At 72.2% G+C, this 230,686-nt stretch carries 176 protein-coding genes, 4 tRNA genes and 2 pseudogenes; 95 read left to right on the forward strand and 87 right to left on the reverse strand.

Annotation, left to right across the window (positions count from 1 at the left end; translation table 11 throughout):
• Nucleotides 1-73: 73 nt before the first annotated feature.
• The 4 genes from ACH4E8_RS09670 to ACH4E8_RS09685 form a co-directional block, all read right to left on the reverse strand.
• Nucleotides 74-146: transfer RNA gene (locus tag ACH4E8_RS09670), tRNA-His, on the reverse strand.
• A gap of 120 nt (nucleotides 147-266) precedes the next feature.
• Nucleotides 267-875: an oligoribonuclease gene (gene orn, locus ACH4E8_RS09675; RefSeq protein WP_398446136.1), complete on the reverse strand. Its 609-nt coding sequence runs from the start codon at nucleotides 873-875 to the stop codon at nucleotides 267-269.
• Nucleotides 876-884: 9 nt separating this feature from the next.
• Nucleotides 885-2,069 (reverse strand): helix-turn-helix domain-containing protein, encoded by a 1,185-nt coding sequence (locus tag ACH4E8_RS09680; RefSeq protein WP_398446138.1) that lies wholly within the window; start codon nucleotides 2,067-2,069, stop codon nucleotides 885-887.
• 397 nt (nucleotides 2,070-2,466) lie between these two features.
• Complete coding sequence (locus ACH4E8_RS09685) at nucleotides 2,467-2,940, reverse strand: hypothetical protein (RefSeq protein ID WP_398446140.1); 474 nt, start codon at nucleotides 2,938-2,940, stop codon at nucleotides 2,467-2,469.
• Between the two features lie 423 nt (nucleotides 2,941-3,363).
• On the opposite strand from ACH4E8_RS09685, the gene ACH4E8_RS09690 reads away from it, so the two are divergent.
• Entirely contained in the window at nucleotides 3,364-3,885 is a 522-nt protein-coding gene (locus ACH4E8_RS09690) for a universal stress protein (protein ID WP_398447252.1), read from the forward strand.
• A 354-nt stretch (nucleotides 3,886-4,239) separates the two neighbouring features.
• Here ACH4E8_RS09690 and glmS read toward each other — a convergent pair whose 3' ends face one another.
• From glmS to ACH4E8_RS09705, 3 genes are all read right to left on the reverse strand, one after another.
• Nucleotides 4,240-6,057: a glutamine--fructose-6-phosphate transaminase (isomerizing) gene (gene glmS, locus ACH4E8_RS09695; RefSeq protein ID WP_398446142.1), complete on the reverse strand. Its 1,818-nt coding sequence runs from the start codon at nucleotides 6,055-6,057 to the stop codon at nucleotides 4,240-4,242.
• Nucleotides 6,058-6,142: 85 nt separating this feature from the next.
• Nucleotides 6,143-6,415, reverse strand: coding sequence for a hypothetical protein (locus tag ACH4E8_RS09700; protein WP_398447254.1), 273 nt, complete (start codon nucleotides 6,413-6,415; stop codon nucleotides 6,143-6,145).
• 196 nt (nucleotides 6,416-6,611) lie between these two features.
• A complete protein-coding gene (locus ACH4E8_RS09705; RefSeq protein WP_398447256.1) occupies nucleotides 6,612-7,526 on the reverse strand; it encodes a DUF4429 domain-containing protein in 915 nt (304 codons plus the stop codon).
• 112 nt (nucleotides 7,527-7,638) lie between these two features.
• On the opposite strand from ACH4E8_RS09705, the gene ACH4E8_RS09710 reads away from it, so the two are divergent.
• Nucleotides 7,639-9,222 carry a beta-N-acetylhexosaminidase gene (locus ACH4E8_RS09710; protein ID WP_398446144.1) on the forward strand — a complete coding sequence of 528 codons (1,584 nt, stop codon included), beginning with the start codon at nucleotides 7,639-7,641 and terminating at the stop codon, nucleotides 9,220-9,222.
• 67 nt (nucleotides 9,223-9,289) lie between these two features.
• On the opposite strand, the gene ACH4E8_RS09715 is transcribed toward ACH4E8_RS09710, so the two are convergent.
• The 9 genes from ACH4E8_RS09715 to ACH4E8_RS09755 all read right to left on the reverse strand — a co-directional run bounded on the left by ACH4E8_RS09715 (nucleotide 9,290) and on the right by ACH4E8_RS09755 (nucleotide 21,992).
• The gene (locus ACH4E8_RS09715; RefSeq protein ID WP_398446146.1) at nucleotides 9,290-11,095 is read right to left on the reverse strand and encodes an IucA/IucC family protein; all 1,806 of its coding nucleotides are present in this window, start codon (nucleotides 11,093-11,095) and stop codon (nucleotides 9,290-9,292) included.
• A complete protein-coding gene (locus ACH4E8_RS09720; protein ID WP_398446148.1) occupies nucleotides 11,092-11,661 on the reverse strand; it encodes a GNAT family N-acetyltransferase in 570 nt (189 codons plus the stop codon). The genes ACH4E8_RS09715 and ACH4E8_RS09720 overlap by 4 nt, the downstream gene beginning before the upstream one ends.
• Entirely contained in the window at nucleotides 11,658-12,953 is a 1,296-nt protein-coding gene (locus tag ACH4E8_RS09725; RefSeq protein WP_398446150.1) for a lysine N(6)-hydroxylase/L-ornithine N(5)-oxygenase family protein, read from the reverse strand. Before ACH4E8_RS09725 ends, ACH4E8_RS09720 begins: the two co-directional genes overlap by 4 nt.
• Nucleotides 12,937-14,379, reverse strand: a complete 1,443-nt coding sequence (locus ACH4E8_RS09730) for a pyridoxal phosphate-dependent decarboxylase family protein (protein WP_398446152.1) — start codon at nucleotides 14,377-14,379, stop codon at nucleotides 12,937-12,939. Before ACH4E8_RS09730 ends, ACH4E8_RS09725 begins: the two co-directional genes overlap by 17 nt.
• A 430-nt stretch (nucleotides 14,380-14,809) precedes the next feature.
• A complete protein-coding gene (locus ACH4E8_RS09735; protein ID WP_398446154.1) occupies nucleotides 14,810-15,688 on the reverse strand; it encodes a siderophore-interacting protein in 879 nt (292 codons plus the stop codon).
• A 533-nt stretch (nucleotides 15,689-16,221) separates the two neighbouring features.
• On the reverse strand, nucleotides 16,222-17,388 hold the full coding sequence (locus ACH4E8_RS09740) for an acyl-CoA dehydrogenase family protein (protein WP_398446156.1): 1,167 nt from the start codon (nucleotides 17,386-17,388) through the stop codon (nucleotides 16,222-16,224).
• 2 nt (nucleotides 17,389-17,390) lie between these two features.
• Nucleotides 17,391-18,332, reverse strand: coding sequence for a hydroxymethylglutaryl-CoA lyase (locus ACH4E8_RS09745; RefSeq protein WP_398446158.1), 942 nt, complete (start codon nucleotides 18,330-18,332; stop codon nucleotides 17,391-17,393).
• The gene (locus ACH4E8_RS09750) at nucleotides 18,322-20,307 is read right to left on the reverse strand and encodes a biotin carboxylase N-terminal domain-containing protein (RefSeq protein WP_398446160.1); all 1,986 of its coding nucleotides are present in this window, start codon (nucleotides 20,305-20,307) and stop codon (nucleotides 18,322-18,324) included. Before ACH4E8_RS09750 ends, ACH4E8_RS09745 begins: the two co-directional genes overlap by 11 nt.
• Before the next feature lie 59 nt (nucleotides 20,308-20,366).
• On the reverse strand, nucleotides 20,367-21,992 hold the full coding sequence (locus tag ACH4E8_RS09755; protein WP_398447258.1) for a carboxyl transferase domain-containing protein: 1,626 nt from the start codon (nucleotides 21,990-21,992) through the stop codon (nucleotides 20,367-20,369).
• A gap of 162 nt (nucleotides 21,993-22,154) precedes the next feature.
• On the opposite strand from ACH4E8_RS09755, the gene ACH4E8_RS09760 reads away from it, so the two are divergent.
• Together ACH4E8_RS09760 and ACH4E8_RS09765 are read left to right on the forward strand one after the other, a co-directional pair.
• Nucleotides 22,155-22,748 carry a TetR/AcrR family transcriptional regulator gene (locus tag ACH4E8_RS09760; protein ID WP_398446162.1) on the forward strand — a complete coding sequence of 198 codons (594 nt, stop codon included), beginning with the start codon at nucleotides 22,155-22,157 and terminating at the stop codon, nucleotides 22,746-22,748.
• A 136-nt stretch (nucleotides 22,749-22,884) separates the two neighbouring features.
• Nucleotides 22,885-23,667, forward strand: coding sequence for a phosphatase (locus ACH4E8_RS09765; RefSeq protein WP_398446164.1), 783 nt, complete (start codon nucleotides 22,885-22,887; stop codon nucleotides 23,665-23,667).
• Between the two features lie 84 nt (nucleotides 23,668-23,751).
• Here ACH4E8_RS09765 and ACH4E8_RS09770 read toward each other — a convergent pair whose 3' ends face one another.
• Together ACH4E8_RS09770 and ACH4E8_RS09775 are read right to left on the reverse strand one after the other, a co-directional pair.
• Nucleotides 23,752-24,909 (reverse strand): acyl-CoA dehydrogenase family protein, encoded by a 1,158-nt coding sequence (locus tag ACH4E8_RS09770; protein WP_398446166.1) that lies wholly within the window; start codon nucleotides 24,907-24,909, stop codon nucleotides 23,752-23,754.
• A 504-nt stretch (nucleotides 24,910-25,413) separates the two neighbouring features.
• A complete protein-coding gene (locus ACH4E8_RS09775) occupies nucleotides 25,414-26,967 on the reverse strand; it encodes a PucR family transcriptional regulator (RefSeq protein WP_398446167.1) in 1,554 nt (517 codons plus the stop codon).
• 149 nt (nucleotides 26,968-27,116) lie between these two features.
• Between ACH4E8_RS09775 and ACH4E8_RS09780 the strand changes: the two genes are divergently transcribed.
• From ACH4E8_RS09780 to ACH4E8_RS09820, 9 genes are all read left to right on the forward strand, one after another.
• On the forward strand, nucleotides 27,117-28,619 hold the full coding sequence (locus ACH4E8_RS09780) for a sodium:solute symporter (protein ID WP_398446169.1): 1,503 nt from the start codon (nucleotides 27,117-27,119) through the stop codon (nucleotides 28,617-28,619).
• Between the two features lie 99 nt (nucleotides 28,620-28,718).
• Nucleotides 28,719-29,711 (forward strand): agmatinase, encoded by a 993-nt coding sequence (speB, locus tag ACH4E8_RS09785; protein ID WP_398446171.1) that lies wholly within the window; start codon nucleotides 28,719-28,721, stop codon nucleotides 29,709-29,711.
• Nucleotides 29,708-31,390 carry a thiamine pyrophosphate-binding protein gene (locus tag ACH4E8_RS09790; protein WP_398446173.1) on the forward strand — a complete coding sequence of 561 codons (1,683 nt, stop codon included), beginning with the start codon at nucleotides 29,708-29,710 and terminating at the stop codon, nucleotides 31,388-31,390. The genes speB and ACH4E8_RS09790 overlap by 4 nt, the downstream gene beginning before the upstream one ends.
• Before the next feature lie 173 nt (nucleotides 31,391-31,563).
• Nucleotides 31,564-32,607 (forward strand): hypothetical protein, encoded by a 1,044-nt coding sequence (locus tag ACH4E8_RS09795; protein WP_398446175.1) that lies wholly within the window; start codon nucleotides 31,564-31,566, stop codon nucleotides 32,605-32,607.
• A gap of 339 nt (nucleotides 32,608-32,946) precedes the next feature.
• Nucleotides 32,947-35,805: an FG-GAP-like repeat-containing protein gene (locus ACH4E8_RS09800; RefSeq protein ID WP_398446177.1), complete on the forward strand. Its 2,859-nt coding sequence runs from the start codon at nucleotides 32,947-32,949 to the stop codon at nucleotides 35,803-35,805.
• A gap of 350 nt (nucleotides 35,806-36,155) precedes the next feature.
• Entirely contained in the window at nucleotides 36,156-37,154 is a 999-nt protein-coding gene (locus tag ACH4E8_RS09805) for a serine hydrolase (RefSeq protein WP_398446179.1), read from the forward strand.
• A gap of 325 nt (nucleotides 37,155-37,479) precedes the next feature.
• Complete coding sequence (locus ACH4E8_RS09810; protein WP_398447260.1) at nucleotides 37,480-41,268, forward strand: ABC transporter ATP-binding protein; 3,789 nt, start codon at nucleotides 37,480-37,482, stop codon at nucleotides 41,266-41,268.
• Nucleotides 41,269-41,583: 315 nt separating this feature from the next.
• On the forward strand, nucleotides 41,584-42,084 hold the full coding sequence (locus ACH4E8_RS09815) for a hypothetical protein (RefSeq protein ID WP_398446181.1): 501 nt from the start codon (nucleotides 41,584-41,586) through the stop codon (nucleotides 42,082-42,084).
• A gap of 156 nt (nucleotides 42,085-42,240) precedes the next feature.
• The gene (locus ACH4E8_RS09820; RefSeq protein WP_398446183.1) at nucleotides 42,241-43,695 is read left to right on the forward strand and encodes a S28 family serine protease; all 1,455 of its coding nucleotides are present in this window, start codon (nucleotides 42,241-42,243) and stop codon (nucleotides 43,693-43,695) included.
• Nucleotides 43,696-43,777: 82 nt separating this feature from the next.
• Here ACH4E8_RS09820 and ACH4E8_RS09825 read toward each other — a convergent pair whose 3' ends face one another.
• Together ACH4E8_RS09825 and ACH4E8_RS09830 are read right to left on the reverse strand one after the other, a co-directional pair.
• Nucleotides 43,778-45,631, reverse strand: coding sequence for a glycoside hydrolase family 3 protein (locus tag ACH4E8_RS09825; protein ID WP_398446185.1), 1,854 nt, complete (start codon nucleotides 45,629-45,631; stop codon nucleotides 43,778-43,780).
• Nucleotides 45,632-46,046: 415 nt separating this feature from the next.
• Nucleotides 46,047-46,973: a LysR family transcriptional regulator gene (locus ACH4E8_RS09830; RefSeq protein WP_398446187.1), complete on the reverse strand. Its 927-nt coding sequence runs from the start codon at nucleotides 46,971-46,973 to the stop codon at nucleotides 46,047-46,049.
• Nucleotides 46,974-47,128: 155 nt separating this feature from the next.
• Between ACH4E8_RS09830 and ACH4E8_RS09835 the strand changes: the two genes are divergently transcribed.
• Nucleotides 47,129-48,085, forward strand: a complete 957-nt coding sequence (locus ACH4E8_RS09835; RefSeq protein ID WP_398446189.1) for an EamA family transporter — start codon at nucleotides 47,129-47,131, stop codon at nucleotides 48,083-48,085.
• On the opposite strand, the pseudogene ACH4E8_RS09840 reads toward ACH4E8_RS09835, so the two are convergent.
• Nucleotides 47,967-48,914 (reverse strand): annotated as a pseudogene (locus tag ACH4E8_RS09840) (sugar phosphate isomerase/epimerase family protein); the annotation flags it as partial. The gene ACH4E8_RS09835 and the pseudogene ACH4E8_RS09840 sit on opposite strands and share 119 nt — an antisense overlap.
• Entirely contained in the window at nucleotides 48,911-49,942 is a 1,032-nt protein-coding gene (locus ACH4E8_RS09845) for a GNAT family N-acetyltransferase (RefSeq protein WP_398447262.1), read from the reverse strand. The gene ACH4E8_RS09845 and the pseudogene ACH4E8_RS09840, both read right to left, overlap by 4 nt.
• Before the next feature lie 163 nt (nucleotides 49,943-50,105).
• On the opposite strand from ACH4E8_RS09845, the gene ACH4E8_RS09850 reads away from it, so the two are divergent.
• Complete coding sequence (locus ACH4E8_RS09850; RefSeq protein WP_398446191.1) at nucleotides 50,106-50,963, forward strand: maleylpyruvate isomerase family mycothiol-dependent enzyme; 858 nt, start codon at nucleotides 50,106-50,108, stop codon at nucleotides 50,961-50,963.
• Between the two features lie 259 nt (nucleotides 50,964-51,222).
• On the opposite strand, the gene ACH4E8_RS09855 is transcribed toward ACH4E8_RS09850, so the two are convergent.
• On the reverse strand, nucleotides 51,223-52,386 hold the full coding sequence (locus ACH4E8_RS09855; protein WP_398446193.1) for a LacI family DNA-binding transcriptional regulator: 1,164 nt from the start codon (nucleotides 52,384-52,386) through the stop codon (nucleotides 51,223-51,225).
• A 132-nt stretch (nucleotides 52,387-52,518) separates the two neighbouring features.
• Here ACH4E8_RS09855 and ACH4E8_RS09860 point away from each other — a divergent pair, with 132 nt between their 5' ends.
• The 5 genes from ACH4E8_RS09860 to ACH4E8_RS09880 all read left to right on the forward strand — a co-directional run bounded on the left by ACH4E8_RS09860 (nucleotide 52,519) and on the right by ACH4E8_RS09880 (nucleotide 59,665).
• Nucleotides 52,519-53,670: a Gfo/Idh/MocA family protein gene (locus ACH4E8_RS09860; protein WP_398446195.1), complete on the forward strand. Its 1,152-nt coding sequence runs from the start codon at nucleotides 52,519-52,521 to the stop codon at nucleotides 53,668-53,670.
• Nucleotides 53,667-54,884, forward strand: a complete 1,218-nt coding sequence (locus tag ACH4E8_RS09865; protein WP_398446196.1) for a dihydrodipicolinate synthase family protein — start codon at nucleotides 53,667-53,669, stop codon at nucleotides 54,882-54,884. The genes ACH4E8_RS09860 and ACH4E8_RS09865 overlap by 4 nt, the downstream gene beginning before the upstream one ends.
• Before the next feature lie 3 nt (nucleotides 54,885-54,887).
• A complete protein-coding gene (locus ACH4E8_RS09870; RefSeq protein ID WP_398446198.1) occupies nucleotides 54,888-55,754 on the forward strand; it encodes a sugar phosphate isomerase/epimerase family protein in 867 nt (288 codons plus the stop codon).
• A gap of 183 nt (nucleotides 55,755-55,937) precedes the next feature.
• Nucleotides 55,938-58,145 (forward strand): ATP-dependent RecD-like DNA helicase, encoded by a 2,208-nt coding sequence (locus tag ACH4E8_RS09875; protein ID WP_398446200.1) that lies wholly within the window; start codon nucleotides 55,938-55,940, stop codon nucleotides 58,143-58,145.
• Nucleotides 58,146-58,375: 230 nt separating this feature from the next.
• Complete coding sequence (locus tag ACH4E8_RS09880) at nucleotides 58,376-59,665, forward strand: citrate synthase (RefSeq protein WP_361534553.1); 1,290 nt, start codon at nucleotides 58,376-58,378, stop codon at nucleotides 59,663-59,665.
• Between the two features lie 721 nt (nucleotides 59,666-60,386).
• Here the strand turns inward: ACH4E8_RS09880 and ACH4E8_RS09885 are convergent.
• Both ACH4E8_RS09885 and ACH4E8_RS09890 read right to left on the reverse strand, forming a co-directional pair.
• Nucleotides 60,387-60,701 (reverse strand): heavy-metal-associated domain-containing protein, encoded by a 315-nt coding sequence (locus ACH4E8_RS09885; RefSeq protein ID WP_398446202.1) that lies wholly within the window; start codon nucleotides 60,699-60,701, stop codon nucleotides 60,387-60,389.
• Nucleotides 60,702-60,799: 98 nt separating this feature from the next.
• Entirely contained in the window at nucleotides 60,800-61,543 is a 744-nt protein-coding gene (locus ACH4E8_RS09890) for a TetR/AcrR family transcriptional regulator (protein WP_398446204.1), read from the reverse strand.
• Nucleotides 61,544-61,708: 165 nt separating this feature from the next.
• On the opposite strand from ACH4E8_RS09890, the gene ACH4E8_RS09895 reads away from it, so the two are divergent.
• Nucleotides 61,709-64,066, forward strand: coding sequence for an MMPL family transporter (locus tag ACH4E8_RS09895; RefSeq protein ID WP_398446207.1), 2,358 nt, complete (start codon nucleotides 61,709-61,711; stop codon nucleotides 64,064-64,066).
• Between the two features lie 121 nt (nucleotides 64,067-64,187).
• Here the strand turns inward: ACH4E8_RS09895 and ACH4E8_RS09900 are convergent, their stop codons facing one another.
• The 3 genes from ACH4E8_RS09900 to ACH4E8_RS09910 all read right to left on the reverse strand — a co-directional run bounded on the left by ACH4E8_RS09900 (nucleotide 64,188) and on the right by ACH4E8_RS09910 (nucleotide 66,250).
• A complete protein-coding gene (locus ACH4E8_RS09900; protein ID WP_398446209.1) occupies nucleotides 64,188-64,760 on the reverse strand; it encodes a GNAT family N-acetyltransferase in 573 nt (190 codons plus the stop codon).
• Nucleotides 64,761-64,918: 158 nt separating this feature from the next.
• Complete coding sequence (locus ACH4E8_RS09905) at nucleotides 64,919-65,113, reverse strand: helix-turn-helix transcriptional regulator (RefSeq protein ID WP_398446212.1); 195 nt, start codon at nucleotides 65,111-65,113, stop codon at nucleotides 64,919-64,921.
• 213 nt (nucleotides 65,114-65,326) lie between these two features.
• Nucleotides 65,327-66,250 (reverse strand): sugar phosphate isomerase/epimerase family protein, encoded by a 924-nt coding sequence (locus tag ACH4E8_RS09910; RefSeq protein WP_398446214.1) that lies wholly within the window; start codon nucleotides 66,248-66,250, stop codon nucleotides 65,327-65,329.
• Nucleotides 66,251-66,387: 137 nt separating this feature from the next.
• Here ACH4E8_RS09910 and iolC point away from each other — a divergent pair, with 137 nt between their 5' ends.
• The 7 genes from iolC (at nucleotide 66,388) to ACH4E8_RS09945 (ending at nucleotide 76,776) form a co-directional block, all read left to right on the forward strand.
• Nucleotides 66,388-67,452 carry a 5-dehydro-2-deoxygluconokinase gene (gene iolC / locus ACH4E8_RS09915; protein WP_398446216.1) on the forward strand — a complete coding sequence of 355 codons (1,065 nt, stop codon included), beginning with the start codon at nucleotides 66,388-66,390 and terminating at the stop codon, nucleotides 67,450-67,452.
• Nucleotides 67,449-68,333, forward strand: coding sequence for a deoxyribose-phosphate aldolase (locus tag ACH4E8_RS09920; protein WP_398446217.1), 885 nt, complete (start codon nucleotides 67,449-67,451; stop codon nucleotides 68,331-68,333). The genes iolC and ACH4E8_RS09920 overlap by 4 nt, the downstream gene beginning before the upstream one ends.
• A 117-nt stretch (nucleotides 68,334-68,450) precedes the next feature.
• The gene (gene iolB, locus ACH4E8_RS09925; protein ID WP_398446219.1) at nucleotides 68,451-69,398 is read left to right on the forward strand and encodes a 5-deoxy-glucuronate isomerase; all 948 of its coding nucleotides are present in this window, start codon (nucleotides 68,451-68,453) and stop codon (nucleotides 69,396-69,398) included.
• Nucleotides 69,395-71,302, forward strand: coding sequence for a 3D-(3,5/4)-trihydroxycyclohexane-1,2-dione acylhydrolase (decyclizing) (gene iolD / locus ACH4E8_RS09930; RefSeq protein WP_398446221.1), 1,908 nt, complete (start codon nucleotides 69,395-69,397; stop codon nucleotides 71,300-71,302). Before iolB ends, iolD begins: the two co-directional genes overlap by 4 nt.
• 120 nt (nucleotides 71,303-71,422) lie before the next feature.
• Complete coding sequence (mmsA, locus tag ACH4E8_RS09935; protein WP_398446223.1) at nucleotides 71,423-72,925, forward strand: CoA-acylating methylmalonate-semialdehyde dehydrogenase; 1,503 nt, start codon at nucleotides 71,423-71,425, stop codon at nucleotides 72,923-72,925.
• Nucleotides 72,926-73,099: 174 nt separating this feature from the next.
• A complete protein-coding gene (locus ACH4E8_RS09940) occupies nucleotides 73,100-75,916 on the forward strand; it encodes an alpha/beta fold hydrolase (protein ID WP_398446225.1) in 2,817 nt (938 codons plus the stop codon).
• Complete coding sequence (locus tag ACH4E8_RS09945) at nucleotides 75,913-76,776, forward strand: ABC transporter permease (protein WP_398446227.1); 864 nt, start codon at nucleotides 75,913-75,915, stop codon at nucleotides 76,774-76,776. The genes ACH4E8_RS09940 and ACH4E8_RS09945 overlap by 4 nt, the downstream gene beginning before the upstream one ends.
• Before the next feature lie 76 nt (nucleotides 76,777-76,852).
• On the opposite strand, the gene ACH4E8_RS09950 is transcribed toward ACH4E8_RS09945, so the two are convergent.
• Nucleotides 76,853-77,518 (reverse strand): DNA-binding response regulator, encoded by a 666-nt coding sequence (locus ACH4E8_RS09950; RefSeq protein ID WP_398446229.1) that lies wholly within the window; start codon nucleotides 77,516-77,518, stop codon nucleotides 76,853-76,855.
• A 302-nt stretch (nucleotides 77,519-77,820) separates the two neighbouring features.
• On the opposite strand from ACH4E8_RS09950, the gene ACH4E8_RS09955 reads away from it, so the two are divergent.
• Nucleotides 77,821-78,144, forward strand: coding sequence for a hypothetical protein (locus ACH4E8_RS09955; protein ID WP_398446231.1), 324 nt, complete (start codon nucleotides 77,821-77,823; stop codon nucleotides 78,142-78,144).
• A gap of 1 nt (nucleotide 78,145) precedes the next feature.
• Here ACH4E8_RS09955 and ACH4E8_RS09960 read toward each other — a convergent pair whose 3' ends face one another.
• Nucleotides 78,146-78,946 carry a class I SAM-dependent methyltransferase family protein gene (locus tag ACH4E8_RS09960; protein WP_398446233.1) on the reverse strand — a complete coding sequence of 267 codons (801 nt, stop codon included), beginning with the start codon at nucleotides 78,944-78,946 and terminating at the stop codon, nucleotides 78,146-78,148.
• A gap of 227 nt (nucleotides 78,947-79,173) precedes the next feature.
• On the opposite strand from ACH4E8_RS09960, the gene ACH4E8_RS09965 reads away from it, so the two are divergent.
• Nucleotides 79,174-80,208, forward strand: a complete 1,035-nt coding sequence (locus tag ACH4E8_RS09965; RefSeq protein ID WP_398446235.1) for a YbhN family protein — start codon at nucleotides 79,174-79,176, stop codon at nucleotides 80,206-80,208.
• Nucleotides 80,209-80,355: 147 nt separating this feature from the next.
• Here the strand turns inward: ACH4E8_RS09965 and ACH4E8_RS09970 are convergent, their stop codons facing one another.
• Nucleotides 80,356-81,234 carry an LLM class flavin-dependent oxidoreductase gene (locus ACH4E8_RS09970; protein WP_398446237.1) on the reverse strand — a complete coding sequence of 293 codons (879 nt, stop codon included), beginning with the start codon at nucleotides 81,232-81,234 and terminating at the stop codon, nucleotides 80,356-80,358.
• Nucleotides 81,235-81,821: 587 nt separating this feature from the next.
• Here ACH4E8_RS09970 and ACH4E8_RS09975 point away from each other — a divergent pair.
• From ACH4E8_RS09975 to ACH4E8_RS10000, 6 genes are all read left to right on the forward strand, one after another.
• Complete coding sequence (locus ACH4E8_RS09975) at nucleotides 81,822-82,316, forward strand: hypothetical protein (protein ID WP_398446239.1); 495 nt, start codon at nucleotides 81,822-81,824, stop codon at nucleotides 82,314-82,316.
• A gap of 47 nt (nucleotides 82,317-82,363) precedes the next feature.
• Nucleotides 82,364-83,860: a sensor histidine kinase gene (locus tag ACH4E8_RS09980; protein ID WP_398447264.1), complete on the forward strand. Its 1,497-nt coding sequence runs from the start codon at nucleotides 82,364-82,366 to the stop codon at nucleotides 83,858-83,860.
• Nucleotides 83,763-84,422: a response regulator transcription factor gene (locus ACH4E8_RS09985; protein WP_361534497.1), complete on the forward strand. Its 660-nt coding sequence runs from the start codon at nucleotides 83,763-83,765 to the stop codon at nucleotides 84,420-84,422. The genes ACH4E8_RS09980 and ACH4E8_RS09985 overlap by 98 nt, the downstream gene beginning before the upstream one ends.
• A 714-nt stretch (nucleotides 84,423-85,136) precedes the next feature.
• Nucleotides 85,137-85,739, forward strand: a complete 603-nt coding sequence (locus ACH4E8_RS09990; protein WP_398446241.1) for a carbonic anhydrase — start codon at nucleotides 85,137-85,139, stop codon at nucleotides 85,737-85,739.
• Nucleotides 85,740-85,930: 191 nt separating this feature from the next.
• Nucleotides 85,931-87,994 (forward strand): SulP family inorganic anion transporter, encoded by a 2,064-nt coding sequence (locus ACH4E8_RS09995; protein WP_398446243.1) that lies wholly within the window; start codon nucleotides 85,931-85,933, stop codon nucleotides 87,992-87,994.
• Nucleotides 87,991-88,356 carry a hypothetical protein gene (locus ACH4E8_RS10000; protein ID WP_398446245.1) on the forward strand — a complete coding sequence of 122 codons (366 nt, stop codon included), beginning with the start codon at nucleotides 87,991-87,993 and terminating at the stop codon, nucleotides 88,354-88,356. Before ACH4E8_RS09995 ends, ACH4E8_RS10000 begins: the two co-directional genes overlap by 4 nt.
• A gap of 260 nt (nucleotides 88,357-88,616) precedes the next feature.
• Here the strand turns inward: ACH4E8_RS10000 and ACH4E8_RS10005 are convergent, their stop codons facing one another.
• A complete protein-coding gene (locus ACH4E8_RS10005) occupies nucleotides 88,617-88,781 on the reverse strand; it encodes a hypothetical protein (protein ID WP_398446247.1) in 165 nt (54 codons plus the stop codon).
• Nucleotides 88,782-89,005: 224 nt separating this feature from the next.
• Between ACH4E8_RS10005 and ACH4E8_RS10010 the strand changes: the two genes are divergently transcribed.
• A complete protein-coding gene (locus tag ACH4E8_RS10010) occupies nucleotides 89,006-90,202 on the forward strand; it encodes a sensor histidine kinase (protein ID WP_398446249.1) in 1,197 nt (398 codons plus the stop codon).
• Nucleotides 90,190-90,849, forward strand: a complete 660-nt coding sequence (locus ACH4E8_RS10015; protein ID WP_398446251.1) for a LuxR C-terminal-related transcriptional regulator — start codon at nucleotides 90,190-90,192, stop codon at nucleotides 90,847-90,849. Before ACH4E8_RS10010 ends, ACH4E8_RS10015 begins: the two co-directional genes overlap by 13 nt.
• A gap of 71 nt (nucleotides 90,850-90,920) precedes the next feature.
• Here ACH4E8_RS10015 and ACH4E8_RS10020 read toward each other — a convergent pair whose 3' ends face one another.
• From ACH4E8_RS10020 to ACH4E8_RS10030, 3 genes are all read right to left on the reverse strand, one after another.
• Nucleotides 90,921-93,449 (reverse strand): ABC transporter permease, encoded by a 2,529-nt coding sequence (locus ACH4E8_RS10020; RefSeq protein ID WP_398446253.1) that lies wholly within the window; start codon nucleotides 93,447-93,449, stop codon nucleotides 90,921-90,923.
• Nucleotides 93,450-93,457: 8 nt separating this feature from the next.
• Nucleotides 93,458-94,231, reverse strand: coding sequence for an ABC transporter ATP-binding protein (locus tag ACH4E8_RS10025; RefSeq protein WP_398446255.1), 774 nt, complete (start codon nucleotides 94,229-94,231; stop codon nucleotides 93,458-93,460).
• 709 nt (nucleotides 94,232-94,940) lie between these two features.
• Complete coding sequence (locus ACH4E8_RS10030) at nucleotides 94,941-96,032, reverse strand: hypothetical protein (RefSeq protein WP_398446257.1); 1,092 nt, start codon at nucleotides 96,030-96,032, stop codon at nucleotides 94,941-94,943.
• 211 nt (nucleotides 96,033-96,243) lie between these two features.
• On the opposite strand from ACH4E8_RS10030, the gene ACH4E8_RS10035 reads away from it, so the two are divergent.
• Nucleotides 96,244-97,149, forward strand: a complete 906-nt coding sequence (locus ACH4E8_RS10035) for an NADP-dependent oxidoreductase (protein WP_398446259.1) — start codon at nucleotides 96,244-96,246, stop codon at nucleotides 97,147-97,149.
• Nucleotides 97,150-97,175: 26 nt separating this feature from the next.
• Here the strand turns inward: ACH4E8_RS10035 and ACH4E8_RS10040 are convergent, their stop codons facing one another.
• From ACH4E8_RS10040 to ACH4E8_RS10070, 7 genes are all read right to left on the reverse strand, one after another.
• A complete protein-coding gene (locus tag ACH4E8_RS10040; RefSeq protein WP_398446261.1) occupies nucleotides 97,176-98,471 on the reverse strand; it encodes an oxygenase MpaB family protein in 1,296 nt (431 codons plus the stop codon).
• Nucleotides 98,472-98,548: 77 nt separating this feature from the next.
• Complete coding sequence (locus tag ACH4E8_RS10045; RefSeq protein ID WP_398446263.1) at nucleotides 98,549-99,685, reverse strand: polyprenyl synthetase family protein; 1,137 nt, start codon at nucleotides 99,683-99,685, stop codon at nucleotides 98,549-98,551.
• Entirely contained in the window at nucleotides 99,685-100,068 is a 384-nt protein-coding gene (locus tag ACH4E8_RS10050) for a hypothetical protein (RefSeq protein WP_398446265.1), read from the reverse strand. Before ACH4E8_RS10050 ends, ACH4E8_RS10045 begins: the two co-directional genes overlap by 1 nt.
• 211 nt (nucleotides 100,069-100,279) lie before the next feature.
• Complete coding sequence (locus tag ACH4E8_RS10055; RefSeq protein ID WP_398446267.1) at nucleotides 100,280-101,167, reverse strand: acyl-CoA thioesterase; 888 nt, start codon at nucleotides 101,165-101,167, stop codon at nucleotides 100,280-100,282.
• 324 nt (nucleotides 101,168-101,491) lie between these two features.
• A complete protein-coding gene (locus ACH4E8_RS10060; protein WP_398446269.1) occupies nucleotides 101,492-103,150 on the reverse strand; it encodes an ABC-F family ATP-binding cassette domain-containing protein in 1,659 nt (552 codons plus the stop codon).
• Nucleotides 103,151-103,233: 83 nt separating this feature from the next.
• Nucleotides 103,234-104,892 (reverse strand): ABC-F family ATP-binding cassette domain-containing protein, encoded by a 1,659-nt coding sequence (locus ACH4E8_RS10065; protein WP_398446271.1) that lies wholly within the window; start codon nucleotides 104,890-104,892, stop codon nucleotides 103,234-103,236.
• Between the two features lie 228 nt (nucleotides 104,893-105,120).
• Nucleotides 105,121-105,882, reverse strand: coding sequence for an adenosylcobinamide amidohydrolase (locus tag ACH4E8_RS10070; protein ID WP_398446273.1), 762 nt, complete (start codon nucleotides 105,880-105,882; stop codon nucleotides 105,121-105,123).
• 170 nt (nucleotides 105,883-106,052) lie between these two features.
• On the opposite strand from ACH4E8_RS10070, the gene ACH4E8_RS10075 reads away from it, so the two are divergent.
• The gene (locus ACH4E8_RS10075; protein WP_398446275.1) at nucleotides 106,053-106,766 is read left to right on the forward strand and encodes a DinB family protein; all 714 of its coding nucleotides are present in this window, start codon (nucleotides 106,053-106,055) and stop codon (nucleotides 106,764-106,766) included.
• Between the two features lie 23 nt (nucleotides 106,767-106,789).
• On the opposite strand, the gene ACH4E8_RS10080 is transcribed toward ACH4E8_RS10075, so the two are convergent.
• The 5 genes from ACH4E8_RS10080 to rpmG form a co-directional block, all read right to left on the reverse strand.
• Nucleotides 106,790-107,980, reverse strand: coding sequence for an SUKH-4 family immunity protein (locus ACH4E8_RS10080; RefSeq protein ID WP_398446277.1), 1,191 nt, complete (start codon nucleotides 107,978-107,980; stop codon nucleotides 106,790-106,792).
• 164 nt (nucleotides 107,981-108,144) lie between these two features.
• Nucleotides 108,145-108,378, reverse strand: coding sequence for a 30S ribosomal protein S18 (gene rpsR, locus ACH4E8_RS10085; protein ID WP_398446279.1), 234 nt, complete (start codon nucleotides 108,376-108,378; stop codon nucleotides 108,145-108,147).
• 80 nt (nucleotides 108,379-108,458) lie between these two features.
• Nucleotides 108,459-109,610 (reverse strand): CobW family GTP-binding protein, encoded by a 1,152-nt coding sequence (locus ACH4E8_RS10090; protein WP_398446281.1) that lies wholly within the window; start codon nucleotides 109,608-109,610, stop codon nucleotides 108,459-108,461.
• A complete protein-coding gene (locus tag ACH4E8_RS10095) occupies nucleotides 109,610-109,855 on the reverse strand; it encodes a type B 50S ribosomal protein L31 (protein WP_398446283.1) in 246 nt (81 codons plus the stop codon). The genes ACH4E8_RS10090 and ACH4E8_RS10095 overlap by 1 nt, the downstream gene beginning before the upstream one ends.
• 45 nt (nucleotides 109,856-109,900) lie before the next feature.
• Nucleotides 109,901-110,065, reverse strand: a complete 165-nt coding sequence (rpmG, locus tag ACH4E8_RS10100) for a 50S ribosomal protein L33 (RefSeq protein ID WP_398446286.1) — start codon at nucleotides 110,063-110,065, stop codon at nucleotides 109,901-109,903.
• Nucleotides 110,066-110,133: 68 nt separating this feature from the next.
• On the opposite strand from rpmG, the gene rpmB reads away from it, so the two are divergent.
• Genes rpmB through rpmF form a run of 3 tightly spaced genes read left to right on the forward strand, consistent with a single transcriptional unit; the run spans nucleotide 110,134 to nucleotide 110,887 of the window.
• The gene (rpmB, locus tag ACH4E8_RS10105) at nucleotides 110,134-110,370 is read left to right on the forward strand and encodes a 50S ribosomal protein L28 (RefSeq protein WP_398446288.1); all 237 of its coding nucleotides are present in this window, start codon (nucleotides 110,134-110,136) and stop codon (nucleotides 110,368-110,370) included.
• Nucleotides 110,370-110,675: a 30S ribosomal protein S14 gene (gene rpsN, locus ACH4E8_RS10110; protein ID WP_398446290.1), complete on the forward strand. Its 306-nt coding sequence runs from the start codon at nucleotides 110,370-110,372 to the stop codon at nucleotides 110,673-110,675. The genes rpmB and rpsN overlap by 1 nt, the downstream gene beginning before the upstream one ends.
• Before the next feature lie 41 nt (nucleotides 110,676-110,716).
• A complete protein-coding gene (rpmF, locus tag ACH4E8_RS10115; RefSeq protein ID WP_398446292.1) occupies nucleotides 110,717-110,887 on the forward strand; it encodes a 50S ribosomal protein L32 in 171 nt (56 codons plus the stop codon).
• A 271-nt stretch (nucleotides 110,888-111,158) separates the two neighbouring features.
• On the opposite strand, the gene ACH4E8_RS10120 is transcribed toward rpmF, so the two are convergent.
• Nucleotides 111,159-111,234, reverse strand: a tRNA-Arg gene (locus tag ACH4E8_RS10120).
• A 310-nt stretch (nucleotides 111,235-111,544) separates the two neighbouring features.
• Between ACH4E8_RS10120 and ACH4E8_RS10125 the strand changes: the two genes are divergently transcribed.
• The 8 genes from ACH4E8_RS10125 (at nucleotide 111,545) to ACH4E8_RS10160 (ending at nucleotide 121,688) form a co-directional block, all read left to right on the forward strand.
• Complete coding sequence (locus ACH4E8_RS10125) at nucleotides 111,545-113,137, forward strand: dynamin family protein (RefSeq protein WP_398446294.1); 1,593 nt, start codon at nucleotides 111,545-111,547, stop codon at nucleotides 113,135-113,137.
• 17 nt (nucleotides 113,138-113,154) lie between these two features.
• Complete coding sequence (locus tag ACH4E8_RS10130; protein WP_398447265.1) at nucleotides 113,155-115,053, forward strand: GTP-binding protein; 1,899 nt, start codon at nucleotides 113,155-113,157, stop codon at nucleotides 115,051-115,053.
• 160 nt (nucleotides 115,054-115,213) lie between these two features.
• Nucleotides 115,214-115,669 (forward strand): single-stranded DNA-binding protein, encoded by a 456-nt coding sequence (locus ACH4E8_RS10135; RefSeq protein ID WP_398447267.1) that lies wholly within the window; start codon nucleotides 115,214-115,216, stop codon nucleotides 115,667-115,669.
• A 335-nt stretch (nucleotides 115,670-116,004) separates the two neighbouring features.
• Nucleotides 116,005-117,489 (forward strand): Cys-Gln thioester bond-forming surface protein, encoded by a 1,485-nt coding sequence (locus tag ACH4E8_RS10140; protein WP_398446296.1) that lies wholly within the window; start codon nucleotides 116,005-116,007, stop codon nucleotides 117,487-117,489.
• A gap of 324 nt (nucleotides 117,490-117,813) precedes the next feature.
• Nucleotides 117,814-119,478, forward strand: a complete 1,665-nt coding sequence (gene ettA, locus ACH4E8_RS10145; RefSeq protein WP_398446298.1) for an energy-dependent translational throttle protein EttA — start codon at nucleotides 117,814-117,816, stop codon at nucleotides 119,476-119,478.
• Nucleotides 119,479-119,537: 59 nt separating this feature from the next.
• Nucleotides 119,538-119,984, forward strand: a complete 447-nt coding sequence (locus tag ACH4E8_RS10150) for an acyl-CoA thioesterase (RefSeq protein WP_398446300.1) — start codon at nucleotides 119,538-119,540, stop codon at nucleotides 119,982-119,984.
• Complete coding sequence (locus ACH4E8_RS10155; RefSeq protein ID WP_398446302.1) at nucleotides 119,981-120,733, forward strand: hypothetical protein; 753 nt, start codon at nucleotides 119,981-119,983, stop codon at nucleotides 120,731-120,733. The genes ACH4E8_RS10150 and ACH4E8_RS10155 overlap by 4 nt, the downstream gene beginning before the upstream one ends.
• A 175-nt stretch (nucleotides 120,734-120,908) precedes the next feature.
• The gene (locus tag ACH4E8_RS10160; protein WP_398446304.1) at nucleotides 120,909-121,688 is read left to right on the forward strand and encodes an IclR family transcriptional regulator; all 780 of its coding nucleotides are present in this window, start codon (nucleotides 120,909-120,911) and stop codon (nucleotides 121,686-121,688) included.
• 124 nt (nucleotides 121,689-121,812) lie between these two features.
• Here the strand turns inward: ACH4E8_RS10160 and ACH4E8_RS10165 are convergent, their stop codons facing one another.
• Entirely contained in the window at nucleotides 121,813-122,217 is a 405-nt protein-coding gene (locus ACH4E8_RS10165) for a globin (protein ID WP_398446306.1), read from the reverse strand.
• Nucleotides 122,218-122,360: 143 nt separating this feature from the next.
• Between ACH4E8_RS10165 and ACH4E8_RS10170 the strand changes: the two genes are divergently transcribed.
• The gene (locus ACH4E8_RS10170) at nucleotides 122,361-123,347 is read left to right on the forward strand and encodes a methyltransferase domain-containing protein (RefSeq protein ID WP_398446308.1); all 987 of its coding nucleotides are present in this window, start codon (nucleotides 122,361-122,363) and stop codon (nucleotides 123,345-123,347) included.
• 249 nt (nucleotides 123,348-123,596) lie between these two features.
• Here the strand turns inward: ACH4E8_RS10170 and ACH4E8_RS10175 are convergent, their stop codons facing one another.
• From ACH4E8_RS10175 to ACH4E8_RS10240, 14 genes are all read right to left on the reverse strand, one after another.
• Nucleotides 123,597-124,958: an FHA domain-containing protein gene (locus tag ACH4E8_RS10175; protein WP_398446310.1), complete on the reverse strand. Its 1,362-nt coding sequence runs from the start codon at nucleotides 124,956-124,958 to the stop codon at nucleotides 123,597-123,599.
• Nucleotides 124,959-125,031: 73 nt separating this feature from the next.
• Nucleotides 125,032-126,399, reverse strand: a complete 1,368-nt coding sequence (locus ACH4E8_RS10180; RefSeq protein ID WP_398446313.1) for a VWA domain-containing protein — start codon at nucleotides 126,397-126,399, stop codon at nucleotides 125,032-125,034.
• 124 nt (nucleotides 126,400-126,523) lie between these two features.
• Complete coding sequence (locus tag ACH4E8_RS10185; RefSeq protein WP_398446315.1) at nucleotides 126,524-128,275, reverse strand: protein phosphatase 2C domain-containing protein; 1,752 nt, start codon at nucleotides 128,273-128,275, stop codon at nucleotides 126,524-126,526.
• Between the two features lie 3 nt (nucleotides 128,276-128,278).
• Complete coding sequence (locus ACH4E8_RS10190) at nucleotides 128,279-130,933, reverse strand: tetratricopeptide repeat protein (RefSeq protein WP_398446317.1); 2,655 nt, start codon at nucleotides 130,931-130,933, stop codon at nucleotides 128,279-128,281.
• Entirely contained in the window at nucleotides 130,930-132,267 is a 1,338-nt protein-coding gene (locus ACH4E8_RS10195; protein WP_398446319.1) for a hypothetical protein, read from the reverse strand. Before ACH4E8_RS10195 ends, ACH4E8_RS10190 begins: the two co-directional genes overlap by 4 nt.
• 19 nt (nucleotides 132,268-132,286) lie before the next feature.
• Complete coding sequence (locus tag ACH4E8_RS10200) at nucleotides 132,287-133,318, reverse strand: glutamate ABC transporter substrate-binding protein (RefSeq protein ID WP_398446321.1); 1,032 nt, start codon at nucleotides 133,316-133,318, stop codon at nucleotides 132,287-132,289.
• Nucleotides 133,319-133,350: 32 nt separating this feature from the next.
• A complete protein-coding gene (locus ACH4E8_RS10205) occupies nucleotides 133,351-134,814 on the reverse strand; it encodes a hypothetical protein (RefSeq protein WP_398446324.1) in 1,464 nt (487 codons plus the stop codon).
• A gap of 947 nt (nucleotides 134,815-135,761) precedes the next feature.
• Complete coding sequence (locus ACH4E8_RS10210) at nucleotides 135,762-136,751, reverse strand: N-acetylglucosamine kinase (protein ID WP_398446326.1); 990 nt, start codon at nucleotides 136,749-136,751, stop codon at nucleotides 135,762-135,764.
• Nucleotides 136,742-138,007 carry a 6-phospho-beta-glucosidase gene (locus ACH4E8_RS10215; protein WP_398446328.1) on the reverse strand — a complete coding sequence of 422 codons (1,266 nt, stop codon included), beginning with the start codon at nucleotides 138,005-138,007 and terminating at the stop codon, nucleotides 136,742-136,744. Before ACH4E8_RS10215 ends, ACH4E8_RS10210 begins: the two co-directional genes overlap by 10 nt.
• Before the next feature lie 7 nt (nucleotides 138,008-138,014).
• Entirely contained in the window at nucleotides 138,015-138,917 is a 903-nt protein-coding gene (locus ACH4E8_RS10220; protein ID WP_398446330.1) for a carbohydrate ABC transporter permease, read from the reverse strand.
• Nucleotide 138,918: 1 nt separating this feature from the next.
• Nucleotides 138,919-139,860: a sugar ABC transporter permease gene (locus tag ACH4E8_RS10225; protein WP_361532489.1), complete on the reverse strand. Its 942-nt coding sequence runs from the start codon at nucleotides 139,858-139,860 to the stop codon at nucleotides 138,919-138,921.
• A gap of 16 nt (nucleotides 139,861-139,876) precedes the next feature.
• On the reverse strand, nucleotides 139,877-141,214 hold the full coding sequence (locus tag ACH4E8_RS10230; RefSeq protein ID WP_398446332.1) for an ABC transporter substrate-binding protein: 1,338 nt from the start codon (nucleotides 141,212-141,214) through the stop codon (nucleotides 139,877-139,879).
• Between the two features lie 92 nt (nucleotides 141,215-141,306).
• Nucleotides 141,307-142,497 (reverse strand): ROK family protein, encoded by a 1,191-nt coding sequence (locus ACH4E8_RS10235; RefSeq protein ID WP_398447269.1) that lies wholly within the window; start codon nucleotides 142,495-142,497, stop codon nucleotides 141,307-141,309.
• A gap of 330 nt (nucleotides 142,498-142,827) precedes the next feature.
• A complete protein-coding gene (locus ACH4E8_RS10240; protein ID WP_398446334.1) occupies nucleotides 142,828-143,931 on the reverse strand; it encodes a mechanosensitive ion channel family protein in 1,104 nt (367 codons plus the stop codon).
• Nucleotides 143,932-144,298: 367 nt separating this feature from the next.
• On the opposite strand from ACH4E8_RS10240, the gene ACH4E8_RS10245 reads away from it, so the two are divergent.
• On the forward strand, nucleotides 144,299-144,865 hold the full coding sequence (locus ACH4E8_RS10245; RefSeq protein ID WP_398446336.1) for an HNH endonuclease: 567 nt from the start codon (nucleotides 144,299-144,301) through the stop codon (nucleotides 144,863-144,865).
• Between the two features lie 30 nt (nucleotides 144,866-144,895).
• Here the strand turns inward: ACH4E8_RS10245 and ACH4E8_RS10250 are convergent, their stop codons facing one another.
• Nucleotides 144,896-145,480 carry a helix-turn-helix domain-containing protein gene (locus ACH4E8_RS10250; protein WP_398446338.1) on the reverse strand — a complete coding sequence of 195 codons (585 nt, stop codon included), beginning with the start codon at nucleotides 145,478-145,480 and terminating at the stop codon, nucleotides 144,896-144,898.
• A gap of 91 nt (nucleotides 145,481-145,571) precedes the next feature.
• Between ACH4E8_RS10250 and ACH4E8_RS10255 the strand changes: the two genes are divergently transcribed.
• Nucleotides 145,572-146,555 carry an NAD(P)/FAD-dependent oxidoreductase gene (locus tag ACH4E8_RS10255; RefSeq protein ID WP_398446340.1) on the forward strand — a complete coding sequence of 328 codons (984 nt, stop codon included), beginning with the start codon at nucleotides 145,572-145,574 and terminating at the stop codon, nucleotides 146,553-146,555.
• Nucleotides 146,556-146,732: 177 nt separating this feature from the next.
• Entirely contained in the window at nucleotides 146,733-147,662 is a 930-nt protein-coding gene (locus ACH4E8_RS10260; protein ID WP_398446343.1) for a class I SAM-dependent methyltransferase, read from the forward strand.
• Nucleotides 147,663-147,687: 25 nt separating this feature from the next.
• Here the strand turns inward: ACH4E8_RS10260 and ACH4E8_RS10265 are convergent, their stop codons facing one another.
• The gene (locus ACH4E8_RS10265) at nucleotides 147,688-150,633 is read right to left on the reverse strand and encodes a beta-N-acetylglucosaminidase domain-containing protein (RefSeq protein WP_398446345.1); all 2,946 of its coding nucleotides are present in this window, start codon (nucleotides 150,631-150,633) and stop codon (nucleotides 147,688-147,690) included.
• Between the two features lie 186 nt (nucleotides 150,634-150,819).
• Here ACH4E8_RS10265 and ACH4E8_RS10270 point away from each other — a divergent pair, with 186 nt between their 5' ends.
• Both ACH4E8_RS10270 and ACH4E8_RS10275 read left to right on the forward strand, forming a co-directional pair.
• Nucleotides 150,820-151,059, forward strand: coding sequence for a hypothetical protein (locus tag ACH4E8_RS10270; protein ID WP_398446347.1), 240 nt, complete (start codon nucleotides 150,820-150,822; stop codon nucleotides 151,057-151,059).
• 80 nt (nucleotides 151,060-151,139) lie between these two features.
• Nucleotides 151,140-151,373: a hypothetical protein gene (locus ACH4E8_RS10275; protein WP_361532462.1), complete on the forward strand. Its 234-nt coding sequence runs from the start codon at nucleotides 151,140-151,142 to the stop codon at nucleotides 151,371-151,373.
• 447 nt (nucleotides 151,374-151,820) lie between these two features.
• Here ACH4E8_RS10275 and pepN (ACH4E8_RS10280) read toward each other — a convergent pair whose 3' ends face one another.
• A complete protein-coding gene (pepN, locus tag ACH4E8_RS10280) occupies nucleotides 151,821-154,403 on the reverse strand; it encodes an aminopeptidase N (RefSeq protein WP_398446349.1) in 2,583 nt (860 codons plus the stop codon).
• Between the two features lie 152 nt (nucleotides 154,404-154,555).
• Here pepN (ACH4E8_RS10280) and ACH4E8_RS10285 point away from each other — a divergent pair, with 152 nt between their 5' ends.
• On the forward strand, nucleotides 154,556-155,083 hold the full coding sequence (locus ACH4E8_RS10285) for a DUF1203 domain-containing protein (protein ID WP_398446351.1): 528 nt from the start codon (nucleotides 154,556-154,558) through the stop codon (nucleotides 155,081-155,083).
• Between the two features lie 560 nt (nucleotides 155,084-155,643).
• Here the strand turns inward: ACH4E8_RS10285 and ACH4E8_RS10290 are convergent.
• On the reverse strand, nucleotides 155,644-156,540 hold the full coding sequence (locus ACH4E8_RS10290) for a LysR family transcriptional regulator (RefSeq protein ID WP_398446352.1): 897 nt from the start codon (nucleotides 156,538-156,540) through the stop codon (nucleotides 155,644-155,646).
• A gap of 115 nt (nucleotides 156,541-156,655) precedes the next feature.
• Nucleotides 156,656-157,120 carry an SRPBCC family protein gene (locus ACH4E8_RS10295; RefSeq protein ID WP_398446354.1) on the reverse strand — a complete coding sequence of 155 codons (465 nt, stop codon included), beginning with the start codon at nucleotides 157,118-157,120 and terminating at the stop codon, nucleotides 156,656-156,658.
• A gap of 223 nt (nucleotides 157,121-157,343) precedes the next feature.
• On the opposite strand from ACH4E8_RS10295, the gene ACH4E8_RS10300 reads away from it, so the two are divergent.
• Together ACH4E8_RS10300 and ACH4E8_RS10305 are read left to right on the forward strand one after the other, a co-directional pair.
• Nucleotides 157,344-157,997 carry a HEAT repeat domain-containing protein gene (locus ACH4E8_RS10300; protein ID WP_398446356.1) on the forward strand — a complete coding sequence of 218 codons (654 nt, stop codon included), beginning with the start codon at nucleotides 157,344-157,346 and terminating at the stop codon, nucleotides 157,995-157,997.
• A 6-nt stretch (nucleotides 157,998-158,003) separates the two neighbouring features.
• The gene (locus tag ACH4E8_RS10305) at nucleotides 158,004-159,008 is read left to right on the forward strand and encodes a MerR family transcriptional regulator (RefSeq protein ID WP_398446358.1); all 1,005 of its coding nucleotides are present in this window, start codon (nucleotides 158,004-158,006) and stop codon (nucleotides 159,006-159,008) included.
• 84 nt (nucleotides 159,009-159,092) lie between these two features.
• Here the strand turns inward: ACH4E8_RS10305 and ACH4E8_RS10310 are convergent, their stop codons facing one another.
• From ACH4E8_RS10310 to pepN (ACH4E8_RS10325), 4 genes are all read right to left on the reverse strand, one after another.
• A complete protein-coding gene (locus ACH4E8_RS10310) occupies nucleotides 159,093-160,127 on the reverse strand; it encodes an aspartate-semialdehyde dehydrogenase (protein ID WP_398446360.1) in 1,035 nt (344 codons plus the stop codon).
• Nucleotides 160,128-160,385: 258 nt separating this feature from the next.
• Nucleotides 160,386-163,712, reverse strand: a complete 3,327-nt coding sequence (locus ACH4E8_RS10315; protein WP_398446362.1) for a S8 family serine peptidase — start codon at nucleotides 163,710-163,712, stop codon at nucleotides 160,386-160,388.
• Between the two features lie 191 nt (nucleotides 163,713-163,903).
• Nucleotides 163,904-164,848 carry a hypothetical protein gene (locus tag ACH4E8_RS10320; RefSeq protein WP_398446365.1) on the reverse strand — a complete coding sequence of 315 codons (945 nt, stop codon included), beginning with the start codon at nucleotides 164,846-164,848 and terminating at the stop codon, nucleotides 163,904-163,906.
• Nucleotides 164,849-165,455: 607 nt separating this feature from the next.
• A complete protein-coding gene (gene pepN / locus ACH4E8_RS10325; protein WP_398446367.1) occupies nucleotides 165,456-168,053 on the reverse strand; it encodes an aminopeptidase N in 2,598 nt (865 codons plus the stop codon).
• 394 nt (nucleotides 168,054-168,447) lie between these two features.
• Here pepN (ACH4E8_RS10325) and ACH4E8_RS10330 point away from each other — a divergent pair, with 394 nt between their 5' ends.
• Nucleotides 168,448-169,089, forward strand: coding sequence for a DsbA family protein (locus ACH4E8_RS10330; protein ID WP_398446369.1), 642 nt, complete (start codon nucleotides 168,448-168,450; stop codon nucleotides 169,087-169,089).
• A 158-nt stretch (nucleotides 169,090-169,247) separates the two neighbouring features.
• Here the strand turns inward: ACH4E8_RS10330 and ACH4E8_RS10335 are convergent, their stop codons facing one another.
• The 4 genes from ACH4E8_RS10335 to ACH4E8_RS10350 all read right to left on the reverse strand — a co-directional run bounded on the left by ACH4E8_RS10335 (nucleotide 169,248) and on the right by ACH4E8_RS10350 (nucleotide 173,809).
• Complete coding sequence (locus ACH4E8_RS10335; RefSeq protein WP_398446371.1) at nucleotides 169,248-169,883, reverse strand: superoxide dismutase; 636 nt, start codon at nucleotides 169,881-169,883, stop codon at nucleotides 169,248-169,250.
• A 138-nt stretch (nucleotides 169,884-170,021) separates the two neighbouring features.
• Nucleotides 170,022-171,128, reverse strand: coding sequence for a glycerophosphodiester phosphodiesterase family protein (locus tag ACH4E8_RS10340; protein WP_398446373.1), 1,107 nt, complete (start codon nucleotides 171,126-171,128; stop codon nucleotides 170,022-170,024).
• A gap of 121 nt (nucleotides 171,129-171,249) precedes the next feature.
• Entirely contained in the window at nucleotides 171,250-172,263 is a 1,014-nt protein-coding gene (locus ACH4E8_RS10345; protein WP_398446375.1) for a 2-hydroxyacid dehydrogenase, read from the reverse strand.
• 109 nt (nucleotides 172,264-172,372) lie between these two features.
• Nucleotides 172,373-173,809 carry an amino acid permease gene (locus ACH4E8_RS10350; RefSeq protein ID WP_398446377.1) on the reverse strand — a complete coding sequence of 479 codons (1,437 nt, stop codon included), beginning with the start codon at nucleotides 173,807-173,809 and terminating at the stop codon, nucleotides 172,373-172,375.
• Nucleotides 173,810-174,225: 416 nt separating this feature from the next.
• Here ACH4E8_RS10350 and ACH4E8_RS10355 point away from each other — a divergent pair, with 416 nt between their 5' ends.
• On the forward strand, nucleotides 174,226-174,807 hold the full coding sequence (locus tag ACH4E8_RS10355; RefSeq protein WP_398446379.1) for a biotin transporter BioY: 582 nt from the start codon (nucleotides 174,226-174,228) through the stop codon (nucleotides 174,805-174,807).
• A gap of 522 nt (nucleotides 174,808-175,329) precedes the next feature.
• On the opposite strand, the gene ACH4E8_RS10360 is transcribed toward ACH4E8_RS10355, so the two are convergent.
• Entirely contained in the window at nucleotides 175,330-176,676 is a 1,347-nt protein-coding gene (locus tag ACH4E8_RS10360; RefSeq protein WP_398446381.1) for an FAD-binding oxidoreductase, read from the reverse strand.
• A gap of 108 nt (nucleotides 176,677-176,784) precedes the next feature.
• Between ACH4E8_RS10360 and ACH4E8_RS10365 the strand changes: the two genes are divergently transcribed.
• The 3 genes from ACH4E8_RS10365 (at nucleotide 176,785) to ACH4E8_RS10375 (ending at nucleotide 179,617) form a co-directional block, all read left to right on the forward strand.
• Nucleotides 176,785-177,270, forward strand: coding sequence for a ribose-5-phosphate isomerase (locus ACH4E8_RS10365; RefSeq protein ID WP_361970299.1), 486 nt, complete (start codon nucleotides 176,785-176,787; stop codon nucleotides 177,268-177,270).
• A gap of 110 nt (nucleotides 177,271-177,380) precedes the next feature.
• Nucleotides 177,381-178,205 carry an Fpg/Nei family DNA glycosylase gene (locus ACH4E8_RS10370; protein ID WP_398446383.1) on the forward strand — a complete coding sequence of 275 codons (825 nt, stop codon included), beginning with the start codon at nucleotides 177,381-177,383 and terminating at the stop codon, nucleotides 178,203-178,205.
• Between the two features lie 266 nt (nucleotides 178,206-178,471).
• The gene (locus tag ACH4E8_RS10375; protein ID WP_398446385.1) at nucleotides 178,472-179,617 is read left to right on the forward strand and encodes a PP2C family protein-serine/threonine phosphatase; all 1,146 of its coding nucleotides are present in this window, start codon (nucleotides 178,472-178,474) and stop codon (nucleotides 179,615-179,617) included.
• A 15-nt stretch (nucleotides 179,618-179,632) separates the two neighbouring features.
• Here the strand turns inward: ACH4E8_RS10375 and ACH4E8_RS10380 are convergent, their stop codons facing one another.
• Nucleotides 179,633-180,310, reverse strand: a complete 678-nt coding sequence (locus ACH4E8_RS10380; protein ID WP_398446387.1) for a DUF998 domain-containing protein — start codon at nucleotides 180,308-180,310, stop codon at nucleotides 179,633-179,635.
• Nucleotides 180,311-180,384: 74 nt separating this feature from the next.
• Between ACH4E8_RS10380 and ACH4E8_RS10385 the strand changes: the two genes are divergently transcribed.
• Both ACH4E8_RS10385 and ACH4E8_RS10390 read left to right on the forward strand, forming a co-directional pair.
• Nucleotides 180,385-180,807: a YciI family protein gene (locus ACH4E8_RS10385; protein ID WP_398446388.1), complete on the forward strand. Its 423-nt coding sequence runs from the start codon at nucleotides 180,385-180,387 to the stop codon at nucleotides 180,805-180,807.
• A 502-nt stretch (nucleotides 180,808-181,309) separates the two neighbouring features.
• Nucleotides 181,310-183,415 carry a sigma-70 family RNA polymerase sigma factor gene (locus tag ACH4E8_RS10390; RefSeq protein WP_398446390.1) on the forward strand — a complete coding sequence of 702 codons (2,106 nt, stop codon included), beginning with the start codon at nucleotides 181,310-181,312 and terminating at the stop codon, nucleotides 183,413-183,415.
• 4 nt (nucleotides 183,416-183,419) lie between these two features.
• On the opposite strand, the gene ACH4E8_RS10395 is transcribed toward ACH4E8_RS10390, so the two are convergent.
• The 3 genes from ACH4E8_RS10395 to ACH4E8_RS10405 form a co-directional block, all read right to left on the reverse strand.
• A complete protein-coding gene (locus ACH4E8_RS10395) occupies nucleotides 183,420-183,914 on the reverse strand; it encodes a GNAT family N-acetyltransferase (protein WP_398446392.1) in 495 nt (164 codons plus the stop codon).
• A 100-nt stretch (nucleotides 183,915-184,014) separates the two neighbouring features.
• Nucleotides 184,015-184,413, reverse strand: a complete 399-nt coding sequence (locus ACH4E8_RS10400) for a peptidase inhibitor family I36 protein (protein ID WP_398446394.1) — start codon at nucleotides 184,411-184,413, stop codon at nucleotides 184,015-184,017.
• Between the two features lie 205 nt (nucleotides 184,414-184,618).
• A complete protein-coding gene (locus ACH4E8_RS10405) occupies nucleotides 184,619-185,776 on the reverse strand; it encodes a cation:proton antiporter (RefSeq protein WP_398446395.1) in 1,158 nt (385 codons plus the stop codon).
• 314 nt (nucleotides 185,777-186,090) lie between these two features.
• Between ACH4E8_RS10405 and ACH4E8_RS10410 the strand changes: the two genes are divergently transcribed.
• Both ACH4E8_RS10410 and ACH4E8_RS10415 read left to right on the forward strand, forming a co-directional pair.
• Nucleotides 186,091-186,864, forward strand: a complete 774-nt coding sequence (locus ACH4E8_RS10410; protein WP_398446397.1) for an ABC transporter ATP-binding protein — start codon at nucleotides 186,091-186,093, stop codon at nucleotides 186,862-186,864.
• Nucleotides 186,864-189,413: an FtsX-like permease family protein gene (locus ACH4E8_RS10415; protein ID WP_398446399.1), complete on the forward strand. Its 2,550-nt coding sequence runs from the start codon at nucleotides 186,864-186,866 to the stop codon at nucleotides 189,411-189,413. Before ACH4E8_RS10410 ends, ACH4E8_RS10415 begins: the two co-directional genes overlap by 1 nt.
• Here ACH4E8_RS10415 and ACH4E8_RS10420 read toward each other — a convergent pair.
• Complete coding sequence (locus ACH4E8_RS10420; RefSeq protein ID WP_398446401.1) at nucleotides 189,349-189,798, reverse strand: nuclear transport factor 2 family protein; 450 nt, start codon at nucleotides 189,796-189,798, stop codon at nucleotides 189,349-189,351. The genes ACH4E8_RS10415 and ACH4E8_RS10420 overlap by 65 nt on opposite strands.
• A 90-nt stretch (nucleotides 189,799-189,888) precedes the next feature.
• Here ACH4E8_RS10420 and ACH4E8_RS10425 point away from each other — a divergent pair, with 90 nt between their 5' ends.
• A complete protein-coding gene (locus ACH4E8_RS10425) occupies nucleotides 189,889-190,596 on the forward strand; it encodes a TetR/AcrR family transcriptional regulator (protein WP_398446403.1) in 708 nt (235 codons plus the stop codon).
• Between the two features lie 150 nt (nucleotides 190,597-190,746).
• Nucleotides 190,747-190,941, forward strand: a complete 195-nt coding sequence (locus tag ACH4E8_RS10430) for a hypothetical protein (RefSeq protein ID WP_398446405.1) — start codon at nucleotides 190,747-190,749, stop codon at nucleotides 190,939-190,941.
• A 77-nt stretch (nucleotides 190,942-191,018) separates the two neighbouring features.
• On the opposite strand, the gene ACH4E8_RS10435 is transcribed toward ACH4E8_RS10430, so the two are convergent.
• Nucleotides 191,019-191,092: transfer RNA gene (locus ACH4E8_RS10435), tRNA-Gly, on the reverse strand.
• A 170-nt stretch (nucleotides 191,093-191,262) separates the two neighbouring features.
• Here ACH4E8_RS10435 and ACH4E8_RS10440 point away from each other — a divergent pair.
• From ACH4E8_RS10440 to clpX, 5 genes are all read left to right on the forward strand, one after another.
• Nucleotides 191,263-191,339 (forward strand) — tRNA-Pro (locus ACH4E8_RS10440).
• 210 nt (nucleotides 191,340-191,549) lie between these two features.
• Nucleotides 191,550-192,962, forward strand: coding sequence for a trigger factor (gene tig, locus ACH4E8_RS10445; RefSeq protein ID WP_398446407.1), 1,413 nt, complete (start codon nucleotides 191,550-191,552; stop codon nucleotides 192,960-192,962).
• A gap of 248 nt (nucleotides 192,963-193,210) precedes the next feature.
• Nucleotides 193,211-193,825, forward strand: a complete 615-nt coding sequence (locus ACH4E8_RS10450; RefSeq protein WP_398446409.1) for an ATP-dependent Clp protease proteolytic subunit — start codon at nucleotides 193,211-193,213, stop codon at nucleotides 193,823-193,825.
• 80 nt (nucleotides 193,826-193,905) lie between these two features.
• Nucleotides 193,906-194,580, forward strand: coding sequence for an ATP-dependent Clp protease proteolytic subunit (locus ACH4E8_RS10455; protein WP_398446411.1), 675 nt, complete (start codon nucleotides 193,906-193,908; stop codon nucleotides 194,578-194,580).
• Nucleotides 194,581-194,727: 147 nt separating this feature from the next.
• Nucleotides 194,728-196,011: an ATP-dependent Clp protease ATP-binding subunit ClpX gene (gene clpX, locus ACH4E8_RS10460; protein WP_361970332.1), complete on the forward strand. Its 1,284-nt coding sequence runs from the start codon at nucleotides 194,728-194,730 to the stop codon at nucleotides 196,009-196,011.
• An 87-nt stretch (nucleotides 196,012-196,098) separates the two neighbouring features.
• Here clpX and ACH4E8_RS10465 read toward each other — a convergent pair whose 3' ends face one another.
• Nucleotides 196,099-196,803, reverse strand: a complete 705-nt coding sequence (locus ACH4E8_RS10465; protein ID WP_398446413.1) for a hypothetical protein — start codon at nucleotides 196,801-196,803, stop codon at nucleotides 196,099-196,101.
• Nucleotides 196,804-196,812: 9 nt separating this feature from the next.
• Between ACH4E8_RS10465 and ACH4E8_RS10470 the strand changes: the two genes are divergently transcribed.
• From ACH4E8_RS10470 to ACH4E8_RS10560, 19 genes and pseudogenes are all read left to right on the forward strand, one after another.
• Nucleotides 196,813-197,190: a hypothetical protein gene (locus tag ACH4E8_RS10470; RefSeq protein ID WP_398446415.1), complete on the forward strand. Its 378-nt coding sequence runs from the start codon at nucleotides 196,813-196,815 to the stop codon at nucleotides 197,188-197,190.
• A 120-nt stretch (nucleotides 197,191-197,310) separates the two neighbouring features.
• Entirely contained in the window at nucleotides 197,311-199,932 is a 2,622-nt protein-coding gene (locus ACH4E8_RS10475) for a valine--tRNA ligase (protein ID WP_398446417.1), read from the forward strand.
• A gap of 455 nt (nucleotides 199,933-200,387) precedes the next feature.
• The gene (locus ACH4E8_RS10480) at nucleotides 200,388-201,554 is read left to right on the forward strand and encodes a sensor histidine kinase (RefSeq protein ID WP_398446419.1); all 1,167 of its coding nucleotides are present in this window, start codon (nucleotides 200,388-200,390) and stop codon (nucleotides 201,552-201,554) included.
• 42 nt (nucleotides 201,555-201,596) lie between these two features.
• Nucleotides 201,597-203,135: a bifunctional folylpolyglutamate synthase/dihydrofolate synthase gene (locus tag ACH4E8_RS10485; protein WP_398446421.1), complete on the forward strand. Its 1,539-nt coding sequence runs from the start codon at nucleotides 201,597-201,599 to the stop codon at nucleotides 203,133-203,135.
• A 6-nt stretch (nucleotides 203,136-203,141) separates the two neighbouring features.
• Complete coding sequence (locus tag ACH4E8_RS10490) at nucleotides 203,142-203,489, forward strand: DUF4233 domain-containing protein (protein WP_398446423.1); 348 nt, start codon at nucleotides 203,142-203,144, stop codon at nucleotides 203,487-203,489.
• A gap of 106 nt (nucleotides 203,490-203,595) precedes the next feature.
• Nucleotides 203,596-204,009: a nucleoside-diphosphate kinase gene (ndk, locus tag ACH4E8_RS10495; protein WP_361970345.1), complete on the forward strand. Its 414-nt coding sequence runs from the start codon at nucleotides 203,596-203,598 to the stop codon at nucleotides 204,007-204,009.
• A gap of 266 nt (nucleotides 204,010-204,275) precedes the next feature.
• Nucleotides 204,276-205,295 (forward strand): rod shape-determining protein, encoded by a 1,020-nt coding sequence (locus ACH4E8_RS10500; protein ID WP_361532234.1) that lies wholly within the window; start codon nucleotides 204,276-204,278, stop codon nucleotides 205,293-205,295.
• A 152-nt stretch (nucleotides 205,296-205,447) separates the two neighbouring features.
• The gene (gene mreC, locus ACH4E8_RS10505) at nucleotides 205,448-206,530 is read left to right on the forward strand and encodes a rod shape-determining protein MreC (protein WP_398446426.1); all 1,083 of its coding nucleotides are present in this window, start codon (nucleotides 205,448-205,450) and stop codon (nucleotides 206,528-206,530) included.
• A gap of 14 nt (nucleotides 206,531-206,544) precedes the next feature.
• On the forward strand, nucleotides 206,545-207,207 hold the full coding sequence (gene mreD / locus ACH4E8_RS10510) for a rod shape-determining protein MreD (protein ID WP_398446428.1): 663 nt from the start codon (nucleotides 206,545-206,547) through the stop codon (nucleotides 207,205-207,207).
• 22 nt (nucleotides 207,208-207,229) lie between these two features.
• Entirely contained in the window at nucleotides 207,230-209,491 is a 2,262-nt protein-coding gene (gene mrdA / locus ACH4E8_RS10515) for a penicillin-binding protein 2 (RefSeq protein ID WP_398446430.1), read from the forward strand.
• 5 nt (nucleotides 209,492-209,496) lie between these two features.
• A complete protein-coding gene (rodA, locus tag ACH4E8_RS10520; RefSeq protein WP_398446432.1) occupies nucleotides 209,497-210,699 on the forward strand; it encodes a rod shape-determining protein RodA in 1,203 nt (400 codons plus the stop codon).
• Between the two features lie 96 nt (nucleotides 210,700-210,795).
• Nucleotides 210,796-212,330, forward strand: a pseudogene (locus ACH4E8_RS10525) (CHAD domain-containing protein).
• 118 nt (nucleotides 212,331-212,448) lie between these two features.
• Entirely contained in the window at nucleotides 212,449-214,377 is a 1,929-nt protein-coding gene (locus ACH4E8_RS10530) for a TIGR03960 family B12-binding radical SAM protein (protein ID WP_398446434.1), read from the forward strand.
• Nucleotides 214,378-214,684: 307 nt separating this feature from the next.
• A complete protein-coding gene (locus tag ACH4E8_RS10535; protein WP_398447271.1) occupies nucleotides 214,685-215,452 on the forward strand; it encodes a TIGR03936 family radical SAM-associated protein in 768 nt (255 codons plus the stop codon).
• Between the two features lie 307 nt (nucleotides 215,453-215,759).
• Nucleotides 215,760-219,812, forward strand: a complete 4,053-nt coding sequence (locus tag ACH4E8_RS10540; RefSeq protein WP_398446436.1) for a ribonuclease E/G — start codon at nucleotides 215,760-215,762, stop codon at nucleotides 219,810-219,812.
• Nucleotides 219,813-220,175: 363 nt separating this feature from the next.
• Complete coding sequence (locus ACH4E8_RS10545) at nucleotides 220,176-221,306, forward strand: DegT/DnrJ/EryC1/StrS family aminotransferase (RefSeq protein WP_398446438.1); 1,131 nt, start codon at nucleotides 220,176-220,178, stop codon at nucleotides 221,304-221,306.
• Nucleotides 221,303-222,322 carry a Gfo/Idh/MocA family protein gene (locus ACH4E8_RS10550; RefSeq protein ID WP_398446440.1) on the forward strand — a complete coding sequence of 340 codons (1,020 nt, stop codon included), beginning with the start codon at nucleotides 221,303-221,305 and terminating at the stop codon, nucleotides 222,320-222,322. Before ACH4E8_RS10545 ends, ACH4E8_RS10550 begins: the two co-directional genes overlap by 4 nt.
• Nucleotides 222,323-222,384: 62 nt before the next feature.
• On the forward strand, nucleotides 222,385-224,034 hold the full coding sequence (locus ACH4E8_RS10555) for a glycosyltransferase family 2 protein (RefSeq protein ID WP_398446442.1): 1,650 nt from the start codon (nucleotides 222,385-222,387) through the stop codon (nucleotides 224,032-224,034).
• Nucleotides 224,031-225,314, forward strand: coding sequence for a nucleotide sugar dehydrogenase (locus ACH4E8_RS10560; protein ID WP_361532201.1), 1,284 nt, complete (start codon nucleotides 224,031-224,033; stop codon nucleotides 225,312-225,314). Before ACH4E8_RS10555 ends, ACH4E8_RS10560 begins: the two co-directional genes overlap by 4 nt.
• Before the next feature lie 243 nt (nucleotides 225,315-225,557).
• Here ACH4E8_RS10560 and ACH4E8_RS10565 read toward each other — a convergent pair whose 3' ends face one another.
• From ACH4E8_RS10565 to ACH4E8_RS10575, 3 genes are all read right to left on the reverse strand, one after another.
• Entirely contained in the window at nucleotides 225,558-227,843 is a 2,286-nt protein-coding gene (locus tag ACH4E8_RS10565; RefSeq protein WP_398446444.1) for a glycosyltransferase, read from the reverse strand.
• The gene (locus ACH4E8_RS10570) at nucleotides 227,840-229,174 is read right to left on the reverse strand and encodes a glycosyltransferase (RefSeq protein ID WP_398446446.1); all 1,335 of its coding nucleotides are present in this window, start codon (nucleotides 229,172-229,174) and stop codon (nucleotides 227,840-227,842) included. The genes ACH4E8_RS10565 and ACH4E8_RS10570 overlap by 4 nt, the downstream gene beginning before the upstream one ends.
• A gap of 630 nt (nucleotides 229,175-229,804) precedes the next feature.
• Nucleotides 229,805-230,407 (reverse strand): acyltransferase, encoded by a 603-nt coding sequence (locus ACH4E8_RS10575; protein ID WP_398446448.1) that lies wholly within the window; start codon nucleotides 230,405-230,407, stop codon nucleotides 229,805-229,807.
• Between the last annotated feature and the right edge of the window lie 279 nt (nucleotides 230,408-230,686).

Raw genomic sequence — 230,686 nt, forward strand, 5'->3', positions numbered from 1 at the left:
CCATGATGTTCCCAAGAGTTTGGGCATGAAGAAGGGCTGACCCGTTTTCACAGGTCAGCCCTTGATCAATCAGGGTGAGTGACGGGACTCGAACCCGCGGCATCCTGGACCACAACCAGGTGCTCTACCAGCTGAGCTACACCCACCATGACCGGTCGTTTTCCTGACCGGCCGAGAAAAAGTGTACAGGCTTCCGGAGGGTGCTCGCGCCACGGTTTCCGGGAAGCCGGCGTCGGGGCCCCGCGGGGCCCCGACGGCGACGGGAACTAGTGCCCGTCCGCGCGCACCACGTGCTTCGCCGCGATCGCCTTCGCCGTCTCCGAGTCCGGGCCGGGCTGCGGCACGAAGACCGCCTCGCGGTAGTACCGCAGCTCCGCGATGGACTCGCGGATGTCCGCCAGCGCCCGGTGGTTCCCGTTCTTCTCCGGGCTGTTGAAGTACGCCCTCGGGTACCAGCGCCGCGCCAGCTCCTTCACGGAGGAGACGTCGACGATCCGGTAGTGGAGGTACTGCTCCAGCGCCGCCATGTCCCGGGCCAGGAAGCCGCGGTCGGTGCCGACCGAGTTTCCGCAGAGCGGTGCCTTGCGGGGCTCCTTGACGTGCTCCCGCACGTACGCCAGGACCTGCGCCTCGGCGTCGGCGAGCGTGGTGCCGCCCGCCAGCTCGTCGAGGAGGCCCGAGGCGGTGTGCATCTGCCGCACCACCTCGGGCATCGACTCCAGCGCCGCGTCCGGCGGGCGGACGACGATGTCCACCCCTTCGCCGAGCACGTTCAGTTCCGAGTCGGTGACCAGCGCGGCCACCTCAATGAGTGCGTCGTCCGCCAGCGAGAGCCCGGTCATCTCGCAGTCGATCCACACCATGCGGTCGTTCATGCGTCCACTTTATGGCGCGCTCCGCTGACCGGGCAGACTGGGACGTCCCGGGCCTGCCGCGTACGCCCCCGACGGGGGTTTCCCCAGCTCGGGCGGGGGTCCGCCCGGACCGCCCGGGCCCGAAGCGCGCCGGGCCTGGATCGGCACCACCGATTCGACCGCCGGCGGCGCGGAGTCGCCCTGGGGGCGCCGCACCCGGTACGCGGCCCGGTAGGCCGCCGGGGACGAGCCCAGCTGGCGCCGGAAGTGGCCGCGCAGCGCGACGGGGGAGCGGAAGCCGCAGCGGCCCGCCACCTCGTCGACCGAGTAGTCCGAGGTCTCCAGCAGCCGCTGGGCCTGGAGCACCCGCTGGGTGATCAACCACTGGAGCGGCGCACTGCCGGTCAGTGAACGGAATCGCCGGTCGAAGGTGCGCCGACTCATGTACGCCCGGGCCGCCAGGGTCTCCACGTCGAACTGTTCGTGAAGGTGTTCCAGCGCCCACGAGACGACCTCGGCCAGCGGGTCCGACCCGATTTCCTCTGGTAAAGACCTGTCCAGATAGCGCTCCTGCCCACCGCTGCGCCGGGGCGGTACGACCAGCCTGCGCGCGAGCGCTCCGGCGGCCTCCGTGCCGTGATCCGTACGCACGATGTGCAAACAGAGATCGATTCCGGCCGCCGTTCCGGCGGAGGTGAGCACATCGCCGTCGTCGACGAACAACTCGCGCGGATCGACGTGCACGGACGGATATCGCTTCGCCAGCGTCGGCGCGTACATCCAGTGCGTCGTCGCCGGGCGGCCGTCGAGCAGACCGGCCGCGGCGAGCACGAACGCTCCCGTGCACAGTCCGACTATGCGGGCGCCCTCCTCGTGTGCGCGGCGCAGCGCTTCCAGCGCCTCGGGCGGCGGCGGCGAGGTGATCGACCGCCAGGCCGGCACCACGACGGTGCCTGCGCGACCGATCGCTTCGAGACCGTACGGTGCGGTCAGCTCAAGGCCGCCCGTGGTCCGCAGCGGACCCTCCTCGCCTGCGCAGACGAGCAGTCGATAGCGAGGTACTCCGGCGTCCTGGCGGTCAATCCCGAACACCGAAAGCGGTATGGAACTCTCAAAGATGGGGCCGCCGCTGAACAGCAGTACGGCGACGACTTCCCGGCGCCGACGCCCGGAGAGCTTCCGTGCTACCTCCGGTGCGGCGGAGTCCTGACTCATGACGCTAAGCCCCCCTCGGTGTTCGCGTCTCCCCGTTCTTTCCGGGCCGTTCGCTCCTGCACTTTTCCCCTCGGTTTTGCACGAGTACCCGGGCCTTCGATACTCATGATCGAATCTACTGCGTCCCGTGGCACCGACGAGACAAGTTCGGCATGCCCCGCTATGTCTGCCTGGGAACTTGGCGCGAAGCATTCGATCACGAAGCGTTCCATCTGCAAGCCCCGCAGGGAAGTGCGCCTCACGTGCATGGCCCGTCCACGTAGGGTGCGCAGGCCACCGGAGACGCTTCCCTGCCTGGTGACAAGGGGGTTCTCGGGCCATTTGCCCAAGGGGTCGGGGGTGGCGTGAAGTTGGCTGAAACTATATAGGTGTGGCTGTGCGACGACGACGGCTGAACTCAGCCGCGGGGGGTGCGTTCCGCGCCGCCGCACGCCGGCGCGCCCGACTCCTCGGACCGGCGTCGGTGGCGCGACGCCGACGGCCCGTCCGCCCGCGCTCCCTCCCGTACCCGCGCCGCGTTGCGCTCCGAGTGCCGCAACAGCATCCGACAGGCCGCGGTCACCGCGGCGAGCCCCAGCGCGACGGCGGCAGCCCCGCCGACGGACGCCCCGTACACCACGAGCACGACCGGCACGAGCAGACAGCTGAAGGCCGCCCAGCGGACCACTTCGCCCGCCGGGTCCCAGGGCGAGCCGGGGGAGGGGCAGGTGCACGGCGGCGCGGCGTCCCGCCGGGGCGCGTCGGCGTCCACGGCGCCGGCCCCGGACCCCGAACCGCACGCCGCGCCGGCCCCGGACCCCGCGCCGGGGGCGGGCCGGGCAGCGCTGCGATCGGCGGTGCGGGGCGCGGCGGCGGACGAGTGCGCGGGCACGGAAGCTCCCTCTGGGCTGCGGGGTGACCGAGGTGCCAACGACGACCGCCGCCTTCCGGTCACTGCGGCGCGGAATGCCTCGACCGCATGGACGACGCCCGAACGGTCACCCACCGCGTCCGTCGGGCTCCCCCGGGTGACCAGGAGGGACGCGGATGCGCCAGGTCGAAGGGGGCGGGCCGGGCGGCTCGGCCGCCGCCAGGTGTCTAGACCGCTGTAGACGCCACATGGCATTGCCAACCCGCAGGCCCTGAGGCATGCTCCCTGGAACTGCCCGATTGGGGCGGTCACCTCTGGGCATGAGAGGAGTGTCGCCGTACCCTTACGGGTATGGGCCAGGGAAGATGATTCCCGGACACAGCACCGTTAACGTCTGTCCACTTGTTCTCCCCTCCCACTGAGGACTCCTTCGCCGAGACACCGATGGCCGGTCACGAGATCCCTGAACCCGCGGACCGCAAGCAGGTCGCCGACCCCGTGTCGGATCTGCAAGCGGCCGAAGAAGCACGCCATTCCTGCGATCCGGCCTTTCGGCACGGAGTCGTCGTCGGCTTCGACGGATCGACCTCCAGCGAGCGGGCGCTCGCGTACGCGATCGGCATGGCGCGCCGCTCCGGCTCCGGCCTGATCATCGTCCACGTGGCGAACCGACTGCCCACGACGGTCTGGGCGGGCTGCGAGCCCCCGGTCTTCGTGGACGTCCCCGACCACCGCACCGAGGTGTTGGGCCTGGAGTTGGCCTGCGCCGACTACCTCACCGAGGTGCCGTGGATCCTGGTGGAGCGCGGCGGCGACATCTGCCACGAGTTGGAGGAGGTCGGCCGGGAGTACTCCGCCGACGCCATCGTGGTGGGCTCGACGCACGGCATCGTCGGCCGCATCTTCGGCTCGGTGGCCGGCCGGCTCGCCCGACGGGCACAGCGCCCCGTCGTCGTCATCCCTTGAGGATCCCTTGAAGCGCCCTTCGTGACGCGGAGTCAACTGCCTTCGTACGAGGCGTAGTCCAGCGAAAGTCCGCGGAACCCTACTGGTGCGTAGAGGTGCGTCGTGCGCTGGTGGGGGGTACATAGCGGTCGCCGGGCCGTCGTCGCCCGCGACAACTCCACAGGACGGAACGGGAGCCCGCCGCGGACGGTTGCGGAAGACGGGCGTCTTTCCCTCCGCACGCGCCGCCGGTCGGGGAGTGACGGCCACCGGCCGAGCGGGCGCAGGCCGGTGCCGATCGGTCGAACGCACCGGCTGCTGACGTTCCCCCGCGCGACAGGTGGCGACGCGCGGGGGAACGGCTGTGCCCGGACGTCACTCCACGGTGACGGACTTCGCCAGGTTGCGCGGCTTGTCGATGTCCCGGCCCATCGCCAGCGCGGTGTGGTACGCGAAGAGCTGGAGCGGGATGCCCATCAGGATCGGGTCCAACTCGGGCTCGTTCTTCGGCACGACGACGGTGTGGTCCGCCTTCTCCTGCTCGCGGTGGGCCACGGCGAGGATGCGACCGCTGCGGGCCTTGATCTCCTCCAGCGCGGCCCGGTTCTTCTCCAGCAGGTCGTCGTCGGGGACGATCGCCACGGTCGGCAGCGCGGGCTCGATCAGCGCGAGCGGCCCGTGCTTCAACTCGGACGCGGGGTACGCCTCGGCGTGGATGTAGGAGATCTCCTTGAGCTTCAAGGACGCCTCCAGGGCCACCGGATAGCCGCGGACCCGTCCGATGAACATCATCGACTGCGCCCCGGCGTACTCCTCGGCGAGCTTCTTGACGTCGTCCTCGGCCTGCAGGATCTCGGCGATCTGCGCCGGCAGCCGGCGCAGGCCCTCGATGATCCGCTTGCCCTCGGAGACCGACAGGTCGCGGATGCGGCCGAGGTGGAGCGCGAGGAGCGCGAAGGCGACGACGGTGTTGGTGAAGCACTTCGTCGACACCACGCAGACCTCGGGCCCGGCGTGCACGTACACGCCGCCGTCGGCCTCGCGGGCGATGGCCGAACCGACCACGTTCACCACGCCCAGCACCCGCGCGCCCTTGCGCTTGAGCTCCTGGACGGCGGCGAGCACGTCGTACGTCTCGCCGGACTGGGAGACCGCGACGTAGAGGGTGTCGGGGTCGACGACCGGGTTGCGGTAGCGGAACTCGGAGGCGGGCTCGGCGTCCGCGGGGATCCGGGCCAGCGACTCGATCAGCCCGGCGCCGATCATGCCCGCGTGGTACGAGGTGCCGCAGCCGAGGATCTTGACGCGGCGGATGGAGCGGGCCTCGCGGGCGTCCAGGTTGAGCCCGCCGAGGTGCACGGTGGAGAAGCGGTCGTCGATCCGGCCGCGCAGCACGCGGTCCACCGCGTCCGCCTGCTCGCAGATCTCCTTGTGCATGTACGTGTCGTGGCCGCCCATGTCGTACGACTCGGCCTCCCACTCCACCGTGGTGGGCGTGGCCGTGGTGGTCGAGCCCTCGGTGGTGTAGGTGCGGAAGTCGTCGGCCTTGAGGGTGGCCATCTCGCCGTCGTCGAGGGTGACGACCTGGCGGGTGTGGGCGACCAGGGCGGCGACGTCGGAGGCGACGAACATCTCCTTCTCGCCGATGCCGAGGACGACCGGGGAGCCGTTGCGGGCGACCACGATGCGGTCGGTGAAGTCGGCGTGCATCACGGCGATGCCGTAGGTGCCCTCGACGACCTTGAGGGCGTGGCGGACCTTCTCCTCCAGCGTCTCGGCCGCGGAGCGCGCGATCAGGTGGGTGAGCACCTCGGTGTCGGTCTCGGAGGCGAAGACGACGCCCTCGGCCTCCAGCCGGGCGCGCAGTTCGGCGGCGTTGTCGATGATGCCGTTGTGGACGACGGCGACCTGCTCGTCGGCGGAGAGGTGCGGGTGGGCGTTCTCGTCGCTGGGGGCGCCGTGGGTGGCCCAGCGGGTGTGCGCGATGCCGGTGGTGCCGGTGAACCGCTTGGGCACCCGGGCCTCCAGGTCGCGGACCCGGCCCTTGGCCTTGACCATCTTCAGGCCGGCGGCCTTGGGGCTGGTGATCACCAGGCCCGCCGAGTCGTACCCCCGGTACTCCAGCCGCTGGAGGCCCTCCAGCAGCAGCGGTGCCACATCACGCTTGCCGATGTATCCGACAATTCCGCACATAAAGGTCTTGCCCCTCCATAGGTGGGAGATCCCTGGGTCACCGGTCGGTCGTTGGTCGTCGACCGGTGGGTGGCGGGCCGCGCCGTCAGCCGTAGACCATGCGGCGCAACTGGCGGAGCGAGAGCTCCGGCGGTGCGACCGCGCGGTGCGGCAGTTCGGCGGCGATCCGCTCGAAGATCTCCGCGTTCGCCAGGCCCGCCGACTGCAGTTCGCGGTGGCGGCGGCGGACGTAGGTCTCGGTCTTCTCGTCGAAGTACGCCAGCACGTCGAGCACCACCCGCACCGCCTCACCGCGCTGGAGCGCGGTGCTGCGGACGAGGTGGTCTATCAGGTCGTCGTGCGCGTGCGCGGGCTGCACGGCCCGCGGCGCGGAGGATGACGGACGACCCGGCTGGCGGTGTTCGAGCACCCGTAGATACTGGTGGGTCGATACGTTCGAATGCAAGAATCCTGCCCGATTCCGGGCAAGGTTCTTGGAAATCGACGACGAATGGGCGTATCGGGCGTCGTCGGGCGGGCGCCGCGGGCGCTGCGGGCGGATGCCGTGGGGTGGATCACAGCCGCTTCAGCAGGGCCTGCTTCGCGGTGCTGAACTCGTCGTCCGTGAGTATGCCGGCGCGGTGCAGTTCGCCCAGCTCGCGCAGCCGGCGCAGCAGCGCGTCCGTCTCGTCGCCGCCGCCACCGACCGCGGGCACCGGTGCCGCCTCCGGGGCGGCCGGCTTCGTCAGTGCGTTCGTCGACGAGGATGCGGCGGCGGGCCCGGCGGGCGCGTACGGATGCGGCAGCCGGGCCACCACCGCCGCACCCACCAGCGCCATCAGCGGGTCCTTGCGGAAGCCCCACAGGTCGACGGCGTACGGGTCGTACTTGGGCGGGGTGGCCGAGCGGTCCTTGGCGACGCCGAACCGCAGGAAGCCGTTCTCCAGGCCGCCCGACGGCTGCCACTCCACGGAGTGCACGTCGACGAGGTCGACGGTGCGGGGCCCGCCGGACGCCTTGGAGTCCTCCGTCTTCCAGTTCCAGGTGAGCCTGATCTGCTCGCCGTCGAAGTCGACCGTGCCGTCCCCGGCGGTCGCACCGATCGGCAGCGGGGGCCCCGGCAGCAGATAGCGCCCGGTCGGGGCGGTCTCGATCTGCTCGATGAGCAGCGCGTTGCGCACCTCGTCCACGAAGTACTCGGCGACCCCGCTGCGGTCGTTGTCGACGGAGAGCGCGTACGGATCGGCGCCGTCCCGCAGTCGGCCCCCGGTGAGCTGGAGGAGCGGATCGGCGCCGCTGCGCAGGCGCAGCCGCAGTCGCCCGGACTTCCGGCCCGGCTCGTACGACGCCCCGGCGACGGCTTCCAGCGGCACCGCGAGCTCGCCGAGCGTCCGGCGCAGCAGACCGACGCCCTTGTCGGAGCCCGGGACGATGCGGACGGTGTCCCCGTCGAAGCTCCAGGTGCCGTCCTTCTGGATGATTTCCGCCATGACCATGAAGGAGATTGTTCCACCCGCGCGAGGCCCGGACCGCGGGGTCGACGGCGCCGCGGGTCACGGGCGGCGAGACTTGGTCTAGACCTAGGTGCCCGCGTCGGGGACGATGGCGCGAGGCTCGACGTCTGTTGAAGGGAACCAGCCCGTGAGTGTGTCCCGGACGAACCTCCGGTCGCCCGACTCCGATCCCGCCCCCGTGTCCGCCCTCGGGAACGTCGTTCCCGCGCCGTCCTCCGTACGGCCGGGCGGCACGCCGTACACGATCACCTCCGCCACCGCGATCCGGGTCGACGACGCGCCCGGGGTGCGCGCCGTGGGCGACCACCTCGCCGCGTACCTGCGGCCGTCCACCGGGTACCCGCTGCCGGTGACCCCGGGCTCCGGCGCCGACGGCGTGCAACTGCGCCTGGACCCCGCCGCGGGCGAACTGGGCGACGAGGGCTACCGACTGGAGTCCACCGGGGACGGGGTCCTGCTCACGGCCCGCGAGCCGGCCGGGCTCTTCCACGGCGTGCAGACCCTGCGCCAACTGCTGCCGCACGCCGTGGAGGCGGACTCCGAGCAGCCCGGGCCGTGGACCGTGCCCGGGGGCACCATCACCGACGTGCCCCGCTATCCGTACCGCGGCGCCATGCTCGACGTGTCCCGGCACTTCTTCACCGTCGAGCAGGTCAAGCGCTACGTCGACCAACTCGCCCTCTACAAGATCAACACGCTCCATCTGCACCTCACGGACGACCAGGGCTGGCGGATCGCCGTCGACTCCTGGCCGCAGCTCACCGCCGTCGGCGGCTCGACCTCGGTGGGCGGCACGGGCGGCTTCTACACCAAGGACCAGTTCCGTGAGCTGGTCGAGTACGCCGCCGAACGCCACCTGGAGGTCATCCCGGAGATCGACCTGCCGGGCCACACCAACGCGGCGCTCGCCTCGTACGCCGAGCTGAACCCCGACGGGCAGGCCCCTGAGCTGTACACCGGCACCGAGGTCGGCTTCAGCTCGCTGTGCGCGGACAAGCCCGTGACGTACGAGTTCATGGACGACGTGATCCGGGAGATCGCCGCCATCACCCCCGGCGACCGCCTCCACATCGGCGGCGACGAGGCCGACAACACCAGCGCCGAGGACTACGCCGCGATCATGGCGAAGGCGCAGGAGTCGGTGGCGCGGCACGGCAAGGAGGTCGTCGCCTGGCACCAGGTCACGGGCACCGCCGTCGCCGACGGCGGCTGGGTGCAGTACTGGGGCACGGACGAGACCAAGAAGGAGGAGCGCGAGCAGGTCGCGGCCGCGGTGCGCGCCGGCGCCCGGCTGATCCTGTCCCCGGCGGACCGCGCCTACCTCGACATGAAGTACGACGGCGAGTTCGCGCTGGGGCTGAGCTGGGCCGGCCTGGTGGAGGTCGACCGCTCCTACGACTGGGACCCGGCGACGTACTTCGCCGAGGAGGGCGTGCCGGCGGAGGCGGTGCTCGGGGTCGAGGCGCCGCTGTGGACCGAGACGCTCAGCACCAACGCCGAGCTGGAGCTGATGGCCTTCCCGCGGCTGCTGAGCGCGGCGGAGAAGGGCTGGTCGCGCGGTGACCTGCCCTGGGAGGGTTTCCACGAGCGACTGGTGGACCAGGGCAGGCGACTGACCGCGCTGGGCATCGCGTACCACCCGTCCCCGAAGGTCGAGTGGGCCGCCGAGTAGCGCGGAGATCGAGCGGGAAGAGGACGGGCGCCCCCGAGGGACCGTGTTCGGGGGCGCCCGCCCGGCTCTACGCGGCCGATCCGGCCAAGGGGTTGCGGAGCGTGCCGACGAGTTGGAGCGCGCCGGAGGGGTCCGCGAGGTCGAGCATCTGCCGGTTGTCGCGCAACTGGAGCCGGTTGAGGCAGGAGAGCGCGAACTCGGGCGCGAACAGGTCGTACTCGGCGAACTTGTCCGCCAGGTGCGGCACCGACTCCTGGTAGCCGCGGACGCACTCCGCGACGGTCCGCCAGAAGGCGTCCTCGGTCATCCGGCCCTCGGCCACCAGCGTCGCCGCCAGGAAGCGGAAGAAGCAGTCGAAGACGTCCGTGAAGACCGACAGCAGCTTCATCCCGTCCGGGACGTCGGCGCGGATGCGCTCCACCGCCGGCGGCAGCACCGCGTCCGGGTCCAGGACCGCGATCTCCTCCGCGATGTCCTTGAAGACCGTGCGCACCACCGCCCCGTCCGGTCCGAGGACCAGGATCACGTTCTCCCCGTGCGGCATGTACACCAGGTCGTACGCGTAGAAGCTGTGCAGCACGGGCGTGAGGTAAGCGTCCAGGTAGCCGCGCAGCCACGCGGTGGGCGCGAGCCCCGACGCGTCGATCAGCGCGCCGACGAACGACGCCCCGGCACGGTCCGTGTGCAGCAGCGACGCCATGGTGGCGAGGCGTTCGCCGGGGGCCAGCGCGGGCACCGGACTCTCCCGCCACAGCGCCGCCAGCATCTTGCGGTACGCGGAGTGCCGGTCGGTCGCCGCCTCGTACTGCCGGTGGTGGTAGCCGACGGCCGCGTGCTCGCGGATGATCGAGAACCGGCCGGCCCGCAGCACCTCGTCCCGGTCGATCAACGCCGCCAGCCAGTCGTTGATCGCCGGGGTGGCCTTCATGTACGCCGCCGACAGGCCGCGCATGAAGCCCATGTTGAGCACCGACAGCGAGGTCTTGACGTAGTGCTTGTGCGGCGCGCTGGCGTTGAAGAAGGTCCGGATGGACTGCTGCGCCAGGTACTCGTCGTCCCCGGGGCCGAGGAAGACCAGGTGCTGCTGTGCGACTTCGCCGGCGAAGGTGACGGAGAGCTTGTTCCACCACTGCCAGGGGTGCACGGGCAACAGGTAGTACTCGGCGAGGTCGAGCCCCAGCTCCTTCATCCGCGCGCCGAACCGGGCGAGCGTCGCCGCGCCCAGCTCGTCCTGGACCAGGGCGTCGTAGTCGAGGTCGGCGCCGCAGGTGAAGACGGCGCGGTCGCGGCGGGCCGCGAGCCAGATCAGCCGGATCTCGCTGGCCGCCTCCGGGGCGTACGACAGGTACTCGTGGACGCCGAAGCCGAGACGGCCGTTGTTGGCGACGAAGCAGGGGTGGCCCTCGGTCATCCCGGTCTCGATCGCCTGGAAGTCGGCCGCGGCCAGCTCCGCAGCGCTCACCGCGGGCTTGGCGAGCTTGTACGCCGTACCGGCCAGCGTGGAGGAGATCTCCTCCAGGTAGACCGGCAGGACCTCGTCGCGCAGGCCGAGCGCCCCGCGCAGTTCGGTGCAGAAGTCCAGCGCGTCCAGCGGCAGGGCGGCGCCGTCGCGGTGGCGGGTGACGGAGTCCGCGTCGACGTGCCAGTGGTCGAGGGCGAAGCGGCGGGCGGTGAAGCGGTACTCGGTGCCCGCGTCGTCGCTCAACACCCGGTAGGCACCGGCGTCCCCGGGCGCACCGGGGGCCTCGCCGACCGGCTCGGGCGCGAGCAGCCGCTCGTGGGCGAACTCGGCGAGCGCCTTGCGCACCAGCAGCCGGTTGGCGCGCTCCCACAGCTCGGGCGTCAGGTGGGCCACGGCGTCGGCGGCGGTCATCGGGTCACCGCCCGTCCGCTCGCCACCGCGACGCTGTTCTCGAAGGACCTGCGGGTGCAGACGCTCAGGTAGGCGTCCTTCTCCGGCTTGCTGATCCGCCGGACGACCTCGAAGCCGACGTACGCGTTGAGCGAGTGCACCGCAGCATTGCCCACGTCGGGCTCGACGACCACGCGCTCCGTCGCCGGATCGGCGAACAGGGTCTGCATGACGGCGGTGATCACGGCCCGGGTGAAGCCGTGCACCGGGGTGTCGGTCGGCGCGACGAGGAAGTGCATGCCGACGTCGCCGGGCCGGTGGTCGTACAGACCCACCAGCTCGACGTGCGCCGGGTCGTACCGCTCCATCAGGAAGACCGGCGCGCCGTCCGCGCCGTGCCCGATGAAGGCGTGGTGGTGCTCGCTCGCCGTGATCGCCGTGTACTCCCGCTCGACGTCCTGGAGCTCGAAGTCGGACATCAGCCAGAACCCGGCTTTGGGGTGGGTGACCCAGCCGTGCACCAACTCGGCGTCGGTGCGTGGGTCGAGCGGTCGTACGGTGAATCCCAGCGGGCGGGGGGTGGTCATACCGAGAACTCCTGGAACGCGATCGTCTTCTCCACGGCGTAGTACTCGGAGCCGAGCATCTCGCCGATGATGTAGGCATTGCGGTACGCACCCATGCCCAGGTCGGGTGAGGTGATCGAGTGCGTGTGCACGCCCGCGTTCTGGAGGAAGATCTCGCGCCCGGAGGTGTCGACGGAGTAGTTCCGGGCGACGTCGAAACGGCCCTTCCCGTCCCAGCGGATGCGGTCGTGCAGTGGTGCGAGGAAGGCCGGCGGCTCGTACTTGTAGCCGGTGGCCAGGATCAGGCCCTCGGTGCGCAGCTCGTAGTCCTTGCCCTGCTCCTCCTGGCGCAGTTCGAGGAGGTACGTGCCGGACTCCGCGTCGTAGCTGGCGCCGTTGAGGGCGGAGTTGGTGAGCAGCCGGGTGGGCACCGGGCCCTTGAGGTTCTTCTGGTAGAGCAGGTCGAAGATGGCGTCGATGAGGTCGCCGTCGATGCCCTTGAACAGGCCCTTCTGCTGGGTCTCCAGCCGGTAGCGGGTCTCCTCCGGCAGCCCGTGGTAGTAGTCGATGTACTCCGGGGAGGTCATCTCCAGCGTCAGCTTGGTGTATTCGAGCGGGAAGAAGCGCGGGGAGCGGGTGACCCAGTTCAGCCGGTAGCCGTGGACGTCTATCTCGGAGAGCAGGTCGTAGTAGATCTCCGCGGCGCTCTGGCCGCTGCCGACGAGCGTGATCGACTCCTTGGCCTGGAGCGCCGCCTTGTGGTGCACGTACTGGGAGTTGTGCAGGTAGTCGCCGCCGAGGTCGCGGCAGGTCTCCGGGACGTACGGCGGGGTGCCGGTGCCCAGCACGATGCGGCGGGCGGACAGCACGGAGCCGTCGGCGGTGTGCACGCGGTAGCGGCCGTCGGCGTGCTCGATGCGGGTGACGGTGGTGTTGAAGCGCACGCAGCCGAGTTGGGCGGCGGCCCAGCGGCAGTAGTCGTTGTACTCGGTCCGCAGCGGGTAGAAGTTCTCCCGGATGTAGAAGGAGTACAGCCGGCCGGACTGCTTCAGGTAGTTGAGGAAGGAGTACGGGGACGTCGGGTCGGCCAGGGTGACCAGGTCCGACATGAACGGCGTCTGGAGGTGGGCGCCTTCGAGGAACATGCCCGAGTGCCAGTCGAAGTCGGGCTTGGACTCCAGGAAGAGGCCGTTCAGCTCCTCGATCGGTTCGGTGAGGCAGGCCAGCCCCAGGTTGAAGGGGCCGAGGCCGACGCCGATGAAGTCGTACGGCTCGGCGTCCGGTTCGAGGGGCGGCTCAAGAGGCGTGGACAAGGTTCTCTCCCAGGTACTGCTCGGCGTGGCCGGCGATCAGGTCGAGCACGGCGGCGATGTCGTCGACCGTCGTCTCGGGGTTGAGCAGGGTGAACTTCAGGTACTGGCGGCCGTCGACCTTGGTGCCGGCGACCACGGCCGCTCCGGAGGCGAACAGCGCCTTGCGGGCGTAGAGGTTGGCCCGGTCGATCAGGGCGGGGCCGGTGACGGCCTCGGGGACGTAGCGGAAGACGAGGGTGGAGAGCTGCGGGCGGACGACCACGTCGTAGCGGGGGTCGCCGGCGAGCGCCTGCCAGCCGGCCTCGGCCAGCTCGCAGACCTCGTCGAAGAGGCCGCCGACGCCGTCCGCGCCCATCACCCGCAGGGTCATCCACAGTTTGAGGGCGTCGAAGCGGCGGGTGGTCTGGAGCGACTTGTCGACCTGGTTGGGGATCCTCTCCTCCGCCATCCGCCGGGGGTTGAGGTAGTCCGCGTGGTACGTGGCGTGGCGCAGCGTCGCCGCGTCGCGGACCAGCACCGCGGAGGAACTCACGGGCTGGAAGAAGGACTTGTGGTAGTCGACCGTGACGGAGTCGGCGTGCTCGATGCCGTCGAGGAGGTGGCGGCGGGTGGGGGAGGCGAGCAGTCCGCAGCCGTACGCCGCGTCCACGTGCATCCAGGCGCCGTACCGCTCGGCCAGTTCGGCGATCTCCGGCAGCGGGTCGATGGACCCGAAGTCGGTGGTGCCGGCGGTCGCCACGATCGCCATCGGTATCGCGCCCTCGCGCTGGCAGCGCTCCAACTCGGCGGCGAGCGCCAGGGTCTGCATCCGGCGGTCGCGGTCGGTGGGCAGGGAGACGACCGCGTCCCGGCCGAGGCCCAGCAGTTTCGCGGACTTCTGGACGCTGAAGTGGCTGGACTCGGAGGTGAAGATGCGCAGCCGGTGCGGCTCGTCGGTCTTGGCCTCCTCGCGGGCCAGCAGCAGCGCCTGGAGGTTGGACTGGGTGCCGCCGCTGGTGAACACCCCGTCGGCGGCGTCGCCGAGGCCGATGCGGCCGGCGGTCCAGTCGATCAGCCGGCGCTCGATGAGGGTGCCGCCGACGCTCTGGTCCCAGGTGTCGAGGGAGGAGTTCACGGCGGAGAGCACGGCCTCGCCGAGGACGGCGGGGATGACGACCGGGCAGTTCAGGTGGCCCAGGTAGCGCGGGTGGTGGAAGTAGACGGCGTCCCGGAGGTACACCCGGTCCAACTCGTCCAGGGCGGCGGAGGCGTCGCCCAGGGGCTGGTCGAGGTCGATCGCGGAGATCGTCGGCGCGAGTTCGTCGACGGTGACTCCGGTGAACGGCTGCCGGGTTGTGGCGAGTCGGTTCGCCACCCGCTCGACTCCTTCGGTCACGGAGCGCCGGTAGCTCTCCGCCGTTACGTCATTGAGCAGGTGCGAGCGCATGCAATGTCCTCCCGGATGCGGGGACTTGGGTCGCCTCAGGACAGGAGTGGGGACGAGGGCGACGCAGGGAAGGTTAGCCTAACCTAACCATTCCGGGAAATTGTGCTCCGGACCCGATCTGCCGTGCTGGTTATGGCGTTGTTCACATGCCGTTTGGCCGGATGTCGCGTCTGACGTGCGGCCGGATCGGGTGGGGTGGTGCGGAGGTGCGGGGCGGGTCCCGCCCGGGCGCACCGAAGTGCGCCGGGACGCGCCGTTTGTCGCGGGCCGGCGGGACATGCATGCCCTTGGGGGCTGTGCAAGACGGCCCTGGCCGGGATGGGCCACTTTTTGGCTGAAAACCCGACGGTGATGTGGGGGTGTGAGGGAGGGCGGGTTTGAAAGGTGGAGGTGGTGCGGGTGGGGCGTGCCCGATGTTCGGGGCGGGGCGTCAGGCTTCTTCCGCGCCGGCCGGCTCTTCGCGCAGGCCGTCCTCGCTGATGCCGCGCCGCCAGTACCCGACGAAGGTCACCTTGCGCCGGTCGACGCCCCGCTCGCCCACCAGGTGGCGGCGGAGCGCCTTGACGCTGCCGGACTCGCCGGCGATCCAGGCGTACGGGGTGCCGCTCGGGAACTCGGCGGCGGCGACGGCCTCGGCGGCGGAGGGTGCGCCCTCGTCCCGCACCAGCCAGACGACCTCCGCCTGCGCGTCCGTCGTCAACTCGATCCGGTCCCCGGCGTGCGGCACCTCCAGCCACACCTTGGCGCGCGTGCCGGGCGGCAGCCATTCGAGGATCGCCGCGACTGCGGGCAGGGCCGTTTCGTCGCCCCAGATCAGCGTCCAGTCCGTGTCCTGCGGCGGTCGGAAGCGCACGGACGTGTTGTCCGCGACGGCCGGCCCCAGCACCATCGCCCGCTGCCCCGGCTCCGCCTGGAGCGCCCAGCGGCAGGCGGGGCCGCCGTCGTCGTGTATCGCGAAGTCGATGTCGAACTCGCGGGCGCCGTCGGGGCGGTTGCGCTGGGCGCGGACGCTGTACGAGCGCATGACGGCACGCACGTGCTCGGGCAGTGCGCGCCAGGCGGCGAATGTCGCGCTGCCGTCGTAGCCGTCGTCTGCGTCGTCGCCGCCGGCGTCCAGGGGCACGATGGGGGCGTCCTGACCGGGGTGCGGCAGGAACAGCGACAGCGACTGGTCGCGCCCGCCGGCCTCGAAGTCGTCGAGCCGCTGGCGCGGGAAGCCCTCGAAGGTGACGCGGATGAGGGAGGGGCTGAGCCGCCTGGTCGCCGCGACGCGGAGGGGGAAGAAGCGGAAGGGGGGTGGCTGGGTCATGGGGGCGGCGTCTCCCGTTGGCTGCGTCGACGAACCCGAGCGGGCGCCCCGCCCAGGTCAGGTTAGCCTAACCTGACCTCCCGCCCGCCCTGCCGGGCCCTTGCGGGCGCGCTGCACGGTGCGCCCCGGTGGTGGGTTGCTCGCGCAGCCTCCCGCGCCCCTTGACCACCCGCCGTGGCGCGAGACGACGACGGTCAACCGCGGCCCGGTGGTGGGCTTGTCGCGCAGTTCCCGGCGCGCCTGATGGGCTGCCCCTGCCATTAGTCTGCGGGTCAGAGACGGGGATCAGGAGCGCTTCCCCCCACCCTGCAGGCGCAAGGGCTGCCGCTCGACGACTCGCAGATGACCGACAGGGGCCAGCACACCAGGGGCGCGGGGAACTGCGCGACAAGCCCACCACCGGGGCGCACCGAGCAGCGCGGCCGCAGGGGCACGGCGGGTGGAGCAAGGGTGCGCGGGGCAACGTGGCCGCGCGCCCCGCCCCGTAGGGGAAGCCGCGGGCTCCCCGGCAGGGGAGGAGCCCGCGGAGCGAGCTAGCTCGTCAGGCCCAGCTCGCGGGCGATCAGCATGCGTTGGACCTCGCTCGTGCCCTCGCCGATCTCCAGGATCTTCGAGTCCCGCCACATCCGGGCCACCGGATACTCGTTCATGAAGCCGTACCCGCCGTGGATCTGCGTCGCCTCCCGCGCGTTGTCCACCGCCACCGTCGACGAGTACAGCTTCGCCAACGCGGCCTCCTTCTTGAAGGACTCGCCCCGCACCAGCCGCGACGCCGCGTCGCGCCAGCCGACGCGGGCCATGTGCGCCCGCATCTCCATGTCCGCGATCTTGAACTGGATCGCCTGGTTCGACCCGATGGGGCGGCCGAAGGCGTGCCGCTCCTTCGCGTACTTCACGGACTCGTCCACGCACCCCTGCGCCAACCCCGTCGCGAGCGCGGAGATCGCGATCCGGCCCTCGTCCAGGATGCGCAGGAACTGTGCGTACCCCCGGCCCTCCTCGCCGAGGAGGTTCCCCAGCGGGACCCGGACGCCGTCGAAGGACAGCTCGCGGGTGTCGGAGGCGTTCCAGCCGACCTTGGAGTACGCGGGGGCGACGGTGAAGCCCGGCGTGCCGGACGGGACGATGATCGAGGAGATCAGGGGCTTGCCGTCGGGCGTGCGGCCGGTGACCGCGGTGACGGTCACCAGGCCGGTGATGTCCGTGCCGGCGTTGGTGATGAAGCACTTGGAGCCGTTGATGACCCACTCGCCGGCCGCCTCGTCGCGCACCGCCGTCGTCCTGGTGCCGCCCGCGTCGGAGCCGCCTTCGGGCTCGGTGAGTCCGAACGCACCCAGCACCTCGCCGGAGCACAGCCGCGGCAGCCACTGCTGCTTCTGCTCCTCCGTGCCGAAGCGGTACACCGGCATCGCGCCCAGCGACACCCCGGCCTCCAGCGTGATCGCCACGGAGGAGTCGACGCGCGCCAGCTCCTCCAGGACGATGCCGAGGGCGAGGTAGTCGCCGCCCATGCCGCCGTACTCCTCCGGGAAGGGCAGCCCGAACAGGCCCATGCGGCCCATCTCGCGCACGATGTCGTACGGGAACTCGTGGCGCTCGTACAGCGCGCCGATCTTCGGAGCTATCACCGAGTGCGCGAAGTCCTCGACCGTGCGGCGGAGTTCCTCGTGCTCGGGGGTGAGCCGGTGGTCAAGGGACATGGTCACTCCTTGTGGGAGAGGGCGCGAACGGTGCGGGAGGGGCTGGGGCGGCCCAGCTGCTCGGCCATCCACACGCTGGTGGCGGTGAGTCGGCCGAGGTCGACGCCGGTCTCGATGCCGAGGCCGTGCAACATCCACACGAGGTCTTCGGTGGCGAGGTTGCCCGTGGCGCTCTTCGCGTACGGGCAGCCGCCGAGGCCGCCCGCCGAGGCGTCGACGGTGGTCACGCCGTGCTCCAGCGCGGCGAAGGTGTTGGCCAGGGCCTGGCCGTAGGTGTCGTGGAAGTGCACGGCGAGCGCGGAGGTGGGCACGCCCTCCTCGTTCAACTCGGCCAGCAGGTCCAGGACGTGGCCCGGGGTGGCGACGCCGATCGTGTCGCCCAGCGAGATCTCGTCGCAGCCCAGCTCGCGGAGGTGTCGGGCGACCTTCACGACCTGGTGCAACGGGACCGGACCCTCCCAGGGGTCGCCGAAGCACATCGACAGGTAGCCCCGGACGTGGATCTTGTCGGCCTTGGCGCGCGCCACGACCGGCGCGAACATCGCCAGGGACTCGGCGACGGTCCGGTTCAGGTTCTTGCGGGCGAAGGTCTCCGTCGCGGAGCCGAAGACGGCGATCCGCCGGGCGCCCAGCGCGACGGCCCGGTCGAGCCCGCGCTCGTTGGGTACGAGGACGGGCAGGGCGACGCCCTTGAGGTCGGTGACCCTGGGGAACAGCCGCTCCGCGTCGGCCAGTTGCGGCACCCACTCGGGGCGCACGAAGCTGGTCGCCTCGATCGTGGTCAGCCCGGCGTCGGCGAGGCGGTGCACGAACTCCGCCTTCACGTCGGTGGGGACGACCGCCTTCTCGTTCTGGAGGCCGTCGCGCGGACCGACCTCGTGGATCCGCACCCGGGGCGGCAGGTCCTGCGCCGGGAACTCCATCGGCAGCCCGTCAATGCCCATCGCCCGCCTCCGTGCCCTGTTCTGTGCTCTGTCCCGGGCTCCCGTCCGGGCCTTCGTCCGGGACGACCACGGCCAGCAGTTGGTCCATGGCGACCGTCGTCCCGGGGGTGACGTCCAACTCGGTGACCGTCCCGGCGTGCGGCGCCGCGATGACGTGCTCCATCTTCATCGCCTCGACGACCAGCAGGCTCTGGCCCGCGGCGACCCGGTCCCCGACGGCCACCTTGACCACCGTGACCGTGCCCGGCATCGGCGCGGCCAGGCTGTCCGCGCCGGCGTGGGCCGCGGAGGACAGGGAGGCGGCGACCGGGTCGTGGTCCTGGACGTGCCAGGAGTCGCCGTCCCGGCCGAGCCAGTCGGCCGCCCGGCTAAAGGAGTGCTGGACGCCGTCGAGCGTGACGGTGACGCGGTCGGCGGTGACGGTCGCGGACGCCGGCGCCCCGACCGTCACGGGCTCGTGCCCCGGCACCCGCAGGTCGAACGCGAGCGGCGCCGGCGCACCGCCGAGCCGCCAGCCGTCCGGCCGGGCGAAGGGGTCCGTCCAGCCGCCGGGCGCGGGGGCGAGGGCGGCGCGGCGCACCGCCGCCGCTGCCGCGTACACCTCGGTGGGCACCTCCCGCTCCACCAGCCCGTCGGCCTCCCGCTCCACCAGGCCGGTGTCCAGCGCGCCCGCGACGACGTCGGGGTGGGCCAGCAGCCGGCGCAGGAAGCCGGCGTTCGTCGGGACGCCGAGCGTGACGGTCTCGGCGAGTGCGGCGCGCAGCCGCCGCAGGGCGGTGGCGCGGTCGGGGCCGTACGCGATGACCTTGGACAGCATCGGGTCGTACAGGCTGGACACCTCGGTGCCCTCGCTCAGCCCGGAGTCCGTGCGGATCCCACCGCCCTGCGGCTCGTGCAGCGCGCGGACGGTGCCGCCGGCGGGCAAGAAGCCGCGCGCCGGGTCCTCGGCGCAGATCCGGGCCTCTATCGCGTGGCCGGTGAGCCGGACGTCCTGCTGCGCGTACGGCAGGGGCTCGCCCGCCGCGACCCGCAGTTGCCACTCCACCAGGTCCAGCCCGCAGACCAGTTCGGTGACCGGGTGCTCGACCTGGAGGCGGGTGTTCATCTCCATGAAGTAGTACTGGGAGAGGTCGGCGCCGGGGACGATGAACTCGACCGTGCCCGCCCCGACGTAGCCGCAGGAGCGGGCCGCCTGTACGGCCGCCTCGCCCATCGCCGCCCGCGTCGCTCCGTCCAGCAGGACCGACGGAGCTTCCTCGATGACCTTCTGGTGGCGGCGCTGGAGGGAGCACTCGCGCTCGCCGAGGTGGACGACGTTCCCGTGGGCGTCCGCCAGGACCTGCACCTCGATGTGGCGCGGGGTGTCGATCCAGCGCTCGACGAGCAGGGTGTCGTCGCCGAAGGAGGCGCGCGCCTCGCGCCGGGCCGCCGCGATCTCGTCGTGCAGCGCCGACTCCAGCCGGGTCAGTCGCATGCCCTTGCCGCCGCCGCCCGCGGACGGCTTGAGCAGCACCGGCAGGCCGATCCGGCGGGCCGCGTCCGCGAGCTGGTCGTCCGTCAGCCCCGCGCCCGACGAGCCCGGCACCACCGGCACCCCGGCCGCCAGCACGGTCTCCTTGGCGCGGATCTTGTCGCCCATGAGGGAGATCGCGGCGGCGGGCGGGCCGATGAAGACGAGCTCGGCCTCGGCGCAGGCCAGGGCGAACGCCGCGTTCTCCGCGAGGAAGCCGTAGCCGGGGTGGACGGCCTCGGCGCCGGTGCGGACCGCGGCGTCCAGCAGGCGTTCGACGCTGAGATAGCTCTCGGCGGCGGGCGGCGGGCCGATCCGGACCGCGGTGTCCGCCTCCCGCACGTGCCGGGCGTCGGCGTCGGCGTCGCTGTAGACGGCGACCGAGCGGATGCCCAGGGCCCGCAGGGTGCGGATGACGCGGACCGCGATCTCGCCGCGGTTGGCCACCAGGACCGTGTTGAACATCGTCGTCGTCCCCTGTCCCTCGTCCGTTGTCCCTCGTCCGTCCGTCGCCCGTGTCCCGTTCACATCCGGAAGACGCCGAAGCCGGCCGTCTCCTTCGCCGGCAGCGGCGCATTGGCGCAGGCCGTCAGGGCGAGCCCCAGCACCTGGCGGGTCTCCAAGGGGTCGATCACGCCGTCGTCCCACAGCCGTGCCGTCGCGTAGTAGGCGCTGCCCTGCTGCTCGTACTGCGCCCGGACGGGGGCCTTGAAGGCGTCCTCCTCCTCGACGGACCAGGGCTCGCCGCGCGCCGCCAACTGGTCGCGCTTGACCGTGGCGAGCACGGACGCGGCCTGCTCGCCGCCCATGACCGAGATCTTGGCGTTCGGCCACATCCACAGGAAGCGGGGGGAGTAGGCCCGGCCGCACATCGAGTAGTTCCCCGCGCCGTACGAGCCGCCGACGACGACGGTGAGCTTGGGGACCCGGGTGCACGCCACGGCCGTGACCATCTTGGCGCCGTGCTTGGCGATCCCGCCGTGCTCGTAGTCCTTGCCGACCATGAAGCCGGAGATGTTCTGGAGGAACAGCAGGGGGATGCCGCGCTGGTCGCACAACTCGACGAAGTGCGCGCCCTTCTGGGCGGACTCGGCGAACAGGATGCCGTTGTTCGCCACGATGCCGACCGGGTGGCCGTGGATCCGGGCGAAGCCGGTGACCAGGGTCTGGCCGAACTCGGCCTTGAACTCGGCGAAGCGGGACGCGTCCACGATCCGGGCGATGACCTCCCGGACGTCGTACGGGGTGCGCGGGTCCACCGGCACCGCGCCGTACAGCCCTGCGGGGTCGACCTTCGGCTCCGCCACGGGCTCGACGGACCAGGGGAGCGGGCCGCGCCGGGGCAGCGTCGCCGCGATCGTCCGGACGATCCGCAGCGCGTGCGCGTCGTCCTCGGCGAGGTGGTCGGTGACGCCGGAGATCCGGGAGTGCACCTCGCCGCCGCCCAACTCCTCGGCGGTGACGACCTCGCCCGTCGCCGCCTTCACCAGCGGCGGGCCGCCGAGGAAGATCGTGCCCTGGTTCCGTACGATCACGGCCTCGTCGCTCATCGCCGGCACGTACGCCCCGCCGGCCGTGCAGGAGCCGAGGACGGCGGCGATCTGCGGGATGCCGGCGCCGGACATCCGCGCCTGGTTGTAGAAGATCCGCCCGAAGTGCTCGCGGTCGGGGAAGACCTCGTCCTGCATCGGCAGGAAGGCGCCGCCGGAGTCGACCAGGTAGACGCAGGGAAGGCGGTTCTCCAGGGCGACTTCCTGGGCGCGCAGGTGCTTCTTGACCGTCATGGGGTAGTACGTCCCGCCCTTGACGGTGGCGTCGTTGGCGACGACCACGGCCTCCCGCCCGCTGACGCGGCCGATGCCCGCGATGACGCCGGCGGCCGGGGCCTGGTCCCCGTACATCCCGTGGGCGGCGAGCGGGGCCAGTTCGAGGAAGGGGGAGCCCGGGTCCAGCAGGGCGTCGACCCGGTCGCGGGGGAGCAGCTTGCCGCGGGAGACGTGCCGGGCGCGGGCCTTCTCGCCGCCGCCGAGCCGGGCCGTCGCGAGCCGGGCCCGCAGGTCGTCGGCGAGCTCCCGGTGGGCCGCCTCATTGGCCTGCCAGGCGGCGGACGCCGGGTCGGCAGTGCTGGTCAGCACGGGTGCCTGCTGCATCGGATCGAACCCCATCGGATCGCGCTCCTTCGCCCGGGCGGTCTCGGTCGACGTCGGTTGACGCCTGCCGGCATCGGTCGATCGCCGCTGACGTCGGTTAATGAGCGTTAACACTCCTTTCAGGTTAACGATCGCTAACGAGGTTGTCTAGAATTACTTCCCATGAGCACCAGGACGGACGCGCCCACCCGCCGCGAGCAGATCCTCAAGGAAGCCGCGCGGCTCTTCGCCGAGCGCGGCTTCCACGGCGTCGGCGTGGACGAGATAGGGGCGGCCGTCGGCATCAGCGGTCCGGGGCTGTACCGCCACTTCCCGGGCAAGGAGGCGATGCTCGCCGAGCTGCTCGTCGGCATCAGCGAGCGGCTGCTCAGCGGCGGCCGGCTGCGGGTCGAAGAGGCCGCGCAGGACCCGGGGGCGCTGCTCGCGTCCCTGATCGACGGCCACATCGACTTCGCGCTCGACGACCGTCCGCTGATCACCCTGCACGACCGGGAGCTGGACCGGCTGCGCGAGAGCGACCGCAAGCTGGTGCGCCAGCTCCAGCGGCAGTACGTGGAGCTGTGGGTGACGGCGGTGCGCGAGCTGCACCCGGACGTGCCGGAGGCGGAGGCGCGGGCCGCGGTGCACGCGGTCTTCGGCCTGCTGAACTCCACGCCGCACCTCGGCTCCCCGGCCGACGGCCTGCCGGCCAGGGCGCGTACCGAAACGTTGCTGCGGCGCCTTGCGCACGGCGCGTTCGCGTCGCTCACCCCCTGACGTCCGCGCGCCGCGCACGCCTGCGCGCGAGTTGGCGCCCGGACCGGCGCCGCAGTCGCGAAGGAGGCCGCGAAGGCAGTGGAGAAGGCGACGGAGATCACCGGCCGAGGCGGGCCCGGGCCGGCACAATGGGGCCATGTCGATACCCAGCCGCGCCGCCCTCGTCGATCACCTCGTCCGCACCCGCATCGCCGGCGACGTCGCCACCCCGCGCGACAACAACCTCTCCCACTACCGCGCGCTCGCCAACGGCGACCGCCACTACTGGCTGGGCCTGGAGCTGGGCGACCGCTGGACGGACGAGCAGGACGTGCTGGCCGTGATGGCGGAGCGCTGCGGCGTCAGCGACGACCCCGAGCACCGCGTCGGCCAGGACACCATCGACCCGGAGTTGACCGTCGCCGCGCTGGAGCGGATGGCCGCCCGGCTGCGCAAGGCCGTCGCCGGCCGGGAGCGGGTCCTCTTCGCCACCGGTCACCCCGGCGGCCTCCTGGAAGTCCACCGCCGCACCGCGGACGCCGTGCGCACGGCCGGCTGCGAGGTCGTCGCCATCCCCCACGGGCTGACGGCCGACGAGTGCATGGTGTTCCAGTTCGGTGGCGTGGCCGTGCTGGAGCGCGGCGCGAGCCTCTGGCACACCCACTCGCCGGCCCCGATGGCCGCGATCCTGGACGGCCTGGAGCGCGACGGCCTGCCGCGCCCCGACCTCGTCGTGGCCGACCACGGCTGGGCGGGCTGCGCGGGCCAGCGCGGCATCGACGCGGTGGGATACGCCGACAGCAACGACCCCGCGCTCTTCGTCGGCGAGGCGGAGGGCACCCTCCAGGTGACGGTGCCGCTGGACGACCACGTCACCGACCCGCGGTTCTACGAGCCGATGACGGACTACCTGCTGCACGCGGCCGGCCTGCCGGTCTGACGGCGGCGACGAGCGCCCGGCCGGAGCGGTCGACCGGGCGCCCGAGATGCGGGGCGACGCGCCTCACCGGCCCATCGGCTCGGCTTACAGGCCCATCGACTTGGCGATGATCGACTTCATGACCTCGCTGGTACCGCCGTAGATGCGGTTGACGCGGTTGTCCGCGTACAGCCGGGCGATGGGGTACTCGTTCATGTAGCCGTAGCCGCCGTGCAGTTGCAGACAGCGGTCGATCACGCGGTGGGCGACCTCGGTGCAGAACAGCTTGGCCGACGCGGCCTCCGCGGCCGTCAACTCGCCCGCGTCGTGCGCTTCGAGCGCGCGGTCCACGACCGCCTCCGCCGCGTCCACCTCGGCCTTGCAGGCGGCCAGTTCGAACTTGCTGTTCTGGAAGGACGCCACCGTCTTGCCGAAGACCGTGCGCTCCGACACGTACGCCTGGGTGAACCGGATCGCGGCCGACGCCTGCGCGTACGACCCGACGGCGATGGCCAGGCGCTCCTGCGGGAGGTTCTGCCCGAGGTAGGAGAAGCCCTTGTGCTCCTCGCCGAGCAGGTCCTCGACCGGGACGCGCACGTCGGTGAAGGACAGTTCCGCGGTGTCCGAGGTCTTCAGGCCCAGCTTGTCGAGCTTGCGGCCGACCGCGTACCCCGCCAGGGAGGTGTCCACGACGAAGAGCGAGATGCCGTGCCGGCGGTCCTCGGCGCTCGGCGGGGCGGTGCGGGCGCAGACGATGACGCGGTCGGCGTGGACGCCGCCGGTGATGAAGGTCTTCGCGCCGTTCAGGACGTAGTGCGTGCCGTCGGCGGAGAGCTTGGCGGTGGTCTTCATGCCCGCCAGGTCGGAGCCGGTGCCGGGCTCGGTCATCGCGATCGCGTACATCGCCGCGCCGGTCGCGAAGTCGGGCAGCCAGCGCTGCTTCTGCTCCTCGGTGCCGTACGCCACCAGATACGGCAGACAGAGCGCGACGTGCACCCCGGAGCCGCCGAAGGAGACGCCGGCGCGGGCGGTCTCCTCGGAGATGACCGCCTGGAACTTGAACGACGTCTCGCCGGCGCCGCCGTACTCCTCGGGCACCTCGATGCCGAACACGCCCAACTCGCCGAGCTTGTGGTAGAAGTCGCGCGGCGCCTGGCCGGCCTCGTACCACTGGTCGTACACCGGGACGACCTCGGCCTCGATGAAGGCGCGGATCATCTTCCGGAACGCCTCGTGGTCCTCGTTGTACACGTTGCGGCGCACGAACGCCTCCTCTGGTCTGCGCTGGCCTGCGGTGCCCGGACGCTTCTGCTAAGCGTTTGCTCAGCCCGTTCGAAGTTACTGGCTGGTCACCCGGACTGTCCAGACACTCCCGCGCCCGGTTCCGACGGGAGCGGACGCGGCCTTGCCGTGCGGCGAGCTGTCTCATTGCGTCTGCGACCAGCCACAGATGCCCCGCAGGTAGGCGGCAAGGGGAGCGAAACAGGGGCGCGGGGAACTGCGCGACAAGCCGCAGGCGGGCGGCAGCCGAGGTCGTGCCTGTCGTGCCGCGGCGGGTGGGTCTCAGGCGGGGGCTCTCCCTCCACGCACTCTGGGTCGTAGAGGGGGGAACTTGCGCGAACAGCCACAGGTGGCCCGCAGGTAGGCGGCGAGGAAAGCGAATCAGGGGCGCAGGGGGCGGAACTGCGCGACCAGCCCACCTGCGGCCCGCAGACGCAACCGGCACAGCTCGCCGCACGGCGAAGTCGCGGCTGCTGGGGGGCCGGATCAAGCCGCGCTTCGGAGGGCGAACCAGAGCTCCATGCGGACGTCCGGGTCGTCCAGGTCCTCGTCGAGCAGCGTCGCGCAGCGGGCGATGCGTTGGCGGACGGTGTTGCGGTGGAGGCCCATCGCCGTGGCGGTGCGGTCCCAGCCGCCGTGCAGCGACAGCCAGGTGCGCAGGGTCTCGCGCAGCGCGGGCGCGTCGGCCAGCGGCGCCAGCCGCAGCCGGGCGTGGGCCGCGACCTCGTCCGGCGCGAGGAGCGCCGCCAGCGAGCCGCGCCGGTGGGCGACCAGCGGCCGCTGCGCGGCCAGGGCGCGGCCCAGGGCCCGGGCCGCCTGGGCGTCGGCGAGCGCGAGTTCCGCGGGTTCGACGGGCTCGCTGACCCCGAGCACCCACCCCGGCTGGGCCGCCACCTCGCGCGGCGGGCCCGGCAGCAGGACGCGTACGGTCCCGTCCGGCGCCGACTCCACCAGGGCGCTGCCGAGCGCGGCACCGAGCGTGGACGCGGTGAACGGCGTCGCGCCGCGCCCGCCGCGGGCGTGCACCACCGTCCACCGGTCGCCGCCCAGCGCGGCGGCGGTGTCCGCCGGGTCCGCGCCCAGCAGCAGCCGGGTGAGGGCGGCGTCCCGACCCGTGCCGTCGACGCCCCGGTGCGGCGCGGTCAGCAGGGACAGCAGCACCACGGCCACCCCGGCGATCGTGTGGTCGCCCGCCTCGCGGCGGGGCGCGGCCACCCCAAGAACGAGCCCGTCGAGCCCGGCGGGCCCCTGGCCGCCGCCGAGGGCGTACGCGCACAGGTGGGTCGCGTCGGCGGTGTCGGACGCGGAGGCGACGGGGGCGCCGGCCGCCCGCTCCCCGGGGCCGCCGCGCACCACGCCCGCCAGCCGCGCCAGCGCCTGCCTGGCCCGCGGCGAGGGGGCCCGCCCCGCGCTCGCGGGCTCGCCGCCGTCGGCCGTGAGCAGCACCGCCCAGCCGCCGAGCCGGCCGGCGAGTTGCCCGAGGACGGCGGGCACCGGGTCCGGGCGGGCGGCGGCGGTCGCCAGGCCCTGCTGCGCCTGGGAGATCCGGCGCAGCTCGCGGTGGCGGGCCTCGGCCATCAGCCGCCACACGGCGCGGGCCACGGCGGTGAAGGTGGTCTGCGGCGGCACCTCGATCAGTGGCACCCCGCGCCGGTCGCAGGCGGCGACGAGCGCTTCGGGGACGGCGTCGTACACCGGGGCCAGCCCGAAGCCGAGGGCGGCGGCCCCGGCCTCGACGAGCCGGGCGACGTACGCGTCCGGGTCCTTCAACTGCACGCCGGCGCTCAGCAGCAGCTCACCGCCGAGGAGGTACGGATACGGGTCGGCCATCTCCGAGGTGTGCACCCAGTGCACCACCGGGTCGACGGGCGCCGGCCGGGATGCCGGGCCGGGTCCGGCGATCTGGCGCAGCCCGAGGTCCTCCCGGGCCAACAGGGCGCTCAGCGGGACGGGCGGGGTGGGCGGTGCCGTGGTGGCCGCCGTTGCTGCGGTCGTTGCAGGGGCCGCTGCGGCAGGGGCGCCCGAAGGGGCATCCGGCATGGACGATCCATCCATCGCTGACGTGAACAATAGATGAAACGTACACTTCATGGTTGCTTTCCAGCCACCTACCGTCAGTGGGCGAACGAAACGCCAGCACGTGGGCCACCGGCCCTCAGCAGGCCCCGGGAACGGTGGGAGGGAGAGCCATGGCTGTCGACTACGCGGTGATCGTCGTCTATCTGGCCGGCATGCTCGGCATGGGTTGGTGGGGCATGCGCCGCGCCAAGTCCAAGAGCGAGTTCCTGGTCGCGGGGCGGCGCCTCGGGCCCTGGATGTACTCGGGCACCATGGCCGCGATCGTCCTCGGCGGCGCGTCCACCATCGGCGGCGTCGGCCTCGGCTACAAGCACGGCATCTCCGGCGCCTGGATGGTCCTCACCATCGGCTTCGGCCTCCTCGCGCTCTCGCTGCTCTTCTCCGCGCGCATCGCCCGGCTGAAGGTGTACACCGTCTCGGAGATGCTGGACCTGCGGTACGGCGGCCGGGCCGGGGTGATCTCCGGCGTGGTGATGTGGGCGTACACCCTGATGCTCGCGGTCACCTCGACCATCGCGTACGCGACGATCTTCGACGTCCTCTTCGACGTCAACCGGACCGTCTCCATCGTGCTGGGCGGAGCGATCGTGGTCGCCTACTCCACCCTCGGCGGGATGTGGTCGATCACCCTCACCGACATGGTGCAGTTCGTCGTCAAGACCGTCGGCGTGCTGCTGCTCCTGCTGCCGATCGCCGTCGTCAAGGCGGGCGGCTGGAGCGAGATGAAGGCCGAGCTGCCCTCCGACTACTTCGCGCCGCTCGGCATCGGCGGCGAGACGATCTTCACGTACGTGCTGATCTACACCTTCGGCATGCTGATCGGCCAGGACATCTGGCAGCGGGTCTTCACCGCGCGCAGCGACAAGGTCGCCCGCTGGGGCGGCGCCGCCGCCGGCACGTACTGCCTGGTGTACGCGCTGGCCGGGGCGATCGTCGGCGTCGCGGCCAAGGTGCTCTACCCGAACCTGGCCAACCCCGACGACGCCTTCGCGCTGATCGTGAAGGACGAACTGCCCATGGGCGTGCGCGGGCTGGTGCTGGCCGCCGCGCTCGCCGCGGTGATGTCCACCTCCTCCGGCGCGCTGATCGCCTGCGCCACGGTGGCCAACAACGACATCTGGTCCCGGCTGCGCGGGCTGACGAACCGGGCCGCGCCCGAGGACGGGCACGACGAGGTCAAGGGCAACCGGGTGTTCATCCTGGCCATGGGCGTCGCCGTGGTCGTCATCGCGATCGCCCTCAACGACGTCGTCGAAGCGCTGACCGTGGCGTACAACCTGCTCGTCGGCGGGCTGCTGGTGCCGATCCTCGGCGGGCTGCTGTGGAAGCGCGGCACCGTGCAGGGCGCGCTGGCCGCGGTCGTCGTCGGCGGGCTGGCCGTGGTCGGACTGATGTGGACGTACGGCATCCTCGCCACCGAGCCCGTCTACTACGGCCTGCTGTCCTCGCTCGCCGCGTACCTCGTCGTCAGCCTGCTGACCGAGCCGACGGACGCGGCCGTGCTCGCGAACTGGCGGGAGCGGCTCGCGGGCCGCGGCGGCGACGACGAGACGGCCGACGGCTCCGACGGCTCCGACGACGGGGTCGACCGCAGCCCGGCAGCCAAGGTCTGACCCTCCGCCCCGACGGCCCCCCGCCCCGCTGGTTACAGTCGAACGGCAGCGGCGAAAGCGACGACACGCAAAGAAGCGTAGGAAAGAAGGCACACCGGTATGAACACGGCCCCGAGCAGCAGCGACCGCCCCGAGCAGCCGCGCGGCCCCATCGACTCCTCCCGCGTCCCCCGCTACGCGGGCCCGGCCACCTTCGCCCGGCTGCCCCGGCTCGACGAGGTCGGCAGCACCGACGTCGCCGTCGTCGGCGTCCCCTTCGACACCGGGGTGTCCTACCGGCCCGGCGCGCGCTTCGGCGGCAACGCGATCCGCGAGGCGTCCCGGCTGCTGCGCCCCTACAACCCGGCGCAGGACGCCTCGCCCTTCGCGCTCGCGCAGGTCGCGGACGCCGGTGACATCGCGGCCAACCCGTTCAACATCAACGAGGCCGTGGAGACGATCGAGGCCGCGGCGGACGACCTGCTCGGCACCGGCGCCCGGCTGATGACGCTGGGCGGCGACCACACCATCGCACTGCCGCTGCTGCGCTCCGTCGCCAAGAAGCACGGCCCGGTCGCCCTGCTCCACTTCGACGCCCACCTCGACACCTGGGACACCTACTTCGGCGCCGAGTACACCCACGGCACCCCGTTCCGCCGGGCCGTGGAGGAGGGCATCCTCGACACCTCGGCGCTCTCCCACGTCGGCACCCGCGGCCCGCTCTACGGCAAGCAGGACCTCAGCGACGACGAGAAGATGGGCTTCGGCATCGTCACCTCCGCCGACGTCTACCGGCGCGGTGCGGACGAGGTCGCGGACCAGCTCCGCCAGCGCATCGGCGACCGCCCGCTGTACATATCCATCGACATCGACTGCCTCGACCCGGCGCACGCCCCCGGCACCGGCACGCCCGAGGCGGGCGGCATGACCTCCCGCGAACTGCTGGAGATCCTGCGCGGGCTGGCCTCCTGCAACCTCGTCTCGGCCGACGTCGTCGAGGTCGCGCCGGCGTACGACCACGCCGAGATCACCGCCGTGGCCGCCTCCCACACCGCGTACGAACTCACCACGATCATGGCCCGCCAGATCGCCGCCGAGAGGGCCGCGAAGTGACCCACGACCACGACGTGGTGCTCAAGCCCACGCCCCAGCAGACCGCGGCGGCCCTTAGTCCTCCGGCCGGGCGCACCGGCGGGGACCTGGTCATCGAGACCCTCGCCGGCCTCGGCGCGACCACCGTGTTCGGGCTCCCCGGGCAGCACGCCCTCGGCATGTTCGACGCCCTGCGCCGCTCGTCGCTCTCGTACGTCGGGCTGCGGGTGGAGAACAACGCCGGCTTCGCCGCCGACGCGTACGGCCGGATCACCGGGCAGGTTGCCCCGCTGCTGCTGTCCACCGGCCCCGGCGCGCTGATGTCGCTCGCCGCGCTCCAGGAGGCGGCGGCGGCCTCCGCGCCCGTGCTCGCCGTCGGCAGCCAGGTCCCGGCCGCGGGGCTCGGCGGCGGCCGCCACGGCTACCTGCACGAACTGCGCGACCAGCAGGCGTCGTTCCGGGACGTCGTGAAGTCCGTGCACACCGCCCGTACCGCCTCCCAGATCCCCTCCACGATCGCCGCGGCCTGGCGCTCCGCGCTCACCGCGCCGCACGGCCCCGTCTGGGTGGAGATCCCGCAGGACGTGCTGCTGGCCGAGACGATGTTGCCGGTGGTGACCGCGATGGACGCCACCCCGGACGACCTGCTGCCGCGCCCCGAACTGACCGCGCTCGCCGCCCACTTGCTGGCCGGAGCGCAGCGGCCGGCGATCATCGCCGGCGGCGGGGTGGTGCGCTCCGACGCGTCCGGCAAGCTGCTGGCGCTCGCCGAGCGCGTCAACGCGCCCGTCGTCACCACCTTCGGCGGCAAGGGTGCCTTCCCCTGGGAGCACCCGCTGTCCCTCCAGTCCTGGCTGGAGGACCGGCACACCACCGACTTCCTCGAAGACGCCGACGTCCTCCTCGTCGTCGGCTCGGGCCTGGGCGAACTCTCCTCGAACTACCACACGTTCGCGCCCCGCGGCCGGGTGGTCCAGATCGAGGCGGACGCCGGGAAGCTGGAGTCCAACCACGCCGGCATCGGCATCCACGCGGACGCCCGCACCGCGCTGTCCGCGCTGCTGGAGACCGTGCCGGAGCGCCCCGACCCCGCCGCGCCGCAGCGGGTGCGCGACGTCCTCGCGCAGGTGCGCCAACGCATCGACGGCCAGGGCCGCACGCTGGAGCAGCAGGTGCTGGCGGCGGTGCGGGAGGCGCTGCCGGACGCGTCGCCCAGCTTCTGGGACATGACGATCCTGGCGTACTGGGCGTGGTCCGCGTTCGACGCGCGCCGGCCGAACACGATGCACTCCGCGCAGGGCGCGGGCGGCCTCGGCTACGGCTTCCCGGCCGCGCTCGGCGCGGCGTGCGCGGACCCGTCGCGACCGGTGCTCGCGGTCTCCGGCGACGGCGGCGCGATGTACTCGATCGCGGAGCTCGCCACCGCCCGGCAGTACGACCTGCCGGTGACCTGGCTCATCGTGGACGACGGGGGCTACGGGATCCTGCGCGAGTACATGACCGACGCGTTCGGCGAGGCGACGGGGACGGAGTTGGCCCGCCCGGACTTCGTGGCGCTCGCGGAGTCCTTCAGCGTCCCCGCGGTCCGCACGACCCCCGAGTCCCTGGCCGCCGACCTGTCCCGCGCGCTCGCCACCCCCGGCCCGTCGGTCGTCGTCCTCCCGGCCCTCCTCCAGATGTTCGCCCCGACGCACGAGTAGGGCCGGCGCTCGCCCGCACGGTTCCGTCCCTCACCCCCGAAGGGAGTGGGGGACCCCACTCATCCAGCCTGATCCATCAGAAGCCCCCTAGCCGCGACTGTTGTCCGCCCCGACGATGTGTCACAGGCCCCGGCCGCCGGGCCGGGGTCGTCCATCAGATCCAGGGGGTGCCCATGGACGGCACGAGACACGGACCGGGTGCGTGGCGGAGACGCGGAAGACCGAACGGCGCAATAGCCGTCGTCGTCTTCGCGCTGTTGTCCTTAGGCGCGGGCCCGGCGCTCGACTCGGAGAAGGGCGCAGCGCCCTCGCACGAGCCGGCCCGGGTGGCGTCGGACCGAAATCCCGGGGGCTCTGCCGCCGTCCTGCCGGTGCCGCCCGGCGCCACCCGGGAACTGAGCCGGCTCCAGAAGCGGATCGCCGCGCACGTCGCCGCCGGCGGTGGCGCGTACACCTTCACCAGCCACCTCGACCGCACCACCGGGCGCATCGTCCTGGAGTCCGACGCTCCCCAGGACGTCGTGATCGCCGTGACCGGGAGGCGGGCCACCGCGTCCCTGCCCACTCCGGCCGTCGCCCCGGTCCAGAACCGTACGGTGAACCAGTTCCACCGCCGCAACGACGACTCCCCCTTCAAGGGCGGCGCCGGCATCCGCGCCGCCGGCGCCACCGGACCCTGCACCGCCGGCTTCGCGCTGCGCAACGGCGCAGGGAACGTCTACAGCACCAGCTCCGCCAGTTGCTCCACCACCGGGGCACGGGTGTCGACCGAATCCGGGGTCAGTTCCCACGGCACCGTCATCTTCCAGCAGCCGGCCGTCGACGTCGCCGTGATCGCCGGACGCCCGTACGGCGGCCGGATTTACACCGGGAACCCCGTCAGCACCACCACCATCCCGGTGGTCTCGGCGGGCGACGCCCTGGTCGGGGACTCCAACCACTGCTACAGCGGCCGGACCTCGGGTGAGGTGTGCGGTGGACAGGTGGTCAGCGTCAACGGCCAGTTCTGCGGTGGGCAGAGCTGTTGGGGTCCGCTGCTCGTGGTCCGGGGCGGCGCCCTGCCGCAACCCGGCGACCAGGGTGCCCCCTTCTACACCAAGGACGCAGCCGGCGCCCACGCCCGAGGTCAGGTCTTCGCGTCGAACGGTTCCTTGTGCTTCGTGACTCCGTGGCGCAGGCTCTCCGACGCGCTGGGCCTCTCCATCCACACCGGCTGACCCACCGTCTGGTCCGTGGGTCGCAGAGCCCTGACCGCCCCGCGGTCCTCGCACGGCACGGCCACGGAGTCGCCCGTGGCCGTGCCACGGGTCATCCACCGAAGGTGCGGGCCCGGACCGGGGCCGACCGATCCCCGGCGCGCCGCCCCGTGATCAAGTCGAACTCCCCGAAGGGAACTCGTCGGCGGCGGATGCCCTCTCCATCCGTGCCCAACTGTGCCCCGGCGGTGCCGCGGCGCACCAGCATGTCCGAAGAAAAGGTGACAGGTGAGAACGAGAGTGTCCTGGAGAGCGTGGCGAGGACGACCGGACCGCGGTCCGCGCCGGTCGGCGCGCGGGATGACCGCGCAGGCGCTGGCCGTGGTGATGGCGGCCGGGCTCCTCGGTACGGGCCAGCTCATGGCCACGGCACCGGCTGCGGCGGCGGCGCCGCAGACTCCGCACACGGCGACGCCGGTCTATCTGACCAGCGCGGGCACCGGCGCGATGATCAGCGCCCAGTCCGTCAACGTGAAGACCTCCTGGCCCAAGGGCGACGAGGACCGGCAGCAGCTGCAACTGGAGCTGCAGGCGAACGGGAACCACCGGATTCGCTTCGAGAACCGCTGTGTCGCCATGGAGACCGCGACCTCCGCGCTGCTGGAGATGCGGACCTGCGGCGCCGACACGGAGTTCCGATTCGAGCACATCGGGGGCGACCGCTACCGGATCGCCGTCCCGGGCGACGGCAACCGGAGGCTGCACGCCAACACCGTCGGCGGCGACCTCGTCGCCTTCGAGGCCGCCGACCCCGCCGACGCCGCCCGCACCGCGCGGCAGACCTGGTACGTCACCCCGATCGACCCGCAGCGCCGGGCTCTGCCCCAGCCGGGCGAACCCGGTTTCAACCGGGTGACCTACGACCAGATGACCTATCTGACCACGCACAACTCGTTCTGGAACACCGAGGACCTCAAGGACGACACCGTCGCCGCGCCCGCGCAGCCCCACAGCATCGCGACACAGCTGAACGACGGCGTCCGGGGCCTGATGCTCGACGTCTACGACGGCAACACCTCAGGGGAAGGCAGCGTGCGCCTCTGCCACGGCAACTGCGACCTCGGCACCGTACCGCTGGTTCCGACACTGAGGACCATCAAGGACTGGCTGGACGCCCCGGCCAACTCCCAGGAGATCGTCACGCTCCATCTGGAGGACCGCGCCTCGAAGGCGGCGCTGGAGGCGGATCTCGCGGCTGTCCCCGGACTCGCGGCCCTGATCTACAACCCGCGGCGGGAGGGCGTCGCCGAGCAGGGCTGGCCCACCGTCTCGGAGATGATCAGCCGCAACAAGCGGCTGGTCGTCTTCTCCAGCGCGGGACATCACGACGAGCGCAACTCCGGGATCATGTACAACCAGAACTGGACGGTGGAGAACTACTGGGAGATGGGACTCCCGGGGCTCACGGCCAACTGGAGCTGCTACAGCCGCTGGGACCACATTCCCCTGGTCCGGGAAGAGGGGAAGTTCCGGCGCCTCTTCGTGATGAACCACTTCCGCTCGTACCCCAGCGCTCCGACCTCGGCCAATGACAATGCGAAGCTCGCGAACCGGGCCGGTCGGTTCTGCATGCCGGCCGCGCGCAAGAAGCCGAACTTCCTCGCGATCGACCAGTACCGGGACGGCAACCCGATGGCCGCGGTCGACGAGTTCAAGCGGTTCACCTACCACGGCGACAGCCCCCTGTCGACGGTTCCACGGCTCGCGGTGATGCCCCTCGGCGACTCGATCACGCTGGGCGTGGGCAGCTCCAGCTGCTCCGGAGGAGTGCAGTACACCACCTGTGAGGGGTACCGCAGGACGCTCCGCGACAGCCTCGACAAGCATGCGACCACCGTGGACTTCGTCGGCTCCCAGCAGGCGGGCCGCCAGGCCGACCGTGACCACGAAGGCCACTCCGGCTGGATGATCGACGGAATCGCCGCCAACGTCGACAACTGGCTGGCGGTCGCGAAACCCAATGTGGTGACGCTCCACATCGGTTCCAACGACATCAACCGGGATCACCTCCTGGCACAGGCCCCGGAACGGCTCTCCCAGCTGCTGAACCGGATCACCACCGCGGCCCCGGACATGACCGTGGTCCTGGGCCGGGTCGTACCCAACAGCAGGCCCGGCAAGCAGCCGCAGGTGGACGCCTTCAACCAGGCGCTGCCCGGCATCGTGGACGCGCAGCGGGCACTCGGCCGCAAGGTGCTGCTGGTGGATCTCGGCTTGGACAACACCGACCTCGCGGACGGACTCCACCCCAACGACGACGGCTTCCGCAAGATGGCCACCGCCTTCTACGGCGGGGTGACGACGGCCATCAACAACGGCTGGATCACCGAGAACGTGACGGTCACCCCCGGGCCGCCGCCCGCGGGTTCGTCAGTGCAGGGGGACTACGACGTCGACATCACCGGTGACGGCCGGGCGGACTACCTGGTGCTGGGGCCGAACGGTGCGGTGGACGCGTACCGGAGCGACGGCGGCAGCGCGTGGACCAATCTCGGTCGGATCGCCAACGGTTCGGCGGCTTGGACGAGGGACGACGTGCGGTTCGCCGATGTGACGGGTGACGGTCGGGCGGACTATCTCGTCCTGGGGCCGAACGGTGCGGTGGACGCCTATCGGTATGACGGCGGGACCGCGTGGACCAATCTCGGTCGGATCGCCAACGGTTCCGCGGCTTGGACGAGGGACGACGTGCGGTTCGCCGATGTGACGGGTGACGGTCGGGCGGACTATCTCGTCCTGGGGCCGAACGGTGCGGTGGACGCGCATCGGTATGACGGCGGGACCGCGTGGACCAATCTCGGTCGGATCGCCAACGGTTCCGCGGCCTGGGCCAAGGAGGACGTGCGGTTCGCGGACATCACCGGTGACGGTCGGACGGACTATCTCGTCCTGGGACCCCAGGGCGCGGTGGAGGCGCACCAGTACGACGGCGGGACCGCGTGGACCCCGCTGGGGACGATCGGAACCGGCTCATCCGGCTGGACCAAGGAGGAGGTGCGGTTCGCCGACGTCACCGGTGACGGCCGGGCCGAGTACCTGGTGATCGGCCCCAACGGATCGCTGGACGCGCACCGGTACGAAGGGAACAACAACTGGACCGACCTCGGGCGAATCGCCGGGGGCTCGCCGAGCTGGATCAGGGCGCAGGTCCGCATCTGACGGCGGCCCGGTGCCGGGGCGGCGTCCGAACGCGACGTCACCCCGGCACCGGGCAGTGCCGTCCGGGATCCGGGCCACCCCGTGGGTCGGACAACAGCCCTCTACCACACCCCCAACCCCCCCTTCAAACACCCCCCACCGCATGTCTTCGTCGTGTAACGCTTCACTCCCGGCCCGCCCTCCGGCGCAACCATCCGCCCCGCCGTTGGTCGTCCCATCAGACGATCGGCCATCGACGCCGTCAACAGTCAATCGTCAACCGACAGTCGTCGATCCCCGATCGGGACAACGCGACCGGCCCCGCCGCTCGCCCACGCACCACACCGTTTCCACCATGGGGGGATGGAACCTTGCACACCCGCCACCGCGCGTCCCGCGCGCGCCGCGCGCCCCGCGCCGTCATCGGCACCGCCGCGTTCACCGCCGCCGCGCTGCTGCCGACGCTCCTTACGGCCACGCCCGCAGCCGCGGCCACCACGGCCGCCACCGCCGCGGCAACCCCGCAGGTCAGCTGCACCTCGAAGAAGGCGGGGCTGGCCGCCAAGCTCACACAGGACATCAATGCGGCCCTCAAGAACAGGAGGTCGACCACCGCCATATACCTGACCGACAACATAGGCGGTACCAACTGCACCCTGCGGATGTCGCAGAAGTTCGACTCCGCGAGCATCGTGAAGGCGACCGTGCTCGCGGCGCTGCTGCACGACGCCGGGCGGGCCGGGCGCTCCCTGAGCACCCGGGAGCAGAACCTCACCCACGCGATGATCACCAAGTCGGACAACGACTCCACCACCGCGCTGTGGAAGCAACTCGGCACCGCCAAGGTACAGCGCTTCCTCACCGCCGCCGGGATGACGCAGACCGTGCCCGGCAAGGACGGCTACTGGGGACTGACCCAGATCACCGCGCGTGACCAGCAGCGGCTGCTGACCCATCTGACCAAGAAGAACGCCGTGCTCACGGACTCCTCGCGGAACTACGCGCTGCGCACGATGCGCTCCGTCGTGGCGTCGCAGCGCTGGGGCACCCCCGCGGGCGCGCCCTCCACCGCGACCGTGCAGCTCAAGAACGGTTGGCTGCCGCGCGCCAGCTACGGCTGGCGCGTCCACAGCATCGGCGCCTTCACCGGCGGCGGCCACGACTACTCGATGGTCGTCCTCACCCACAACAACCGGAACATGAACGAGGGCGTGGACACGATCCAGGCCGTCGCCCGGGCGATCCACAAGTCGGTGAGCCCGTCGGTCTCGACCCGTAGCACGGTCGTCGAGCCCGCGACCGTTCCGTACGAGTCGATCCCGGCCACGCCCGAGCGGCCCGCGCAGGACGCGATCCCGGCCACTCGCTGACGCGGTCCTCCCCTTTCGGCCGCCCGTCCCGCCGCAACACTTCCTCACTCCGCGTGACGAAATGTTGCGGCGGGATGAAATCCGGGCTCCGGCGCGTTGGTGTCTTGCGGCGGATGAGAACCGAACGGGGAGGCATGACGTGGCGGCGGCCCAGGAGGCGCACGACGCGCAGGAGCCCCGGCCGAGGCCGGCCGGGCTCGGCGGGGGCAGTGAGGTCAGCAGGACGGACGGGTCTGGTGTGACCAGAAAGCCCGCAGGTTCCGCAGATCCTGCCGAGGCCACCGAGGCCAGCAAGGGCACGAAGCCCACGAAGCCCACGGAGCCCATCGAGGACCCCGAGGCCCCCAAGAACCCCGGCTGGGCCCGTCGCCTCTACGGCTACGCCCGCCGCTACCCCCTCGCCCTCGCTCTCGCCCTCGGCTCCTCCCTCGGCGGCATGGCCGTGATGGCGCTCATTCCGCTCATCACCAAGGTCGTCATCGACGACGTCATCGGCGAGGGCGGCTCCGGCACCGGCTCCCTCGCCACCTGGACCGGCCTGCTGATCGCCGCCGCCGTCCTCGTCTACGCCCTCACGTACGTCCGCCGCTACTACGGCGGCAAGCTCGCGCTCGACGTCCAGCACGACCTGCGCACCGAGATGTACGCGACGATCACCCGGCTCGACGGCCGCCGCCAGGACGAGCTCTCGACCGGCCAGGTCGTCGGCCGCGCCACCACCGACCTCCAGCTCATCCAGAGCCTGCTCTTCATGCTCCCGATGACCATCGGGAACTTCATGCTGTTCCTGATCTCGCTGGTGATCATGGCGTGGCTGTCGCCGCCGCTCACCCTGATCGCCCTCGCCGTCGGCCCCGCCCTGTGGTGGGTCGCCCGGCGCAGCCGGTCCCGTCTGCACCCCTCCACCTGGTACGCCCAGAGCCAGGCCGCCGCGGTCGCCGGCGTCGTCGACGGCGCGATATCGGGCGTGCGGGTCGTGAAGGGCTTCGGCCAGGAGGACCAGGAAGCAGGGAAGCTGCGCGACGCGGGCCGCAAGCTCTTCGCCGGCCGGCTGCGCACCATCAAACTGAACTCCCGCTACACCCCCGCCCTCCAGTCGATCCCGGCCCTCGGCCAGGTCGCCATGCTCGCGGTCGGCGGTCTGCTCGCCACCCGCGGTCAGATCACCCTGGGCACCTTCGTCGCCTTCTCCGCCTACCTCGCCCAGCTCATCGGGCCGGTGCGGATGCTCGCCATGGTCCTCACCGTCGCCCAGCAGGCGCGCGCGGGCGCCGAGCGCGTCCTCCAGCTCATCGACACCGAACCCTCGATGAGCGACGGCACGATCGAACTGCCCGCCGACGCCCCGGCAACCGTCGAGTTCGACTCCGTCACCTTCGGCTACGACACCGCCGAGGGGAAGGCGCCCGTCCTGGACGACTTCTCGCTGACGATCGGCGAGGGCGAGACCGTCGCCGTCGTCGGCGCCTCCGGCAGCGGCAAGTCCACCGTCTCCCTGCTGCTGCCCCGGTTCTACGACGCCACCGGCGGCGCGGTCCTCGTCGGCGGGTACGACGTCCGCGAGCTGACGCTCTCCTCGCTGCGCGCCGCCATCGGGCTGGTCCCGGAGGACAGCTTCCTCTTCTCCGACACCATCCGCGCCAACATCGCGTACGGCCGGCCGGACGCCACGGACGAGGAGATCGAGCGGGCCGCCCGCTCCGCCCAGGCGGACCGTTTCATCGCCGAACTGCCCGGCGGGTACGACACCAAGGTCGGCGAGCACGGCCTCACCCTCTCCGGCGGCCAGCGCCAGCGCATCGCCCTCGCCCGCGCCATCCTCACCGACCCCCGGCTGCTCCTCCTCGACGACGCCACCTCCGCGGTGGACGCCCGCGTCGAGCACGAGATCCACGAGGCGCTGCGCTCGGTGATGGCCGGGCGCACCACCCTGCTGATCGCCCACCGCCGCTCCACCCTCAACCTCGCCGACCGCATCGCGGTCCTCGACGGCGGCCGGCTGACCGACATCGGCACCCACGACGAACTCGTGGCCCGTTCCGCGCGCTACCGCGCGCTCCTCACCGACCCGGAGGAGCTGGGCGGCGTGTCCCCGGGACACGCGCCCGCCCTGGAGGGCGAGCCGGACCCGGACGGCGAGGAGCGCGCCGCCGCGCGCCCCGACTACGACTACGAGTACGACGCCGAGCGCGGCATCACCCCCCGGCTGTGGGTGCGCGGCGACGCGGCCCCGCCCCCGGCCCCGGACGCCACCCCGGAGCTGCTCGCGCAGGTCGCGGCGCTCCCCCCGGCCGACGACGCCCCCGCCGTCGACGAGGAGCGGGCCACCCGCCCCGACCCGTCGCGGCGCGGACTGCGCCTGGTGCTCAGCGGCTTCGGCGCGCCGCTGCTGCTGAGCCTGCTGCTGGTGGCCGTGGACGCAGGGATGGGCCTGCTGCTGCCCGTACTGATCCGGCACGGCATCGACCAGGGCGTGGAACAGGCCGCGCTGGGCGCGGTGTGGGCCGCCTCCGGGCTCGCCCTCGTCGCCGTCCTGGTGCAGTGGGCGGCCCAGGTGGGGGAGGTCCGGATGACGGGCCGCACCGGCGAGCGCGTGCTGTACTCCGTGCGGCTGCGGATCTTCGCCCAGCTCCAGCGCCTCGGGCTGGACTACTACGAGCGCGAACTGACCGGTCGGATCATGACGCGGATGACGACCGACGTCGACGCGCTCTCCACCTTCCTTCAGACGGGCCTGGTCACCGCCTTCGTCTCGGTGGTCACCTTCTTCGGCGTGCTGGTGGCGCTGGTCGTCATCGACGTCTCCCTCGCGCTGGTCGTCTTCGCCACCCTGCCCCTGCTGATCGTCGGCACGTACTTCTTCCGCCGGGAGAGCGTGAAGGCGTACGAACTGGCCCGGGAGCGGGTCAGCGGGGTGAACTCCGACCTCCAGGAGTCCGTCTCCGGGCTGCGGATCGTGCAGGCGTTCCGCCGCGAGGCGCACGGCAACGCGCGCTACGCGGCCGGCAGCGACGGCTACCGCCGGGCCCGCATCCGCGGTCAGTGGCTGATATCGATCTACTTCCCGTTCGTGCAGCTCCTCGCGACGGTGGCCGCTGCGGCGGTGCTGATCGTGGGCGCCCACCGCATCGACGCGGGCACCCTCACCACCGGCGCCCTCGTCGCGTACCTCCTCTACATCGACCTCTTCTTCGCCCCCGTGCAGCAGCTCTCGCAGGTCTTCGACGGCTACCAGCAGGCGGCGGTCTCGCTGGGTCGCATCCAGGAGCTGCTGGAGGAGAAGCCGTCGACGAGCGCGGCGCGACGGCCGACGGACGTGCGTCAGCTCAGGGGCGAGATCGCCTTCGAGGGCGTCGACTTCGGCTACAAGTCCGACGGGCCGGCCGAGCCGGCGCTGACCGGGATAGACCTGCGGATACCGGCCGGGCAGACGGTCGCCTTCGTCGGCGAGACCGGCGCGGGCAAGTCGACCCTGGTCAAGCTGGTCGCGCGGTTCTACGACCCGACGAGCGGCCGGGTCACCGCGGACGGCGTCGACCTGCGGGAGCTGGACATGACCGCGTACCGGCGCCGGTTGGGCGTGGTGCCCCAGGAGGCGTACCTCTTCCCCGGGACGGTGCGGGACGCGATCGCGTACGGCCGGCCGGGCGCCTCCGACGCGGAGGTCGAGGCGGCGGCCCGGGCGGTCGGCGCCCACGACATGATCGCCACCCTGGAGGGCGGCTACCTGCACGAGGTCGCCGAGCGCGGACGCAACCTCTCGGCCGGTCAGCGCCAGCTCATCGCACTGGCCCGGGCCGAACTCGTCGACCCGGACGTCCTGCTGCTCGACGAGGCCACGGCGGCCCTCGACCTCGCCACCGAGGCGCAGGTCAACCAGGCCACCGACCGGCTCACGGGCCGGCGCACCACGCTGGTGGTCGCCCACCGCCTCACCACGGCCGCGCGCGCGGACCGGGTGGTCGTGATGGCCGACGGCCGGGTCGCCGAGGACGGCACCCACGACGAACTCCTCGCCCGGGACGGCCGGTACGCCACCTTGTGGCGCACTTTCATCGGCGAGGACGACGGCCGCGACGGCGACGGCGAGCGGGTGCCCGCGGCGGTGCTGTAGCCGCGGCCTCGCCGTGCGGCGGGCTGTGTCATCGCGTCCGCGGCCCGGCGGTGGGCCTGTCGCGCAGTTCCTTCCCCCGTGTCCTACGAGCCCGGGGGACCCCCAGCACGCCTGACGTGCCCGCGGTTTCCCTGCGGGTGCGTTGGTCTCTGCGGCCCGGTGGAGACCAACGCACCCGCAGGGAAACCGCGGATGCGTCCCGCCGCACAGAAACGTGCGTCGCGCCGACAACCGCACCCCCGCCCGGTGCGTCGTAAGCACATACGGGGTGCGTGCGAACGTGGCGAACGCCGCACGGGGCGAAGGGAGACGGCAGTGCCGAGGTTCACGGAGTCCACCGCAAGAGGGCAGCGCCGGGGCGGGCGGGGCCGCCGCCCCGGCCCCTGGGGGCGGACCGTGGCGTACGCCGTCGCCGTGCTCGTCGCCGCCACCGCGCTGGTCCTCTCCGGCCCCGGCGTCGCACCCGCATCGGCGGCGCCCGCCGTGTCCCCGGGGCGCGCCGCCCCCGCCGACGACACCGTCAGGGCCAACGCCCTGTGCACCGGACGGCTCGTCAAGGCGGTCCGGTTCCGCACCGGCGAGTTGCGGGTCTACAAGAACGCGCGGTACGCCTGCGCCGTCACCGTCGCCAAGTCGCCCGGCCCGCGGCGCGCGATGCTCGTCTCCCTCCAGGCGCGCGGCGGCCGCACCGTGGTCGACCGCGGCTCCTTCACGCACCGGGCCGGCCCGCTCTCCGCGTACGCGCACAACCGCTGCGTACGGGCTGCGGGTTCGGTCTCCGGCATCGGCGGCGCGACGGGGTGGATCCTGTGCTGACACCCTTCCCGACTGCAATCTGAAGAGCCGTCAGCAGTGTGCGGGGGCAGTCGGAGCGGACAAGTTCTCCCAGGTCATATGCGTTGGGGTCTGGCGGTTCGGGGGTGCACACCGCTAAGTTCGCCGCGACCCACGAAGATTCCATGGGGAGGGTTCATGCGTAAGGCGCTCAGGGGAGTGCTGTCTCTCGCGTTGCTCATCGGCACCGTGAGTGCGACCGGCGCGACGGCAGGTGCGGCCACCGCCGCCGAGCCCGCGACCGGTGCGACCGGAACACCGGCGACCGCCGACATCAAAGACCGGATCCTGGCCATACCGGGCATGAGCCTGATCGAGGAGAAGCCGTACCCCGGGTACCGGTTCTTCGTCCTCAACTACACCCAACCCGTGGACCACCGGAATCCGCGCAAGGGCACCTTCCAGCAGCGCATCACCCTGCTGCACAAGGACACCAGCCGTCCCACGGTCTTCTTCACCTCCGGCTACGGGTTGAACACCAACCCGCGCCGCAGCGAGCCGACGGCGATCATCGACGGCAACCAGGTCTCCATGGAGTACCGGTTCTTCAGCCCGTCGAGACCCGACCCGGCGGACTGGTCCAAGCTCGACATCTGGCAGGCCGCCAGCGACCAGCACCGCATCCACACCGCACTGAAGAAGATCTACGACAAGAAGTGGATCTCCACGGGCGGCTCCAAGGGCGGCATGACCGCCACCTACTACGAGCGCTTCTACCCGCGGGACATGGACGGCGTCGTCGCGTACGTCGCGCCCAACGACGTCCGCAACGACGAGGACTCCGCGTACGACCGCTTCCTCGCCAACGTCGGCACCAAGGAGTGCCGCGACCGGCTGAACAACGTGCAGCGCGAGGCCCTGGTGCGCCGGGACGCGCTGAACGAGAAGTACGCGAAGGTCGCGCAGGAGAACAACTACACCTTCAACACCATCGGTTCGCAGGACCGGGCGTTCGAGGCCGTCGTCCTCGACTACACCTGGGCGTTCTGGCAGTACGGCCAGGTCGCCGAGTGCGACGCCATCCCGGTGGCGAAGACCGCGACCGACCAGGAGCTGTGGGACTCCATCGACTCCGTGTCGGGCTTCGCGTTCTACACCGACCAGGGGCTCGCGCCGTACACGCCGTACTACTACCAGGCCGGTACGCAGCTCGGTTCGCCGGACATCGCGCAGTCCCACCTGAACGGGCTGAGCCGGTACGGCTACCAGCCGCCGCGGAACTTCGTGCCGCGGGACATCCCGATGCGGTTCCAGAAGAACGCGATGAAGGACGTCGACCGCTGGGTGAGCCGCAACGCCCGGCAGATGATGTTCGTCAACGGCGGCAACGACCCGTGGAGCGCCGAGCCGTTCCGTCTCGGCAAGGGCGCGAAGGACTCGTACGTCTACACCGTGCCGGGCGGCAACCACGGCGCCAACGTCGCCGGGCTGCCGGCCGAGCAGCGGGCCGCCGCCACCGCGTCGATCCTGAAGTGGGCGGGCGTCGCGCCGGCCACGGTCCAGCAGGACGAGTCGAAGGCCAAGCCGCTGACGAAGTTCGACAAGAAGCTCGACAAGCAGGACGTCGAGCGGGAGCCGGGCCTGCGGCCGTAAGTCCGCACCTGGTGAAGCACCGGGGCCGTGTCCGTCGCGTACGTGCGACGGGCACGGCCCCGCTGTGGTGCGGTGGCCGGGGTCAGTCGTCGAACGACAGCCCGTGGCCGACCGGGAACAGCACCTTGCTCGGGTCGTCCGCGCGCTGCACGGGCACCGGGAGCTTGCCCTCCGGCTCCACCCGGCCCGCGATCACCCGGGCCGCGGCGCGCACCTCGACCTCGGTCCAGCCGTACGAGGAGACCGCGGCGGCGACGCCCGGCGTGTACGCGACGTCGTACGGGTTGCGCAGCGCCAGCAGCACCACCGGCACGCCGGTCGCCACCAGCCTGGTGACGAGCGTGCGTTGGTTGCTGGTCGCGCCCAGGTTGGAGGTCAGCACCACGACCGCGTCCTTGCCGGCCGCGGCGGTGACGGCGGCCTCGATCGCGGCCGGGGTGATCGCGGCGTTGTTCGCGTAGCCGACGGCGGTGGTGGCGAAGCCCAGCGACTTCAGCGTCTCGGACACCACGGTCGTCGCCGGGCGGTCGGTGAACGTGGGGGAGACCGGGTCGACGCCGACGACCAGCAGGTTCTTGTGCCGGCGCTTGCTCAGCGGCAGCAACTCGTCCTCGTTGACCAGCAGGGTCGTGGTCCGCTCGGTGATCTTGTCGGCGGCGGCCCGGTGCTTGCGGTTTCCGACGACCCGGTCCAGCCTGCTGAGGGAGACGTACGGGTCCTTGAGCAGGCCCACCTTCTCCTTCATCCGCAGGATGCGCAGGATCGATTCGTCGAGGCGGGCCTCGGTGAGTTCGCCGTCCTTGACCGCCTTCACCACCGCGTTCCACGCCACCGGCAGGTCGTACGGGAACAGGAGCTGGTCGACGCCGGCCTTCAGCGCGAGCACCGGGACGCGGTCGTCGCCGTACTTGGTGCGCACGCCCTCCATGTTGAGGGCGTCGGTGACGATGACGCCGTCGAAGCCCAGCTCCTGGCGGAGGATGCCGGTGATGATCGGGCGCGACAGGGTGGCCGGGTCGTTGCTGGGGTCCAGCGCGGGGACCTGGATGTGCGCCGTCATGATCGAGTCGATGCCGGCCTTTATGGCGGACCGGAACGGCGGGGCGTCCAGCTTGTCCCACTCGGCTCGGGTGTGGTTGATCAGCGGCAGACCGGTGTGGCTGTCGGTGGCGGTGTCGCCGTGGCCCGGGAAGTGCTTGGCACAGGCCGAGACGCCGGCGCCCTGGTAGCCGCTGACCTGCGCGGCGACGAGTCGGGCCGCAGAGTTCGGGTCGGAGCCGAAGGAGCGGACGCCGATGACGGGGTTGGCCGGGTTGACGTTGACGTCGGCGACCGGGGCGTAGTTCTGGTAGATGCCCATCGCGGCCAACTCGGTGCCGGCGATGTACGCGGCGGTGCGGGTGTCGCTGCGGGAGCCGCCCGCGCCCAGCGCCATCGCGCCCGGGAGCTGGGTGGCCGGCAGGCCGACCCGGGTGACGATGCCGCCGTGCTCCTGGTCGATGGAGAGCAGCAGCGGTACGGAACCGGACTGGCTGAGTGTCGCGGTCTGGAGGTCGTTCGTCATGCCGCCGAGCTGGCGGGGGTTGCTGACGTTGTTGGACCAGCCGAAGTAGATGACGCCGCCGAGGTGGAACTTCTTCACGATCTCGGCGGGCGTGCGCACGCCGGTGCGCTTGAGGTTCTCCTCGGCGTCCCTCGGCGCGGGGTTGTGGGCGTCGTTGCCCGAGACCCAGTGCACGAAGAGCTGGCCGACCTTCTGTTCCAGGCTCATCTTCGCGATGAGCTTCTTGAGCCGGGCGTCGCGGTCCGGTCTGTGTTGCGCGCCAGCGGCGACCGCCGGTGCGGCGCCGGCGGTCACGGCGGCCGTGGCGACGGCGGTCGCGGCGAGCAGGGTGCGCCTGGAGACCTGGCGCGAGGGCTGGTTCTGGTCGTGCATGGGGGTGCTCCTTCCGGCCTAACTGGCAAAGGAGTTGAAGGAAACGTCCAGAAACGATCGAACGGAGCTGAAACTAACTGCCAATGTGATGGGAGGGCAATAAGACCCGCGAGTAAAAAATCAATGGTCACCGGGGTGGTGGCCGGCTCGCTGGTGAAGGTTGTGAAAATTGTGGATGTTGTGTGGATGAGGTGGTGTGGACCTATTGATCAATGGTTCGGACCTTTGGAGCGGTCCTGCCGGAGGTCCGTCAGAGGTCCGTCGGAGGTCCGTCGGAGGTCCGTCGGAGGTCCGCCGGGGGCAGGTCGAAGGCCCGTCGAGGGGCCCGTCAAAGGCTCGTCGGAGACCCGTCGGAGGTGCATCGGAGGTGCGTTGAAGGCGGGTGAAGGCGGGTGAAGGCGGGTGAAGGGGCTGCTTAACGCGAGTGCTCGGAGCCCGTCGCGCAGTGGGTGCGGAATCGTTCCTGAAGGGTCGTCACGGTCGTGGTGATCGCCGGCCGACGGGCCGCTCCCGTACGCCACAGCGCGTACAACCTCCGCCGCGGCACCGGGTCCAGCGCCACCGCCACCACCTCGGGCGGCAGCGGCCCGCGCCCGAGCCGGGGCATCATCGCGATGCCGAGGCCCGCCGCCACCAGGGCGACCTGGGTGTGGTTCTCCTCCGCCTGGTGCACCAGGTCCGGTTGATGGCCCGTCGCCCGCAGCGTGCGAACCAGCCAGTCGTGGCAGACCGTGCCCGGCGGCTGGCAGATCCACCGTTCGCCCGGCAGTTCCTCGCGCCGCACCGACCGCCGCCCGGCCAGCCGGTGGCCCGCCGGCACCAGCAGGTCGCACAGGTCGTCCCCGATCAGGGCCTGGTCCACGCCTTCCGGGGCGGGCAGCGGCGCGATGTCCCAGTCGTGCGCCACCGCGACGTCGGTCAGGCCGCGCGCCACCAGGTCGACCGACAGGTGCGGATCGACCTCGGTGAGCCGGGCGTCCAGGCCGGGGTGGGCGCGCTCCAACTCCGCCAGCACGCCGGGCAGCAGTCCGCGCGCCGCCGAGGCGAACGCCGCGATCGTCAGCCGCCCCGTCGGCTTCCCCTTCCGCTCCTCCAGCACCGTCTCGGCCCGCTCGACGATCGCCAGCAACTCCTGCGCGGTGGCCGCGAGGTGCCGGGCCTCGTCGGTGAGCGCGACGCCCCGGCCGCGCCGTTCGAGCAGGGTCGTACGGGTCTCCCGCTCCAGCTTGGTGATCTGCTGGGAGACGGCGGACGGGGTGTATCCGAGGGCGCTGGCCGCGGCCGCGACGGAGCCGTGCACCGCGACCGCGTGCAGGGCGCGCAGCCGTCCGAGGTCGAGCATGGCGGCTCCTAACGTGGGAGGCGCCCCCGGGGGCGGGAGCGTGCGGCCGTCGGGCCCGCTCTCGACATCGTAAGCGGAATCTTTAGCAGAGCTGAATCCCACCATGAAGGAATCGGCGCTAGTGCTACACGGTCGGGTCGGGTCATCCTCAGCCCATGCGTCCCGCTCACATCGCCCTCGCCGTCCTCGTCGCCGCGGTCTGGGGCGTGAACTTCGTCGTCATCGAGGTCGGCCTCGACCACTTCCCGCCGCTGCTCTTCTCCGCCCTGCGCTTCCTGGTCGCCGCGCTGCCCGCGGTGTTCCTGGTGGGCCGCCCCAAGGTCGCCTGGAAGTGGATCGTCGGGGTGGGCCTGGCGCTGGGCGTCGCGAAGTTCGGGCTGCTCTTCATCGGCATGGACCAGGGCATGCCGGCCGGACTGTCGTCCCTCGTCCTCCAGATCCAGGCCGTCTTCACCGCGCTGATCGCCGCTGCCGTCCTCGCCGAGCGCCCCGGTCGGCAGCGTGTCGTCGGCATGGCCGTCGCGCTCTGCGGCATCGCGCTGGCCGCGGTCAACGAGGGCGCGTCCGGGCCTGTGCTCGCCTTCGTCCTGGTCATCGCCGCAGCGGCCTGCTGGGGCGTGTCCAACGTGCTGACCCGCAAGGCGGCCCCGCCCGACGCCCTGAACTTCATGGTGTGGGTCTGCACCGTTCCGGTGCTGCCGCTGCTGGGCCTCTCGCTGCTGTTCGAGGGCCCGCAGGCCGGCCTGGACGCGGTGCGCGGCCTGGACTGGGGCGGCGTCGGTGCCCTGGTGTACGTCGCCTGGGGCGCCACCGTCTTCGGCTTCGGGGCCTGGGGCTACCTGCTGCGCCGCTACCCGGCCTCGTCCGTCGCCCCCTTCTCCCTGCTCGTCCCCGTCTTCGGCATGTCGTCCGCGGCGCTGCTGCTCGGCGAGGAGGTGACCGCGCTGGGCTGGGCCGCCGCGGTGCTGCTCGTCGGCGGGATCGCCCTCACGTCGCTGCCGCGAGCAGGCGGCTCAGGTGCTCCCGCGCCGGCGCCAGCAGCGCAGGCAGCTCCGCTGCCGCAGGATGCCAGCGCTTCTCGTACTCCCAGCTCAGCCACGTCGGCGAGGTGAGCGGAGCGGGTGGGGTGAGCAGGGCGGGTGGGGTGAGCAGGGCTGGCTGGGCCAGGGGGACGGGCGGGGCGAGCTGGGCGAGGCACTGCGCGAGCGGGAGCACCCCGGCACCGAGCGGCAGCGGCGCCAGGTCCTCGCGTGACGCCACATCCTTGACCTGGACGTATCCGAGGTGGGGCGCGAGCGCAGCGTATGCGGCGGCCGGCGGTTCGTGCTCCAGCCAGGGGTGCACCACGTCCCAGATCGCCCCCACCTGCGGATGGCCGACCGCGCCCACGATCCGGGCGACGGCCGCACCCGTGCGGTGCGAGTCGTGCGTCTCCAGCAGGATCCGTACGCCGAGCGCGGCTGCGGCCGGTGCGAGCGCACGGAGCCGACGGACCGCGGTGGCGTCTGGAGTGTCGGCGCCGGCGTCGGGGTCCGTGCCGGCTTCGGCGCCTGTCGTGTCGGGCCCGGCTTCGGCGGCTCCGGCGCGGGCTTCGGAGGCGGCTCCGGGGAACACCCGTACGTACGGCGCACCCAGGTCCCGGGCCAGCTCCAGCAGGCGTACGACCTCGTCCCGCACGGGCGCGTCGGGGCCCGGCGCCGCGACCTTGGCGTAGCCGCAGACGGAGAGCACCGCGACCCCCGCGTCCCGGAACTCCCGTGCCGCGGCGGTCCGCTCCCGGGCACCCAGCGCCACGTGCGCCGGCTCCTCGGGGTGGGCGCGCAGCTCCACGCCCTGGTAACCGGTGTCGACGGCGAGCGCGGCGACCTCGCGCAGGGGCAGGCCCGGCACTCCGAGGGTGGAGAAGGCGAACCGGGGTCCGGGGCGGGCGGCGTCCGTCATCGTGAGTCCTCCCGTGCGGTCGAGGTCGAGGGCGAGGGCGAGGGCGAGGGCGAGGGCGAGGGCGAGGGCGCGTTCGCGGTCGTGGCCGAGGGTGCGGTCGTGTGCGTGCGGCTGTCGGCTTCGGGGTGCAGCGGTAGCCGCCAGTCCTGGCCGACGAGGTCCACGCCGAACGAACGGTGCGGCTCCTCCGCGACGAGCGTGAAGCCGGCCCGCTGGTAGATCCGACGGGCCCCGTCGAGCACGTCGTTGGTCCATAGCACCAGCTCGCGGTACCCCGCCTCCCGCGCGAAGTCCACCACCGCCCGCACCAGCAGCTCCCCGATTCCGTGCCCGCGCGCCGCCGGCTCCACCAGCAGCAGCCGCAGCCGCGCGGTGCCGGGCGCCTCGTCCCGTACGCACATCACCGTACCGACCGGGCGCCCCGCCAGCTCCGCGATCCACATCCGCTCCAACCGGGGGTCCCGGTCCTGTGCGTGATCGGCGACGATCCGGGCGACGAGCGCCTCGAAGGCCGCGTTCCAGCCGTACTCCGCCGCGTACAGCGCGCCGTGCCGGGCCACGACCCAGCCCAACTCGCCAGGCCGGGGCTCCCGCAGCAGCGGACCGTCGTGCGCGGCCGCCCGGGCGTGCCCCAGAGTCCTGCGCACCGTCCGCAGCGCCGCGACCAACTCGTCCCGCTCCCCGGCCGGCACCTTCGCGACCAACGCGCCGACCGCCTCCCGCGACCGCTCGTCCAACAACCCTGCCGCCTGCTGCCCCTTCGGGGTCAGGGTGATCCGCTGCCGCCGCGGGTCCTGGCGCGAGGGCGCCCGGTCCACGAGCCCGGCGCGCTCGAACTTCCCCAGCAGCCGGCTCAGGTACCCGGCGTCGAGCGACAACTCGGCCCGCAGATCGGCGGCGTCCGTACGGGGGCTGTGCGCCAACTCGTAGAGGATCCGGGACTCGGTGAGGGTGTAAGGCGTGTACAGGTGCTTGCTGTAGTCCAGCGCACCGATCAGATTCGTGTAGAAGCGGTTGAACGCCCGCATCTCCTGGATCACCGTGCCACCCCGCGCGTTCGGTTACCTCAGTTACCTTTGACTGAGTCAAAGGTAAGCCCGGGGGCGCCGGTCGGCAATGCGTAGGCGGGTGCCGGGGCGGACGGGCGAAAACCGATCGCCGTCAACGCGGGCGGCTGACAGGCTGGAGCGCATGCCTTCGCCGCTCTCGGACACGTCCTGGCTCGGTCCGCCGATCGACGCCCGCCCCTTCTTCGCCGCGGAGCACCGCGCGCTGCTCGCCACCCTGCGCGACCTGCGGCCCGCGGACTGGCGGGCGGAAGCAGTGCCCGGTTGGACCGTGCGCGACCTGGCCGCGCACCTCCTCGGCGACTGCTACGGACGACTGGCCCGCGACCGCGACGGCCATCAAGACGGCCCCGGCTTCGCGCCGGGCGAGAGCCTTGAGGCGTTCATCCACCGCATCAACCAGGAGTGGGTCGACGCGTACGCCCGGGTCAGCCCCGCCGCGCTCGTCGACACCCTGGAACTGGTCGGCGGCCAGGTGACGGAACTCTTCGCCGGGGCCGACCTCGATGCGCCGGCACTGGGCGTGTCCTGGGCCGGCGTCGACCCGGCGCCGACGTGGCTGGACTGCGCCCGGGAGTTCACCGAGTTCTGGACGCACCGCCAGCAGATCCGGCACGCCACCGGCCGGGCCACCGACCCGGCCCCCGGCCCCCTCGCCCTCGTGCTGGACACCTTCGCCCGCGCCCTGCCCCACACCCTCCGCGCGACGCCCGCCCCCACCGGCACCCAAGCGCAGCTCGCCGTGACCGGCGGCCCGGTGTCCGCGACCTGGACGGCAACCGCGACCGCTGACCGCTGGACCCTGGCAGAGCCACCGACCCGCCGCCCGGCCGCGCGCGTCACCATGCCGCCCGAGACGGCCTGGCGCCTGTGCAGCCGAGCCGTCCACCCCACGGCGGCGCTGGCCGACCCCGACGTCACCCTCGAAGGCGACCGCGACCTCGCCGAAGCGCTCTGCCACATCGTCTCCATCGTCCACTGACCCCTCCGCCGCCCCTCCCGGCAAGTCAGACGAGACCGCGGCTCCTGGGGTCGCGGCGTGGAAACCGTGCGCTCGGCCCGCACGGCGTCGCGCTCGCTGCTCGACGCCCTCGGGGCGGCGTGGTCGCGGTCCTTCAGGGGCGCGGCGTGGGAACTGCGCGCTCGGTTCCACCGCGTCGCGCTCGCCACTCACGGCCCCAGGCACGCCACCAGGGCACCCTCAAGGGGCTAAGGGGCTAAGGGGCTAAGGGGCTACGGGGCTACGGGTTCCGCCCCCGTCCTGCCCCCGGCGGCGCCGTGGACGCCCGCGCCATCAGCTCCGCCTCGATCGTCGCGATGCCCCCCGGCGGAGCGTCCTCCCGCCCCATCGCCAACCGCCCCGCCCGCGCTCCCGCCTCGAACAGCGGCAGCCGTACGGTCGTCAGCGCCGGCACCGCGTCGATCGAGAACGGCAGGTCGTCGAAGCCGGCAACCGACACGTCCTCCGGTATCCGCAACCCCCGGTCCCGCAGCGCCGCGCACGCCCCCAACGCAACCGTGTCGTTCGCCGCCACGACCGCCGTCAGGTCCGGCGCCCGCCGCAGCAACTCCAACGTCGCGTCGTACCCGGAACTCCTGGAGTACGGCCCGTGGACCGTCAACCGCTCCTGTTCCGCCACCTCACCGACATCCGCCACCCCGACAGCCCGCGCCTCCGCCAACGCCGCCCGGTGCCCCTCCAACCGGTGCCGCGTCGTGGTGCGTTCGGTCGGCCCCGCGACGTACCCGATCCGCCGGTGCCCGAGCGCAAGCAGGTGCTCGGTGAGCCGCCGCGCCCCACCGCGGTTGTCGAAGGTGAGCGCGGCGAGTACGGCGTCGTTTCCCGAGTCGGCCGGCACCCCGCCCGCCCCCGACGCCACCCCCGCTACCACCGTCGACCCCACCCGCATCGGGGGTCGCCCGCACAGCACCACCTTCGTCCCCGCCTCCGCCAGCCGCCCCAACTTCGCCGACATCGCCGCTATGTGCGCTGGATCCTCCAACGCCCCACCGGTGAGGACCACCCCCGCCGCCCGCTGTCGTTGAAGCAGCGTCAGATACGTCAGCTCCCGTTCCGGAGAGCCTCCGGTGTTGCAGACCACGACCAGCTTCTCGCCGCCCGCGCGCCCCGAGCCCTCCTGCCCGCCTATCTCGGTCTGCGCAGCGCCGGCCATGATCCCGAAGAAGGGGTCGGCGATGTCGTTCACCAGGATCCCGACCAGGTCGGAGGTGGCGGCGGCGAGCGAACTCGCCGGCCCGTTCAGCACGTAGTCCAGTTCCTCGACGGCCTGCAACACCCGTGCCCGCGTGGACGCCGCGACCGGGTAGTTGCCGTTGAGCACCCGGGAAACGGTCGCCGGGGAGACCCGGGCGCGCACGGCGACATCCGCCAGGGTGACTGTCATCGCATTCCTCCTGGGAGATCGGCCGCGGCCCTTGTCCGGCCGCTGTGCGCAGGCTAGCGTCATACCCATATAGAAAGCGCTTGCTGCGAATGTTTCGAGTACGCCGCCCGACGCCAGCCCGGAGGCATCTTCGTGACACAACGGACAGTGCGGATCGCCGTGAACGGCGTGACCGGGCGGATGGGCTACCGGCAGCACCTGGTGCGCTCGCTGCTCGCCCTGCGCGACCAGGGCGGCCTCGACCTGGGCGACGGTGAAGTCCTGTGGCCCGAGCCCGTCCTCGTCGGCCGGCGCGCCCCCGCCCTCCGCGCCATCGCCGAGCGGCACGGCATCCCGCACTGGACCACCGACCTCGATGCCGTCCTCGCCGACGGCGGCATCGAGGTCTACTTCGACGCCCAGGCCACCTCCGCGCGCGTCCCCGCACTGCGCCGGGCGATCGCCGCGGGCAAGCACGTCTACACGGAGAAGCCGACCGCCCCCGACCTCGCGAACGCCCTGGAACTGGCCCGACTCGCCGACGCCGCCGGCATCCGCCACGGAGTGGTCCAGGACAAGATCTTCCTGCCCGGGCTGTTGAAGCTGAAGCGCCTGGTCGACGGAGGCTTCTTCGGCGACGTCCTCTCCGTGCGCGGGGAGTTCGGCTACTGGGTCTTCGAAGGCGACTGGCAGGAGGCCCAGCGCCCCTCGTGGAACTACCGCAGCGAGGACGGCGGCGGGATCACCCTCGACATGTTCCCCCACTGGGCGTACGTCCTGGACGACCTCTTCGGCCGCGCCACCAGCGTCTACGCACACGCCACTACCCATGTGCCGCAGCGCTGGGACGAGAGGGGCAAGCCCTACCCGGCCACCGCCGACGACGCCGTGTACGCGGTCTTCCAACTCGCCGGCGGCGCCGTCGCCCAGATCAACTCGTCCTGGGCGGTGCGGGTGATGCGGGACGAACTGGTCGAGTTCCAAGTCGACGGCACGCACGGCTCCGCCGTCGCCGGTCTTCGCCGCTGCCGCGCCCAACACCGCTCGGCCACCCCCAAACCGGTCTGGAACCCCGACCTCCCGACCGACGGATCCTTCCGCGACCAATGGCAGGAGATCCCGGACAACCAGGAGTACGAGAACGGCTTCAAGGCACAGTGGGAACTCTTCCTGCGCCACGTCGCCCGCGGCACCCCGTACCACTGGGACCTGCTGGCCGGCGCGCGCGGTGTGCAACTCGCGGAGCTGGGACTCCTCTCCTCCGCGGAAGGCCGGCGCGTCGAGGTGCCGGAGCTCGCGCTGTGACCCTCCGACTCCCGCGCCCGGACGGGACGTTGCACCCCTATGTGCCACGGGCCGAGCCCCGGCACATCGAACCCCCGCCGTCCGCCCCGACCTCCCGCACGGTCTTCGCGGCGGCCCACGTCGTCGCCGATCCGTACGCCGCACCCTTCGCCGAAGCCGCGGTCGCCCCGCCGACTGCCACAGGGCGCGCCGGACCGGCTCGCTCCGCGGTGGACTGGGACGCCACCCTCGCCTTCCGCCGCCACCTGTGGTCGTACGGCCTGGGCGTCGCCGAAGCCATGGACACCGCCCAGCGGGGCACGGGCCTGGACTGGCCGACCGCCGCCGAACTGATCCGCCGCTCCACCGCCGAGGCCCGCTCCGTCGGCGGCACCGTCGTCTGCGGAGTCGGTACGGACCAGCTCACCGGCCCGGCCCCGATCCCGCTCCGCGCCGTCCGCCACGCCTACGAGGAACAACTGTCCCTCGTAGAAGAGACCGGCGCCCGTGCGGTCGTGATGGCCTCCCGCGCCCTCGCCGCCACCGCCCGCACCCCCGACGACTACCAAGACCTCTACGGGCACCTGCTGCGCCAGGCCACCCGGCCGGTGATCCTGCACTGGCTCGGGCCGATGTTCGACCCCGCGCTCGACGGCTACTGGGGCAGCGACGACCTGGACGTCGCCACCGACACGTTCCTCGACGTCATCCACGCCAGCCCCGAGAAGGTCGCCGGCGTGAAGATCTCGCTGCTCGACGCCGACCGGGAAGTCGCGCTGCGTCGACGGCTGCCACCCGGCGTGCGCTGTTACACGGGCGACGACTTCCACTACCCCGAACTGATCGCCGGTGACGAACACGGCCATAGCGACGCCCTGCTCGGCGTCTTCGACCCACTGGCGCCGCTGGCTGCGGAAGCCGTACAGGCCCTGGACGCCACCGGGACCGACGCCTTCCGCGCGCTGCTCGACCCCACCGTCGCCCTCGCCCGACACCTCTTCGAACCGCCCACCCGCCACTACAAGACCGGGGTCGTACTGCTGGCTTGGCTCGCCGGGCACCAGAATCACTTCTCGATGCTCGGCGGACTCCAGTCCGCCCGCTCGCTGCCCCACCTCGCACGGGCCTACGAACTCGCCGACGGACTCGGTCTCTTTCCCGACCGGGAGTCGGCCGAAGCCCGGATGGCGGCCCTGCTCGACGTGTACGGAGTCGACACCGCGTACGGAGCCTGAGACATGACCGACGCCACGGCCCGCGGTACGGGGGAAGCCCCGGCCGACCTGAGCCGCTTCAGCATCAACCAGATGACCGTGAAGCAACTCTCCCTCCCCGAACTCCTCGACGGCTGCGCCCGCCTCGACATCCCGGGCATCGGCCTCTGGCGCGCTCCGGTGCACGCGCACGGGCTGGCCGCCGTGGCGAAGCTCCTGGACGACGCCGACCTCGCGGTCACCAGCCTGTGCCGAGGCGGCTTCTTCACCGCTGCCGACCCGGCCGAGCGCGCCCGGGCCCTGGACGACAACCGGGCCGCCATCGACGAGGCCGCGGCACTCGGCACGGACACCCTGGTCCTGGTCTCCGGAGGGCTGCCGACGGGCAGCAAGGACCTCACGGGCGCCCGGGAACGGATCGCCGATGCACTGCATGAACTCACCTCCTACGCCTGCGAGCGCGGTGTGCGTCTCGCTCTGGAACCTCTCCATCCCATGTACGCGGCCGACCGGTGCGCGATCTCCACGCTCGCGCAGGCACTCGACATCGCCGAGCGCTTCCCCTCCCACCAGGTCGGGGTGGTCGTGGACACCTACCACGTCTGGTGGGACGACACGGCAGCTGCTGCGGTCGTGCGGGCGGGGGCCGCCGGCCGCATCCACGCCTTCCAACTGGCCGACTGGACCACGCCCTTGCCCGAGGGCGTCCTCACCGGCCGGGGCCAGCTCGGCGACGGCTGCATCGACCTGCGGCAGTGGCGGCGGAGGGTGGACGCCGCCGGCTACCGAGGGCCGATCGAGGTCGAGCTGTTCAACGACGAACTGTGGGCGCGAGACGGCATGGACGTCCTGATCGAGACCGCCCGCCGCTTCGTGGAGCACGCCTCGTGAGCACGCCCTGTGACCCACGCCCGTGAGCACGACCCGTCTCGATCCGGGCCGCGAGGTTTTCGAGCCCGTGCCCATCACGATAGACACGAGCGCCCGATGACCCCCGAGTTATCCACAGGCGGAGGGTGACGGAGTTATCCACAGGCTGCAAGGAGTGTCGGACCGTGGCGGTAGCGTCGTGGCATGTCCAATCTTTCGGTGGTCGAAGGTGTCCTTGAGCGGATCACCTACGCCAATGAGGAGAACGGATACACGGTCGCCCGCGTCGACACCGGCCGTGGCTCCGGCGATCTGCTCACGGTGGTCGGCTCGCTGCTCGGCGCGCAGCCGGGCGAGTCCCTGCGGATGGAAGGCCGTTGGGGCTCCCACCCGCAGTACGGCAAGCAGTTCACCGTGGAGAACTACACGACGGTGCTGCCGGCCACCGTGCAGGGCATCCGCCGCTATCTCGGCTCGGGCCTGATCAAGGGCATCGGCCCGCGCATCGCCGAGCGGATCGTCGACCACTTCGGCATCGACACCCTCGACGTCATCGAGGAGGAGCCGGCCCGCCTCATCGAGGTCCCCGGCCTCGGCCCCAAGCGCACCAAGCTCATCGGCGCGGCGTGGGAAGAGCAGAAGGCCATCAAGGAGGTCATGGTCTTCCTGCAAGGCGTCGGCGTCTCCACCTCCATCGCGGTCCGCATCTACAAGAAGTACGAGGACGCCTCGATCTCCGTCGTGAAGAACCAGCCGTACCGCCTCGCGGCGGACGTCTGGGGAATCGGGTTCCTCACCGCGGACAAGATCGCCCAGGCCGTGGGCATACCGCACGACAGCCCGGAGCGCGTCAAGGCCGGCCTTCAGTACGCCCTGTCGCAATCCACCGACCAGGGCCACTGCTTCCTGCCCGAGGAACAGCTGATCGCCGACGCCGTGAAGCTGCTCCAAGTCGACACCGGTCTCGTGATCGACTGCCTCGCCGAGCTGGCGGCCGAGGAGGATGGGGTCGTGCGCGAGCAGGTGCCGTCCCCCGAGGGCGGCGAGTCGGTAACCGCGGTGTACCTGGTGCCCTTCCACCGCGCCGAGCTGTCGTTGGCGGGTCAGGTGCAGCGGCTGCTCAGGGCCTCCGACGATCGGATGCCGGCCTTCCAGGACGTCGTCTGGGACAAGGCGCTGGCCTGGCTCGCCGACCGGACCGGCGCGAAGCTGGCACCCGAGCAGGAGGCCGCCGTGCGCCTTGCGCTCACCAGCCGGGTGGCGGTGCTGACGGGCGGCCCGGGCTGCGGCAAGTCGTTCACCGTCCGGTCGGTGGTTGAGCTGGCGCGGGCCAAGAAGGCCAAGGTCGTGTTGGCCGCCCCCACCGGCCGGGCCGCCAAGCGGCTCTCCGAGCTCACCGGCGCCGAGGCGTCCACGGTGCACCGACTCCTGGAGTTGAAGCCCGGCGGCGACGCGGCGTACGACCGCGATCGACCGCTGGACGCGGACCTGGTCGTGGTGGACGAGGCGTCCATGCTCGACCTGCTCCTCGCCAACAAACTGGTGAAGGCCGTCGCCCCCGGAGCGCACCTGCTGCTGGTGGGCGACGTGGACCAACTCCCCAGCGTCGGAGCCGGCGAAGTGCTGCGCGACCTGCTCGCTGACGGGGGCCCGGTGCCGAACGTCCGGCTGACCCGGATCTTCCGCCAGGCCCAGCAGTCCGGCGTGGTCACCAACGCCCACCGGATCAATTCCGGCGTACCGCCCATCACCACCGGTCTGCCGGACTTCTTCCACTTCGTCGTCGAGGACACGGAAGAGGCGGGCAAGGTCACCGTCGATGTAGCTGCACACAGAATTCCGGCCAAATTCCGCCTTGATCCGCGGCGGGATGTGCAGGTGTTGGCTCCGATGCACCGGGGCCCCGCAGGTGCCGGCGTTCTCAACGGCCTGCTCCAGCAGGCCGTCACGCCGGCCCGTCCAGACGTGGCCGAGAAGCGCTTCGGCGGCCGGGTCTTCCGGGTCGGCGACAAGGTCACCCAGATCCGCAACAACTACGAGAAGGGCGAGAACGGCGTCTTCAACGGCACCGTCGGCGTGGTCACCTCCCTTCACCTGGAAGAACAGCGCCTGACGGTGCGCACCGACGAGGACGAGGAAGTGCCCTACGACTTCGACGAACTGGACGAATTGGCCCATGCCTACGCGGTGACCATCCACCGTTCACAGGGAAGTGAATACCCCGCCGTGGTGATCCCGGTCACCACGGGTGCGTGGATGATGCTCCAGCGCAACCTCCTCTACACCGCGGTGACCCGGGCGAAGAAATTGGTCGTCCTGGTCGGGTCCCGCCGTGCCATCGGGCAGGCCGTGCGCACGGTTTCCGCAGGCAGGCGCTTCACCGCGCTGGACCATCGACTCGCCGGAGGCTGACCCCGGGCCCGGCTCGCCCGCCCGGGGGACCGCTCGCCCGGGTGGGGTGGGAAATGACACCCCGACTTCCGGAATCCGGGCGAACGGGGCAGGATGAGCAGGTTGGCGGCACTGAGTGCCGCCAACGGGCCCAATGGTCGACCCCGAGTGCACTCTCATGCGCCAAATGGGGGATGGTAGAGACAGTCAGGGCACCTCGAAGAAGAGGCACTACGTCGGTGAGGGATGACGTGAGCGACAACTCTGTAGTACTGCGGTACGCGGACGGTGAGTACACCTACCCGGTGGTCGAGAGCACCGTCGGTGACAAGGGCTTCGACATCGGGAAGCTCCGGGCCCAGACGGGTCTCGTGACTCTGGACAGCGGCTACGGCAATACGGCCGCCTACAAGTCCGCGATCACCTACCTCGACGGCGAGCAGGGCATCCTGCGCTACCGCGGCTACCCCATCGAGCAGCTGGCCGAGCGCTCCACCTTCCTTGAGGTGGCCTACCTGCTCATCAACGGGGAACTCCCGACCGTCGACGAGCTGGCCGCGTTCAAGAACGAGATCACCCAGCACACCCTGCTGCACGAGGACGTCAAACGGTTCTTCGACGGCTTCCCGCGCGACGCCCACCCGATGGCCATGCTGTCCTCCGTGGTCAGCGCCCTGTCCACGTTCTACCAGGACAGCCACAACCCCTTCGACGAGAAGCAGCGCGACCTCTCCACGATCCGGCTGCTCGCCAAGCTGCCCACGATCGCGGCGTACGCGTACAAGAAGTCGATCGGCCACCCCTTCGTCTACCCGCGGAACGACCTCGGCTACGTCGAGAACTTCCTGCGGATGACCTTCTCGGTCCCCGCGCAGGAGTACGACCTCGACCCGGTCGTCGTCGCCGCGCTCGACAAGCTGCTGATCCTGCACGCGGACCACGAGCAGAACTGCTCCACGTCCACGGTCCGCCTGGTCGGCTCCTCGCAGGCGAACATGTTCGCCTCCATCTCCGCGGGCATCTCCGCGCTCTGGGGTCCGCTGCACGGCGGCGCCAACCAGTCGGTGCTGGAGATGCTGGAAGGCATCCAGCAGTCCGGCGGCGACGTCGACTCCTTCATCCGCAAGGTGAAGAACAAGGAAGACGGCGTGAAGCTCATGGGCTTCGGGCACCGCGTCTACAAGAACTTCGACCCCCGGGCGAAGATCATCAAGGCGGCGGCGCACGATGTCCTGTCGGCCCTGGGCAAGTCCGACGAGCTGCTGGACATCGCCCTCAAGCTGGAGGAGCACGCGCTCGCCGACGACTACTTCGTCGAGCGCAAGCTCTACCCGAACGTCGACTTCTACACCGGTCTGATCTACCGGGCCATGGGCTTCCCGACCGAGATGTTCACCGTGCTCTTCGCGCTCGGCCGGCTGCCCGGCTGGATCGCCCAGTGGCACGAGATGATCAAGGAGCCGGGCTCCCGCATCGGCCGTCCGCGGCAGATCTACACGGGTGAGGTCCTGCGCGACTTCGTCCCGGTGGAGGCCCGCTGACCGGCTGACCGGTCCGAGCGCCCACGACGAGGCGCCTGAGCGAACGGAAGCGCCCCACCGCCGATCCCCCCACGGGTCGGCGAGTGGGGCGCTTCCCATATCCCCGGAGCGGATTCCCCCCACGGGATCCGGCCGGGCGTCTGCAACCGCAGTTGCTCACGCGGTCTGCCGGGGTACGTACGCACGGGAGGGCCGCTCAAAGCTCCCCGGGCACGTGCCCCGGCCAACGCTTGCCTGGGATGTCCCCCAAGACAACCCATGAACGTCCCCCAAGACGTTCTCGGCATCGTCCATTTAGACCCGCGAGGAGCCTCAATGGTTACCCCTCAATATCTGTGATCTAGGTCTCTTTGTGAAGGTCTTGTGCCTCGGGTGTAGCTGGGGCGGGTAGCGCGGACGCCGGCCGAGCCTGTGGGTGAGCACCCTGGGTTCGTACTGGCCATGTCGCCGATCACGGCTTTGAGCTGCGGCGATGCTGGCGCTCGTGATCGTTCGTGGCGGCCTCCGGGGCTCGCTGGACAGCGGTGCGAGATCTTCTCGTGCGCGCCAGATGAGAGACGGATCACGTATCCGCGTGTCCGGCATGTCGGACGGCCGGCCGGTCGGCCGGGTGGCGGGGCGAGCTCGGTGGCGGTCCGGCGATGCGTCAGGGCCGTGCGGAAGCGGTGGGAGCTGCTTCCGCACGGCCCTGACGGCGGTGCTGGCGGGCGGGTGGCAGGGCTCAGGCCGTGCCGGCCAGCTCGTAGCCCGCCTCGTCCACGGCGGCGCGCACGGCCTCCTCGTCGAGGGCGGCCGCGGAGACCACGGTGACCAGACCGGTCGCGGCGACGGCCGAAACCGACGTCACGCCGGCGATGGTGGAGATCTCGCTGGAGATCGCGCCTTCGCAGTGGCCGCAGGTCATGCCGGTGACCTTGTAGACGGTCGTCACCGCGCCCTCGGTCGCGGCCTCCGCCGCGCCCGTGCCGCAGGAGCTGCCGCCGCAGCAGCTGGAGGCGGAGGTCTCGACGATCTCGATGTCGGACTGAGCAGTCATGGCGTTCTCCTCGTGGGGCATGGGCGGCATTCGTGGCATTCCAGGCAATCGGGAGCCTTTGTGGCTCCCGCGCTCGCGATGCTCACCATACTATACCCCTAGGGGGTATGGAAGGAGGTGCAGGCTCCGGCGTGGCCCTCCGGGAAGAGCGGTTCCAGGTAGCGGAACATGACCCGCTTGATCTCCGTCGCGTACGCCTCGCGTTCCGCTCCTTCGTGCGTGAGGACGAGTTCGAGGCCGGCCTTGAAGATCGAGAAGCTGGTGTTCGCGATGAGGGTGAGCTGCGCAGGCGGCGCGTCGGGCAGGTAACTGCTGATGATGTCCTCCAGGCGGGTCAGCAGGCTCGCGTGGATCGCCTCGAACTCCTGGGTGATCTGACCGGGGGCGTCCGGGCCGTGGATCAGGACGGCGAAGGCCGGGTTCGCGTAGTTGAACTCGAAGAGCGGGTCGAGCACCGCGTCCAGCACCTGGTCGAACGGCAGGTCGAGACTGGTCGCGTCGAGCGCCGCGCCGTGGGAGCGGTGCCAGTCGTCGAGCAGTCGGCCGCCGAGCTCGATGGCGATGGCTTCCTTGTTCGGGAAGAACTGGTAGAGCGTGCCCGGCGAGACGCCCGCCTCGCGGGCGATGGCGTTGGTGCTGGCGCTGGTGTAGCCGGAGGTGCAGAAGACCTTGGCCGCGGCGTCCAGGAGCTGGGCGATGCGGCGTTCCCCCCGGGCCTGTCGACGGCGCGGCTTGCCGGGCGCGCCGGGGGCGTCGGGCGGGCCCGGCACGGGCGTCCTGGCGGCTTCCGCGGATGCGGCGGGCGTTGGGTCTGTCGACTCCCGCCTTCTCGGCTCTGGCACTGATATCCCCAGCTTTCCGATCCAGTTGACAAACGCGAGCGCTCACTCGCATTCTAGTTCCACGCTAATGCGAGCGATCGCTCGTGTTTTCTGTTCCTTGGTGACGATCACCCGTGCGCGCGTTCTCGGCGTGCGTACGGGCCACGGTGAAGGGGACACCGCACGATGTCCGAAGTCAACCGCTCGTCCGCGGCGCGGAGCTCGCGCCCCGAGCAGGAGAAACCCGCGCCCGGTCGATGGACCCGGCTCGTCACCGCGCGACCGCGCCTGGCGCTGTTCGCCGCCCTCGTCGTCACCGTGCTCGCCGTGTTCGCCGGCAGTGGCGTCGCGGACCGCATGGGCAGCGGCGGCTGGGAGGACCCAGGCGCCGAGTCCACCTACGCCACCGAGGCGTTGGAGCGGGAGTTCCCCGAGTCCCAGCCCAATCTGCTCCTGCTCGTCGACGCCGGCCGACAGAGCGTGGACAGCGAGGCCGTGGCCGCCGAAGGGCGGCGGCTCGCCGAGCGCCTGGCCGCCCAGGGCGACGTCACGGGCGTGGGGTCGTACTGGCAGAGCCCGTCGCCCGCGCTGCGCTCCGAGGACGGCCGCGAGGCGCTGATCGTCGCGCGGATCTTGGGGGACGAGAAGGCCGCCGCTCAGACGCTGGAGCGGATCGGGGACACCTTCCGCGGTGAGCACGGCCCGGTCGAGGTCTCGATCGGCGGCCCCGTCGCCGTGGGCCACGAAATGACGACGATCATCCAGGACGACCTGGTGCGGGCCGAACTGATCGCCCTGCCGATCACCCTGCTGCTGTTGGTCCTGGTCTTCGGCAGCGTGATCGCCGCGCTGTTGCCGCTGGGCGTCGGCATCGTCGCCATCCTGGGGACGAACGCTGTGCTGCGCGGCATCACCGAGTTCGCCGACGTCTCCGTCTTCGCGCAGAACCTCACCACGGCGCTCGGCCTCGGCCTCGCCATCGACTACGCCCTGTTCATCGTGCGCCGCTTCCGGGAGGAGCTGGCCACGGGAGCCGACGTGAAGGACGCCGTCGGCACCACCTTGCGCACGGCCGGGCGCACGGTCCTGTTCTCGGCCCTGACGGTCGCGGTCTCCCTCGCCGCCATGCTCGTCTTCCCGCAGTACTTCCTGCGCTCCTTCGCCTACGCGGGCATCGCCGTGGTCGCTCTCGCCGCCGTGGCTGCCCTCGTCCTGCTCCCGGCCGCCCTGATGCTGCTGGGCCACCGGATCAACTCCCTCGACCTGCGTGCGGCGTTCCGACGCCGGCGCGGTCGGGTCGAGCGGCCCGGGGGAGAGGGTTCCAAGGCGGTTCGGGGCGGCTGGGCACGGCTGGCCGATCTGGTGATGCGCCGGGCCCCGCTCTTCGCCTTCACCACGGTCACCGCCCTGGTCCTGCTGGGGCTGCCCTTCCTCGGGGTCAAGTTCGGTACGCCGGACGACCGCCAGTTGCCGTCGTCCGCAGAGTCGCACGTGGTGCAGCAGCACATCAGGGACGGCTTCCCCGGCAGCCCGGACGGCGGCATCGAGATCTTCGCCGAGGCCGTTGACTCCGAGGCCGCCGACTCCGGGGGCGCGGGCGGCGTGAGCGCCGAGCAGTACGCCGAGTACCGCGACCGGGTGGCCGCGCTCCCCGGAGTGCTGCGGGTGGACGGGCCGGTCACCTCGGGCAGTGCCGCTTACTTCACCGTCCAGCCCGAGGGTGAGGCGGTCGGGGACGGGGCCCAGGGCCTGGTGCACGAGATCCGTGACGTCCCGGCCCCGTTCGAGACCTCCGTGACCGGCCGTGCAGCCGTTCTGGAGGACTCCAAGGCGGCCATCGCCGGCGGGCTGCCGCTCGCCCTCGGGTTCATCGCCGTGGTGACGCTGCTGCTGGTGTTCCTGCTCACCGGTAGTGTGCTGATCCCCCTCCAGGCGGTCCTGCTCAACGGCCTGAGCCTCACGGCCATGTTCGGTGCCGTGGTCTGGGTCTTCCAGGACGGCAATCTGTCCGGGCTGCTCGGCTTCACACCGACCGGGGACATCGAGACGAACCTGCCCGTGCTGATGTTCTGCGTCGCCTTCGGCCTCTCCATGGACTACGGGGTCTTCCTGCTCTCCCGCATCAAGGAGGAGTACGACCGCACCAAGGACCACGAGCACGCCATCCGGTTCGGGCTCCAGCGCACCGGAGGGCTGATCACCGCGGCCGCGCTGATCCTCGCCGTGGTGATGGTCGCCATCGGCACGTCCCGGGTGACCAACACCAAGATGCTTGGCCTGGGGCTCGCGGTCGCGGTGCTGATGGACGCGATGGTGGTCCGCGGGCTGCTGGTGCCGGCGGTGATGAAGCTCACCGGGGCGCGCACGTGGTGGGCGCCGGCGCCGCTGCGGCGGTTCCACGACCGGTTCGGGCTCAGCGAGGGGGAGATACCACCCTCCTCGCTCGTGGCGACGGGTGAGGAGGGCGAGGTCACCGAGCCCACCGGGGTCGCTGGGGCAACGGAGGGCACTGCCGAGACCGGTCGGGGTGCAGTGCGGACCTGAGCGCCCGGGCTTGCGGGTCCAGCGCCCGATGTCAGTGACCGGCGCGCCGCGACCAGCGGCAGCGCCGGGACCGGACCGGTGACGCGTACGTGGACCGGGGTCGTGCTGGTGCCGGTGTCGGTCAGGTGTCGGAGCGGGTGACCCAATCGCTGGCCAGCATCGACATCGCGGTGGCGTCCACCCACTCGCCGCGATGGCGCAGCACCTCGCGCTCGATGCCCTCGGCGACGAAGCCGACCTTCTCGTAGACGCGGCGGGCGCGCGGGTTGAAGTCGTAGACGCTCAGCGCGATCCGGTGGAGGCCGACGTGGGTGAAGCCGTGGCCGACGATCAGTCGGGTGGCCTCGGTGCCGAGGCCGCGATCGCGGCCCTTGGGGCCGATCAGGGTGCGGAAGCGGCAGTTCTGGTTGGCCGGGTCCCACTCGTGGAGGACGACCTCGCCGACGACCTCGCCGTTCGCCCGGTTCACGACCGCGAGGTCGAGGCGGTCGGTCTGGTCGTTGCGGGAGGTGTACCAGGCGTGCAGGGCGGAGTCCGCCGTCTTGTCGTCATCGGGAGCCCCGGTGAAGTGGAGGACGTCGGGGTCGCTCAGGATCTCGACCATCGTGGGGACGTCGGCCTCGGTGAAGGGCCGCAGGGTGACCCGTTCCCCGCGGAGGGTCGGTTTGAGGGAGAAACCGGAGGTGGCGTTCATGGGCGCATTGTCGAAAGCGGAGCAAGCGTCCGGCAATCCAATATGTGGTGCGGGGTGCCACCTGCCCCGCGGAGTCCGGCGGGGGCGGGGTGCGGCCGGGGTGGATGTGCAGGGTCCCGCACCCCTGGTCGAAGCGCGGGACCCAGGATGACGCACGGTCAGCGGCGACCCCTGTTGCCCGGGCGGTTGGCCACCCAGGTGCGGATGGTGTCGGCGTACCAATAGGGCTTGCCGGCCTCGACGAGGTCCGGGGGCGGCAGATGTCCGTGCTTGCGGTAGGAGCGGACGGTGTCCGGTTGGACCCGGATGTGAGCGGCGATCTCCTTGTACGACCAGAGCCTTCTGTCCGACATCTGAGTGGCACCTCCTGGTGTGGCCGCAGTCACGGTTGGGGGACCGTGAGGGACCTGCGGCGGAAACGCCTGGCGATCACCGAGCCTGGCGCCTGGAGCCCGTCGAAGAGGAGGGGAAGGGCGGTGATGTTGATCAGCTGTGACGGAAGACCCGCGTAATCGGGACATGTGTGATGAGTATCTAACAACCATGCCAGATAAGACGTTTGCTTATCAGGCCCCGCAAGATCGCAGGAATTGTCGGGTCCTTCGGGCGATGGGTAGGGGTTTGTCCGGTGGGCAGGGGTACATGTCCTGCTCGACGATGGCGAACAGGTCGACATCGAGAGCCTGGGCCGCTGCAAGGACCGGCTCCAGGGCGGGCACCCCGGTGGGCGGTTCGCACATCACGCCGCGCGCCACCGCGGGGCCGAAGGGCAGGTCCTCCGCGACGACGCCGGCCAGCACCGCCGGGTCGACCTGCTTGAGGTGGAGGTAGCCGAGCCGTTCGCCGTAGGTCTCGATCAGCTTGACGCTGTCGCCGCCGCAGTAGGCGTAGTGCCCGGTGTCCAGGCAGAGCGAGACCAGTTCGGGATCGGTGCCGTCGAGGAACCGGGCGACGTTCTCCTCGCCGTCGACGTGGGTGTCCGCGTGCGGGTGGACCACGATCCGCAGCCCGTACCGCTCGCGCACCTCGCGGCCCAGCCGTTCCGTCTGGCCGGTCAGGTCCCGCCACTGCGCGGCGGTCAAGGTGCTGTCCTCCAACACCTCGCCCGTCTTGTCGTCACGCCAGAAGGCCGGGATCACGACGAGGTGGCGGGCGCCCATGTCCCGGGTGAGCGCCGCGATGGCCGAGACGTGCTCCCAGGTGCGGTCCCAGACCGCGGGGCCGTGGTGCAGCCCGGTGAAGACCGTGCCCGCGGAGACCTTCAGCCCGCGGCGTCCGGTCTCCGCGCCGAGCACGGCGGGGTCGCTGGGCAGATATCCGTACGGGCCGAGTTCGATCCACTCGTACCCCGCGTCGGCGACCTCGTCGAGGAAGCGCTGCCAGGGGACCTGCTCGGGGTCGTCGGCGAACCACACCCCCCAGGAGTCGGGAGCCGAGCCGACCCGGATGCGGCTGAGGGAAGCGGCGGGGGACGGGGCGCGGAGCGTCATACCGTCGAGCTTTCCGGCCGGTTCGGAAGGGTGTCAAGCCTTCGTCCGAATGTCAGGACAAAATGTTGACAGGCTCCGGGAAAGCCAATAGACCTGGTGGGAGCCCCGCGCCGAACCGAAGGACCGAAGGGACGCGCATGCCTCAGCCGTACGACCCCCAGCCGTACGACGTGATCACCATGGGCCGGATCGGGGTCGACCTGTATCCGCTGCGGACCGGGGTCCCGCTGGCGCAGGTCGACGTCTTCGGGAAGTTCCTCGGCGGCTCGGCCAGCAACGTCGCCGTCGGCGCCGCCCGCCTCGGCCGCCGCACCGCGGTCGTCACCCGCACCGGAGCGGACCCCTTCGGCGACTACCTCCACCAGGCGCTGCGCGAGTTCGACGTGGACGACCGCTGGGTGACTCCGGTGGCCGAGCACCCCACCCCGGTCACCTTCTGCGAGATCTTCCCCCCGGACGACTTCCCCCTCTACTTCTACCGTCGGCCCAAGGCGCCCGACCTGGAGATCCGCGCCGACGAGTTGGACCTGGACGCGATCGCCCGGGCCCGGGTCTTCTGGATGACCGGCACCGGGCTGTGCGCCGAGCCCAGCCGCGGTGCCACCCAGACCGCACTCGCCCACCGGAACCGCGCCGGCGCCACCGTCTTCGACCTCGACTGGCGGCCGATGTTCTGGCGCGACCCCGAGGCGGCCCGCCCCTACTACCGGGAGGCGCTGCGCTTCGCCACCGTGGCCGTCGGCAACCTCGACGAGTGCGAGATCGCCACGGGGGAGCGCGCCCCCGAAGCCGCCGCCCGTGCGCTGCTGGCCGCCGGCGTCGAACTCGCCGTCGTCAAGCAGGGCCCCGAGGGGGTGCTCGCGCTCCACCGCGACGGCGCCCGCGCCCAGGTCCCGCCCGTCCCCGTCGAGGTCGTCAACGGCCTCGGAGCGGGCGACGCGTTCGGCGGCGCGCTCTGCCACGGGCTGCTCGCCGGCTGGCCGCTGGAGCGCGTGATGCGGTACGCGAACGCGGCCGGGGCCATCGTCGCGGCCCGCCTCGCCTGTTCCAGCGCCATGCCGTACCCGCAGGAGGTCGAGCAGGTCCTCGCGGGCGGCCCGGTCCCACCGTCCCCCACGCCCCCACCAGCCGCACCCGACCCCCGTACCGACTCCGCAGCCGCCCAGACCGCGGCCCAGAGCACCCCCGGAGCCCTGTCGTGAGCCGCGTCTCCATCGGCGACCTCGTCGGGATCCGCACCCGCCACCCCGAAGCCGTCGCCGAGGCGGCGCAGCGCCGTCGCCGACGATCCCGACTGGTCGGCGAGAGCGGACGGTTGATGATCGTCGCGGCCGACCACCCCGCCCGCGGCGCGCTCGCCGTCGGCGACCGCCGCCTCGCCATGGCCAACCGTCTCGACCTGCTCGAACGACTCTGCCTCGCACTGTCCCGCCCCGGCGTCGACGGCGTCCTCGCCACCGCCGACATCCTCGACGACCTGCTCCTGCTCGGCGCGCTCGACGAGAAGGTCGTCGTCGGCTCCATGAACCGCGGGGGGCTCGCCGGCGCCGCCTTCGAACTCGACGACCGCTTCACCGGGCACCGCGCCCAGGACCTGGCCCGACTCGGTTTCGACGCGGGCAAACTGCTGCTGCGCATCGACTACCAGGACCCCGGCTCCCTCGACACCCTGCACGCCACCGCCCGCGCCGTCGACGACATGGCGGAGCGCCGACTGCCCGTCTTCGTCGAACCGTTCATCTGCCACCGGGTGGACGGCCGGCTGCGCACCGACCTGAGTGCCGAGGCCGTCACCCGTTCCATAGCCATCGCGTCCGGGCTCGCCGGCACTTCCGCGTACACCTGGTTGAAGGTCCCGGTCACGGACGACCCGGGCGACATGGCGGCGGTGATGCAGACGTCCACGCTGCCCGCGGTGATCCTCGGCGGCGAGATCGGCGACGACCAGGACGGCGCGTACGAGAAGTGGCACGCGGCACTCCAACTGCCGACGGTGCAGGGGCTGGTGGTGGGACGCTCGTTGCTCTACCCGGTGGACGGGGACGTCGCCAAGGCCGTCGACACCGCGGTAGGACTGCTGTAGGGCTTGCCCGGGCGCTCGGGTGCCAGGGCTCCGAGCCCCCGGGCTCGGGATGTCGGGCCCGGACCCTCGGGCTCCAGGGCCCGTTGTCAGTGCGATGAGGGAAAGTAGGGGAGAACGATGGGCACGCAGGACGACGCACCGGCCCGACGGTCGTACGTGCCGGCGGGCAGCGCCGCCGACGGTCCGTACGCCCTGCGGATCGACCCCGAGCACGCCGGCTGGGGGTACGCCGCAGTCCGCGTGCTGGAGCTCGCCCCCGGGGCGGTGCACCGCTTCGCCACCGGCGACAGCGAGTGGATCGTCCTTCCGCTCCAGGGCGGATGCACCGTCGAGGTCGACGGCGAGTTCTTCGAATTGCTGGGCAGGGAAAGCGTCTTCAGCGGGGTCTCCGACTTCGCCTACGTCCCCCGCGATGCCCACACACAGATCGCCTCCGGTGCGGGAGGCCGCTTCGCGCTGGCAGGAGCGAAGTGCGAGCGCCGACTCCCCGCTCGCTACGGCCCCGCGCCGGAGGTACCGGTCGAACTGCGCGGCTCCGGCACGTGCTCGCGCCAGGTGAACAACTTCGCCGCCGCCGACACGTTCGACTGCGACCGGCTGATCGCGGTGGAGGTGCTGACCCCCGGCGGCAACTGGTCGTCGTACCCGCCGCACAAGCACGACGAGCACCGGCCCGGCGCCGAATCGGAGTTGGAGGAGGTCTACTACTTCGAGATCGCCGGTGACGGACTCGGCTACCACCGGGTGTCGCCGTCCCGCCCCGGCGGTACGGACGTCCTGGCCGAGGTCCGCACCGGTGACGTCGTGCTGATCCCCGACGGCTGGCACGGCCCGTCCATCGCCGCGCCCGGCCGCGACATGTACTACCTGAACGTGATGGCCGGGCCCGGCCCCGAGCGGGAGTGGCTGATCTGCGACCACCCCGACCACGGCTGGATCCGGGAGACCTGGCCGCAGCAACAGGTCGACCCCCGGCTGCCGTTGTACGGAGCCGAGCCCGCGACCCGGGCCGCCCCCACCTCAGCCCCCACGGACCAGCCCCGGACCCCGGAAGGATCACGATGACCACCCGTCGGCTCACCGTCGCCCAAGCGCTCGTCGCCTTCCTCGCCCGCCAGCACACCGAGCGCGACGGCCGCCGCCAGCGACTGATCGCGGCCACCTGGGGCATCTTCGGCCACGGCAACGTCGCCGGCATCGGCCAGGCGCTCGTGGAGTCCGGCACAGGACCCGGCGCCCCCATGCCGTACTACCAAGGGCGCAACGAACAGGCCATGGTGCACGCCGCCGTCGGCTACGCCCGCCAGTCCCGCCGCCTCTCCGCGCACGCCGTCACCACCTCCATCGGCCCCGGCGCGACGAACCTGGTCACGGGCGCCGCGCTGGCGACGATCAACCGCCTGCCGGTGCTGCTGCTCCCCGGCGACGCCTTCGCGACCCGGCCCGCCGACCCCGTGCTCCAGCAGTTGGAGACGCCGCACGCGGGCGACGTTTCCGTCAACGACGCCCTGCGCCCCGTCTCCCGCTACTTCGACCGCGTCACCCGCCCGGAAGCGCTCGTTCCGGCCGCGCTCCAGGCCATGCGCGTACTCGCCGACCCGGCCGAGACGGGCGCCGTCACCCTGGCGCTGCCGCAGGACGTCCAGGCCGAGGCGTACGACTGGCCCGAGGACTTCTTCGCCGACCGAGTCTGGCGGGTGGCCCGCTCCCGGCCGGACCGCCGCGACCTCGAATCCGCGGTGCACGCGGTGACCGCGGCCCGGCGCCCGCTGCTCGTCGCCGGCGGCGGCGTCCACCACAGCGAGGCCGAGGAGGCGCTGGCGGCGTTCGTCGACGCGACCGGCGTCCCCGTCGCGTCCACCCAGGCCGGCAAGGGCTCCCTGCCGTACGACCACCCCTGCGACGTGGGCGCGATCGGCCACACCGGCACCGCCGCCGCCAACGACCTGGCGCGCACCGCGGACCTGGTCATCGGCGTCGGCACGCGCTGGTCGGACTTCACCACCGCGTCGTCCACCCTCTTCCAGAACCCCGCAGTCCGCTTCCTGAACCTCAACGTCACCTCCTTCGACGCCCACAAGATGGCCGGGCTCTCGGTCGTCGCGGACGCCCGCGCCGCGCTCGCCGAGCTGACCGGGGACGTCGCCGCCCGGCACCCCGACTTCCGCGTCCCTAAGGCGTACGCACGGGAGTACGGTGAGGGCAAGGAGCGCTGGGAGCGCCTGGTGGACGCGGCGTACGAACCGGCCCGGCCCGGCGAAGAGGATCTGCGCCCCACCCAGGCCCAGGTGCTCGGCGCCCTGGACGCGCTGGTCACCGAGGACGACATCCTGATCAACGCGGCCGGGTCCCTCCCCGGTGACCTGCACAAGCTGTGGCGGACGCGCGGCAGCGACCAGTACCACGTCGAGTACGGCTACTCCTGCATGGGGTACGAGATCCCCGCCGCCATCGGCGTGGCGATGGCGGCTCCGGGGCGGCCCGTGTGGGCGCTGGTCGGGGACGGCACGTACCTGATGAACCCCACCGAGATCGTCACCGCCGTCCAGGAGAACATCCCGATCAAGGTGGTGATCCTGCAGAACCACGGATACGCGTCGATCGGCGGGCTGTCGGAGGCCGTCGGCGCGGAGCGCTTCGGCACGGCGTACCGACTGCGGGCCGCGGACGGGACGTACACCGGCGCACCGCTCCCGGTCGACCTCGCGGCGAACGCGGCCTCGCTCGGGCTGCGGGTGATCCGCGCCCGCACCGTCCACGACCTGCGCGAAGCGCTGGCCGAAGCGCGCTGGTCGGACGTGCCCACAGGTGTCTACGTGGAGACCGAAACGGCAGACACTGTGTCGGGCGCGCCCCCGGCGCAGGCGTGGTGGGATGTTCCCGTGGCCCAGACGGCGGACCGCCCGTCCGCGATCAAGGCCCGGGAGGAGTACGAGCGGCAGGTCGCGGCCCGGCGCCGGCATCTGTGACCCGTCGAGTCCGTTGACCCGTCGACGCGTCGGATCCGTCGGCTGCCGTCCGTCCCTCCGGTCCGCCCGTACGCGACCCGCCCGGCCCGTGTGCCGACTCTCGTGAAGGAGCCTTTCGTCATGACGAAGACCGTCAACCACTGGATCGGTGGCAAGGCCGTCGAGGGCGCGTCCGGCACCTGGGGCGAGGTCACCGACCCCGCGACCGGCGCCGTCACCACACGGGTCGCGCTGGCCTCCGCTGACGAGGTCGGGGCCGCCGTCGCCGCGGCCAAGGAGGCGTACGCGACCTGGGGAACCTCCTCGCTCGCCCAGCGCACCGCGGTCCTCTTCCGCTACCGCGCGCTGCTGGACGCCCGGCGCGACGAGATCGCCGCGCTGATCACCGCCGAGCACGGCAAGGTGCACTCCGACGCGCTCGGCGAGGTGGCGCGCGGACTGGAGATCGTCGAGCTGGCCTGTGGAATCCCCGGCCAGCTCAAGGGCGAGCTGTCGACGCAGGTATCCAACCGGGTCGACGTCGCCTCGATCCGCCAGCCGCTCGGGGTCGTCGCGGGCATCACCCCGTTCAACTTCCCGGCGATGGTGCCGATGTGGATGTTCCCGTTGGCCATCGCCTGCGGCAACACCTTCGTCCTCAAGCCGAGTGAGAAGGACCCTTCGGCGGCGAACCTGCTCGCGGAGCTGGCCGCGGAGGCGGGGCTTCCGGACGGCGTGCTGAACGTGGTGCACGGGGACAAGGTCGCCGTCGACGCCCTGCTGGCGCACCCGGACGTGGCCGCGGTCTCCTTCGTCGGCTCGACCCCTATCGCCCGCTACATCCACACCACTGCCTCGGCGAACGGCAAGCGCGTCCAGGCGCTCGGCGGTGCGAAGAACCACATGCTGGTGCTGCCCGACGCGGACCTGGACGCGGCGGCGGACGCGGCGGTCTCGGCGGCGTACGGCTCCGCGGGCGAGCGCTGCATGGCGATCTCCGCGGTGGTGGCCCTCGACTCCGTCGCCGACGAACTCGTCGAGAAGATCCGCGAGCGCGCCGAGAAGATCAAGATCGGGCCGGGCGACGACCCGGCGTCGGAGATGGGCCCGCTGATCACCAAGGCGCACCGGGACAAGGTCGCCTCCTACGTCACGGGCGCCGCGGCGCAGGGTGCCGAGGTCGTCCTCGACGGCACCGGGTACACCGTCGAGGGGCACGAGGAGGGGCACTGGATCGGGCTGTCCCTGCTCGACCGGGTCTCCACCGACTCCGACGCCTACCGCGACGAGATCTTCGGCCCGGTGCTGTGCGTGCTGCGCGCGGCGACGTACGAAGAGGGCCTGGCGCTGATCAACGCGTCCCCGTACGGCAACGGCACCGCGATCTTCACCCGGGACGGCGGCGCGGCCCGCCGCTTCCAACTGGAGGTCGAGGCGGGCATGGTCGGCGTGAACGTGCCGATTCCGGTGCCCGTCGGGTACCACTCGTTCGGTGGTTGGAAGGACTCGCTCTTCGGCGACCACCACATCTACGGCAACGACGGCGTGCACTTCTACACCCGCGGCAAGGTCGTCACCACCCGTTGGCCGGACCCCTCGGAGCCGCACGCAGGCGTCGACCTGGGCTTCCCGCGCAACCACTGACCGCGGTCGGCATCCGGCACACGGCCTCCGGGGCGCGCACGACGAGGCAGCCGGGTGGAGCGCCCGCGTACCACCGCTGGTGTACCCGGCCGGTCCGCGTACTTCCCAGGGAGGCCGCCCGGCTCCCACCACGGACAGCGCGGGGACCTCGGAGGTTCCGCTTAGGGTTTCCCCATGAAGACCCGACTTCCCCGGCCCGGTCGGCGCGGGCGATGGCTCGCGGGCGCCGCGGCGCTCGTCGCCCTCGCCGGCGCCGGCACCTGGACCGCGGTCGCCGACGACTCGGACCCGGTCGTGCACCGCGAGGACCGGACCCAACAGATGCCGGGCGCGCAGATCGACACCTCCTACTTCACCGCGGGGGACCGGGACGCGCGCCGTCCGGCCGTCCTCCTCGGCCACGGCTTCGGCGGCAGCAAGGACGACGTTCGCGCCCAGGCCGAACAACTGGCCCGGGACGGCTACGCCGTACTGACCTGGTCCGCCCGCGGCTTCGGCAAGTCCACCGGGAAGATCGGGCTCAACGACCCGGCCCACGAGATCAAGGACGTCTCCCGGCTCGTCGACTGGCTCGCCGACCGCCCCGAAGTCCTGCTGGACGCGGACGGAGACCCGCGCGTGGGCGTCGCCGGTGCCTCGTACGGCGGGGCGAGCGCACTGCTCGCCGCCGGCCACGACCAGCGCGTCGACGCCATCGCCCCGGCGATCACCTACTGGAACCTCGCCGACGCGCTCTTCCCCGACGGCGTCTTCAAGAAGCTGTGGGCCGGCATCTTCTTCTCCACCGGGTCCTTCGAAGCGCCCGACGGGGCCTCTCCCTCGACCCCGCCGGCGACCGAACCCGCTCGGCCCCCGGGCGCGGGCTCCGGCACCACCGCCCCCGGCACGGCCGCCGAACCGGGCGGGCGCGGCGCCTGCGGGCGGTTCCAACCCGAGATCTGCGCCCTGTACGAACGGGTCGCCACCAGCGGCAAGCCCGACGCCGCCGCCCGTGAACTGCTGGCGGCCCGCAGCCCGTCCGCCGTCGGCGACCGCATCAAGGTGCCCACCCTGATCGTGCAGGGGCAGTCGGACTCCCTCTTCCCCCTCGGCCACGCCGACGCCATGGCCGAACGGATCAGGGCCAACGGCGCCCCCGTCGCCGTCGACTGGATCGCCGGCGGTCACGACGGCGGCGACAGCGAGGGCGACCGCGTCGAAAAGCGCGTCACCGACTGGTTCGACCGCCATCTCAAGCGCGACGAGAGCGCCGGAACGGGCCCGGCCTTCCGGGTCAGCCGCACCGGAGGAATCGACTCCACCGACGGCCAGGCGCTGCTGCGCGGCGCGACCGCCGCCCGCTACCCCGGCCTGCGCAACGGCCCCGAGCCCATCGCGCTCTCCGGCCCGCCGCAGACCTTCGCCAACCCGGCCGGCGCCAGTCCGCCGGCGCTCTCGGCCGTCCCCGGCCTCAGTGGCGGGCTCGGCCAGCTCTCCTCCGTCGGCGTCGGCTTCTCCCTCGACTTCCCCGGCCAACACGCCCGCTTCGACTCCGCACCGCTGACCCGGACGCTCCAGATCACCGGCGCACCGACCGTCCGCGTCAAGGTCACCTCCTCGACGGGCCAGGCCGTCCTCTTCGCGAAGGTGTACGACGTCGGGCCCGACGGCCGCACCCAGGTCCTGCCCTCCCAACTCGTCGCCCCCGTCCTGGTCGAGGACGCCACCAAGGGCAAGGAGGTCGAGCTGACCCTGCCCGCCGTGGACCACCAGGTCGACGCCGGCCACCGGCTGCGGCTGGTGCTCTCCGCCACCGACCTCGGCTACGCCTCCCCGACGGCCCCCGCCACCTACACCGTCGCCCTCGCCGGCAGCGCCGGAACCGGAGCCGGTACAGGCGACGGCGCGAAGGCGACGAACGCGGCCGCGAACTCCGCGGTGCTGAGCGTCCCCACGGCCCCGGCCGTGCAGACCCAGGCCGCCGGGCTGCCCTGGTGGACCTGGGCCCTGCCGAGCGCCGCCGCGCTGATCGCCGCCGCCTTGCTGCTGACCGCCCGCCGACGGGCCATCGCCCCGGCGCCCGACCTCGAACTCGCCGACGTCCCGCTGGAGATCACCGGCCTCACCAAGCGGTACGCCAAGTCCAGCGACCGCTACGCCGTGCGGGAGCTGTCCTTCCGCGTGGAGAAGGGCCAGGTACTCGGACTGCTCGGCCCCAACGGCGCCGGCAAGACCACCACCCTGCGGATGCTGATGGGCCTCATCCGGCCCGACGAGGGCGAGATCCGGGTCTTCGGTCACGCCATCCGACCCGGCGCGCCCGTCCTCTCCCGCGTCGGCGCATTCGTCGAGGGCGCCGGTTTCCTTCCGCACCTGTCGGGGCGGGAGAACCTGGAGCTGTACTGGCGCGCGACCGGACGGCCCGCCGAGGACGCCCACATCGACGAGGCGCTGGAGATCGCCGGCCTCGGCGAAGCGCTCGCCCGTGCCGTGCGCACCTACTCCCAGGGCATGCGCCAGCGACTGGCCATCGCCCAGGCCATGCTGGGCCTGCCGGACCTGTTGATCCTCGACGAGCCGACGAACGGACTCGACCCGCCGCAGATCCGCGAGATGCGGGACGTGATGATCCAGTACGCGGCCGGTGGCCGCACGGTGATCGTCTCCAGTCACCTCCTTTCCGAGGTCGAACAGTCCTGCACGCACCTCGTGGTCATGGACCGCGGCCGGCTGGTGCAGGCGGGTCCGGTCGCGGAGATCACCGGCGAGAGCGACACCCTGCTCGTCACCACCGCGGGCGAGGTGTCCGACCCGCTGGTGGAGAAGATCGACGCCCTGCCCGGGGTCCGCTCCGCGGTGCGCGTCGACGAGGGGCTGCTGGTCCGCCTCGACGGCGTCACCTCCACCGCGCTGATCGGTGAACTCGTCCGGCTGGACGTGCCGCTCACCGGAGTCGGTCCCCACCGTCGTCTGGAGGACGCCTTCCTCACCCTGATCGGAGGTTCCGCATGAGCGGGCTGGCCCAGCACCCCGTGTCGGCGCCCGGCTACCGGGCACGACGCACCCTGCCGGTGCGCGTCGAGGCCGTACGGCAGCTCAAGCGCCGTCGGACGATGGTGATGGCCGCCGTCCTCGGTGCGCTGCCGTTGGTCCTCATCGTCGCCTTCGCCATCGGTACCCCCGGTGGCGAGGGGAACGACCGGATCACCCTCATGGACACCGCCACCGCATCGGCCGCGAACTTCGCCGCGACGTGCCTCTTCGTCTCCGCGGGCTTCCTGCTGGTGGTGCCGGTCGCGCTGTTCCACGGGGACACCGTCGCTTCCGAGGCCAACTGGTCCTCCCTCCGCTATCTCCTGGCCGCACCCGTCCCCCGGGCACGGCTGCTGTGGTCGAAGCTGGTCGTGGCGCTCGGCTTCAGCGCCGCCGCGATGGTGCTGCTGCCGCTGGTCGCCCTGGTCGCGGGCACCTTCGCCTACGGTTGGGGGCCGCTGAAGCTGCCCACCGGCGGCTCCCTCGCCACTGCCGAGACGCTGCCGAGGATCGGGATCGTCCTCCTCTTCATCTTCGTCTCCCAACTGGTCACCGCGGGGCTCGCCTTCTGGCTCTCCACCAAGACCGACGCCCCGCTGGGAGCGGTCGGCGGCGCGGTCGGACTGACGATCGTCGGCAACGTCCTGGACGCGGTCACCGCCCTCGGGGCGTGGCGCGAGGTGCTGCCTGCGCACTGGCAGTTCGCCTGGATAGACGCGCTCCAACCACAGCTGGAGTGGAGCGGCATGGCCAAGGGCGCCGCGGTGTCGATCTCCTACGCCCTGGTGCTCTTCGCCCTCGCCTTCCGCACCTTCGCCCGTAAGGACGTCGTGTCGTAGGGGGCGCCTTCCTCAGGGCCCGCCAGGCAGGCGGGACCGTGAGGACACTCCGTGGGTCCCCATCCGGAACAGAGGGTTAGACCCAGCCGCGTCGAGCCGCTTCCACTCCCGCCCGGAAGCGGCTCGACGTGCCGAGGACGTTCATCAGCTCGCCCACCCGACGGCTGTAGGTCCGTCCGGACATGTTGAGCCGGGCCGCGGCCGCGTCGTCCGTGAGGCCGGCGAGTATTGCCTCAAGCACGGGCCGCAGATGGGCGGGCGCACCCGGGGGGCGCGGCTGCCGGGAAGGGTCGTCGCCCGCCTCCCACCACGCCTGGTGCGTACGGACCAGGGCCTGGACGAGGACCGGATCGCGGATCAGCAGAACGCCGTTGTCATGCAGGTCGAGATCGAGCGGGACCGCGGCGACCGCGCGGTCGGCGACGATTATCGAGAACGGGATCGAGTCCGTCACCCGGGTCTCGACGGGGCAGCGGCCCGCCTCACGGAGCTGCGACAGCACGTGTCGAGGGGCGATCCGTCGCACCAGGGCGGGCCGGGACGCGGACCGGCACCCAGTCGTGTCGCCCTGTCCGGCAAGTCTGAGGAACGGCTCGGGCGCGCCCTCGCCGTCCTGACGCACCGGGTCGTCGAAGCTCAGCAACTCCCGGCGGGCCGAATGCACCAGGCCCGCGAGGGTCGTCCGCACTCGGGTGACACCGAGAATGCGGGTGACGCCCCGCGCCTGCTGTATCTGCTGCACCTGCTGCCTCGACAGCCCGGACGACTCCCGCCGGACAGGCCCCGACAACACCTTCCGTCCGAGCACGGAACTCGGAACCACCGCCACCGACATGGCACATCATCCCCCGCCATTCCTTGCCGGCCACACGGTCGTCCCCTCGAAACCGTGGGCAACTCCATGTATGCACACGGCCGCGCAACGTGACAAGAGCCTGATCGGAGTGTGGCGAGTCCTTGCCACTCGCGTTGGTTGACGACTCCGGCGGGACACGCTTGTTACAGCAAGTGAAGTCGAAGTCACCGAGTGAAGGGGGATTCACCATGTTTCGACGCATCACCGCCATCGCCCTGTCCGCAGCCGCCGCCGTGCCGCTGTTGGCAATGGGCCCGTCCGCCCAAGCAGCGGAAGCCGCGCCAGTGCCCGCCCTGCTCAGTTGTCGCACCAGCACCGACGGGTGGACGGGGCGGGCCGACTGCCACAATCCCAGTAACCAGGTGGTGGCCTTCCGGGCGGTCGTCGTATGCGGCTGGTGGCCCGATGCCTACGGCGCGTGGATCACGCTCAGGCCCGGACAGTCCGGCTGGTCCTCCGCGAAGTGCGGCGGAGGCACCGGAGTCGGGAGCGTGAGCTGGCAGGAAGGCTGACTCAGCCGCGCGCCGTGGTGACGGTGAAGAGCCCCACCGACTCCCGGCGGCTGGCGACCTCGGCGAAACCGGCGTCGCGGGCCCAGCGCTCGGCCTGCTCGACCGGGCGGCACTTCATCACCCAGGGCACGCCCTCGCGGTTGGGGAGCACGTTCGCGATGAACTCCAATTGGGGATGCCGGGTCTGGGTGGTGAAGACCAGGACGCCGCCCGGCGCGAGCAGACCGCGCAGCCGCTCGACGGAGGCCGCGATCGCATCGTCTTCCAGGAGCAGTTCGTAGAGACCGGAGACGACGATCACGTCCGGTGCGCCGTCGGCGGGCGGCTGCGGGGCGAGGGCGTCGCCGTGGGCGAAGGTGATGCCGACCAGTCCGCGCTGGGCGGCCTGGCGTTCGCCCTGGGAGAGCCCGGCGCGGTCGAGGTCCCGGCACTCGACCCGTAGGGCGCCCGCGGGGTGCTCCGCCACGAGGTCCTGGAGGTAGCGGCCGGGCCCCGAGGCGACGTCCAGGACGGTGGCCCGGCCGCCCCGCTCGGCGATCTCCTTGCGAAGCACGTCCTTGAGGAGTTCACGGCGGGCGCGGATGGCCCGCCAGCCAACGGCGTTGAGATAGCAACGGTCGATGACACGACCGATGCCGAGACTGCCCTGCGCCTTGTTGACGTAGACGTGGTCGAGCATCGATCCGCTGTCGAAGCCGTGTCGGTAGCCGATGCGGACGCCTTCGCTGAGCCGCCCCACCGTGCCCAGCAGCAGCCGCATCGCAGCCCACTGCGCCTTCTTGAGGCCCTTGGTCCTGGTCATGGAGACAGCTTGGCGGTGCGGTGGGCGGCCGGGCATCCGTGTGACTACTCGCCCCATGAGTAGGCGTTCATGAAGATGCCTGAGTATGAGTGCGGGCACCCCGACATGAAGTTGTTGTGTGCAGGGGACAGCTTCTGCGAACCGAAACGGTGCGACGTCCGTTGTGGTTCATGAGTCCGCGCGGACGTTAGGGACGCGCCGGGAGTGGAAGGACGGTGGGGAGGTTGGTGATCTCCGAGCCCCTGTCGGAGTCCGAGCCCGTGTCCGGGGCCGCAGCCGAGGCCGCCGGCGTAACCGCGCCGAAGGGCCGAATGGCCTCGTCAGGGCTGCGGCGGCTGCCGCTGCGGCAGTTGATGTGCGTGGTGCCGTTCGCGCTGCTGGCGTACTGGGCCGTGGAGAACTGGTCGGTCGTCTCCTCGGGCGTCGGGCTTCTCAAGGACGCGCACTCCGGTTGGCTCGTTCTGGGCGGCATCGTGACGGGGCTGTGGTCGGTGGCGTCGGCCTTCGTGCGGCAGGGCACGGTCGTCGAACGACTGCCCGCGGGACGGCTGGTGGCCACCCAGTTCGCGGCCGGCTCGGCGAATCAGCTGTTGCCCGCAGGGATCGGGGCGCATCTGGTGACCCTGCGCTTCCTGCGGGGCTGCGGGGTGCCGCTGGACCGCTCCACCGCGGCGCTCGGGCTCTACAGCTTGGTGAAGGGGGTCGCCAGGGCAGGACTGCTGTTGTCGTTGGTGCTGGTGTTCCCCGAGGCATTGGAGTTGCCGACGTTGGTGCCGCCCGGACAGGCTGTGTTGGTGGGGGCGTTGGTGTTGGCGTTGGTGGCCGCGGCGGTCACCGTGCTGTTGCTGGTGGCGCGAAGGCTACGGAAGGGAGTGGTGCGGTTCCTGCGGACGGCGCTGCTGGACGCCCGTACGCTGCATCGGATGCCCGCGCGGACTGCGGCGCTGTGGGGCGGGGCGCTGGCTTTCCCACTGCTCCAGTCCGGGGTGTTGATATGTGTGGCGGCGGCCGTCGGTCTCGGGGTGCCCTGGCCGCACCTGGTGATCGCCTACCTCACCGCGAGCATTGCGGCCGGTTTGGTGCCCACGCCCGGTGGGATCGGCTCCGTGGAGCCGGCGTTGGCCTTCGCGCTTGTGATGGTCGGTGCGCCGCTGGTGGTGGCGACGGCCACCGTCATCGGGTTCCGCTTCCTGACGGTGTGGCTGCCGTTGCTGCCGGGCGTCGCGGTGCTGGCGCTGTTGGTGCGACGACGGGTGTTGTGAGCCGTTCGGCGCGGGGGTGGGACACGGGGGTGGTGACCCGGCGGAGCGGCGCGGGCAGCGGCTCGCCGTCAGCGCGGCCCGCGGCCCTGCGGGCCGGGCGGATGCCCCGGCCCGCAGCGACAGCCCCCGTGGTGGGGGAGGCGGCGGTCAGCGCGGGACCAACGGGCGCACCTCCTCGGCGGTGAACCGCAGGAAGCCCTCGGGGTCGGGTTCGTCGGCCGTCGGCTGGAGGACGACCGTGTCCGCGCCGGCGTCCGCGAGGCGTTGGACCGCCTCGGCTACGGCCTCGGCGTCACCGGCGACTCCGAGGCCGGTGGGGTCGACGCCCCAGCGGTCCAGTTCGGCCCGGAGTCGGTCGGCCGCGCCGGGGCCGGTGGCCGCGTGGAGGTAGATCACCACCGGGTGGTGTTCGGTGCTCGGGCGGTCCGCCGCTGCGCGGCCCTCCGCGATCAGCGCCCGGGCCCGGCGCAGCCCGTCGGGGGAGACGCTGGCGTCGAGCACGGTGCCGTCGGCCGCCTCGCCCGTCAGCTGCACCGTGCGGGGGCCGAGCGCGCCGGCGTACACGGGCGGGGCGCTGGTGGGCGGCCAGTCGAGGGCGACGTCGTCGAGTGAGACGTATCGGCCGCGGGTGGTGACCCGTTCGCCGCGAAGGAGGGCGCGCAGGGCGTCCAGGTATTCGTGGAGCAGGGTGAGCGGGGAGTCCACACGTGCGCCGACCTGGCCCATCCACGACTGGAGGCCGTGGCCGACGCCGAGGACCAGCCGCCCGGGGAAGAGGCGGTCCAGAGTGGCGACTTCCATGGCGGTCAGCGCGACGTTGCGCAGCGGGACGGGGAGCAGCCCGATGCCCACGCGTAGGCGTTCGGTCCAGGCCAGGGCGGCGGAGGCGGTCGCGATGCCGCTCTCCAGGAAGCAGTCTTCCCAGAGCCACAGTTCGTCGAGCCCGGCCGCGTCGGCGGCCTGGGCGAGGGGCCGGAGGCGTTCCGGAGGGAGCTGGGGGCGAAACACGGCGCCGAGTACGGTCATGGCCCCTTCCTACCGGTGGCCTCCCGCCGGGACAACGGCGTACGGCCCGCCGTGCCCGTCCGGCGCACCGGGCCCCTCGGCGCACCCGGTCCCTCGCTGCCTCGGTGGCCCGTGCCCGGCGCCCGCGACACCCGGCACCATCCCGTAACCCGTAACCCGTAACCCGTAACCCGTAACCCGTAACCCGTAACCCTTAATGCCTGCGCAGCCGCGGGGGGTGATCGTGAGCTGCGGTGATGGCGGGCAAAAGCCCGCACTTTGCCTTCTCTTGAAACTTCGGGGGCGTCGAGCCGTACTTCCCGTCGACCACCTCAGTCCCACTGGTCCCAGGAAGAAGGTGAGGGAGCTTGTCCTTCCGGTCCGTCCTCGCGCACGCACTCCCCTTCGGGAAACGGCGGCGAAGCCGTCGGGGAGCAGCCGCGGCCCGCCCCGTCGACGGTGGCCCCCATACCACACCGCTCGGCACGACCACCGGCCGCACCCCCGGAACAGATCCTTCCCCTCCGGCGAAAGCCGAGCCCAGCGCAGGAAATGAGAATGCTCTCCTCTTTCACTCACCTGTTCGATCTAGGACGCAGACTCTCCGCATGAGACTGCGGAAGGCCAATCTGGTGATCACGGCGGTGGCGGCGTTCGCAGGCGCCGGCATGGTGGCGGGACGCGTGTGGATCGGTGAGTCCGATCCATTAGACCTCGGCCCCGTGGTGATCGTGCAGAACACCTACACGGACGAACCCGAAATCCCCGCCCCCCTGCCGTCGGCGACCTCACGCGGCAGGAACTCGGGCGGACGCGAGTCCTCGACCGGGCAGAACACCCGCCCGCCGTCCTCCCACGCACCGACCAAGAGACAGCCGCCCCCGGCCTCGACCAGACCCCCGGGCGGCAAGCCGGTGTCCCCGATCGCACCGCCCCGAAGCGACGACAACGGTCACGGCGGCCCCTTCCCGGGCGGTGATGACGACGACGAGGGCGCCGGCGGTGACGACGGTGACGACACACCCGACGGCACCAACGGCGGTTTCTGGAGCCAGCGGCGCTTCGCCCGCAGCGACGACGACGATGACGAAGGCGAGGACTGACCGTGCGACGGCGTACGGCCAGTGCGCGTTCCCGCATCGTCGGCTGGATGCTGCTCCTGGTGGGAGCAGCCCTCGCCGCGCCCATCGTCGGCGTCACGGTCGTCTGGCAGGCCCAACTCGACGAGAAGGTCGACGCCCGGTTGAAGTGGGAGGCGACCCGGCTGCGCACCTTCGCCCAGACCAGGGTGCAACCCGACGGCAAGCCCTACACCGACGGCGCCTCCCTGTTGGGCGAGTTCCTGCGCGAGAACATCCCCAACCGCGACGAGACGTTCTTCAGCATCGTCGACGGCCAGGCCCATCTGCGCAGCGCCTCCGAGCCGCCCATACGGCTGGACACCGATCCCGCGGTGATCAGACAACTGTCGTCGGTGAAGAGCAACACCAAGACCGCCGTCGGCTGGATCGACTCGCCCGTGGGCAAGGTGCGCTACGGCATCGTCCCGGTGAAGGTCGCCGGTGACACCCGCGACGTACGGCTGGTCGTCCTGGAGTTCCGCGACCGCCAACTCGACGAGGAGCGGGAAGTCGCCAAGATGCTCCTCGTCACCGGCTTCGGCGCGCTGGTCTGCGCCGGCCTCGCGAGTTGGCTGGTGGCCGGCCGGATCCTGGCCCCCATCAGGCTGGTGCGCCAGACGGCGGCCAGGATCGGCGAGTCGGACCTCACCCAGCGTCTCGACGTGCGCGGGGACGACGACGTCGCCGCGCTCGCGCACACCTTCAACAACATGCTCGACCGGTTGGAGCGGGCCTTCACCACCCAGCGCAGGTTCCTCGACGAGGTGGGCCACGAACTGCGCACCCCCATCACCGTCGTGCGCGGACACCTGGAGCTGATGGAGAACGGCGCCGGCGACTGGGCCATGGAGTGGGACGTCACCCGGGCCCTGGTGGTCGACGAACTCGACCGGATGAGTCGCATCGTCGACGACCTGCTGCTCCTGGCCAAGGCCGAGCGCCCGGACTTCCTGACGGTCGGGGAGACCAACCTGACCGATCTGATCGTGGACGTCGTCGCCAAGGCGCGGGCGCTGGGCGACCGCCACTGGCGGGTCGCGGCGGTCTCCGAGGCGACCGTCCTCGTCGACGGGCAGCGGCTGACCCAGGGCCTGATCCAACTGGCGGCGAACGCCGTCCGGCACACGCTCGACGGCGACCTCATCGAGATGGGGTCGGCAGTGCGCGAGGGCCGGATCCTGCTCTGGGTGCGCGACACCGGACCCGGGGTGGGCCCCGTGGACCGGGAGCGGATCTTCGGTCGGTTCGTCCAGGCCGGCCGCGTCACCTCACCAGCCCAGGCCGGCACCGGAATCGGCCTGGGGCTGGCCATCGTGCGCGAGATCGCCCAGGCGCACGGCGGCACCGCATGGGTGGAGGACGCGGAGACGGGCGGGGCCCGATTCGTACTTGACCTACCGGCGTACTTCCCTTGGCAGAGAGGACACCATGCAACGGATTCTGATAGCGGAGGACGAGGCCGGAATCGCCTCCTTCGTCGAAAAGGGCCTGCGGAGCAACGGGTTCGTGACGGCAGTCGTCAGTGACGGGCTCTCCGCCTACGAACACGCGCGGGCCGGCGACTGCGACCTGATGATCCTCGACCTCGGGCTGCCCGCGGTCGACGGACTCACCGTGCTGCGCAAGCTGCGCGAGCTGCGGGTGACGCTCCCCGTCGTCATCCTCACCGCGCGCGACAGCGTCTCGGACGTGGTCGCCGGGCTGGAGGGCGGGGCGGACGACTACATCTCCAAGCCCTTCGCCTTCGAGGAGCTGTTGGCGCGGGTGCGGCTGCGGCTGCGCGGCGAGGGCGGCCCCGAGGCGTCCGTGCTGCGCGTCGGCGACCTGGTGCTGGACCTGCGCACCCGGCGGGTGCACGTGGAGGGGCGGGTGGCCGAACTGTCGGCGCGCGAGTTCGCGTTGGCGGAGGTCTTCCTGCGCAACCCGGACCAGGTGCTGACGCGGGAGCAACTGCTCAGCCGGGTCTGGGGCTTCGACTACGACCCGGGGTCGAACATCGTGGACGTGTACGTGCGTTACCTGCGGCGCAAGCTGGGGCCCGACCGGGTGGAGACCATCCGCGGGGTCGGGTACCGGCTGCGGGCCTGAGCCGTGGCCGTACGCCCGGTCCGTCCACCGGTCGACACGTTCGGCCGTCACCGGCCACGACCGGCAGCCATGAGCACAGCAACTGAGCAGCAGTCACTGAGTAGTAGTGACAGAGCAGCAGTAGTGACAGAACAGCAGTCGCTGAGCAGCAGTAGTGACAGAACAGCAGTCACTGAGCAGCAGTAGTGACAGAGCAGTAGTAGGCACTGAGCGGTCAGCACCGCGACAACCCGCACCATCCACGGCAGCACCAGGTCGGAACCAGCCGGATTCCGACGCCCCCCGGGCGTCAGCCGCCGCGCTCCCGCCGCGCTCGTCGTACCCACGCTCGACGGACCATCTGCACGTGCCGGTTGGCCGGATCCAGTGCGGGCCCAGCCCCCGCCGCCGGACCCGGTTCAGGCCCCTTCCGGCGCTCGTGCCGACACTCCGGAACCACCCCGTCCGCCGCCGGAACGCCCCTGCGCCGCGGCAAGGGTCGGCTACCCCTCCAAGGGGCCCGACCATCTTCCTGACATCGTTGTCAAACTCTCATCCCGCTGGTGAGAACTCTCTCACCCTGATCTCACGGATGACTCATGACGTGGGCGCATGCTTCACGGCCAAGACATCCACCCCCGGATGTCTCAGCCGTCCCAGCTGCCCCGGCGAGCGTGTGCCCCCACATGCCGTGCCCGCCCCGGACGAGCGGCTGGGCTCTGCGAGGAGCGTGACATGAAGCGACTGCTCACCAATGCACGGAACTTCCGCCACCGTGTGGCCCCCGAGAGCGAGACCTTCCGCAAGTTTGCCGCCGGCCAGACGCCCGGCACCCTGTTCATCAGCTGCTCGGACTCCCGGGTGATCCCGGCCTTGATCACGGGCGCAGTCCCGGGCGAGGTCTTCGAGTTGCGCAACGCCGGCAACATCATCCCCCCTTACGTGCCGGAGCGCGAGTCCGCCGAGGCCGCCACGATCGAGTACGCCGTGGAGGTGCTCAAGGTCCGCGACATCGTGGTCTGCGGGCACTCCCACTGCGGCGCGGTCGGCGCCCTCGCCAACGACCAGGACCTGACCCAACTGCCCTGCGTGTCCCAGTGGGTGTCCCACGCCCGCCCGGCGCTGGCCCCGATGCTCGGCACGCCACCAGACGACGGGACGCTCGCCAAATTCGTCCAGCGCCACGTCGTCGCCCAGCTGGAGACCCTGCGCGACTACCCCAGCGTCCGCCTGGCGCTGGACTCCGGTCGGCTGAACCTGCACGGCTGGTACTACCGCGTCGACACGGCCGAAGTGCTGGAGCTCGACGAGATCCACGGAGTGTTCCACCGCAACTGACGCCCGGGCGAGCCCCACCCGGATCTCACACCCCCCACTCGCATCCGACCGCCGGAAGCGGCCCCTCCGGGAGCAACGCTCCCGCCCCCGGCTCCGGATGCGGCGAAAGGAACACTGTGTCTACTGAACGCACGCGCTCCGCTTTGGGGCGACACGCGCGGAGGAGTAGTGGCCGGCCCCCGGCGAGCACCTTGAAATCCCCTTCGGCACCCGGTTCCTTCGGCGCCGACTTCATGGCCTCGATCGTCGTCTTCCTCGTCGCCCTGCCCCTGTGCATCGGCGTCGCGGCTGCCTCGGGCGTCCCCGTCGCCCTCGGCATCATCACGGGCATCATCGGCGGACTCATCGTCGGGTTCCTCCCCGGCAGCAGCCTCCAGGTCAGTGGACCCGCGGCCGGACTCGCCGTGCTCTGCCTGGAGTTCGTCACCGAGCACGGTCTGGGCCTGCTCGGCCCGGTCGTGCTCGCCAGCGGCATCCTCCAGATGATCCTCGCCACGCTGAAGATGGGCCGGGTCTTCCAGTCCATCTCGCTGTCGGTGGTCCAGGGAATGCTCGCCGGCATCGGCGTACCCCTGATCCTCGGTCAGATATACGCCCTGGTGGACTCCAAGCAGCACGGCACGGCGCCCAAGAACTTCATGCACCTGCCCGACCTGGCGAAGGACGTCATCGGAGACGCCGCGAAGAGCGGTGCGCTCCTCATCGGCGCCATGGCCGTCGTCATCTGCTTCCTCTGGTACAAGGTGCCCAAGCCGCTGAACAAGGTTCCGGCGCCGCTGGTGGCCGTGATGCTCGGCTGCGTCATCGCCGCGCTGCCCGGCTTCGACGTCAAGAAGGTCGCCTTCGGCAACATGCTGGACGCGGTCAACATCCCCGGCGTCAGCGACATCTCCGGGCTCGGCGACCCCAAGGTGCTGATGATGGTGGTCACCTTCACCGTCATCGCCTCCGCGGAGAGCCTGTTCAGCGCGGCGGCCGTGGACCGGATGCACACCGGGCCGCGGACGCAGTACAACAAGGAGCTGTTCGCCCAGGGCGTCGGCAACACCGTCTCCGGTGCGCTCGGCGCCATGCCGCTGACCGCGGTCATCGTGCGCAGCGCGGCGAACGTCAACGCCGGGGCCAGGACGAAGATCTCCCGCATCCTGCACGGCGTCTGGCTCCTCGGCTTCGGCCTGCTGCTGCCCGGTCTGCTCGGACTGATCCCCATCACCGTCCTCGCGGGCGTGCTCCTGCACGCGGGCTGGAAGCTCTTCAACCCGCCGTCCTTCGTGAAGATGTGGAAGAAGGACCGCGGCGAGGGGTTCGTCATGTTCGCCACCACCGCGGTGATCGTGGGGACCAACCTCCTCGAAGGCGTCCTCTTCGGCCTCGCCGTCGCGGTCGTGCTGACCGCGCTGCGCATGTCGCACCTGACGATCCGCAAGACCACCGACGGGGACTTCGCCCGGCTGGAGATGAAGGGGAACGCGACCTTCCTGCGGCTGCCGAAGCTGATCGACGTCCTCGGATCCGTCGAGGACAAGAGCCGCATCCTCGTCGACGCACGCGGCATCCTGCACCTCGACATGGCGTGCAAGGCGCAGTTGGAGGAGTGGGCGGACCAGCGTCGCAAGGCCGGGGCCGAGGAAGTGGAGTTGCTGCTCCCGAGCCCCGCAGCCGAGCCGAAGGGCGAACCGACCACCACCGGCGCGGAGGAGACCGAGAAGGACTCCGAACACGTCCTCGTCGGAGTCGGTGCGACGACCGCAGGCCAGCACGCGACCGCCGCGGGCGACGCGCCGCGCCGCGACACGGCCGAGTTCGACCAGCCGCCGGCGGACCACGGCCACCCGCCCCAGCCGGACACCTACCGGCCGTACGTCCCCCCGGCCCAGTCGAGCTCCCAGCAGTACGGCATGGGGCAGGGGTACGCGGAAGGGTACGTGACCCACAGCACGCAGCCCGAACGGCAGAGCCAGCAGGAGTACGGACGCACCGGGCACGTCCCCCAGCAGCCGCCGTCCCAGGGGCACGTCCCCCACCAGAGCCACGGGCCGCACCAGCCGCCGCAGCAGCACGACCCGCACCAGCACCACCAGCGGTACGTGCCGCCGCAGCCGAACCAGCGGTCTGCGCACGACGACGCCCGCCCGCCCCGAGGCGCGCACGGCCCCGGCCCGCACGACCGCCGTCGACCGGGCGACCCGCCCAACCACTGGGGGCCGGAGGACGACAGGGCCGTGCAGGCGTACGGCGAAGGGAACTGGCGATGAAACGCCCCCTCAAGACGGCCCTGGCCGACGCCTTACACCTGTGCGACCACGAGGTCCCGCCGCAGTGTCCCTCCGAGCAGTGCGCACTGCGCCAGGAGCACGACGAGCGGGTGCCGGACCGCGCGGCGGTCGACCGGCGCGAGGCCGACGGCCACGGCCAGGGCATGGGCCACCGGATGGACTACCGGTCGGCCGCCGACCCACCCGGAGAGGACACCCTGTTCCTGTTCCTGAAGTCGCTGCACCAGTTCCTGACGGCGCCCCAGGACCCGGTGGCGCACGCCGCGGAACGGGCCGACGAGCGAGCCAGATCGGCCGCCGCCCGCCGCGACGGCAAGGCGGACGGCGACCACCAGCACTAGGTCGGCCGACGTCCCGGTCGACGAACCCGTCGACCGTCAGGCCGGCCATCCGAGCCGGTGCGCGGAGGTCCTTGACCCCCCGGACGGCCCTGGACGTCCGCGCACCCCGATCGTCGCCCACGGGACTCCATCCCCAGGACCGTGGGCGACACGCAGGGCCTTTAGCGGCAACGCTTCCCCCACTGGGCCCTAGAGGGCTCCCTTCCCTGTTCCCCGTGCAGGGAAGGGAGCCTTCCGACTTCTCGGCCCCGCTCGTACGGTCACGGCTTGCGCGTACGGGTCAGATACAGCGTCACGCCGGCGACCAGCGCCACCGCCGAACCGCCGATCTCGACCGCGGTGCGCACCCAGCCGTCGAGGACGAAGTCGTTCACGAGGCTGACGGCGAGCCCGGCGGAGACCAGGAACCAGAGCACGGGCTTCATCAGGGGCCTTCCTGCGGACGGTGTGCGCGGTGCGAGCGGGTGCATGCAGTGTGCGCGGTGCCTGATCAACGATGCCTGCGGGCCCGCCGCCGATGCCAGGGGGGCCGCACCCCGAACCAAGGTGGAGCCCGCACCACCACCCCCGCATCCGTCCCGCCCGCCCCCGCACCATCCCCGTCCCCGCACCCGCCCCGCCCCCCGACGGGTCGTTTAACCTGGTCGGCGTGGAAGAGACGGTGGGCCGGGCGTTCCGGGCGACGGTCCGGCTGGGCAAGACCGTCGGCCTGTCCTTCGCCACGCTCCTCTACCTCCCCGTCCTCGTCTTCACCGTCGTCGCCACGGCCCTGGTGGTCGGTGCCGCCGCCCTGCCCGAGACCGTGCTCCTCCAGCGGCGCATCGCCGGCGTCAAACGGCGCATGGTGGCCGAGGCGACCGGCGAACCCGTCGACGAGGCGTACCCGCCGCTGACCGGCGCCCTCCCCGCCCGGCTGCGCACCGCGCTCAAGGACCCCGGCACCTACCGCGACCTGAGCTGGCTCGCCCTCCACGCCGTCTTCGGCTGGGCGGTGTTCCTCGTGCTGATCGTGCTCTGGTACTTCGGCCTGATGCTCGACGGCTTCTGGAGCGGCACCCTGGGCCGCCGCCCGTTCGTGCTGCCGCTGATCGAACGCCTCGACGCCTTCGACGCCTCCTGGTCCCGCGCCTTCCTGGCGCCGTCGCCCGAGGCGCGCCGCGCCGCCGAACTCGCCCGCCGCGTCGAGCAGCTGACCGAGACGCGCGCCGGTGCCGTCGCCGCGCACGGCGCCGAACTGCGCCGCATCGAGCGGGACCTGCACGACGGCACCCAGGCCCGCCTCGTCGCGCTGTCCATGCGGGTCGGCATGGCCCGGCGCGCGTACGACAGCGATCCCGAACTGGCCCGCCGGCTGCTGGACGACGCGCAGGACCAGGCCGAAGAGGCGCTGACGGAGTTGCGGCACGTGGTCCGCGGCATCCATCCGCCGATCCTCACCGACCGCGGGCTGGTCGGCGCGGTCCGCGCCCTCGCGGCCGGCAGCGGCCTCGACGTGACCGTCACGGACGAGGGCCTGGAGACGCCGGCGGACGCGTCGAACGCCGGCCGGGCCGGCGCCCGCGCCCCCGCCGCCGTCGAAGCCGCCGCGTACTTCGTCGTCGCCGAGGCCCTCACCAACGCCGCCAAGCACAGCGGTTCGCCAGGTGCGACCGTGCGGCTCGCCCGTACGCCCCGCGGCCTGACCGTCCTGGTGCGGGACGAGGGCCGCGGCGGCGCCGACGAACGCGGCGGCAGCGGGCTGGTCGGCATCCGCCGCCGGGTCGCCGCGCTCGACGGGACCGTGGACGTTGCCAGCCCCGCCGGGGGGCCGACCGTGATCGAAGTGGAGCTGCCGTGCGTGTGGTGATCGCCGAGGACAACGCCCTCCTGCGGGAGGGCCTCGTCCTGCTGCTGACGTCGGCGGGCCACGAGGTGGTCGCGGTCGCGTCCACCGGCCCGGAGGTCCTGCCCGCACTCCTCGAACACCGCCCGGACGTCGCCGTCCTGGACGTGCGGATGCCGCCGGGCTTCCGCGACGAGGGGCTGCGCGCCGCGCTGGAGGCCCGCCGGGAGGTCCGCGGCCTGCCCGTCCTCGTGCTGTCGCAGTACGTGGAGGAGACGTACGCCGCCGAACTCCTCGGGGACGACGTCGCCGGCGTCGGCTACCTGCTGAAGGACAGGGTCGGTCGGGTGGACGAGTTCCTCGACGCCCTCGAACGGGTCGCGGCCGGCGGCATGGCCCTCGACCCCGAGGTCGTCACGGAGCTGATGTCGCGCCGCCGCGACGACCCGGTCGACCTGCTCACCCCGCGCGAGCGCGAGGTGCTGCACCTGATGGCCGAGGGTCGGGACAACACCACCATCGCGACCGCCCTCAGCGTCACCGAGCGCTCCGTGAGCAAGCACATCGGCAACGTCTTCCTGAAGCTCGGCCTGCCGCCGCAGAGCGACAGCGGACACCGGCGGGTGCTGGCGGTCCTGACGTATCTGAACTCGCCGTCCACCAAGAGTTGACGCGCGACGCACGAAAGCGCCGGGCCGCCCCCGCACAGCGGGGGCGGCCCGGCGCTTTCGCGCGTCCGTCCTCAGTCGCGGGTGCCGGCCGCCTCCACCGGCGCCCGCCGCAGCGCCGAACGCGTCGGCAGGCTGATCGACAGCCAGCCCAGCACCGCCACGAACCCGCCGATCGCCACCCACACCAGCGGCGGCACGTACGGCAGCGGCTGCTCCGTCAACGCGAGGCTGACGCCCACCATCGGCGGCACCGCGATCAGCGCGCCCACCGCGAGGGCCGTGGCCACCACGACCCAGGACTCCATGAACATCATCCGGCGCGTCTGCCGGGCCGTCGTCCCGATCAGCCGGAGCATCGCGAACTCCCGGCTCCGGGCCGTCGTCGCCATCACCAGCGTGTTGACGACCGCGATCAGCACGTACAGCAGCAGCACCGCGTTGGCGATCAGATTCGTCATCGACTGCTCGTTCTGCGCGTCCTCCTGCGCCGCCGCGAAGTCGTCGGGCTGCTCCACCCGGAGCGTCGGGGTGCCGGCCGCGAGTTCGTCGAGCGCGTCGGACACGGCGGAGCGCTCCCCGTCCGCGGCCACCAGCAGCGCCGCGTCCAGACCGTCCGTGGTGTGCCGCGTCAGCAGGTCGTGGGGGAGGGTCACGTCGCCGAAGCCGAGCCCCTTCCCGTACACCGCCACCACCCGGAGCTTCTTGGGCGTGCCGTCGCCGAGGTGCACGTCCGCGGTGTCGCCGACGTCGAGACCGGTGGTGCCGGCGGCGATCCGGCTCAGCGCGATCGTGTCACCGGTCAGCCGCGCGAGTCCGCCCTCCCGCACGTCGAGGTCGAGGGTGCGGTCCAGGTCCGCCGGGTCGAGCCCCTGCGCGCCGAACTGCTTGGTCACCACCTGGTCGATCTCCTGGTAGTCCAGCATCACCTGGGAGCGCGCCACCGGGGTCGCGGCGGCGACGCCGGGGATCGCGCGCACCTCGTCCACCAACTCCGGCGACAGGCCCGGCCCCGCCGGAGTGAGCACCCAGTCCGCCACCACACCGTCCGTGACCTGCTCCTTCGCCTCCGCCTGGGTGGTGGTCAGGATGGACACCTGGAGCAGCGCCATCGCCGCGCCCAGCGCCAGCGGCACGACCGCGCCGCTCAACCGACGGGTGTTCGCGGTGCTGTTGGCGGCGGCCAGGTAGCCGCTCACCCGCGACCTGGCCAGCAGCGGACCCATCAGCCGCGCCGCCGCCCGCACCAGCACCGGGCCGATCAGACCGCTGCCGATCATCAGCACCATCAGGGCGCTCGCCGCACCGGCGATCGCCAACTCGCCGGGCACCAGCACCGGGACCACGATCGCCACCACCAGACCGAGCCCGATCAGCACCAGCCCGGAGATCCAGCGGCCCCGGCCCAGCTCCGGCGCCTCCACCAAGGACTCGCCCAGCGCCTCCACCGGCTTGATGCGGGCCACCCGGCGCGCCGCGACGTACCCCGCGAGCCGGGCGCCGAGCACGCACAGCACCACGGACGCCACCGCCGGCAGCGGGTTGTACGACAGCGCGAAGTCCGCCGGCAGCGCGCCGGCCTCGGCGTACGCCCCGCGCAGCCAGCCGGCGACGGCGAAGCCGAGACCGCTGCCCAGCGTCGCGCCCACCACCGACACCAGCCACGTCTCGCTGCCGATCATCTTGTGCACCTGGCGGGGCGTCGCGGCGACGGCCCGCAGCATCGCCAGCTCCCGGCGCCGCTGCTGCACGCCGAGCCCCAGCGTGGACGCGATCACGAAGATGACGACGCCGAGCGCGGTGCCGCCGAACGCGGCGGACAGCCCGACCAGGAAGCCGCGGGACTGCCCCACGTCCAAGAACTCCAGGTCACCGATGCGGTCCCCGGTGTAGACGTCCGTGCCGGGGGCCGCCTTCGCGACCCGGTCCGCCAGCGCGCCGGCGTCCGTACCAGCGTCGGCGAACACCCCGATCGCGGTCAGCCGGTCGGCCCGCGGCGACAGTTCCTCCGCCCGCCCGTCGGTGAAGAACACCGACGCCTGCCGGTCCAGTCCCGCGACGATGCCGGTGACCTCGTACGCCGCCGGGGTCGTCCCCACCGCGATGCGCGCCGTGTCGCCGACCTTCAGCCCGGCCGCGCGCGCCACCGTCTCGTCGACGACGACCTCCCGCTCGGTGCGCGGCGCGGTGCCCGTGCGCAGCTCCACGGGCCCGAGGACGGCCGACGACCAGCCGTGCCCGTACAGCGGATCGGCCAGGCCCACCGGGTTGCCGCGGGCGTCCGCGGCGCTCAGCGCGAACGTGCGCTCGCCGACCGCGGACTTCACCCCCGGCACCGCCGCGACCTTCTCGACCAGGTCGGCCGGGACGGTCGCCCGCTCCGCGTGCACCGGGTCGAAGTCCTCCTTGACGTGCTTCGACTGCTCGCCGCCGACCATGACGGACGCCGCCGCGTACCGCTCGGGCGGCATGCCCGACGTCAGTCCGGACACCAGCAGGATCCCGCAGGCCGTGACCACGGCCGAGCCGAAGAAGAGGGCGACGAACGCACCGACGAAACCGCCGGTGCGGTGCTTGATGCTGCTCCACGCGATGTCGAACACGGCGCGCCTCACCAGTTCCCGAGGTGGGTCATGCGCTCCGCGACCTGCTCGGCCGACGGCCGGTGCAGCTCACCGGCCGGTCGGCCGTCCGCGAGGAAGACCACCGAGTCCGCGTAGGAGGCGGCGACCGGGTCGTGGGTGACCATCAGGACCGTCTGCCCCGTCTCGTCGACGATCTGCCGGAACAGCCGCAGCACCTCCTGGCTGGTGCGCGAGTCCAGGGCGCCCGTCGGCTCGTCGGCGAGCAGCGCGTCCGGCCGGGTCACCAGCGCCCGGGCGATCGCCACCCGCTGTTGCTGACCGCCGGAGAGCTGGCCGGGCTTGCGGTCGACGTGGCCGGCCATGCCGACGCGCTCCAGGACCTCCCGCAGCCAGCCGCGGTCCACCGGCTTGTTCGCCAGCCGCGGCACCAGCGTCACGTTCTGCTGCACGGTGAGCGCCGCCATCAGGTTGTACGCCTGGAAGACGTAGCCGATGCGCTCCCGGCGCACCGCCGTCAGCGCGGCCTCCTTCAGCCCCGTCAGCTCCGTGTCGCCGAGGTACACCCGGCCGGAGGTGGGCCGGTCGAGACCGGCGAGGCAGTGCAGGAAGGTGCTCTTGCCGGAGCCGGAGGGGCCCATGACGGCGGTGAAGCTGCCGCGCGGCAGGGCGAGCGAGACGTCGTTCAGCGCGGTGACGGCCCGTTCCCCGGAGCCGTACGTCTTGGTCACCGCCTCCAGCCGCATGGCGGCCGCCGTCCCGGTGTTCCCGTGGTGCGCGGTCGGATGCCAGACCGATGTCATGTGCCCTGCCCTCTCGTGTTGCTGCGACGAGGACAAGTCAACGGCGGACGGGGGGTCCGGCACGATCCGCCTGGCTGGCGTATCCGTGGTGTAGCGCGCTACACCCCACCCGTCCGCGGCGACCCCGCGGAAGCAGTTCTTCGCGCAGTTCCTCCCCCCTGTTCCCTGCGGTCACGGGGGGCACCCTCACCTGTGCCCAGCGGGCCGGGGGACCCTCGGCGCCCCTAACCACCCTCGCCGTTTCCCTGCGGGAGTGATGACCCCTGCGGCCCGGTGGTGGGCTCGTCGCGCAGTTCCCCGCGCCCCTAAGACCCTCGTCCCGCAGGTAAGCGATGGGGGCAGCGGAACATGGGCGCTGGGGGGCACCCCACGCCCGCTGGGCACCGGTGGGGGTGCCCCCGTGACCGCAGGGAACAGGGGGAGGAACTGCGCGAACGGCCCACCACCGGGCCGCAGACGCCATCCCTGCCCACGCATCACGGCGCTACCGCGCCTGCCGAGGCGGCGGCACTGCCGGAAGCCGCAGAACGAAACCGCGGGGATGTTCTACGGGCGTTCGGTGGCCGACATCGTCTGCGGGTTGGGGGCGGAGGCTTTTAGGGGCGCGGGGAACTGCGCGAACGGCCCACCACCGGCCGGTGGAGACCAATGCTCCCGCAGGGCTACGGCGGATACGTCCACAGGCGCAGAACGAAACCGCGGGCACGCCCTACGGGCGCCCCGTGGCCGACACCGTCTGCGGGTCGTAGCAGTCGCAGGAGACGACCGTCGCCGGCACCCCCTCGCGGGCGGGCACCGCGATCAGCGCGTTCACGCTGCTGACCTCGGTCACCCGCCGCCACTGCCGCTCGCCGCCGCCGAGCAGCACGTCCGTGTCGGAGCCCGCGTCGAACACCACCGCGGCGCCGTCCCGGCCCGTCACCCGGTGCTCGCGGGTCAGGGTGCACGGCACCAGCGAGCCGCCCGTGGACAGCCGGAACACCGGAGGCTCGAAGTCCTCCTGCGCACGGTAGGCGTAGCTGCGTTCCAGCGCCTCGTCGGCGAGCCCGTTGGCGTACGCCACCAGGTCCTCGGTGAACGGCCCCGCGGTGAAGCGGTCGCCGGGCGCACGGCCGTCGGGGACGGTGAAGCTCAGGCGCGCCGCGAAGTCCCGGCAGGCGGCGCGGGCTTCGGACGCCCGCGGGGAGAGCCGTACGGTGCCCGTCGCCGCGCGGTCCAGCGTCGGCAGCACCGGCGGCTGCGTCCGCACCTTGCCCGTGGAGACCTTCGGCGGCGCGGCCGGCGGGCGCGCCCCGCCCGGGTCGGTCACCACCCACGACGCCGCGGCGGCCCGCCACGGGCCGTCCTTCTCCTCCTGCACGAAGTAGTGCAGCGCCGACTGACGGTCGTCCTCGCGCCCCCGCCACTTGCTGATCGACGCGAACCACCGCGGGTGCGCGTCGGCCTTCCCGGACGGCAGCAGGAAGGTGGGCCGGGTGAACGAGGTGACGGGCACCTTCCGCCGCGCCTCGCGGGCGACCGCGTACTCCGCCAACGACTCCCGCAACAGCGCACCGGTCTGCACCCGGGCGATCGCGGTGTCGTCGAGCGCGGCGTCGGCGGCGGCGTTGACCTCGGCGTACTCCTCGAACACCGTCTGCGCCTCCGCGGCGCGCAGCGCGGCGGAGGTGGTGACGGGCGAGGCGGAGCCGGCGGAGCCGGACGGTTTCGACCCGCCCGACGGCGCGGTGCTGCACCCGGCGGTCAGGGCCAGCAGGCAGACCAGACCGATCGCCCCCGGCCCGGTGCGTCGTCGTGTCACGGCGTGCCGCCTGTCCGTCGTGTGCGCATCACGCCAGGGTAGGCGAGCCGTTCGGGGTGTGGCGCCCACGCCCCCCTCCTCGTCCGTTCGGGTGCCCGGCCCCGCCGCGGGGAGCGCACCGCCCGGCCCGCGGCCCCGCCGCGGCCTACCGTGACCAGATCGGACGGTGCGCGAGTGCACCGGGAGCGGGCGACGGAAGAGGGCGGCAGCGGTGGAAGCGATCCAGTACGAGGAGTTCGGCGGGCCCGAGGTGTTGCAACTGCGGGAGGTCGACGACCCGCACGCCGGCCCCGGCCAGGTCCGCCTGCGGGTCGTGGCCGCCGCCGTCAACCCGTACGACCACAAGATCCGCAGCGGCTCCCTCCAAGGCGTCTTCACGACCCCGTTGCCCCAGGTCCCCGGCGTCGAAGCGGCCGGCGTCGTGGACGAGGTGGGCGAGGGCGTGACCCATCTCGCCGTCGGCGACGAGGCGTTCGGCTTCACCGACACCGGCGGATACGCCCCGTACGCTCTGGCCACCGTCGTCGTGCGCAAGCCGGACGGGCTCTCCTTCGAGGAGGCCGCGGCCCTCCCGACCTCCGCCGAGACCGCACAGCGCGCCCTCGGCCTGCTGCACCTGGAAGCGGGGGAGACGATCCTCATCCACGGCGCATCGGGCAGCGTCGGCACGGCGGCCGTGCAACTGGCGCTCTCCCGCGGGGCCCGGGTGATCGGCACCGCGTCCGCCGCCCGCCACTCCGCGCTGCGCGCCCTCGGCGTGACGCCGGTGGCGTACGGGGACGGCCTGGTGGCCCGGGTCCGCGCGGTCGCCCCCGACGGGGTGGACGCGGTCCTGGACACGGCCGGCAAGGGCGCGCTCCCGGACTCCATCGAACTGCGCGGCGGCACCACCGAACGCATCGTCACCATCGCCGACCCGGACGCCGCGAAGTACGGCGTCATCTACACGTCGAAGGCCGAGCGCAGCGTGGAGCAACTCGCGGCCCACGCGCGCCTCGCGGCGGAAGGCCGGCTGCGGGTGCCGGTCGCCGAGGTGCTGCCGCTGGCCCAGGCGCCGCGGGCACACGTCGACAGCGAACAGGGCAGCGTCTCCGGGAAGATCGTCCTGAAGCCCTGAAGCCCTGAAGCCCTGAGGGCCGCCCCTCAAGAAGGCGCGCCCCCGGTGGGGGTGAGCGGCGGCGGGGTCCAGCGGTCCAGGCGCGCCTTCGCCGAGGACACGCCGTACTCGTTCTTCAACTGCTCCGGGATGGCGTACTGCATCACCCGCCCCCGCGTCAGCGAACTCAGCTCGAAGATGCTGGTGTAGTGGCCGAGGCGGTCCAGGGCCCAGGAGGCGAGCGGGGAGCGGTCCTCCAGGGTCTCCAGCACGCCGAGCAGAGCGGGCGCGGCGCGGATCGCGGAGTCCCACACCGCGGAGCGGGGCACGTCCAACCAGTCGGCCACGGTGTCCCCGACGAGGTAGCGGATCATCGCCGGGACGACCGGGTCGAAGACCGTGCCGGGGACGACCTCCTCGTACAGGTCGATGAGCTGACGGGTGAGGCGGACGCCCTCCTCCGAGGGGCCCATGTGGCGGGTGAGGTACAGGTCGCCGAAGAGCCTCGCCTCGTCGAGGTCCTTCGGCATGTGGGCCAGGTCGATGCCGAGCATCGCGCCCACGACCCGCCAGGCGTAGTAGTACGCGTCGGCGCCCTCGTTCGACATGTGGATGCCGAGCCGGTGCAGGGAGTCGAGGACCGTGAGGGAGAACGCGACCTGGCCGCCGATCATGTCCTCCAGACAGATCGGCACGCCCAGGTTCGCCACGTCCCAGCGGTCCTCGCGCCGGAGGTGGTGGCGGATCGACGCGTGCAGCAGCCGGACCTTCTGCGCGGCCGGGATGAAGCGGCTGCCGGCCTCGAAGGCGTTCGACTGCATCAGGTAGACGGTGAACTGCCCGGTCTCCGCCATGCGCCGGGAGGGGTACTCCAGCGAATGGGTCGCGCTCAGCAACTTCGCCACGTGCGGGATCGCGTAGCAGGCGGGCATCGAGGCGAAGGAGAGCGCCGTCGACACGTGGACGTTGTTGTCGATGAAGAAGAGCCGGGCCCGCTCCATCTCGCCCCAGTCCACCCAGGAGGGCGGCATCGCGGTCGCTTCGAGGTATTCGCGGGCGACGTCGGGCAGCCCCTCGGGCAGGTCCTGACCGGCGGTGGAGAACCAGCGCATCAGGGTGTTGAACTTCCCCATCTCGCCGCGCTCGAACAACTCCGCGACCGTGGCGTCCGCCAACTCGTCGCCGACCAGGCGCAGGGCGTTCAGGGACTCGTTCGTGTACGTCGGGACGGTGCCGGCCCCGGCGCCCTCCCCGGCTCCGGCCCCGGCACCCTGCCCGGAACCGTGCCCAGCTCTGTCGACCCGGTCAGCTCCGGACGTCTGTTCCGCTCCGGTGGAGGTCATGGCGCAGGCTTCCTCTCGATTCGTACGAACTCGGGTGTCGGGCGGGATCGGGGGGCGATCGGGGCAGCGGGCCGGGGTCAGGCGGCCCGGGCCAGGCAGTGGCGTGCCAACTCGTGCAGCGCCGTGGCGACGTGCGGCGCGAGCCGCCCCGCCGTCAGCGCCGCGTCCACGACCTCGGCCGCCGACTCGGCCCGCGCGGCGATCAGGTCCTCCACTTCGCGGCGGGCCCCGGTGCGCTCGGCCAGCTCCCGGAACCGGTCGAGCCGCTGCGCGCCTGATCGGCGCTCCAACACCGCCCGCAGCTCGCGCCGTTCGCCGTCCGACGCCAGTTGCTTCATCAGGGCCAGCAGCACCGTGGGCCGGGCCCCGTCGATGTCGTCGAGGTTCGACTTGCCGGTCGCGCCCGGGGTGCCGAAGACGCCCAGCAGGTCGTCCCGTAGCTGGAACGCCTCGCCGAGCGGTACGCCGTAGGCCGTGAACGTCTCCAGCAGCGCGGGCGGCGCCCCGCCGAGGAGGGCGCCGATGTGGAGGGGGTGCTCCACGGTGTACTTCGCCGTCTTGTACCGGACGATCTGGAGGGAGTCGCGCGGGTCCGCGGCGCCGTCGGCGCCCGGGCGGGTGCGCAGCACCTCCAGGCACTCCCCGGCGACCAACTCGCGGGCGAGCGTCGCCCACAGCGGCCGGGCCCGGTTCAGATACCCGCTCGGCAGCCCGCAGTCGGTGAAGAGCTGGCCCGCCCAGGAGATCAACAGGTCACCGGTGAGCAGCGCGAGAGCGCGGCCGGCCGCCGCTCGACCGGGGCCGTTCGGCCACTCCTTCCGGGGCGGCGCCAGCGCGAGGTGCGCGGTGGGCAGGCCGTGCCGCACCGGGCTGTGGTCGATGATGTCGTCGTGCACGACGGCCGCCGCGTGCACCAACTCCATGGCCGCGGCAGCCCGTACGACGTCGTCGCCGTCGTCCCGGCCGGCGGCCCGCCAGCCCCAGTAGCAGAACGCCGCGCGCAGCCGCTTGCCGCGCGACACGATCGATCGGAGCTGGTCGCCGAGCGGTTTCAACTCGGGGTCGATCGCCTCCAACAGCGCGGTCTCGTCCCGGGCGAAGACGCCCAGTTCGTGATCGATCCGCGCCTTCAGGGTGCTCAGGGGCACCGCGGTCTGCTCCGGACGCCCGTGTCGTGCGCCGGCGCCGGCCCTGTCGGCCGCGAACGCCGTCATCAGCCGGCGCCCTCGGGCGCGCCGGCCGGCGCGCGGCCGGTGGCGTCCGCCTGCGCTTCGCGCAGCCGTCGTGCCACCAACTCCATGTGCGGCTCGCCCAGTGCCAGGGATCCCACGGACGGCACGGACCCGGGGGTGAGGGCCGAGCCCAGGCCGCTGTTGCGCCCGCGGGCCACCAGGTCCTCGCGCACGTCGCCCGCGAGATCGAGGAGGTCGGATCTGCTCAGCAGGGCGCGCACCCGTCGTAACGCCCCCTCGGCCTGTTCGAGCACCAGGTCCACGGCCCCGGCCACGGCCATGACGGCCTCGTCGGAGCGCCGGCCCGCGCCCGCCCCGGCCCCCTGCTGGTCCTGCTGCCCTCCGGGGTGTTGCTCCTGCGTCATCGGCCCGCCCCCTGCGTCGGATGCTTCTGTCGTCCGCAACGGGCTGCCCACCGCTCATCGCACTACTCCGAAAATCCATCGATCGGGTGACGCGATGGGCGCATTGGGTGTCGGAGTGGTGATCCGTGCGCGGCGCGCTCCCGCGCGGCCTGAGGCCCCGGGCCGCTGGGACGCCGAGGCGCTGCGGACCCGAGCGGGGCCCGCCGGACGACTACCGCGCGGGCCTCGCCGGCCTGAGCACCGCCTCCTGGACGACGTGCGCGATCAGCCGCCCGTCGTGCCCCCACACGTCGGCGAAGGCGAGCCCCCGGCCGTCCGCCGCCGACGGGCTGCGCTGCGAGAACAGCAGCCACTCGTCGGCCCGGAACGGCCGGTGGTACCAAATGGCGTGGTCCAGGGAGGTCATGAAGACCGAGGACGGCTCCTCCCGCAGCGGCCGGGGCCGCTCCAGCGACAGCGCCGCGGTCGGAGCGAGCAGCAGGTCCGACGCGTACGCCAGGGCGCAGGCGTGCAGCAGCGGGTCGTCCCCCAGCGGATCGGTGGCCCGGATCCACAACTTCTGCTCGGTCAGCCCCGGCGTCGTCGGCTCCGCGGGGCCCGGCAGCCGCCGCACCTCCAGGGCGTAGGGGAAGACCAACTGCTCGAAGTCCGCGGGGGAGGTCTGCGCCCACAGTTCGAAGAGGTCCGGTACGGCGTCGGGGGCGGGCGTCGCCGGCATCGCCGGCTGGCGGTCGTAACCGTCCTCGGTCGACTTGAACGACGCCGACAGCGTGAAGATCACCTCGCCCTCCTGCCGGGCGGTCACCCGGCGGGAGGAGAAGGCGCGCCCGTCGCGCAGCCGCTCCACGGCGTACACGATCGGCCGGGCCGGGTCACCGCCGCGCAGGAAGTACCCGTGCAGCGAGTGCACGGCCGACTGCACCCCGCCGCCGCCCACCGTGCCGCCGGCGGCGGTGAGCGCCTGGGCCGCGACCTGACCGCCGAAGGCGCGCAGCGGCAGCCCTTCGTGGCACCAGCCCCGGAAGAGGTCGCGGTCCAAACGCTCCAGGCTGAGGAATCCGGTCAGGCTCCGAGCTCCGGCAGGGACGGTCCCGCTCATCCCGACCTCCGTTCCGCAGGGTTCGACACATGGCTACCAGCGCAGCATAAGTAAATATTGGCTAACTGCCTAGGGTGTGACGTGTCAACTAGTGGTCGCCACACTTGGTGTACATATGTCGACAGTTCCGAGACGGCTCTCTGATGGTGAATGCGGCCTAACTTAATGAGCGGTGGTGTTCAGGTATCTCACCCAGTCTCTGCACGGCGCCGTGCAGCAGCGCCCCGACGAGCCCGCCACCATCTGCGGGGAGCGGGTGCGCTCCGTGCGGGAGGTGGCGGAACGGGTGGCCCGTACGGAGCGCACCCGCCCCACCCGTACCGCCTACCCCTGCCCCCCGTCCGCAGGCGCCGCCGTCATCCGCAGCTCCCGGCCCTGCCAGCGCCGCCGCAGCCAACGGTCGTGGCTGGCCACGACGATCGCCCCCGGCCCGCTGCCGAGCGCCGCCTCCAACTCGTCGCACAGCCTCGGCGAAAGGTGGTTCGTGGGCTCGTCCAGCAGCAGGAGCGCCGGCGGACGGGCCACCAGCAGCGCCAGCGCCAACCGGCGCCGCTGCCCGACCGACAGGTGCCCCACCGGCTTGTCCAGGTCCCCGCCGTGCACCAGGCCCAGCGAGCCGAGCGGCACCGCCTCCGCCCGTTCCGCGCCGAGCGAACGCAGATACGTGTCCCGCACGGTGCGCTCCGGCCGGTCGAAGACGGTGTCCTGCGCCAGCAGCCCCACCGTCAGCCCGTCCCGGCGTCGCACCGCGCCGTCCGCCGCGAGCCGGCCCGCGAGCACCGCGAGCAACGTGGACTTCCCTGCCCCGTTGCCGCCCGTGACCAGCAGGCGTTCCGTCGCCGACACCTCCAGGTGCTCAACGGCCAGCCGGCCCGGCACCCGTACGTCGTGCAGCGCCACCAACGGCCGGTCCGCCCCGGTCGCAGGGTCCGGTGCCGGCTCCGCCGCCAGCTCGGTGCGCCGTAGCCGCAGCGGCTCCGGCGGCTCGTCGACCTGGGTGCGCAGCAACTCGTCCAACCTGCGCGCCGCGTTCCGCACCCGCCGCGACACCTGCTTCTGCACCCGGTCGGCGCGGAAGTCGTACCCCATCTTCTCGTTGTCCCGCCGCTCCCGGTCCGGCGCGACGAGTCGGGCGGTGACGCCGACCGAGCGGCGCAGCGCGACCAACTCCTCCTGCTCCTCGGCGTACCGCCGCTCCCAGCGCACCCGTTCGGCCCGCTTCTGCGCGAGGTAGGCGCTGTAGTTGCCGCCGTAGCGCACCGGTCCGTCGACGGCCGGGTCCAGGTCGACGACGTCCGTGCACACCGCGTCCAAGAACGCCCGGTCGTGGCTGGCGAGCACCACGGCACCCGGCAGCTCCCGCACCTGCTCCTCCAAGAACGCGGCGGCCTCGTCGTCCAGGTGGTTCGTCGGCTCGTCCAACAGCAGCGCCGAGGGGCGGCGCACCAGCAACGCGGCCAGCGCCAGCCGCCCGCGCTGTCCGCCCGAGAGCGAGTCCACCCGCCGCTCGTGCCCGAGCGCCCCGAGACCGAGCCCCTGGAGGACGAGGCCGGCGCGCCGGTCGGCGTCCCAGGCGTCCCGCTCCTGGGCCCGCTCCAGGCGCCGGCCGTACGCGTCGAGCAGCTCCGCGTGGCCCGGCGAACCCTCCGGGGCGAGGGCGACCTCCTCGCTCAGGCGCGCCAGTTCGGCAAGGTCCTCCCGGGCCTCGCGCAGTGCGTCGGCCAGTACGTCGGCGATCGTCCAGGACGTTTCGTACGACACCTCCTGGCGGAGGAAGCCCACGTCGGCGGGGCGGGTGACGGAGCCGGACTCGGGCTCGTCCACCCCCGCCAGCAGACGCAGCAGAGTCGACTTGCCGACTCCGTTCTCCCCGATCAGTCCGATGCGGTGACCGGGGGAGGCGGTGAGGCCGACGCCGTCGAGCACGCGTCGACCGGCGAGTACGCGGACGAGGTCATGGGCGAGCAGGGCGGGTTGCGACATGGTGTCAGTCCATCCAACGTGATCGTTCGCTCGGCCTGCGGGCGAGTGCCTCGGGCGGGCCCGGTCATCGACACGTCAGCGGGTCACACCTGCGCCGCTCCCGTCTCCTTGAGCGCGCCGTCCGCCAGCCGCAGCCAGCGGTTCACTCCGATCTGCGCGAGGAACCGCTCGTCGTGGCTGACCACCACGAACGCCCCCCGGTACGACGTGAGCGCCCCCTCCAACTGGCCCACGCTCACCAGGTCCAGGTTGTTCGTCGGCTCGTCCAGCAGCAACAACTGCGGCGCCGGCTCGGCGCACAGGACGCACGCCAACGTCGCGCGCAGCCGCTCGCCCCCGGAGAGCACCCCGACCGGCAGGTGCGCCCGGGCACCCCGGAACAGGAAGCGCGCGAGCAGGTTCATCCGCTCGGCCTCCGGACGGCCCGGGGCGAACGTGGCGAAGTTCTCCGCGACCGTACGGTCCGCCGCCAGCAGGTCCAGCCGCTGCGAGAGGTACGCGATCCGGCCGTCGGCCCGCCGCACCTCCCCGCCCGTGAGCGCCAGGTCCCCGCTGATCAGCCGCATCAGCGTGGTCTTGCCCGCGCCGTTCGGGCCGGTCAGCGCGATGCGCTCGGGCCCCCTGACCGTCAGGTCGACGCCCGCCGCGCCGAACGCGGCCCGCTCCCCGAGCCGCGTCTGTAGGCCCTCGCCGAGGAAGAGGGTGCGCCCGGCGGGCACGTCGGTGTCCGGCAGGTCCAGCGTGATGCGCTGCTCGTCGCGGAGCGCGCGGCCCGCCTCGTCCAGCCGGGCCTTCGCCTCGCTCACCCGGGAGGAGTGCATCTGCCCGGCCCGGCCCGCGGACTCCTGCGCGCCCCGCTTCATGTTCCCGGCGAAGATGCGCGGCAGGCCGGCGCTCTTGAGGTTGCGCGCGGCGTTGCTCGCCCGGCGCTCGGCGCGCTCCCGGGCCTGCTGCATCTCCCGCTTCTCGCGCTTGAGCTCCTGCTCCGCGTTGCGCACGTTCTTCTCGGCGACCTCCTGCTCCGCCTGCACCGCCGCCTCGTACTCGGTGAAGTTTCCCCCGTACAGGCGCAGTTCGCTGCGGCCGAGCTCGGCGATCCGCTCCATCCGGTCCAGCAGCACCCGGTCGTGGCTGACCAGCAGCAGACAGCCCTGCCAACCCTCCAGCACGTCGTAGAGCTTGTGGCGGGCTTCGAGGTCGAGGTTGTTGGTCGGCTCGTCCAGCAGCAGCACGTCCGGGTTGCGGATGAGCTGGGCGGCGAGCCCGAGCGACACGACCTGGCCGCCGCTGAGCGTGCCGAGGGCGCGGTCCAGGGCGAGCCCGTCGAGACCGAGCCGGTCGAGCTGGACGCGGGTGCGCTCCTCGATGTCCCAGTCGTCGCCGATGGTCGCGAAGTGCTCCTCGGCCACGTCCCCGGACTCGACGGCGTCAAGCGCCCGGATCACCGCGTCCACGCCCAGGACCTGGGCCACGGTGAGGTCGGCGGTCAGCGGCAGGCTCTGCGGCAGGTACCCCAGCGTGCCGTTGACGGACACCGCACCGGCGCCGGGCCGCAGCTCGCCGGCGATCAGCCTCAGCAGGGTGCTCTTGCCGGCGCCGTTGGGCGCGACGAGTCCCGTGCGGCCCGTGCCCACGCTGAAGGACAGGTCCTCGAAGACGGGGGTGTCGTCGGGCCAGGCGAAGGACAGGTTCGAGCAGACGACGGAAGAAGCAGCAGAAGGCGCAACAGAAGACACAGACATGGAGCCACCTCGAAGGAGACGGTGCGGAGGGCGGCGCGGCGCACGCAGGGGCCGCCGCCTCGGCAGACGGGGAAAGGGGGACGACTGAGGGGCCACTTGCGGCGGTGCTCCGATGCACCGGCCGGTGGCCGTCAGATCCGGGTATCACCCGGAGATGTCGTCGTCACCCACCAACACGTCTGCCACTCCTCGACTACATGATGATCTTCCCGGGGAGTGTAACACGCGTCACCCAGTGCTTGCGGGGCTCCGCAGGTCAGCGGCGCCTGGTGGACACGGCGCGGGTACGGACGTCCGTACGGCCTCGTACACGGCGCGCGCCAGTCGGGCGCCCCACAGCGAGCGGGGGCCGGCGAAGGGGTGGACCTCGGCGCCGTCGCGGGGCGTGCGCACGGCGATGCAGACCGCGTCGGTGGGGGTGCCGGAGCAGTCGTAACCGGCGCTGAGCAGGGCTTGGACCTTGGCTTCGGTGGCCGTGGCGACCGCGTTCACCAAGGCCGCGTCGGTCAGCGCGACGGGCAGCGCGACGATCACGTTGATGGTGCCGGGCGGGGTGGCCGTGGCTGCGGCTGCGTTCGCGGCGGGGTTGCTGGACGGGGCGGGGCTGCTGGATGGCGCAGCGGCCCAGCCGCGGACCCGGAGGCCCGCGGTGGCGACCGCGTCCACTCCGCCGTCGTGCCCGCACCCGTACGCACTGACGTCGGCGGCGGTCATGAGCCCCACCCCCGGCCCGAGCGCCCCCGAGGCGTCGGCCAGCTCGGCGAGGTGCGCGTCGGGGTCGGTGCGCAGGTAACCGTGGGCGACCTGGGCGTTGAGGACCCAGGAACGCTCGCCCAGCCCTCCGCCCAGCACGGCGCTGCTGATCATCCGCCAGCCCGGCCCGGCCCGCCACAGCAGGGATCCCAACCGCTCGCCGCCCTCGATGCGGGTCAGCCGGTCGACCACCAACGGTCCGGCGGCGGCGCGGGGCGGCGGAACGGCGACGCTCAACCGAAGCACTCCTCGTACGGCGGACGGAACGGGCCGATCGTACGCGTACGGCTCCGGGCGCGGTCCGGGTGCGGTCCGGCAGGGAAAGCCGTCGCGCCGGCCGGTGCGGGCCGCTAGCTTGCGCTGGAGCACGGCCCGCGAGATCCACGGGCGCGCGAAAGGAGCCGGACATGGGGGACGGGCAGGTACGGATGGACCGCCTGGGCTTGCTGTTGGAACAGTTCGACTGGGCAAGGGAGATGGCGGAAGTACGGCTCGCGGGGCTCAGCGACGAGGAGTACCTGTGGGAGCCGGCACCCGACTGCTGGTCGATCCGGCGCCGGGCCGAAGCGACGACGCCCAGGGCGTTCGGGCCGGGGGAGTGGCTGCTCGACCAGGGCGCCCCGGACATCCCGGCGAGCGAGTACGCCGAAGTCGCCCGGCAGGTCGCCGGCGGGATGACCGTCGCGAAGATCGCCGAGGACTGGAGCGTCACCGTCGAGCGGGTCGAGCAGGTCCTCGCCCACGTCGGCCCGCCGCCGCCCGACGACGCCCCGGTCACCACCATCGCCTGGCGACTGGGCCACCTGCACTACTGCTTCGCGGGCGAGTGGGAGTGGACCTTCGGCGAGCGGCGCCGGGACCCCAAGCTGATGGTCGACTTCAGCCCCTCCGCCGACGCGGCCGTCGAGCGGTTCTGGGCGACGATCGACCGCTGGCGCGAGGGCGTGGCCACCGTGACCGAGGAGCAACTCGACACCGTCGGCTTCTCCCAGTACCCCTACGGCTCCGCGCCCGACGACCCGTACGCCTTCGTGCTGACGGGCAGCAACCTCGAATTCATCCACCACATGGCCGAGATCGCCCTCCTCCGCGACCTGTGGCGAACCCGGACCAGGACCTAGCGAGGGTCTCGCACCTGTCGGGCTCAGAGCACCCCACCCGCCTCGTCGTGGAAGACCTCCGGCCAGTACCGGAAGTCGTCCGGGTGCGCGGCGGGCACGCAGGCGACCGGGTCGACCGAGGCCAGGACCTCCACCATGGTGTCGGCCAGCGGGTGGTAGAAGTCCTGGGTGAAGTCGTGCTCCTCGTTCAACTCGCGCTCGCACTGGTGCAGCCAGAGGGTGAACGCCAGCGTCGACACGTCGGCGTTCACCGGGACGACGTCGGCGCTGCCGAACTGCGCGTAGGACAGCGCACCGCTCCGGCCGTCGAGCAGCACCTCGAAGTCGTGGACCAGCCCGCCGAGCACGATCAGGTGTTCCGCGTCGACCGGCAGCGGTCCGCCGCCCTCGCGGTCCCGTGCGACGACGGGCAGGGGCTCCGCAGCCGGCCCGGAGAACATGATCCCGTCGCCGGGGAGCCCGACCTCGGTCAGGAACCGCCGCGTCGGCTCGTGCACCAGGGCCGCCGGCAACTGCTCCTCGGTCAACCGCACCACCTCGTCCGCCCCGAACGCGTCCTCCAAGAGCCCAACCGGCAGCTCCAGCGCCAGCCCGCGCCCCGGGCCGGCCATCAGCCCCAGCGGACGGACCGTCGCCGCGATCCGCCAGAGCGCCGGTATCTCGTGCTCCCCGTCAGACGGCGGCTCGGCCGCCCCCCAACCGTCCTCGCCCCACTCCTCCGCGTCGAGGACCTCCATGAACAGCGCCTCGGCCTCCTGCACCGCCGTCGGTCCCGACCGCCCCGCCAGCGCGGCGAACCGCCCGCTCCGGCTCCGGAAGTCGTCCACCGCGCCCAAGAACCGCAGGAGCGCGTCGACGGACGGGGCGAGCGGGAACACCTCCGCCGTGCCGGGGGACTTCTCGTACAGCCACATGCTGTGCACCCGCCCGGTGGCCCCGTCGACGACGACCTCCTCGCCCTCCGGGTCCCCCTCCACCACCAGGTGGCCTATCAGCACCAGCTCCGCCAACTCCCCGTCCAGCTCGGCCGGATCACCGCCGAGCGCGATCAGGCGCTCGCGGACCGTCGGCGCGACCGGCGCGGCGAGCGGATGGAAGCTGACCAGCCCGTGCCCGTGCAGCCCCGCGCCCCGGGTGAGGGCCCGCCGCGTGGGCGCGTGGACGATCGACGGGTGCAGTGCCTGCTCCGGCACGACGACGTGGCTCGCGGACATGGTTTCCCCAGGGGTGTTGTGCGAGTGCTGTTGTACGGGTGGTGCGGTGCTGGTGGTGCGGTGTGAGTTCGAGCGACTACCACGGTAGGTGCCACCACTGACAACGGCCCCCTGACGGCCTCCCGACCGCCTCCGCGCCCCCGAGTCGGGGCCGGCCTTCGTCGTCAGCGGCCGGAGTACGGCAACAGGGCCATCTCGCGCGCGTTCTTGATGGCGGCGGCGATGGCCCGCTGCTGCTGGACCGTCACCCGGGTCACCCGACGGCTGCGGATCTTGCCGCGGTCGGAGATGAACCTGCGGAGCAGATCGGTGTCCTTGTAGTCGACGTACGTGATGCCGGCCGCGTCCAGCGGGTTGGGGCGGGCTGCGGCGGGCTTGCGGGGATGGGGACGGGCCATGGGACTCTCCTTGCGGTGGGGTGCGTAACTGGGTTGCGCCAAGGGACGGCAGGACGGGCAGGGCGCCAACGAGCGGCAGGTCAGGCGGCGTCGAGGAGGGCGTCGAAGGCCGCGGGTAGCTGCTTCCACGCCTCCCGCCCCGACGCGTACTCCGCGTCCGTCAGCAGACAGGAGTCGAGGAGCCGCTCCAGCCCGTCCCGGTCGAGCCCGGGCGAGGTGAAGACGAGGTGCTGGCAGCAGTCGCCGTGGTCGGGGTGCCAGTCGAGCGCCGCCGCCGCACGCCGTACCGGGGGCACCATCTCCCAGGCCGCGTCCGGCAGTGAAGCCAGCCACGGACCGGCGCTCTCCACGCACAGCGCCCCGCCCGCCGCGTCCCAGGCGAGCAGCGTGTCCGGCCGGTCCGCGAGCCAGAAGCGCCCGCGGCTGCGCGCCGCCGCGCAGCACAGGTCCTCCAGCGCGTCGTACAGCCGCTCCGGGTGGAACGGCCGCCGACGGTGCCAGACGAAGGTGGTCACGCCGGCCTCGTCCGCGTCCTGCGGGAGCAGCGCGCACGCCGGGTGCTGGGCCGCAGCCGTGGCTTCGACGTCGAAGCCGGCGAGCGCGGCGCCCACGAGCTCCGGCGAACGGGCCGGAACGCGCCGTGCGGTGGGGTGCAGTTGGGCGAGGAGGGCGCGGTCCTCCTCGTCGGCATCGGCGCTGTCGACGACGGCGAGCACGGGGGCGTACTCCAACTGCCGGGCCCAGGTGTCGCCGACGGTCCGTCCGTCCGTGGGGGCCGCGGCCAGTCCGACCTCGGCCAGGTCGTCGCCGTTGCCGAGGTACGGCAGCACGAGGGCCGGGTCCACGGCCGTGATCACGCTCGTCACCAGCAGCCGGTCCCCGCCGCACGCGGCGATGACCTCCGCCATGGCCTTGGGCTCGACCGAGTCCCACAGTTCGACGACGGCGAGCCGGGCCGTACCGCCGTCCGCGAGCCGTTCCAGCTCGGGCACCAGGTCCTCGCGCAGCGCGCAGCACGCGCAGTCGTTGACCAGCTGGGTCTTCGCCTGCGAGAGGACGCCGGAGGCGTCGCGGACGGTGCGCAGCACGGTGCGGTCCGGCGCCGCGGTCAGGTCGTGGTGCAGCGCCGCGCTCCCCGGGACGCTGCGCAGCAGGTGCTCGACGACCTCCTTGCGGGCGTCGCAGTGCAGCCCGGCGACGATCGCGACGGGCAGTCGGTGTGCGCGGTCCATCAACGCGCTCCGTAGCGGCGCTCGAACCGTTCGACCCGGCCGGCGGTGTCGACCACGCGCGCATTGCCCGTGTAGAAGGGGTGGCTCGCCGACGAGATCTCCACGTCGACCACCGGATAGGTGTTGCCGTCCTCCCAGACGACGGTCTTGTCACTGGTCATGGTCGAACGGGTGAGGAAGGCGGCGCCGGAGGCCGAGTCGCGGAAGACGACGGGCCCGTAGGCGGGGTGGATTCCAGGCTTCAAGGCAGGGGTCCTTCGGTAGCGGGGCGGTTTCCGGTGGGCCGCGGGTCAGCGCTCTTCGCGGAAGAGGACGTGTCGGCGGACGACGGGGTCGAACTTGCGCAGCACCAGCCGGTCGGGGTCGTTCCGGCGGTTCTTGCGCGTCACGTAGGTGAATCCGGTGCCCGCGGTGGAGCGGAGCTTGACGACCGGACGGAGCTCGTTGCGTGCCATGAGGGGTAGTATATGGCAATGGTTTTCATTACCAGTAACACTCCCGGCGAGAGGGGCAGCACCCGCCCATGTCCAACCACTGCCAACTGACCGGCGCCAAGCCCGGCTTCGGCAACTCCATCTCCCACTCCCACCGGCGCACCTCGCGCCGCTTCGACCCGAACGTCCAGCGCAAGCGGTACTGGCTGCCCGGCGAGCGGCGATACGTCCGCCTGGTGCTGAGCGCCAAGGCGATCAAGACGGTGGACGCCATCGGCGTCGAAGCCGCCGTGGCCAGGATCCGCGCACGCGGGGGGAGGGTCTGATGGCCAAGAAGAGCAAGATCGCGCGGAACGAGCAGCGCAAGGAGGTCGTGGCGCGCTACGCGGCCCGCCGCGCCGAACTCAAGGAGATCGTCCGCCGCCCGTCCGCCACCCCGGCCGAACGCGACGCCGCCCTGGCCGAACTCCGCCGTCAACCGCGCGACGCCAGCGCCACCCGCGTCCGCAACCGCGACAGCGTCGACGGCCGACCCCGCGGCCACCTGCGCGCCTTCGGCCTCTCCCGCGTACGGATGCGTCAACAGGCGCACGCCGGGTTCCTGCCGGGGGTCACCAAGTCCTCCTGGTAGGCCCCGACCGGCCCACCCCGCCCCACCCTCTAGGAGTTCCCATGGCCGTCCCCAAACGCAAGACGTCCCGCAGCAACACCCGCCACCGCCGCGCCCAGTGGAAGGCGACCGTGCCCCAACTGGTGCCGGTCACGATCGACGGCGTCGTCTACCGAGTGCCGCAACGCCTGGCGAAGGCGTACGAACGGGGCCTCATCCACCCCGAGGGCTGATCCTCGGTGCACCGCCCGGGCCGCCGTTCCCGCGGTGACGTACTGCGTCAACAGCGCTGGCGAATCGGGCGAATCCACCCCTGCCGGCGCCCGCATCGACGTCGAAGCGCGTCGTCGGTGGGGTCGGGTGGTGGTGTCGACGGGGCGTTCGTCTTCATGGGGCCGGGGCGCGGACGGTGCGCGTCCCGGCCCTCGCGTTTGCGCGCCCTCGGTCGCCCTGCCAAACGTTTCTGACCAGCAAAAACGCCCTCCCGTAACGGGAGGGCGCCAGTGGCGCCCCCGGCAGGACTCGAACCTGCGGCCAAGTGCTTAGAAGGCACCTGCTCTATCCACTGAGCTACGGGGGCCGGGTGGTGGTCACGGATAAACGGAGCGTGAGCGTCCATGGCCGTGTCGGGGACAAGGATAGGGCTCCCGTCGCCTTGACCCCGTTGCTTCGCCTGCGTGGCTCTATGTGGAGGTTCGGTGAAGCGAACCGATAATCGCAGGCAGGTGCGATTCCTGCATCGCTTTTCGCGCCTCTTCTCGCGGGTGTTGTGCACTCGTTATGCCTGCGCCCCACTCATCCCCTCTGTCCCTTGTGTCCGATCGGCGCGCAGGCGTGGTCATACGCTTCAAAATGGCGCAAAAATTGGGCATTCTTCGCATGTGGTGACCTTGGATGCACGGCCTCAGTTGATCGACGCCCTGACCGCCCTCCGTGACCGTGTCTCTGCCGTGCGTCTTCCGCTGCCGCTGCCCGGGGCGCCGCGGGCCCGGCAGACGCGGGACGAGTTGCTGGCGCAGCTCGACGACTACCTCGTGCCGCGGCTGCGGGACCCGGCGGCGCCGCTGCTCGCCGTCGTCGGGGGGTCGACCGGGGCCGGGAAGTCGACGCTCGTGAACTCGCTGGTGGGGCGGCGGGTCAGCGAGGCGGGGGTGCTCAGGCCGACGACGCGTACGCCCGTGCTCGTCTGCCACCCGGACGACCAGCACTACTTCTCCGGCGCGCGGGTGCTGCCGCAGCTCACCCGGGTGTGGCTGCCGCACCAGGAGGAGGGCGACGACGGCGGGGCGCCCCGGGGACCGGGGAGCGAACTGCGGGTGGAGAAGGCGTCATCGCTGCCGCGCGGGCTCGCGCTGCTCGACGCGCCGGACATCGACTCCCTCGTCGTGGAGAACCGGTTGCTCGCCGCCGAGCTGATCTGCGCGGCCGACGTGTGGGTGATGGTGACCACGGCGTCCCGGTACGCCGACGCCGTGCCGTGGCACCTGCTGCGCACGGCCAAGGAGTACGACGCCACGCTGATCACCGTGTTGGACCGGGTGCCGCACCAGGTGGTCACGGAGGTGTCCCGGCAGTACGCCGCGCTGCTGACCAAGGCCGGGCTCGGCGAGGTGCCGCGGTTCACCATCCCCGAACTGCCGGAGTCCGCCGGTGGCGGCAGCGGCCTGCTCCCCACCACCGCGGTCGCACCGCTGCACGCCTGGTTGGCGCACCGGGTGCAGGACCCCGCCGCACGCCAACAGGCGCTGGAGCGCACCGCGACGGGCGTGGTGAACTCCCTGAACGCCCGGATGCCCGCGCTGGCTTCCGCCGTCGCCGGGCAGTACGCCGCGACCGTACGCCTGACGGGGGCCGTGGAGGACGCGTACGACAAGGAACGCGCACGGCTGGACAAGCAGCTCAAGACCGGCGCGGTGCTCTCCGGGGACGCGCGCACGCGCTGGCGCGGCTTCCCCCGGGACAGCACCGCGGGCGAGGTGCTGGACTCGCTCGCCGGCAGCCTGTCGGCGCTGGTGCAGTGCGCCGTGGCCGCCGCCGAAGAGCGCGTACGGGAGGTCTGGCGCCGGGACGCCGCCGCGGGCGGGGTGACGTCGGAGCGGCGAACGGACCCCGAGGCGACCGAGCGGATGGGGATGGCCGTTCGGCGTTGGCGGCGTGAGCTGGAGGAACTGGCCGACGAAGAGGTGCGCGGGCTCGAACTGAACCCCGCGCCCGACCCGGAGACCGTGGCCGCGCTCCTCGCCGCAGCGCTCCTGGGCGGACGGCGCGCCAAGGGGGCGGGCGAGAGGCTTGCGGAGCGCATTGGGGCACAGGGTGCATTGAGGTTGCGCGACCGGGGCGCCGAACTGCTCGCGGGCTGCATCGACTCCGTACTCAACGGTGCGCGGGACGCCCGCCTCGCGCCCCTGGACGCCCTCGACGTGACGCCCGAGCCGCAGGCCGAGCTGATCGCCGCGCTGTCCCGACTGCAGAAGGTGAGGTGACGGCGGTGACCGCCATCATGGAGGGCGACGGGAAGAAAGAGGAGCAAGAGGGGGAGCGGCGCTGGGACGACGGGTTGATCGCGCGCCGCAAGCCCGGATCGGGCGCCGACGCAGCCGACCCCGTCGACCCGGCTGCCGTCGCCCCCGCTGCCGTCGAGCCGCCGGCCGACCAAGGCGCCGGCGCGGACGGACGGGCAACTGAGGGGGCGGACGACGACGGGGTCGAAGTCCTCGTCGGGGCCGACTACGGCCGGCCCCTGCGCACCCGCCTCGAAGCGCTGCGCGAGTTGGTCGGCCTGTCCCGTACGCGGCTGGAGGAGGGCGCGCTCGCCGAGGCCGGGCGGGTGCTCGACGAGGCCGTCGCACGGCAGCGGCTGTCCGCCCGGCACACGGTCGTCGCCATCGCGGGTGCGACCGGAAGCGGCAAGTCCACCCTCTTCAACGCGCTCGCCCAGGTGCCGCTGTCGGAGACGGGGCTGCGTCGGCCCACCACGTCGGCGCCGATCGCCTGCAGTTGGTCGGAGGGGGCCGCGGGGCTGCTGGACCGGCTCGCCATCCCGCCGCGGCTGCGCCGTCGGCCGCTCGCGGGCGGCGCTGAGGAACTGTCCGGGCTCGTACTCGTCGACCTGCCCGACCACGACTCGGCGCTGGTGAAGCACCGGGAGCAGGTCGAACGGGTGCTGGCACTGGTGGACGCGGTGATCTGGGTCGTCGATCCGGAGAAGTACGCGGACGCCGCCCTGCACGAGAGGTACTTGCGCCCGCTCGCCGGGCACGCCGAGGTCACCTTCGTCGTGCTCAACCAGGTCGACCGGCTGCCGGGAGAAGCCGCTGACCAGGTGCTGGACGATCTGCGCCGGCTCCTCGACGAGGACGGCATGGCGGTCGGCGAACACGGCGACCCCGGCGCCACGGTGCTGGCGCTCTCCGCCCTTTCGGGGGAGGGGGTCGAGGAACTCCGGGATGCCGTCGGGACGTTCGTCCAGGAGCGGACGGCCGCGGCCCGCCGGCTGTCCGCCGATGTGGACGCGGCGGCCCACGGCCTGCGTGCGGCGTACGTCGCGCACGGCCGTACGGGTCTCGACGAGCGTTCCCGCGAGGACTTCGCGGCCCGGCTCGCCGAGGCGGTGGGTGCGGAGGCGGCCGGCGAGGCGGCCGAGCGCGCCTGGCGCCGGCACGCCGGGCGGGCGTGCGGAACGCCCTGGCTGCGACTGTGGCGCTGGTACGAGCGCAAGCGGGTGCCGGGCGGGGCGCCGTCCTCGTCTCCGGTCCCGGCGGAGGAGGAGTTGACGGCCCGGCAGCGGGTGGAGCAGGCGGTGCGCACGGTCGCCGACGAGGCCGCCGAGGGGCTGCCCGCGCCCTGGGCGCAGGCCGTGCGCGAGGCCGCGGTCCGCGGGGCGGACGGGCTGCCGGAGGCCCTGGACGAACTCTCCGTACGGGAGGCGGCCGTCACGGCGAAGCGGCCGCTGCGGCCCGCGTGGTGGCCCGCTGCGGTGCTGGCGCAGGCGTCGATGACGCTGGTGCAGATCTACGGCGGACTGTGGCTGGTGGGGCAGATCGTGGGGGTGTTCCAGCCGGGGCTCATCGTGCCCGCGCTGTTGATGCTGGCCGGGATCGTCGGCGGGCCGCTGGTCGAGTGGGCGTGCACGGTGGCGGTGCGGGGCCCGGCACGGCGGTACGGGCAGGACGCCCAGCGCCGGCTGCGGGAGGCAGCTGCCGCGTGCGGACGGGCACGGGTGCTCGATCCCGTCGCGGGGGAGTTGATGCGGTACCGGGAGGTGCGGGAGCAGTACGCGACGGTCGCCGGCAATGCGCGCACGGGGCTGGGGGGAGCGCGGGGCGTCGGTGGCGCAGGGAGCGGCAGGGGAGCGGGTGGTGTTCTGGGGGTGACGGGGTTTTCCACAACTCCCCGGTAATCCACAGGCTTCAGCGGGGTTCTTCCATCGGATCCACCATGGAGTTCCGGTCGTCGCGGCGGGTGCGGAGCCTGCGGAGCGGGACGGCACGGGGACGAGACGGAGGCCCGGACGGACCGTGCGGGCCGGACGAAGACGGAAGACGGGGGAGGTGGCCGTCGTGCACGACACGATGGTGACGGTGGTGGGCAACGCCGCCACGGCGGTGGAGTTCCGGGAGTCGGCCCACGGGGCGATGGCGCGGTTCCGGATCGCGGTGACGCCGCGGCGCTGGGACCGCCAGCGCGAGAGCTGGGGCGACGGGCCCACCAGTTTCTACACGGTGGTCGCCTGGCGCGGGCTCGCGGCGAACGTGGCCGGCTCCGTGTCGGTGGGCGATCCGCTGGTGGTCCACGGGCGGCTGCGGGTGCGCGAGGGAGATCGGGGTCCGGACGGGGCCGACGGGGCGTATCCGGCATACGGCGATGCGGCGGAAGGGCCTCGGGACGGGCCGCGGCGGACCTTCGTGGACATCGACGCCGTCGCCGTGGGGCACGATCTGACGCGCGGCACTTCCGCATTTCGACGCGTGGTCAAGGCGGCGCCGAAATCGGATATTCCGGAAGCAGTGTCATAAGGGCGGGCCGGGGCGTCGACGAGATCTCGCCGCCCCATCGCATCGTTCACCAGGTGTTTGTTCCGTCCTTACCCGCCCCTTCCGCGCCGCCATCGCACCTGCTCTGACCTGCGGAAGCCTGGGAAACGGGCAGAGTGACGGCGAAGGGAGTCGGGGAGATTTGTCGACTCACTTAGGGGGGTGGGTAGTTGGTGGGGCCATCGGTGATAACGATTCCGATTCGGAATGGTTATATGACGGTACGACGGGGATCTGCGGGGGTTGGTGTCCATAGGATTCCCCGGTACTCACGGGGCACTTGAGTCAGTAGGCGAGGTTCCCTCCCCACACGCAGCATGCGAAAGCCTCGCCCGGAGGGGAATTCTGTGTTTGCCAAGTTCTCTGCGTCCGCTGGGCGTGGACGTTCCACCGCCCGTCGCATCGCCGCCGTCACCGCGGTGACCGGGCTCGTTGCGACGGGTGCACTGACTGGCGCGGGTGCGGCCGTCGCCAGCGAGGGTGACCAGCACGTCAACGGCGCCGTCGCCAAGCTCGACGGCCTGAAGATCCACGACACCGCCCTGCTCCACTACCCGGGCGACAAGCAGCCGTTCAAGATGCCCGCGGGCGTCTTCGAGCTGACCGCTGACGGCGGCGGCACGCTGAAGACCTACTGCATCGACCTCCACAACCCGACCCAGGACGGCGCCCGGTACCAGGAGACGCCCTGGGACCAGAGCACCCTGAACAAGAACGAGAACGCCGGCAAGATCCTCTGGATCCTGCAGAACTCGTTCCCGCAGGTCGACAACCTGGCGGAGCTGGCGGAGAAGGCCGGCGCCAAGAAGCTGACCGAGAAGACCGCCGCCGCCGGCACCCAGGTCGCCATCTGGCGCTACTCCGACAAGGTGGAGGTCACCGCCGCGGACGAGGACGCGGAGAAGCTGGCCGACTACCTGGAGAAGGAAGCGAAGAACCTGGCGGAGCCGAAGGCTTCCCTCGCGCTCGCTCCGAAGGCGGTCTCCGGCAAGCCCGGCGGGCGCATAGGCCCGGTCACCGTGACCACGAACGCCGCTCAGGCCGCGCTCGCCCTCTCCGACGACGCGGCCGGCGCCGGGGTCAAGCTCGTGGACGCGGCCGGCAAGCCGGTCACCACCGCGGCCAACGGCGCGCAGGTGTTCTTCGACGTCCCCGCGGGGGCCGCTGACGGCTCCGCGACGCTGACCGCGCAGGCCGAGACGCCCGTTCCGATCGGCCGGGCGTTCACCCCGCTCGTCGGCACCAGCCAGACGATGATCCTGGCGGGTTCCAGCCGGTCCAACGCGAAGTCGATAGCCTCGGCGACCTGGGCCAAGACCGGCCCGGTGCCCGCGGTCACCGCGAAGGAGAACTGCGACAAGGGCGGCGTCGACGTCACCGCCAGCAACAAGGGCGACTCCCCCTTCACCTTCACGCTCAAGGGCACCGAGCACACCGTCCCCGCGGGTGGCTCCAAGACGGTGACCGTCCCGGTCGGCGAGGACCAGGCGTACGACATCACCATCACCGGGCCGAACGGTTTCAAGGAGACCTTCAAGGGCGTCCTGGACTGCAAGACCAGCACTCCGAGCCCCAACCCGAACCCGTCCTCCCAGCCCACCCCGGCCTCGGCCGGCGGTAGCACCGGCGGGTCCGACACCACCGGCGGCAACACCGGCGGCTCCTCCTCGAAGGACAACCTCGCCGCGACGGGTGGCTCCAGCTCCACCCCGATCATCGCGGGCGTCGCGATCGCCCTGGTCGCGCTGGGCGGCGGTGCCGTGTTCTTCCTGCGCAAGAAGAAGGCCACCGCCGGGGAGTGAACACCCCTGAGCGCGGAGTGACGGCGCGCTGAAGCAAGGCTGAGGCGAGGCCGAAGCGAGGTGAGGCCCCGGGTGCCACGGCACCCGGGGCCTCACCTGTGCCTGCGCCCGGGGCCGTGTCCGTGCACGGAGGCGGGTCTGTGGTTGTCGTCGTGCGCGAGGTGCGCGCGTGGCTGTGCCGGTGCTCCGTAGCCCGCGTGCTCACGGGTCCGTGCGGGGCGGGAGGTGCGGCCGGGCGGGGGGTTACCGGTTTCCGTCGGGGGTCGGCCGTACGGCAAGATGGGTGGTATCTCTGCCCACCACTTATCTGCCGGACGGTTTCTCTTGGCTGAGTACATCTACACGATGCGCAAGACGCGCAAGGCGCACGGCGACAAGGTCATCCTCGATGACGTGACGCTGAGCTTCCTGCCCGGCGCGAAGATCGGTGTGGTCGGCCCGAACGGCGCCGGTAAGTCCACCGTCCTGAAGATCATGGCGGGTCTGGAGCAGCCGTCGAACGGCGACGCGTTCCTGTCGCCCGGCTACACCGTCGGCATCCTGCTCCAGGAGCCGCCGCTGGACGAGTCCAAGACCGTGCTGGAGAACGTCGAGGACGGCGTCGCAGAGATCAAGGGCAAGCTCAACCGGTTCAACGAGATCGCCGAGCAGATGGCGACCGAGTACACCGACGCGCTGGGCGACGAGATGGGCAAGCTCCAGGAGGAGCTCGACCACGCCAACGCCTGGGACCTGGACGCCCAGCTGGAGCAGGCCATGGACGCGCTGGGCTGCCCGCCCGGCGACTGGCCGGTCACCAACCTGTCCGGTGGCGAGAAGCGCCGCGTCGCGCTCTGCAAGCTGCTGCTGGAAGCCCCCGACCTGCTGCTCCTCGACGAGCCCACCAACCACCTGGACGCCGAGTCGGTGAACTGGCTGGAGCAGCACCTCGCCAAGTACGACGGCACCGTCGTCGCCATCACCCACGACCGGTACTTCCTCGACAACGTCGCCGAGTGGATCCTGGAGCTCGACCGCGGTCGCGCCATCCACTACGAGGGCAACTACTCCACCTACCTGGACGCCAAGCAGTCCCGCCTCAAGGTCGAGGGCCAGAAGGACGCCAAGCGCGCCAAGCGCCTGCGCGAAGAGCTGGAGTGGGTCCGCTCCAACGCCAAGGGGCGCCAGGCCAAGTCCAAGGCCCGCCTCGCGCGTTACGAGGAAATGGCCGCCGAGGCCGACAAGATGCGGAAGCTGGACTTCGAGGAGATCCAGATCCCGCCGGGCCCCCGGCTGGGCAGCATCGTCGTCGAGGTCAACAACCTGACCAAGGGCTTCGGCGAGAAGCTGCTCATCGACGACCTCAGCTTCACCCTTCCGCGCAACGGCATCGTCGGCATCATCGGCCCCAACGGCGCCGGCAAGACCACGCTGTTCAAGATGCTCCAGGGCCTGGAGCAGCCGGACGCCGGCACCATCAAGGTCGGCGACACGGTCAAGATCAGCTACGTCGACCAGACCCGCGCCAACATCGACCCCAAGAAGACGCTGTGGGCCGTCGTCTCCGACGAACTGGACTACATCAACGTCGGCCAGGTCGAGATGCCGTCCCGCGCCTACGTCTCCGCCTTCGGCTTCAAGGGCCCGGACCAGCAGAAGCCCGCGGGCATCCTCTCCGGCGGCGAGCGCAACCGACTGAACCTCGCGCTCACCCTCAAGCAGGGCGGCAACCTGCTCCTCCTCGACGAGCCGACCAACGACCTCGACGTCGAGACGCTCTCCTCCCTGGAGAACGCGCTGCTGGAGTTCCCCGGCTGCGCCGTGGTCGTCTCCCACGACCGTTGGTTCCTGGACCGGGTGGCCACCCACATCCTCGCCTACGAGGGCGACTCCAAGTGGTTCTGGTTCGAGGGCAACTTCGAGTCGTACGAGAAGAACAAGATCGAGCGCCTCGGCCCGGACGCGGCACGTCCGCACCGCGCGACGTACAAGAAGCTCACCCGAGGCTGAGCCGAAGGCAAGCGACCGCCACCCGGCGGTCGAAGGACAGAAAGCGGGAACGGTCACCCATGGCTCGGCACGTATACAGCTGTCCCCTCCGCTGGTCGGACATGGACGCCTTCGGGCACGTCAACAACGTCGTCTTCCTCCGCTACCTGGAGGAGGCGCGGATCGACTTCATGTTCCGGCTCCGGCCGAAGGACGGCTCCACGTCGTTCTCCGGCGGCTCGGTGGTGGCCCGGCACGAGATCGACTACCTGCTCCCGCTGGTCCACCGGCACGAGCCGGTGGTCATCGAGTCCTGGGTGACCCGGATCGGCGCCGCCTCGCTCACCGTCGCCTACGAGATCAAGGACGCGGAGGGCCCGTCGCAGGTCTACGTGCGGGCCTCCACCGTCGTGGTCCCGTACGACCTGGAAGCGGGCCGGCCGCGGCGGATCACCGAGGAGGAGCGGACCCACCTCAGCCGCTACCTGGACGGGGCGGACAGCGACGAGGGCGTGCTGGTCGCATGACCGCGCCCGTGCAGAGCCTGCACTTCGCCGACGCGAGGGAGGCGGAGGACCTCACCGCCTTCCTCGCCCGGCTGCTCCACTACGACCGTGCCGCCGCCGTCCGCCTCCAGGCCGGCGGACCGGACGGGGAGCCCCGACCGAGCCTCGCGGTCTTCGGCCGCCCGCCCTCCTTCGAGGTGCTGGCGATCCGCACCGCCAGGCTCGGCACCCCGATCGCCCTGGACTCCACCGTTTCCGCAGGTGAACTGCTGGAACGCGTCCAGGGCGTCGGATTCACCCTGCCCGCCCCCGTCACCGGGCCGCCCTGGGCCGGCGTCCTGCCGCCCCGCGGCGGCTGGCGCGAGGTGCCCGGCCTCCCCGACGGGCCCGAGCTGCGCGAACTGGTCGCCGCGGCGGTCGCCGAGTTCCGGCGCCGGGACGAGGCACTGCCGCCCGAGCGGCGCACCCGCACCGAGCGGGACCGGATCGGACGGGAGATCTGGACGCGCGACACAGCGCCCACGCCCCTGCCGCTGCGCGCCGTGCACGCGGCGCACTCGCTGGGCTTCCTGCGCCCCGGCGCACCCGTGGCCCTGCTCACCACCGCGCCCGCAGCGCCCGCCGCATCCGGCGCGCCCGCGCACGGAGTGCCCTCCGGCGCCTGGCTCCGGCTGCGTACGCCCTTCGGCTCCGTCGCGCTCCGGACGAACGGCCCGCTGGCGCTCAACGTCACCCCCACCGCTCAACCCCACCCCACCCGAGAGGCGTGACCACCCACCCGAGAGGCGTGACCGACCGCCCGGCGTGATGGACGCCACCCGAAAGAGGGGCCTTCCGACCGGTTGACCCGACGGTGAACGGGCAGGTGCGCAAGGCACGACGCACCGCCCGGCGCCCGTACGCGGTGCCGGCGAACACGGACCGGTGAGGGAGCAGGGGCGAACGATGGCGAGGGATGGCGAGGGGCAGCCCAGCGCCGTGCAGTCGGTGGACCGGGCCGTGAGCGTGCTGGAGAGCCTGGCCCGGCAGGGCGAGGCGGGCGTCACGGAACTCGCCGACGAGCTGGGAGTGCACAAGTCGACCGCGTTCCGGCTGCTCGGCGCCCTGGAGAACCGCGGGCTCGTCGCCCAGACCCGGGACCGCGGCAAGTACCGGCTCGGCGCGGGCATGCTGCGCCTCGCGGGCGCCGCGGCCCGCCGCCTCGACATCGTCCGCGAGGGCGTCTCCCTCTGCCACGAACTCGCCGCCGAGATCGGTGAGACCGTCAACATCGCGGTCCTCGACGACGACGCTGCCGTCAACGTCGCCCAGGGCCACGGCACCGCCGCCGTCACCTCGCGCAACTGGATCGGCCGCCGCACCCCCCTGCACGCCACCTCCAGCGGCAAGGTGCTGCTCGCCCACGCACCCGCGCCCGTGCGGGACCGGATCCTCGCCGCCGGACACCTCGAAGGTTTCACCGAGCACACCGTCACCTCGCCCGCGGCCCTCCGCCCGCTGCTCGACGAGGCCGTGGAGCAGGGGTACGCCGTCGCCGTCGAGGAGCTGGAGACCGGTCTGAACGCGGTCGCCGCGCCCGTCCGCTCGTACGACGGAACGGTCATCGGGGCGCTCAGCGTCTCGGGACCGGTGTACCGCCTGGGTGAGGACGCACTGCCCGCGGCGGCGAAGCGGGCGGTGACGGCGGCGGACGAACTCTCCCGCCGGATGGGGTACGCGGACTGAGCCGCGGCACCGCCGTGACCTGCCCGTACGCCACCCCGCTCGAACGGCACGCACGGCACGAACGGCACGCACGGCACGAACGGCACGAACGGCACGCAGCCGACCGTGCCGTGCGACGTCGAACCTAGCCGGCGGTGTTGATCATGGAGGCGGCTGCGTACGTCATGTAGTTCCACAGCTGCGCTTCGTGCTCCGGCGCCAGTTCGAGCTCGTCCACCGCGACCCGCATGTGCTTCAGCCAGGCGTCGTGCGCGGCGCGGTCGACCTGGAACGGGGCGTGCCGCATCCGCAGGCGGGGGTGGCCGCGGTTCTCGCTGTAGGTGCGCGGGCCGCCCCAGTACTGCATCAGGAACAGCGCGAAGCGCTCCTCGGCCGGGCCGAGGTCCTCCTCCGGGTACATCGCGCGCAGCAGCGGGTCCTCGGCGACGCCCTCGTAGAAGCGGTGAACAAGGCGACGGAAGGTCGGCTCGCCGCCGACCTGCTCGTAGAAGGTCTGCTCCTGAAGGGTGCCTCGCGGAATCTCGTTCACCCGTCCATCGTCTCAGATGACCGGGATGAGGACCGGGGTCCTAGGACTTCCGGCCGACCCGGCCCCGCGGAGCCGACGGGGCCGACGGGGCCGACGGTCGGCGGGTGCTCGCCCGCGGACCGGGCGCGCGTGACAGTGGAGGCATGGGGACGTATCTGGAGCCGTACACCGAGCCCGCCGACGAGGCCCGCCGCTCCCTGGTGCGCGCGATGGTCGCGGACGGCGGGCTGACCGATCCCGCGTGGCGGCTCGCCTTCGAAGAGGTGCCGCGGCACCTCTTCGTGCCGTACTACTACGTGCCCACCGGGCCCGGCGAGTACGAGCGGCTGTGGTGCGAGGACCCCGACCCGGCGCGCCGGGAACGCTGGCTGCGCGGGGCGTACCACGACGGCCCGCTGGCCACCCGGGTGCGCGACGGGGTGCTGCTCTCCTCCAGCAGCCAGCCCTCGCTCATGGCGCGGATGCTGGACGCGTTGGAGGTGCGGTACGGCGACTCCGTGCTGGAGATCGGCGCCGGCACGGGCTACAACGCGGCGCTGCTGTGCCACCGGGTGGGGGAGGCGCAGGTCACGACCGTCGACGTCGAACCGGAGATCACCGAGTCCGCACGGGTGCACCTGGCCCTCGCCGGCTTCCACCCGGCCGTCGTCACCGGCGACGGCGCCCGGGGTGCGCCGGGCCGGGCGCCCTTCGACCGGATCGTGGCGACCTGCACCCTGCCGTCGGTGCCGTACGCCTGGCTGGCCCAGTGCCGCCCCGACGCGCGGATCGTGGCCCCGCTCTCGACGGGCCTGATCGCGCTGCGGGTACGGGACGACGCCCGGGGTCGCTTCGCGGAGGGCCGCTTCTTGCGCCCGCCGGCGCACTTCGTACCGCTGCGGGGGGTCGCGGCTGCGCCGCGGACAGGCGTGGCGGGGCTGCCGCGGGAGGTTCTGGACGACGGCCTCTTCCGCTTCCTGCTGACGCTGACGGCGGGCAGCCTCGACCCGCACGAGGCGCTCTCCCTGTGGAAGCGCGAACGCGGCCCGCGGAGGGACCGCTTCGGGGTGACGGTGGGTGCGCGCAGGCAGTGGGCGTGGCTGGACGACCCGTCGGGACCGTACGTGTGGGAGTTGGGAGGAGCGGGGTGAGGTTCCCCGGGGGGACCGCGGGGCGCCACGCAGTCGTGGCGCCCCGCGGATGCTAGTGCCCCTCCCGGCAAGCTTTGCCCTGTCGTCCCGTCCGCCACGCACCCTCGCCGCGTTGGCCGAAACCCCTGGTAGGCCCCCTGTGCCCTGCGGGCACGGGAGGTACCCCCACCGCTACCAGAGCTTCCGGCCGCCTTGCGATCGCACGCACCGGACGACCCTCCTCACGGGCAAACATTGCCGGTCACGGCACTAGGCGTGGCGGATGGTGATCGTGGTCCAGGCGCCTACGTGGACGCGGTCGCCGTTGGCGAGGGGGACCGGGACGTACGGCTGGATGGGCTCTTCCGCGCCGTTGATGGTCGTGCCGTTCGTGGAGTTCTGGTCCACGACCGCCCAGGAGCCGTCCGGCTGTTGGACGAGCACCGCGTGCTGGTGGGAGACGCCCGGGTCCTCCGGGGGGACCGACAGGTCGACGTCGGGAGCCTCGCCCGTGGACTGCCGGCGGCGGCCGATCGTCACCTGGGTTCCGGTGAGCGGCAACTGCTGCTCGGGGGAGTACGCGGGGAGCACGAGGCCGCTCGCGTCCGGGCCGCTGCGCTGCATCATCGCCAGGAAGTACTCGCGGTCGGGCCCGATGACGGCCGTCCAGGTGCCGGTGCCCGGCGCCGGCTGCTGCGGGCCGCCGAACGGCGGCGCCTGTATCGGTTGCTGTTGCTGTTGCTGTTGCTGTTGCTGCGGGTGCGCGTGCGCCTGCGGGGGCGGCGGCGGGCTCAGGGGCCAGTCGTCTGCTGCCGGACCCGCGCTCGGGTGCGCCGGCTGCTGCTGCGGGGGCGACTGCTGGGGGAACGCCGGTGGCGGCGGGGGCGACTGGTGCGCGCCGGCCGGGCCCTGCGGGAAACCGGGGGGCGGGGGCGGCGGGGGCTGGTGTCCCTGCGAGGGGCGCGAGCCTTGGAAGTCGTACGCGTCAGGCGCACCCGGAGCCTGCGGACCCGGCGCGTGCGGCCCAGGCGCGTGCGGCGCAGGGCCCTGAGGCGCCGGTGTCTGCGGACCGAACCCCGTCGGGCCGGGACCGGCTGGGCCAGGGCCGACGGGACCGGGACCGACCGGACCGGGACCCATCGGGCCGGGACCGGGCTGGCCGGGACCGGGCTGGCCGGGCATCGGCGGTGCCGGCGGGAATCCTCCCACCTGCGGGCCGGGGCCGGGGGCGCCCTGGCCGGGACCGACCGGGCCGGGACCCTGCGGGCCGGGGCCCGGCGGAGGCGGTGGGGTCTGCGGCGCCGGGCGGTTGGTGAAGCCCGCCGGAAGGTTCAGACCGGGCGGCGGCGTCGTCGCGACCGGCGTGTACGACGTCGCCTTGTTCGTCACGAAGTTGAAGCGGCACTCCTCGCAGAACGGCGCCATCGCCTCCCGCGGAGTGCGGCACTGCGGACACAGCTCCGCCTGGGCGGTCGCGTTCGGGTCCCCGGCCGGCGGGAAGCCGTACCCGGGCTGCGGCGGAGGCGGCGGCGGAAAGGACCCCGGCGCGGCGCCGGGACCGGCCATGCGCTGGCCGCAGACGTCACACCAGTCGTCGGCGCCCGACTGATGACCGTTCGGGCAGGTCGGCATGGAGGCGCCGCCCCCTCTCCTCGTCCGGCCCGAGGGCCGCTGTTCGATACGTGGCCGTCGACGACGGCCCGCCCTACTTCTTCACTCGGACCGTCTTCGTGGAGCGCGTTTCGAGAGTCATCTCGTCGGCGTCCGCGACCTTTGCTTTGAGTCGCACAGTACCCGTCGCCGCATCGACCACGTCCACCACCTTCGAAAGGAGTTTCGCAGTGTCCGCGTTCCCGGAGGCCGCCGCCAACTGCACGGCACGGCCCAGTTTCGCCGTCGCGCCGTCGAAATCCCCGGACTTGCGGGCGTCCAGTCCCGAGCGGATCGCCGCCGCCAACTCGGCCTGCCCGGTGTAGTGCGCGACCTGCGCGTTGATCGCGGTGGAGGCCGCCAGGTCGTCCGTCCACACGGCCCGCACCAGGCCCTGGCCGAGCACTTCCGGCGCCCCGCCGTCCGGGGCCGGGACGATGAGCGAGGCGCGGGCGGCCAGCATCTCGTGGCCGACGCCGGCGTCCGGCACCCGTACGCAGACGTGGTAGTCGCGGGACTCGTCGCCCCACGAACCCGTCGGGTAGTCCCCGGCCCGGGGGCCCGCCCCGGTGCGGCGGTCGGTCAGGTCCTCGACGGCGGGGGCGACCTGCTTGACGAAGACGACCTCCGCCCCGACCGGCGTCCACAGCCGCAGCGCGACGTCCGCGACCTCCTTGCCGAGCGCTTCGGTCATCATCGCCGTGAAGTCGGTCGCCAGGTGGGCCGGGTCGGCGACGATGTCCGCGGTGCCGAGCAGCGCCGAGGCGATCGTGGTGACCTCCTGGACTTCCCAGTCGGTGCCGACGCCCCGCGCGTCGCAGGTGAACCGGCCCGCGACCGCCTCCAGCGCGGCCCGCAGGTCCTCGGGCGACTCGTGTTCGTTGCGGCCGTCGGTCAGCAGGATGCCGTGCCGGATGCGGCTCGCGGCGTCCGCGAGCAGTTCGTCCGTCAGCCGCAGCCAGGTGCCGATGGCGGTGCCGCCGCCCGCCGCGAGCCGGCGCAGGGACCGTACGGCAGCGGTCCGGGTCCGCGCGTCGGCGACCGCGAGCCCGCCGTCGCCCGGGTAGACCTCCTTCGCCTCGTGCGTCCCGGCGACGACCGCGAACTCCACCCCGTCCGGCAGGGTGTCGATCGCCGCGGCCGTCGCCTCGCGCGCGTTGCGCAGCTTCGTCGGCGGGTAGTCCATCGAGCCGGAGCAGTCGACCATGATGACGACCGCGGCACCGGGGGCGGGGGCGGGTATGCCGGTCGGCGACGCCGTGGCGCCGGCCAGCGGGGCGCCCCCGCCGGTGCCGCCGCCGGTGGAGGTGACCGTGACGATCGCGCTCACCTCCCGGCCGTCCTCGGGCAGGAACTCGTTCTGATAGACATCGACGGAGAAGACGGAGAACCGGGGCACCTGCGACTTGGTGAAGTTGGCCATGTCAGGGACTCCTTGGAGGCTCCATACGGGACACGGTGATCACGCTGTGCTGGGAGGGGCGGTGCGGTCCGGCCACGTCACGGCCGGGTCGACGTCGAGGAACCTCAGCGGCCGCGAGGCCCCCTCAAGCTCGATGTCGACCGGAGATCGGCAACACCGCCACGGTGACGTTGTCGTGGCCGCCGCCGTCGAGTGCGTGGCCGACCAGCACCCGGGCGCCGTGCAGCGGGCGTTCGGCGGCGTCGCGGGGCACCGCGGCGGCCATCTCGTCGGCGCCCTCCGCGTAGTTCCACAGGCCGTCGGTGCAGACCACGACCACGCCGGGGCGGTCCGGTCGGAAGACGGCCGTGTGCGGGTCGAGTTCGTACGCGTCGGCGCCGAGCCAGCCCGTGATCGCGTGGGCCCGCTCGTCCGCGTACGCCTCCGCCTCGCTCATCAGCCCCGCCGCCACCATCTGGGCGGCCCACGAGTCGTCCTCGGTGAGCCGGGCCGCGGGCGCGGCGCGGTCGTCGGGCACCCAGTACGCCCGGCTGTCGCCGACCCAGCCGACGACCAGCAGCCCGCCCGCCGACACCGCGCCGACGACGGTGCACGCCGGGGCGTTCTGCTGGCGGTGCTGGTCCTGGTCGAGCGGGTCGCCGCCGGGGGCCGGCGCGGCGAGGGCGTTCACCGCGGCAGCGGCGTCGACGATCGCCTCCCGCATGGCCTGCTCGGGGTGGACGCCCCGGGGCAGTGCGGCCGTCAGGGTGTCACAGGCCGTGCGTGAAGCGGCTTGTGACGCTTCGTCGGGGCGGGTCGCCGACGAGACGCCGTCGCAGACGATCGCCACGACCGCGGGCGAGCCGTCGGGCAGTGCCGTGGTCGAGATCGCGAACGCGTCCTCGTTGCGGTGGTGGCGCAGCCCGCGGTCGCTGACGGCGGCCAGCGGGCCGAGCTCCTGCTCCAGGTGGTCGCGTTCGCGCGGCTGGGCGTGACCGCAGTTCTCGCAGTAGCCGTCGGTGTCGACCCGGCCGGCGCGGCACGCCACGCACCAGGGCGCGCCCTCGGCCCGCGGGTCGGGCCCGTCCGGTGCCGGCGGCGACGGCGGGTCCTCAGGGTGCTCGGCCCCGGAAGACGGCGGGGGCGACACCGGTGCGCCGGCGTCGGACGGGTCCGGCAGCGGCTGCTGCAACTCGTAGTCCCCACTGCCTCGTTCCGCTGGCTCCTCGCCCGCCACCGCGCGCGGCCGTACGTCCACCTCGACGGTGCCGTCCGGGAGGGGCGCCTGACCGTACTCCGGGTCGAACGCCGGCACTTCGGACGTGGGCGCTTGGGACGTGGGCGCTTGGGAAGTGCCACTCGCGCCCGTGCCGCCGGCCCTGCCCGCCGGGACGTACTGCGCCGCCGGCACCCGGCCCGGCGCGTCCGGCAGCACGTCCCACGCACTGGGCGCCGAGGGGTCGCGCGGCGGCCCGGCGAGGTCGGCGAGCGCCGCGAGACGGGACCGCGGCCGTACGGACTCCGCGCCGGCCGCCGCGTCACCCCCGGTCGGGGGCGTTTCGCGGTAGGGGGGCGGGACGCGGGCGCCGCTGACCGCAGCGTTCACCGGGGCGCCCGCCGTCGGGACGTCGGCTCCCGGAGGCCGGGCGTACGACGCGGTGGCCGCGGTCCCCGGCGCCGGTTCCGCCGGGCCGTCGACCGACGGCGTCGCCTGCGGCGGGAGCCGGAGCGCCGCGGTGCCGATCGGCAGGGTCGGCCTGTCCGACCCCGGTGGGCGGCCGGCGATCTGCGGCAGGCCCGCACCGCACCTGCCGCAGAAGCGGTCCTCGATCTCCACGGCTTCGCCGCAGCCGGGGCAGGAGACCGCCCCGGTCGGCTGTTCGTTCTGCGACGACATCGATCACACCCACGTCCGGGGGCGGAAGCGATTGGCACGCTCCACCAGATCCACGCGCTCCTCGCCGCGTTGGGCGAGCCGGGCGAGCACCCGGTACGAGCGTTCCAGCCCGAAGCGCAGGCCCCGTTCGTCGAGTTCGCAGCCGAGCAGCGCGCGGGGCGCGCCGTCCGGATCCGCGGTGCTCGCCGAACTCGGCGGGGGCGGTGGTGCTCCGGGACTTCCGGAGATTACCCAGTCCAGCGCCGTACCGAGTACTTCCGTTGTCAACCGTTCGCCGCGGACCGCGTCGAGGCCCGCCGTCCGCAACGCCGCCACCTGCGCCGCTGCCGCCGACAGATCGTCCAGCAGGGGGTCGAGCGCGGCGCGCCGGCGCAGCCGGGACCGCACCGCCGCCACCCGTGCCGCGGTGTAGTGGATGGACGCCTCCGGCACCGACTCCAAGGTGCGCACCGCGCCGACGCGGTCGCCCGACGCGAGCTGCACCCGGGCCAGCCCGAACGCGGCGCTCACATGGCTCGGGTCGGTCGTCCACACCAGGCGGTAGTACTCGGCGGCGTTGTCCAACTGGCCCAGCAGCTCGGCGCACACGGCGAGCGCCAGCTTCGGCGCGGACTCTCCGGGGAAGGCGTCGTACACCGCGTCGAAGGAGACCGCCGCCGCGGCCAGCCCCCGTTCGTCGCCCGCCACCAGCGAGGCGAGGCCGCGGTACCAGATCACCCGCCAGTCGTCGGCGTGCTGCCGCTCCACCTCCGTCAACACGTCGAGCGCCGCCGCGTGCTCGCCCGTCTCCAACCGGGCCCGCACCTCCCGCAGCCGGGTCTCGCGCGAGGCGACGGGGACCGTGGCCAGCGCGGCGACCAACTCGGCGGGGGCGGCGGCCAGCAGACCGGCGAGGAACCCGGCGTTCGGGTCGTCCGCGTCCACGTGCGGCGCCGGCAGCGCCAGCGCCACTCCTGCGGTGTCCAGCGGCGCGAGCCGGGGTGCGAGCCGGGCGCCGAGTGCGCCCCCGGCCGCCGGACCCTGCTGGAGCGCACCACCGGACCCACCCTGACGGGGGATCGCCGCTCCGGTTCCCGTGACGGCCGGCGCGCCGCGCCCGAACACGCCCCGCGGCACCGGCCGCGCCCCCAGCGCGGACACGTCGTCCGAAGCGGCGAACAGCTCCGTGTCCGCGACCTTCACCTCGGGGCCGAAGAGCGTGGAGAGCGCCGGCCTGGGCCGCCCGGTCTGGAGCGCGACGACCTCCCGGAGCACCCCCGTGAGCTGCTCCGCCATCTCCTGCGCCGACGAGAACCGCCGGTTGGGGTCCGGGTCGGTGGCCCGGACCAGGAGCCGGTAGAACGACTCGTACGTCCGGAAGACCTCGATGTTCTCCGGGTCCGGCAGGGAGTCCACGAACACGTTCGTGTAGCCCTGGAAGTCGAAGGTCAGCACCGCGAGGGTGCGGGCGACCGTGTACAGGTCGGAGGCGACCGACGGGCCCTCCTCGGCGACCTCCGGGGCCTGGTACCCGATGGTGCCGTAGATCGCGGACTCCTCGTCGTCCATCCGACGCACCGCACCCAGGTCGATCAGCTTGAGCTGGTCCTGCTGCTGGATCGCGTTGTCGACCTTGAAGTCGCAGTACAGCAGGTTGCGGCCGTGCAGGTGGCCCAGGGCCTCCAGCGCCTCGATGCCGTACGCGCACGCCTGCTCGACCGGCAGCGGATCGCGCTTGCCGCCCGCGTCGCGCCGCTCGTTCGCCAACTCCTTCAGGGACTTGCCGCCGACGTACTCCATGACGATGTAGCCGTCGAGGGAGCCGGTGCGCTGGTCCAGGTGCTCCACGAAGTTGTAGATGCGGACGATGTTGGCGTGCTCGATCTCGGCGAGGAACCGCCGCTCGGAGATCGCCGCCTCCATCGCGTCCTGGTCGCCGGTGTCCAGCAGGCCCTTGAGGACCACCCAGCGGTCGGAGACCGCCCGGTCGACGGCGAGGTAGATCCAGCCGAGCCCGCCGTGCGCCAGACAGCCCACGACCTCGTACTGGCCGTGCACGACGTCCCCCGCCGCCAGCTTCGGCACGAAGGAGTACGGGTGCCCGCAGGAGGTGCAGAAGCCCTCGGTGCGGCCCGGGCGCTCCCCGCGCGCCCGCCCCACCGGCGCACCGCAGTCGGAGCGCGAGCAGAACCGCTTGCGCTCGGGCACCTCCGGCACGTCCATCACCGCGGAGTACGGGTCGGGGCGCGGCACCTCCGGCACGCTCACCAGGCCCGCGCCCAGCCTCCCGCGCCCCGACGCGTTCCCCGTGGAGCCGGCGGAGACCACCGAGACCGAGACCGTGCGGGCCGCGGCGCCGGCGCCCGTCACCGTGCGCGACAGCCGCCCCGACACGGAGCGGCGCGAGGACGCGGAGCGGGAGGTGCGCGAGGAGGCGCGGGAGGACGAGCGGGAGGAGGCGCGTGAGCCCTGGGAGGAGGCGCGCGAACCGCGGCCCGACGCGCCGGCGCGGGCCCGCGAGCGGGCGCTCCCCGCGCCGCCGGCCGCCACCACCGGCGCGAGACCGCAGGCGTCGCAGTACAACTCGCCGCCGCCCACGTCCTCGTACGAGCCCTCGCAGTCGGGCCGCTGGCAGCGCCCGCCGCCGTTCCTGCCCCTGCTCACGTGCGTCTCGGTCATGGATTCCCCCCGCCGTCGGCGGAGCCCGGACGCCCGGGCTCCGCATGGGCCAACGCCTCCGCCACCGCCGACTGGTAGCGCAACACGGCCTGGTCGGCGACGCGCAGGTCGCACGGTGCGCTCCACAGCATCCGGCGGGCCGCGTCGTACCGCTCGATCAGCAGCGGGTCCTCCACCAGGCCGTGCCGGGCGGCCTTCGCCTTGTACGCGTCCAACCGGCCGCGCAACTCGGCGCGCACCGCGAGCGGCGCGGTCACCGCGGTCAAGGACTCCCGGGCGCGCAGCAGTTCGTCCTCCGCCTCCCGCTCCAGGGACTCCAGCAGCGGGGACAGCCGGTGCCACCGCGAGTGGCGGCGGTGGTCGGCGGCGGTCACCAGCCGCTCCTGGAGCACCGTCGGGGGCCCGCTGACCGCCGGCACCTCGGACGCGGCGATCTTCGCCAGCACCTCGCCGCGGGCCGCCCGCGCCTCCGCGAGGGTCCGGTCCGCGCGGGACAGCACGTCCCGCAGCCGCACCAGCCGCTCCTCCGAGTCCTGACGGACCTGCAACACCGCCTCGATCTCCCGGCGCACGTCCTCCAGGGCGCGCGCCGCCCGGTCGTAGCGGTCGGTGTCCGGGCGGCCCCCGCCGGGCGCCGACGACAGCGGCGCGGGCCGCCAGAACGCCAACGGGTCGGAGATCACCTGCACCCGCAGCGTCGCCAACTCCTGCGTGATGGACTCTAGTTCGTCTCCGGAGGGGTGCTCACCGGGGCGCACGCCCACCGAGTGCGCCAGCGAGCGGGTGCGCTGCAACTCCGCCGACAGCAGGTCGATCCGGGCCGGCAGCGCCGACCACACCGCGTCCGCCGTCACCACCATGTTCAGCGACGTCGCGTACAACTCGTTCATCCGCTCCACCAGACCGGCGAGGGTGAACCGTTCCGACAGCTTCGTCGGGGCGCCCGGCGGGGCGGCGGCGCCGGCCCGGTGCGGCACGGTGACGCTGGGGCCGCGCAGCCGCTCCGTCAGCTCCACCAGGTCGTCCCGGCTCGACCAGCGGCGGCGGGACCGGACCTCCCGGATCTGCGTCAGCGCGTCGCTGTACGCGTCGAAGTACCCCCACAGCAGCGCGATCGCCTGCTCGGTCACGGCCCAGCGGTCCTTGGTGACGCCCGTCAGCTCCGCGCCCTCCAGGAGTCTGCGGCCCGCGTGGTCCTGGAGCGCGAGCAGGGAAGTCTCGATCGCCTCGTGCTCGGAGCCCAGCCGGGCCACGGCACGGTCGACCTCGTCCCGGTCCATCACCGTCTCGAAGAGCCCGTCTCCTGAGCCGGGGAAGGATCCAGCGACGCCCATCGATCACCTCTTTCGTCGGTCAGCCGGAGCGGTATTTGGGGGCGGGGGCGGCGGTCATGCCGGGGAGGTCGGCCTCCAGCCAGTTCCGGTACGCCTGCTTCCAGGCGACCGGGCGGTACTCCTCCAGGACCTTGTTGATCCGGCGCACCAGGTCGTCCTTGCCGAGCTTGGTCGCCACGCCGTAGTACTCGGTGGTGAAGGGCTTGCCGCCCTTCAGCTCCACCGCCGGGTCCTGGGCCGCCTGGCCGGCGGCGAGCGCGCTGTCGGTGACGACCGCGTCGACCAGGCCCTGTTGGAGGCGGACGAGGCAGTCGAGCTGGTTCGGCACGGTCAGCACGTCCGCGTCGCCGGGCCGGCCGTCGTGCTCGTCCTGGAAGACCGCGCCGAAGGAGTTCTCCTTCAGGGCCTCGTTCGCCGTGGAGCCCTCGGCGGTGCACACCCGCTTGCCCTTCAGGCTCTCGTCGTACCCGGTGACGTCCGAGTTCTTGGGCGCCAGCACCTGCTGGCCGGACTGGAAGTACGCGGTGGAGAACGCGACCTGCTTGATCCGGGCGCAGTTGATCGTCATCGTCCGGACCACGACGTCCACGGTGCCGTTGTTCAGCGCGGGGATGCGCTGGTTCGTCGGGATGGCGCGGAAGATGACGGCGTCCCTGCTGCCGAGGACGTCCTGTGCGATCGCCCGCGCGAGGTCGATGTCGAAGCCTTCGAGGGCGCCGTTCGTCGGGTTGCGGTAGCCCCAGCGGTAGCTGTTCTGGTCCACGCCCACGACCAGCTTGCCGCGCTCCTTGATGGCGGCGATCGTCGGGCCGTCCGCGGACGACGGCGGCAAGGACGCCTCCGGGGACTCGCACTCCGCCGCCGCGGCGGCGCGCGTCACCGGCGCCACCCCGGCCTTCGGGACGCCCGCCGACGAGATCGCCGCGCCCGCGTCCCGCGACAGCGGCAGCAAGGTGGCGGCGGCCGCGGCGCAGGCGGCGGCCATGGCGACCACGCCGCCCCAGCCGCGCGGACTGAACCGTCCGACGCGCCCGGTGTCCTGCACTCCCATCACGTCCCCCTCTCCCTCTTCCACCGGCGCCGTCACCGGTACTCCGAAAGCCTGCGGTTGATCCCGAGGACCGCGCCCAGCGCCCCCGCCACGCCGAGCGCCACGGCCCCGACGGGCAAGACGCCCAGAGCGCCCCGGCCGTTCTCCGCGGCGCGCGTGAATTCGCGCTGCTCGTGCGCCAGCGCCTGGTCCAGCGCGGCGTCCACCTCGTCGAAGGACTGCCCGGTCGAGCCCTTCGCACCGATGACCTTCTCCACCGCGCGCTCGTACTCGCCGCCCCGGTCCGTCTCGCTCACCTGCCGGTGCCGCTCCTGCCAGGCGTCGACGTCCTCGGCCGCCGACTCGACCGGGCGGCGGCCCGCGGCGTCGTCGGCGAGCCGCTGGGCCCGGCCCAGGTCGTCGACCAGATCGCGCACGTGCTGGGCGTACTCCGTCTCGTACTTGTCCTGCTTGCCGTCGTCCGTGAGCACGGCGCCCCGGGAAACCAGGACGAGGTTCTCATTGGCCCGCGCCTTCAAGGCGCTGATCCGGGCGTCGTTCAACACCTTCAGCGACTGCTGTCCGTGGGCCTGCGCCTGGCCCAACTGGGCCGCGGCCACGGTCTGTGCGACGACCAGCCACAGCAGGACGACGGCGCAGGCGGCGCTGGCCGCGAGCAGCCCGTGGTTGAAGACCCGGTTCGTCCGCAGGAAGTTCCGGCGCTGCGCCCAGCCGAGCGCGCCGAGCGCGGCGAGTCCGACGAGCACGGACAGCAGCGGCCAGGACCGGGCGTCCTCGTCGTCCCGGTCGAGCCGGGCGGTCTCCGCGTCGTACAGCTTCTGCGCGGCGGGCAGCAGCACCTTCGTCATCTGCTCGTTGGCGAACCGCAGGTACGCACCGCCGAGCGGCAGCCCCTGGCGGTTGTACGCACGGGCGGTCTCGATGTGCCCCGTGTAGATCGGCAACTGCTCGTTGAGCGTGGCGATGTGCCGGCCCGACTCGCTGCGGCCGTCCGCGTGCGTCGCGGCCTTCACCAGCAGTTGGGAAGCCCGGGCGACGTCCTGCTCGTACCGCTCGCGCACCGCGCGGGGCTCCTTGACGGCGCCGGCGAGGAAGCCGCTGGAGGCGGCGGTGTCGGCGTCCGCGAGGGAGCGGTAGACGAGCGCGGCGTCCGCGCTGAGCGGCTGGCTGCGCTCGACGACGTCGTCGGCGGCGCCCGCGCGCTGCGACACCTCCAGCGCGGTCACCGCGCCGAAGGCGAGCACCAGCACGGCGAGCACCGCGCCGATGACCTGGAGCCGACCGGGCTCGGTGGTGGCGGCGGCGCGGAGGTGGGCGGCGGCGTCGGCGAGGGTGCTGGGCGGGACGCGGGGGTCGCGCGGGGCGCGACTGCTTCCCGCGCTCGGTGTGTTCCGGGTGCTCGGCGAGCTCGGCGTGCCCTGTGTGTTCGGCGCGCTCGGCGTGTTTGACGCGGTGTGCGTGCTCGGTGCGCTCGACGTGCTCGGCGGATGTGTCACGAGACCTCCCCCTCGGTCGCTGACGACGGTCCGCCCCCCGGCGGTTCGGGGGACTGCCCCCGGCCAGCAGTATGGCTGCGATGGCCGACGAGCACAGCCGCCTTGACTGGATCTTGCACCAGCCACGCACCCGGGTGCCCCCCGGCGACGGCGCCCACGCCCTCTGCCCTCGGTCCGGTTCCCCCGCGTCGGGCTGCGCTGGAGGGCGCGGTTTCCCTGCAGGTGCGTTGCTCTCTGCGGCCCGGTGGTGGGCTGGTCGCGCAGTTCCCCGCGCCCCTGTTTCGCTGCCCCTGTCGGTCACCTGCAGGTCGGGCAGGGGATTGTCCCTACGCCCGTAGGGCGTGGGGGGGACCACCCCCAGCGCTCCTTGGCTACGCGCCGTGGGGCGAAGTGTCGTTTGTTGGCTGCGGCCTGGTGGGCTGGTCGCGCAGTTCCCCGCGCCCCTAAACCTTCGTGCCTTGCGGGTGGGAGGAAGCCCCGGCGCTCCTTGACTACGCGCCGTAGGGCGAAGTGCCGTTTGTTGGCTGCGGCCCGGTGGTGGGCTGGTCGCGCAGTTCCCCGCGCCCCTGTTTCGCTGCCCCTGTCGGTCACGTGCAGGTCGGGCACGGGATTGTCCCTACGCCCGTAGGGCGTGGGCAATTAGGGGCGCGGGGAACTGCGCGAGTAACCCACCACCGGGCCGTAGAGACCAATGCACCCGCAGGGGTATGGCGGGTGTGTCAGGGGCGCTGGGGGTCCCCCCACGCCCTCTGGGCGTAGGGGGCGGAACTGCGCGACCAGCCCACCACCGGGCCGCGGACGAAAGGGGGTAGGGGCGCTGGGGTCCCCCAGGCCCCGCGGGTGTAGGGGGCGGAACTGCGTGGGTGACGCACCACCGGGCCGCTGAGACCAACGCACCCCGCAGGGGTACGGCGGGCCCCGGGGCGCGGGCCCCGGGGCGGGGGCGGCTAGGGGAGGTAGTGGGCGCGGGCCGTCGCGTGGGACGCGGGGGGCGCGGAGAGCTCGTCCAGACCCAGGAGGACCGCGCCCAGGACCGGCGGGGACACCACGACCTGGGCCCGCGCCTTCGGAGCCCGCTCCGCCAGCAGCGCTCCGATGTGCGCGTCCAACTCCGGGTGCCGCGCGGCCAGGACACCCCCGCCGAGCACCACCGGCGCCTCCTCCGCCAAGAGGTCCAGCTTGCCGAGGGTGACCGTCGCCATCGTGACGATCTCCTCCGCCAGCCGGCGCACCAGCGCCTGCGCGACCGGGTCGCCCGCCGCGCTGGTCGCGAAGAGCACGGGGGTCAACTCGTGCACCCGGGCGTACGGGATCCCGCCCAGGTGCAACGTCTCGATGAGCTCCGTCATCGACCCGAGACCGAAGTGCGCCGGCAGGGTGCGGGCCAGCTCCGTCGGCGCGCCCCGGCCGTCCTCCGAGCGCGCCGCCGACCACAGGGACTCCTCCGCGAGCCCCATGCCGCCGCCCCAGTCGCCGGAGATCTTCCCGATCGCGGGGAAGCGCGCGGTGCGCCCGTCGGGGCGCATCCCGACGCAGTTGATGCCGGCGCCGCAGGTGACCGCGACGCCCCGGGGCTCGTCGACCCCGGCCCGCAGGATCGCGAAGGTGTCGTTGCGCACCCGCGTCGACGCCCCCCAACCCCGCGCGTGCAGCGCCGCGGTGATCTGCTCCTCCTCCACCGGCAGGTCGGCGTTGGCGAGGCACGCCGAGACGTGCTCGACCCCGTCGATGTCCAGCCCTTCGGCACGCGCCCGTGCGAGCGCCGCCGCGACGGGCGCGGCGATCGCATCGACCGCGGCGTCGAGGCCGACCTTGGGGGGCTGGAAGCCCACGTTCCCCCGCTGCGACGCGAGCACCGAACCGTCGGCCGCCACGAAGGCCACGTCGGTCTTGCTGTTGCCCGCGTCGATCGCGAGGACTGCTGCGGTCACGCCCACGCCAGGTGCTCCCGGTTGTGCGCCACGAGCTGGTCGGTGAGCGCTTCGGCGTACTCGTACTGGCCGATCAGCGGGTGCGCCAGCAGCGCCCGGAACACTCGGTCGCGCCCGCCCCGCAGCGCCGCGTCCAGCGCCAGGTCCTCGTACGCGGTGACGTTCGCGATCAGGCCCGCGTACAGCGGGTCCACCGTCGGTACGGGCAGCGGCGCGGCGCCCTTCGCGCCGACCGCGGCCTGCACCTCGATGACCGCGTCGTCGGGGAGGAACGGCAGGGTGCCGTCGTTGGTGGTGTTCACCACCTGGTACGGGCTGCCGCCCCCGCCGAGCAGCGACGCCGCGAGGTCCACCGCCGCCTCCGAGTAGTACGCCCCGCCGCGCTTGGCCAGCAGCTCCGGCTTGGTGTCCAGCGTCGGATCGCCGTACATCTCCAGGAGCTGCCGCTCCATCGCGGCGACCTCCGCGGCCCGGGACGGCTTGGTCCGCTGCTCCCGCACCACCTGGTCGTGCGTGTAGTAGTAGCCCAGGTAGTACGAGGGCACGACGCCGAGCCGGTCCAGCAGCTCCCGCGGCAGCCGGACGTCGTCGGCGACGGCCGCGCCGTGCTCGGCGAGCAGCTGCGGCAGCCGGTCCTCGCCCGCCGGCCCGCCGATGCGGACCCCGGTCTCCCAGGTGAGGTGGTTGAGCCCGACGTGGTCGAGGTGGACCTCGCCGGGGGTCACGCCCAGCAGCTTGGCGAACTTGCGCTGGAAGCCGATGGCGACGTTGCACAGGCCGACGGCCTTGTGCCCGGCGGTCAGCAGGGCCCGGGTGACGATCCCCACCGGGTTGGTGAAGTCGATGATCCAGGCGTTGGGGTTGGTGCGCCGCACCCGTTCGGCGATGTCGAGCACGACGGGCACGGTCCGCAGCGCCTTCGCGAGGCCGCCGGCGCCGGTCGTCTCCTGCCCGACGCAGCCGCACTCCAGCGGCCACGTCTCGTCCTGCTGCCGGGCCGCCTGCCCGCCGACGCGGAGCTGGAGCAGCACCGCGTCGGCGTCGGCGACGCCCGCGTCCACGTCGGAGGTGGTGACGATGGTCCCTCCGTGGCCCTGCTTGGCGAAGATCCGCCGGGCCAGTCCGCCGACCAGCTCCAGCCGCTCCGCGGCCGGGTCGATCAGCACCAGCTCGGTGATCGGGAGCGTGTCCCGCAGCCGGGCGAAGCCGTCGATCAACTCCGGTGTATAGGTGGATCCGCCACCCACGACAGCCAGCTTCATTCAGTTCCTAGCCCTTCACTCCGGTCAGTGTGACGCCCTCGACGAACGCCTTTTGGGCGAAGAAGAAGACGAGGATCACAGGGGCCATGACCAGCACGGTCGCGGCCATGGTCAGGTTCCAGTTGGTCTGGTGCGCGCCCTTGAAGGACTCCAGGCCGTAGCTGAGGGTCCAGGCGGCGGGGTTCTCGGAGGCGTAGATCTGCGGACCGAAGTAGTCGTTCCAGGCGTAGAAGAACTGGAACAGCGCCACCGCGGCGATCCCCGGCTTCGCCATCGGCAGGACCACCTTCAACAGGGTCCGCACCTCGCCGCAGCCGTCGACCCGTGCCGAGTCCAGGTACTCGTCGGGGATGGTGAGCAGGAACTGCCGCAGCAGGAAGATGGAGAACGCGTCCCCGAACGCCATCGGGATGATCAGCGGCCACAGGGAGCCCGCGAGGTCCAGCTCCTTCGCCCAGAACAGGTACATCGGGATCACGACGACCTGCGGCGGCAGCATCATCATCGAGATGACCAGCATCATCGTCAGCCGCTGGCCGCGGAAGCGGAACTTGGCGAGGGCGTACGCCACCGGGATGGAGCTGACCACCGTCAGGACGGTACCGAGCCCCGCGTACAGCAGCGTGTTGCGCCACCAGGTCAAGAAGCCGGGGGTGTCCCACACCTTGACGTAGTTGTCCCACTCCCAGGTCCGCGGGATCAGGTCCCGCGTCAGCGCCTGCTGGTCGCTCATCAGACTGGTCAGCACGACGAAGACGAACGGCAGGACGAAGAACAGCGCGGCGGCGACGCCGAGCGCGTGGACGCCGATCCAGTGCAGCACCGCCTTGCGCCGGGCCGTGCGCGCGGCCGCCGACGGCGGGCCGCCGCCGCTGCGGGCGGCGGGCTTGCGGTCGATCACCTGGGCCATCTCAGTCACCCACCCGGACGAGGCCGCCGCGCCGACGCATCAGGAACGCGGTGAAGACCATGGAGAACGCGAACAGGACGAGGGCGAGGACCGCGGCGGCGCCGTAGTCGAAGCGCTGGAAGCCGATGTTGTAGATCAGCTGCGGCAGCGTCAGCGTCGACTTCTCGGGGTAGCCGGGCTCGAACTGCTGCCCGCTGCCGCCGATGATGCCGGACGCCACCTTCCCCGCGACCAGTGGCTGCGTGTAGTACTGCATCGTCTGGATCACGCCGGTGACCACGGCGAACAGCACGATGGGGGAGACGTTCGGCAGCGTCACGTACCTAAAGCGCTGGAAGGAGGAGGCGCCGTCCAACTCGGCCGCCTCGTACTGCTCCTTCGGCACGTCCAGCAGCGCCGCCATGAAGATCACCATCAGGTCGCCGATGCCCCACAGCGCGAGCATGGTGAGCGCCGGCTTGGACCAGGTGGGGTCGGTGAACCAGCCGGGGGCCGGCAGCCCGATCGACTCCAGGAAGGAGTTCACCGGCCCGGTGCCGGGGTTGAGCAGGAAGACGAAGGAGAGCGTGGCGGCGACCGGCGGCGCCAGGTACGGCAGGTAGAACAGGGTGCGGAAGACGCCGGCGCCGGTCTTGATCCGGGTGATCAACAGCCCGATGCCGAGGCCGAAGACGACCCGGCAGGAGACCATCACCACGACCAGCCACAGGGTGTTCTTCAGGGCCGGCCAGAAGAGCCGGTACTCGTTGAAGACGTAGGTCCAGTTCTCCACGCCGTTGGGGGTGGGCGGACGGAAGCCGTCGTACTGCATGAAGGAGAAGTAGACGGTCGAGATCAGCGGATAGGCGAAGAAGACGCTGAAGCCGATCAACCAGGGCGACAGGAAGGCCGCGGTTCGAAGCGCCGACCTGCGGCGCTTCGAACGCAGGGTGTGCGTGGCCATACGGGGTCCGGTCCCGCTACTTCTGCTTGGCGATGTCGGTGTCGATCTGCTGGGCCGTCTTCTCCAGACCGGCCTTCAGGTCCTTCACCTTCCCCGCCTCGTACCGGTACGCGAGGTCCTGGAACGTCACCTGGTACGCACCGCCGTCGACCTGCGCGGGCGTGGTGTTGGACTTGGGGTGCTTGGCGATGTCGATGAAGGTCTTGAACGCGGGGTCGAACTTCAGGTCGGGCGAGTCCAGCGCCTCGATGGTGGAGGGCACGTTGCGGATCCCGTTGGAGAACGCGACCACGGCCGCGGTGTCCGTGGTCATGTACTTCACCAGCTCCCAGGCCGCGTTCTTCTTCTCGCTGGTGGACGCTATGCCCATGATCGTGCCGGAGAGGTAGCCCTTGCCGTAGTCGGCCACCTGGTCGTCGGCGACCGGCAGCGGAGCGGTGCCGATCTCGAACTTCACCCCGGCGTCCTTGGCCATCCCCAGCCGCCACTCGCCGTCCAGCTGCATGGCGACCTTGCCCAGGTGGAAGGGGTGTTCGGCGCCCCATTCGTCACCGAAGGTGTTGCGGTACTTCTCCAGCTTCTGGAAGCCGCCGAGCTGGTCGATCAGCCCCTTCTGGTAGGTCATCATGTTGGCGAACGCCGGGTCCTTGGCGAGGTTCGACTTGCCGTCGGCGTCGAAGTACGTGGGCGACCACTGGGAGACGTAGTGGCTCGCGCTCGTCTCGTAGCCGTGGTACGTCGGCATGAAGCCGAGCTGCTGGTAGCCGTCGCCCTTGGGCTGGGTGAGCTTCTTGGCGACCTCGGCGAACTCGCTCCACGTCTTGGGCGGGGCCGTGATGCCCGCCTTCTTGAACGCGTCCTTGTTGTAGTAGAGGCCGTAAGCGTCGTTCAGCAGCGGCAGCGCGCACTGGTTGCCCTCGAACCGGGTGTAGTCCAGCAGGGGCTTGTGGAACACCTTGGTCGGATCGATCTTCGACTTCTCCAGGTACGTCTTGAGGTCCACGAAGGCGCCCGAGTCGCAGAACTTGCCGACGCTGTCGGTGGAGAAGGACGACACCACGTCCGGTGCGTTGGAACCGCCGGCCCGCAACGCCTGGTTGATCTTGTCGTCGGTCATGTTCTTGACGACCTTGACCTTGATGTTCTGGTGCGCCGCCTCGAAGCGCTTGACGTTCTCCTCGATCGCCTTGACCTCGCTGGGGGCCGACCAGCCGTGCCAGAAGGTGAGCGTGGTGTTGGCCTTGGGGTCGTCGTCCGAGCCGCTCTCGTTCGACCCCGTGCAGGCCGAGGCGAGCAGGGACAGTGCGGCGGTGGCGGCGAGCGCTGCCGCGGTCTTCCTCGTGCGTGTGGACATGGCGGTGTCTCCCTGTGGCAGGTGCCGGGTCGGGTGTCGGGAAGGGACGTGCCGTGGTGGTGCGCAGAAGGAGAAAGGCAGAAGGGGGGTGATCAGCGGGCGGTGGTGTCGAAGACCTCTTCGCGGGTGGCGGTCAGGGCGCTCTCCAACGCCCCGCGCAGCACCGGGTCTTCGGGTACGGAGGCCATCAGCAGCCGTGGTCTGGGGGCGGCCAGCTCGGTCAGCTCCGCCTGCACGCGGGCGCGCAGCGGCTCCCCGCCGGCGGTGATCGCCCGCCCGGCGAGGACGACGAGTTCGGGGTCGAGCACGGCGACGACGGAGGCGAGTCCGGTCGCCAGCGCGGTGGCGTACGCGTCCAGCAGGTCCCGGTAGGGCTGCTGCGCCGGGTCGGCGCGATGCTGGGGACCGGCGGCCAGGGCCGCGCGCTCCAGCAACGCGACGGCGACGTCCGTGTAGGGGCCGTCGCCGACGTCGGCCACGCCCAGGTCGCGCGCCAGCCGCGGCAGCACCTGCGCGCCGGCCAGCTCCTGGAACCCGCCGCCGTTGCTCTTGGTGACCTGGCGCATCAGCGGGGTGCCCGGCACCGGCAGGAAGCCGACCTCGCCAGCCCCGCCGGTGAAGCCGCGGTGCAGCCGGCCGCCGATGACGACGGCGCCGCCGAGCCCCTCCTCGTTCCACAGCAGGACGAAGTCCCGGTGGCCGCGGGCGGCGCCGATGCGCTGCTCGGCGACGGCGACGAGATTGACGTCGTTCTCGTACTCGAACGGCATCGGCAGCGCCGCCGCCAACTCGTCCAGCAGCGTCGCGGAGTGCCAGCCGGGCAGGTGGGAGGCGTACCGCAGCCGTCCGGTGGCGGGGTCGAAGGCGCCCGGGGTCCCGATGACGAGGCGGTGGACGTCGGCGAGGGTCAGCCCGGCCGCCTTCGCGGCGCCGTCCAGCGCGTCGGTGACCTGGCGCACCACGCTGGTGCTGCGCAGGCCGCGGGTCGCGAGCTCGTACTCCCCGACGACCGCGCCGGTGACGTCCGCGACGGCGGCGCGGATGCGCTGCGGGGTGACGTCGAGCCCGGCGGCGTGCCCGGCGGCGGGGTTGATCGCGTAGAGCTGGGCGCCGGGGCCGGGGCGGCCCTCCGTGGTGCCGGTGGCGACGACCAGACCGGCCTCCTCCAGCCGGACCAGGAGCTGGGACGCGGTGGGCTTGGACAGCCCGGTGAGCTTGCCGACCTTGGTACGGGACAGGGTGCCGTGCTCCAGCAGCAGATCGAGCGCGGCGCGGTCGTTCATCGCACGCAGCACGCGCGGTGTGCCGGGGGTGGTTCCGGGGGTGGCTCCGGCCACGACGGTTGCACCTGCCCTTCGGCCGCGGGGCCCAGCGGAGGTCAGTGGGCGCGCTGGACTGTTAGGAAAGTTTCCTAACAGGGCCTGAACGTATTCCGGTGGCCGTGCGGGCGTCAATGGCCGTCACGCGCGCGGCAATCAAAGCGTTACCTTCACCGCGCCGCCGTATGCATGAGAAGTCGCACGCGCGAGAAGTCGCACGTGCGGGACGCGGTGCGCACGAGGAAGCGGGCACCCGGTGCTGCCGGGTGCCCGCTTCGGGTGTGCTCGGAGGTGCTACTTCGTCAGGTTCGGCCCGGGCGCCGGTATCGGCGCGGTGGCCAGCGACTGCGGGGAGGTGGGGCTCGCCAGCGCGGACGGCGGGGCGACCGAAGCCGACGGGTCCGCGGCCGGCGCGGCCTGCTCCACCGGCGGCAGCCCGCCGACGATCTGGATGCCCGCCGCGTCGAAGGCGCGCTTGATCCGCCAGCGCAGCTCCCGCTCCACCGAGAGCGACTTGCCCGGCATCGTCTTGCCCGCGACCCGGATCGTCATCGACTCCAACAGCACCTCGGTCAGGCCCAGGGTCTCCACCGGGCCCCACAGCTGCTCGTTCCACGGCTCGGCCTTCGCCAGTTCGTCGGAGACCTCGCCGAGCACGCCGCGCACCCGGTCCAGGTCCTCCGTCGGCCGGACCGTGACGTCCACCGTCGCCGTCGCCCAGCCCTGGCTGAGGTTGCCGATCCGCTTGATCTCGCCGTTGCGGACGTACCAGATCTCGCCGTCGACCCCGCGCAGCTTGGTGACCCGCAGCCCGACCTCGATGACCTCGCCCGAGGCCACGCCCGCGTCGATGGAGTCACCGACGCCGTACTGGTCCTCCATGATCATGAAGACGCCGGAGAGGAAGTCGGTGACCAGGTTGCGCGCGCCGAAGCCGATCGCCACGCCCGCGACGCCCGCGGACGCCAGCAGCGGCGCGAGGTTGATCTCGAAGGCGCCGAGGACCATCAGCGCCGCGGTGCCCATGATGAGGAAGGACGCCACGGAGCGCAGCACCGAGCCGATGGCCTCCGACCGCTGCCGACGCCGCTCCGCGTTCACCAGCAGTCCGCCGAGCGCGGTGCCCTGCACCGCCTGGGCGGAACGGTTCATCCGCTCTATCAACTTCGTCAGCGCCCGGCGCACCAGGAACCGCAGCACCAGCGCGACGACGACGATCAGCGCGATCCGCAGGCTGGTGTTCAGCCAGGTGGACCAGTTCTGCTCCACCCATCCCGCGGCGTTCCCCGCCTTCTCCGCGGCCTCGTCGAGCGTGACGGGCGTCGACTCGGGCGTCGTCTCCGACGCGGGCGACGACGGGTCGGCGGCGAGGGCGAAGGATGACCAGATGGCGGTCACGGGGAGAACCTCCAGGCATGGCGTACGGGAGGCCAACCACCCTAACGGCGGCACCTCCTCCACTTGCTGTTCCGGGCGCGGGGAGAGAGAAGGCTCACCCGGGGTGCGTGCGCGGGGTGCCCGGAGGGTCACGTACGGCGATCGGCCGGTGATCCGTCCGGGATCGGGCGCGGGCCGACCCGGCACCGACCCGGGAACGGCCGTTCGTTGGAAGGGTGGGTTCCGTGGTGCGCGAGTGGTGTGGTTGAAAACACTCCCAGCCCGTTACCGCCATGTGGTGGCGCTCGGACCTGGGCTGAGGAGAGACTGAAGTACAGATCGTCCCGGCGCGAGCCACGCGTCGCCGGCGTACAAGGAGGCATCAACCGTGCCGCACGTCCTGGTCCTCAACGCGTCGTACGAGCCCCTCGGCGTCGTACCGCTCCGCCGCGCGCTCGTCCTCGTCCTGGAGAACAAGGCCCTCTGCCTGGAGGAGTCCGGCGCCTTCCTGCACAGTGCGACCCGTGTCGTCGCCGCGCCCAGCGTGGTCCGGCTGAAACGGTTCGTACGGGTCCCCTACCGGGGGCCCGTTCCACTGACCCGCAAAGCGCTCTTCGCCCGCGACGGCGGGCGTTGCATGTACTGCGGTGGCGTCGCAACCAGCGTCGACCACGTCATTCCGCGCAGCCGCGGCGGCCAGCACGTCTGGGACAACGTCGTCGCCGCCTGCCGCCGCTGCAACCACGTCAAGGCCGACCGGCACCTGCGGGAGCTGGGCTGGCGGCTGCGCCACCAACCGGCCCCGCCGTCGGGCCTCGCGTGGCGGATCATCGGCACCGGCCACCGGGACCCGCGCTGGCTGCCGTACCTGCAACCGTACGGAGCGGACGACGTGATGGCCCGGATAGACGGTGCACGGATCGACGGCGCACGGATGGACGGCGTTTCCGCCTGACACCGGCGCCGTTCGTCGTTTCGGCGGACCTCACGTCCGCGGGGCGGCGGGGCGGGCCCGCACGTGCATGCGTTCGCCCTGGCGGCCGAAGAGGTTGAGGACCTCGACGGGGGAGTCGCCCGCGGGTCCGAACCAGTGGGGGAGCCGGGTGTCGAACTCGGCGACCTCGCCCGGTTCCAGCACGATGTCGTGGTCGGCCACGAGGAGCCGCAGCCGGCCGGAGAGCACGTACAGCCACTCGTACCCCTCGTGCGTCACCGGCTCGGGCCGGTTCTGATCGGCCGGGATCACGGACTTCCACGCCTGGAGCGGGCCGGGGTGGGCGGTCAGCGGGATCATCGTGCGGCCGGCGTGGACGCGGGGCGCGAGGCGGACGCGCGGATCGCCGACGTCGGGTGCGCCGACGAGTTCGTCCAACGGGATCCGGTACGTCTGGGCCAGCGGCAGCAGCAGTTCCAGGCTGGGCCGGCGCTGGCCGGACTCCAGGCGGGACAGGGTGCTCTTGGAGATGCCGGTCGCCGCGGCCACGGCGGTCAGGGTCAGGTCCCGGCGGGTGCGGATGCGCTTGAGGCGGGGGCCGACCTCGGCCAGCGCGGTGGCGATGGGTTCGTCCATGGCCACAGCACACCGCCGATTCCCCATTCCGGCAACTTTGTTTGTCGTTTCGGCACGGCACCGCGCACGCTCTGCGGCGGAGGTGATCGCCGTGAACGAAGCGACGACGAAGCAGTACGAGAACGAGAACGACGGCAGCGACCGCGACCGCAGCGACTACGACGTGGTGGTCATCGGCGGCGGCGCGGCCGGACTCAGCGCCGCGCTGGTCCTCGGCCGGGCCCGGCGCCGGGTCGCGGTCGTCGACGCGGCCGAGCCGCGCAACGCGCCCGCCGCCCACATGCACGGCTACCTGTCCCGCGACGGCCTGCCGCCCGCGACCCTGCTCGAACTCGGCCGCACCGAACTCTCCGGCTACGGGGTGCGGCTCCGCACCGCCCGCGTGGACGACGTCCGGGCCGCCGCCCCCGGATTCGCCGTCCGCCTGGCGGGCGGCCCGCAGCTCACCACCCGCCACGTGGTGGTCGCGACCGGCCTGCGGGACGAACTGCCCGACCTGCCCGGCGTGCGGGAGCGCTGGGGCAAGGACGTGCTGCACTGCCCGTACTGCCACGGCTGGGAGGTCCGCGACCGCCCCCTCGGCGTCATCGCCAGCCAGCCCGGCTCGGTGCACCAGGCCCTGCTGGTGCGCCAGTGGAGCGACGACGTCGTCCTCTTCGCCAACGGCCTGGACCTGTCCGCGGAGGACCGCGAACGCCTCGCGGCGCGCGGGGTGCGCATCGTGGCGGGCGCGGTGGAGCGCATCGCCGTCGCGGACGGCCGCCTGCGCGGCGTCGAACTCGTCGACGGCCGTGCCCTGCCGCGCGCCGCGGTCTTCGTCGCCCCCCGCTTCGTCCCCCACGACGCCCTGCTGACCTCCCTCGGCGCCGCCGCGGAAGCCGGTTGGGTCACCACGGACCCCGCGGGCCGCACCAGCGTCCCCGGCGTCTGGGCGACCGGCAACGTCGTCGACCCCCGCGCCCAGGTCATCACCGCGGCGGGCGCGGGCGCGTCGCTGGCGTTCGCACTGAACGCGGAACTGGTGGAGGAGGACGTACGGGCGGCGGTCGCGGGAGCACGGGCGGAGGCCCCGTAGGAAGGGCCCGCGGGCGCGGCCCGAGGAAGATCGAACGCCAGGGATAGCCGCGGGTCGCCCGGGGAAAGGATCATCGAGGCCGGAGCCCTGTGCTCCGGTCGCACCGAGGCAAGCGCACGAACCCAGAGCACGTCCTTTCACGGCCCGCCGTACCGCTGACCGAAAGGCTCCCTCTCCTTGCGCGCACAGAACCTGGACACCGTCCGCGAACCGGCCCCCACCATGTGGGAGAAGTTCCCCGCCATCCAGCGGGGGCTCGATCGGCTGGAGCGCAGGCCCACCGCCTTCGGGCTGGTCATGTGGGCCGCCGGTCTGATGAAACCGGTCTTCATGGACCACGTGGTCACGCCGCAGCCCCGCGCCGAACTGGGTCCGGTGCGGGAGGTGTTGGAACGGGGGCGGGAGGAGTACGCGAAACGGCTGACCGGCTTCCTCGACCTCGCGGACCACCTCGGGCGCATCCCCGTCGACGGCAGGGAGCGGGGGACCAGCCCGTACTGGGGGAACACCTGGCTGCCGCCGCTGGACGCGCTCTCGCTCTACGGGGTGCTCGCGCAGACCAACCCGGCGCGGTATCTGGAGATCGGGTCCGGCAACTCCACCATGTTCGCCCGGCGGGCCGTCTCCGACCACGGGCTGGACACCCGGATCACGTCCATCGACCCGGCGCCGCGCGCCGAGATCGACGCCCTGTGCGACGAGGTGGTCCGGGTGCCGCTCCAGGACGCGGAGCACGACGTGTTCGAGGAGCTCCAGGCCGGGGACGTCGTCTTCCTCGACGGGTCGCACCGGCTGCACATGGGGTCGGACGTCATGGTCTTCTTCTTCGAGATCCTGCCGAAGCTGAAGTCCGGAGTGCTCATACAGGTGCACGACATCATGCTGCCCGCGGACTATCCGGAGTCCTGGCGCTGGCGGATGTACTCCGAGCAGTACCTGTTGGCGGCGCTGCTGACGTCCACGCCCGAGCGCTTCGACGTCCAACTGCCGAACGCCTTTCTCCACGGCGACCCCGAACTAGGGGCGATCCTGCGCCCGCTCTGGCAACAACTCGGCGTCACCCGGCACTTCCAACCCGCGTCCTTCTGGTGGCGGCACCAGCCCTGACGCACCCCACCCCGACGCGCCGCGCTCAGGGTGCCACCGCGTACGCCTCCACTGCGAAGAACGAGTAGCCGAAGCGCGTCGCGCGCTGGTCCCCCTGCACCCGGACGAAGCGGACGTCGGGGGCGTCCATCCGGACCGACTCCCGCCCGCCCGCGCCCACCGGCACCGTCGCCGCGTCACGCCACGTGCGGCCGTCGGACGAGACCTGGACGCGGTAGCGCGCGGCGTACGCGTCCTGCCAGTGCACGACGACCTGGCCCAGCCGCACCGGCGCGGCCAGTTCCGCCTGCCACCAGGCGCCGTCCTCGTACGGGGACGACCACCGGCTCCCCGCGTCGCCGTCCAGCGCGGCGGACGCGGGGAAGTCGGGCGTCTCGTCGCCGGAGGAGGACGCGGTCGTGCCGGGCAGCCGCAGCAGGTCGGGGCCGCCGGTGCGGGGGAAGGCGCGGACCGTGAGGGTCCGTTGTCCGCCGCCGAAGGACAGCGGGACGCGGTAGGTGCCAGCGGGCGCGTCCGGCGCGACCGTGACCTCGACGGGGACCGTCGCGGCCCGGCCGCGCGCCACGCCCGTCCCGTCGGGCACCTTCACGCTCACCCCGGCCGGCGCCTTCGCGATCAGGGCGCCGCGCGCGTCCGCGGGCCGCTGCGGGGTGAGGCGCACGTCCACGCGCTGCGGCCCGCCGCCTATCTCCGCGTCCGTCGGAGTGCGCGGCAGGTCGAGCCCGACCGCGGGCACGTCCGCGAACCACGGAACCACGGCCCGTACGCCCGTCGCCCCCACCACCCGCAGCGCGTCCGCGCGCAGCGCCTTCGCGGGCACTTGGGTCCAGCCGGTGGGGGACAGCTCGGCGACCGTGCGCCAGCCCTCGCCCGGGGCGCGGGCCTCCAGCCGACCGGTCGGCGCGCCCGCGGCCGTCGCCGCCGTCATCACCGTGACCGTGTCCAGCGGCCGTACGCGACCGAAGTCCACCACGCCCGTCGCGTCCTGCTCCTTCGCGACCCGGTCCGCGCCCGTCCACTGCGCGGCCTCCTGCACCGCACGGTCCACGAAGGGGCCCAACACGCCCTTGCCGACCACCGCGGGGCTCGCCGCCAACTCCCGGCGCAACGGCTCCAGCGCCAGCGAGGCCGCCCAGGCGGCTGCGCCGTCACCGCGCGCCTGGGCCTGGAGCAGTTCGACGGCGAGTTCGCCGGCCCGTCCGTAGCGGGCCAGTTGGTCCAGCCAGGGCCGCATCTCGTCGTCCAACCGGCCCTCCGCCGGGCCGGTGAGCTTGCCGGGGGCCTCCCGCGCCGCGGTGAACTGCGCCTTCAGCGCCGCCGCGGCCTCGTCCCGGTCCTTGTTGCCGGCGGCGCGGGTGCGCCAGAACGCGTCCAGCAGCGGCTGGAGGTGGCCGGACTCGGTGCCGTTCAACACGGACGAGGTGTGGTGGCCGGCGACCGCGCCCAGCGCCTCGCGCGCCGCACCGTCCCCGCCCGCGAGGTCGTCCAGGGCGGCCAGCCACGACTCCTGCGGCCGGTAGCCCTTCGGGTTCCACGCGTAGTCCGCGGCGGTGAACAGCGGGATGCGGGACGCGGACGCCTGCTCCATCGCGTTCGCCAGCAGCGCCGCCGAGCCCGCCGCCACCGCCGGGTCGCGGCCGGTGTACGGGCCGAGGAAGAGCCGGTCCTGCTCGTAGTCGTTCACGGGGTAGTTGTCCATCGTCACCAGCGGGTGCCCGAAGGCGGCGCGCGCCTTCGCCACGTCACCGCCGGTGATCGTCCGCGGCACCACCCCGACGCCGGTCCACGCCACCTGGACCCGCCCGTCCAACTCCTCGGCCAGCGTGCGCCGGTACGCCGTCTCCCCGTCCTGGTAGAACTCCGTCGGCATCAGCGACAGCGGCTCGGCGCCCGGGTGGCGCTCCGCCAGGTGCCGGGCGACCGCGTCCGCGACGCGCGCCTGCGCCCGCGCCGCCGCCTCGGGGCCGCGGCCGAACGCCTCCGCGTCCCGGCCGCAGTGCCACTCGCTGTAGCTGACGTCCTGGAACTGGAGCTGGAACGCGCGCACGCCCAACGCCCACATCGCGTCGACCTTCCGCGTCAGGGCGCGTACGTCCCCGTCGTCGGAGAAGCACATCTCCTGGCCCGGCGCGACCGCCCAGGCGAGCGTGACGTGATTGCGCCGCGCCCGCTCGGCCAACTCCCGGAACTCGGCCCGGGCCTCGGCGGGGTACGCGTCGCGCCAGCGCGCCTGCCGGAAGGGGTCGTCGCCCGGGGCGTACAGATAGCGGTTCTGCTTGGTGCGGCCCATGAAGTCGAGCTGGGCCAGCCGCTGCCGGTGGGGCCACGGCTCGCCGTAGAAGCCCTCCGTCGTGCCGCGGACCGCCGTGCCGGGCCAGTCGCGCACGGCGACCTCGGCGATCGTGCCGCGGCCGACGAGTTGGCGCAGGGTCTGGACGCCGTGGAACAGGCCGGCCGCGTCGACGCCGTCGACGGCGACCGTCACCCGGCCGTCGAGCCGGCCCGACGCGAGGCGGTAGCCGCCGGCGGGCAGACCCCCCGGCGCGGACGCGCCCGGGGCGAGCGCCCGCAGCGCGAGCTCCGCGCCGACGCCGCCGAGGTGCAGGACGGGGCCGCGGCCGCCGGGCGGTGCGGCGCGGGTGGAGGTCGTGCGCACGCCGGCGTCCCGCAGCACCCGGTGGGCCAGGTCCACGGCGTACGGATCGGCGGCCGCGTCCGCGACCACGCTCACTTCGCCGCCCAGCGGCAGCGCGGCACCGCGCGCCTTCATCGACTGTGGGCGGGGCCACACGGAGGGCGGGGCGGCGGCGGACGCGGGGACGGTCGTGGCCCGGGGCGCGCTGCCCGGCGCGGCGGGCTGGGCGACCGCGGTCCCCTGACCGCCGCCGAGGAGTCCGCCGACCACTGCGACGGCGAGGGCGGTGGCCCGTCGCCTCCCGCTTCCGCGCGTGAACCGCACGCCGTCACCCATCACGCATCACTCCGAGGTCTCTGAACGGTAACGAGCCCATCACCCTGGCTGGGACGTGTCAACGGAGCTGGGCGATCTGCGGCTTATGCGTGTGAGGGCGAGGTGCGGCGGAGTCCGGGGGTCTGGGATCGCTTCCCCTGGGTAGGCGCGGTCCGAACCGTTACCGTCCTTCGAGGAGTGACGATCATGACCGCGCCCGCCGCCCACCTGCTGCTCTCTGCCCTGACCCACCCGGTCCCGGCGCCCGACTTCGACCTCGGCCCCGGTCCCGGCCCCGAGGACTACCCCGCGCCGCTGACGAGCGAGCCGCCGCTACCCGGTCCCGTACCGCTCACCAGCGAGCCGCCGCTGGTCGACATCCCCTCGCTGACCAGCGAGCCCACGGCGCACGGCGTCTGGGCGGGGGGTCCGGGCCCGGGGGCGTGACCGGGCCGCGGCGGGTCCGTGCGGCACGTATGGCACCCCCGGGCGCGCGCCCCCCGAAGCCGTTCGCTACGTTGGTCACCGTGGACAAGAAGAACGCTCTGCGCGCCGGCACCGTCGCGGCCGGTACGACGCTGATGATGCTGCTCCTGTCGTCGCCCGCGCTGGCGCTGACCCGCGACGACGGTGACGACCCGGGTCCCGGCCTGAGCGTGGCCGAGACGCTGGGCCTCTTCGTCTTTCTCCCCCTGGCGATCTTCCTGGCGATCACCTTCGCCGTCATGATCCTGGACAAGTCCCGCAAGCCCCAGAACTAACGCGCGTTCGCTTCTCGAACCGGCCCGGTCGTGCCTTGCGACCGGGTCGTTTTGCGTGTGCCCCGTGTGCGGTTCCTGCGGGTGCGTTGGTCTCTGCGGCCCGGTGGTGGGCTGTTCGCGCAGTTCCGCCCCCCCCCATGCCCAGAGGGCATGGGGGACCCCAGCGCCCCCAAACCCCTGCCCCGGCCCGCAGGCAAGTGACGGGGGCAGCGAAGCAGGGGCGCTGGGGGTCCCCCCGTGCCCGCAGGACACAGGGGGCGGAACTGTGCGAACAACCACAGACGGGCCGCAGTCGGGGTACGGGCGTTAGTGCTACGGCGCGTGGCCGGGGCCTCAGCGTTCTCAAAGACCGCCCCAGCGCCCCTGCGTAAGACCGCTCCCGCGACGGCAGGGCCCCGAAAAGGGGCGGGCCCCCGGAGCGGGAGGCTCCAGGGGCCCGGGTGGGGGTCAGGCGCGGGAAGCCTCGTCCGCGGCCTGGGCGCGGAGGGCGCGGTCGACGCCAGCGCGCGACTCCAGCACCAGACGCCGCAGCGCGGCGTTCGGCTCCGCCGACGCCAGCCACGCGTCCGTCGCCGCCAGCGTCGCCGGCGACACCTGGAGCGACGGGTAGAGCCCGATCGCCACCTGCTGCGCCATCTCGTGGCTGCGGGACTCCCACACGCCCTTGACCGCCGCGAAGTACTTCTCCGCGTACGGCGCCAACAGCTCCCGCTGGTCCGTCTGGACGAAGCCCGCGATCACCGCCTCCTGCATCGCGTTCGGCAGGTCGTCGCGGTCCACGACCGACGCCCACGCCTCGGCCTTCGCCTCCGCCGTCGGCCGCGCGGCGCGCGCCGTCGCCGCGTGCCGCTCGCCCGCCGCGGTGCGGTCCCGCTCGTACTCCGCGGCGATGCCCGCCTCGTCCAGTCGGCCCGTCGCCGCCAGCCGCTCCACCAGCGTCCAGCGCAGCTCGGCGTCGACGGTCAGGCCGTCGACGGTCTCGGTGCCGTCCAGCAGCGCGCGCAGCAGGTCGAGCTGGTCGTCCGTACGGGCCGCGCCCGCGAACGCCCGCGCCCACGCGAGCTGGTGGTCGCTGCCCGCCGCGGCCGCACGCAGCCGCTCCTGCGCCTCCCGCGCCCAGGTGTCCAGCAGCGCCGGCCGCGCGGCCGGCGCCGCGTACAGGTCGATCGCCAGCTTCACCTGGCGGTGCAGCGACTGCACCACGCCGATGTCGGTCTCCTTGCCGATGCCGGACAGCACCAGCGAGACGTAGTCGCGGGTCGCCAGCTCGCCGTCGCGCGTCATGTCCCACGCGGACGCCCAGCACAGCGCGCGCGGCAGGGACTCGACGAAGTCGCCCAGGTGCTCGGTGACGACCTTCAGCGACGCCTCGTCGAGCCGGACCTTCGCGTACGACAGGTCGTCGTCGTTCAGCAGGATCACCGCGGGACGCCGGGTGCCCGCCGGGAACGGCACGTCCGTCAGCTCGCCGTCGACGTCCAGTTCGATGCGGTTCGTCCGCACCAGCCGGCCGTCGCCGTCCAGGTCGTAGCAGCCGATCGCGATCCGGTGCGGACGCAGCGTCGGCTCGCCCGTCGCCCCCGCCGGCAGCGCCGGGGCCTCCTGGCGCACCGCGAAGGAGGTGACGACGCCGTCGGCGTCCGTCTCGACCTCGGGGCGCAGCACGTTGATGCCCGCGGTCTCCAGCCACTTGCTGGACCAGGTCTTCAGGTCGCGTCCGGAGGTCTCCTCCAGCGCGCCCAGCAGATCGCTCAACCGGGTGTTGCCGAAGGCGTGCGCCTTGAAGTACGCCTGGACGCCGCGGAAGAACTCGTCCTCACCGACGTACGCCACGAGCTGCTTCAGCACGCTCGCGCCCTTGGCGTACGTGATGCCGTCGAAGTTCACCAGGACGTCGTCCAGGTCCCGGATCTCGGCCATGATCGGGTGCGTGGACGGGAGCTGGTCCTGACGGTACGCCCAGGTCTTCATGGAGTTCGCGAACGTCGTCCACGAGTGCGGCCAGCGCGAGCCGGGCGCCGCGGCCTGGCAGGCGATGGAGGTGTAGGTGGCGAACGACTCGTTCAGCCACAGGTCGTTCCACCACTCCATGGTGACCAGGTCGCCGAACCACATGTGGGCCAGCTCGTGCAGAATCGTCTCCGCGCGCACCTCGTACGCGGCGTCCGTCACCTTCGAGCGGAAGACGTACTGGTCGCGGATGGTCACCGCGCCCGCGTTCTCCATCGCGCCGGCGTTGAACTCCGGCACGAAGAGCTGGTCGTACTTGGCGAAGGGGTACGGGTAGTCGAACTTCTCCTGGAACCACGCGAAGCCCTGCCGGGTGACCTCGAAGATCGCGTCCGCGTCCAGGTGCTCCGCCAGCGACGGCCGGCAGTAGATGCCCAGCGGGACGGTCTGCCCGTCCTGCTCGTAACTGCTGTGCACCGAGTGGTACGGGCCGACGATCAGGGCCGTGACGTACGTCGACATCCGCGGCGTCGGCTCGAAGCGCCACACGTCGCCCCCGGGGCCCGTCGGCTCGGGCGTCGGCGAGTTCGAGATCACGGTCCAGCCCTGCGGGGCCTTCACGGTGAACTGGAACGTCGCCTTCAGGTCCGGCTGCTCGAAGTTCGCGAAGACCCGGCGCGCGTCCGGCACCTCGAACTGGGTGTACAGGTACGCCTGCTCGTCGACCGGGTCGACGAAGCGGTGCAGGCCCTCGCCGGTGTTCGTGTACGCGCAGTCCGCGACGACCGTCAGCTCGTTCGGGCCCTGCGGCAGGTGCTTCAGGTCGATCCGGGAGTCCCGGAAGACGGCGGCGACGTCGAGGACGTTGCCGTTCAGGACGACCTCGTGCACGGCGGGCGCCACCAGGTCGATGAAGGTGTGCGCGTTCGCCTCGGCACAGTCGAAGCGGACCGTGGTCACCGAGCGGTACATGCCGCCCTGCTGCGCCCCGCTCAGATCGAGGTCGACCTCGTACGAGTGGGTGGTGAGCAGGCGCGCCCGCTGCTGCGCCTCTTCGCGGGTCAGATTCGTGCCAGGCACGCGGTGTCTCCTCGGATATATGTGGTGTTTGCGGCCATCCTTCCATGGCGGGTGCGGTGCCGGCGTGTGAGTATCCGCCGGGCCGTGACCTGGGGCAATGCGACGTCCGAATCCCGCCGGACGGGGAGGGCGGGGTGGGGGAGGCTCGTCGCATGACGACGACGACCGCCTCTGCGGCCCCCACCACCCACCGCCCGCTGCCGATCGGGGCCGGTGCCCTCGCGGAACTGCGTGCCACCGACGACGCGGGGCGCCCCTGCGTCCCCTTCACCGACGACCGCGGCGGGCGACCCCTGCGGTGCTGCCTGCGCGGGAGCGAACAGGGCGACTCCATCGCGCTGGTGTCGTACGCCCCGCTGCGGCGCTGGGCAGCGGAGCGGGGGGCGCGGCCCGGTGCGTACGACGAGCAGGGCCCGGTCTTCATCCACGCGCAGGAGTGCGGGGGGCCGGTGGAGGGGCCGGAGGGGTACCCCTTCGCCCGAACGGGCGCGCTGCGGGTGCTGCGCAAGTACGACGCGCAGGGCCGCATCGTCGGCGGCCGGATGCTGGAGCTCCCGGCGGACCCGGACGCGGCCATCGGCCGGGCGCTGGGCGAGGCGTTCACCGAGGAGGGCGTGGTGCTGGTGCACGTGCGTGCGCTGGAATTCGGCTGCTTCCTCTTCGAGGCGCGGAAGGGGTAATGCGGGTTCGCACCGCGGGTGTGCGGGGCGGGTTCGCGCCGCGGTTGCACCGTGCCGGGTACGCGGTCACGGCGTCTGCGGCCCGGTGGTGGGCTGGTCGCGCAGTTCCCCGCGCCCCTGTTTCGCTTCCCCTGCCGCAAGTCTGCGGGCCGATGGGCCTCGCGCCCCGGGGAGTTCTCCTCCAGTCCGCAGACGAAGGCCGGGGGGAGCACATCAACGGCGCTGAGGGTCCTCCATGCCCTCTGGGCATAGGGGGCAGAACTGCGCGCCGAGCCCACCGCCAGGCCGCAGGCTTGAGACCGGGGGGAGGCGAAACAGGGGCGCGGGGAACTGCGCGAACAGCCCACCACCGGGCCGCAGACGCCGTGAACGCGTACCTGCTACGGCGCGACCGCGGTCCTTCGGGGGCGCACGCGGGGAACTGCACGACCAGCCGACCGCCAGGCCGCAGACGCCGTGACCACGCACCCGGCACGGTGCAACCGCGGTCTTCCGGGGGCGCAGGGGAGGAACTGCGCGTTGGGGCGACGGAAGCTCCGAACCCACCCGCCCGGAGGGCGCTACGCCGCGGCCAGGTTGCGCGTCGGAGCGGTCAGGGCCGTGGCGAACGCTTCGATCAGGGGGGTCGATGCGCCGCGGCGCCAGACGAGGGCCAGGGACGCCGGCGGGAGGCCGTCCACCGGGACGAACGTGACGCCATCGCGGGCGTACCGCTCCGCGGACGCGCGGCACAGCAGCATCGTGCCGACGCCCGCGCCCACCAGCGTCAGGCCCTCCTGGACCGTGGACGCCACCGGGCCGTCCCCGCCGCCCGGGGCCCGCGCCGCGCGCCAGTACGCGGGGGCGGGTGCGGCCGGGGAGATCAGGCGTGCGGTGGGCAGGGCGGCGGCGGGCAGGGAGGGCAGCGAGGCGTACGGGTGGGCGGTGCACATCGCCAGGGACTGCTGCTGCGCGGCGAAGGCCGGGCCGACCTCAAGGTCCGGTTCCTCGACCGGCAGCAGCACGACCGCCGTGTCCACCTCGCCGCGGCGCAGCGCCCCGAAGGGGTCCGCCAGCGGCACTTCCGTGACCTGCGTCTCCGTCTGCGGCCACGCCTCGCGGAACGCGGCGACCGCCCGCGTCAGCTCGCCGTCCGCCGCGCACTGGAAGCCGATCCGCAGGGTGCCCGTGCGGTTCCCGGCCGCATCCCGCGCCGCCTCCCGGGCCGCTTCGACCACCGACTCCAGGTGCTCGTACGCCGGGCGAAGCTCCGTGAGGAAGCGTTCGCCGAAGGGGGTCAGGCTCACGCGTCGGCTGGTCCGCTCCACCAGACGGACTCCGATCCGGCGCTCCAGCGCAGCGAGGAGCTGGCTGACCCGGCTCTGCGTGATGTACAACCGCCGCCCGGTGCGTCCGAAGTGCAGTTCCTCGGACAGCACGATGAAGCAGCGCAGCTCGTGCGTCTCCAACCCGCTCACCCGTCCGACCTCCGGTCGATGCCTAGATGCCCAACGCCCCGCCCGGAGAAGGACGAGGTCGTCTTCATTGTTCCCCGCGGGCGCTCGACAAAGGCTTGAACACCTGTCCGCAGGCTTAGACACCGGTGACGTGCGCCGCCAGATTGGCCAGTGAGGAGCCGAGCCCCGCCTCGTGGTCGGCCCTGCTGATGCCGGGCGGCACGTCGGCGGCGGTGACGGTCACCTCGGTGCCGGCGTCGACCGCGGCCAGCGCCCAGGTCAGCGTGATGACGCCGGCGTACGCCGGGTCGTCGGCCTCGAACTCCGCCCGCTGCACCACGCGTTCGGCCGGCACCAGGTCGACGAAGCCGACCTCGACGACGTCCGTCGCGTCCGACGACTTGCCCGGGCTGTCGGTGGGGTCGAGATAGGTGAGGACCATCCGGAATCCGCCACCGGGCCGCGGGTCCCAGCGCTCGATCCGCCCGCTCATGCCCTCCGGCGGCAGCCACGCCTCCAGGGCGGCGGGGTCGAGCAGCGCTTCGTAGACGGCCGCCGGAGATGCGGCGATGACCTTGCTGACACGGTCCGTTCGGCTCATGACCCGAACCTACGGGGATGCGCAGCAGGTCGCTCGCGGGCGGCCCGGTCATCACGCGACGGGCCGCAGGCATCGCACCTGCGCGAGCGACCCACCACCGGCCGCAGACGCGACAACCCCGCCCGCCGCACGGCGAAACCGTGGCGCCGGCCGGGCGCACGAGGACACCGCTTGACCTTGACACGGTGGCAAGCTCTTCACTGGGGGCAAGGAGGTGGTCCGGATGACCGCAGAGATGGGGCGGGCGCTCGGGGCGCTCGGGGACGGCGACGCGTCCGTACGGCTGCGCGCCGCGCTGGCGATCGGTACGAACCCCCACGCCGCCGCCGTGGACCCGCTCGTGGCGCGGTGCGCGGTCGAGCCGGAGTTCTCCGTACGGGAGATGCTGACGTGGGCGCTCACCCGCCACGACCCGGCCGCGACCGTCCCCCGGCTGCTGCCCGAACTCCGCTCGCCGCTCGCCCGGGCCCGTAGCCAGGCGCTGCACACCCTGTCGAAGATCGGCGACCCGCGGACCTGGCCGTCGATCACCCGGGACCTGCTGCTGGACGCCGACGACGAGGTGGCGCGGGCCGCCTGGCGGACCGCGGTCGCGTTGGTGCCCGACGGCGGGGAGCACGCGCTCGCCGAGGTGCTGACGACGCAGTTCGCCCGCGGCAGCCGGGAGACCCGGCTCAGCCTCAGCCGGGCGCTGATCGGACTGGGCGAAGGGGTGCTGCCGCTGCTGCACGCCGCGGCGCAGCACCCCGACCCGGCCGTGCGCGCCCACGCGACCGCCACCGAGCAGCTCTACCGAGACCCGGAAGCTGGCTTCACGCTGGCGGTCGAGGAGGCCAAGCGCGTCGCGGTCCTCGGCCCCGACGGCGCGCAGGGGTGAGGGACCGTGCTGATCGGTGAGGTGGCGCGGCGGTCCGGGGTCAGCGCCCGGATGCTGCGCCACTACGAATCCCTCGGCCTGGTGCGGCCGGCCGAGCGCACCGACGCCGGCTACCGCGAGTACTCCGGCGCGGACATCGAGCGCATCTTCCACATCGAGAGCCTGCGGTCCCTCGGGCTGTCGCTGCACGAGGTCAAACGGGCGCTCGACGACCCCGGCTTCACGCCGTCGGAGCTGGTCGAGGACCTCGCCCGGCGGACCCTGGAACGCATCGCGGCGGAGACGGAGCTGCTCGCCCGGCTGCAACGGATCGAGGCCGCCGAACCCACCGGCTGGGAGGAGGTCCTCCAGGTCGTCGCCCTGCTCCAGGCGCTGGACTCGGAGAGCGCCGGCAAGCGCCAGCGCGCCGCCCTCACCGCGGTCGCCGAAGCCCCGGTGCCGGTGGAGGGCCTGGTGGACTCGGTGCTCGGGGAGAGCGATCCGAACGTGGCCGGGGCGCTGCGGTGGGCCCTTGCGCAGTCCGGCGAGCGGGGGCTCGCGCTGCTGGCGAAGGGCCTGCGCTCGCCGGTGGCCGAGGTGCGCGAGCGGGCCGTGCAGTCCATCGCCGAGTTCTCCGAGGGTGCGGCGACCGCGCTGCTGCGGGACGCCCTCGCCCACCCGGACGCCGCGGTCCGGCGCCGGGCCGCGCCGGTGCTCGCCGCCCGCGGGGCGACCGAGGCCGTGCCCACCCTCGTCGACATGGTCGTCGAAGGGACGAACGACGTCGACGCGGCCGATGCGCTGGGCACGCTCGCACACGGCCCCGACGGGGCGGAGCTGATCGCCGCCGCGCTCGTCGACCGGCTGGCCGCCACCCGCGGGGACCCGGCCGGGCGGCGACGGCTGACGCAGGCGCTCGCGGACGTCCCCGGCGCCACCGCGGCGCGCGCGCTCGTCGAGCTGACGCAGGACGCGGACCGCGCCGTCGCGCTCACCGCCGCGTACGTCCTGGAGCTGCGCGGCGGGCGGTGACGTGCCCGTACGCCCCCGGGCACGCGTCGGCCCCGCACCCGTGCACCGGGGCGGGGCCGACCGTCCGTCAATGCGGCGCGGTGCCTACTTCTGTGCGGACAGCTCGTCCGCGACCAGCTCCGCGATCTGCACGGCGTTCAGCGCCGCGCCCTTGCGCAGGTTGTCGCCCGAGACGAACAGCGCGAGGCCGTGCTCCACGGTCTCGTCGACCCGCAGCCGGCCCACGTACGACACGTCCTTGCCCGCCGCCTGGAGGGGGGTCGGGATCTCGGAGAGCTCCACGCCCGGCGCCTCGGCCAGCAGCTCGTAGGCGCGCTCCACGCTCAGCGGCCCGGCGAAGCGGGCGTTGATCTGGAGCGAGTGGCCGGTGAAGACCGGGACGCGCACGCAGGTGCCGGAGACCTTCAGCTCCGGCAGCTCCAGGATCTTGCGGGACTCGTTGCGGAGCTTCTGCTCCTCGTCCGTCTCGAAGGAGCCGTCGTCGACGACGTTGCCGGCGAGCGGCAGCACGTTGAAGGCGATGGGGCGCTTGTAGACGCCGGGCTCGGGGAAGGAGACCGCGTCGCCGTCGTGGGTGAGGGCCGCCGCCTCCTCCACGGTCTGCTTCACCTGGCCGTCCAGCTCGGCGACGCCGGCCAGCCCGGAGCCGGACACGGCCTGGTAGGTGGTGGCGACCAGGGAGGTCAGCCCGGCCTCCAGCGTCAGCGGCTTGAGCACCGGCATCGCGGCCATGGTGGTGCAGTTCGGGTTGGCGATGATGCCCTTGGGGCGGTCCTTGACCGCGTGCGGGTTCACCTCGGAGACGACCAGCGGGACCTCGGGGTCCATCCGCCACGCGGACGAGTTGTCGATCACGACCGGGCCCTGCCCCGCGACCTTCTCCGCCAGCGCGCGCGAGGTGGCGCCGCCCGCCGAGAACAGGACGATGTCGAGCCCGCTGTAGTCGGCGACGGAGGCGTCCTCGACGGTGATCTCCCGGCCCTCCCACGTGATGGTGGAGCCGGCGGAGCGGGCGGATGCGAACAGCCGCAGCTCCTCGGCGGGGAACTTGCGCTCCGCGAGGATCCTGCGCATGACCGTGCCCACCTGACCGGTGGCTCCGACGATTCCGACCCTCACGGAAGACTCCTTCGTACGTTCTGATCTGCGAGATCCACGTTGATCCGCTGGCGACGGGTGCCGCTCCATGATGCGTGTCCCCACGGCCGGCTTGTCCAGTCCATTGTCCAAGGGGCGGAACATGTGACGAGTCGAACATTTCGGGGCCGGGCACGAGGGGGACGCAACGGGGGAGGGGCGGGCGCCGTCGCCGGCACCCGCCCCTCCTGGCCGATCCGTCATGGAGTGCTACGGATCATCGCCATGTGTCACCGTTCGTTACGGGATGACCTTCCCGATCACCACGCTGCCGGCGCCCGCCGCCGTGCCGCGCGCGTTCACCAGCCGCACCTCGCCGAAGAACTGCCGTCCCTCGGGGGCCGGACCGGCCACCACGACCTCCGCGGCGACCTGCGCCGACTCGCCGCTGCCGAGCTTGACCGGCTTGTTCGGGTCGACCTTCAGCTCGCCGAGCGACGGGGCGAAGAACACGTCGCGGTAGTCGTACTCGGTGCCGCCCGCGGCCACGGCGTAGCCGTCGACCACGATCGTGTAGGTGCCCGCAGCGGGCTTCACCAGGCTCACGGCCTCCTCGGAGTCCGCGTCCGCGGCGGACCCGACGCGCACCCCGGCCTCGTTGTAGACCGACAGGTCCAGGTCGGCGCCGCGGTCGGAGGTGTTGCCGATCGCGATGTCCAGCCGCTCGACGCCGGCACCGACGGTGACCGTGGTCTCGTGCGACTCGCCCTGCTTGATGGTGGGGCGGGTCACCTTCGCCGAGCCGAGGGAGCCGCCGGCCAGCTTGCCGTCGACGGGCGCGACCTTGTTGGTGACCTTCCAGTCGACCGGGGCCGGCGTGCCGACCTTCACCTCGGGGAGCGTGGTGATCGCCGGGTCGAAGTCCGCACCCAGCAGCGTCACGTCCAGCTTGTACGGGTTGTTCAGCAGCGGCGAGGTGCGCCGCGACTCGACCTCGATCTCCCACACGCCCGGCGTCGGGTCGGCGTAGGACCGCAGGTCGGGACGGCAGGTGTTGGTCGGGCTCTCGTAGTTCGGGTAGCAGAAGATGGTGGCGCTGTCCTCCATCTGCACCCCGTACGGGTGGATGCTGATGAAGCGCGTCTGGCTGTCCTTCGCCAACCCGCCGAGCGCGACCTCCAGGTTCTTCGCGCCCGCGGGCACGTTGATGAAGTACGACGTCGAGCTGTTGCGCTGGACGGAGCCGGCCGCGGAGAACGCGTGCGAGGGGGCCGCCAGCGGCGTGGAGACGACGACGGTCGACATGATCTGCTTGTCGACGCCCTCGGTGCGCGGGTCGTCCGCCTCCAGGATCGCCGAGTGCACGCCGACCGACTTCGGCCGGGCCTGCACGGTCACGGTCACCGGCTGGTTCAGCGGCAGCCGCACCTTGTCACCGGTGAGCAGCCGGAAGGTGCCGTCGTTGTTCCGCCAGTCCAGCTCGTGCCACACGGAGCCCTTGGGGCCGGTGGTGCGGGTGACGGTGATGTCGTACGTCTTGGACTGGCCGACCTTCAGCCCGCCCTCGCGGTCGTACAGGCCGGTGCCGAAGCCCGGGTCCTTCAGCGCGAAGTCGATCGCGGTGTCCACGGGCGCCTTCACGGCGTACTCGTGGGCGCCGACGCCGTCCGTGATGGACTCCCACGCCTCGACGGTGTCCATCAGACCGGCGCCCTGCTCGTGCGCCTGCACCCCGGGGATCTTGTTCGCGGTGCTGGTCAGGGCGGTCCGCAGCTTCGCCGGGGTCAGGTCGATGCCGCGCTGCTTGGCGGCCGACAGCAGCAGCGCGCTGGCGCCCGCGACCTGCGGCGAGGACATCGAGGTGCCCTGGAGCATGGAGTAGCCGGGCGGGAGCTGGTAGCCGGCCTCCTTCACGGGGCCGCCGGGGGACCAGGTCTGGGTGGTCTGGATCGCCGAGCCGGGGCCGGTGATGGTGGGCGTGAAGCCGCCGTCCTCACGCGGGCCGCGCGAGGAGAAGGGCATCATCTGGTACTTCTTCGTCACCTGCGAGCCGTAGTTCGCGGCCCAGCTCTCCTTGGAGATGGACGCGCCGACGGAGATCGCCTTGGTGGTGACGCCGGGGTCCCCGAGGGTGTTGGTGCCGGGGCCGTCGTTGCCCGCGGAGATCACCAACTGGACGCCGTAGGTGTCGATCAGCCGGTTGTACAGCTCGGCGCGGGCGTTGTTGCCGTCGTTGAGCGCCGGCAGTCCGCCGATGGAGATGTTGACGATGTCGACGCCCCGGTTGATCACCAGGTCCGCCAGGCCCTCGGTGAGGGCGATGTTGGTGCAGCCGCCGCTCCAGGTGCAGGCCCGGGAGGAGACGATCTTGGCGCCGGGCGCGGCGCCGTTCATCTTCCCGCCGAACAGGCCGTTGGCGGCGGTGATGCCGGCGACGTGGGAGCCGTGCGAACCCTCGATGACGCCGATGGAGGCGTAGTCCGCCTTGGCGCCGGTGTCGGGGTTGTAGACGACGTCCTTGCGGAGCTCGATCACGAAGGGGATCTGCTCGACGACCGGGGTCGCCGGGTCGTCCTTGCCGAAGTAGCCGACCTGGAAGCCGTCCTTGTACGGCTTCATGGCGGTGTCGTTGCCGAAGTCGGCGTCGTTGTTCAGGTCCACCCGGACCGTGCCCTGCGCCGGGTCGTACAGCATCGCCCACACGTCGGTGGTGTCGCCGTCCCGGTTGAGGTCGCCGGCCATGTCGCCGCCGCGGGTGGCGGACTCGGCGAAGAGGTTGAACTTGTACGTGCCGGCGGGGGCGGTGTAGGCGCGGCCGTTCACGGTGAACGACGGGCCCTTCACCTCCAGCCGCATCTGCCGCCAGGTGCCGTCGCCGTCGTACACCGGGTCCGTCGCGGTGACCCAGTCGACGATCTTGCGCTCGCCGGTGGTGGTCTTCTGCAGCGCCGGGTGGGCGATGTCCACGCCGGAGTCCAGGACGCCGATGGTGATGCCGCGGCCGTCGTACTTCGGGTGCTTCTTCACGAAGTCGACCGCGCCCGTCTCGAACGACGGGTTGTACGGGTTCTTCGCGGGCGTGTGCTTGCCCGGCGCCGGGTAGCTCTTGCCCTGCTTGCCGGCGGTGCCGGCGGCCTTCGTGGTGTCGCCCGCCGGCGTCGGGTCGTCCAGCTTCACCTCGTGCTTGAGGTCGATGCCGTGGACGCTGGGGAGCTTGGCGGCGGCCTTGAGGGCGGCCTCCGCCTTCGCGGTGGGCAGGGTGGCCCGCACGTAGCCGAGTGCGTCGTACGTCTTGCCGACGGACGCACCGTCGACGGCGTCCAACTGCTGCGCCACGGGCTCGGTCGAGCCGGGGGCGGTGGCCACCATCACCGTGACGTGCTTCTCGCCCTTGGCCTCGGCCTCGGCGAGCAGCTCGACGTCAGCGGAGCCGAGCTTCTTCTCGGCGGGCTGGACGGCCTTCGCCCCGGCGGCGGGGTCGGGGTCGGCCGGGGTGGTGGCGAACGCCGGTGCCGCACCGGTGGCGACCAGCGCCGTCACCAGCGACGCGGCGGCTGCCATGCGGGCCGCGCGTCTGCGCCCGGGCGTGGAGCTTCCGGATATGGAGCTCTGGGATTCGGGGGTCATCAGCATCCCTGTTGTGAAGGAGGACACAGCGAACATCAGTCCGGAATTCGGTGCCGGACGACCGCTCAGCTTTTCGCACGGGGCGGGGTTTTGGGGAGGGGAGCCGACAGATGTGATGTGACCATGGCGGAAACCCGCCATGGTGGGGGATGCGCCATCGGGAACAAGGGGTGTGCAAACAGGAGTTACCGTCACCGCGGCAGGACGACGAGCCGATCGTCCGGATGGCGGTCCACCGCCGCCATCAGCGCGGTGCGCACCACGACGGCCTGCTGGTCAGGGCGGTCGCGCAGCTTGTGCGGGGTGAGGTGGACGACCGTGATCCCGAGCTCCGCCAGCCGCTCCCGCCGGCGCGAACCCTCCGGGTGCCCCTGCTGGTGCGACGCCCTGGTGTCCAGCTCCACGGCGACGGCCTGGTCCGGCCAGTACGCGTCCACGGCGCCCAGGCTCGGGCCGTGCGGCAGCCGCAGCTCCACGTTCCACAACGGGTCGGGCAGCCCGTACGCGTGCACCAGCGCGTACAACCGCTCCTCGGCGAGCACCCGGCCCTGCGCGAGCAGCGTCTCGACCGCGTCGGCGACCGGCTGGCGGTGCAGCAGCCGCGCCCGCCGCAACTCCCCGACCAGGGCGGCCGGCTCGCAGTGCCCGCCGCCGACGGCCTCCGCGAGCAGGGCCTCCACGGCGTCCCGCGCCGCGGTCTGCGCGACCGCGTCCACGACCGCGCGCAGCACCGGGGCCACGGGCAGCCCGAGCAGCCACTCCGGCTCGGGGAGCACCTGCGCCCGGACGATCCGCGCGTACCCCGTCGACCGCAGCCGGCGGGTGCGCGGCACCAACACGTCGACCTGCTCCACGGCGTGCAGGGGCGGGGCGCCGGCGAAGTCGCGCAGCGCGAGCGCGGCGAGCCCGGTGAGCACGGCCTGCCCGTCCGCGCCGTCCGCGCCGGGTCGCGACGCGTACACGAGCGCGCCGCACAGCCGCTCCTCGCTCGTGACCGCGCCCGCGCGCAACAGATACACCCCCGGCAGTAACACCTGCCGCTCCCCACGCGTGCGACGCGCGCGCAACTCGGCGGCGGACACCACGCGTTGGCGGGCGTGGAAGCGGGACGGGGACGGAGCGGCGTCGTGTTCCATGCGGTCCCCATTCCCGCGCGCAGCCCCCGCGCTAACCGCTGTTACACCCCTGTGGGCATCCCGCAACCTCCCTGCGAGACCCAGCCGAGCCGGGCGCCCCAGCACGCATCGATGCCCCTCCACCCTGCGGTGGGCCCCGGGGTGGGCAACCTAGGGGCGCTGGGGCCCCCGGGCCCTCTGGGGCAATGCCGTTGGCTTGGCGGGCGCGGTAGCGCCGTGATGAGTGTGCAGTGATGGCGTCTGCGGCCCGGTGGTGGGCTTGTCGCGCAGTTCCGCCACCTACGCCCAGAGGGCATGGTGGTACCCCCAGCGCCCCTAAAACCCGTCCTCTAGCCCGCAGGCAAATGACGGGGGAAGCAAAACAGGGGCGCGGGGAACTGCGTGAACAACCATCCACGGTCTGTGGGCGATGAACGGCCCGTAGCCCTACGGCGAGTGGCCGTCGGCGCCGCCGACTGGGCGGGACTGTTCGCCGTTGGGCCGGGGGCCAGTCGTCGGCCGCACGCCGTACGGCTAGGGCGTGGCACGCATCTCCGCGGGGGCTGGCCCCCCCAACGGGGCCTCGCAGGAGAAGAGGCGCCCCGGCTCACGCCGGGGCGCCCAGGGGTCACGCGCCTTCGGAAAGCGCGGCAGCCCCGTCGCAGCGCTGCGCCGCGAGCGCCCGAGACAAGTCGTCGTCCGCCTCAAGCACCAGACGGCGAAGCGCCGGCGCCGCGTCCTCCCGCGCCGCCAACCACTCCTGCGACGCCCGCCGCGCCGCCTCGCCCTGGAGCGAGGGGAACAGCCCCGACACCACGTCCATCCCGATCTGGATGGTCCGCTCCCGCCACACCCGCTCGATCGCCTCGAAGTACTTCGGCGCGTACGGCGCGAGCAGCTCCCGCTGCCCCGACTGGACGAAGCCCGAGATCGTCGCCTCCACCAGCGCGTTGGACAGCTCGTCCGACTCCACGACCTGCGCCCACGCCTGGTCCTTCACCGCCGCGGACGGCCGGGCCGCCAGACAGCGCACGTGGTGGCGGGTGCCGGACGCGGTGTCGTCCCGCGCCAACTCCGCCGCGAGGACCGCCTCGTCCGCGACGCCGTGCGACGCCAGCGGTTCGAGGAACGTCCAGCGCAGCTCCTGGTCGACGTCCAGGCCGTCGATCTTCGCGGTGCCGTCCAGCAGCCCCTTCAGGAGCTGGAGGTCCGCCGCGGACTCGGCGACGGAGCCGAAGAACCGCGCCCAGGCGAGCTGGTGCTCGCTCCCCGGCTCGGCCTGCCGCAGCTCCCGCAGCGCGCCCTCGGCCAGCAGCCGCCCGCCCTGCGCGCGCCACGCCGGCGCCGCGTAGTGCACCAGCGCGGTGCGCGCCCAGGCGTGCAGCATCTGGAGCACCCCGATGTCGGACTCCCGCCCGGCGAACCGCAGCACCAGGTCGACGAAGTCGCGCGCCGGCATCAGCGCGTCCCGGGTCAGGTTCCACAGCGCCGACCAGCACAGCGCCCGCGCCAGCGGGTCGGTGACGTCGCCCAGGTGGGCGCGGAGCGTGGTCAGCGAACCCTCGTCGAAGCGGATCTTGCAGTACGTCAGGTCCTCGTCGTTGACGAGCACGAACGCCGGCCGCTCCGCGCCCGCCAGCTCCGGCACCGCGGTCCGCGCGCCGTCGACGTCGACCTCCGCCGACGCGTACCGCACCAACTCCGTGCCCTCGCGCCGGTACAGCCCCACCGCGACGCGGTGCGGCCGGAGCGCCTCCCCGTCCTGGACGACGGCGAGTTCGGTGATCCGGTCGCCGGAGTCGTAGGTGACGTCCGGGGCGAGCGAGTTCACCCCGGAGGTCTGGAGCCAGGACCGCGACCACGCGGCCAGGTCCCGCCCGGAGGTCTCGGCGAGCGCCGACAGCAGGTCGTCGAGGCGGGTGTTGCCGTAGGCGTGCCGCTGGAAGTAGCGCCGCGAGCCCTCCAGGAACGCGTCCTCACCGACGTACGCCACGAGCTGCTTCAGCACGCTGGCGCCCTTGGCGTAGGTGATGCCGTCGAAGTTGAGCTTGGCGTCCTCTAGGTCGCGGATGTCGGCCGTGACCGGGTGCGTGGAGGGGAGCTGATCGGCCCGGTAGGCCCACGCCTTGCGGTTGTTGGCGAAGGTGGTCCAGCCGTTGGTGAAGCGGGTGGCGCCGACCATCGCGTACGACCCCATGAAGTCGGCGAACGACTCCTTCAGCCACAGGTCGTCCCACCACACCATGGTGACCAGGTCGCCGAACCACATGTGCGCCATCTCGTGCAGGATGACGTTGGCCCGCCGCTCGTAAGCGGCCTGCGTCACCTTGCCCCGGAAGATGAACTCCTCCCGGAAGGTGACGCACCCGGGGTTCTCCATCGCGCCGATGTTGTACTCCGGCACGAACGCCTGGTCGTACTTCCCGAAGGGGTAGGGGAAGTCGAAGCGGTCGTGGAAGAAGTCCAGGCCCTGCTTGGTGACGAGGAAGACGTCGTCCGCGTCGAAGTGCCGGGCCAGGCCCTTGCGGCACATCGCGCCCAGCGGGATCTCCAGCACCGTGCCGTCGTCGAACGTACGGGTGTAGAGGTCGGTCTCGTAGTGGTACGGGCCGGCGACGACCGCCGTGATGTACGTCGAGATCGGCTTCGTCTCGGCGAACCGCCACACCCCGTCCGCGCCCTGTTCCCCGGCGCCGTTGCTCCACGCCGTCCACCCCTCGGGCGCGGTCACCTCGAAGCGGAACGGCGCCTTCAGGTCGGGCTGCTCGAAGTTGGCGAAGACGCGGCGGGCGTCCGCCGGCTCGTACTGGGTGTACAGGTACACCTCGCCGTCCTCGGGGTCGACGAAGCGGTGCAGCCCCTCGCCGGTCCGGCTGTACGCGCACTGGGCGTCCACCACCAGCACGTTCTCCGCGGCCAGGTCCGCGAGCGCGATGCGCGCGCCGTCGAAGACCTCCGCCGGGTCGAGCGCCACCCCGTTCAGGCTCACCGCGGTCACCCGCGGCGCGATCAGGTCGACGAAGGTGGCGGCTCCCGGCCGGGCGGCGCGGAACCGGATCGTGGTCACGGACCGGAAGGTCCGCGGCGCGCCCTTCTCGCCGTCGCCGCCGGCCGCGCCGGGGGCGTCGATCGCGGAACGGACGTCGAGGGCCACCTCGTAGCCGTCGACGGACAGCAGCTCGGCCCGCTCGCGGGCTTCGTCGCGGGACAGATTCTCACCCGGCACGGGTACTCCTTCGTGTCTCATGTGAACGGCACCGATCCTGCCACGGGCCCCAGGGCCTGTCTGACGGATCTTGCTGGGCTCGCGTGCCCTGGCACCATTCCCCCTGGGCCTGCGGCCCGGGAGGTGCCCCCCACTCCGCGTTGTCGTCACTCGCCGACGGCCCCCTGTGCCCTGCGGGCACGGGAGGTACCCCCTCCGCGTCGACTCCCTCCTCCGCCTTGAGATCCACGGCACCAGACCCCTCCCCCTACGCCCGGAGGGCGTGGGGGGACCCCCACTGACCCAGCCCGATCCATCAGACAGGCCCTAGCGCCCCGCCCGGGGCCCGACCGGGGAATCGGTCGGTGACGGCCGTGGTTGATGGGAACAGACTTTCACGTCCCTGAGGAGAGACATGTCCGAGAACGCCAGAACCCCGGTGGACTTCTGGTTCGACCCGCTGTGCCCCTGGGCCTGGATGACCTCCCGCTGGATGCTGGAGGTGGAGAAGGTGCGCGACGTCGAGGTCCGCTGGCACGTGATGAGCCTCGCCGTGCTGAACGAGGACCGGATGGACGAGCTCCCCGAGGAGTACCGGGAGGCGCTGAAGGACGCGATCGCGCCCGTCCGCGTCGTCACCGCCGCCCGAGAGCTGCACGGCGACGCGGTCGTCGGCCCGCTCTACACCGCGCTCGGCACCCGCTTCCACAACGAGGGCGCCGGCGGCACCCGGGAGGCCGTCGCCGCCGCCCTCGCCGACGTCGACCTGCCGGCCGAGCTCATCGAGTACGCCGACCGGGACACCTACGACGCCGAGCTGCGCGCCTCCCACCGGGAGGGCATCGAGAAGGTCGGCCAGGAGGTCGGCACCCCCGTCATCGCGGTGCCCGGCGCCGACGGCGAGCAGATCGCCTTCTTCGGTCCGGTCGTCACCCCCGCACCGCAGGGCGAGGCCGCGGCCCGGCTGTGGGACGGCACGCTGCTGGTGGCCGCCACCCCCGGCTTCTACGAGATCAAGCGCACCCGCACGGCGGAACCGGACTTCTCCAACCTCTGATCCCCGAGGCGCGCCGGCACCAACGGAAGGACCCCCGCGAGTCACGTCCTCGCAGGGGTCCTTCTTCTATCCGCCCGCACGTGAAAGGTGAGAAGACGATCACGAGCAGGACGACCGCGGGCGCCGGGCCGGTTCCAGCCGGGCCGGCGCCGTCGGCGTCAGGGGGCGATCAGCGGGGTGCGGCCCTTGGCCTCGGCGTAGCGCTTGGCCACGTCCTGCCAGTTCACGACCTTCCACATGGCCTCGATGAAGTCCACCTTCTGGTTCTTGTACTGGAGGTAGAAGGCGTGCTCCCAGGCGTCGAAGACGAGGATCGGCACCGAGCCCTGGCCGACGTTGCCCTGGTGGTCGTAGATCTGCTCGACGATCAGCCGGCCGCTGACCGGCTCGTAGGCGAGGACGCCCCAGCCGGAGCCCTGCGTGGTCGCGGACGCCTTCGTCAGCTGGGCCTTGAAGCCGGCGAACGAGCCGAAGGACTCGGCGATCGCGTCCGCCAGCTCGCCCACGCCGTCCTTGTCCAACGGCTCGCCGCCGCCGTCGCCGGTCATGTTGTGCCAGTAGATGCTGTGCAGGATGTGCCCGGAGAGGTGGAACGCGAGGTTCTTCTCCAGCCCGTTGATGGAGCCCCACGACTCCTTGTCGCGGGCCTCGGCGAGCTGCTCCAGGGTGTCGTTGGCGCCCTTGACGTAGGCCGCGTGGTGCTTGTCGTGGTGCAGCTCGATGATCTCCGGGCTGATGACCGGTTCGAGCTCGGCGTAGTCGTAGGGAAGTTCAGGAAGCTTGTAGACGGCCATGTCCGGGGTCCCTCCGGGCTGCTGCTTATTGCACATCTTATGCATCTGCACGTTAGCAGCAGTTATCTCGCCCCAACGGCCCGACGGGATCGTGCGTTGGTCCTAGGACCGGGGTCGGTGCGAAGCCCCGGACACGGCCTAGGCCCGGCCCTGGGCCCGGCCCTGGGCCCGGCCCTCGACCCAGGTCCGACGGGCGGCCGCCGCCAGGTCCGGAAAGTCCGTCACCACCGCGTCCACCCCCATGGCGTAGTGCCGTGCGTACTCCGTGAGGGCTGCGCCGAAGGAGTGCGGATCCGTCCCGCGGCGCAGCTCCGCCGGCAGGTACTGGTTCTCCGCCCGGAAGGTGTACGCGCCCACCCGCAGCCCCGCCGCGTGCGCGTCGGCGAGCAGCGGCGACGGCGCGACGAGCGAGGACTTGTCGGGCCCGATCCACTGCGCGTACGAGGCGATCCGCCGCAGCCCCTCGGGGGTGCGCATCTGTGCGTACGTCTCGTCGTGGCCGTACGGACCGCCGACGGTCCCCAGCGCCTGCCACAGCGGCACCCGCAGCCCGGCCGCGGCCACCCGCCGCAGGCTCGACGGTTCGAAGGACTGCACCACGCACCCGCCGGCGCCGAGCGCGCCGCGCCGCAGGACCCGGACCAACTCGGGCTCCAGGGGCAGGCCGATCGAGCGGAAGTAGGCGGGGTGCTTGGTCTCGGGGAAGACGACGATCCGCCGCCGGTGCGTGCGCGACAGGGCCCGCGCCAGGTCCACCACCTCCTGGAACGTCATGATCCGTTGCAAGCCGTCGAAGACGGTGTTCCGGTCGCGCACCAGCGGCAGCCGCTCGACGGCGCGCAGGGTGCGCAGCTCGGCGAGGGCGAAGTCCTCCGTGAACCAGCCCGTCACCAGGCGTCCGTCCACCGTCTTGGTGGTGCGCCGGGCGGCGAACTCGGGGCGGCCGGCGACGTCCGTGGTGCCGGAGATCTCGTTCTCGTGCCGGACGACGAGGACGCCGTCGCGGCTCATCACCAGATCGGGCTCGATCCAGTCCGCGCCCGTCTGCACGGCGAGTTCGTACGACGCCCGCGTGTGCTCGGGGCGCCAGCCGGCGGCGCCGCGGTGCCCGATGACCAGCGGCCCGCGGCCGTCGTGCGTCGTTGCCGGCCCTGCCGTCGTCGTTGCTGTTGCTGCTGCCGTGGCGCTCGTGGTGCCGGCGACCGCCGCCCCGGCGGCGAGGGCCACGGCGCTCCGTCGTGTCATCCCACCCGTGTCAGCCATGTCCCCGATGTGCCCCCGGGCCGGTGCCGCCATGCAGGTGATGCACCATCACGCGGCACCGGACGCGGGTCACACCGGGGCGTCGGTCAGCCCGGGGCGCGGATCACACCAGGGCGTGGGACAAGTGCTCGCCGCGGGCGTACCGGGCGACCTCGGCCGCGACGAACGCCGCCGCCTTCTGCGCCACCGCCCGGCTCGCGCCGCCCACGTGCGGGGTCAGCACCAGGTTCGGGGTGGAGAACAGCCGACAGCCCGGCCGCGGCGGCTCCTCCTCGAAGGTGTCCAGCGCCGCCGCCGCGAGGTGGCCGCTGTCCAGCGCGTCGCACAGGGCGTCGGTGTCGACGAGCCCGCCGCGGGCGGTGTTCACCAGCACCGCGCCGCGCGGCAGCAGCGACAGCTCGTGCGGCCCGATCATGCCGCGGGTCTCCGCGGTCAGCCGGGCGTGCAGGGTGAGCACCCGGGAGCGCCGGAGCATCGCCTCCAGGGTGGGCGCCCGCACTCCGTGCACGTCGCCGCGGACGTACGGGTCGTACACCTCGACCTGCGCGCCGAACGCGCCCAGCACCCGGGCGACCCGGCTGCCGACCGCCCCGTACCCGAGGACCCCGACGGGCGTGTCCTCCAGTTCGGTGCCGCTGTGTTCGTAGGTGTAGTACGAGCCGTCCCAGTGGCCCCTGCCGATCAGGGAGTTGTGCGCGTCCGGGATGCGGCGCAGCGCGGCGAGCATCACCCCGAGGGTGAACTCCGCGGTCGCCGCCGCGTTGCGGCCGGGCGCACAGCACACCCGGACGCCCCGCCGCCGCGCCGCGGCCACGTTGATGTTGACCGGCCAACTGCGGCAGACCGCGATCATCTTCAGCGCGGGCGCGGCGTCCAGGACGCGTTCGGTGAAGGGCGCCATCTGGGTGACGCAGACCTCCACCCCGTCGAGCGCCGCGATCAGCGCGTCCTCGCTGTCGCTCGCCTCCTCCACCTCCGCGACCCGCCCGAACGGCTCCAGCGGCCAGGGCAGCGTCAGTTCGGTGAGGTCCAGGGGCGCGTCCGTGACGTCGTGCCGCAGGGCCTCGGCGATCAGGGAGTTGCGCACGAAGTGGTCACCGGCAGCCAGAATTCTCATTCGCTCGCCTCCGTGTGTGGGGGCGAGGGGCCCGCCGTCCCTGACCCGACTACCCGGCCGCCCGACCTCCGTAGATGGCACAGCAGCTTGCGACCGCGGGCGGGGGGCGTCAATCCCGTGCGCGTGACTTTCTCGCCCAGGTCTGCCGGGCGTACCCCATCGCGGCGAGCGCCAGGGTGAGGCCGCCCGTGTAGTAGAGCTGGGTGCGGGTGCCCTCGTCCCGGGCCATCAGCACGAACACCGCCACCATGCCGGCCAGTGCCACCCAGGTCAGCCAGGGGTACAGCCACATCCGCACCACCAGCCGGGACGGGTCCTCGCGCTCGGTGCGGCGGCGCAGCACCAGCTGCGAGACCGCGATGAAGATCCAGACGACGAGGATGATCGCGCCGACCATGTTGAGCAGCCACATGAAGACGTCGTCCGGCCGCCAGTAGCTGAGCAGGACGCAGCCGAAGCCGAAGACGGAGGAGGCGAGCACGGCGGTGCGCGGCACGCCGTTGTGCGTCTTGCCCATGAAGGTCGGGCCCTGGTCGCGGGCGACCAGCGAGCACGCCATCCGGGAGGCGCCGTAGATGTTCGCGTTCATCGCGGAGAGCAGCGCGATCAGCACGACCACGTTCATGATCTCGCCGGCGGCCGGGATGCCGATGTGGTCCAGGGTGGCGACGTACGGGCCCTTCTCGGCGACCGCGGGGTCGTCCCACGGCACCAGTGTGACGATCACCGCCATGGAGCCGATGTAGAAGATCGCGATCCGCCACATCGCGGTGCGCACCGCCTTCGCGACGCCGCGCACCGGGTTCTCCGACTCGGCGGCGGCGATGGTGACGGTCTCCAGACCGCCGTACGCGAAGACCGAGGCGAGCAGGCCGATGATCAACCCGTCGGCGCCGTTCGGCATGAAGCCGCCCTCGCCGGTGAGGTTGGCGGTGCCGGGCGCGTCGGCGTCGGGCAGCAGCCCGAAGATCGCGAGCCCGCCGATCACCAGGAACAACACGATCGCGGCGACCTTCAACGCGGCGAACCAGAACTCGAACTCGCCGAAATTGCGCACCGCGGCAAGGTTCGTGGCGCAGAACGCCAGCATGAAGAGGGCGACCCAGGCCCACTCCGGCGTACCCGGCATCCAGCCGCTCATGATCTTCGCGGCGCCGATGCCCTCGATGCCGACGGCGACGCAGAGCAGGGTCCAGAACGCCCATCCGCTGGTGAAGCCGGCCCAGGGTCCGATCGCGCGCTCGGCGTGCACGGAGAACGAGCCGGACGCCGGGTTCGCCGCGGACATCTCCCCGAGCATCCGCATCACCAGCATGACGAGCAGCCCGGAGAGGGCGTACGCCACGACGATGGACGGCCCGGCGGCGGCGATGCCCGCACCGGACCCGACGAACAGCCCGGCGCCGATCACCCCGCCGAGGGCGATCATCGACAGATGTCGCTGCTTGAGCCCGTGGGAGAGGGTGACGTCGTCCGGGCGGCGCTCGACGGGGCCGTCCGGGCCGGCGGGCTTCGCCGGTTCGGCGGACGCGGAGGTTCGGGACATGGGCGCCCTCTATCACTAGCGGTCGGGAAGGCGCCCAGTGTGAGTGCACCATCCGCTCAGTGGGAACGGTTGTCCGCTATACGGTCACGAGGCTCACACATGGTGTACACGCGCCTACGAGTCGGCGGCGGCCCGGGTCGCCGGTTCCCGTTGGTGGGACCCTACAGACCGGCCGTTGGCCCGCCTCCCCATTGAACGACCCCGGGAACCGTGCCGTGCACGTGATGAGGGTCACGTGCACGATGGGGTGCAGTGGGATTGGGGGTGGTCGTTTGTTGATTCCCCATCAACGGCCTTCGGCTGCCTTTGTCGACGCTTGATGGTGTTCCGGTGAAAGAGCGTGGGCTACGGTCGCGTCTGTTCCCTTGTTTTATTGCTGACCCGTGTCCCTTCTCCTTCGTCCCCGCGGAGACCCGATGAGCACTGCCACCGTCACCACACGCCCCGGCGCGGTCCTCGCGGACCTGCTGCCCGCCTCCCGCACCCGCGACGTCCTGCTCGTCGCCGGCGGCGCGGCGCTCACCGGTCTCGCCGCGCAGATCGCGGTGCCGGTGCCCGGCTCGCCCGTTCCGGTCTCCGGCCAGACCTTCGCCGCGCTCCTCGTCGGCACGGCGCTCGGTGCCCGCCGCGGCTTCCTCTCGCTCGCGCTGTACGCGGTGGCGGGCATGGCCGGCATGCCGTGGTTCGCCGAGGGCGAGGCGGGCTGGGGCATGCCGTCGTTCGGCTACATCCTCGGCATGCTCCTCGCGGCGACGGTCGTGGGCGCGCTGGCGCGACGGGGCGCGGACCGCTCCGTCCTGCAGACGGCCGGGGCGATGGTGGTGGGCTCGGCGATCATCTACGGCATCGGCGTCCCGTACCTCGCGCTGTCCACCGGCATGTCCATGTCCCAAGCAGTGGCCGCGGGTCTGACCCCCTTCCTCATCGGCGACGCCCTCAAGGCCGCCCTGGCCATGGGTGCGCTCCCCACTGCGTGGAAGCTCCTCTCCCGCGACTAGTGCCCCTCCCGGCAAGCTTTGCCCTGTCGTCCCGTCCGGCACGCACCCTCGCCGCGTTGGCCGAAACCCCTGGTAGGCCCCCTGTGCCCTGCGGGCACGGGAGGTACCCCCACCGCTACCAGAGCTTCCGGCCGCCTTGCGATCGCACGCACCGGACGACACTCCTCACGGGCAAACATTGCCGGTCACGGCACTAGCCCTTCGCGCTGAAGCACCGACCTGCCGGCTTCCCGCCGAGGGGCGCTGCGCTTGCCCACCACCGGGGGCTGTACGCGCAGTTCCTCCCCCTGTGCCCTACGGGCACGGGGCACCCCCAGCGCCCCTGTGTCCCCACGCCCTGCGGGCGTTGGGGACTTGCTGCATGGGCCAGGCCGCCCGCCGGAGGCGGGACCTCACGCCCGCAGGGCACAGGGGGAGGAACTGCGCGACAAGCCCACCACCGGGCCGCGGACGGCGCACGACCCGCACAATCCGCGGCGCACACCCGCGGAGCGAGCCCGCGGCGCGAACCCGCCGCGCAGGTCAGAAGACGCCGTGCGCGTCGTAGTGGCGCTTCGCGCGGGAGAGCCGCGCCGTCAGATCCGGGTCGTGCAGGCCCGAGACCTCGTCGCCGCCGCCGAAGGAGAAGTTGGCCGCCCGACCCAGCACCTGCTCGCCCAGGAGGGCGAAGACCTCGCGGTGGAGAGCCCGGACGCGGGGGACGTCCACGTCCGGGGTGAGGGCGGACAGCATCCGGACCGCGTACGCCGCCGAGCGGTGCGGGACCGAGTCCAGGCCGCCACCGCCCTCCGTGCCCCCGCGGGCCAGCGCGCCGCCCAGGTGGCTGAGCTGGATCACCGACCACACCGGCTGCCCCGGCCCCGTCGCCTTCAGCACCCGCAGCGCCGAGTCCGCGTCCAGGTCCCGCACCATCGCGTTGTCGCCGTAGTACGCGTGGGGCTGGTCCGGCTCCGCGTAGACCGTCGCGTTCTCCGCGTACGGCAACTCCCGCAAGGTGTCCTCCAGTACCGGCGCGGCCGCCCGCAGCGGGGCGACCAGCCGCGCCCCCGTGGCGGCGTCGCCCGCGTACGCCACCGAGACCGTCGCGACGTACCGGCCCCGCAGGTGCTCGGGGAGGCCGGGCGCGTCGGGGTAGACCAGCACCGCGAGCCCGGAGGTCATCTCGTCGGGCACGCCGCGGGTCCACTCCAGGTACGCCCGCACCGCCGCCGCCACGGACTCCTCGCCGTACCGCAGGTACCCCCCGTACAGCGTGGCGACGGGGAAGAGGTCGATCTCCATCGCGGTGACGACGCCCAGCCGCACCACGTTGCCCCCGCCGAGCAGCGCCGCCCACAGGTCGCGGTCGGGGCCGTGCGGGGTGAGCCGCCGCAGGGCGCCGTCCGCCGTCACCACCTCCAGCGCGCGCACGTGGTCCGAGGCGTATCCGAAGCGTCGGCCCAGCAGCCCGATCCCGCCGCCGAGGACGTACGAGACCGCGCCGACGCCCGGCGACGAACCGCTGAGCGGCGCCAGTCCGTGCGGGGCCGTCGCCGCGACGACCCAGGCCCAGCGCACCCCCGCGCCGACGCGGGCGGTCCGCGCCGCTGGGTCGACGCGCACTTCGTCCATGCGGCGCGTGGTGATCAGCAGCCCGCCCTCCGAAGCGCCCGGCAGCCCGTGACCGGTGGCCTGCACGGACACGGACAGGCCGCGGCCGGCCGCGTACGCCACCGCCCGCCGCACCTCGTCGGCGTCCGCCGCGCCGACCACCACCTCCGGGCGCTGGTGGAAACCGGTCTGGAAGCCGGACACCTCCTCCTCGTAGCCGGGGGCATCGGGGGTGAGGACGACCCGGGCGAGTTGCTGAACGTCGTTGATGTGCTCCATGTGCCGCAGCTTCCCCGGGATACCTGACAAGGAGCGTCAAGTATCCCGAAGGGCTTCCGGCGCCGCCCGACGCCACCGCCCCCGCGCACCCGTGCCACACTTCCGTCCATGCGCGTGTACCTCGGTTCCGACCATGCCGGATACGAACTCAAGAACCACCTCGTCGAGTGGCTGAAGGCCAACGGCCACGAGCCCGTCGACTGCGGTCCCCACATCTACGACGCCCTCGACGACTACCCGCCCTTCTGCCTGCGCGCCGCCGAGCGAACCGCGGCCGACGCCGACTCCCTCGGCGTCGTCATCGGCGGCTCCGGCAACGGCGAGCAGATCGCCGCGAACAAGGTCAAGGGCGTACGGGCCGCGCTGGCGTGGAGCGAGCAGACCGCGGCGCTGGGCCGGGAGCACAACGACGCGAACGTGATCGCCGTCGGCGGCCGGATGCACTCCCTGGAGGAGGCCACCCGCTTCGTGGAGATCTTCCTCGACACCCCGTACTCCGGCGAGGAGCGGCACACCCGCCGCATCGAGATGCTGAGCCGCTACGAGTCGACGGGCGAACTGCCGCCGATCCCCGAGGGCCACCCCCAGCCCTGACGTCCGCCCGCACCGTCCCCACGCACGTCACCAGCGCCCCCGCCCCGCCCCCGCCTCCCGTCCGCCGTCCGCGCCGGGAGCGGGGGCGCGGCACACCCCAGGAGTTCCCCGTGCCCGAAGGGCATACGATCCACCGGCTCGCCGCCGACCACCACGCGCGCTTCGTCGGCCGCACCGTCGCCGTCCGCAGCCCGCAGGGCAAGTTCGCGGACTCCGCGGCCCTGTTGGACGGCCGGGAGCTGGAGGAGGCGGAGGCGCACGGCAAGCACCTGTTCCTCGGGTTCGGGCCGCTCGGCTGGATCCACGTCCACCTCGGGCTCTTCGGCAAGGTGGGCTTCGGCGCCACCCCCGCCCCGCCGCCCACCGACACCGTCCGGCTGCGGCTCGCCTCCGCGGGCACGTACATGGACCTGCGCGGCCCGACGACCTGCGCGCTGATCACGGACGCCGAGAAGGCCGCGATACACGACCGGCTGGGGCCCGACCCGCTGCGGGAGGCCGACGACCCGGGCCGCGCCTGGGCGCGGATCAGCCGCTCGCGCACCACGGTCGCCGCGCTGCTGCTGGACCAGAAGGTGATCGCGGGCGTCGGCAACGTGTACCGCGCGGAGGTGCTGTTCCGGCACGGCATCGACCCGTACCTCCCCGGCCGGGACCTCACGCGCGCGCAGTGGGACGCCGTCTGGACCGATCTGGTGGAGCTGATGCGCGAGGGCGTGCGCAACAACCGCATCGACACCGTGCGCCCGGAGCACACGCCGGAGGCGATGGGACGCCCGCCGCGGGTCGACGACCACGGCGGCGAGGTGTACGTGTACCGGCGGGCGAACCTCCCCTGCCACGTCTGCGACGCCGAAGTCCGCACGGCGGACCTCGCGGCCCGCAACCTGTTCTGGTGCCCGCGCTGCCAGCCCCGCGCGGCGCGCGCCGACTGACGCACCAGGGGCCCCTGACGTCCTCGGGGGTTCTCCGGCGGGCCGCGAGGGGGCGCCCGACCCCGCGCATCCGCCCTGTGCCCGTCCCGTGCCTCAGCAGTCGCAGACGGACCACGCGTTTCCCCCGGTCACACGCACCCCGGCGGAGGTCCGGTCATATGCCATGATGACCGGACGATATGTCGACAGTGCGATCCGATTTCGAATGCATTGTCTGAGGGGTCCCCCTGCACGAAACATCGATGGATCGATAGGGTCACACGTCAATGGCCCACGGCAGCGCAGCAGATTCGACGAGGGCCCGGATGCGCAAGACCGCGCACCGGGTCCGCATCGCGCTGCGCAGGTCCATGGTCGACTACTTCCGCGGCGACGGCTCCGACACCTTCGCCCTCGCCGCGCTCTTCCTCACCGTCCCCCTGCTGACCTGGGGCACGACCTGGAACTCCGAGTGGATCTCGCCCGCCGCCCTCGTCCTGCCCATCGTGGCCGGCGCGTTGCTGCTGCGGCCGGCGAGCCTGCTGGGGCTGTACGCGGCCTGTGCGGCCGGGCTGATCGTGGAGACCTTCACCCTCGGCCCGTACGCGGACGGCCCCGCCCGGGTCACCCCGGGCACCGTCCTCGTGGTCGCCTCCTGCGGCTTCTTCGGGCTGCTGATCGCGCAGTTCCGGGCCCGGGTCGGGGTGCCCTGGCGGCGCGGCGGCACCATGCTCTTCGACCTGCGCGAACGCATCCGGGTGCAGAGCGCCCTGCCCCGGCTGCCCAAGGGCTGGCACCGGGAGATGGCGCTGCGCCCGGCCGGCGGCCAGTCCTTCTCCGGCGACTTCGTCGTCGCGGCGCGCACCAACGGCGGCCGGACGCTGGAGGTCGTCCTCACCGACGTCTCCGGCAAGGGCATGGACGCGGCGTCCCGGGCGCTGCTGCTCTCCGGCGCCTTCGGCGGGCTCCTCGGCTCGCTGCCGCCGCACGGCTTCCTGCCCGCCGCCAACGGCTACTTGCTCCGCCAGGACTGGGACGAGGGCTTCGCCACCTCCATCCACCTCGTCCTCGACCTGGACTCGGGGGACTACGAACTCTTCTCCGCCGGGCACCTGCCCGCGCTCCAACTGAACGCCGGCAGCGGCCTGTGGGAGGAGAAGGGCGCCGAAGGGCCGCTCCTCGGGGTGTACGAAGGGGCGCAGTTCGACCCGGTGAAGGGAGCGCTGCGCCCCGGCGACGTGCTGATGCTCTTCACGGACGGCCTGGTGGAGGCGTCGGACCGGGACCTGAGCGAGGGCATGGACCGGCTGACGGGCGAGGCCGACCGGTACGTGCACTCCGGCTTCGAGGGCGCGGCCTGGCACTTGATCGAGGCGGTGGCCAAGGACGTCAACGACGACCGCGCGCTGCTGCTGCTCTGCCGCGGCGCCTGACGGCTCCCGCGCCGCTCAGGCCGTACGACGGCGGTACAGCGCGGCGACCGCCGACACCCACACCATCGCGGGGATCGCGCCGATCGCCAGGGTGAGCGAACCGCCCGCACTGCCGCTCATCGCCCAGCCGTTGCCGAGCAGCAGGGCCGTGGCGGCGACGCGGGAGGCGACCGCGAGGCCGCGCTCGCCGGCGCGGGAGAAGTGCCGGGCGAGGACGAAGTTCGCGGCGATCAGGGCGACGAAGGAGAGCGAACCGGCCGCCAGGTGGCCGTAGCCGGCGCCCGACAGGGACTCCGGCGGACCGGCGGGCGTGCCGGCGAAGCCGTCCCCCGGGTCCATGACGAAGACTCCGGCGAGCACCGTGCAGACGCCGTTGACCCACATCAGCCGGGGGACCCAAGTGCCGCCCGCCCGGCCGCGCATCGCCCGGCGCAACCCGACCGCGCCGAGCACCGTCAGCACGCCGGCGACGACGAAGTTGGCGATCTGGAGCGAGCCGAGGGAGCCGTTGCTGAGCATGCTCAGCGGGTGGCGGGTGAGGTCGTATCCGTCGCGGGTGGCCGCCTGGGCCAGGGACACCACCGCCCACAGCGGGGCGCCGACGGCCCCGGCGGCGAGCAAGGCCCGGGTGCCGGAGCCGGAGTGCGCGGCGGGGACGGCGGTGGCGGCGGTGGTGACGTGAGCGGTGGCCATGGCGGATGGTGCCCTTCGGTCGCGTTCGGCTGTGGTGGTTCTGCCGGTACGTCGTCCGACACATGTGACAGGGAATGACCGCCGTTCCCCGTCACATAGGATTTTCGACGTCCGAGCAGAGCGAGGCGAACGGGTCGCCGAGCACCACAGGAGAGAGCGAGTCCTCGATGCGCTACATGATGATGACGAAGGCCACGGACACCACCCCCGCCGCCGACGAGAAGATGTTCGCGGAGATGTCCGCCTTCATCGAGGAACTGACCGCGTCCGGTGCGCTGCTGGCCACGGGGGGCCTCGCGCCCGGTGGCACCCTCATCAGCTCCGTCCGCGGCGAGATCACCGTCACCGACGGCCCCTTCACCGAGGCCAAGGAAGCGGTCGTCGGCTTCGCCCTGGTCGAGGCCCGCACCAAGGAGGAGGCGGTCGAACTGGCCCGCCGCTTCCGCCGCATCGCCGGCGACGGCGAGAGCATCATCCAACAGGTCTTCACCGGCTGACCCTTCCACCGCCGTCCCCCTGCGGGGTGCTGGGTCTGTGCGGCCCGGTGGTGGGTTGCCCGCGCAGTTCCGCCCCCGTGCCCTGCGAGCACGGGGGACCCCCAGCGCCCCTGGACATGTCCGCCGTTCCCCCGCGGGCGCGTCGGTCTCCGCGGCCCGGTGGGGCTTGTGCGCGCAGTTCCGCCCTCGTGCCCCTGTTTTGCTGCCCCCGTCATTTGTCTGTGGGCTGGGCAGGGGGTTTCAGGGGCGCGGGGAACTGCGCGAACAACCACCACCGGCCGGTGGAGACCGACGCGCCCGCAGTGCTATGGCGGACACGTCCAGGGGCGCGGGGAGCGCCCCCGTGCCCGCAAGGCACGGGGGAGGAACTGCGCGCACAAGCCACGGACGGGGCGCGGGCGGCACACAAGCGCAACACCCCACGGCGGGAAGCCGCCAGCGCACCCGGCCGCAGGGCACGGGCGCACCCCAATCATCCCCCGAGCCCACGAGGACACGCACCGTGCTCGACGTCCGCCGCACCGTCGACGCCGTCTGGAAGCAGGAGTCCGCCCGGATCGTCGCCGGACTCACGCGACTGGTCCGCGACGTCGGCCTGGCCGAGGAGTTGGCACAGGACGCCCTCGTCTCCGCGCTGGAGCAGTGGCCGCAGTCGGGCGTCCCGGAGAATCCGGGCGCCTGGCTGACGGCCGTCGCCAAGCGGCGCGCGGTCGACGAGATCCGGCGCGCGCGGACCCGGGAGCGCACCGCGGACCTGCTGGTGCACGAGGCCCGCGAAGAGGCCCGGCAACACACCGCCGGTGACGGCGCCTTCGACGCACACGACACGTATGACGCGTACGACGCGTACGACGGACCCGACCGCGCCCCGGCCGATCCCGAAGGCGCCGCCCAGGACGACGTACTGCGCCTGATGTTCGTCTCCTGCCACCCCGTCCTGCCCACGGGCGCCCGCGTCGCCCTCACCCTCCGCCTGCTCGGCGGGCTGACGGCCGCCGAGATCGCCCGCGCCTTCCTCACCACCGAGACGACGATCGCCCGCCGCATCGCCGACGCCAAACGCACCCTCGCCAGCGAGCGCGTCCCCTTCGAACTGCCCGACGCCTCGGCGCTCGCCGACCGGCTGTCGGCCGTCCTGGAGGTGGTCTACCTGATCTTCAACGAGGGGTACGCGGCCACCGCGGGCGACGACCTGATGCGCCCCGGCCTCACCCTCGAAGCCCTCCGACTCGGCCGGCTGCTCGCCCGCTTGGCCCCCGCCGAACCCGAAGTCCACGGCCTGGTCGCCCTGATGGAGGTCCAGGAGTCCCGCTCGGCCGCCCGCACCGGCCCCGCCGGCGAACCCGTCCCGCTCCACGAGCAGAACCGCGGACGCTGGGACCGGCTGCTGATCCGCCGCGGCATCGCCGCCATGCTGCTCGCCCGCGACGCCGCCCAAGCCGGCGGCGGTGCACCGCCCGGCCCGTACGTCCTCCAGGCCGCCATCGCGATCACCCACGCCCAGGCGCCCACCGCCGCCGACACCGACTGGGCCGGCATTTCGGGGCTGTACGAGGCACTGGAGCGGCTGTTGCCCACCCCGGTCGTACGGCTCAACCGGGCCGTCGCCGTCGGGCACGCCATCGGCCCGGAGGCCGGCCTCGCCCTCGTGGCCGACCTCGAAGCCGACCCCGCCCTGCGCGACTACCACCTGCTGCCCGGCGTCCGCGGCGACCTGCTCGTCCGCCTCGGACGCTACGACCGGGCCCGGCTGGACTTCGAACGGGCCGCCGGGCTGACGGCGAACGCGGCCGAGCGCGCGTTCCTGCGCCGCCGCGCGGACGCCGCCGCCCTCGCGGCCGCCCACACCGGACGGCCCGAGCCGCGCACGGCCGGGCCTGTCCTCGGCGCCGCCGCGGCCGAATTCCTGGCCCGCGACGGCCTCGACGCCGCGAGCGTCCGCTCGTACGGCCAGACGCTGGGGCGGCTGCGCCGCTCGCTGGGGGACGCGTTCCCGCTGGCGGCGCTCACCCCGGAGGGCGTCGACCGGGTGTTCACCACGGCGTGGTCGCAGGCCGCGCCCGCCACCTGGAACCGCCACCGCTCGGCGTACCGCTCCTTCGCCACCTGGGCCGGGCTCGACGCGGCGGTGGCCGCGGGCCCCGAGCGGCGCGCCGGGTCGCCGACGCCCACCCGCCCGCTCGCCCCGGCGGAGCTCGACGCCCTCTTCGCCCGCGACGACGTACCGCTGCGCGAACGCACCCTGTGGCGGCTGCTGTACGAGTCGGGCGCACCGGTCACGGCCGTGCTCGCGCTGAACGTGCCGGACCTGGACGCGGCCGCCCTGGCGGACCGCAGGGCCCGGGTGGGGGAGCGCTGGATCGGCTGGCGCGCGGGGGCCGCCCGACTGCTGCCGGAGCTGCTCGCGGGCCGCCGCGGCGGTCCCCTCTTCCTGACCGACCGCCGCCCGGGTCCTGCCCGGCGCCGTGCGTCGGCCGCCGACGTGTGCCCGGATTCGGGCCGGGCCCGGCTGAGTTACGAGCGGGCCGAGCGCCTCTTCAAGCAGTCGACGAAGCCGCTGGACGCGGACGGCACGGGGTGGACGCTGCGGCAGCTCAAGGGCGAGTGACGCATCAGGGACGCGGGAGCGCGGGCGCCGGGACCGTACGCCGGTACATCTGGCGGGAGCCGCCCTCCGGGCCGGGCTCGGTGGGCTCGCCGGGGGCGAAGCCGAGCCCTTCGTAGAAGGTCCGCGCCCCGCTGGTGACGGCGCCGGGGTGGTCCGGCCCGAAGGTGACCACCTCTATGGTGCCCGGGCCGGTGACGTAGCGGTCGACGGCTTCGGCCATCAGCGCCCGTCCGATGCCCCGGCCGCGGGAGCGCTGGGCGACCACGAGCCAGTCGACGTGGTGGAGCGGGGCGTGGGAGTGGTCGAAGAGCAGGCCGCCGAGCAACGTCCCCTCGGAGCCGGGGTCTTCGGCCACCAGCGCCGTCCCGCGGCGGACGTGCTCCGCGAGCGCCCCGTGGAACCCGGGCTCATCGACCATCGGGCCGAACCAGTGCTCGACCTCGGCCGCGAGGTCGAGGAGGCCGGACAGGTCGTGCTCGTAGGCGAGTCTGATCGTCATCCGCCCAGTCTCGCAGCGCCGACAGGGACCGGCGCCCTGTGGCGGCCGGCCCCCTCCTGCTGCGTACTGCCTCAGTGCGACCGCTGTCCGTCGCGCCGCGTCAGCACTGCACGGACGACGCGGTGTCGTTCTCGCTCGCGAGCACGTTGACCCGGTAGCCGTTGTACATGATGTGGGAGTCACCGCCCCGGTAGGCGTGTGTCCACCACCAACAGGTCACGCCGGTGTCGTTGGACCACGACGACATCTGGTCGTTGAAGCCGTAGTCGCCGAGGAAGCCGACGTAGTCACCGGCCTTGATGGCGACGCCCCCGCCGGTGAAGTTGTAGTCCCGGTAGAGACAGAGGCTGCGGGATGGGCAGTTCGACCCGGAGAAGTGGGTGACGGCCGCCGCGGCGCGCTCGTTGGCCGAGGGCACCGAAGGCGTGGCGGCGGACGGCGTGGCGGCGAGACCGGCGGTTAGCGCGGCGGCGGCGGCGAGCAGGGCGATCGGGCGCATGGAGGAACCTCCTGGTTTGGGGTGGAAGCACCGGGTTCTACCGGTGTAGTGGGGAGGCTGTCCACGCCCGTACGCCCGCAACCGCGGCCCTCACCCGGATGGCCAGGGCGCACGGTGGTGTGGGCGGCAGCGCGGTACGACGACGGGGCGCGGCGGTTCCGTGGTCGGAACTGCCGCGCCCCGAAGCGCTGTTGGGGAAGCCGGCTCAGCCGGCGGCGCCCACCTTCTGCTTCTCCGGCAGGATCCGGGCGAGCAGGTGCGAGCGCCCGGCGGCCAGCGGTCCGAGGACCGCGAGGATCAGCACGTACCCGGCGATGAAGGGGGAGAGCCGGTCGTCGAGTCCGGCCGACGCGGCCATCGTGGCCAGGATCAGCGCGAACTCGCCGCGCGCCAGCAGGGTGGTGGAGATGTTCGCGGCGGGCTCCGAGCCGAAGTCGTACAGGCGCGCGGCGGCGAGGCCGGCCAGTACGTTCATCGCCAGGGTCACGGCGACGGCGGCGAGCACGGGCCACAGGACGCTCGGCAGGTCGCCCGGGTCGATGGAGAGCCCGAAGGCGAAGAAGAAGATCGCGCCGAAGGCGTCCCGCAGGGGGTGGACCAGCTTGCGGATCCGGTCGCCGGACGCGGTGCTGCCGAGCATCAGACCGACCATGAACGCGCCGATGGCGTCGGCGACGCCGAACCACTCGGAGACGCCGGCGAGGAAGACGGCCGCGCCGAGGAAGGAGATGACGAGGAGTTCGTCGTCCCGGGTGTTGATCAGCCGGCCGATGACCTTGGTGCCGAACCGGGCGACCAGCGCCAGCGCCAGCAGGAAGCCGAACGCCTTGCCCGCGTCCATCACCGCGGCTGCGAGGTTGTCCGCGCCGGAGAGGATGGGCTGGAGGGCGGCCAGGTAGAGGGCGAGGAAGATGTCCTCGACGACGATGATGCCGAGGATCGGCTTGGTCTCGGCGTTGCCGATCCGATTGAGGTCGACGAGGACCTTCGTCACGATCGCGGACGAGGAGATGCCGAGCACACCGGCGAGCACCAGCGCCTCGGAGGTGCCCCAGCCGAGCGCGAAGCCGAAGCCGAGCCCGGCGCCGACGTTCAGCAGCAGGTAGACGCCGCCGGCGATCGCCATGCGGCGGCCACCGGCTTTGAGGTCGTCGAGGTGGAATTCGAGACCCAGGTAGAACAGGAGCAGGACCAGGCCGAGGGCGGAGAGCATCTCCAGCTCGTGCGGGTCCGATACCAGCACGATGCCGGGGGTGTGCGGCCCCAGCAGGATGCCGGCGAGGATGAAGAGCGGGATCGTGGGTAGACCTATGCGTCCGCCGACCCTGGCGAGAAAGGCGGCCGCCAGGAAGGCGCCGCCCATTGCTATGAGGGTGTCTGCGTGTCCGATGGCTCAATCCTTCGGCTGTTGGGTCGACCGGGCGGCGTCCCAAGGAGGACTGCGGACGACTGGGGACGAGTCAAAAGGGTGTGCTGAGTCAAAAGGGCGTCAAGGAACCGTCAGTAATTAGTTTACCAAATGGTTGACATCCGCAAGTATGTGGCCGATGACCCCCGGCCGGGGGTGGGGTTCTCCCCACCCCCGATCCGCCAGCAGCCGCCATGGCCGCAGGGCCCCGGCGATCCGTAGCGTCGACGTTGTTGACCTGCACGGACGTGAATGGGGTGGCGGAGAAGATGAAGGACGTCGCAGCGGTGGAACTCCGCGGCGTACGACGCCGGTACGGACGCGGCGCGAGCACGGTGCACGCCCTGCGCGGCATCGACCTGACCCTGCCGCACGGCACCTTCACCGCAGTGATGGGCCCCTCCGGCTCCGGCAAGTCCACCTTCCTCCAGTGCGCGGCCGGACTCGACCGCCCGTCCGAGGGCTCCGTGCGCCTCGCCGGCACCGAGATCACCGGGCTGAAGGAGCAGAAGCTGACCGTGCTGCGGCGCACCCGGCTCGGCTTCGTCTTCCAGGCGTTCAACCTGCTGCCGTCCCTCACCGTCGAGCAGAACGTGCTGCTGCCGCTACGGCTCGCCGGGCGCCGCCCGGACCGCGCCCGCGCCGCGGACGTCCTGGCCCGCGTCGGCCTCGCCGACAAGGCGCGCCGCCGCCCCACCGAGCTCTCCGGCGGCCAGCAGCAGCGCGTCGCCCTCGCCCGCGCCCTGGTCACCCGACCCGACGTGATCTTCGCCGACGAGCCCACCGGCGCCCTCGACACCACCACCGCGGGCGAAGTGCTCGCCCTGCTGCGCTCCGCCGTGGACGACCTCGGCGCCACCGTCGTCATGGTCACCCACGACCCCGCCGCCGCGGTCCACGCGGACCAGGTCCTCTTCCTCGCCGACGGCGCGATCAGCACCAGCCTCGCCGGCGCCGACTCCGCGACGATCGCGGCCCACATGACGGCGCTCACCGCCCGCACGGGTGCCCCGCACTCCGGCCACGTGACGGCGGCAGCCTGATGTTCCTGCCCAACGGCCTCGCCCGCGCCGCCGTCCGCTTCCGCCCCTCCGCCTTCGCCGGCACCTTCGTCGCCCTGCTGCTCACCGCGGCCATCGTCTCCGCCTGCGGCATCATGCTGGAGACCGGCCTACGGGTCTCCCTGCCCGCGCAGCGGTACGCGGGCGCGCCCGTCGTCGTCGCGCCCGACCCGCTCGCCCGGATCACCGTCGGCAGCGGAGACGAGCAGTACGACGCCACCTCCCAGGTCCCCGGCACCGCCCGCCTCGACCGCTCCCTCGTCGAGCGCACCGCCGCCGCGCCCGGCGTCGCCTCCGCCGTCGGCGACGTCACCTACCCCGTGCGCATCGACGACACGACGCTCACCGCCCAGGGCTTCGGCGCGGCCCGGTTCACCGGGGTCGAACTGACCGCCGGCCGGGCGCCCGGCGCCGACGGCGTGGTCATCGGCGGCCCGGACGCAAAGCCGCGCCCCGGCGAGAGGATCACCCTCGAAACTCCCGCGGGGCCGCGCGCCCTCACCGTCTCCGGACGCACCGACACCCCCGGCGCCTGGCTCGCCGACCCCACCGCCGTCGCCCTCTCCGGGCACCCGGAGCAGGTCGACGCGATCGCCGTCGAGCCCGCCCCCGGCACCTCCGCCGCCCAACTCAAGAAGCAGCTCAAGAAGCAGCTCAAGGAGGTGTACGGCACGGCGGACGGCGCGCCCCGCGTCCTCACCGGCGACGCCCGGCGCACCGCCGAAGACGCCTCGGTCGCCGAGGCCCGCGGCTTGCTCGAAGGCATCGGCGGCTCCTTCGGCGGCATCGCCACCATGGTCGCGGTCTTCACCGCCTCCGCCACCGTCACCCTCTCCGTCGGCCTGCGCCGCCGCGAGTTCGCCCTGCTCCGGGCGATCGGCGCCACCCCGCGGCAGATCCGGCGCAGCATCGCCACCGAGGCGATGCTGGTCGCCCCGCTCGCCGGCGCCCTGGGCTGCCTGCCCGGGATCGCCCTCGCCTCCTGGTGGTTCGGCCAACTCGGCGACCGCGGCGCGGTCCCCGACGGCATGGAGCTGACGATCTCCGCCCTGCCGCTCGCCATCGCCGCCGGCACCGTCGTCCTCACCGCCCTGATCGCCGGCTACGCAGCCGCCCGTCGCCCCTCGAAGATCGCCCCCGGACAGGCGCTGACCGACGCGTCAGTGGAGCGCCTGGGCTTCGGCTGGATCCGTACGCCGCTGGGCCTCGGCGCGCTCGCCGGCGGCGTGGCCTTCTCCTCCGTGGCCGCCGGCGAGTCCGGCGAGGACGCGGCGAACGCCGCGCTCGGCGTCGTGATGCTCTTCCTGCTCGCCGTCGCCTTCCTGGGCCCCTACCTCGCCAAGGGGTGCACCGCGCTGCTCGGCCTTCCGCTGCGCGCTGCCGGTGCCGCCGCGTCCTTGGCCGCCGCCAACGCCCTCGCCAACGCACGGCGGATGGCGTCCGCCATCACCCCCATCGCGCTGGCGATGGCCTTCTCGTCCGTGCTGGTCTTCCTGCACACCAGCACCGACCGGGCCACGGAGGACCAACAGCGCGCCGGCGTCCTGGCCGACCTCGTCGTCACCGGCGCCGACGGGGGAGTGCTCCCCGTGGACGCCACCGACCGCGCCGCCGCCGTCCCCGGAGTCTCCGCAGCCGTGTCCCTGCTGCGCACCTCCGTGATGGTCCCGCTCCACTCCGGTGGGCTGTACCTGTCCACCGCGACCGCGCAGGGCGTCGACGGCCGCCCCGCCGACCTGGCCCGGGTGCAGGACCTCGGCGTACGGGAGGGCTCGCTCGCCGCCCTCGCCCCGGGCACCGTCGCCGTGGACGCGGCGCTGGCCGACTCGGCGCGGCGCGACCTCGGCGACGACCTGAAGTACCGCCTCCCCGACGGCACCCCGGCGACCGCCCGGATCGTCGCCGTCTACGAACGGGGGCTCGGCCTCTCCCAAGTGACGCTGCCCGCCGCCACCCTGCGGGCGCACGCCCCCGCCGCGTACCCCACCGAACTTCTGGTGCGGGCCGAGTCGACCGCGGCCGCCCCCCTCGCGGCCCTCGGCACCGTTCAGGACCGCGCCGGCTACGCGACCGCGCAGGACGTCGATCGAGAGCTGAACGCCTGGGCGAACAAGACCATGGCCGCCGTGCTCGGTGGCTTCGCCGCGGTCGCCGCCGCGAACACCCTGGTGATGACCGTGCTGGACCGCCGCCGTGAGCTGCGGATGCTGCATCTGATCGGCTCCACCCGCCGCCAGGTGCTGCAGATGATCCGCTGGGAGGCCCTGCTCGTCACCGGCATCGGGCTCGCGCTGGGCACCGCCATCGCCCTGGCCACGCTGATACCCATGGTCAAGGGCCTGACCGGCGAGTCCCCGCACGTCCCGCCCCTGGTGTACGGCTCCTTCGTGGCCGGCGCCGTGCTCCTGGGCCTGGTCTCCACCGCCCTGCCGGCCCGCGCCGCGCTGCCCCGCGGCCCGGGCGAGGTCAGCCCCCGTCGACCGTCGCTGCGTCTGCCGGGTCCGCTGCGTCGACGCGGCGCGTTCGACTGAGGACGTGCGCCTCGCGCATCCGCCCGTCCGGCGCGAAGCGCCCGAAGAAGTGCACGTCGCTCACGGTGTCGCCCTTCCGGCCGGTCACGTGCAGGGTGTACCGCGCGGCGAGCAGATCGCCGTCCACCAGGGCGTCGTGCACCTCCATCCGGCTGGCGAGCACGTTCTTGCGCACCGGCCGCAGATGGGCCGTCAGCTTCTCCCGGTCGATGACGTTGCCGTCGGCGACCTGGACGAAGCCGGGCTCGTGGAAGCGGTCGACGATCGCACCCGGGTCGTCCCCGCTGTGCAGGATCTCCTCGGTGAAGGAGGTGTAGAAGTCGGCGATGAACCTCTTCGGGGCGTCCTGGAAGTGGACCTGGAGGTCGTTCTGGAAGTGCGGCATCAGGGCTCCTGTCGACACGGGGACGCCGGCGGTCCCGTCGGCGGGGGTTAAAGTAGGCACCCCGCCAAAACTTTGACAAGGCTGTAAGAGATGACGGACTCATCCGGGGCGGTGCACCGCCCCGCGGCCCAGCGCGCCGAGCGCACCACCGCGCCCGGCGCGGCGCCCGCCGGTGCCCGCCCCCGGCGCGCGGACGCCCGTCGCAGCAGGGCGGCCGTGCTGGACGCGGCGGTCCGGGTGCTGGGCGAGCGCCCCGAGGCCGGCCTCGGGGCCGTCGCCGCCGCCGCGGGCGTCACCCGGCAGACGATCTACGCCCACTTCGCCTCGCGCGAGGGCCTGCTCGCGGCCGTCGTCGACCACGTCACCGAGCAGGCCGTCGTCGCCATGGACGCCGTCGACCTCGACGCGGGACCGGCCGCGGACGCCCTGCTGCGGCTGCTGGACGCCGCGGCCCGGAGCACCGGACGCCACCCGGAGTTGGTCCGGGCGATCAACTCCCTGCCCGCGAGCCCCGAGGAGGACCGCGATCGGCACGTCCCCGTCGTCGACCGGATCGCCCGGGTCGTCCGACGCGGACAGGACGCCGGAGAGTTCACCGCGGACCTGCCGACCACCTGGCTCACCACCGTCGTGATCGCCCTGGCCCACACCGCCCACGGGGAAGCCGGGGGTGGCGGAATGACGGCGGCCGAGGCGAACGCCGCCCTGCACGTCACGGTGCTCCGCGCCCTCGGCGCCGACGGCAACTCACCGCCGGCTTCCCCTTCTTCGTCCGCCAGCCGGCCCAACCCTGCCTGAAGCGCGATCGGATGGCTTGATTCCGCTTCCGCTCAATTGTCACCGGGGCGCATGAACAACGCCGTTGGTGGCACGATGTCCCCGAGGCGGAGGCGTGCGTTCCGGTACGGCCCGAGCCGGCGAGGCGACCGACCGAGGGTGTGATCAGTAGTGGCCATTTCGCTGTCCGTGGTGCTCTTGCTGGGCGTCGTCCTGGTGGTGCTGATGCGGTCGGGCTCGCTACGGGCGGGACCGGCCGTCACCGCGGTCCTCTTCGGCTTCTTCCTCGCCTCCACCGGCATGGCCCCGCAAATACAGCGCCTGCTGGACTCCGTCGCCAACAGCATCAGCGGCCTCCAGTTCTGAGCCGCCGGGCTCGGCAGGAACGGAGAACGGCCCGGGCCCGGTCGCAGATCGCGAACCGGGCCCGGGCCGTTCCTCCATGGAGCGGGCGACGGGAATCGAACCCGCGTAGCTAGTTTGGAAGACTAGGGCTCTACCATTGAGCTACGCCCGCAAGCACCGCGTACGGTGCGACGCACCGCAGGTCCGCGGCACGAAGAGCATCGTAGCGGGTCGCGGCCGGCGGACGCACACCCGATTCCCGCACACCCGAGCGCACACCCCGTACACGTACTAACCGGCAGCCGTACTGCCTGCGAACATGTACCCTACGTGTCGCACCGACGGGGTGTGGCGCAGCTTGGTAGCGCGTCCGCTTTGGGAGCGGAAGGTCGTCGGTTCGAATCCGGCCACCCCGACCACCGTCCTCACCGCCCCACAAGATCGCGTTGTGGGGCGCATCGTGCTTACAGCTACTATGCAAGCTGCGTGCCCGCGTGTCCGCACACGGAAGAGCGGCCTAGGCGCCCCAGCCGAGGGGACAGGCAGCGAAGCGGGCCGATCGGCCGGCCCGCGCCTTCGTGCGGGAACGCAGCATGACCCCAGTATTCAGCCACCAAGGAGACCGAACCGTGAAGAGCGCCGTGGAGACCCTGAACCCGACCCGGGTTCGGCTCACTGTCGAGGTGCCCTTCGAGGAGCTCAAGGACAGCCTCGACGCGGCGTACAAGAAGATCAACCAGCAGGTCACGGTCAAGGGCTTCCGCAAGGGCAAGATCCCGGCCCGCGTGATCGACCAGCGGTTCGGCCGTGGTGCGGTGCTGGAGGAGGCCGTCAACGACGCGCTGCCGAAGTTCTACACCGAGGCCATCAACGAGGCGGAGATCAACCCGCTCGGTCAGCCCGAGGTCGACATCACGGAGCTGAAGGACGGCGAGACGCTGAACTTCACCGCCGAGGTCGACGTCCGCCCCGCCATCGAGATCCCGGACTACTCCGGCATCGAGGTCGAGGTCGACGCGGTCACGGTCAGCGACGAGGACGTCGACAAGTCGGTCGAGCAGCTCCGTGAGCGGTTCGTCACCACCAGCCCGGTCGAGCGCGCCGCCGAAGACGGCGACGTCATCACCGTCGACCTGGAGGCCAAGGTCGAGGGCGAGGTCCTGGAGGACGGCGTCGCCGACGGCGTCTCCTACACCATCGGCTCCGGCGAGCTGCTCGACGGCATCGACGAGGCCGTGAAGGGCCTGGAGGCCGGTGGCGAGGCCACCTTCACCTCCCAGCTCAAGGGCGGCTCCGCCGCGGGCAAGGACGCCGAGGTCACCGTGAAGGTCACCGCGGTCGCCGCCCGTGAGCTCCCCGAGCTCGACGACGACTTCGCCCAGCTCGCCAGCGAGTTCGACACGCTGGAGGAGCTGCGTGCCGACAGCCGCAAGCGCCTGGAGAACATGAAGGCGTACGACCAGGCCACCCAGGCGCAGGAGCGCGTCCTGGAGGAGCTGCTGAAGCTGGTCGAGATCCCGATCCCCGAGAAGCTGCTCGAGGAAGAGGTCAACACCCGCAAGCACAACCTGGAGCACCACCAGCTCGGCCAGATGGGCCTCGACCTCGCGAAGTACCTGGAGATCCAGGGCAAGACCGAGGAGGAGTTCGACGCCGAGACCCGCGAGCAGGCAGTCAAGGGCATCAAGACCCAGTTCGTCCTCGACGAGCTGGTGAACACGGAGAAGCTGAACGTCAACCAGGAGGAGCTCACCGAGCACCTCATGCGGCGCGCCGCCTCCTCCGGCATGAGCCCGGACCAGTTCGCCAAGGCCGTCGTCGAGGGCAACCAGGTCCCGATGCTGGTCGGCGAGGTCGCCCGCGGCAAGGCGCTGGCCCTGGTCGTCGAGGCCGCGAAGGTCGTCGACACCAACGGTGAGGTCGTCGACCTCGACGACGACGCCGACGACGAGGCCGCCGAGGGCGAGACCGTCGAGGCCGCCGCCGAGGACAAGGCCGACGAGAAGGCCGCTGACAAGGCCGACGAGAAGCCCGAGGCGTAACGCGCCGAGGCCGGCCCCGGGCCGGCCCGCCGCACGCCAGCGAAGGCCCGGACGCACCCGCGTCCGGGCCTTCGCCGTACTCGATCCCCGGCCATGACCTTGCGCTCCGAGCGAACAGTTCGGGAACCGGGATGGCGTTGTCCGACCTGCGCGTTAGGGTCCATGAGTACGAGGGCAGGGGAGTACCCGCCCCCGGCTACGAAGACGCTGAGACGGCGGGCAGCCGTCAGAGACGAGCAGGTGGACACGTGACGAATCTGATGCCTCAAGCCGCCAGTGAGCCGTCCCTCGGTGGCCTTGGTGACCATGTCTACAACCGACTGCTCGGCGAGCGGATCATCTACCTCGGCCAGCAGGTCGACGATGACATCGCGAACAAGATCACCGCGCAGATGCTCCTCCTCGCGGCCGATCCGGAGAAGGACATCTACCTCTACATCAACAGCCCCGGCGGCTCGGTGACCGCCGGCATGGCGGTGTACGACACGATGCAGTTCATCCCGAACGACGTCGTCACCATCGGCATGGGCATGGCCGCCTCCATGGGGCAGTTCCTGCTCACCGGCGGCACCGCCGGCAAGCGCTTCGCCCTGCCGAACACCGACATCCTCATGCACCAGGGCTCCGCCGGCCTCGGCGGCACCGCGTCCGACATCAAGATCCAGGCCGAGTACCTGCTCCGCACCAAGCAGCGCATGGCGGAGATCACCGCCCGCCACTCCGGGCAGACCGTCGAGGCGATCCTCCGCGACGGCGACCGCGACCGCTGGTTCACCGCGGAGGAGGCCAAGGAGTACGGCCTCATCGACGACATCATGTCGTCCGCGTCGCACGTCCCCGGCGGCGGCGGCACCGGCGCCTGAGCGCCCGCGCGCTCTCCCGGCCCGCAGGGCCCAGAACGGGCCCACCCCGACAGCGAACCGTTGTGCAGTACGCCACCAGGATGGTGAACACCCCAATGACCAACCTCTCCGCCAGCGGCCTCTACACCGGCCCGCAGCCGGACAACCGCTACGTCGTCCCCCGTTTCGTCGAGCGCACTTCACAGGGCGTGCGCGAGTACGACCCGTACGCCAAGCTCTTCGAGGAGCGCGTGATCTTCCTCGGCGTGCAGATCGACGACGCCTCGGCCAACGACGTGATGGCGCAGCTGCTGTGCCTGGAGTCGATGGACCCCGACCGGGACATCTCGATCTACATCAACAGCCCCGGCGGCTCCTTCACGGCGCTCACCGCGATCTACGACACGATGCAGTTCGTGAAGCCCGACATCCAGACGGTCTGCATGGGCCAGGCGGCGTCCGCCGCGGCCGTGCTGCTCGCCGCCGGCACCCCCGGCAAGCGGATGGCCCTGCCGCACGCCCGCGTCCTGATCCACCAGCCCTCCTCGCAGACCGGCCGCGAGCAGCTGTCGGACCTGGAGATCGCGGCCAACGAGATCCTGCGCATGCGTCAGCAGTTGGAGGAGATGCTGTCCAAGCACTCCACCACGCCGCTGGAGAAGGTCCGCGACGACATCGAGCGCGACAAGATCCTCACCGCGGAAGACGCCCTGCAGTACGGTCTCATCGACCAGATCGTTTCCACCCGCAAGAGCACGGCGGCGGCTGCCGCCTGACCCGGTGCCTTCCGGCTTGGCGCGGTCCACGACAATGTGAACCGCGCCAAGAGGGGCCCGAACGAGGGCTCCGGCAAGGTACCGTCGGATATGAGGCACCAGGAGCAGGCTGCACCAAGCCGCTCCCAGGCGAAGGGGAAGCACCTCGTGGCACGCATCGGTGATGGCGGCGATCTGCTCAAGTGCTCGTTCTGCGGAAAGAGCCAGAAGCAGGTGAAGAAGCTCATCGCAGGCCCCGGTGTGTACATCTGCGACGAGTGCATCGAGCTCTGTAACGAGATCATCGAGGAGGAGCTCGCGGAGACCTCCGAGGTGCGCTGGGAAGAACTTCCCAAGCCCCGCGAGATCTACGAGTTCCTGGAGGGCTACGTCGTCGGGCAGGAGCCCGCGAAGCGCGCCCTCTCCGTCGCGGTCTACAACCACTACAAGCGCGTCCAGGCCGGCGAGAACGGCGGCGTGCAGGGCCGGGACGACGCGATCGAGCTGGGCAAGTCGAACATCCTCCTGCTCGGTCCCACCGGCTCCGGCAAGACCCTGCTCGCGCAGACGCTCGCCCGGATGCTGAACGTCCCCTTCGCGATCGCCGACGCCACGGCGCTCACCGAGGCCGGGTACGTCGGCGAGGACGTCGAGAACATCCTGCTGAAGCTCATTCAGGCGGCCGACTACGACGTCAAGAAGGCCGAAACCGGGATCATCTACATCGACGAGATCGACAAGGTCGCCCGTAAGAGCGAAAACCCGTCGATCACCCGCGACGTCAGCGGAGAGGGCGTCCAGCAGGCGCTGTTGAAGATCCTGGAGGGCACCACCGCCTCGGTGCCGCCGCAGGGCGGACGCAAGCACCCGCACCAGGAGTTCATCCAGATCGACACGACGAACGTGCTGTTCATCGTGGGCGGCGCGTTCGCCGGCCTGGAGAAGATCATCGAGTCCCGCGCCGGCGCCAAGGGCATCGGCTTCGGGGCCACGATCCGCTCCAAGCGCGAGATCGAGGCGAGCGACCAGTTCCAGGAGGTCATGCCGGAGGACCTGGTGAAGTTCGGGATGATCCCCGAGTTCATCGGCCGTCTCCCGGTCATCACCTCCGTGCACAACCTCGACCGCGAGGCGCTGCTGAAGATCCTCGTCGAGCCGCGCAACGCCCTGGTCAAGCAGTACCAGCGGCTGTTCGAACTCGACGGCGTCGAGCTGGACTTCGACCGCCCGGCCCTGGAGGCCATCGCCGACCAGGCGATCCTGCGCGGCACCGGCGCCCGGGGGCTGCGCGCCATCATGGAGGAAGTCCTCCAGTCCGTGATGTACGAGGTCCCGTCCCGCAAGGACGTCGCCCGCGTCGTCATCACGGCGGACGTCGTCCGCGACAACGTGAACCCGACGCTGGTGCCCCGGATCGTGAAGAACGACGGCCGGCACGAGAAGTCGGCGTAGGCCACCGCCCGTCGGCCGCGCGGCCGTTACGGCACGAAGGAGGGGGCGCCCCGCACGGGGCGCCCCCTCCTCGCTGTCAACCGGAGGTCAGGACACCTTGGTGCGCGAGGTGTTGTAGAGCTTCGCGGCCAGATCGGCGAGCTTGTCCTGGGCCAGCGGCGGGCCCGGCTTCTCGCCGCCGTCCAACTGGGCGACCGCGGCCATGTCCATGTGCATCACGACCACGAGCGTGCTGTAGTCCGCCCACACGCACATCGGGACCTCGAAGGGCTCCTTCTGCGAGGCGTCCTTCGCGTTCTGGCACTTCATGACCGCGCCCTTGAAGTCCGCGGGCTCGTACGACTTGGCGCTGCCCTGCAACTGGACGTCGTCCTCGCCGCCGTTGCTGGCTTCCTTGCGCACGATGTCGAAGAAGCCGTCGACGGCCTTCTCCGGGTCCTCGACCTCGCCCCAGAACCCGGTCATCACCAGCGTCTTGCCGGTGCTCGGGTCGTCCCCGCTGCGGTAGGCGGCGCCGGCCTGGTTGGGGTTCTTGATCCCCATGGCCTCGGCGTCCTTGCGGTCGCTGTCCTTCATCTCCTTGTCGTTCGACTCGCCGCTCATGCGCTTGAAGTCGCCGACGGAGGCGGGCGGGGTCAGCTTGTAGCCCTTGGTGCTGTCCGCGACGCCGGAGCTGCCGTCGTCCCCGCTGAACAGCAGGTAGCCGCCGCCGGCTATCACCGCGAGGGCGAGCACCGCGGCGCCGACGATCAGACCGGTCTTCTTCTTCGACCCGCCGGGCGGGGGCGGCACCTGGCCGGGGTGGCCCGGCTGCTGCCCGTACGGCCCCGGCTGCTGCGGCTGGCCCCACTGGCCCGGCTGCTGCGGCTGACCGGCCGGCGGATAGCCCGGCTGCTGGCCGGGCTGCGGGGGCTGGCCGTACGGTCCGGGCTGCTGTCCCTGCTGCGGGAAGCCGTACCCCGGCTGGGCACCTTGGGGGTCCGCCTGCGGATACCCGTAACCCGGGGCGCCGGGCTGACCGGGCGGCTGCTGCGGGAAGCCGTAGCCGGGCTGCGGCTGCTGACCCGGCTGCGGCGGCTGCCCGTAGGGACCCGGCTGCTGTCCGTACGGTCCGGGCTGCTGGGGCTGCCCGTCGTACGGGCCCGGCTGGTTGTGGCTCATTCCTCAGTTCCCCCTTGAAGGCTTTATCTGGCTCTGACATCCTCACCCACGCGTCCGTGCGGCGGGGCGACGGGGGTCACACCGTTACCGAACCTTCCCGTTTCTGTGCGGGCCCGTGACACCCCTAAACTGAGGCGCGTGACCGAGAACACTCAGCAGCAGACAGCCACCACCCCCGAACTGCCGACCCAGTACGCGCCGGCCGAGGTAGAGGGGAAGCTGTACGAGCGCTGGGTAGAGCGCGGTTACTTCGAGGCGGACGCGAAGAGCGAGAAGCCGGCGTACACCGTCGTCATCCCGCCGCCGAACGTCACCGGCTCGCTCCACATGGGCCATGCCTTCGAGCACACCCTGATCGACGCCCTCACCCGCCGCAAGCGCATGCAGGGCTTCGAGACCCTGTGGCAGCCCGGCATGGACCACGCCGGCATCGCCACCCAGAACGTCGTCGAGCGCGAACTCGCCAAGGAGGGCAAGTCCCGCCACGACCTCGGGCGCGAGGCGTTCGTCGAGCGCGTGTGGCAGTGGAAGGCGGAGTCCGGCGGCCAGATCCAGGGCCAGATGCGGCGCCTGGGTGAGGGCGTCGCGTGGAACCGCGACCGCTTCACCATGGACGAGGGCCTGTCCCGCGCCGTGCAGACCGTCTTCAAGCGGATGTACGACGAGGGGCTGATCTACCGCGCCGAGCGCATCATCAACTGGTGCCCGCGCTGTCTGACCGCCATCTCCGACATCGAGGTCGACTACCAGGACGACGAGGGCGAGCTGGTCTCGCTGAAGTACGGCGAGGGCGACGAGACCCTGATCGTCGCCACCACCCGGGCCGAGACGATGCTCGGTGACACCGCGGTCGCCGTCCACCCCGACGACGAGCGGTACGCGCACCTGATCGGCAAGCGGATCAAGCTCCCGCTGACGGACCGTTCCATCCCGGTCGTCGCCGACACCCACGTCGACCCCGAGTTCGGCACCGGTGCGGTCAAGGTGACGCCCGCGCACGACCCGAACGACTTCGCCATCGGCCAGCGCCACGGCCTGGAGTCGATCGAGGTCCTCAACGAGCGCGGCATCATCACCGTGCACGGCCCCTTCGAGGGGCTGGACCGCTTCGAGGCCCGCTCCGCGATCGTGGCCGCGCTGCGCGCCGAGGGCCGCATCGTCGCCGAGAAGCGCCCGTACACCCACTCCGTCGGCCACTGCTCGCGCTGCCGCACCACGCTGGAGCCGCGCGTCTCGCTCCAGTGGTGGGTGAAGGTCGCCCCGCTCGCGCAGGCGGCGGGCGACGCGGTCCGCGACGGGCGGGTCGCCATCCACCCCGCCGACATGACCCAGCGCTACTACGACTGGGTCGACAACATGCACGACTGGTGCATCTCCCGGCAGCTCTGGTGGGGCCACCGCATCCCGGTGTGGCACGGCCCGAACGGCGAGATGGTCGCCGTCGGCCCGGACGAGCAGCCCCCGAGCGGCGAGGGCTGGTCGCAGGACCCCGACGTCCTCGACACCTGGTTCTCCTCCGGCCTGTGGCCCTTCTCCACCCTCGGCTGGCCCGAGCAGACCCCGGACCTGGCGAAGTTCTACTCCACCGACGTCCTCGTCACCGGCTACGACCTGATGTTCTTCTGGGTCGCCCGGATGATGATGTTCGGCCTCTACACCATGGACGGCCAGCCGCCGTTCCGCACGGTCGCCTTCCACGGCATGGTCCGCGACGAGTTCGGCAAGAAGATGTCGAAGTCGGCAGGCAACACCGTCAACCCGCTCGACTGGATGGACGCGTACGGCTCCGACGCCGTCCGCTTCACCCTGGCGCGCGGCGCCAACCCCGGCACGGACGTGCCGATCGGCGAGGACTGGGTCCAGGCGTCCCGCAACTTCGCCAACAAGATCTGGAACGCCACCCGCTTCGCGCTGATGAACGGCGCGACGGTGGAGGGCGAGCTGCCCGCGCCGGAGCAGCTCACCGCGGTGGACCGGTGGATCCTGTCCCGGCTGAACAAGACCGTGGCCGAGGTCGACGCGCACTACGACGACTACCAGTTCGCGAAGCTGTCGGACGCGCTGTACCACTTCGCGTGGGACGAGGTCTTCGACTGGTACGTCGAGCTGTCCAAGACCACGTACTTCGCCGGCGGCGAGCAGGCGAAGGTCTCCGCGCGCGTCCTCGGCGAGGTGCTGGACGTCACCCTGCGGCTGCTGCACCCCGTGATGCCGTTCGTCACCGAGGAGCTGTGGACGACGCTCACCGGGCGCGAGTCCGTCGTCGTCACCCAGTGGCCCGCGGACAGCGGTTTCCGCGACGAGGCGGCGGAGCGCGAGATCGAATTGGTCCAGCGGGTGGTCACCGAGGTCCGCCGGTTCCGCTCCGACCAGGGCCTCCAGCCGGGCCAGAAGGTCCCGGCGCAACTGGAGGTGACTGGTACGCCGCTCGCCCCGCACGAGCCGGCGATCCGCCAGCTCCTGCGGCTCCAGCCGGCGGGCGACGGCTTCCAGGCGACGGCGACGCTGCCGGTCGCGGGGGCGAGCGTGGCGCTCGACCTCTCCGGCGCGATCGACGTGGCGGCGGAGCGGAAGCGGCTGGCGAAGGACCTGGCTGCGGCGGAGAAGGAGAAGGCGCAGGCGGAGGCGAAGCTCGGCAACGAGGCGTTCTTGGCGAAGGCGCCGGAGCCGGTGGTGGGGAAGATCCGCGCGCGGCTCTCCGCGGCGGAGTCCGACATCACCCGCATCTCGGCGCAGCTGGAGACCCTCCCGCCGGCGTAGCCCCTGCGGGCCGCGCCGCGGAGGCCCTACCCGCCGTAGCGCCGGGGTAGCGTCGGCCCCTGCGGGTTCCGCTGTGATGAACCTACTCGCCGTTTCCCCCGCGGGAGCGTTGGTCTCCGCGGCCCGGCGGATGGCTTGTCGCGCAGTTCCGCCCCCTGTGCCCTGCGGGCACGGGGGGACCCCCAGCGCCCCTGTTTCGCTGCCCCAGCCTTTGTCTGCGGGCCGAGGGCAGAGGCTTTTAGGGGCGCGCGGAACTGCGCGAACAAGCCCCACCGGGCCGCGGAGACCAACGCTCCCGCAGGGTTACGGCGGGCTTGTCGGGGACGCGGTCCACCCGCAGGGGCAAGCGCATCCGCAGGGGGACGGCGAGGGCACTACGGGTGCGGGGCACCGCAGTAGGTGGCCCGCGTCGACCCCCGCTCAGCCCGCCCGGAGGGCCCCCGCATCATGGGGGGATGCTCGCGCCCGCTCGGTACGCCGTACTCCGCCTCCTCACGGCGGCCCGCACGCGCACCCCGAACTGGCCCGGCTCCCCCCGCGCCCTGGACGTCGTCGCCGCGCTGAGCTGCTTCTCGCTCATGGTGCTCGACGTGCCGGGGCTCGCCGACGCCGACAACTCGCTCACCGGGCTGACCGCCACCCTCGTGCTCGCCGCCGGCGCGGTGACGCTGGTGGTGCGGCGGCGGGCGCCCTGGGTGCCGTACCTCGTCGCGCTCGTCCTCCTCGGCTGGCTGCACGAGCTGACGCTGATCCAGTTCGCGCTGTACTCCCTGGGCCGGTTCCGCGGGCGCGCGGCCGGCGTCGTCGCGACAGTGGGGTACGTCGCCTGGTCGTACGCGATGTTCCACCTGCCGGGCTGGCCCGAGCACCGTGCCGACACGCTCAGCGGCTTCCTGGGGCTGATCGTGCCGATCGGGGTGCTCGCCGCCGCCGTCGGCATCGCCGCGTACCGGCAGGACCTGGTGCGCGAACTCGCCGCGCAGCGGGCGTGCGCCGCCGTGTCGCAGGCCGTGCAGGAGGAGCGGATCTCCGTCGCGCGGGACGTGCACGACCTCGTCGGGCGGGAGCTGACCGTGCTCGCGGTGCGGGCGGAGGTGCTCGCCGCGAGGGCCCGCGGCGGCCCCCACCTCAAGGACTTCGAGGAACTCGCGGACACCGCCCGCCGGGCGCACCTGATGCTGAACGACACCATCGTGCACCGCGCCGACGAGCGGACCGCGACCCCCGGCCTCGAAGGGCTGACCGCGCTCGCCGCGGAGAGCGAACGGATGGGCAGTCCGGTGGCGCTGGAGATCTGCCCGACGGCGCACCGGCTCTCGCCGCTGCGGCAGACCGCGGTCTACCGGGTGGTGCAGGAGTGCCTGACGAACGCGGCCAAGCACGCCCCGGGCGAACGCGTCACCGTCGCGATCGGCCTCGACGGCGCCCGGCTGCGGGTGACCGTGCGCAATGCGCTGCCCGCCGCGGCTCCGGTGACGGAGCCGGTCTCCAGCGGCACCGGCACGTCCTCGATGCGGGAGCGGGTCACGGCGATGGGCGGCACGCTGACCGCCGGCGCGCACGACGGCGCGTACGAGGTCGTCGCCGACCTCCCCGCGGGCCGTCTCCCGGCCCGACCGTGAGCCCCCGGGCGCCGGCCGCGGCCCGGACTCTAGACTGTCTCCGTGAGTGAGTACCCCGCCGAGCCGAACGGGCCCGAACCCGAGCCGCACGAGCGTGACGCCGTCGACGAGTTCCACGAGATCGTCGACGCCGAGACCGACCGCGACCCCGACCTGGCGGTGATCGAGGCCGGGAGCCGTACGCTGCGCACCCAGGGCGGCCCGCCGCAGGCCGACTCGCTGCCCGCCCGCCCCGCCGACCCCGAGGTCGACGCGGCGCTGCGCGCGGTGGAGGAGGACCTGGCGACCAGGTGGGGCGAGACCAAGCTGGAGCCGTCGGTGCGGCGGATCGCCGCGCTGATGGACGTGTTGGGCGAGCCCCAGCGGGCGTACCCCTCCATCCACATCACCGGGACCAACGGCAAGACGTCCACGGCCCGCATGATCGAGGCCCTGCTCTCCGCGTTCGAGCTGCGCACCGGCCGTTACACCTCGCCGCACGTGCAGTCGATCACCGAGCGCATCAGCCTGGACGGCGCGCCGATCTCCGCCGAGCGCTTCATCTCGACGTACGAGGACGTCAAGCCGTACGTGGAGATGGTGGACGCGGCCGAGGAGTTCCGGCTGTCCTTCTTCGAGGTGCTGACGGGCATGGCGTACGCGGCCTTCGCGGACGCGCCCGTGGACGTCGCCGTCGTCGAGGTCGGCATGGGCGGCGAGTGGGACGCGACGAACGTCATCGACGCGTCCGTCGCCGTGGTCACCCCGATAGACCTGGACCACACCGACCGCCTCGGCGACACCCCCGGCGCGATCGCCACCGAGAAGGCGGGCATCGTCAAGCAGGGCGCGACCGTGATCCTGGCCCAGCAGCCGGTGGACGCGGCGCAGGTGATGTTGAAGAAGGCCGTGGAGGTGGACGCCACGGTGGCCCGCGAGGGCATGGAGTTCGGCGTCGTGACGCGCGAGGTCGCGGTCGGCGGCCAGCTGCTGACGCTGCGCGGGCTCGGCGGCGAGTACCCCGACGTCTTCCTCCCGCTGTACGGCGCCCACCAGGCGCACAACGCCGCGGTGGCGCTGGCGGCCGTGGAGGCGTTCTTCGGCGTCGGCGCGGAGCACGCGCGGGTGCTGGACCTGGACACGATCCGCTCGGCGTTCGCCGCGGTCACCACCCCGGGGCGGCTGGAGGTGGTCCGCCGCAGCCCGACGATCGTGCTGGACGCGGCGCACAACCCGCACGGCGCCCGGGCGACGGCGGAGGCGGTCACCGAGGCGTTCGGCTTCACCCGGCTGATCGGGGTGGTGAGCACCAGCGCCGACAAGGACGTGCGCGGGGTGCTGGAGGCGTTCGAACCGGTCTTCGCGGAGATCGTCGTCACGCAGAACTCGCAGCCCCGCGCGATGGACGCCGACGAACTCGCGGCGATCGCGGTGGAGGTCTTCGGCGACGATCGCGTGGTGGTCGAGCCGCGGCTCGACGGCGCGTTGGAGGCGGCGGTCACCCTCGCGGAGGAGGAGGCCGAGTACGCGGGCGCCGGTGTCCTGGTGACGGGCTCGGTGTTCACCGTCGGCGACGCCCGCCTGCTGTTGAGGAAAGGCTGACAACTGATGCGTACGCTCGCCGCTTCCACCCTGATCGGTGAGTTCTTCATCATCGGCTTCGCCGGTCTGGTGGCGATGAAGGACGACTCCCTGACGATGGGCACCGTCTGGACGGTCTGCGGGGTCGCGATGGTGCTGTCCCTGCTGCTGTGCGGGATGCTCTCCCGGCCTGGTGGCGTCCAGCTCGGCTGGGCGCTCCAGATCGGGCTGATCGTCAGCGGTTTCTTCGTGCCGATGATGTTCTTCCTGGGGGCCTGCTTCGCCGGCCTGTGGTGGGCGTCGATCCACTACGGGCGCAAGATCGACGAGGCGAAGGCCCGCTGGGCGGCGCAGGCGGAGGCGGAGCCCTCGTAGCCGTCGCAGCGCACGGGCGTACGGGACCGGTCCGAGTGCCGCCGTGCGGGTGACGGCCTGTAACCTCACACCACCGCATTCGAATGCCTTGCAAGGAGCCGTACACATGACCCAGCGCACGCTCGTCCTCCTGAAGCCGGACGCGGTCCGCCGCAAGCTGGTCGGCGAGATCGTCGGCCGCATCGAGGCCAAGGCGGGCTGGACCGTCACCGCGCTGGAGTTGCGGCAGCTCGACCGGGAGACCCTGGAGCAGCACTACGCCGAGCACGTGGGCAAGCCGTTCTACGAGCCGCTGGTGGAGTTCATGCTCTCCGGTCCGGTCGTCGCGCTCGTGGTCGACGGCGAGCGGGTCATCGAAGGCGTACGCCGACTGGCGGGCCCCACCGACCCGATCGCCGCGGAGCCCGGCTCCATCCGGGGCGACTTCGGCACCATCGTCCGGGAGAACCTGATTCACGCCTCGGACTCCGAGGAGTCCGCCATTCGAGAGCTGAAGATTTTCTTCCCCGGTCTTTCCTGACCTGCCGTCAGCCAAACAGCGCCAAACGACGTGCGTGACCTGGGGCGACCGATGTAATTCGGTCGCCCTCCGGCATATGCGGACACTTTTCGGGAACGGATCGCTGCGACACGACGTCACCTATACAGAGGCGGTCCACCGCGCCGCTCGGTCTGCGGCGGCACTACGATGGAAGCCGCCACGCCACAAAATCCACCACCGCGCCTTCCTGAAAAGCCGTCATAGCTCCATTCGGGAAGGGCGGACGCATCCTCTTGGGGAAGAACATGTCGTTCATCGGCCGTGATATGGCTGTCGACCTCGGGACCGCCAACACGCTGGTGTACGTCAGGGGCCGGGGGATCGTTCTGAACGAACCGTCCGTGGTCGCCATCAACACCAACACGGGCGGCATTCTCGCCGTCGGCGCCGAGGCGAAGAAGATGATCGGTCGGACGCCGGGCAACATCGTCGCCGTCCGCCCGCTGAAGGACGGCGTCATCGCCGACTTCGAGATCACCGAGCGGATGCTCCGCTACTTCATCCTGAAGATCCACAAGCGGCGGTACCTGGCCCGTCCGCGCGTCGTCGTCTGCGTGCCCTCGGGCATCACCGGCGTCGAGCGCCGCGCCGTCATCGAGGCGTCCACGCAGGCCGGCGCCCGCCAGGTGCACATCATCGAAGAGCCCATGGCCGCGGCCATCGGCTCCGGCCTCCCGGTCCACGAGGCCACCGGCAACATGGTCGTGGACATCGGCGGCGGCACCACCGAAGTCGCCGTGATCTCCCTCGGCGGAATCGTCACGGCACAGTCCATCCGGGTCGCGGGCGACGAGTTGGACAACGCGATCATCCAGCACATCAAGAAGGAGTACTCGCTCCTCCTCGGCGAGCGGACCGCGGAATCCATCAAGCTCACCATCGGCTCCGCCTACGACCTCGAACAGGACGAGCACACCGAAATCCGCGGCCGCGACCTGGTCTCCGGACTGCCGAAGACCGTCGTCATCTCCGCCGCCGAAGTCCGCAAGGCGATCGAAGAGCCGGTCAACGCCATCGTCGACGCCGTGAAGACCACCCTCGACAAGTGCCCGCCGGAGCTGTCCGGCGACGTCATGGACCGGGGCATCGTGCTGACCGGCGGCGGCGCGCTGCTGCGCGGCCTGGACGAGCGGCTGCGCCGGGAGACCGGCATGCCGATCCACATCGCCGAAGACCCGCTGGACTCCGTGGCCCTGGGCTCCGGCAAGTGCGTCGAGGAGTTCGAGGCGCTCCAGCAGGTCCTGGACGCCCAGCCCCGCCGATAGCGTCCCCGCGCCGGACCCGTTCCGGCGCGGGTGCCCGCCGACGCGGGCACCGGACGATCCCCCGTACGGCTGCCTGCCGACCCGTACGGCCGATCGTCGACACACACAACTGAGATTCCGAGATTCCTACGAGGAAGGCACGGCCGCCGCACGTGAGGGACACACGAGAGAGCCGGCTGCTCTTGGTGCTGCTGATCGCCATCGCGTTCGCACTGATCACGGTGGACATCCGCGGCGGCGAGGACTCACCGGTCGACGGCGCCCGGCAGGCCGCCGCCACCGTCTTCGGGCCGATCCAGAACGGCGTCGCCACCGCCGTCGACCCGGTCGGCAACGCCATCGGAGCGGTGCGCGACTCGGGCGAGCGCCACGACCGCATCAGCGTGCTGGAGCGGGAGAACGCGGAGCTGAAGGCGCGGCTCGGCAGCGACGACCGCAACCGCAGCCGGGCGCGCGAGCTGGACAAGATGCTCAAGACCGCCGGCGCCGGACAGTACGGCGTCAAGGGAGCCCAGGTCATCGCCATAGGAGCGGCCCAGGGCTTCTCCTGGACCGTCACCATCGACATCGGCTCGCGCGACGGCATCAAGCGGGACATGACCGTGCTCAACGGCGACGGGCTGGTCGGCCGGGTCACCACCGTCGGCCCGAGCACCTCCACCGTGCTGCTCGCCAACGACCCGGACTTCACCGTCGGCACCCGCATGGAGAAGACCGACGAACTCGGCTTCGCCACCGGCCAGGGCGACCGGCCGCTCTCCGTCCAGCTCCTCAACGGGAAGTCCAAGGTGAAGCAGGGCGACCGGCTGGTCACCTTCGGCTCGCAGGCGTCCCGGCCGTTCGTCGCGGGCGTGCCGATCGGCGAGGTGGTCCGCGTCGACCCCGCCCGCGGCGACCTGACCCGCACCATCTACGTACGCCCGTACGTCGGCTTCAGCCGGCTCGACATCGTCGGCGTCGTCGTCGAGGCGCCCAGGACCGACCCGCGCGACGCCGTGCTGCCGCCCAAGCCGAAGCCCGTGCCCACGCCCACGGTGACCGTCACCGTCACCCCGTCCGCGCCCGCGGGCGAGCAGGCCCAGGGCGACAGCCAGGAGCTGGACCCGGGCGCGGCCCCGGACCCGGGCGTGACCCCCGACCCGAACCAGCCCGCTGACCCGCCGCCGAACCAACCGCCGAACCAGGGCGTCGCCACCCCCGCCGCCCCCGGCGGCCGGACCGACGAGCAGCAGTAGGAGCTGATCCGTACATGCGTCCCAACCGGATCCTTCTCTCCACGGCCCTGGTCGTGGTCGCGCTCGTGATCCAGGTCTCCGTCCTCGCCCGGCTCCAGCTCCCGGGCGCCGTGCCCGACCTGGTGCTGCTCACCGTCCTCGGACTGGCCTTCGTCTACGGGCACCTGGCCGGCGCCTTCATCGGCTTCGGCGCCGGGCTGCTGGCCGACCTGGCGCCGCCCGCCGACCACGCGCTCGGCCGGTACGCCCTGGTGCTCTGCGTCATCGGCTACCTCGCCGGTCTCGCCCGCCCGCAGGACGGCAAGCTGCGCTCCGCGACCGGTCCGATGGCCGTGGTGGTCGCCGCCGCCATCGGCTCCACGCTGCTGTACGCGGGCGTGGGCGCCCTCGTCGGCGACACCGCCGCCCGCCACGTGGGCCTGGTCGGCCTGCTGTTCACCGCGGCGGTCTACGACCTGCTGCTGGCGCCGTTCACGGTGCCGCTGATCATGGCCCTCGCCCGCCGGACGGACCACGATCCGCTCGCCGATTCCCAGAGCGGCGGCGACGTGGCATCCGGCTGGCTCGCCTCCGGCACCGGTCTGCGGATCGGCAGCCAGCGCAGCGGGCTGCGGGTGAAGACGGCGCGGACCAGGGCGAACCGCGCCGGCCGCATCAAGGGCGTCAAGCGACTGTGAGCGAGGGAGGGGAACGAGCAGCATGAGCAACATCCCGGAGACCGGGCGGACCCCCCGGGTCCAGATCCGGCTCGTCATCATCCAGATCCTGGTCTTCTCCCTCCTGCTCACCCTCGGCGGGCGGCTGTGGTACCTCCAGATCCGCAACGGCCAGGAGTACACCGACGAGGCGAAGAACAACGGCGTCCAGCGCGTCGTCCAACCCGCCGTGCGCGGCTCCATCCTGGACGCCCGCGGGGTGGCCCTCGCCGACAACGAGACCCGGCTCGTGGTCTCCGCGTCGCGCACCGAGCTGATGAAGATGCCCGACGACGGCAAGGCCGTCCTGACCCGGCTCGCCGAAGTCCTCGGCATGCAGCCGAAGGAGGTCATGGACAAGGTCCGGCTGTGCGACGCGAAGACGCCCAAGCCCTGCTGGAACGGCTCGCCCTACCAGCCGATCCCGGTCACCGACGAGGCCACCACGCAGCAGGCGCTACAGATCCGCGAGCGCGCCGAGGACTTCGTCGGCATCACCGCCGAGCCCACCGCCGTACGCCGCTACACCGCCCCCGGCAAGGCCAACACCGCCCAGGTGCTCGGTTACCTCTCGCCCGTCACGGACGGCGAGATCGAGAAGGCCAAGGACTCCGAATCGCCCTACCTCCGCTCCGACCAGGTCGGCCGCTCCGGCCTTGAGCGCACCTACGACAAGGCGCTGCGCGGCAAGGCCGGGGTGACCCGCTACGAGGTCGACAACCTCGGCCGGGTCATCGGCGAGTCCGACCGCGACGAGGCGCAGGCCGGCTCCAACCTGGTCACCTCCATCGACGCACGGGTGCAGGCGGTCGCCGAGTACGAACTCCACGAGGCGATGAAGGCGGCCCGCAAGGAGTTCGACCGCAACACCCAGCGCACCTACAAGGCCGACGCGGGCGCGGTCGTCGTCATGGAGAACAAGACCGGTCGGGTCGTCGCCATGGCCTCGCAGCCCACGTACGACCCCAACGCCTGGGTCGGCGGCATCTCGGGCAAGGACTACGCGGCGCTCACCAGCAACGAGTCCAACTATCCGCTGCTCAACCGGGCGATCCAGGGCCAGGCGGCCCCCGGCTCCATCTTCAAGGTGGTCTCGTCGGCCGCCGCGGTGCGCGCGGGCTACAAGTTCGACGGCACCTACCCGTGCCCGTCGTCCCTGAGCTTCGGCGGCCGCGAGTTCAAGAACTTCGAGTCCAAGGGGTACGGCTCCATCAGCCTGGGCCGTGCGCTGGAGGTCTCCTGCGACACCGTCTACTACGGCCTCGCGTACAACGAGTGGCAGAAGGACGGCGGCATCAAGCCGAAGAAGGACAGCAAGGACTGGTTCTACCGGACCGCGCACGACTTCGGCCTCGGCAAGGAGACCGGGATCGACCTGCCCAACGAGGTCAAGGGCCGGGTCCCGGACCGCGAGTGGAAGCAGAAGTTCTGGGAGGCCAACAAGGAGTCCTGGTGCAAGACGGGGAAGAAGGGCGGGGACTACGCCGAGCAGGTCGCGTACGAGAACTGCCTCGAAGGCAACCAGATGCGCGCCGGTGACTCCGTCAACTACTCCATCGGCCAGGGCGACATCCTCGTCACGCCGATACAGATGGCGACGATCTACAGCGCCATCGCCAACGGCGGCACCCTCTACGACCCCACCATCGGCAAGGCGGTCATCAGCCCCGACGGCAAGTCCGTGCAGGAGATCAAGCCCAAGTCGCACGGCAAGCTGCCGATGGACCGCAAGACCAGGAACCAGATAAACAAGGCCCTCGCGGGAGTCGTGACCACCGGTTCGGCCGCCTGGCGGTTCAACGGCTGGCCGCACGACAAGATCCCGATGCACGCCAAGACGGGCACCGCCGAGGTCTTCGGCAAGCAGACGACCTCCTGGTTCTCCACGTACACCGACGACTTCACGATCGTGATGACGATCTCCCAGGGCGGCACCGGCTCCGGCGCTTCGGGACCGGCCGTCCGCAACATCTACGAGGCGATGTACGGCCTCAACGAGAAGGGCGAGCAGGACCTGAAGCGGGCGCTGCTGCCCAAGCCGCAGACGTCGCTGCCCAAGGTCGAGCCCGACGGCACCATCGAGGCGCCGGAGGTCAAGCCGTACGAGCCGCCGAAGCCGGAGGGGGAGACCGGCGAGCCGCTGGGCGACCCGCAGGACCCGAACCAACAGCAGGACCAGCAGGACCCGAACCAGAACCAGCAGCAGGACCAGCAGCAGGACCGGGACACCGATCAGCTCGCGGGACCGCCCGCTCGGAGGGACTAAGAGGCATGGCCGGCACCAATGGCTTCTCCGTCTCCGGCTACGGCCCCAAGCGCGGCGGCCTGTGGGTCCAGCTCAGCTCCCGGGACTCGATGGTCCGGCGACTGGACTGGCCGCTGCTCTTCTCCGCGCTCGCGCTCTCGGCCATCGGCTCCCTGCTGGTCTGGTCCGCGACCCGCAACCGCACCGAACTGAACCAGGGCGACCCGTACTACTTCCTCTTCCGCCACCTGCTCAACACCGGCATCGGGGTCGCCCTGATGGTCGGCACGATCTGGCTCGGCCACCGCACCCTGCGCGGCGCCGTGCCGGTGCTGTACGGGATCTCCGTACTGCTGATCATGCTGGTGCTGACCCCGGTCGGCGCCACCATCAACGGCGCGCACGCCTGGATCGTGATCGGCGGCGGCTTCACCATCCAGCCGTCCGAGTTCGTCAAGATCACCATCATCCTGGGGATGGCGATGCTGCTCGCGGCGCGGGTGGACGCCGGCGACACCCTCCACCCCGACCACCGCACCGTCGCCAAGTCGCTGGTGCTCGCGGCCGTGCCGATGGCCATCGTGATGATGATGCCGGACCTCGGCTCCGTGATGGTCATGGTGGTGATCGTGCTCGGCGTGCTGTTGGCCTCCGGCGCCCCCAACCGCTGGATCCTCGGTCTGATCGGCAGCGGGGTCGTCGGCGCGGTCCTCGTCGCCGCGCTCGGCCTGCTCGACGAGTACCAGATCAACCGATTCGCGGCCTTCGCCAACCCGGCGCTCGACCCCGCCGGCGTCGGCTACAACACCAACCAGGCGCGCATCGCGATCGGCTCCGGCGGGCTGACCGGCACCGGCCTCTTCAAGGGCTCCCAGACCACCGGCCAGTTCGTTCCCGAGCAGCAGACCGACTTCGTCTTCACCGTCGCCGGCGAGGAGCTGGGCTTCCTCGGCGCCGCGCTGATACTGCTCCTGCTCGGCGTCGTGCTCTGGCGCGCCTGCCGCATCGCCCGGGAGACCACCGAGCTGTACGGCACGATCGTCGCGGCCGGCATCATCGCCTGGTTCGCCTTCCAGTCCTTCGAGAACATCGGCATGACGCTCGGCATCATGCCGGTCGCCGGGCTGCCGCTGCCCTTCGTGTCGTACGGCGGCTCCTCGATGTTCGCCGTCTGGGTGGCGATCGGACTCCTCCAGTCGATCAGGGTCCAGCGGCCCATGAGCGCGTAGTGCCCGCGGCCGGCCCCGCCCGGGGTCGGCCGACGGAGTGACACCGGGCTCGTCGTCGCACTGCCGCGCCGGATCGTCCCGAACTAGATTCGATACATGGCGGACACCAAGCGCGAGATCGAGCGGAAGTACGAAGCCACCCCCGAGACCCGGCTGCCGGACCTGACCCGGGTGGGCGGGGTCTCGACCGTCCACGACGACGGCGTCCAGGAACTCGACGCCGTCTACTACGACACCACCGACCTGCGGCTCGCCGCCGCGTCCATCACCCTGCGCCGGCGCACCGGCGGCGACGACGCCGGCTGGCACCTCAAGCTGCCGGTGGCGCCCGGAGTGCGGGACGAGATCCGGGCGCCGCTGTCGCCGAACCTGCCGCGCGCCCTGAAGGCGCTGGTGCGGGCCCGCACCCGGGACGCCGAGCTGGTGCCCGTCGTACGACTGCGCTCCGCGCGGCGGGTGACGCGGCTGCTGGCCGAGGACGGCACCCCACTGGCCGAGCTGAGCCGGGACGCCGTACGGGCCGAGCGCCTGGACGACGGCCGCACGGCCGCCTGGGACGAGATCGAGGTCGAACTGGCCGACGACGCGGACCCCGCCCTGCTCGCCAAGGTCGACAAGAAGTTCCGCAAGGCCGGCATCCCGGCCGCCGCCGCACCGTCGAAGCTCGCCCGCGCGCTCGCCGAGACCGGGCTGAGCGCGCCGCCGGACGCCACCGCCCCCGTCGACGTGCCCGACCACGCGGCGAGCGGCGACGCCGGCGACCACATCCTGGACTACCTGCGGGAGCAGGTCGCGGCCCTCCTCGCGTACGACCCGGGGGTACGGCGCGACCTCCCCGACGCGGTCCACCAGATGCGGGTCGCCACCCGCCGTCTGCGCAGCGCGTTCCGCACGTACCGCAAGGTCCTGGACCGGACCGTCACCGATCCCGTGGGCGAGGAGCTGAAGTGGCTCGCCGGCGAGCTGGGCGTGGCCCGGGACACCGAGGTGCTCGCCGAACGGCTGCGCGCCCGGATCGACGCCCTGCCCAGGACCCTGCTGCTCGGGCCGGTGCGCGGACGGCTGCGCAGATGGACGTCGGCCCGCGGCTCCGGCTCGCGCCGCCGCGCCGTCGCCGCCCTCGACAACAAGCGCTACCTCGCCCTGCTGGGCTCCCTGGACGCCCTGCTCGCCGACCGCCGCGGCTGAAGCGGGCCGCCGGCGCCCCCGACGTCGTCCTGCCCCGCGCGGTGATCAAGGACTACGAGCGGTTGGCGGGCCGCGTCGAACACGCGCTGGCGCTGCCCGCGGGCCACGAGCGGGACCTCGCCATGCACGACGCCCGCAAGGCGGCCAAGCGCGCCCGCTACGCCGGCGAGGCGGCCACCGCAGCGCTCGGCCGGCCCGCCCGCCGCTTCGCCAAGCGGATGAAGGCCGTGCAGTCCGTGCTGGGCGACCACCAGGACAGCGTGGTGGCCCGCGACACCCTGCGCGACATCGGCGTCCAGGCGCACGCCGCGGGGGAGTCGGCGTTCACCTGGGGCCTGCTGTACGGGCAGGAGCAGCGGGCCGCCGCCGACCGGGAGCGGGAGTTGCCGCAGGTGTGGGCCGAGGCCGCGGACGAGAAGCTGCGGGCGGCCCTGGTGAGCTAGTTGCCCCGCGTGGACCCGCCCCGTCCCGGGCGGGTCCGGTGCGGCTGAAGGGCCGTCCGCAGTCGGTTAGGCTGGATGGTCACCCCTGCCAGCTCACGAAAGCTCTGAGATCCCTGAGATGTCTGCTGCCGAGTCGGTCTTCCCACAGCTCGAAGCTCTGCTCCCGCATGTGCAGAAGCCGATCCAGTACGTCGGCGGAGAGCTGAACTCCACCGTCAAGCCGTGGGAGTCGTGCGACGTCCGCTGGGCGCTGATGTACCCGGACGCGTACGAGGTCGGACTGCCCAACCAGGGCGTCATGATCCTCTACGAGGTACTGAACGAGCGCGAGGGCGTGCTCGCGGAGCGCACGTACAGCGTGTGGCCGGACATGGAGGAGCTCATGCGCGAGCACGGCGTCCCCCAGTTCACCGTGGACTCCCACCGCCCCGTCGGCGCCTTCGACGTCTTCGGCCTGAGCTTCTCCACCGAGCTGGGCTACACCAACATGCTCACCGCGCTGGACCTCGCCGGCGTCCCGCTGGAGGCCAAGGACCGCGGAGTGGAGCACCCGATCGTGCTCGCGGGCGGCCACGCCGCCTTCAACCCCGAGCCGATCGCCGACTTCATCGACTGCGCCGTCATCGGCGACGGCGAGCAGGCGGTCCTGGACATCACCGAGATCGTCCGCGCCTGGAAGGCGGAGGGCCGGCCCGGCGGCCGCGAGGAGGTGCTGCTGCGCCTGGCGAAGACCGGCGGGGTGTACGTGCCGCGCTTCTACGACGTCGAGTACCTGCCCGACGGGCGCATCGGCCGCGTGGTGCCCAACCGCTCCGGCGTGCCGTGGCGGGTGTCCAAGCACACCGTCATGGACCTGGACGAGTGGCCCTACCCGAAGCAGCCGCTGGTCCCGCTCGCCGAGACCGTGCACGAGCGGATGTCGGTGGAGATCTTCCGCGGCTGCACCCGCGGCTGCCGCTTCTGCCAGGCCGGCATGATCACCCGCCCGGTGCGGGAGCGCAGCATCACCGGCATCGGCGAGATGGTCGACAAGGGCCTGAAGGCGACCGGCTTCGAGGAGGTCGGCCTGCTGTCGCTGTCCAGCGCCGACCACTCCGAGATCGGGGAGGTCGCCAAGGGCCTCGCCGACCGGTACACCGAGGACAAGATCGGGCTGTCCCTGCCGTCCACCCGCGTCGACGCCTTCAACGTCGACCTGGCGAACGAACTCACCCGCAACGGCCGCCGCTCCGGCCTCACCTTCGCGCCCGAAGGCGGCTCCGAGCGGATGCGCAAGGTCATCAACAAGATGGTCTCGGAGGAGGACCTGATCCGCACGGTCGCCACCGCCTACGGCAACGGCTGGCGCCAGGTGAAGCTGTACTTCATGTGCGGTCTGCCCACCGAGACCGACGAGGACGTGCTCCAGATCGGCGACATGGCGGTCAACGTCATCGCCAAGGGCCGTGAGGTCTCCGGCTCCAACGACATCCGCTGCACGGTCTCCATCGGCGGCTTCGTGCCCAAGCCGCACACTCCCTTCCAGTGGGCGCCGCAGCTCTCCGCCGAGGCCACCGACGCCCGGCTGGAGAAGCTGCGCGACAAGATCCGCGGCGACAAGAAGTACGGCCGCTCCATCGGCTTCCGCTACCACGACGGCAAGCCCGGCATCGTCGAGGGCCTGCTCTCGCGGGGCGACCGCCGCGTCGGCGCCGTCATCCGCGCCGTCTACGAGGACGGCGGCCGCTTCGACGGCTGGCGCGAGCACTTCTCGTACGACCGCTGGATGGCGTGCGCGGACAAGGCGCTGCCGGAGTTCGGCGTGGACCTGGACTGGTACACCACCCGCGAGCGCACCTACGAGGAGGTCCTGCCCTGGGACCACCTGGACTCCGGTCTCGACAAGGACTGGCTCTGGGAGGACTGGCAGGACGCGCTCGACGAGACCGAGGTCGAGGACTGCCGGTGGACTCCGTGCTTCGACTGCGGCGTCTGCCCGCAGATGGGCACGGAGATCCAGATCGGCCCCACGGGCAAGAAGCTGCTCCCGCTGACCGTGGTCAAGTAGCCCCTCGCCGCGCCCGGCGCCCCGGCGCCCGGGCGGGCGCGGTTGTTTCGGCAGGGCGCGGTTCCGCCGTGGGTCGCTCAGTGATCGCGGCGTCCGCGCCCCGGCGAAGCAACCGCGTCGGAACCGGGGGAACCGCCGGTGGTTGCTGCGCGTACTCTGGGTAGGAGAACGACTGTCGCCCGAGCGGCGGCCGGGCCCGAGGTCTCCCCGCGCAGGCGGGTGTGAGCCGGGCCGGCCCCTCGGCGCGGCGCCCGCATTCCGAGGGCGGCGCCCACCCGCGCCCGCCCCGCACCGAGGAGAAGAACCACTGGGCAAGCGACAGCCCGAAGGCCCGCCGCCCGCACCCGCGGTCCAGCGCATCCGCCTGCGCTACACCAAGCGCGGTCGCCTCCGGTTCACCAGTCATCGCGACTTCCAGCGCGCCTTCGAGCGCGCGCTGCGCCGGGCCGAGGTGCCCATGGCGTATTCCGCGGGCTTCACCCCGCACCCGAAGGTCTCGTACGCCAATGCCGCACCCACCGGTACGGGCAGCGAGGCCGAGTACCTGGAGATCGCCCTCGTCGACCACCGCGACCCCGACACCCTGCGCGAGCTGCTGAACGGCTCGCTGCCGGACGGGCTGGACGTCGTCGACGCCGTCGAAGTGCGCACCTCCGGGTTCGCCGACCGGCTCACCGCCTCCGAGTGGGAGATGCGGCTCGACGGGGTCCCCGTCGAGGACGCGGAGAAGGCCGTCGCGGCCTTCCTCGCGGCCGACGCCGTCGAGGTCGAGCGGCGCACCAAGAACGGCATGCGCGCCTTCGACGCCCGCGGCCCCGTCGCGGGGCTCGAAGCGCACGCTCCGCTGCCTGATAGGCCGACGCAGGGGCCCTGTGCGATACTGCGGCTGGTGGTACGGCACGTGACACCTGCCGTACGACCCGACGACGTCCTGTCCGGTCTCCGCGCTGTGGCCGACCTGGCGCCGCCGGTCCCCGCAGCGGTGACCAGGCTGGCGCAGGGGCTCTTCGACGAGGAGTCCGGCACGGTGACCGACCCGCTCGCGCTCGACCGCGAGGCAGCTCCGACCGCTTGACCCAAGGCCGTCGGGGCCGCCGCCCCCAGGCTGACGCCGGGGGGACTTCGCGACGGCGCCCGAAGGTCCCGCCGCTCAGGCAGTCGTCGCAGCGCGGCCCTCGTACTCGGAAGCCACCTGGGTCGGGCCGTGGCACCACACAACAGACTTTCGCCAGGCCGTGCGCACCAGGTGTACGGAACCGGCGAGCCAGACACAACAGCTCCCGTGCGGCGGCCCCGCCCCGGACGGCAACACCGCGCACCGCGCGGACGAAGGCCGGACCGCGAGCGCGTCCGCCCGGGAGCGTGACGGGAGAACCGCCCGCATGCACGAGTCGAACGAACCCGGCACCGCCGGGGACAACAACGCCAACGAATCCCACACCCCGAGCGACACGCTGCCGCCGCGCCGTCGGCGTGCCGCGTCCCGCCCGGCGGGGCCGCCGGTCGCTGCGTCCGGCGAGACCGCTTCGCCGGCCGAGGCGGCCGAGGCCGCTGAGGCGCCGGCGCCGCGGACCCGTCGTCGCGCCACCCGCAAGACGACGGCCGCCGAGCCCGTCGCCGCCGAGGCGACGGCAGCGGAGAGCGCCCCGGTGGCGGAGGCCGCCGAGGAAGCCGCTCCCGCGCCGCGCACCCGTCGTCGGGCGACGCGCGCCGCTGCGGCTCCGGAGCCGGTGGCCGCCGAGGTCGCCGAGGCTGCGGAAGAGGTACCGGCGCCGCGTGCGCGTCGTCGTGCCACGCGTTCCGCGAGCGCCCCGGAGGCCGCCGAGACGACCGTGACGGCCGAGGCCGTCGAAGCCGCTGACGAGGCTGCCGCGCCGCGCAAGCGTCGCCGCGCGACCCGGGCCGCTGCGGCTCCGGAGCCGGTGGTTGCCGAGGTCGCCGAGGCTGCGGAGGAGGCGCCGGCGCCGCGTGCGCGTCGTCGTGCCACGCGTTCCGCGAGCGCCCCGGAGGCCGTCGAGAGCGTCGAGACCGCTGCGGCTGCTGAGACTGCCGAGGCCGCTGAGGCGCCGGCGCCGCGGACCCGTCGTCGCGCCACCCGCAAGACGACGGCCGCCGAGCCCGTCGCCGCCGAGGCCGGCGGCAACGACAACAACAACGCCGGCGCGCGGGGCGAGAGCCTGCCGCAGAACTCCGTCGCCGTGATCACCGCCCACGAGGAGCAGGTGGCCGCCGCCGAGCAGGCCGCCTCCCGCGGCCGTACGCGCCGCCGCGTCGTGGCGCCCCAGTTCACCGCCGAGGCGGCCGGCGAGCGCGCGAAGGCCGCCGAACCGGCTGCCGCCGCGGCCCCCGAGGCCGAGGTCGTCGAGAAGCCGTCGCGCCGCAGGCCGCGCCCCTCCGTCGCCGTCTTCCAGGCTCCCGTCTTCGCGGAGCCGATGTTCCAGACCCCCGAGACGGCCGCCGCTGCCGCCGCCGCGGCCCACTCCGTCAACGAAGAGGCCGAAGAGGTCGAGGAAGAGCCGGAGGAGACCGAGACGGTCGTCGCCGAGGTCGCTCCCGAGCCCGCCGGCCGCCGGCGCCGCCGCCGTCGCGGCGAGTCCGTCGAGCGCGTCGAGACGGAAGCGCCCGCTGAGGAGGCCGAGCCGGCCGCCGAAGCGATCGCGGAGGAGACTCGCTCCGTCGAGTCTGCCGAGTCCGTCGAAGCAGACGACGAGTCCGTCGAGGACGACGCCGAGGAGCACGGCGAGTACGAGGACCGTCCCTCGCGCCGTCGCCGTCGCGGCGGTCGCCGCCGGCGCCGTGGCGAGGCCGTCGACGACCTCGCCGACGGCCCCGCGGGCGAGGCCGGCGAAGAGGGCGACGAGCACGCCGACGAAGAGGCCGACGACGCCGATGAGGAGGGCCTGACGTCCGGCGGCTCCTCCAGCAGCCGCCGTCGCCGGCGCCGTCGCCGCCGCAGCGGCGAGCCCCTCGAAGAGGCCGCGGCCACCGGCGACCCCGAGCGCACGGTCGTCAAGGTCCGCGAGCCGCGCCCGGCGCGCACCCGCGAGGAGCCCTCGGACGAGGTGCAGTCCATCAAGGGGTCCACGCGTCTGGAGGCGAAGAAGCAGCGCCGTCGCGAGGGCCGCGAGCAGGGCCGCCGCCGCGTCCCGATCATCACCGAGGCCGAGTTCCTGGCGCGCCGCGAGGCCGTCGAGCGCGTGATGGTCGTCCGGCAGAGCGGCGAGCGCACGCAGATCGGCGTCCTGGAGGACGACGTCCTCGTCGAGCACTACGTCAACAAGGAGCAGTCGACCTCGTACGTCGGCAACGTCTACCTGGGCAAGGTGCAGAACGTCCTGCCGTCGATGGAGGCCGCGTTCGTCGACATCGGCAAGGGCCGCAACGCCGTGCTGTACGCGGGCGAGGTCAACTTCGAGGCGCTGGGCATGGCCCACGGCCCCCGCCGCATCGAGGCCGCGCTCAAGTCCGGCCAGTCCGTCCTCGTCCAGGTCACCAAGGACCCGATCGGCCACAAGGGCGCCCGGCTCACCAGCCAGGTGTCCCTGCCCGGCCGCTACCTGGTGTACGTGCCCGAGGGCTCGATGACCGGCATCAGCCGCAAGCTGCCCGACACCGAGCGCGCCCGGCTGAAGGCCATCCTCAAGAAGATCGTCCCCGAGGACGCGGGCGTCATCGTGCGCACCGCGGCGGAGGGCGCCAGCGAGGACGAGCTGCGCCGCGACGTGGAGCGGCTCCAGTCGCAGTGGGAGGACATCCAGAAGAAGGCGAAGAGCGGCGGCGCCCCCACGCTGCTGTACGGCGAGCCGGACATGACCGTCCGCGTGGTGCGCGACATCTTCAACGAGGACTTCTCGAAGGTCATCGTCAGCGGTGACGAGGCGTGGGAGACCGTCCACGGCTACGTGTCGCACGTCGCGCCGGACCTCGCGGACCGGCTCCAGCGGTGGACGAGCGAGGTCGACGTCTTCGCCACGTACCGCATCGACGAGCAGTTGATGAAGGCGCTGGACCGCAAGGTCTGGCTGCCCAGCGGCGGTTCGCTGGTGATCGACAAGACCGAGGCGATGGTCGTGGTCGACGTCAACACCGGCAAGTTCACCGGCCAGGGCGGCAACCTGGAGGAGACCGTCACCAGGAACAACCTGGAGGCGGCCGAGGAGATCGTGCGCCAGCTGCGGCTGCGCGACCTCGGCGGCATCGTCGTCGTCGACTTCATCGACATGGTCCTGGAGTCCAACCGGGACCTGGTCATGCGCCGGCTGCTGGAGTGCCTGGGCCGGGACCGCACCAAGCACCAGGTGGCCGAGGTCACCTCGCTGGGCCTGGTCCAGATGACCCGCAAGCGGGTCGGCCAGGGGCTGCTGGAGTCGTTCTCCGAGACCTGTGTGCACTGCAACGGCCGCGGTGTGATCGTCCACATGGAGCAGCCGACCTCGGTCGGCGGCGGCGGTGGCGGCGGCAAGCGCGCCAAGAAGCGGGGGCGCGGCGCGGATGCGCACGCTCCCGAGGCACACGGGGCGCACGAGCACGAGCCCAGCCGCGAGGAGCAGGCCGAGACTGCGGCGGAGGTGGCCGCCGAAGTGGCCGAGCCCGTCGCGCTCGCCGAGCCCGCGTTCGTCCCCGACGAGGAGCTGTACAGCAGCGCCGCCGAGGCTGAAGCCGCGGCCCGGCGTGGCCGTGGTCGCCGTCGGGTGACGCGTCGGGTGTCCGCGCCCGGCGGAGCGCCGCAGGCCGTCGAGCCGAAGCCGGCGGTGGCGCAGGAGCGGGCCGCCGAGCCCGAGCCCGAGGCCGCCCCGGTCGCGGAGGCCGTGGAGGAGGCGCCCGCGCCGCGGACCCGTCGTCGCGCCACGCGCAAGGCGACGGCTCCGGCCGGCTCGCCGCAGCCGACCGACGAGCCGGTGGCCGAGGCCGCCGCGCAGGTCGAGCAGCCGGCGGCCGTCGAGCCTGCGGTGGTCGAACCGGCCGAAGCCCCCGCGCCGCGGACCCGTCGTCGCGCCACCCGCAAGGCGACGGCTCCGGCCGGCTCGCCGGTCGCGGAGACCGCGGAGACCGAAGTGATCATCGCGGCGAAGCCCGAGCCGACGGCCGAAGCGCCGGCCGCCGAGGCACCGGCTCCCGAGCCGGCCGCGGAAGCCGCTGCGCCCCGTCCGCGCCGTCGGGTGGTCCGCAAGGTCACCGCACCCGCGGGCGCCCCGGCCGGTGCCGAGGACGCCGCGGTCGTCGTGGTCGCGTCGACCCCGGCCGACGCCGAGGCGGAAGCCGCTCAGGCACCGGCCAAGAAGGCGGCCCGCAAGACCGCCAAGAAGGCCACCGCGAAGAAGGCCGCCACCAAGAAGACGGCGGCCAAGAAGAGCGCGGCGAAGAAGACGACGGCCAAGAAGGCCGCCACGAAGAAGACGGCGAAGACCGCGAAGGCGGCGGCCGCGGAGCAGTAGGCCCCGCCCGGTGACGGCGGCCGAGAAGGGCCGCCGGACCCGGTTCCGACACACCGGCGTGTCCCGTCCCACACTGGGGGACGGGACACGCTGGTTTGACACCCAATTGATGCGCGACGGGCCGCTCAACCCCCGAATTGGGCTAGGAAATCCCTGATAATGTGACGGGCGGTCGCTACCGGGAAAGGACCAACCCGGACACTACGGTGGGTGACCGACCCGGTTCGCCCGAACAGGGCCCGGTCCTCGATCCTCGGTAGGGCGTCGGCTTGTGCCGGACGGGGTGTGCGCGGCCTCGCGAGACGTCCGCATCCCCCCAGACCTCCTGCCACAGACAGCTCTTGGTGTTCTAGGAGGACGACCATGACGAGCAGCAGCAACAGGCAGCCCATCCCCGCTGCCCGCCCGGTCATCGGCGAGGAGGAGATCGAGGCCGCGGTGCGCGTACTGCGCAGCGGCCTGGTCGTGCAGGGCCCCGAGGTGGCCGCCTTCGAGGAGGGCTTCTCGGAGCTGGTCGACGGCCGGCACTGCGTCGCAGTGAACTCCGGCACCTCCGCGCTCCACCTGCTCCTGCTGGCGCTGGAGATCGGCCCCGGCGACGAGGTGATCGTCCCCTCGTTCTCCTTCGCCGCGAGCGCCAACGCGATCCGACTCGTCGGCGCCGACGCCGTATTCGTCGACGTCGAGCCCGACTCCTACTGTCTGGACCCGGCCGCCGTCGAAGCCGCGATCACCCCGCGCACCGCCGCGATCATGCCGGTCCACCTCTACGGCCACCCCGCCGCGATGGACCGCATCACCGCCATCGCCGCCAAGCACAAGCTGGCCGTCGTCGAGGACGCCTGCCAGGCCCACGCCGCGGCCCTCAACGGCACCCCGGTCGGAGCCTTCGGCGCCGGCGGCACCTTCAGCTTCTACCCGACGAAGAACATGCACTCCCTCGAAGGCGGCATGATCTCCACCGGGGACGCCGAACTCGCCCGCACCCTGCGGTTGCTGCGCAACCAGGGCATGGAGAAGCGTTACGCCAACGAGATCGTCGGCTGCAACATGCGGATGACCGACGTCGCCGCCGCCGTCGGCCGCGTCCAACTCGGCAAGCTGCACGGCTGGACCGAGCAGCGCATCGCCAACGCCGCGTACCTCAGCGAGCACATCACCGCGCCGAACGTGACCACTCCGGTCGTCGCCGAGGGCGCCCGGCACATCTACCACCAGTACACGATCCGGGTGGCCGGGGGAGCCGAGGCCCGCGACGCCGCCATGGCGAAGCTCAGCGAAGCCGGCATCGGCAACGCCGTCTACTACCCCACCCCGATCCACCGGTTGAAGCCGTTCTGGGAGCCCGACCAGAAGGCCGGCCGCACCTGGGACCTGCCCGAGACCGAGCGCGCCGCCGCCGAAGTCGTCTCGATCCCGGTACACCCGTCGCTCTCCGGGGAAGACCTGGAGCGGATCGTCGTCGCCGTGAACGAGCTTGGAGAGAATCTGTGACCACCGTCCAGGGCGCCCCACGACTGCGGGCCGGGCTGATCGGCCTCGGCTCCATGGGCCGCCACCACGCCCGCGTCCTCGCGGGCCTCGACGGCGTGTCCTTCGTGGGCGTCGTCGACCCCATGGGGGACAAGAACGGCTGGGCGCAGGGCGCGCCCGTGCTGTCCGAGGTCGAGCAGCTCATCGACCTGGGCATCGACTACGCGGTGGTGGCCTGCCCCACCGCCCTGCACGAGCAGGTCGGGCTGAAGCTGGCCGAGGCCGGCGTCGGAGCGCTCGTCGAGAAGCCGGTCGCGGACACCGTCGAGGGCGCGCGCCGCCTCGTCGAGGCGTTCGAGTCCCGCGGCCTGGTCGCGGGCGTCGGCCACATCGAGCGGTGCAACCCCGCGCTGCGCTCGCTGCGCCAGCGCCTGGAGGCCGGCGAACTGGGCGACGTCTACCAGGTCGTCACCCGCCGGCAGGGCCCGTTCCCGCATCGGATCGCCGACGTCGGCGTGGTCAAGGACCTCGCCACCCACGACATCGACCTCACCGGGTGGGTCACCGGTCAGACGTACACCTCCATCTCCGCGCGCACCGTCTCCAAGTCGGGACGTCCGCACGAGGACATGGTCTCCGCGGTCGGCCAGCTCTCCGACGGCACCATGGTCAACCACCTGGTGAACTGGCTGTCCCCGCTGAAGGAGCGCTTCACCTCGGTCACCGGTGAGAAGGGCTGCTTCATCGCCGACACCCTCACCGCCGACCTCACCTTCCACTCCAACGCGGCCCAGGCCACCGAGTGGGAGGCGCTCCAGGCGTTCCGCGGCGTCGCCGAGGGCGACATGATCCGCTACGCCATCCCCAAGCGCGAGCCGCTGCTGGTGGAGCACGAGCTCTTCCGCGACGCCGTGCTGGGCACCGGAAACGACATCTGCACGCTGCGGCAGGGCCTCCGGACGGTCGAAGTGGCCGCTGCGGTCCTCGAATCCGCCGCGACCGGGACCACGATCGACCTCGCTGACCAGGAGCACTAGGGACATGCCGACCGACGGCACGCAGCACCACGCCACCCAACGGCGTGCACGGGAGGCGTCCGGTGGGTAGCAAGAAGCCCCAGACCGGCGGGCCCGACGTCAGCGTCGTCATCGCCGTCTACAACACGATGCCGTACCTGACCGACTGCCTGAACTCCCTGATCAAGCAGTCAATAGGGAAGGGCCGTCTGGAGATCGTGGCGGTGAACGACGGCTCGACCGACGACAGCGGACGCGAGCTCGACCGGTTCGCCCGGGAGCACCCAGGCACGGTCAAGGTCATCCACCAGGAGAACTCCGGCGGCCCGGCAGCCCCCAGCAACCGCGCGCTGGAGGTCGTGACCGGCCGGTACGTCTACTTCATGGGCTCCGACGACCACTTGGGCAAGGAAGCCCTGGAGCGCATGGTCGACTACGGCGACCGGCACGGCTCGGACGTCGTCGTCGGCAAGATGGTGGGCACCAACGGCCGCTACGTCCACCAGGCGCTGTACAAGAAGAACGACCCGGACGTCAGCCTGTACGAGTCGGCGCTGCCGTTCACCCTGGCCAACACCAAGCTGTTCCGCCGCGAGTTGGTCGACCGGCACAAGCTGCGCTTCCCGGAGGACATGCCGGTCGGCTCCGACCAGCCCTTCACCATCGAAGCGCTGGTCCGCGCCAAGAAGATCTCGGTGCTCGCCGACTACACCTGCTACTACGCGGTCAAGCGCGGCGACGCCTCCAACATCACCTACCGCGCCAACCACCTGGCCCGACTGCGCTGCGCCGCCGACATCATGCGGCACGCGGCCGGGTTGGTCGAAGCCGGTCCGCGGCGTGACGCGCTCTTCAAGCGCCACTTCACCTGGGAGCTGGCCAAGCTCGTCCAGGAGGACTTCCCGGCGCTGGAGCCGGAGACGCGGCGCGACGTCTGCGCCGGCATCGCCGCCCTCGCGGACCTGTACTTCACGGACGCCCTGCGCGACTCCGTGGACGTCAAGCGGCGGGTGCGGATCGGCCTCGCCCAGCGGGGCGCCATCGACGAACTCGTCGCGGCGATCACCGGCGGTCCGGTGGACTTCCTCGTCGAGGACGGCCGCGTCTACGCCCGCTACCCCGGTTTCCGCGACGCGCACCTCGACCTGCCCGACCGGCTGTTCGAGGTGCTCGACGGCGAGGGGCTGCCCACGCTGCTCGCCGACGGCACCTCGCTCGTCGAAGCCGAGTGGGACCAGACCGGCGAGCACGGCGAGGAGATGGCCGTCGTCGTGGCCGTCCGCACCCCGTTCGTCGGCGACCTCGGCTCCGTGACGCTCGCACTCGCCCCGAAGGAGCTGCCGAAGGGCGCCCAGAAGGTCGGCGCCCGACGCCTGCCGCAGGGCACGACGCCCCCCGCGGCCGAGGGCGAGCAGGTCCGCGAGCCGGCCCCCGACGGCGTGGGAACGGTGCTGCGCGCCCGCTTCCCGCTGCCCGCCCGGCGCGCCGCTCAGGGCGTGCGCGCCTATGTGACCATGGTGGGCGGTACGTACGAGATCGCCGTACGGATCCAGGACCGGCCGTTGCCGCTGGCACGTCGCTGGCGGGAGAAGGTCCCCTTCCGGGTCTCCGCCACCGGCGACCGCAAGGGCCGGCTCGTGATCACCACGGCTCCCCTGTGGACGCCGTCGCCCGGCGCGCGCAAGCGACTGCGCCACCAGCTGTCCCGTGTGAAGAGGAAACTGACTCGATGAATATCTGTGTAGTCGCTCTCGGCAAGATCGGCCTTCCGCTCGCCGTGCAGTTCGCCACCAAGGGCCACAAGGTCATCGGTGCGGACGTCAACGAGAAGGTCGTCGAGCTGGTCAACGCCGGCACCGAGCCCTTCCCGGGCGAGCACGACCTCGACGTCAAGCTGAAGCAGACCGTCGATGCCGGACTGCTGAGCGCCACCACCGACACCGCGGCCGCGGTCGCCCAGTCGGACGCCGTCGTGGTCGTCGTCCCGCTCTTCGTGGACGCCGAGGGCACCCCCGACTTCGGCTGGATGGACTCCGCCACCCGCGCCATCGCCAAGGGCCTGAAGCCGGGCACCCTCGTCTCGTACGAGACGACCCTGCCGGTCGGCACCACCCGCACCCGCTGGGCCCCGATGCTCCAGGAGGGCTCGGGCCTCACCCCCGGCGAGGACTTCCACCTGGTCTTCTCCCCGGAGCGGGTCCTCACCGGCCGGGTCTTCGCCGACCTGCGCCGCTACCCGAAGCTGGTCGGCGGCATCGACGAGGCGTCCGCCCGCCACGGCGTCGAGTTCTACGAGAAGGTGCTCGACTTCGACGTCCGCGACGACCTGCCGCGGCCCAACGGCGTGTGGGACCTCGGCACCGCGGAGGCGTCCGAGCTGGCGAAGCTCGCTGAGACCACCTACCGCGACGTCAACATCGGCCTGGCGAACCAGTTCGCCCGGTTCGCCGACAAGAACGGCATCGACGTCAAGAAGGTCATCGAAGCCTGCAACTCGCAGCCGTACAGCCACATCCACCAGCCCGGCATCGCCGTCGGCGGCCACTGCATCCCGATCTACCCGCGGATGTACCTGTGGAACGACCCGGAGGCGACCGTGGTGCGCTCGGCCCGCGAGGCCAACGCCGCGATGCCGGAGTACGCCGTCGACCTGCTGGCCGCGGCGTACGGCGACCTGACGGGCGTGAACGTGCTGGTCCTCGGCGCTGCGTACCGCGGCGGCGTCAAGGAGACCGCGTTCTCCGGCGTCTTCGGCACCGTCGAGTCCCTGAAGGCGCGCGGCGCCGTGCCGTACGTCTCCGACCCGATGTACACGGCGGAGGAACTGGCCGCGCACGGCCTGACCCCGCACCAGGGCGAGAAGGTCACCGCGGCGGTCCTCCAGGCCGACCACGCGGAGTACCGCGAGCTGGCCGCGTCCGACCTCCCGGACGTCACGGTCCTGGTCGACGGCCGCCGCACGACGGACCCGGCGAACTGGGAGGGCGTCCGCCGCGTCGTCATCGGCGGCTGACCCCACGAAGGCCCCGGCCGCGCCAGCGGCCGGGGCCTTCCCATGCCCGGAGGGCGAAACGACGCCCCGCCAGGGGCGTCCAACGTTGCGGAACCCACGAGCGCCCGCGCGCCGCGCAACCCAGCGCCGCGGTGTCTCACGAGCTGCCCTGCCGAAGGCCACTGGCGCGGCAAAACGCCTGGGCTGACCGAGCTTGGAAGAGGCTCGGTCAGCCCAGGCGAGGCCCGTCAGGGGGCGGCTGCGTCAGGTGGTGGACGCGTCCAGGACGGGGAGGTGCTGGAAGGGCTCGCGGGTCATCGTGTTGGTGACCTTCAGGTGCGGGTGCGCCTGGGCCATGCGCCACGCCACGGACGTCGCGTTCGTGTCGCACACGAAGACGTACTGCGTCTCCTCAAGAAGGAGCTGCGGCACCGCCTCCCGCTCCGCGATCTTCGCGAGGATCCGCGGCCGCAGCACCCGGTACCCGCGCTGGAACACCTTCTTGTGGAAGCCGTGCGCGACCTTGTTGTGGGCGCGCTTGGCGACCTGCACCGCGAACTCGGGGCCCATCTTGTCGCGCTGGTTGTGCGCGATCCGGTCCGCCCTGCGCAGCACCGCCCGCGGTGCGCGGTAGACGACGAAGCGCTCACCGCGCGGGATGACGAGCTTCTGCTCCCACGCCTCGATGTTGTGCACCACGACCCGCTCGTCGAGCTGGGTGCGCGTCCACGCGCCCTCCCTGGCGGTGACCAGGTCGACCGTGACGCCCCGCTCGGCGAGGTAGTTCACGAAGCTCGACACCCGGCGCGGCCGGCCCGGGGTGAGGGCGAGCACGACCACCCGGCCCGGGTCAGCGGCGTCCGCGGCTTCCGTGGACGCGGACTCGACGGGCTCGGCCGAAGCGGAGCCCGAGGCCGCCGCCGCAGTCGCGGAGGCCGCCGAAGCAACCGCCTCCACCACCGGCGGATCCGGCTCGATCTCGCCGGCGCGGTCCTCGTAGACCTCGATCAGCCGGTCGCGGATCACCCCGCGGCTGAACCGCGCGTGCAGCTCCTGCCGCGCCTTCTCCAGGTCCAGCTCGTGGAACCGCTCCCGCAGACCCCAGTAGGCGTCCACTATCACCTGCGGGTCGTCGCTCACCTCCATGAGCGCGCCCGCCAGGTGGTCAATGCCGTCCAGCGACTCCTCGGGGCCGTTGCAGCGGGTCACGAGGACGGGCAGGCCCGCCGCGTTCGCCTCGACGACGGTCATGCCGAAGGTCTCGGCATGGCTCGCGTGCACCAGCAGGTCGTACTGGTGCATCAGCGCGTTGACCTCCTCCGGCGGCACGGCCGGCAGGATCGTGAAGCGGTCGCTGAGCCCCAGCTCCTCCGCCCGCTCCAGCAGGTCCGCCTTCAGGGGGCCCGAGCCGACCATGGTCAGCGTGGCCTCGGGCTCCTTCTCCGCGACCTGCGCGAAGGCTTCGAAGAGGGTGGTGACGCCCTTGAGCGGGATCAGTCGGCCCAGGTAGAGCCACTTGAGCAGCTTCTCCGACGGCTGGGCGTCGGCGCTGAACTGCTCGAAGTTGATCACGTTGGGGACGACCCGGATCTTCCCCTCGTACTGCGGGAACTCCCGGACGACCTGGTCCCGCAGATGGCGGCTGACGCACATGAACTCGTCGGCGCGCTCCAGCACCTCCGCGTACAGCTTGCGGCTGGCGGGCTGGCGGAAGATCTTCTCCAGGAAGCTGGAGTGCTCCGTGACCACGAGCCGTGCGTCCGGCCGGCCGAGGCGCGTCGCCAGGTAGCCGCCGTAGATGCCGGTGTGGGCGTGGATCAGCGGCGCCTCGATGCGTCCCGTCGGCAGCGCCTTGCGCAGCGCCGCCTCCTGGAGGGTCACCCAGGTCGCGTAGTGCCGGCGGGTGGTCAGCGGTACGGGGACGCGGGTGACCCGGCCCTCCGGGACGTCCAGCACCGGGATCAGTTCGGGCCGGTCCTGGAACCGGTCGGCGGTGATCCGGATGGCGTCTTCGAGGAGGGCGTCCGCGCTGCCCGCCCAGTCCTCCGTGTGCAGGATCGACACCCGGCCGAAGTGGTCGGCGACGGACTCCGCGGCGGCCTGCACGAAGGACCCCGCGAAGGGGTTGTTCGGCGAGGGGTACCAGGGCGTGACGATCGCCAGGTCGGCCGGCTCGGTGCCGCGGCCCGCGGAGTCGTACGGCTCCAGTTGGAACGGCAGCTTGTTGCGCCGGCGCAGCGCGGCCCAGGCCACCGGGAGCGACTGCGCGTCGCCCGCGATCAGCAGCTCGGCGTCCTTGAGCGGACCCTTGCGGGCCAGCACCAGGTTTCGTGCGGCGCGCCACACGGAACCCTTCTTGTTCTCCTTGACCTTGATGACCCGGACGCCGGACAGCTCCGGCAGGTCGGCCCACTCGTCGACGTCGGGGATCACCAGGACGACGCTGCGGCCCTCGGCGACCAGCCGCTCGACGTGCGCGCGGTTGCCCCGCACCCGGTACTTGCCGAGCGCGAGGTACAGCACGTGCTTGCCCGCGGTCGTGGTGCTCATCGACGGCCCTCCACCAGCTTGCGCATACGCTGTTCCAACGGTCCCAGGGTCGCCGCCCGGGTGTACGAGTGGGCGTGCTTCACGGCCAGCTCGTGCTGCGTCCGGTCCATGCTCCGCGCGGCCTCGGCCGCGGCGATGAAGGACTTCGCGACGGCCTCGCCGTTCAGCTCCTCGCCGCGGAACCAGTGCGGGTAGCCGTCGAGGACCTCGGTGGCCGCGATGTCGGGCCGGTGCGCCGAGACGATCGGCTTGCCGGACGCCATGTACTCGAAGATCTTGCCCGAGGTGACGTAGCGGGCGCCGGGCACGCAGAAGACGAGCGCGTCGGTCTCCGCGTACACGGCCTTCGCCTCGGCCTTGCCGAAGGCGCCGTGGTAGCGCACGCCGATGTTCTCCTCCAGCGGCAGCCGCTCCATCAGGGGCGCCCGGTCGTTGGGGAAGAATCCCAGGTGACCGTGGATGTTCAGCTCCGCGTCCCGCAGCAGCGGGTGGGCGCGGGCGATCCGCCAGCCCTCGAAGAGGTCTTCCAGCGGCAGGTACGAGGTGACGGTGCCCAGGTAGCCGAAGCGCAGCGGGCGGTCCGGGTCCGGCGGGGTGAAGGCGCTGTCGCCGAGGAGCTCGGGCTCCCAGCCGTTGGGCACCACGGTCATCCGCTCGGCGGCGTACGGGTAGCGGTCGATGTGCCACTGCCGCATGCCGTCGTTCACGAAGACGATCTCGGAGGCGTCGCGGAGGACCTTCTCCTCCCACTCGAACGCCTTGCTGTCCTCCTTGAACTTCAACTGTTCGGTGAACTGGTTGAAGGTCCAGGCGTCGCGGTAGTCGACCACGTACGGGATCTTCAGCAGCTTGCTGAGCATCCGCGCGGCGGCGAAGGAGCAGAAAGGGTTCCCCGTGGCGAGGATGACGTCGAACTTGTCCTTGAAATGCGCCTTGACGGCCTCGGAGATGACGCCGGGGATCCAGGAGAGGTAGTGCTCGGGGAACACCTTGTCCTGGAAGAGTTTGTAAAGGCTGCCGGCCACGGTGGGAAAGTTCCGGCGCAGCTTCCCGAATTGGCGGATGTCCCGTTCCCACGCGTAATACGTCATGCGCGGGCGGACCACCTTGACCCGGGGGTCGACGGTCTCTTCCAGCGACGGATCGCAGGCGTCGTGGAGGTACGTCTCGAAGAATTCGCGCGGGGCGGTGTGGACGGTGACGTCCCACCCCGCCTCGGCCAGGTGGTTCGCCGTGGCGCGACCGCGGAAGACCCCGCTCGCTCGGCTGGGCGGGAAGAAGAACGCGAGATAGAGAACGCGCGGTGGGCGTCCGCGTGACCCGAGCGGCATGACGGTGGGATGACCCTTCCTCAAGACAAAACGGAATCCATGGTAGCGGGGGAGTCCGCGCGGACCGCTCGGCGAGGGCCCCGTCCCGGCACCCCGTGCGTGACCGCTGCAGACGGCAATCGATCGGGGGATCGGCCGCCCGACGGGCCATGTGCGGTGGGGGCTGGTCCAGTTGAGTATACGCGGGGTGCCGGAACTCGCCCTGGACGCAACGGTTCGTACCAGCCACTGTGACCCGGGCCATCTCACGGAAAAGGATCACGCGAAGGCCGTAAGGGAGCCGTAAGAGAGGGGGAAGGGCGCGAGAAGCGGACGTGAAGGGAAGGGGCGGTGGAGAAGTGGGGGAGCGGACGGGAGGAAGAAACGGAAGGGTGCGGGAAGTAGCGGGAAGGAGGGCGGGTCAGGGAGGGGCGGTGGAGACGGCGGGGCCAGCGGGGCCCGCCGGTCGGGCGGCCCGCGCTTTCCTGCGTCGGCCCGGCGTGTCGCATGCGCCCGCTGGATGCACCCGTCGCGTACGCACGCCTCGTGCACCTGCGCCGTACACCGGTCTCGCGCACCTCGCCGACGTGCGCCTTGTGCCGTACGCCGCCCCCGGGCCCGCCGCCTCCGTGCTGCGCCGCGCCCCCGGGCTCAGGCCGAGCGCTCGGTGAGCTCGCCGTCCTTCTCCTCGTACGCCTCGCCCGTCTGCGGGCACTCCCAGACCCCGGGCTCGCCGTCCCGCTCCGCCAGGCGCACGCCCGCGCGGCCGACCCAGCCGATCCGCCGGGCGGGCACGCCGACGACGAGGGCGAAGTCCGGCACGTCCTTGGTGACCACGGCGCCCGCGGCGACCATCGCCCAGCGGCCGATCTCCAGCGGGGCCACGCAGACCGCGCGGGCGCCGATGGAGGCGCCGTCGGCGATCTTCACGCCCACGGCCTGCCAGTCGCCGCCGCGCTTCTGCCGGCCGTCGGGGTCGACGGAGCGCGGGTTGTGGTCGTTGGTGAGGACCACCGCGGGGCCGATGAAGACGCCGTCGCCCAGTTCGGCCGGCTCGTACACCAGGGCGTAGTTCTGGAGCTTGCAGTTGTCGCCCATGCGCACGCCGGTCCCGACGTACGCCCCGCGGCCGACCACGCAGCCCTCGCCGAGCCGGGCGCCCTCACGGATCTGGGCGAGCTCCCAGACGCTGCTGCCGGCGCCGATCTCGGCGGTTTCGTCGACCTGGGCGGAGGGCTGGACCCTGTAGTTCACTGTGCTGCCTTCCGGGGAACGCGGACGCGCGGGCGTAACGGGTGGGGAAAGGTGAGCTGCCGGCGGGTGGCGACGGCGTCGCTCAGGCGAGCGAGCATACGCGCCGGGCCCGGTTTGACCCCTCCCGCGGGCGCCCCGTAACCTTGACCGTCGGCGTGTCTGTACGCACGCCAGCTCCTGAGCACCTTCCTCCGGTGGCCGCCCCCGGCCGCCGCCCGGAGAGGCCGCTCATCCATTCCGGACGGTCGCGGGCCCCGGCCCGTGCGAACGGCTGGCATC

Origin of the sequence: Streptomyces sp. NPDC017979, assembly GCF_044328175.1 — a bacterium.
Lineage (GTDB): Bacteria > Actinomycetota > Actinomycetes > Streptomycetales > Streptomycetaceae > Streptomyces.

Bases quoted from the DNA above. Each gene is read 5' to 3' on its own strand.
- rpmF (WP_398446292.1), top strand. From the start codon at position 110,717: ATGGCCGTCCCCAAACGCAAGACGTCCCGCAGCAACACCCGCCACCGC.
- mmsA (WP_398446223.1), top strand. From the start codon at position 71,423: ATGACGAAGACCGTCAACCACTGGATCGGTGGCAAGGCCGTCGAGGGC.
- ACH4E8_RS10330 (WP_398446369.1), top strand. From the start codon at position 168,448: ATGTCCGAGAACGCCAGAACCCCGGTGGACTTCTGGTTCGACCCGCTG.
- rpmG (WP_398446286.1), bottom strand. From the start codon at position 110,065: ATGGCACGCAACGAGCTCCGTCCGGTCGTCAAGCTCCGCTCCACCGCG.
- ACH4E8_RS10320 (WP_398446365.1), bottom strand. From the start codon at position 164,848: ATGGAACACGACGCCGCTCCGTCCCCGTCCCGCTTCCACGCCCGCCAA.
- ACH4E8_RS10405 (WP_398446395.1), bottom strand. From the start codon at position 185,776: ATGGGCGGCGCCTTCCTGGCGGCCGCCTTTCTCGCCAGGGTCGGCGGA.
- ACH4E8_RS09755 (WP_398447258.1), bottom strand. From the start codon at position 21,992: ATGCAGCAGGCACCCGTGCTGACCAGCACTGCCGACCCGGCGTCCGCC.
- orn (WP_398446136.1), bottom strand. From the start codon at position 875: ATGAACGACCGCATGGTGTGGATCGACTGCGAGATGACCGGGCTCTCG.
- ACH4E8_RS10425 (WP_398446403.1), top strand. From the start codon at position 189,889: ATGACGGACTCATCCGGGGCGGTGCACCGCCCCGCGGCCCAGCGCGCC.
- ACH4E8_RS09825 (WP_398446185.1), bottom strand. From the start codon at position 45,631: ATGCACGACCAGAACCAGCCCTCGCGCCAGGTCTCCAGGCGCACCCTG.
- ACH4E8_RS10410 (WP_398446397.1), top strand. From the start codon at position 186,091: ATGAAGGACGTCGCAGCGGTGGAACTCCGCGGCGTACGACGCCGGTAC.
- ACH4E8_RS10225 (WP_361532489.1), bottom strand. From the start codon at position 139,860: ATGGCCACGCACACCCTGCGTTCGAAGCGCCGCAGGTCGGCGCTTCGA.
- ACH4E8_RS10025 (WP_398446255.1), bottom strand. From the start codon at position 94,231: ATGACATCGGTCTGGCATCCGACCGCGCACCACGGGAACACCGGGACG.
- ACH4E8_RS10545 (WP_398446438.1), top strand. From the start codon at position 220,176: ATGACGAGCAGCAGCAACAGGCAGCCCATCCCCGCTGCCCGCCCGGTC.
- ACH4E8_RS09875 (WP_398446200.1), top strand. From the start codon at position 55,938: ATGTCCAATCTTTCGGTGGTCGAAGGTGTCCTTGAGCGGATCACCTAC.
- ACH4E8_RS10395 (WP_398446392.1), bottom strand. From the start codon at position 183,914: ATGACGATCAGACTCGCCTACGAGCACGACCTGTCCGGCCTCCTCGAC.
- ACH4E8_RS10185 (WP_398446315.1), bottom strand. From the start codon at position 128,275: ATGTCGTCGCAGAACGAACAGCCGACCGGGGCGGTCTCCTGCCCCGGC.
- ACH4E8_RS10270 (WP_398446347.1), top strand. From the start codon at position 150,820: ATGACCGCGCCCGCCGCCCACCTGCTGCTCTCTGCCCTGACCCACCCG.
- ACH4E8_RS09945 (WP_398446227.1), top strand. From the start codon at position 75,913: ATGAGCGGGCTGGCCCAGCACCCCGTGTCGGCGCCCGGCTACCGGGCA.
- ACH4E8_RS09780 (WP_398446169.1), top strand. From the start codon at position 27,117: ATGGCTGTCGACTACGCGGTGATCGTCGTCTATCTGGCCGGCATGCTC.
- iolC (WP_398446216.1), top strand. From the start codon at position 66,388: ATGCCTCAGCCGTACGACCCCCAGCCGTACGACGTGATCACCATGGGC.
- ACH4E8_RS09735 (WP_398446154.1), bottom strand. From the start codon at position 15,688: ATGACCCAGCCACCCCCCTTCCGCTTCTTCCCCCTCCGCGTCGCGGCG.
- ACH4E8_RS10570 (WP_398446446.1), bottom strand. From the start codon at position 229,174: ATGCCGCTCGGGTCACGCGGACGCCCACCGCGCGTTCTCTATCTCGCG.
- ACH4E8_RS09680 (WP_398446138.1), bottom strand. From the start codon at position 2,069: ATGAGTCAGGACTCCGCCGCACCGGAGGTAGCACGGAAGCTCTCCGGG.
- ACH4E8_RS10415 (WP_398446399.1), top strand. From the start codon at position 186,864: ATGTTCCTGCCCAACGGCCTCGCCCGCGCCGCCGTCCGCTTCCGCCCC.
- ACH4E8_RS09705 (WP_398447256.1), bottom strand. From the start codon at position 7,526: ATGGCGGAAATCATCCAGAAGGACGGCACCTGGAGCTTCGACGGGGAC.
- ACH4E8_RS09800 (WP_398446177.1), top strand. From the start codon at position 32,947: ATGACCGCGCAGGCGCTGGCCGTGGTGATGGCGGCCGGGCTCCTCGGT.
- ACH4E8_RS10140 (WP_398446296.1), top strand. From the start codon at position 116,005: ATGCGAAAGCCTCGCCCGGAGGGGAATTCTGTGTTTGCCAAGTTCTCT.
- ACH4E8_RS10075 (WP_398446275.1), top strand. From the start codon at position 106,053: ATGGGGGACGGGCAGGTACGGATGGACCGCCTGGGCTTGCTGTTGGAA.
- ACH4E8_RS10285 (WP_398446351.1), top strand. From the start codon at position 154,556: ATGACGACGACGACCGCCTCTGCGGCCCCCACCACCCACCGCCCGCTG.
- ACH4E8_RS09765 (WP_398446164.1), top strand. From the start codon at position 22,885: ATGTCGATACCCAGCCGCGCCGCCCTCGTCGATCACCTCGTCCGCACC.
- ACH4E8_RS10150 (WP_398446300.1), top strand. From the start codon at position 119,538: ATGGCTCGGCACGTATACAGCTGTCCCCTCCGCTGGTCGGACATGGAC.
- ACH4E8_RS10365 (WP_361970299.1), top strand. From the start codon at position 176,785: ATGCGCGTGTACCTCGGTTCCGACCATGCCGGATACGAACTCAAGAAC.
- iolB (WP_398446219.1), top strand. From the start codon at position 68,451: ATGGGCACGCAGGACGACGCACCGGCCCGACGGTCGTACGTGCCGGCG.
- ACH4E8_RS10055 (WP_398446267.1), bottom strand. From the start codon at position 101,167: ATGAGCGGGACCGTCCCTGCCGGAGCTCGGAGCCTGACCGGATTCCTC.
- ACH4E8_RS10065 (WP_398446271.1), bottom strand. From the start codon at position 104,892: ATGTCTGTGTCTTCTGTTGCGCCTTCTGCTGCTTCTTCCGTCGTCTGC.
- ACH4E8_RS10045 (WP_398446263.1), bottom strand. From the start codon at position 99,685: ATGACGGCGTTCGCGGCCGACAGGGCCGGCGCCGGCGCACGACACGGG.
- ACH4E8_RS10190 (WP_398446317.1), bottom strand. From the start codon at position 130,933: ATGACCGAGACGCACGTGAGCAGGGGCAGGAACGGCGGCGGGCGCTGC.
- ACH4E8_RS10420 (WP_398446401.1), bottom strand. From the start codon at position 189,798: ATGCCGCACTTCCAGAACGACCTCCAGGTCCACTTCCAGGACGCCCCG.
- ACH4E8_RS10300 (WP_398446356.1), top strand. From the start codon at position 157,344: ATGACCGCAGAGATGGGGCGGGCGCTCGGGGCGCTCGGGGACGGCGAC.
- iolD (WP_398446221.1), top strand. From the start codon at position 69,395: ATGACCACCCGTCGGCTCACCGTCGCCCAAGCGCTCGTCGCCTTCCTC.
- ACH4E8_RS09710 (WP_398446144.1), top strand. From the start codon at position 7,639: ATGGCGCGAGGCTCGACGTCTGTTGAAGGGAACCAGCCCGTGAGTGTG.
- ACH4E8_RS10180 (WP_398446313.1), bottom strand. From the start codon at position 126,399: ATGGCCAACTTCACCAAGTCGCAGGTGCCCCGGTTCTCCGTCTTCTCC.
- ACH4E8_RS09820 (WP_398446183.1), top strand. From the start codon at position 42,241: ATGCGTAAGGCGCTCAGGGGAGTGCTGTCTCTCGCGTTGCTCATCGGC.
- ACH4E8_RS09850 (WP_398446191.1), top strand. From the start codon at position 50,106: ATGCCTTCGCCGCTCTCGGACACGTCCTGGCTCGGTCCGCCGATCGAC.
- ACH4E8_RS09855 (WP_398446193.1), bottom strand. From the start codon at position 52,386: ATGACAGTCACCCTGGCGGATGTCGCCGTGCGCGCCCGGGTCTCCCCG.
- ACH4E8_RS09835 (WP_398446189.1), top strand. From the start codon at position 47,129: ATGCGTCCCGCTCACATCGCCCTCGCCGTCCTCGTCGCCGCGGTCTGG.
- speB (WP_398446171.1), top strand. From the start codon at position 28,719: ATGAACACGGCCCCGAGCAGCAGCGACCGCCCCGAGCAGCCGCGCGGC.
- ACH4E8_RS09745 (WP_398446158.1), bottom strand. From the start codon at position 18,332: ATGGGCATTGACGGGCTGCCGATGGAGTTCCCGGCGCAGGACCTGCCG.
- ACH4E8_RS09940 (WP_398446225.1), top strand. From the start codon at position 73,100: ATGAAGACCCGACTTCCCCGGCCCGGTCGGCGCGGGCGATGGCTCGCG.
- ACH4E8_RS10040 (WP_398446261.1), bottom strand. From the start codon at position 98,471: ATGACCTCCACCGGAGCGGAACAGACGTCCGGAGCTGACCGGGTCGAC.
- ACH4E8_RS09775 (WP_398446167.1), bottom strand. From the start codon at position 26,967: ATGCCGGATGCCCCTTCGGGCGCCCCTGCCGCAGCGGCCCCTGCAACG.
- ACH4E8_RS10385 (WP_398446388.1), top strand. From the start codon at position 180,385: ATGACCGCCGTTCCCCGTCACATAGGATTTTCGACGTCCGAGCAGAGC.
- ACH4E8_RS09955 (WP_398446231.1), top strand. From the start codon at position 77,821: ATGTTTCGACGCATCACCGCCATCGCCCTGTCCGCAGCCGCCGCCGTG.
- ACH4E8_RS09975 (WP_398446239.1), top strand. From the start codon at position 81,822: ATGAGACTGCGGAAGGCCAATCTGGTGATCACGGCGGTGGCGGCGTTC.
- ACH4E8_RS09970 (WP_398446237.1), bottom strand. From the start codon at position 81,234: ATGACCGTACTCGGCGCCGTGTTTCGCCCCCAGCTCCCTCCGGAACGC.
- ndk (WP_361970345.1), top strand. From the start codon at position 203,596: ATGACCCAGCGCACGCTCGTCCTCCTGAAGCCGGACGCGGTCCGCCGC.
- rodA (WP_398446432.1), top strand. From the start codon at position 209,497: ATGGCCGGCACCAATGGCTTCTCCGTCTCCGGCTACGGCCCCAAGCGC.
- ACH4E8_RS10565 (WP_398446444.1), bottom strand. From the start codon at position 227,843: ATGAGCACCACGACCGCGGGCAAGCACGTGCTGTACCTCGCGCTCGGC.
- ACH4E8_RS09870 (WP_398446198.1), top strand. From the start codon at position 54,888: ATGACCGACGCCACGGCCCGCGGTACGGGGGAAGCCCCGGCCGACCTG.
- ACH4E8_RS10090 (WP_398446281.1), bottom strand. From the start codon at position 109,610: ATGGACCGCGCACACCGACTGCCCGTCGCGATCGTCGCCGGGCTGCAC.
- ACH4E8_RS09905 (WP_398446212.1), bottom strand. From the start codon at position 65,113: ATGTCGGACAGAAGGCTCTGGTCGTACAAGGAGATCGCCGCTCACATC.
- ACH4E8_RS10000 (WP_398446245.1), top strand. From the start codon at position 87,991: ATGAAACGCCCCCTCAAGACGGCCCTGGCCGACGCCTTACACCTGTGC.
- ACH4E8_RS10375 (WP_398446385.1), top strand. From the start codon at position 178,472: ATGGCCCACGGCAGCGCAGCAGATTCGACGAGGGCCCGGATGCGCAAG.
- ACH4E8_RS10265 (WP_398446345.1), bottom strand. From the start codon at position 150,633: ATGGGTGACGGCGTGCGGTTCACGCGCGGAAGCGGGAGGCGACGGGCC.
- ACH4E8_RS10220 (WP_398446330.1), bottom strand. From the start codon at position 138,917: ATGGCCCAGGTGATCGACCGCAAGCCCGCCGCCCGCAGCGGCGGCGGC.
- glmS (WP_398446142.1), bottom strand. From the start codon at position 6,057: ATGTGCGGAATTGTCGGATACATCGGCAAGCGTGATGTGGCACCGCTG.
- ACH4E8_RS09795 (WP_398446175.1), top strand. From the start codon at position 31,564: ATGGACGGCACGAGACACGGACCGGGTGCGTGGCGGAGACGCGGAAGA.
- ACH4E8_RS10005 (WP_398446247.1), bottom strand. From the start codon at position 88,781: ATGAAGCCCGTGCTCTGGTTCCTGGTCTCCGCCGGGCTCGCCGTCAGC.
- ACH4E8_RS10490 (WP_398446423.1), top strand. From the start codon at position 203,142: ATGCGTACGCTCGCCGCTTCCACCCTGATCGGTGAGTTCTTCATCATC.
- ACH4E8_RS10480 (WP_398446419.1), top strand. From the start codon at position 200,388: ATGCTCGCGCCCGCTCGGTACGCCGTACTCCGCCTCCTCACGGCGGCC.
- ACH4E8_RS09690 (WP_398447252.1), top strand. From the start codon at position 3,364: ATGGCCGGTCACGAGATCCCTGAACCCGCGGACCGCAAGCAGGTCGCC.
- ACH4E8_RS10200 (WP_398446321.1), bottom strand. From the start codon at position 133,318: ATGGGAGTGCAGGACACCGGGCGCGTCGGACGGTTCAGTCCGCGCGGC.
- ACH4E8_RS10315 (WP_398446362.1), bottom strand. From the start codon at position 163,712: ATGACCCCCGAATCCCAGAGCTCCATATCCGGAAGCTCCACGCCCGGG.
- ACH4E8_RS09715 (WP_398446146.1), bottom strand. From the start codon at position 11,095: ATGACCGCCGCCGACGCCGTGGCCCACCTGACGCCCGAGCTGTGGGAG.
- ACH4E8_RS09910 (WP_398446214.1), bottom strand. From the start codon at position 66,250: ATGACGCTCCGCGCCCCGTCCCCCGCCGCTTCCCTCAGCCGCATCCGG.
- ACH4E8_RS10050 (WP_398446265.1), bottom strand. From the start codon at position 100,068: ATGACGCAGGAGCAACACCCCGGAGGGCAGCAGGACCAGCAGGGGGCC.
- mrdA (WP_398446430.1), top strand. From the start codon at position 207,230: ATGAGCAACATCCCGGAGACCGGGCGGACCCCCCGGGTCCAGATCCGG.
- ACH4E8_RS09895 (WP_398446207.1), top strand. From the start codon at position 61,709: ATGTCCGAAGTCAACCGCTCGTCCGCGGCGCGGAGCTCGCGCCCCGAG.
- ACH4E8_RS10080 (WP_398446277.1), bottom strand. From the start codon at position 107,980: ATGTCCGCGAGCCACGTCGTCGTGCCGGAGCAGGCACTGCACCCGTCG.
- ACH4E8_RS10250 (WP_398446338.1), bottom strand. From the start codon at position 145,480: ATGGACGAACCCATCGCCACCGCGCTGGCCGAGGTCGGCCCCCGCCTC.
- rpsN (WP_398446290.1), top strand. From the start codon at position 110,370: ATGGCCAAGAAGAGCAAGATCGCGCGGAACGAGCAGCGCAAGGAGGTC.
- ACH4E8_RS10215 (WP_398446328.1), bottom strand. From the start codon at position 138,007: ATGAAGCTGGCTGTCGTGGGTGGCGGATCCACCTATACACCGGAGTTG.
- ACH4E8_RS10155 (WP_398446302.1), top strand. From the start codon at position 119,981: ATGACCGCGCCCGTGCAGAGCCTGCACTTCGCCGACGCGAGGGAGGCG.
- ACH4E8_RS09720 (WP_398446148.1), bottom strand. From the start codon at position 11,661: ATGACCACCCCCCGCCCGCTGGGATTCACCGTACGACCGCTCGACCCA.
- ACH4E8_RS09900 (WP_398446209.1), bottom strand. From the start codon at position 64,760: ATGAACGCCACCTCCGGTTTCTCCCTCAAACCGACCCTCCGCGGGGAA.
- ACH4E8_RS10540 (WP_398446436.1), top strand. From the start codon at position 215,760: ATGCACGAGTCGAACGAACCCGGCACCGCCGGGGACAACAACGCCAAC.
- ACH4E8_RS10335 (WP_398446371.1), bottom strand. From the start codon at position 169,883: ATGGCCGTCTACAAGCTTCCTGAACTTCCCTACGACTACGCCGAGCTC.
- ACH4E8_RS10160 (WP_398446304.1), top strand. From the start codon at position 120,909: ATGGCGAGGGATGGCGAGGGGCAGCCCAGCGCCGTGCAGTCGGTGGAC.
- ACH4E8_RS09885 (WP_398446202.1), bottom strand. From the start codon at position 60,701: ATGACTGCTCAGTCCGACATCGAGATCGTCGAGACCTCCGCCTCCAGC.
- ACH4E8_RS10560 (WP_361532201.1), top strand. From the start codon at position 224,031: ATGAATATCTGTGTAGTCGCTCTCGGCAAGATCGGCCTTCCGCTCGCC.
- ACH4E8_RS10195 (WP_398446319.1), bottom strand. From the start codon at position 132,267: ATGGGCGTCGCTGGATCCTTCCCCGGCTCAGGAGACGGGCTCTTCGAG.
- ACH4E8_RS09740 (WP_398446156.1), bottom strand. From the start codon at position 17,388: ATGTCCCTTGACCACCGGCTCACCCCCGAGCACGAGGAACTCCGCCGC.
- ACH4E8_RS10340 (WP_398446373.1), bottom strand. From the start codon at position 171,128: ATGACACGACGGAGCGCCGTGGCCCTCGCCGCCGGGGCGGCGGTCGCC.
- rpmB (WP_398446288.1), top strand. From the start codon at position 110,134: ATGTCCAACCACTGCCAACTGACCGGCGCCAAGCCCGGCTTCGGCAAC.
- ACH4E8_RS09990 (WP_398446241.1), top strand. From the start codon at position 85,137: ATGAAGCGACTGCTCACCAATGCACGGAACTTCCGCCACCGTGTGGCC.
- ACH4E8_RS09985 (WP_361534497.1), top strand. From the start codon at position 83,763: ATGCAACGGATTCTGATAGCGGAGGACGAGGCCGGAATCGCCTCCTTC.
- mreD (WP_398446428.1), top strand. From the start codon at position 206,545: ATGCGTCCCAACCGGATCCTTCTCTCCACGGCCCTGGTCGTGGTCGCG.
- ACH4E8_RS10400 (WP_398446394.1), bottom strand. From the start codon at position 184,413: ATGCGCCCGATCGCCCTGCTCGCCGCCGCCGCCGCGCTAACCGCCGGT.
- ACH4E8_RS10230 (WP_398446332.1), bottom strand. From the start codon at position 141,214: ATGTCCACACGCACGAGGAAGACCGCGGCAGCGCTCGCCGCCACCGCC.
- ACH4E8_RS09845 (WP_398447262.1), bottom strand. From the start codon at position 49,942: ATGCGGGCGTTCAACCGCTTCTACACGAATCTGATCGGTGCGCTGGAC.
- ACH4E8_RS10175 (WP_398446310.1), bottom strand. From the start codon at position 124,958: ATGCCGACCTGCCCGAACGGTCATCAGTCGGGCGCCGACGACTGGTGT.
- ACH4E8_RS10235 (WP_398447269.1), bottom strand. From the start codon at position 142,497: ATGAACGACCGCGCCGCGCTCGATCTGCTGCTGGAGCACGGCACCCTG.
- ACH4E8_RS10455 (WP_398446411.1), top strand. From the start codon at position 193,906: ATGGTGAACACCCCAATGACCAACCTCTCCGCCAGCGGCCTCTACACC.
- ACH4E8_RS09730 (WP_398446152.1), bottom strand. From the start codon at position 14,379: ATGCGCTCGCACCTGCTCAATGACGTAACGGCGGAGAGCTACCGGCGC.
- ACH4E8_RS10355 (WP_398446379.1), top strand. From the start codon at position 174,226: ATGAGCACTGCCACCGTCACCACACGCCCCGGCGCGGTCCTCGCGGAC.
- ACH4E8_RS10130 (WP_398447265.1), top strand. From the start codon at position 113,155: ATGGAGGGCGACGGGAAGAAAGAGGAGCAAGAGGGGGAGCGGCGCTGG.
- ACH4E8_RS10170 (WP_398446308.1), top strand. From the start codon at position 122,361: ATGGGGACGTATCTGGAGCCGTACACCGAGCCCGCCGACGAGGCCCGC.
- ACH4E8_RS10345 (WP_398446375.1), bottom strand. From the start codon at position 172,263: ATGAGAATTCTGGCTGCCGGTGACCACTTCGTGCGCAACTCCCTGATC.
- ACH4E8_RS10360 (WP_398446381.1), bottom strand. From the start codon at position 176,676: ATGGAGCACATCAACGACGTTCAGCAACTCGCCCGGGTCGTCCTCACC.
- ACH4E8_RS10295 (WP_398446354.1), bottom strand. From the start codon at position 157,120: ATGAGCCGAACGGACCGTGTCAGCAAGGTCATCGCCGCATCTCCGGCG.
- ACH4E8_RS10530 (WP_398446434.1), top strand. From the start codon at position 212,449: ATGTCTGCTGCCGAGTCGGTCTTCCCACAGCTCGAAGCTCTGCTCCCG.
- ACH4E8_RS09960 (WP_398446233.1), bottom strand. From the start codon at position 78,946: ATGACCAGGACCAAGGGCCTCAAGAAGGCGCAGTGGGCTGCGATGCGG.
- ACH4E8_RS09760 (WP_398446162.1), top strand. From the start codon at position 22,155: ATGAGCACCAGGACGGACGCGCCCACCCGCCGCGAGCAGATCCTCAAG.
- ACH4E8_RS10350 (WP_398446377.1), bottom strand. From the start codon at position 173,809: ATGTCCCGAACCTCCGCGTCCGCCGAACCGGCGAAGCCCGCCGGCCCG.
- ACH4E8_RS10500 (WP_361532234.1), top strand. From the start codon at position 204,276: ATGTCGTTCATCGGCCGTGATATGGCTGTCGACCTCGGGACCGCCAAC.
- ACH4E8_RS09830 (WP_398446187.1), bottom strand. From the start codon at position 46,973: ATGCTCGACCTCGGACGGCTGCGCGCCCTGCACGCGGTCGCGGTGCAC.
- ACH4E8_RS10380 (WP_398446387.1), bottom strand. From the start codon at position 180,310: ATGGCCACCGCTCACGTCACCACCGCCGCCACCGCCGTCCCCGCCGCG.
- rpsR (WP_398446279.1), bottom strand. From the start codon at position 108,378: ATGGCCCGTCCCCATCCCCGCAAGCCCGCCGCAGCCCGCCCCAACCCG.
- ACH4E8_RS10060 (WP_398446269.1), bottom strand. From the start codon at position 103,150: ATGTCGCAACCCGCCCTGCTCGCCCATGACCTCGTCCGCGTACTCGCC.
- ACH4E8_RS09980 (WP_398447264.1), top strand. From the start codon at position 82,364: ATGCTGCTCCTGGTGGGAGCAGCCCTCGCCGCGCCCATCGTCGGCGTC.
- ACH4E8_RS09750 (WP_398446160.1), bottom strand. From the start codon at position 20,307: ATGTTCAACACGGTCCTGGTGGCCAACCGCGGCGAGATCGCGGTCCGC.